This is a genomic window from Kitasatospora sp. NPDC094016, from assembly GCF_040304045.1.
Taxonomy (GTDB): domain Bacteria; phylum Actinomycetota; class Actinomycetes; order Streptomycetales; family Streptomycetaceae; genus Kitasatospora.
This window is the reverse complement of sequence record NZ_JBEOUK010000003.1, coordinates 1-200,634: the sequence shown is the minus strand read 5'-3', so window position 1 is coordinate 200,634 and position 200,634 is coordinate 1. Positions and strand designations below refer to the sequence as shown.

Below are 200,634 nucleotides of genomic sequence, written 5' to 3'. Positions count from 1 at the left end.
GTCCGCAGGGGCCGCACACGCCGCACCCCCAGTACCTCCGGCAGGCCCCGCCGCAGCGGGCGCACACCCCGCCGCCGCAGCCGATGCCGCCGTACCAGCAGCCGAAGGCGCCCAGCGGCGGCGGCTGCTCGACGGCCGCGGTCGTCATCGTGATCATCGTCGGCGTGCTCGTGCTGGCCGGCATCATCATCGCGATCGTGGTCAACAAGGCGCAGGACAACAAGACGAAGACCAAGACCGGGCACACCACCGGTGAGCGGCCCGCAGCGGTGCTGGTGGTTGACCTTCCGGTCGACCGGAATGGCCTGCTCTGACGCTTTCCGGCCGGTTCGGGCGTGCCACGGGCCCGCGCCGGAGGCGGTAGCGTTCGGGGATACGAAGCGACAGGGCACCGCGATCCGAGCGAACGCCCGGGGCGAGGAGCGATGGCACAGACGCAGCAGCCGGATGACGGAACGGGTGCCGGAGCTGACGGCCGGACCGGCGGGACGCCGAGGATGCCCGGACCCGGCAGCGACGCCGCGACCAGCGCGTTTCCCCCGGTCGGGCCCGGCGGTCCGCAGACCCCCGGCCGCGGTACGGCCGCGCCGCTGGGCACGGTCGGCGACGGCCGCTACCGGCTGACCTACCGGCTCGGCCGCGGCGGCATGGCCGAGGTGTTCGCGGCCGAGGACGTACGGCTGGGGCGGACGGTCGCGGTCAAGCTGCTCCGCGGCGAGCTGGCCCAGGACGACATCGCCCGGCTGCGGTTCACCCGCGAGGCACACGCCGTCGCGGGGCTCAACCACCACTCGATCGTCGCGGTCTACGACACCGGCGAGGAGTACGCCGGGGACGAGTCCACGCCGTACATCGTGATGGAGCTGGTCGAGGGCCGGACCGTCCGCGAGCTGCTGGTGGACGAGGACGCGCCGCCGGTCGACCAGGCGTTGATCATCATCGCCGGGGTGCTGGAGGCACTGGCCTACAGCCACCGCAACGGCATCGTCCACCGGGACATCAAGCCCGCCAACGTGATCATCACGACCGCGGGCGCCGTCAAGGTGATGGACTTCGGCATCGCCCGGGCGCTGACCGGCACGGCCAGCACCATGACCCAGACCGGCATGGTCATGGGCACCCCGCAGTACCTCTCGCCCGAGCAGGCCCTCGGCAAGCCCGTCGACCACCGCTCCGACCTGTACGCGGCCGGCTGCATGCTGTACGAACTGCTGACGCTGCGCCCGCCGTTCACCGGCGACACCCCGCTCTCGGTGGTCTACCAGCACGTCCAGGACATGCCGGTGCCGCCCTCGCAGGCCAACGGCCGGGTGCCGGTCGGGCTGGACCAGCTGGTGCTGCGCTCGCTGGCCAAGAACCCGGACGACCGCTTCCAGGACGCCGACGAGTTCCGCGCGCACGTCCAGCACGCGCTGCGCGAGATGCACGGCGCGGGCGGCGCGGGCTGGGCCGGCACCACGGCCGGGCTGGCCGCCGCGGGGCAGGGGAACACCGACGCCACCCAGGTGATCCGGCCCGACCAGACCGCGGCCACCGCGGCCTTCGGCGCCGTCGGCCCCGGCGACCAGACCTCGGTGCTGCCCTACCAGGGGATGGGGGGCCCGGGCGGCCCGCACACCCCGTCGACGCCCTACCCGGGGGCCGGCGGCCCCTACGACGGTGGCGACGACGGCGGCTCCGGCCGCCGGCGCGGGCCGTGGGCCTGGGTGGCCGGCACCGCGGCCGTGCTGCTCGCGGCCGGGGTCGGCATGGCGTTCGCGTTCAGCGGCAACGAACCCGGGAACTCGCACGTCGTGCCGCCGTCGCCGCTCCCGGCGGTCAGCACGACCGAGCCCAGCACGCCGCCCCAGAGCGGTTCGCAGAGCCCGCCCGCGTCCAACACCGGCAGCCGGCGCCCGACGCAGCCGACCGAGAACGGCGGCAACGGCGGCAGCTACAACAACGGCGGCAACAGCAACGGCAACAGCAACGGCAACAACAACGGCAACAACAACATGTCGCCGTCGCCGGGTTCGGGCAAGCACTCGACGCCCGCGTCGCCCAGCCAGACCCCCAGCCACACGCAGCCGCCCACCACGGCGCCCGGCACGCCCAGCACGGTGCCGACCACCCCGAGCACGGGAGGTGCCGGCAGCACGGGGGCGGCCACGCCGCCGCCGGCGACCAAGTCGAACCCGCCGGCCACCCAGCCGCCGGCGACCCAGCCGCCGGCGACGCCCTGATCGGGCCGGGCTGACACCGGTCAGTTGGCGAAGGCGTCCAGGACCTGTTCGTACTCCTGGCACCACCACGTCAACTGGCCGGCCGAGGCGGGGTAGAGCGGGTCGGCCCGGTGGTCGGCCCGCTGGTAGCGCCACTGGAGCATCCAGAAGTCGTTCAGCCGCTCCCACCAGACCCGGTGGACGGCGGCGGCCAGGTGCTCGGCGGTGGCGGCTCCGGTGGCCCGGTAGGACTGCGAGTAGTGGCGGACCCGCACCAGGTCGAGGGTGCCGGACGTCCGGTCGTTGAAGAGCAGTGTGGCGGCGCGGACGGCCTCCTCGGCGCGCGGCTGCGGGCCGAGCTTGTCCCAGTCCAGGACGGCCGCGACCGGGCCGCCGTCGGGGCCGTCGCCGTACAGCAGGTTGAGTCCGTGGAAGTCGCCGTGGGTCCAGCCGGTGGGCGGGGCGGTCTGCGGGGCGGGGCGGCGGTGGGCGTGTTCGGCGAGCAGTTCCAGCCTTTCGGTGAGCCTCCGTTCGACCAGCGCGTCCAGGTCGCCGTACGGGCGGTGGTCGCGGGCGTGGCGCCGCAGGTCGCGGGCGAGGTCGGCGCTGTCGAGGGGGTCGGCGGTGCGGTAGCCCGGGGGTTGTTCGAGGGGGGCGCACACGTCGTCGAGCGCGCCGTGCAGTCGGCCGAGCAGCGCGCCGAGCGCGTCGCACTGCGGCGGGGAGAGGTCGGTACCGTGCCGGTGTCGGCCATCCACCCAGGGGAACAGCGCGAACAGCCGGCCGCCGTAGCCGGCCACCGTGCCGGATCGTTCGGCGCAGGTCAGCGGGGGTGCGACGGGCAGTCCGAGGGCCTGGAGCCCGGCCATCGCCCGATGGTGGGCGACGATCTTCGGGCGGCTGGCGGTGGCGGCGTCGACGTAGCACTTCAGGAAGTACGCGCCGGTCTCGGTGGTGACCCGGTACCCGCGGTTCAGCAGGCCTTCGGCGACCGGTTCGGCGGTCAGCAGTCTCCCCACCCGGTAGCGGCCCAGGACCTCGGCGAGTCCGGCGCGCGGGACGGGCGGACTGAGGGTCCCTATCGGCGGCGCGGAGAGGTCGGGGCGGGCCGGGGAACAGGAGAGGGTCTGGCTGAAAGTCACAGCCAGAGGTTAGGGCCCCCGTGCGGGGGCCCTTGACAAGTCGTCAGTTCTGTGATCGCTGTTCCGGTCAGTGCTGCTGGTCCGCCTGGTGCCGTGCCACGAAGGCCGCCGCCTGGGTGCGTCGCTCCATTCCCATCTTGGCGAGCAGACTGGAGACGTAGTTCTTCACCGTCTTCTCGGCCAGGTGCAACTCGTTGCCGATCTGACGGTTGGTCATCCCCTCGCCGATCAGATCGAGGATCCGGCGCTCCTGCTTGGTGAGTTGCGCCAGCCGCTCGTCCTCCTTCTCGCCGCCGTCGCGCAGCCGGGCCAGCACCCGACTGGTGGCGACCTGGTCGAGCAGCGACTTGCCGGCCGCGACGTCCCGGACGGCGGTGATCAGGTCGGTGCCGCGGATCGCCTTCAGGACGTAGCCGGACGCGCCCGCCATGATCGAGTCGAACAGCGCCTCGTCGTCCGAGAACGAGGTCAGCATCAGGCACTTGATCTCCGGCAGCCGGGACCGGATCTCCCGGCAGACCTCGACCCCGTTGCCGTCCGGCAGCCGGACGTCGAGCACCGCGACGTCGGGGTGGACCGCCGGGATCCGGGTGAGCGCCTCGGCGGCGGTGCCGGCCTCGCCGACCACCTCGATGTCGTCCTCGACCGAGAGCAGGTCGTGCACGCCCCGCCGGACAACCTCGTGATCGTCGAGCAGGAAAACCCTGATTTGTCCGTTATCAGTCACGTCCAAAGCCTCCCATATCACCGTACGGAAGACCTATCGTCCCTGGTGCCGCAGCCAGGCGGTCCGGCCGGGGCGGTCCGAAACCGATACCGAGAACCCCCTTACGTACGGGCTCGCGCCCGGATAACGTGCGCTGGTGTCCTGAAGGCGCCCGAATTGAGAGCTGCGTCACGCGGTCCGTCACCCCCACCCTTCCGACGGCGCGCTGCCCGCGGCACCCTCGGGGTTGTAAGCCCTGAACAAGTAGGACGTCCTAGCGCAAGCGCGCCAAGGGCGGACGCTGGGTAACGTTCTCGTGAGGGACGCCGTCGGAACAGGATCACCACCTGCCCCGCAGTAGGAGCGCACACCCACGCGCGCCCCGCGAGGCGGTGACCGGACCGGTCACCGGCGACCCCGGGCGGCCGGACAGACCGAGGAGTGAACGTGACCGTCAAAAGCACGGCGAGGGCCCGCAAGAAGGCGGCCCCCGGCGTCCCTGACACCCTCCGCGCCACGGGGAAGGACGCCCAGCCGGAGCTCGTGCAGCTGCTCACCCCGGAAGGCGAGCGGATCGAGCACCCGGACTACCCGCTCACCACCACCCCGGAGGAGCTGCGCGCCCTCTACCGCGACCTGGTGCTGGTCCGCCGGTTCGACGGCGAGGCCACCGCACTCCAGCGCCAGGGCGAGCTGGGCCTGTGGGCCTCGCTGCTCGGCCAGGAGGCCGCCCAGGTCGGCTCCGGCCGCGCCATGCGCACCGGCGACTACGCCTTCCCCACCTACCGCGAGCACGGTGTCGCCTGGTGCCGCGACGTCGACCCGCTCAACCTGCTCGGCATGTTCCGCGGCGTGAACCACGGCGGCTGGGACCCGAACGAGAAGAACTTCCACCTGTACACCATCGTGATCGGCGCGCAGGCCCTGCACGCCACCGGCTACGCGATGGGCATCAGCAAGGACGGCGCCGACGACGCGGTCATCGCCTACTTCGGCGACGGCGCCTCCAGCCAGGGCGACGTCAACGAGGCCTTCACCTTCGCCTCGGTCTACAACGCGCCCGTGGTGTTCTTCTGCCAGAACAACCAGTGGGCGATCTCCGAGCCCACCACCACCCAGACCAAGATCCCGCTGTACCGCCGCGCCTCCGGCTTCGGCTTCCCCGGCGTCCGGGTCGACGGCAACGACGTGCTGGCCTGCCTGGCCGTCACCCGCTGGGCGCTCGACCACGCCCGCAGCGGCAACGGCCCGGTGCTGATCGAGGCGTTCACCTACCGGATGGGCGCGCACACCACCTCCGACGACCCCACCCGCTACCGGCCCACCGAGGAGACCGAGGCCTGGAAGGCCAAGGACCCGATCGCCCGGCTCCGCGCCCTCCTGGAGAAGGAGGGCCTGGCCGACGAGGAGTTCTTCACCGCGATCGAGGCCGAGAGCGAGCGGCTGGGGCTGCGGGTGCGCGAGGGCGTGCGCGGCATGCCCGACCCGGACCCGACCCTGATCTTCGACCACGTGTACAGCGAGCCGCACGCGCTGGTCGATGAGGAACGGGCCGAGTACGTCCAGTACGCGGCCTCCTTCGAGGCGGGGGAGAACCTCTGATGGCCGGTCAGCTCAGCATTGCCAAGGCGCTCAACGGCGCGCTGCGCAAGTCGCTGGAGAGCGACCCGAAGACCGTCCTGATGGGCGAGGACATCGGCAAGCTCGGCGGCGTCTTCCGGATCACCGACGGCCTGCAGAAGGACTTCGGCGAGGGACGGGTGATCGACACCCCGCTCGCCGAGTCCGGCATCGTCGGCACCGCGATCGGCCTGGCGCTGCGCGGCTACCGCCCGGTGGTGGAGATCCAGTTCGACGGCTTCGTCTACCCGGCCTTCGACCAGATCGTCTCCCAGCTGGCCAAGATGCACGCCCGCGCGCTCGGGAACATCAAGCTCCCGGTCACCATCCGCATCCCCTTCGCGGGCGGTATCGGCGCGGTCGAGCACCACAGCGAGTCGCACGAGGCGTACTTCGCGCACACCGCGGGCCTGCGCGTGGTCAGCCCGTCCAACGCGCACGACGCGCACTGGATGCTGCGGCAGGCCATCGCCTCGGACGACCCGGTGGTCTTCCTGGAGCCCAAGCGCCGGTACTGGGACAAGGGCGAGGTCGGCGACGCCGCCGACCTCGGACTGCACGACGCCCGGATCGTGCGCTCCGGCACCGACGCCACGCTGCTCGCCTACGGCCCGATGGTCAAGGTCTGCCTGGAGGCCGCCGCGGCCGCCGAGGAGGACGGCCGCCGGCTGGAGGTCGTCGACCTGCGCTCGCTCTCCCCGGTGGACTTCACCACCCTGGAGGAGTCGGTCAAGCGCACCGGACGGGCCGTCGTGGTGCACGAGGCGCCGGTCTTCCTGGGCATGGGTGCCGAACTGGCCGCCCGGCTCACCGAACGGTGCTTCTACCACCTGGAGGCGCCCGTCCTGCGGGTCGGCGGCTACCACGCGCCGTATCCGCCGTCCCGCGTCGAGGAGGCCTTCCTCCCCGACCTGGACCGCGTGCTCGACGCCGTCGACCGCGCACTCGCGTACTGATCCGGGGGAGCGAAGATGACCACCGAAGTTCGCTCGCTCCGCGAGTTCAAGATGCCCGATGTGGGCGAGGGCCTGACCGAGGCCGAAATCCTCAGCTGGTACGTCAAGCCCGGTGACACCGTCACCGACGGGCAGGTCGTGTGCGAGGTGGAGACCGCCAAGGCGGCGGTGGAGCTGCCGATCCCGTTCAACGGGGTCGTCGAGCAGCTCTTCTTCCCCGCGGGCGCGACGGTCGACGTCGGCACCGTGATCATCTCGGTCGCGGTCGCCGGGGAGGCCGGGGCCGCGGCTCCTGTCGCCGCTGCCGCTGCCGCTGCCGCTGCTGTTGCGCCCGTCGCCGCCGCCGCGCCGGCCGAACCGGCCGAGCCCGAGCGGCGCGAGGTGCTGGTCGGCTACGGCCCGCGCACCGGCACCGCCCAGCGCCGGGCCCGGCGCACGACCACGACGACCGTCACCGCGACGCCGGCTCCGGCCGCTCCCGTGGTGTCGGCCGCGCCCGTCGTGCGGGCCACCCCGGCGCCGGCCGCGCCGGTCGCGACCGCCTCGCCCGTCCTGGCCGAACAGCCCGCCGGGGAGCGGCCGTTGGCCAAGCCGCCGGTGCGCAAGCTGGCCAAGGACCTCGGCATCGACCTGCGCGCGGTCGTCCCGACCGGCCGGGACGGTGTGATCACCCGCGAGGACGTGCACGCCCACGCGTCGGCCCTGGCCGCCGCGCAGGCCGCCCCGGCGGCGCCGGTCGAGGCCGCTCCGGTCGCGGCGGCGGTGCCGGCGCCGGTCACCGTGGCGGGCGACGTCCGGGTGCCGATCAAGGGCGTCCGCAAGGCGACCGCGCAGGCGATGGTGGCCTCGGCCTTCACCGCCCCGCACGTCACCGAGTTCGTCCAGGTCGACGTGACCCGCACGATGAAGTTCGTCCGCCGGCTCAAGGAGAGCGGCGAGTTGGGCCGGGACGTCCGGATCAGCCCGCTGCTGCTGGTCGCCAAGGCGCTGCTCACCGCGGTCAAGCGGCACCCCGAGATCAACGCGCAGTGGGACGAGGCGGCCCAGGAGATCGTCATCAAGGGCCAGGTGAACCTCGGCATCGCCGCGGCGACCCCGCGCGGCCTGATCGTCCCCAACATCAAGGACGCCGGCGGCAAGACCCTCACGGGCCTCGCCGTCTCGCTGGGCGAGCTGATCGACACCGCCCGCCAGGGCAAGACCTCGCCGGGCGACATGCAGGGCGGGACCATCACCATCACCAACGTCGGCGTCTTCGGCGTCGACACCGGCACCCCGATCCTCAACCCCGGCGAGGCCGCGATCCTCGCCGTCGGCGCGATCCGGGACATGCCGTGGGTGCACAAGGGCAAGGTCGTCCCGCGGCAGGTGACCACGCTGGCGCTCTCCTTCGACCACCGCCTGGTGGACGGGGAGTTGGGCTCCAAGGTGCTGGCCGACGTGGCCGCGCTGCTGGAGCGTCCGAAGCGCCTGATCACCTGGGGCTGACGGCCCGGGACGTCACGAACGGGAAGCCACGAAGGGGCCTTCCCCCACACCGCCGTGTGGGGGAGGGCCTCTCCGCTTCTGCCCGCCCGTCGGCCGTCGCTGGGGGCGAAGGCGGCGGGCGGCGATCAGGACCAGCCGATGACGGACGCGCGCATGACCTGACTCCCCGGGGTCATGGGTCCGACGGCGTGGCTGGGTGAAGGCGACGGGCCCCGCTCCGGGTGGAGCGGAAGCGCCCCGGCCCCGCCGGTCGCACTCTCCGTGCCTTCATCCGTACAGACGTGCATCCTCGCCGGGGGTTGCAGGTGGTTTCAAAGTCTTTTCCGGGAGCCCGGGTTGCGGCGTTGGGGATACTTCCGGAATGACTGAGGAGCTGACGGTCCGACCGGAGACGGTGCCGGACGGGGGTGGGGAGCGCCGGTCGCTGCGGCGGGACGTCTCGGGGCCGGCGCTGCTGGCGGGGCTGGTCTGCATCGCGGTGTCGTTCTCGGGGCCGCTGGTGGTGGTGCTCGCGGCCGCGGCCGCCGGGCGGCTGGACGCGGCGCACACGGCGTCCTGGATCTGGGCGGTGGCCATCGGCAGCGGGCTGAGCGGCTTCGCGCTGAGCTGGTGGACCAGGACCCCGGTGATCACCGCCTGGTCCACCCCGGGCGCCGCGCTGCTGGTGACCAGCCTGGGCGCGTACCCGTACCGGGAGGCGGTGGGGGCGTTCCTGGTGAGCGCGGTGGTGGTGACGCTCTTCGGGGTGACCGGCTGGTTCGGCCGGCTGATCGCGGCGGTGCCGACCGGGATCGTCAACGCGATGCTGGCGGGCATCCTGTTCTCCTTCGGTGCCGGGATCTTCGGCGCCGTGCACGGTGCGCCGGTGCTGGTGGTCGGCAGCCTCGCGGCCTTCCTGCTGGCCAAGCGGCTGGCCCCGCGGTACGCCGTCCCGGTGGCGCTGGTGGTGGGCGGGGTGCTGGCGGCGCTGACCGTCGGACTCCCGCTGCACCTGGGCTCGGGCGGGCCGACCCGACCGGTGTTCACCGCGCCGGCGTTCTCCTGGGCGGCCGCGGTGGGGCTGGCACTGCCGCTCACGATCGTGGTGCTGGCCTCGCAGAACGCACCGGGCCTCGGGGTGATGCGGGCCTTCGGCTACCGGGCGGACGACCGGCTGCTGATCGGGTCGACCGGTGTGGTATCGCTGCTGCTGGCGCCGTTCGGCTCGCCGGGGGTGAACCTGGCGGCGATCACGGCGGCGATCTGCTCCGGCCCGGAGAGCCACCCCGACCCGCGCCGCCGCTACGTCGCGGGGATGTCCTCGGGCGTGCTGTACGTGCTGGTGGGCAGCTTCGGCGGGGTGCTGGTGAGCCTGTTCACCGGCCTGCCGAAGGAGCTGATCGCGGTGATCGCCGGGGTCGCCCTGCTGGCCTCGCTGCAGGGCAGCCTGGCGGCGGCGGTGGCGGACGAACGGGGGCGGGACGCGGCGGTGGTGACCTTCCTGGCCAGCGCCTCGGGGATGAGCCTGTTCGGGATCGGCTCGGCCTTCTGGGGCCTGCTGTTCGGCCTCGGCACCCACCTGGTGCTGAACCTCCGCAGGCGCTGACGAGAGGCCTGTCATCAGCCATATTCCAGTCATTGGGATGACTGGTGTGGTGAGGGTTATTCGGCCAGGTCGGTGACTTTTTCGGCGCGCGGTAGGGGTGACACACCCGTCCGGGTACGTCTTCGCTCCACCACCCGGGCTACGCCGGGTGACCGGAACCCCGAGGACGCACCCGTATGCCACCTGGCAACCCTGGCCGTCTCGTTCGGAGTCTGGCCGCGCTCGTGCTGGTGTCCACCGCCGTACTCCCCGCCGCCCTGGAACTGGTCGGCCCCTCGCCGTTCGGCGTGATCGGGCCGGGCGCCCCCGCCGACCGGGCCGTCCCGCCGCACGACGCGCAGCGCGCCGACCGCCGGACCGTCACGGCCGCCCCCACCGTCGACATACGCCGCACCGGGGACCCGGCCAACCGGATCACCCTGGTCCTGCTCGGCGACGGCTACACGGCCGCCGAACAGGACCTGTTCCGACAGCAGGTCGACCGGGCCTGGCACGCGCTGATGGCCATCGAGCCGTTCCGCACCTACCAGGGGTTCTTCAACATACGGCGGGTCGAAGTGGTCTCCCCGGTCTCCGGGATAGCCGAGACCGAGAGCCGCGGCCGCAACCCCGCCACCCCGCTCGGCATGCACTTCTGGTGCGAGGGCACCGCCCGGCTGCTCTGCGCCGACGAGGCCGCCACCGCCCGGTACGCGGGCGACAGCTCCGGGCCGCAGTACCTGATAGCCCTGGCCAACTCCACCGAGTACGGCGGCGCCGGCGGCACCGGGGTGACCACCCTGGCCGGCGGCAGCCCGGACGCCGGGCGGATCATCCAGCACGAGATCGGCCACACCGTGGGGGACCTCGGCGACGAGTACGACAGCGCCCCGGACGACTCCGAGTACCCGAACCTCGCCACCCTCGACGCCGACGACATGCGCAAGAAGCAGACCAAGTGGTGGCGCTGGCTGGGTGCTGAGTCCCCGGACGGCGCCGGGACGGTCGGCGCCTACCGCAGCGCCAACGGCCTCTACCGGCCCACCCCCGACTCGGTGATGCGCACCCTGGGCAGCGCCTACAACCTGCCGTCGCGCGAGGCGATCATGGAGGAGCTGTACCGCAGGATCCGGCCCACCGACACCCCGTCGCCGCCGCCCGGCGAGGTGAGCGGGCGCCCCCGGCTGAACGTCCGGCCGGTGCCGCTGACCGGCCCGCGACAGCTGAAGGTCGAGTGGAAGGTGGACGGCGTCGCGGTGACGCCGCAGGCCGCCGACGGCTCCTGGCTGGACACCGACCAGCTGAACCTGGCCCCGGGCCGGACGGCCACCGTCACGGCGACCGTCCGGGACACCACCGACTGGGTGCGGGACGAGGCCTTCCGGGACCGCTACATGACCCGGGCGGTGTCCTGGACGGTGACCGGCTGACGCCCGGTCCGCGGAATCCGCGGAAGCCGTGCTCCGCGCAATCCGTGCTTCGCGGAATCCGCGGTCTGTGGAATCCGTGGTCCGTGGACGATCGACCGCACCCCGCACTGGGCGTCCCATCATGGGATGACTAGTCTGGTCGCACTATGACCGTGGAGCCCGCCCGTTCAGCCGCACCCCTGTCCGTCCCCGCTCCCCGAACCGCCGACCCGGCGCCGCCGGCCGCCCCGACGCCGTCCGCCGCCCCCGCGCCGTCCCCGCCCGGCGGACGCGCGGCCTGGCTGGCCTGGTCCATCGGCGTCAGCGTCTACATCCTCGCGGTGATCCACCGCACCAGCCTCGGCGTGGCCGGGCTGGACGCCGCCGACCGCTTCGGCATCGGCGCCTCCGCGCTCTCCACCTTCTCGATCCTCCAGGTGCTGGTCTACGCGGCCATGCAGATACCGGTCGGCCTGCTCGTCGACCGGATCGGGCCGCGCCGGGTGCTGCTGCTCGGCGTCGTCCTGCTGAGCCTCGGCCAGCTGGCCTTCGCGTTCAGCTCCTCCTTCGCCCCGGCGCTGGCCTCCCGGGCGGTGCTCGGCTGCGGCGACGCGATGACCTTCATCAGCGTGCTGCGGCTCGCCGCCCGGTGGTTCCCCGCCGCCCGGAACCCGTTCGTGGCCCAGCTGACCGGCCTCGCCGGAATGGGCGGCAACCTGATCACCACCGTGGTGCTCGCACAGGCCCTGCACCGCGAGGGCTGGACGCCCACCTTCACCGCGATCGCCCTGCTCGGCGTCGCGGTCTTCGCGCTGGTCGCGCTCTTCCTCAAGGAGGCCCCGGCGGCCGCCGTACGGCCGGTCGAACACCCGCCCGCGCCGCGGCCGAACGTCGGTCGGCAGGTCCGTGCGTGCTGGCGCGAACCGGGCACCCGGCTCGGGCTCTGGGTGCACTTCACCACCCAGTTCCCCGGCAACGCCTTCGGCCTGCTCTGGGGCCTGCCCTACCTGGTGGAGGCGCAGGGCCTCTCCCGGGCCGCAGCCGGCGGACTGCTGACCCTGCTGGTGCTCAGCAACATGGCCTTCGGTTTCCTGTTCGGCCGGGTGCTCTCCGTCTCGGCGCGGGCCCGGATGCCGATCGTCCTCACCGTCATCACGGCCACCGCCCTCGGCTGGGCGCTGGTCCTGGCCTGGCCCGGCGGACACCCGCCGATCTGGCTGCTGTCCGCCATCATCGTGGTGATGGGCAGCAACGGCCCGGCCTCACTGGTCGGCCTCGACTACGCCCGCGCCCGCAACCCGGTGGAGCGCCTCGGCACCGCCTCCGGGATCGTCAACATGGGCGGCTTCATCGGCACGATGATCACCCTCTTCGGCATCGGCGTCCTCCTGGACGGCCTCTCCCCGGCCGGCACCGACTCCTACTCGGCCGACGCCTTCCGCTGGGCGTTCTGCTGGCAGTACGTCCCGCTGGCGGTCGGCACCGTGATGATCCTGCGCCTGCGCCGCAAGGTCGCGGCGGGGGCGTAAGGTCTCTGACCTGTGGAAACGCGATTACCCTCAGAATTTCTGAGGGTATGCGGCACCGGTGGATCAGCGTCCGTACTCCCGCAACATCTCGGCCATCTGCGGCGGTGTCCCGTAGATCCGGGCGCCGTGCAGCTCTGCGTGCATGAGCCCGTCATCGGGTGGGGACTCCTGCTGTGCCGCGTTTCGCATGCGGATCAGGTCCACCAGCTTCAGTTTGGGGCAGCCGGGGACGATTCGGCTGGCCCGGATTCCGACCCGTTCCTGGCCTGGGCAGGCGAAGTAGGCGCCGAACGGTGGTCCGCTGTCCTCTTCCCGGCTTGGCAGGTGGAGGACCATTTCGCCGTGCTGGCAGTGGACCGTCCCGTCCGAGTGGATGGTCAGGCCGGGCCAGTCCTCGTGGTGGATCTCGGCGACGATCCTCACCTGCTGTCCGATCGCCTCGGTCAGGGTCTCCGCCATCCGCCGCTGCTGGGCGGGGATGTCGGTGTCCCCGCGGCGGATGGAGGGGAGGAGGTCTCGGGTGACCCAGTCCCTGAACGGCTGGGCGTCGGGCTTGCTCGACCTCATGATCAAGGTATACAAGCCTGCCTCGCTGATCACCCCGAGCAGTGGGTTTCCGCGCGCGTATGGTTTCCCACCTGCGGAAACGTCGTAACCATCGCTTTTGGCGATGGTTACCGAGCGCAGGTCGACGGTGCGGTGCTGGTGGGTCTCCAACCTCTTGACGGCGTCGGGCGGATTACGCCGGCCCAGGATTCGGCACACGTCCGCTGTGACGAACCACGGTTGTCCGTCGATCATCACGACTCTGATCGGTTGGCCTGTGACCGGGAAGCTCGACTGGACCAGGACCATCTGCTGCTGTTCGTCGTCCATGGGGACGCCCCTCCTTCTTCCGGGTGGTGGCGGGAGTGCCCGGAACAACGAGGTCGAACGGGTGAGGTGTTGGTGCTGGATTGACGGATGGATGCACGAGTGGTGCCGACCCGGCGCGCACTCGTGCGTGTACGCCGGGTGGTGCGCGCTGTGGGGTGGCTGGGGTCAGATGGTGACCGCGAAGGCGGACAGGACGCGGTCGGCGAGTTCCTTGTCGCCGTCGATGGTGACGGGGCCGGGGCGGCCGCGGCCGCAGGCGAGCCGGAGGTAGGTCTCCCAGTCCATGGTGAGCTGGACGTCGGGGGCCAGGCTGATCGACTCGTCGACGGTGCCGCGGCCGGTCGAGTCGACCCGGACGGTGCGCAGGAACTCCACGCGGCCGGTGACGTCCAGGACCATGGCCGTTCCGGCCGGGGCGCCGGCCTGGTGGGCGACGGCCTTGGGCAGCAGCCCCAGCAGGACGTCCCGGGCGATCAGGGCGGCCGGGGAGTCGAGGTTGCCGGGGGTGTCCAGGGCCCGGCGCAGGTCCTGCTCGTGCACCCAGACGTCGAAGGCCCGCAGGCGCAGCAGCTCGTGGTAGTGCACGTCGCGGCTGTTCGGGCCGGCCGGCCAGCGCACCGGCTCCAGGGGCATCTGCTTGGCGTTCCGCAGGGCCCGGGAGCGGCGGATGATCGTGTACTCCAGCTCGCTGGTCATTTCCAGAGCGGTGTGGCAGCGGCGCTTGTCGACCGGCAGTTCGATGTAGCGGGCGAAGTCGGTGGTGACGTGGCGAAGGTCACGCGGCAGGGAGTGGATCGGGCGGGGGTCGCCGAGGAGTTCGGACTCGACCGCGATGATGTGCGAGACGACGTCCCGGACCGACCAGCCGGGGCATTCGGTGGCCCGGTTCCAGGAGCCCTCGGGGAGGGGGGCGACCAGCTCCGATATGGACTCGATGCTCTGGGCCCACGCCTCCGTGTAAGCCTGCACGGTCTGGTTGTCCGTCACGGGAATCTCCGGCCCTCCGTCAGCTTCCTTGCCCTCTGCGCCCGGCCTCCCCGGTCGGCCGGGATGGTCCGGCTTCCAGGCGCACACGCTAACCGCACGTTACGCTGCCGGGAGACAGCTGGGCAGCGCTTTCGGGTGACGATCGTAGGTCTCTTGCCGTGGACGGTGGTACTGTGCGCGCTTCATTGATCCAACTCGGGGTCTCCGACGCCGAGCCGCCCGCCGAACGGCGGGCCCGGGCCGCCGCGCTGGTCCGGGCGCAGCAGGGTGCGGACCTGGTGGTCCTGCCGGAGCTGTGGCCGCTCGGCGGCTTCGCCTACGACCTGTGGTCGGACGGCGCGGAGACGCTGGACGGGCCCACGTCGGACGCTATGGCGGCGGCCGCGCGGGCGGCCGGGGTCTGGCTGCACGCCGGTTCGATCGTCGAGCGCGATCCGGACGGGCCGATCTACAACACCTCGCTGCTGTTCGCCCCGGACGGCGAGCTGGTGCACACCTATCGCAAGATCCACCGCTTCGGTTTCGACAGCGGTGAGGCGGTGGTGATGGGTGCCGGGCAGGAGATCGTCACGGCGGCCACCGACTTCGCCACCCTGGGCCTGGCCACCTGCTACGACCTGCGCTTCCCGGAGCTGTTCCGGGCGCTGCTGGACGCCGGCGCGCAGCTGCTGGTGGTTCCGGCGGCCTGGCCGGCCCGGCGGCGCGAGCACTGGACGCTGCTGGCGCGGGCGCGCGCGGTGGAGGAGCAGGCGTTCGTGCTGGCCTGCAACACCGCCGGGACGCACGCCGGGGTCGAGCAGGCCGGGCACAGCATCGTGGTGGACCCGTGGGGCCGGGTGCTGGCCGAGGCCGGTACGGAGGAGCAGGTGCTGACCGTCGAGTTCGATCCGGCCGAGGTGGGCAAGGCCCGCGAGGAGTTCCCGGTGCTGCGGGACCGCCTGCTGGGGATCCCGGCGCCGGTCCAGCGCTGACCCCGGCCCGCCCCGGCCCGCCCCGGCCCGGTCCGGCTCGGCTCGGGCGGGGGAGTCCGGGGGTGTCGGGGCCTCCGGGGGGTTGGTTTGTACCTTCTCGGGGCGGGTTTGAGAAGATGAGCACTCGTCGTGTTCCCCGCCGCTCGTTGGCCGGTCCGCCGAGGGGCGGCCTGATCGGCCCGCCCCAGGAGGTTGCGCGCATGCCCGGCAACGGCGCAGGCGACACCCGTCCCGTCATCCAGCGCAACAGCCTGCGCGAGCAGATCGCCGGTGCGCTGCGCGAGGAGATGATGGCCGGCCGGTTGGCGGCCGGCCGCAACTTCACCGTCAAGGAGATCGCCGAGCTGTACGGCGTCTCGGCGACCCCGGCCCGCGAGGCGCTGGTCGACCTCGGTGCGCAGGGGCTGTTGCGGGCCGAGCACCACCGCGGGTTCACCGTGCCCGAGCTGGGTTGGGACGACTTCCTGGAGATCTTCGAGTCCCGGGTGCTGGTCACCGACAGCTACTACCGCCAGTTCTCCGCCCGCCGGGCGCTGCCGGACCTCGCCAGGCTGCCCTCGCTGCGCCGCCGGGCCGACGCGGCGGTCCGGGCCGCCCGGGCCGGGAACCTGGACGTGATGGTGGGCTGCGACCGCCGGTTCTGGCAGGAGGTCGCCGCGCTGATCGGCAACCGCCGGATCGGCGACTACCTGGACTGGCTGCGGGTGCAGTCGTGGATGTTCGCCGCGCCCTACCTGCGGGAGCTGCCCGTCCTGGCCGAGGTCTGCTGGGACCGCCACCTCGACCTGGTCGACGCCATCGGCGCGCGGGACCTGGTCGGCGCGCACCGGATCATCTGCGAGTACAACCTGTACACCGCCCGGCTGCTGGCCGGGCTGGCCGGGCGGCCGCTGGAGTCGGTGACGGTGCTGGGGCTGCTCACCGAACCCCTGGGCGGCGGACCCGTGAACGGCGAACTCCGGAACGGCGAACCCCGGAACGGGGAGTCCGGTGGCGTCGGGCCTGGTGTCGCCGGGCTCCTGGACGGCGGGCCCGTGCCGCCGGCTCCGTCCTCCGACGTGCCGTCCTCCGACGCCCCGTCGGTGGCGGCCGAACCGCTTCCCGGCCAGGCGTTCGACCAGGTCGGGAGGAGTCGGCGCCGGCCGGGCGAGGAGGTCGGCCGGGAGCACGGGCGTGAACTCGGGCTGGGGCTCGGCCTGGTGCCGCAGCCGCGTTCGGTGCCGTACGGCCGGTTCGGCCGGCGGCTGCCCGAACCGCCCCCGGACGCACCGCAGGGACGGCCCGACCCGCGCCCGGCCCCGGGCCGGTAGGGTGGGCGGTCGTCGAACCGCGCGTCCCGCACAACGGCCGTCCGGGTACCGACCCCGCCCCCGTCGTCGTCCCGCTCCGCGGGCGACCCCGTCGCCCGGAGAGGAACTGCCGGCCATGGCCTGCGACCTCTGGCTCGTCCCGCTCGTGGACGTGCTGAGCCACAGCCCCGACAATCCCTTCAGGGACGATCTCGCCCTCTACAACGCGGTGTTGGCCTCCCGCGGGCTACCCGAGGTGCCGGTCTACCAGTACGTACCGGGGCTGAGCGGGGCGGTCGAGCCGATAGCCGCCTTCGACTACGACTCGCTGCACTTCCTGCGCCGTGCCTACCTGCTGGGCCTCACCGGGCTGGACATCACGCCGGTGGACTCGCTCGGCGGCGACTACGAGCAGCTGCTGGAGATGTTCGAGAGCAGCGCCGAACAGTCGCACCTGGTCTGGCACTTCGACCACGCGGGCGCCTACGTGCCGATAGAGTTCCCGGCGCCGCTGGTGGACGACGCGCTGCTCGCCTCCGGCGGTCCGCTCGGCTCCAGCCACGGACTGCTGCGCGAACTGCAGGCCGTCGCCCCGGCGCTGGGCCTCGACCCGCTCAACCCGCCGGACCCGACCCGGCCGCTCGGCCCGACCGGCCTGGAGCAGCCGTTCGGGCCGCCGCTGGACGACCTGCACCCCTTCGCCCGCGAGCGGCACGCCTGGGCGGGCCTGTACGCGGCGGCGACCCGCAGCCTCGCCCAGGGCTCGATGGTGGTCTTCGCCTGACCTGAGGCGCCCGACCGCCACGGCAAGGCGCCCGGCCGCCGCACCGGCCCGACCGCCACGGCAAGGTGGCCTGCCCACTACCGCAACGGCCCCTCCGGCGGCCGCTGGCGCGGCATGGTGGGCCGGGTGCCCGGCGGCGGCAGCACCCGAACCTGGGCGCCCACCCCGCTCTCGCTGCGCCCGCCCCAGGTGCCCGGGGCCTGGGTGGGCAGCTGGGTCATGGACGCGCGGAACTCCAGCATCCACTCCGAGGTCTCGGTGCGGACCATGTCCGAGACGTCCTCGCAGAACCGGCGCAGCACGCCGAGGCAGCGCTCGGCGGCTTCGCCCGCGGTGCCCTCGGTCGGGCCGAGCACCTCGCGCACGCACTCCGACGCCCAGTCGAACTGGAAGGCCTCCAGGCGGCGTTGCAGCGCCTGCGCGGTGCTGACGTCACGCATCCAGCCGGAGGTGAGGCCGAACACCCGGTCGGTGCCGTGGCAGGCGGCGGCGAGCGCCAGGCCGACGTAGCCCCAGCTGGTGCCGTGCGAGACCGCGCCGGTCAGGTCGACCAGCGGCGCGGTCACCCCGCCCACCGCGAAGCCGGCCGTGCCGAACCGCAGCAGGCGCGCCCAGCGGCGCTTCCAGATCCGGTCCTTGCGGTACCACTCGATCGCCTCGACCGCCCGCTCCTCGGACCAGCGGTACAGCTCCTCCAGGCGCTCGGCCGGCTCGCCCCAGTCCCCGAGGGGGAACTGTCGAGTGCTCAGATCGGCCCGTCGGCGGGTGGACGCCTGGCGGGCGATGGTCGCGGCGGGCGGGTCCTCCTCGCCGATCTCCTTGCCCCAGGCACTCTCCTCGGGCTGCATTTCCGGCTGGCTCACCTGTGGGGCTCCCTGTGGCGGGCGGACTGCTGGGTCTGGCGGTCCATCGACTGACTCAACGTCTGCCGTTGGTTGTCCAACAGCACTTCTTACCGCCAAATGGCTGACCATGGGGCCGCTTCCCCGGTGATCGTTACCGGATTCGGCCACCGGAACCCGAGGTGGAAGGGATGCGGGGGTCGGCGAGATTTCACCCGTCCGAGGGAGGGTCCGGTGACCCGCCGTCCTGACTCGGGCACCCGGTGCGCACCGAGCCGGTCCGAGTTGGAGGTTTCTCCGACATCCTCGGCGTACGGACCTCCTCGACTGGAGGATCGGACGGGACCGGAGAGCGGCCGGAACTGGCCACCGACTACCCTTGCCAAGCGTGAAGGTCCTCGTCATCGGCGGCGGCGCCCGCGAACATGCCCTGTGCCGCTCTCTGTCCCAAGATCCCGCTGTCTCCGAGCTGCACTGTGCCCCGGGCAACGCCGGGATCGCGCAGGTGGCGACGGTCCACCCGGTCGACCAGCTGAACGGCGCGCAGGTCGCCGACCTGGCCGTGCGGCTCGGTGCCGCCCTGGTCGTCGTCGGCCCGGAGGCCCCGCTGGTCGCGGGCGTCTCCGACGCCGTGCGCGCGGCCGGCATCCCGGTGTTCGGCCCGTCCGCCGAAGCCGCCCGACTGGAAGGCTCCAAGGCTTTCGCGAAGGACGTGATGGCCGGGGCCGGCGTGCCCACCGCCCGCTCCTACGTCTGCACCACCCCGGCCGAGGCCGCCGAGGCGCTGGACGCCTTCGGCGCGCCGTACGTGGTCAAGGACGACGGCCTGGCCGCCGGCAAGGGCGTGGTGGTCACCTCCGACCGCGCGGCCGCGCTGGCGCACGCCGCCTCCTGCGAGCGCGTGGTCATCGAGGAGTACCTGGACGGCCCCGAGGTGTCGCTGTTCGCGATCACCGACGGCACCACCGTCGTCCCGCTCCAGCCCGCGCAAGACTTCAAGCGCGCGCTGGACGGCGACGAGGGCCCCAACACCGGTGGCATGGGCGCCTACTCGCCGCTGCCGTGGGCGCCCGCCGGGCTGGTCGAGGAGGTCCAGCAGAGCGTCCTGCAGCCGACCGTCGACGAGCTGCGCCGCCGGGGCACCGAGTTCTCCGGCCTGCTGTACGCGGGCCTCGCGCTCACCTCGCGCGGTACCCGGGTGATCGAGTTCAACGCCCGCTTCGGCGACCCGGAGACCCAGGTCGTGCTGGCCCGGCTGCGCACCCCGCTGGCCGCCGTCCTGCTGGCCGCCGCCACCGGCACCCTGGACCAGCTGGAGCCGCTGCGCTGGGACGAGGGCGCGGCCGTCACCGTGGTCGTCGCCTCCGAGGGCTACCCGGCCGCGCCGCGCACCGGTGACCCGATCGAGGGCCTGGCCGAGGCTGAGGCCGACGGCACCGCGTTCGTCCTGCACGCCGGTACCAGGGCCGACGAGGACGGCCGGGTGCTGAGCGCCGGCGGCCGCGTCCTGTCGGTCACCGCGACCGGCGCCGACCTGGTGGAGGCGCGCGACCGGGCGTACGCCGCCGTGGACCGGATCGCCCTCAAGGGCGGCCAGCACCGCACCGACATCGCCCTGAAGGCGGCCACCGAGTAGGGCCTGCCCCGCCTCCGCCCGCAGGGCGCCGCGCACCGTGGGATTTCCCCCCATGGACGCAGCGCCCTGCGGCGTTTCCGGGGCGGGAGTGACTCCGGGGGCCGGCGCACCGTTCGGCGGCCGGATTCCAGCCCATCGGGTGACAGCACCCGCATCCGGCTGACGTAGCCGGGCGCCCGGCCTTATGGTGCGCTGGATCGCAGTGCGACGTGGCCGTGCGCCGGGGTCGCCGCCGGGTAGCGGTGTTCCCACGGGGGGATGCTGGACGGCGTCCGGCCGGGCGGGTGCCCGGGTGCTTCGCACCGGACCGGTCGTGACCGTCCGGAATCCGGGCGGTGTCACCGGGACGAGTGGAAACCGGGGCGATCCGGAACACCCACCCGGGCCGGTGCGTCGAACATGGCAGAAGCGCCACACAGCATGCACTACCGGGGATCGGACGCCTCCGCTTCCCGGTCGGAACTGATCGTTTCGAGTCGGCTCAGGGCCCGTCGCCGGGTGCCCGAGGGCTCCGAAGGGGGTGCCGCACCGTATGGCCGCAGTCGACACCGCGCGCGCTCACGCCCAGGCGGTCCTGCGGGTCCGTGGTCTCGCCCTGGCCGCCGCCGCCATGCCCGCCGCCGTCGCGGTGGTCCTGCTCGCGGGCCGGTTCACCGGGCGGATCGGTGCCCCCGGCTCCTCCGACGCCGCCGGGTGGGACGCCGCCCGCTGGGCGGTCTGCGCGGTGGCCGCGCTGACCCTCCTGGTGGCCGGGCTGACCGCCCGCGCCTACCACCGGGCCGTCCCGCCCCGGACCCCGGCCGTCCCGCTGAAACGCGCCGAGGCGCCCGAGCTGTACCGGCTGATCGACGAACTCGCCGACCGGCTGGACGTGCCCGCGCCCTCCACCGTGGCCCTCACCCCGGACTGCGACAGCTGGCTGGAGGACGTGCCGCCGGTGCGGCGGGCCCGCCCGTTCCGGACGCACCCCGAGCCGCCCGGCCCGGTCCTGGTGATCGGCTCACCGTTCCTGTGGTGGATGCGGGCCGGCGAACTGCGCGCCCTGCTCGCCCCCGTGGTGGCCGGCACCGCCGCCTCCGCCGACCCGGAGATCGCCGCCGCCCGCCGCTTCCTGCGCAGCCTGGACGCCAGCCTGGACTCCGGCCAGGGCGCGGCCCCCGGCCTCGGCGGCGGCACCCTGGCGGTCCCGCCCCGGCCGCCCCGCCGCGGTCCGGCCGCGCTCGCCGAGCGGATCACCCGCGGGATCACCCGCCGGCTGCTCGGCGCCTGCCGGGGACACGCCGCCGAGCTGGAGCGTGCCGTGGCGAGCTGGGCCTCCGAGCAGGCCAGGACGGTCGACTACGGCCTGCGGATCGCCGCCCAGGAGCAGGTCGGCCTGGCCTACGCGGGCTGGGACCGGCTGCTCACCCGGGTCGCGCTGCCCGCCTGGCGGCTCGGCCGCCACCCCGCCCACCTCAACGCCGGCGTCGTCTCCGCCCTCACCGAGCTGTCCCGGCGCGACCGCCTGGCCGACGGCTACGGCACCCGGCTCGGCGACCGCCCCGCCTGCGACCTGCTGGAGGAGCCCGGCACCGTCGACCGGGCGGTCTCCCGGCTCGCCGCCGAGCTGTTCTTCGGCAGCCCGGCCGCCGGAGCCTGGCACGAGCTGGAGTGGACCGACTACCCGGCCGACGTGGTGGACGCCGGCTGGCGGGCCCGCGCCGCCTCCCTGCAGACCGCCCTGGACCGGCTCGCCCCGCAGGCCCGCCCCGGCTCCCCGACGCTCACCCGGCTGCTGGTCCGGCTCGCCGAGGGCGAGGGGGAGCAGTTGGCCGCCGCGCTGGCCGCCCAGCTGGCCCGCACCACCGCCCCGGCCCCGCTGCTCGAAACCGCCCGCAGCGGCCGCGACCTGCTGGTCGACCACGTCACCGCGATGGTCTGCTGCGCCGCCGTCGACACCGCGGGCGGCGCGCCCGGGCTGGACTGGTTGGACGGTCCGGTGCTGCTGCTGGGCGGGATCCGCCGCACCGACCTGGCCGGGCCGGTCGCCCAGGCCGTCGAGCAGGGCCAGGACGGCCCGCTGCGGGCCTGGCTGGACGCCGCCGACGTCCGTCTGGAGAAACCCGTCCGGTTGTGAGTCGGACAGGTCGTGAGCCGGACGGGCGGCGCTCGGCGCTCCGGCGCGCGCCCCCAAACCGACCGGCGGGCGGCCGTCTCCGCAGGCCGGAGGCCCGGCCGGGGGAGGGCGTGAGATTCCCGGCACCAATTGCGACCGCAGGGTGACGGAGCGCCAGCACTCTGTGGTGTATTAGACCGCACGCACATCCGGGGGGCACGTGCCAACCGGGCGGAAGTGCACCTGGGAGGGGCGCGTGGGCACGGAACTCAACCGCCGCTGGGAGTCCGGAACGCACGCTTACAGCGTCTCCGACCCCTTCGGCCAGGGCCCGCTGCCCTGGCTGCGCAGCCCGGACCAGTACCTGGCCGGCGCCGAGGGCGCCGTCCCCTGGTACGTCTCGGTGGACGCGCCCGGCCAGCGGCCGCTGGCGGTCGGCGCCCGGCCCAAGCCGCCGGTCGGCACCCCGCAGAGCGCCAACGACGTGGACCAGCAGATCAAGGGCTTCGCCTCGGCCGGGGTGATCCGCCCCGGCGGTTCGGTGGACTTCCGGGTCACGGTCAACCCGCCCCGCGAGTTCACCGTGGACGTCTGGCGGATCGGCCACTACGGCGGCGACGGCGCCCGCCACATGACGTCCAGCCCGTTGATCGCCGGGCTGGCCCAGCCCGCCCCGCTGGTGGTCGAGCGGACGGTCTCCTGCCACCACTGGTGGCACTCCTGGCGGCTGCAGATCCCGGTGCACTGGAAGCCCGGCGCGTACGTCGCCGTGCTGACCACCGCGGACATGCTGCACCGCAGCCACATCCCGTTCACCGTCCGGGACTTCGAGGACCGGGAGCACGCCGCCGAACTGCTCCTGGTGGTCCCGGACGTGACCTGGCAGGCCTACAACCTGTTCCCCGAGGACGGCCGCAGCGGCGCCAGCCTCTACCACGCCTGGGACGGCCGGGGCGGCCTGGTCGGCGAGCCGGAGGCGGCCGTCACGGTCTCCTTCGACCGCCCGCACGCCACCGCCGGGCTGCCGCTGCACGTCGGCCACGCGTACGACTTCATCCGCTGGGCCGAGCGCTACGGTTACGACCTCTCCTACGCCACCGCCACCGACCTGCACGCGGGCCTGGTCGACCCGGGGCGGCACCGGGCGCTGATCTTCCCGGGCCACGACGAGTACTGGTCCGAGCCGATGCGCCGGGCCGTCGAGCAGGCCAGGGACGACGGCACCTCGCTGGTGTTCCTGTCCGCCAACACCATGTACTGGCGGGTCGAGCTGACCGCCGCCGCCTCCGGCGAACCCAACCGGCTGCTCAACTGCCGCAAGCGGCAGAAGGTCCAGCCGGGCAGCCCGGCCGCCGGGGTGTCCGGTTCGGCCAGCGCGCTGTGGCGGGACGCCGGCGAGCCCGAGCAGCAGGTGCTCGGCCTGCAGTACTCGGGCCGGGTCGCCGCGCCCGTCCCGCTGATCGCCCGGCACACCGCGCACTGGCTCTGGGACGGCACCGGCTTGCAGGAGGGCGACGAACTGCCCGGCCTGGTCGCCGGCGAGGCCGACCGCTACTACCCCAAGGTGGCGCTGCCCGAGCACACCGAGCGGGTGCTGCTCGCGCACTCGCCGTACCAGGACCTCGCCGGCCGCACCCGCTACCAGGAGACCTCGCTGTACCGGGCGCCCAGCGGCGCGTACGTGTTCGCGGCAGGTACCTTCGCCTGGTCGCCCGCGCTGGGCCGCCCCGGCCTCACCGACGAGCGGATCCAGCGGGCCACCGCCAACCTGCTCGACCGCCTCGGCAAGAACGAGGCCTCCTTCGGCGGTGCCTCCCTGGGCCGGAGCGGGGCCGCCCTCGGCCAGAAACGGGGCCTCGGGGGTTCGTGAAAGACTGCGGGGGCAGTGACCTCCCCTTTCGCGCGCCCCACGCCCGCGAACGACCCCTGAGGACTGAGACACCTTGAGCGGATTTGTCACCAAGCCCGAGCCGGTCCAGGTGCCCGGCCTCGTCCACCTGCACACCGGCAAGGTGCGCGACCTCTACCGGACCGAGTCGGGCGAGCTGGTCATGGTCGCCAGCGACCGGATGTCCGCCCACGACTGGGTGCTGCCGAACGAGATCCCCGACAAGGGGCGCGTCCTCACCCAGCTGTCCCTGTGGTGGTTCGAGCGGATCGCCGACATCGTCCCCAACCACGTGATCTCCACCGAGGTCCCGTCCGGCGCCCCCGCCGACTGGAAGGGCCGCACGCTGATCTGCCGCAGCCTGGACATGGTCCCGGTCGAGGCGGTCGCCCGCGGCTACCTGGCCGGCTCCGGCCTGGCCGAGTACCAGGAGAACCGCACGGTCTGCGGCATCGCCCTGCCGGAGGGCCTGGAGAACAGCTCCGAGCTGCCCGCCCCGATCTACACCCCGGCGCTCAAGGCCGAGGTCGGCGAGCACGACGAGAACGTCTCCTACGAGGAGACCGCCCGCCGGATCGGCGCCGACCTGGCCGCCCAGCTGCGCCGCACCACCCTGGACGTCTACGGCCGGGCCCGGGACATCGCCCGCGACCGCGGCATCATCCTGGCCGACACCAAGTTCGAGTTCGGCCTGCTGGACGGCGAGCTGCTGATCGGCGACGAGGTGCTCACCCCGGACTCCTCCCGGTACTGGCCGGCCGACGAGTGGCAGCCCGGCCGCTCGCAGCCGTCCTTCGACAAGCAGCTGATCCGCGACTGGCTGGTCTCCCCGGCCTCCGGCTGGGACCGCTACAGCGAGCAGCCGCCGCCGGAGCTGCCCGCCGAGCTGGTCGAGCGGACCCGTGCCAAGTACATCGAGGTGTACGAGCGGCTGACCGGTACCGCCTGGGCCTGACGCCCGGCCGCCCGCGAGCCCGAGGCCGGATCTGGATCCGGATCTGGATCCGGACCTAGATCCAGCCGTGCTCGCGGGCGATCCGCACCGCCGCGTGCCGGTTCTCGGCGCCCAGTTTCCCGGCCGCCGAGGACAGGTAGTTGCGGACGGTGCCGGGGGACAGCGCCGCCCGTTCGGCGATCTCGGTGATCGAGGTGCCGTCGGCGGCCAGCTCCAGGACGTCCGTCTCGCGCGGGGTGAGCGGGGTCTCGCCCGCGCTGATCGCGTCCGCGGCCAGCTCCGGGTCCACGTACCGGCCGCCGGCCCGGACGGTCCGGATGATGCCGGCCAGGTCGGCCGCCGAGACGGTCTTCGGCAGGAAGCCGCGCACCCCGACCTCCAGCGCCCGCTTGAGGTAGCCGGGGCGGCCGTGGCCGGTGACGATCATGCAGCGGCAGTCCGGCAGCAGCCGGCGCAGTTCGGTGGCCACCTCGATGCCGTCCTTGCCGGGCATCTGGAGGTCCAGCACCGCGACGTCCGGGCGGTGGGCCTGCGCCATCGCCAGCGCCTCCGGGCCGGAGCCGGCCTCGGCGACCACGGTGATGTCCTCCTCCAGGGAGAGCAGCGCGGCCAGCGCGCCCCGGATCAGGTGCTCGTCGTCGGCGAGCAGGACGCGCACGGGTGCGGGGTCGGTCATCGGGCGGTCCTCCGTCGGTGGGTGCGGGTCAGAGCGGGACGGCGGCGAGCATCCGGAAGGTGCCCTGGGCGGCCTCGGGGATGGTCAGCTCGCCGTCGTGGGCGGCCAGCCGTTCGCGCAGGCCGCGCAGTCCGGTGCCGCCGCCCAGCGAGGGGAGCGGGACGGCGGGCACCCCGTCATTCTCCAGCTCCAGGACGGCGCGGCCGTCCTGGAGGTTCAGCCGGATCAGGCAGTGGGCGGCCTCGCTGTGCCGCAGCACGTTGGTGGTGGCCTCGCGGATCACCCAGCCGAGCACCGACTGGATCGCCGGCGGCAGTCGGTCGGCGTTCTCGCCGAGGTCGATCTCGCAGGTGACGTCGGCGCTGCGGAGCACCGCGCGGGCTCCGATCGCCTCGGCGTGCAGGTCGGCGGTGCGGTAGCCGCGGATGACGTCCCGGACCTCGCGCTGCGACTCCTGGGCGATCCGCTGGACCTCGGCCATCTGGTCGGCGGCCTCCGGGCGCCCGCGGCGGGCGAACTGGACGGCGAGTTCGCTCTTGAGCGCGATGGTGGTGAGGTTGCGGCCCATCACGTCGTGCAGGTCGCGGGAGAACCGCAGCCGCTCCTCGGCGACGGCCAGCCGGGACTGGGCCTCGCGGGCGGTCTCCAGTTCCCAGATGATCGCGGTCACCCAGGCGAAACTGCGGCAGGTGCCGACGAGGAAGGTCAGGCTGATCGCCGCTCCGACCGCCAGCCCGGCCGTGGTGGCGGGGCTCATCCCGGCCAGCAGCATCGCCGGGGCGATCAGCAGGATCAGGCCGAGTCCGGCGGCGAAGACCTGGCGCAGGGGCAGGCCCACGCCGATCGGGCCGATGGCGGCGCACAGCATGGCGATGGCGACCGACGCGGTGAACGGCGTCCCTCCGGGCCGCCCGGCTTCGGCTGCGGACGGGCCCAGCAGCAGGACGGCCCAGGAACCGGCGACCGAGAGGGCGCTGTTGACGATCAGCCAGCGCAGGTGCTCGGTGGGGCGGTGCAGGTAGTGGTCGAGCGAGGTGCGGAACGCCCGGAGGCAGAGCAGGGTGGAGGCGAGCGAGACGACCAGGGTGACCCGGACGGCGTCGACCGACCGGTCGATGTTCGTGACGGAGGAGGCGCTGAACACCAGGTTCACCGGGACGATGCACCAGGCCACCATGTAGAGCGACCAGCGGAAGTACAGCTCGGCGCGTTGGGGCTTGCCGAAGCCCTTCCATCTGCGGACCGGCCCCTGGACGGCCATCGAATCGCTCCCCGTTTCGATCAAGATCGTGTCGCTACCTTCATATCAGAGGCGGAACGGGGGTCTGACCTTCGCACTTCCAGAGAGGGTGCCCGCCGGGGCGTCAGCGGCGCGACTCCCAGCGGAAGTAGCGCACCGCGCCCCAGACCGCCAGGCCGAGCCAGACGGTGCCGGTCACCAGGTGCGGGGCGGCGGTGGACCAGGTGCCGGCGAAGCCGGTGGCGGCGGCCGAGCCGTCGCTGCCGGTCCAGCCGATCCGGATCAGCTGGAAGGCCGGGGTGGTGGGCAGCAGGCGGCAGAAGTCGGCCAGCCCGGGGGGCATGATCTCCAGCGGGATGAGCAGGCCGGAGCCGAACTGGGAGACCAGCAGCACCGGGAGGGTGGTGATGCCGGCGGTCTCGACGGTCTTGGTGAAGGCGCTGGAGATGGCGGCCAGTGCGATGAAGACGGCGATGCTCAGGACCAGCCCGACGGCCAGCAGCAGCGGGTTCACCGGCGTGCTGAGCTTGAGGAGGGCGGCGGCGCCGATGCCGACCACGGCGCACATCATCAGGGCGAGGCTCACCGAGGGCACCGCCGTACCGGCCAGGATCTCGATGTCCCGGGCCTCGCCGGTGCGCAGCCGCTTGAGCACCAGCTCGTTGCGGCGGGCGACGTACGCGGCGGTCAGGTTGTAGTAGACGACGAAGGCGAGGACGCCGCCGATGGTCCCGGTGATCAGCAGCGTGTCGACGTCCAGTCCGGGGTGGGACTCGGCCTGCTGCTTGAGCATGTTGCGCCGGCCGGCGATCAGCAGCAGCGGCAGCAGCAGCGCGGTGAACAGGGCGGCCCGGTTGCGCAGCAGCAGGGTGGCCTCGGCGCGGCCGAGGGAGAGCAGCCGGCGGGCGGTGGTGCTCTGCGGGCCGGCGGCGGTCTTGGCGGCGGTGGCGGTGGTCATCGGGCGGATCCGATCAGGCGGCGGCGGGCGGTGCGGGCGGTGGGGGCGGCGGGCGACTGGGGCGGGGCCTGGTGGGCGGCCTCGGAGGCGATGGCGAGGAAGGCCTCCTCCAACGAGGCGCTGCGGGCGTCCAGGGAGCCGAGCGTGATCCCGTGCTGCTGGGCCCAGCCGAGCAGTTCGAAGAGGGTGTGCTGGAGGCCGCCGGTCTGCACGGTGACCTTGCGGCCGTCGACGGCGATCTCGGCCCCGGCGAGGACCGGCAGCGCCGTCCCGGTGAACTCGGGGAGTTCGAAGCTGATCCGGGAGGGCCGTCCGGCGATCACCTCGGCGACGGTGCCGGTGGTGACGACCCGGCCGCCGTGCATGATGGCCAGCCGGTCGGCGAGCTCCTCGGCCTCCTCCAGGTAGTGCGTGGTGAGCAGCACGGTGGTGCCCTGGGAGCGCAGTTCGCGGACCAGCCGCCAGACGGCGGCGCGCGCCTCGGGGTCGAGGCCGGTGCTGGGCTCGTCCAGGAAGAGCACCTCGGGGCGGCCGAGCAGGGCCATCGCGAGGTCGAGCCGGCGCCGCTCGCCGCCGGACAGCTGCTTGACCCGGACGTCGCGGCGGTGGCCGAGGCCGACCAGTTCCAGGGCCTCGTCGACCGGGCGGGCGTTGCTGGTCATGCCGGCCCAGCTGCGGCCGGTCTCGGCGATGGTGAGGTCGCCGGGGAAGCCGCCCTCCTGGAGCATGATGCCGATCCGCGGGCGGACGGCGGCGCGCTCCCGGTGGGGGTCGTGACCGAGCACCCGGACGGTGCCGCCGGTGGGGGCGGCCAGGCCCTCGATGAGCTCCATGGCGGAGGTCTTGCCGGCCCCGTTGGTGCCGAGCAGGGCGAACAGCTCACCGCGGCCGACGGTCAGGTCGATGCCGCGGACGGCGTGGTACCCGGTGGTGCCGCTGCCGTAGTGGCGGTGCAGGTCGGTGACCTCGATCACGCTGTCGCCGGGGCGCAGGGGCTGGCTCGTTTCCATGGCTCAAGCCTTCCGCCTCCCCGGCCGGGCGGGCAGTGCGCGCCGTCATGAACCGGCGGTGGAGATCCACGGGTCGGCGATGACAAATGTCATGGGCCGGGATCGGCGTGGAGCGGGAATGCCGAAAGGCCCCCTCGATCGAGGGGGCCTTTCGTTCTGGAGCGGACGACGAGATTCGAACTCGCGACCCTCACCTTGGCAAGGTGATGCTCTACCAACTGAGCCACGTCCGCAGGTCTGACTATGGAGTTGTGCTGTGCTCGCACACTGCGAGCGGACGACGAGATTCGAACTCGCGACCCTCACCTTGGCAAGGTGATGCTCTACCAACTGAGCCACGTCCGCATGGTGCCTGGTGGGGCACCCGCCGCCTCTTCGGATCTCTCCGTTGCGGCGACGAGGATTACTCTACAGCATCGTCCGGGGTGGTCGCCCCACCCTTTCGGTCCGGGCGGGCGGGGCGACCGGGGTGCCCGGGGCGGTCAGTTCGCCTCGGCGAACTGCTCGTACACGTGCTTGGGGATGCGTCCGCGGGCCGGCAGCTCCATGCCGCGCGACAGGGCCCAGGCGCGCACCGCGGCCGGGTCCGGGGTGAGCGCGGTGCGGCGGAAGGACTTTCCGGTGCGGCTCTGGCGGCGGCCGGCCGCGACGAACGGAGCGAGGGCCTCCCGCAGCTTTTCCGCGTTGTCCACGGACAGGTCGATCTCGTACGACTTCCCGTCGACGCCGAAGTGGACGGTTTCCGCCGCGGCGCCGCCGTCCAGGTCGTCGGAGAGCGTGACAACTACACGCTGAGCCATGGGTGTCAATCCTCTCGGGCAATTCGGCCGCCGGTTCGCGGGGTGCGTCCGGGGGCCTGATGTGCACCACTCGCGCAAGCGCATACGGGCAGGCCTGGTGGCCCGCCGGATACGCAGCACTTGCCGCGACAGGTGGACCTATTCTGCACCCGAAGGGGGTCGAAATCGAAGAGTCCGGCATTCTTTTCCGGATATTCACGTGTCTTCGCCGGAGTGCCGGATACCGGAGTGCGGGACGGGTCGATCTGTCCCGGAGTGCCGTATTCGGGTGTTCTTCGGGTGTTCTCGTTCCGGGGGCCGAATCCGTGGAAACCGCGCGGCCCGGCCGGGGGTTCACGGGCTTGGATCCCTTGCCGCGTAAGGGTCTCGGGTCTACGCGCGTCGCCTGCCCCGGCCAGCAATCCCGCCCGAAACCCCCGGTAGTCTGGAGTTCCCCCGCCTCACCGAAGACACCACCGGGAGTGCCAGTGGCACGCGTCGTAGTCGACGTCATGCTCAAGCCGGAGATCCTCGACCCCCAGGGCCAGGCGGTGCAGCGTGCACTGCCCCGTCTCGGATTCACCGGGATCGCCGACGTCCGCCAGGGCAAGCGTTTCGAGCTGGAAGTGGAGGGCCCGGTCGACGACGCCGCGCTCGCCCGTATCCGCGAAGCCGCCGAGACCTTTCTCGCCAACACCGTGATCGAGGACTTCACCGTCCGCGTCGAGGAGGCGGCGAAGTGACCACCCGCGTTGGCGTCGTCACTTTCCCCGGCTCCCTCGACGACCGTGACGCCCAGCGCGCGGTCCGCCTGGCCGGCGCCGAGCCGGTCGCGCTCTGGCACCGTGACAAGGATCTCCACCAGGTCGACGCCGTCGTCCTGCCGGGCGGATTCAGTTACGGCGACTATCTGCGCTGCGGCGCGATCTCCCGCTTCTCGCCCGTGATGGACACCGTCATCGAGCAGGCGAAGCTGGGAATGCCGGTCCTCGGTATCTGCAACGGCTTCCAGGTGCTCTGCGAATCGCACCTGCTGCCCGGTGCGCTCACCCGCAACGACTCGCTGCACTTCGTCTGCCGCGACCAGAAGCTGCGCATCGAGAACACCGGTACCGCCTGGACCCGGGATTACTCGGCGGGCCAGGAAATCGTCGTTCCGCTGAAGAACGGCGAGGGCCGGTTCGTCGCCGAGGAGCGCGTCCTGGACCAACTGGAGGCGGAGGGCCGGGTGGTGGCCCGTTACGTGGCCCGCGGCGATGCCGCTGACGGATACGGTAACCCGAACGGTTCGTACCGCGACATCGCCGGCATCACCAACGCCGCCGGCAATGTCGTCGGCCTGATGCCGCACCCGGAGCACGCCGTGGAGCCGCTCACCGGTCCGACCGTCGAGGGCCTGGGCTTCTTCACTTCCGTCCTGAAGCAGCTGGTGAACGCCTGATGAGCCTCGACACCGTCAAGAACGCCGAGCAGACCCCGGACGTCGCCCAGCCCTGGGCCGAACTCGGGCTCAAGGAGGACGAGTACGCGCGCATCCGCGAGATTCTCGGCCGCCGCCCGACCGGCGCCGAACTCGCGATGTACTCGGTCATGTGGTCGGAGCACTGTTCGTACAAGAGCAGCAAGGTCCACCTGAAGCAGTTCGGCGACAAGAAGCCCGACTCGGACGCGATGCTCGTCGGCATCGGCGAGAACGCCGGTGTGGTCGACGTCGGCCAGGGCTACGCCGTGACCTTCAAGGTCGAGTCGCACAACCACCCGTCGTACATCGAGCCCTACCAGGGCGCGGCCACCGGCATCGGCGGCATCGTGCGCGACATCCTGGCGATGGGCGCCCGCCCGGTCGCCGTGATGGACCCGCTGCGGTTCGGCGCGGCCGACCACCCGGACACCCGGCGCGTGCTGCCCGGGATCGTCGCGGGCATCGGCGGCTACGGCAACTGCCTGGGCCTGCCGAACATCGGCGGCGAGGTCGTCTTCGACTCCTGCTACCAGGGCAACCCGCTGGTCAACGCGCTGTGCGTGGGCGTCATGAAGCACGAGGACATCCACCTCGCGCAGGCCTCCGGCGCCGGCAACAAGGTCATCCTGTACGGAGCCCGCACCGGCGGCGACGGCATCGGCGGCGTCTCCGTGCTCGCCTCCGAGACCTTCGACGACACCAAGCCGACCAAGCGTCCGGCGGTCCAGGTCGGCGACCCGTTCCAGGAGAAGCTCCTGATCGAGTGCACCCTGGAGATCTTCCGGGAGAAGCTCGTCAAGGGCATCCAGGACCTGGGCGGCGCGGGCCTGTCCTGCGCGACCTCGGAGCTGGCCAGCGCCGGCTCCGGCGGCATGCGGGTCGAGCTGGACACCGTGCCGCTGCGCGACAACACGCTCTCGCCCGAGGAGATCCTCATGAGCGAGTCGCAGGAGCGCATGTGCGCCATCGTCGAGCCCGGCAAGGTCGACCGCTTCCTGGAGATCTGCGAGAAGTGGGACGTCATCGCCACCGTCATCGGTGAGGTGACCGACGGCGAGCGCCTGGAGATCTTCTGGCACGGCGAACTCGTCGTCGACGTGCCGCCGCGCACCGTCGCCCACGAGGGCCCGACCTACCAGCGCCCGTACGCCCGCCCGAGCTGGCAGGACGCGCTGCAGGCCGACGCCCCCACCGGCGATCGGCTGGCCCGCCCGACCACCGGCGAGGGCCTCAAGGCCGACCTGCTGAAGGTCGCCGGCTCCCCGAACCAGGCCTCCAAGTCCTGGATCACCGACCAGTACGACCGCTACGTGCTCGGCAACACCGTGCTCTCGGTCGGCGAGGACTCGGGCATGATCCGGATCGACGAGGAGACCAACCTCGGCGTCTCGGTCGCCACCGACGGCAACGGCCGCTACACCAAGCTGGACCCGTACACCGGCGCCCAGCTGGCCCTCGCCGAGGCCTACCGCAACGTCGCGGCCGGCGGCGCCAAGCCGCTCGCGATCTCCGACTGCCTCAACTTCGGCTCCCCCGAGGACCCGGACGTGATGTGGCAGTTCGCCGAGGCCACCCGCGGTCTGGCCGACGCCTGCCTGGTGCTCGGCACCCCGGTCACCGGCGGCAACGTCTCGCTGTACAACCAGACCGGCGAGGTCGCCATCCACCCGACCCCGGTGGTCGCGGTGCTCGGCGTCATCGACGACGTCACCCGGCGCACCCCGGTCGCCTTCGCCGAGGAGGGGCAGCTGCTCTACCTGCTCGGCGACACCGCGGACGAGCTCGGCGGCTCGGCCTGGTCGCAGGTGGTCCACGACCACCTCGGCGGTCTGCCGCCCAAGGTCGACCTGGAGCGCGAGCGGCTGCTCGGCGACATCCTGATCGCCGCCTCGCGCGACGGCATGATCGACGCCGCGCACGACCTCTCCGACGGCGGCCTCGGCCAGGCGCTCGTGGAGAGCTGCCTCAAGGGCGGCCAGGGCGCGCGGATCATCGTGCCCGAGGGCGCGGACCCGTTCGTGTTCCTGTTCTCCGAGTCGGCCGGCCGCGCTGTCGTGGCGGTGCCGCGCAGCGAGGAGCTCCGGTTCAACGACATGTGCACCGCGCGCGGCCTGCCGGCCACCCGCATCGGTGTCGTGGACGGCGAATCCCTGGACGTCCAGGGCCAGTTCACCGTCTCGCTGGCCGAGCTGAAGGACGCCCACACCGGCGTCATCGAGGCTCTGCTCGCCTGACCCGCGCGGTTCGAGGGGCGGACGGTCCGACGGGGCCGTCCGCCCCTCGGCGTATGTTGGGGGCCATGCCCCCCAAGCCCCGTACCTACCAGCCGCAGAAGGTGCGCGCCGCGCTCGCGGCGCAGACCGGCGCGCTGCGCGACGCCGTCCGGCAGCTCTGTGAACGCCCGGACGCCGAGCAGTGGTTGGCCCGGCCGACCAGGCTGGGGGAGTGGACGGTCCGCGAGCTGATCGCGCACCTCGCCGTCCAGCTCGACTTCGTCCCCGAGCACCTCGACGATCCGCTGGAGGGGCGGGCGCCGTTGGGCCTGTCGGGGTGGGTGGCCGCGGTCGGCACGGTCGCGCCGCTGCTCGACGAGCAGGCCCGGGCGAGGGCCGCGGGCGACTTCGGCGGGGACGCGGACTCGGTGGCGCGGGCCTTCACCCGGGCGGCGGACGCGCTGACCGGTCTGCTGGACCGGCCCGAAGCCGCCGACCCGGCACGGCGGTTCGAGATCCGGCTGGGCTCGATGACGCTCGCCGACATGTTGGTGACCAGGCTGGTGGAGACCGTCGTGCACGCCGACGACCTGGCCGTCGCGCTCGGTCTCGACGGCTTCCCGCACGACCGCCAGGCCGTCGCCGCCGTCACCCGGCTGCTGGCCGACGCCTTCGCCGACCGCGCGCCGGGCGGCGCGGTCGAGCTGCGGATCCCGCCGTACGCCGTCGTGCAGGCCGTCGAGGGCCCCCGGCACACCCGGGGCACCCCGCCGAACGTGGTCGAGACCGACCCGCTGACCTGGATCCGGCTGGCCACCGGCCGGGCCGACTGGGCGGCCGCGGTGGACGCGGCGGCGGTCTCCGCCTCCGGCGAGCGCAGCGACCTGCGGGAGTACCTGCCGGTGCTCGGGTAGCCGTGCTCCGGGGGGCGCCCTACGGCACCGACGGCCCGCCGAGGTAGGTGCCGTTCTCCGCGTACGGCCAGGCGTTCGGCTCGCAGCCCTTGAGCCCGTAGATCTGCTGCATCATCGCGGGCGCCGGCTTGCCCGGGCCGGGGCAGGTCTCGTGCCCGTGGCCTATCCGGTGGCCGACCTCGTGGTTGATGATCAGTGCCCGGTACTCGTCGAGCGGGCCGCTGAACTGCGGTGAACCGGTGTTCCAGCGCTTGGAGTTGACGAGCACCTGGTTGCCGACGTTGCAGTTCACCTCGCCGTGGGTGTCCAGGCCGGAGGCGCCGCAGATCCGGTCCACGGTGGCCGGCGAGGCGATCTTCACGGTGAAGTCGTACCCGCCGCCGGCGACCAGCTGGAAGCCGTTCCTGCGGTCGTTGGTCCAGCCGCGCTTGTCGCCGAGGAAGCCGTGGATCTGGGTGGCGGCGGCGCCGGCGTCGATGCCTATGCCGTCCTCGACCTCCACCCGGTAGCGGCGCACGGTGCCGCGTCCGACCGGCTGGGCGGTGGCGGCGGCGATGCTGAAGGTGCCCGCGCCCTTGGCCGGGCCGGGGTCGGGCGTGGTGGGCGTGGGCGTCGAGGACGGAGCGGGGGGCTCGCTCGGGGTGTCGGTCGGCGTCGGGGTCGGCGTCGGCGTCGGCGTCGGGCCGACGGGCGAGGGAGCCTGATCGGTCGGCGGGGCGATCCGCGCCTGGGCGGTCGGCCCGCCGTCGGGCGCGCCGGAGGAGCGGGCCAGCACGACCGCCGTACCGCCCAGCACCGCCACCGCCGTCACCAGCGCCGCGAGCATGCCGGGCCCGAGCCGGCGCGGCGGCCGGCGGCGTCGGCGGCCGCGGGCACTGCCGCTCCTGGCGGCGGATCTGGCTGCGGGCATGATCGACACCCTGGCATGGCGAACGGGTGAATGTCCACATACCGGGTATGCAGGCGCCCGGCGGCCGCCGCCGATCCCGGGACGGCGGTTGACCCTGGCGCCCCGGATGGCAGACTGCCTGCATGGCGATTCACCGGAATCTTCTCGACGGCCCCGACCCGACCCTTCTCCCGGAGGACGAGCAGCCCTACCGCATGCTGGCGGAGGAATCGGCCTCACCCACCCAGGTGGCCGCCGACTTCCCGACCTTCTGCCTCGCCTGGGCGATGCTCGCCGACGACGCCTACGCGGCCGGCCGCTACGTCGAGTCCTACGCCTACGCCCGCACCGGCTACCACCGCGGCCTGGACGCGCTGCGCCGCAACGGCTGGAAGGGCCACGGCCCCGTGCCGTGGGAGCACCGCGGCAACCGCGGCTTCCTGCGCTGCCTGGCCGGGCTCGCACGGGCGGCCGGCGCGATCAAGGAGACCGAGGAGGAGGCCCGCTGCTGGCAGTTCCTGAAGGACAGCAGCGCGGAGGCGTACGCGGAGCTGAAGCAGTAGACCCGCACGGCTGCTGAGGCAGCAGACCCACCCACAGGTGCGCCCCCCGGTGAAGTCCACCGGGGGGCGCATCCGCGTTCACACCGCGGCCGGGCTCGGCCCGGCCGCCGGGCTCACTTCAGGCGGTTGCCGGCCGAGCGCAGCTGCTGCGCGGCCTCCAGCACGCGGGCGGCCATGCCCGCCTCGGCGAGCTTGCCCCAGGTGCGCGGGTCGTAGGTGTTCTTCTTGCCGACCTCGCCGTCGACCTTCAGCACACCGTCGTAGTTGCGGAACATGTGGTCCACGACCGGGCGGGTGAAGGCGTACTGGGTGTCGGTGTCCAGGTTCATCTTCACGACGCCGTTCTCCAGCGCGGTGGCGATCTCCGCCGCGGTCGAGCCGGAACCGCCGTGGAAGACGAAGTCGAACGGGTCGGTCTTGCCGTACTGCTTGCCGATCGCGTCCTGCAGCTCGCGCAGCAGCTCCGGCTTCAGCACGACGTTGCCCGGCTTGTAGACGCCGTGCACGTTGCCGAACGAGGCGGCCAGCAGGTAGCGGCCCTTCTCGCCCAGGCCCAGCGCCTCGGCGGTGCGCACGGCGTCGTTGACGGTGGTGTACAGCTCGTCGTTGATCTCGTGGGTGACGCCGTCCTCCTCGCCGCCGGTCGGGGTGATCTCGACCTCGAGGATGATCTTGGCGGCGGCGGCCTGGGCCAGCAGCTCCTGGGCGATCGCCAGGTTGTCGGCGAGGGTCTCGGCCGAGCCGTCCCACATGTGCGACTGGAACAGCGGGTTCTGGCCCTTGGCCACGCGCTCGGCGGAGACCGCCAGCAGCGGGCGGACGTAGCCGTCCAGCTTGTCCTTCGGGCAGTGGTCGGTGTGCAGCGCGACGGTGATGTCGTACTTGGCGGCGACGATGTGCGCGAACTCGGCCAGCGCCACGGCGCCGGTCACCATGTCCTTGTTGTGCTGGCCGCCCAGGAACTCCGCGCCACCGGTCGAGATCTGGATGATGCCGTCGCTCTCGGCCTCGGCGAAACCACGCAGTGCGGCGTGCAGGGTCTGCGACGAGGTGACGTTGATGGCCGGGTAGGCGAACTTGCCCGCCTTGGCCCGGTCCAGCATCTCGTTGTAGACCTCGGGAGTTGCGATGGGCATGCGATCCGCTCCTGTCGGGTTGCGGCGTACGGACGGTGCTGTCCGACGCTGTGTACGCCTTCGGTACGACTCCGTGCCGGCCGCCGACGCGCGGCGCTGCGGTGTGGCTCTCCGGCACCAAGGTTCGAGCGACCTCCGCGGTACGGCAATGAGGGTGGTGTGCCGCTGCGGACCGGACGCCCGTGCCATCCTCCCAGACTCGTGCCCGCAGGTCAGCAGGAGCCCGCCAGTCGGACCGTCGCCGCCGCCGACGCGGACGGCCCGCTCCTGCGACCTTCGGCGGACACCGGATACACCGGCTGGGCGAAGCCCCCGTACAGAACGGCCCGCTATCCTGCGCCCGTGGACTACAACCAGCTGGCCGTCAACATCCTCGACGCCAAATCCCTGATCTCGTCCCTCGGCGCCATCGGGCTGATCGCGATCATCTTCGCGGAGACCGGCCTGCTGGTCGGCTTCTTCTTCCCGGGTGACTCACTGCTGATCATCGCCGGCGTCGCGGCGTCGAACGCCGCCTCGTCGGTGCTCGGCGACGGCGCCAAGCTGCCGATCGCCGTCCTGCTCGTCGGCGCCCCGGTGGCCGCGGTCGCGGGGGCCCAGCTCGGGCACCTGATCGGGGTCAAGGTCGGGCCGAAGATGTTCGACAAGCCCGAGTCGAAGATCTTCCGCCGCGAGTACGTGGTGAAGGCGGAGGAGTACTTCAACAAGTTCGGGCCCGGCAAGGCCGTGGTGCTGGCCCGCTTCATGCCGATCGTCCGGACCTTCCTCAACCCGGTCGCGGGCACCCTGGAGATGCCCGCCCGGACGTTCTTCCTGTGGAACGTCATCGGCGGCGTGCTCTGGACCGAGTCCATGCTGCTGATCGGCTACTTCTTCGGCGACGCGCTCGCCCCGGTGATCGACAAGTACCTGATCCCGGCGGTGCTGCTGATCGTCCTGCTCTCGGTCTCGCCGATCCTGATCGAGGTCCTGCGCGAGCGCAAGAAGCGCAAGGCCGGCGGCGCCGTGGAGAGCGCCGAGGCCGACGCCGTGCAGAGCGGCGGCGGCCGCCACCGGCGCGGCTGAGCACCGGGGCTTCGCGCACGACACGCGAAGGGGCCGGGTCCTGTCTCACGTTTCACGTGAAACAGGACCCGGCCCCTTCTGCTGTCAGGTCCGGCCGGGCTCAGAGGCCCAGGTCGTCCAGGGTGTAGGCGGTCACGTACGGCAGGCCCTGCGCCTCGACCGCGGCCGCGCCGCCGCGCTCCACGATCACCGCGACGCCGACCACCTCGGCACCCGCCTCGCGCAGCGCCTCGACGGCGGTCAGCACCGAGCCGCCGGTGGTGGAGGTGTCCTCGACCGCCAGCACCCGGCGGCCCTTGACCTCCGGGCCCTCGATCCGGCGCTGCAGGCCGTGCGCCTTGCCCGCCTTGCGGACCACGAAGGCGTCCAGCTCACGCCCGCGCGCGGCGGCGGCGTGCAGCATCGCGGCGGCCACCGGGTCGGCGCCCAGGGTCAGACCGCCGACGGCGTCGTACTCCAGGTGGGAGGTCGCGTCCAGCATCACCCGGCCGACCAGCGGGGCGGCCTGGCCGTCCAGCGTGATCCGACGTAGGTCGACGTAGTAGTCGGCCTCCTTGCCGGAGGAAAGGGTGACCTTGCCGTGTACGACGGCCTTGTCCTTGATCTGTGCCAGCAGGGCGTCGCGGTCGTTGCTCATGAGCGTCCAGTCTAGGCCCTCTCCCGCCGGTCAGCGGCGACGCAAGGCCCTGACCAGCACCACGGCGCCACCCAGCAGCGCGACCCCGCCGCCGATCATCCACGGCACCGCGCTGCGGCCGCCGGAACCCGGCACCACGATCCCGCCGGCCTCGCCGCCCCAGCGGGACGCCGCCCGGGCCCGGGCGCTACGGGCCGGCAGCGCCGGGGCGTACCGTCCGCGCGGCGGCGCGTGGTCCACCTCCTCGGCCGAGCGGCCGACGATGCTGCGGCGCACCGGGCCGCCGCCCGCCGGCTCCTCCTCGTACTCGAAGAGCGGCTCGGCGGGGAGCTCCTCGGCGACGCCCTCCTCGGGCCCGTCCTCGTCGCCGCCGCCGATGGGCAGGCCGAAGCGCTCGGCGTCGGCGTCGGAGAAGGCGATCAGGTCGGACAGGTCGTCGTCGAGGTCGTCGCCGGGCTGGTCCTGGTGCTCCTCGATGAACACCACGTCGGCGTCGGTCTCGGTTTCGGCCCGAGCCCCGGCCTCGCCGCCGGTCTCCGTGTCGCTCTCGCCGTCGCCCTCACCCTCGCCGTCGCCCTCGCTCTCCGGCTCGGCGTCCGGGGAGGCGAGCGCGGTGGCGAACCGGTCCAGCAGGCGGCGGCCGGCGGCGTCGAGGGTCTCCCCGTCGAACTCGGTGAGCCGGCCGGTGGCGCTCAGGTCGCCGGTGAAGCGGACCACGGCGGTACCGTCCTCGGCGCCGTCCGCGACGCTGACCCGGACGGTGGCGGTCGCCTCGCCGCTGCCGCGGGCCTCCTGGCCCTCGGCGAACACGGTCAGCACGCCCTCGCGCCCCTCGATCAGGGACAGCACGCCCTTGTACGTGATGGTGGAGCCGCCGATCCGCAGCTTCAGCCGGCCGCCGATCTCCTCCGCCGGCCCACCGCCGACCGCGGCCGGTTCGGTGCTCAGCCCCGGCACGCTACGGGCCAGCAGAGCCGGATCCTGCAAGGCCTGCCGCACCAACTCGGCGGGCATCGGGACGACAACCTCATGCTCCATGTCAGGGAGCCTACCGACCGAACCCCGCCCGGTCCCCACCCACCGCCACCCGACTTCCCCGGACCACCGGTGTCCGGCCCCGCGCTCCCGGCTCAGCGGGGGCCGAGCAGGGTGAGGGCGGCCGGGGGATGGGCGGGGCGGAGGGCGGCGAGGCGGGTGGCGGAGCCGCGCAGGGCGTCGGGGGTGAGGGCGCGGGGCGGTGGGGCGTCGGGGGCGAGGGTGAGCGGGGGCCGGGCGGCGGCCGCCAGGAGGAAGGTCTGGGCGACGCCCGGCGGGTCCGGGCGGCAGCTCGCGGTGGCGCTGCCCTGGACGGCGTACGGGACGGTCTGCAGCCCCGCCGTCCGCAGGCCGGACTCGATCGGCCAGAGGCCGTCCGGGTCGCCGCCGGCCCGGACGGCGACGCGGCCGCCGGGGGAGAGCAGCCGGGTGGCGAGGCCGTAGAACTCCTGGGAGTGGAAGGTGACCGGTCCGCCGTCGGAGGGCGCGGGCAGGTCGGCGAGCACCACGTCGTACGGTCCGCCGGCCGTGGCGGCGCCGCGCAGCCAGGCCATCGGGTCGGCGGCGGTGGCGTGGACGCGGGGGTCGTCGAGGGAGTGGTCGGTGAGGGCGGCGAGCCCGGGGTCGGTGCGGGCGAGCCGGGGGAGCGCGGGGTCGGCCTCGACGAGCCGGACGGAGCGGACGCCGCGGTGCCGGAGCACCTCGCGCAGGGCGAGGCCGTCGCCGCCGCCGAGGAGCAGGACGCGGGCGTCCGGGCCGGCGGCCATCGCCGGGTGGACCAGGGCCTCGTTGCCGCGGTACTCGTCCGGTCCGCAGACCGTGAGGCGGCCGTTCAGGTAGAGCCGGAGCGGGCCTTCGGCGGGGCCGGTGAGCACGATCTCCTGGGAGCGGCTGCGGGCGGCGAAGCGGACCTGGGCGCCGTAGAGGGCGTGTCGGGCGGCGCGTTCGACGGCACCGGAGCCGGCGGCGGCCGCGGCGAGCAGGGCGAGGACGAGCGCGCAGCCGCCCCAGAGCAGGAGCCGTATCCGGGGAGCGGGTTCCTCGCGGAAGAGCCAGAGCACGACGGCGGCTCCGGCGACGGCGTTGACGGCGCCGGTGACGAGGGCGCCGTCGCCGGGCCCGAGGCCGGGGAGGATGAGGAAGGGGAAGGCGAGGCCGCCGATCAGCGCGCCCACGTAGTCGGCGGCGAAGAGGTCGGCGGCGGCGCGGCCGGCGTCCTCGCGCCGGATCCGCTGGATGAGGGTCATCAGGAGCGGGATCTCGGCGCCGATGAGGATGCCGATGAGGCAGGTGAGGCCGACCATGGCGGCCTGGTAGCGGCCGATCCAGGCCCAGCAGGAGTAGAGCGCGAGGACGGAGAGGCCGCCGGTGAGCGCGAGGGCGCATTCGACCAGGGCGAAGGCGGTGGCGGGCCGCCGGGTGAGGCGTTTGGCGAGGAGCGAGCCGAGGCCCATCGCGAACACCATGACGGAGAGCACGACGGAGGTCTGGGTGACCGAGTCCCCGAGCAGGTAGTCGCCTAGCGCCACGAGTTCGAGTTCGTAGACGAGTCCGCAGGCCGCACAGACGAACGCGGCCAGCAGGACGGTGAGGCGGGCCAGCCGGGGGTGGGAGCGCAGCCGGGACCGACGGCGGGCGGGCAGGGGGGCGAGGCTCCGCCCGGGCCGGGGTGGGGCGCCGTCGTCGAGGTCCACTCGCGAGCGGGCGGGTGGACCGGCCGGATGGTTGATCACGAACAAACGCTAGGGGACGTTCGGGACGGATAGCTGCGCCCATTCGACGGACAGTGCTGGGCGCCGGATTGACGAATCGTTCCTGCGTGCGATTCATAGGCCATGGCGGGATCGGCGACCCTGCTCGGACGGCTGGCGGTCGTACCCCGGGCGGTCATGCCCCGGACACCACCAGCGAGGAGCGGGTGCAGACCAGCCGGCCCTCCTGCGGGTAGGCGTGCCAGGTCCGCCAGAGCAGCCGGTCGGCGCCGCCCTGGGTGACCAGCGCGGTGAAGGCGCTCGGGTCGCCCGGGAACACTCCGGCCAGGCCGCGCGGGTGGCCCTCGACCAGGGCCAGCAGTTCCTGCGCGCGGGCCGCGAAGTCGTGCGGGGGCAGCGCCTCGATCCGGGCCGCGAACTCGTACTCCCAGCCGCCGACCTGCTTGGCCACCCGGGCCGGCAGCGGGGTGCGGCGGCCGGGCAGGCAGGCGACGGTCTCCAGGCACTCGCCGGGGCCGGCGGCGATCACCACCTGGTGCGAAGCGCCGAGCAGCCGCAGCTGGAGGGTGCCGGACGCGGCGGGGTGGCCGCCTCCGTCGAGTCTCAGGTCGCGGACCGCGAGAGCGGGCAGCGGGTCGCCGCCCAGGCACCAGGCCAGGTCACCGGCGCGGGTGTCCGTGTAGGAGGTCTGCAGTGTGGTGAGCATGCTCGGCTCCGCGTTTCAGCTCCGTGCGCGCCCGCCGGGCAGCACCGAGTAGGCCTAGGCGATGGCGAGGCTGTTCGTGGCTGTCCGGCCCTGGGCGCGGCCGACCGTGGAAGGAGGGATTCCGGCTGGAGATTCAGCAGCAGAGAAGCATGAATACGCCGGGTCCGCCGGTGATTTACCCAACTTTGTCAAGCATTCACCGTTTCGAGCACACCTGCTCCCCGGCTCTGATCGACCCGGTGTGCGACTGTGCACAGCGCGCGCCCCTGGGACCGGGTCGTGCGCCGTGCACGCTGGTAGTGCGCCGGGTGCACGCCTCGTGCACCGCCGCCCTGCACGCACCGGGCGAGCAGGGCGGTCGGAGCGTTCCGCCGAGGCCGAAGGAATTGCCTCACAGACATCATTCAATCGTCAACCAGACGTCAACCAACCATGACTGTCAGGTGAGTTGAGAAGAACTGGGCCCACCCGTCGGGCCATCATTGCTCCCCGTCACGGCCGGGGGTCGATCGGCGCGAGCACCCCGAGCCGGTCCTCGACCGCCTGGGCCGCCTCCAGGCAGAGGTCCTCCCGAAACGCCCGCCCGACGAGCTGCACCCCGGTCGGCAGTCCGTCGGCCAGGCCGGTGGGCACCGCCACCGCGGGCAGCCCCGCGAAGCTGGTCACCTTGCACAGCCGCATCGCCGTGCGGACCAGCTCCCACCCCTGCGCGTCCCGGGACTCGATGCCCGGTTCGACCGGCGGTTCGGTGAACACCGGTCCGAGCAGCAGCGGGTACTCGTCCAGGAACTCGGCCCAGGAGCGGCGGACGCCCAGCCAGCTCCCCATCAGTTCCATGAGCTCGGCGGCCGTCGCGGGCGGGGTCCGGGCCATCGTCAGCTCGATGTAGCGGTCGCCGCCCGGGCCGAGCAGGGAGCGTACGGCGGGCCACTTGGGTGCGAACTCGGTCATGGTGATCCGGTCGCACACCTCCAGGGACTCGTCGAGCCGCGGGACGTCCGCCACCTCGCGCACGTCGTACCCGGCGTCCCGCAGCGCGGCCGCCGCGCGCCCGATCGCGGCCCGGACGGTCGGGTGGACGCCGTGGCCGCCCGGATCGGCCACCACCGCGACCTTCACCGGCCCGGGCAGCGGCTCGCCGTAGCGCGGCACGGGCAGGGCGCGCGGGTCACGCGGATCGGGGCCGGCCAGCACCTCGTAGGCCAGCCGGAGGTCGGCGACGCTCCGGGCGAGCGGGCCGTCGCAGACCAGCCACTGGGAGGCCGGCCCCGGGTCCTGCGGCCCGAACGCGCGGTGGTCGGCGGGGAACCTGCCACTGGACGGGTTCAGCCCGGCGACCCCGCAGAACGAGGCCGGGACGCGGATGGACGCGCCGGAGTCGTTGCCGAGCCCGAGCGCGGCCAGGCCGGTCGCGACGGCCGCGCCGTCGCCGCCGCTGCTCCCGCCCGGGGTGCGGCCGCGGTCCCACGGGTTGGCGGTGTCGCCGTAGAGCTCGCTGCGGGTGTGCATCCCGGCCAGGATCATGGTGGGCATGTTGCTGTGCCCGATCGGTACGGCCCCGGCCGCGCGCAGCCGGGCGACCGGGGGAGCGTCGGCCCGCGCCACCAGGTCGCGGAAGCGCGGCACCCCGAAGGTGGTGGCCACGCCCTCGATGGCGGTGGTCTCCTTCACGGTGAACGGCACGCCCGCCAGCGGGCCGGGGTCCTCGCCCGCGGCCAGGCGCCGGTCGAGTTCCCGGGCCTGTGCCCGGGCGGGCTCCGCCAGGACCTGGGTGACGGCGTTGACCTGCGGGTTCACTGCGCCGATCCGCTCCAGGTGGTTGTCGAGCAGTTCGACGGCCGAGACCTCTTTGCCGCGTACCGCCGCCGCCTGCGCGGTGGCCGTCAGTCGCCACAGGGCGTCCCGCATGACGTACTCCCCTCCTCGTTCCGATGCGCTCGTATCGGTACCGTAGCCTGGGAACCGATACGAGTGCATCGAATAAACCGGAGGGGGAGCCCGTGCCCAGACAGGTGGACCACGAGGGCCGGCGCCGGCGGATCGCCGAGGCCGTCTGCCGGCTCGCCGACGAACGCGGCCTGGAAGGAGTGACCCTGCGCGACGTGGCCGACCGCGCGCAGGTGTCGACCGGCGCCGTCCAGCGCTGCTTCCGCACCAAGGACGAGATGCTCCGCTTCGCCCTCGGCTACGTCGGCGAGCGGATCACCGCCCGGGTCCGGGCGCACCCCGCCGACGACCCGGCGCCCTCGCCCGCCGCCCTCCTGGCACACGCGGCCGCCGAGGTGGCGCTGCTCGGCGACGGACAGCGCTCCCAGGCGCGGGTCTGGCTGGCCTTCGTCGCGCAGGCCGCCGTCGACGAGCGGCTGGCGGGCCCGCTGAACGCCGACTACGCCGCCCTGGAGGGCCTGTTCGCCCGGCTGATCGCCGAGGCGTCGCCGGCGGCCGGGCCGGACGCCGCCCGGGAGGCGAAGACGCTGCTGGCCCTTGCCGACGGGCTCACCACGCACGTCCTCGTCGGCCGCCTCACCGCACCCGAGGCCCGGGCGATCCTGGACGCCCACCTGTCCGGCCTCGGGCGGCGGCCGGTCGACGGCTCAGAGGCGCTGGAGCCGTGACACCGCTTCCTCCAGCACTGAGTCCTGCTTGCAGAAGGTGAAGCGGACCAGGCTGCGGCCGGCCTCGGTGTTGTCGTAGAAGACGGCGTTCGGGATGGCGACGACGCCGCAGCGCTCCGGCAGGGCGCGGCAGAACTCGATGCCGTCCTTCTCGCCGAGCGGGGTGATGTCGGTGGTGATGAAGTACGTGCCCTCGGGGGTGAACACCCGGAAGCCGGCCGCGGTGAGCCCGTCGACCAGCAGGTCGCGCTTGCGGAGCAGGTCGGCGCGGAAGCCGTCGAAGTAGCTGTCGGGCAGCCGCAGCGCCTCGGCGACGGCGTACTGGAAGGGGCCGGCGCTGACGTAGGTGAGGTACTGCTTGGCCGTGCGGACGGCCGTGACCAGGGCCGGGTTCGCGGTGACCCAGCCGACCTTCCAGCCGGTGAAGGAGAAGGTCTTGCCGGCGGAGGAGATGGAGACGGTGCGCTCGCGCATGCCGGGCAGGGCGGCGATCGGGTGGTGGGTGGCGCCGAAGACGAGGTGTTCGTAGACCTCGTCGGTGACGACCAGCAGGTCGTGCTCGACGGCGATGGCGGCGATGGCGGCCAGCTCGTCGGCGGTGAGCACGGTGCCGGTCGGGTTGTGCGGGGTGTTGATCAGCAGCAGGCGGGTGCGCGGGGTGATCAGGGCGCGCAGTTCGTCCAGGTCGGGGCGGAAGTCCGGGGCGCGCAGGGTGAGCGGGCGGCGGGTGGCGCCGGCCATCGCGATGCAGGCGGCGTAGGAGTCGTAGAAGGGTTCGAGGGCGATCACCTCGTCACCGGGTTCCAGCAGGGCGAGCAGGGTGGCGGCGATGGCCTCGGTGGCGCCGGCGGTGACCAGCACCTCGGTGTCCGGGTCGTAGTCGAGGCCGTGGAAGCGCCGCTGGTGCTCGGCGATGGCCTGCCGCAGCTCGGGGATGCCGGGGCCGGGCGGGTACTGGTTGCCGCGCCCGTTCAGCACGGCGTCGGCAGCGGCCCGGGCCACCGAAGCCGGGCCGTCGGTGTCGGGGAAGCCCTGGCCGAGGTTGATCGAGCCGGTGGCCGTGGCCAGGGCGGACATCTCGGCGAAGATCGTCGTCCCCATGCCGGCCAGTCGGCGGTTCAGCAGCGGCCTGTTGCCCATCGGTGGCTCCTCACGCGTCGTCGTCGGCCCCATCCTGGGTCAGCCGGGGGCCGGGGACAAGGACGGCCCGACCACCTGGGGCCAAGTGGTCGGGCCGTGCGCTCGCGGGGCGGGCAGGGTCACGCCTCGTTGGTGTCCTCGGGGGTCTCGCCGTCCTCGCCCTCGATCTCGTTCTGCAGGCCGAGGCGCTCGACGATCCACTGCTCGAAGCCGACGGCGGCCTGGGTCCAGTTGGCGGTGGTGGTGACGAAGTAGTCCAGGTTGACGCCGGTGCCGACGATCATCTGGGCCTCGCCGATCAGGCGGACCACGCCGTCCTCGTGGGTGTGGGTGTAGACCTTGGGCCAGAGGGTCTCGCGGTTCCACTCGTCGATCAGGTCGAGGATCTCGCCCTTCTTCTCCAGCGGGTACGCGCGGTCGTAGAAGGCGCGCACCGCGAAGAGCTCCTTCTGCTCGCCGCGGAACATGTAGTAGACGCGGAAGCCCTCCCAGGGAGCGGTGAGGTCGCCCTCCTCGTCCACGACGTGCTTGAGCTGCATCTGGTCCAGCAGCTGGGTCACCAGGCCCTGGTCCGGGACGATGATCGGCGGCGGGCCGGCCGGCCGCCCCTGGTCGCCGGGCTGGCCGCCGCCCTGGGGCGCGCCGAACGACGGGATGGACGACGGGTCGATGCTCATGGGGTCCTCTTCCTCAGTGCACGTGGTGGCCGGCAATGAGAGGCCGCCCTTTCCACTTCCCATCCTGCCTCATCCGGGGCCTGCCTCACAGGGGCACCCGGCCACGCGTCGATCTTCGTCCGGGGCGCTCCGACGCCCGCCGCGAGCGGTGATGGTGACGGAGCGTGTCCGGTTGGAGGGCCGTCGCCGCCGGGGCTCCGGCGCGGTCCGGCGGGGTGCGGCCGTAGCCGAGTGGGCCGTCAACTGTGCGGTGCGGCAAGGGTGTTGCCTGGGCCACCTGCACTGTCGTGCGGGCGGCCCAGGGCTGGTGGTGCTACTTCTCCAACAGTCCGCGGCTGCGGACGGTGAGGCGGTCGCCCTCCTCGTCCCGCTCGACCAGGACGGTGTCCCCGTCGTGCACCTGGCCGGACAGGATGGCCCGGGCCAACTGGTCGCCGATCGCGGACTGGACCAGCCGGCGCAGCGGGCGGGCGCCGTACGCCGGGTCGTAGCCGGTGAGGGCCAGCCAGTCGCGGGCGGCCTCGGAGACGTCCAGGGTGAGCCGCCGCTCGCGCAGCCGGTCGCCGAGGCGGGCCACCTGGAGGTCGACGATCCGGCTCAGCTCGGCGGTGCCCAGCGGGTCGAAGACCACGATGTCGTCCAGCCGGTTGAGGAACTCGGGCTTGAACGCGGCCCGGACGGAGTCCAGCACCAGGGCCTTCTTCCGGTCCTCCGGGATGGCCGGGTCGACCAGGAACTGGGAGCCCAGGTTGGAGGTGAGGATCAGGATCGCGTTGCGGAAGTCCACCGTGCGGCCCTGGCCGTCGGTGAGCCGGCCGTCGTCCAGCACCTGGAGCAGGACGTCGAAGACCTCCGGGTGGGCCTTCTCCACCTCGTCCAGCAGCACCACGCTGTACGGGCGGCGGCGGACCGCCTCGGTGAGCTGGCCGCCCTCCTCGTAGCCGATGTACCCGGGCGGGGCGCCGACCAGGCGGGAGACGGAGTGCTTCTCGCCGTACTCGCTCATGTCGATCCGGACCATGGCCCGCTCGTCGTCGAAGAGGAAGTCGGCCAGGGCCTTGGCGAGTTCGGTCTTGCCGACGCCGGTCGGGCCGAGGAAGAGGAACGAGCCGGTCGGGCGGTCCGGGTCGGCGATGCCGGAACGGGTGCGGCGCACCGCGTCCGAGACCGCCCGCACGGCCTCCGCCTGGCCGATCAGGCGCTGACCCAACTCCTCCTCCATGCGCAGGAGTTTGGCGCTCTCGCCCTCCAGCAGGCGGCCGGCCGGGATGCCCGTCCAGGAGGCGACCACGTCGGCCACGTCGTCCGGGCCGACCTCCTCCTTCACCATCGAGGCGGAGGCGTCCTGGTCGGCCGCCCGCTCCTGGGCTTCGGTGAGCTCCGTCTCGGCGGCCGGGATCTCCGCGTACATCAGCTTCGACGCCCGCTCGAAGTCCCCGTCGCGCTGGGCGCGTTCGAGCGCGCCGTGCAGGTCGTCCAGCCGCTCCTTGAGCTCGCCGACCCGGTTGAGGCTCTTCTTCTCCTGCTCCCAGCGCGCCGTCAGCGCGCTCAACTGCTCGTTCTTGTCGGCGAGATCGCGCCGAAGCCGGGCCAGCCGGTCGATCGAGGCGGCGTCCGACTCCTTCTCCAGGGCCAGCTCCTCCATCCTCAACCGGTCGACGGAGCGCTGGAGTTCGTCGATCTCGACCGGAGAGGAGTCGATCTCCATCCGCAGCCGGGAGGCCGCCTCGTCGACCAGGTCGATCGCCTTGTCGGGCAGGAAGCGGGAGGTGATGTAGCGGTTGGACAGGGTGGCCGCGGCGACCAGCGCGGCGTCCGCGATCTGCACCTTGTGGTGCGCCTCGTAGCGGCCCTTGAGGCCGCGCAGGATGGCGATCGAGTCCTCCACGCTGGGCTCGCCGACCAGCACCTGCTGGAAGCGGCGCTCCAGGGCCGGGTCCTTCTCGATCCGCTCGCGGTACTCGTCCAGCGTGGTGGCGCCGACCATCCGCAGCTCGCCGCGGGCCAGCATCGGCTTGAGCATGTTGCCGGCGTCCATCGCCGAGTCGCCGCCGGCACCCGCGCCGACCATGGTGTGCAGTTCGTCGATGAAGGTGACGACCTGGCCGTTGCTCTGCTTGATGTCGTTCAGGACGGCCTTCAGCCGCTCCTCGAACTCGCCGCGGTACTTGGCGCCCGCGACCATCGCGCTGAGGTCCAGCGAGACCAGCCGCTTGCCGCGCAGGGACTCCGGCACGTCGCCGGCGACGATGCGCTGGGCCAGGCCCTCGACCACCGCGGTCTTGCCGACGCCCGGCTCGCCGATCAGCACCGGGTTGTTCTTGGTCCGGCGGGAGAGCACCTGGACGACCCGGCGGATCTCCTGGTCCCGGCCGATCACCGGGTCGAGCTTGCCGTCCCGGGCGGCCTGGGTCAGGTCGGTGCCGTACTTCTCCAGCGCCTTGTAGGTGCCCTCCGGATCCGGAGACGTCACCCGGCCGCTGCCGCGCACGTCCTTGAACGCGGCGAGCAGGGCCTTCGCCGTCGCGCCCTGCTGCGCCAGCAGTTCGGCGACCGGCCCGCCCTCGGCGGCCAGGCCGACCATCAGGTGCTCGGTGGAGACGTACTGGTCGTCCAGGTCGTCGGCGCGCTTTCCGGCCTCGGTGAGCACCGCGAGGGTGTCCCGGGCGAGCTGCGGCGCGGCGACCGTCGAGCCCATCGCGCTGGGCAGGGCGGTCAGCTGGCGGCGGGCCTCGGCGTCGATCCGGGTGACGTCCGCGCCGACGGCCTCCAGCAGCGGCCGGGCGATGCCCTCGGGCTGCTCCAGCAGGGCGATCAGGATGTGCACCGGCTTGACGTCCGGGTTCCCGGCCGCGCCCGCCTGCCGGATCGCGGCGGACAGGGCGTCCTGCGTCTTGGTGGTGAACTTGCTGGCGTCCACTGCTGGGGGGTCCTCCCTCGTCGTCCTTCAATGCTGCTACGTACAGCATGCACTAAGTTGAGTCTATTCCGCTCAAGTTTTCACGCCCGTTCCGCCCGTTCCGCCCGTTCCGCCCGTTCCATGCGTTCCATGCGTTCCACTCGCTGCGCGCGGGGCATCCTGCGGGTCAGCCCCAGCAGCTCCCGGGCCGGCCCGCTCGGCCGCTGCCCGGCCGGCCACACCGCGCGCAGCGGCCGCCGCAGGTCCAGCCCCTCGGCCAGCGGCACGGCCACCAGCCGCCGCACGGCCAGCTCCTCCATCACCGCCAGCTCGCTCAGGCAGACCGGCCCGGCCCCGGTCATCGCCGCGGCCTTCAGCGCGGTGGACGAGGCCAGCTCCAGCCGGGGCCGCACCGCGCTCCCGTACGGCGCCAGCGCCATCTCCAGCACCTCCCGGGTGCCCGAGCCCGACTCGCGCAGCACCAGCGGGGTGGCGGCCAGCTCCGGCCCGGTCAGCGGTGCCCGGCGGCGCGCCCACGGGTGGCCGGGCGCCACCACGACCACCAGCCGGTCCGCCGCCACCACCGCGCCGGCCAGTCCGGGCGGAGTGGACGGGCCCTCGACGAAGCCGAGGTCGGCGTCCCCGGCCAGCACGTGCCCGGCGACCTCCGCCGAGTTCGCCGTCCGCAGCGTCACCGCCGTGCCCGGACTGGCCTCGGCCAGGGCCAGCAGCCATCCCGGCATCAGGTACTCGGCGACGGTCAGGCTGGCCACCACCCGCAGCTTGGCGTCCCGCCGCTCGCGCAGCGCGTCGATCCCGGCGTCCAGCGCCTGCGCCGCCTCCACGACGTGCCCGGCCCACTCGACCACCAACCGACCCGCCTCGGTCGGCCGGCTGCCCCGGGGCGAGCGCTCCAGCAGAGGGACGCCGATCTGCCGCTCCATGCCCTTGATCCGCGCGCTGGCGGTCGGCTGGCTCACGCCCAGTTCGGCCGCGGCCCGCCCGACGCTGCCCAGCCGGGCCACCGCGAGCAGCAGTTCCAGGGCACCGAGCTCGGGGACGCGGGGGGAGAGGGCCATAGGTCCAGGCTATGTCCTCATAGAGCCCGCGGCGCTACCGGAGCCCGGCCGGGGGCGGCACCGTGGAACCATGTCCACCTTGGCCGATGCCCGCCCGCTCACCCGCCCCTCCCGCTCCTCGCTGCGCGCCCGGCTCGACCTCGCCCAACTCGGCCCCAACTGGTACGCCGCCGTCATGGGCACCGCGATCCTGGGCAACGGCGCGGCCGTCCTGCCGCTGCGGCCGCCCGGGCTGATCGGCTTCGGCGAGGTGATGTGGGCGCTCGGACTCGCCGCCCTGCTGGTGCTGGGCGCGGCCCGGCTGGTCCACCTCACCCGACACCGAGAGGCCGCCCGCACCCAGCTGCTGGACAACCCGGCCACCGCCGTCTTCTACGGCTGCCCGCCGATGGCCCTGCTCTCGGTCGGCCTCGGCACCCTGCTGCTCGGCTCCCAGGTGATCGGCACCGGCCCCGCCGTCGCCGTCGACGCCGTGCTGTGGGGCGTCGGCACCCTGTACGCGCTGGCCGTCGCCGGCGGCATCCCGTACCTGATGATCACCCGGCACCCGGTCTCCGCCCTGGAGGCCAACCCGACCTGGCTGCTCCCGGTGGTCGCCCCGCTGGTCGCCTCCGCCACCGGCCCGGCCCTCATCCCGCACCTGCCGGCCGGGCTGCCGCAGCAGGCCATGCTGTACGCCTGCTGGGCCCTCTTCGGGATCGGCCTGCTGGCCACCCTGGTGCTGCTGCCGGTGGTCTTCACCGGGCTGTTCCACAGCAAGCTGCCCAGCCTGGTGCTCACCCCTTCGCTGTTCCTGGTGCTCGGCCCGCTCGGCCAGTCCGTCACCGCCGTCCACCAACTCGCCGACGCCGCCCGCCCGGTGCTGCCCGCGTTGGCCCCCGCCATGCTCCCCCTCGCCGAGCTGTACGGCGTCGCGGTGCTCGGCGTCGCGATGCTCTGGCTGGCCGTCGCGCTCACCGCCAACCTGCGCGCCCGTCGGGCCGGCATGCCGTTCGCGATGACCTGGTGGGCGTACACCTTCCCGATCGGCACCTGCGTCACCGGCGCCTCCGCGCTCGCCCGACACACCGGGTTCGGCGGCTTCACCGCGATCGCCACCGGGCTCTACCTGCTGCTGGCCACGGCCTGGGTGCTCGCCGCCGGCGGGACCGCCGCCGGGCTCGCCCGGGGGCGCCTGCTGGGGCGTGCCTGACTCCTGCAGGGGCACGCCGCCGTTGCAGGAATCCGCACCCGCGGTCCGACCGCGCACGGCCGACCGACCGTACGGGCGGTCACCACCCGGTCACCGCGCTGGCCTCGGCCTTTACCGGAACCCGGCCCGCCGCTCGACCCCTCCCGCCGCACCCGTCGTGCAGATAGCTGCAATTGCGCGAACCTGCACTCGGGCGACACTTGTTCACCGGCCGTCACGCTGTGAGGGTGGAGTCACGCCAGGCCGTCCGGGCACCGCAGCCCGATGGTGGCGACTTGCTCTTCGGAACTGACCACGGGTGCAACGTCCCGCACGCGTGGAACGGGGGGGAAGAGCGCCGGTCGGGGCGCCATGTGTGGTGATGGCCCCCGGAACCGGAGCCGTCGAGGCGCTGCTGCTCCGCCTCGACGGAAGCGCCCGAGGTACGGGCGTGGCGGCGGCGGCCCCAGGACACCCCGGAGTGCGACGGCACCCGGGCCCCGGAGGCCGCCGTCGAGCCCGGTACCGTGACCGCCGGGCCCCGCGCCCGGCGGCGCGGGCGCGGCGGCGAGGGAGAAGCATCCGGCAGGGAGTGTGCGACGTGACGGCGGAACCGGCGGTCGCGCCGCAGCACGGACAGCCACCGGGCGAGGAGCCCGACGAGGCCGCCCGGCAGCTGTACCTGGCGATCCTCGCCCGGAGCGGCCGCATCCCGTTCACCGACGCCCAGGACACCGACCAGGCCGCGCTCCAGCAGCTCGTCGACCTCGGCCTGCTCATCGCCAACCCGATGGACCACTGCTACAACGCCGTCAGCCCGCGCTCCGTCACCGACCGCCTGGGCGCCGAACTCCGCAGCGAGGCGACCAGGTTGCTGGTCCGCGCGGAGAACCTTCCGGGCGCCCTCGACGGCCTCACCCGCGCCTACGACGCGATGCCCAGGCCCTCCGGCCGGGCCGGCGGCGCCGTCCACGTCGAGGGCCACGTCCACATCCGCCAGCGGATCTCCCAGCTCGCCTCCGACTGCCGGTCCGAAGTCCTCGCCGCCCAACCCGGCCACCGCCCCGCCGGCACCCTGAAAGTCGCCCTCCTCCAGGACGTCCACCTGCTCCGGCGCGGCTGCTCCCTGCGCACCATCTACCAGCCCGTCGCCCTCGCCGACCCGCCCGCCCTCGCCTACGTCGACGAGGTCACCCGGCACGGCTCCCTCATCCGGGTCCTCGACGAACCGTTCCAGCGGCTGCTCGTCTTCGACCGCACCGTCGCCGTGATCTCCGCCAACGACGACAACAGCACCGCCGCCTTCATCACCGACCCGGCCGCCATCACCTTCCTGGTCGGCGCCTTCGAGCGCGACTGGGCCCGCGCCGAAACCGCCGAAACCGCCGCCGCCCTCGGCCCCACCCGCACCGTCCCCGACCGGGTCGGCCGGCTCCTCGCCCGAGGCCTCACCCAGCGCGCCGTCGCCACCCGCCTCGGCCTCAGCGAACGCACCGTCGCCGCCCACATCTCCCGCCTCCGCGACCGCCACGGCGCCCAGACCCTCTTCCAACTCGGCTGGCTGATGAGAGGCGCCCGCGATGACCGCTGAACCCGTACTCGACCTCCCCGACGACGCCGCCCGTGATCTCTACCGGGCGATCCTGGGCGAGGGCGGCCGGATCCGGGTGGATGAGACCCGACCCGAGGACGAGGCGGCGTTGAAGCAGCTCACCGACCTGGGCCTGCTCGTCCTGCGGGCCGTGGACGGCGTCTACTCGGCGATGAACCCACGCGCGGTCAGTGAGCGGATCGGCACCGAACTCCGGGAGGAGGGAGCCCGGCTGATCACTCGGGCGGCACTCCTGCCGAGGATGCTGGACGACCTGACCCAGGCCTACGACGCGGTGCCGCGCTGCCACCCCGAGCGTTCGCCCGGGGTGGAGTACGTCGCCGGAATGCTGCAGATCCGCCACCGGATCGCCCAGGTGCAGTACGACCACCCGAGTGAGGCCCTCACCATGCAGCCCGGGGGTGCTCGTCCTTCGGAGCACTTGGACGACGGGCTGGAGCAGAGCCGACGCCACCTCGCACGAGGCGGCACGCTGCGGACGATCTACGAGGTGTCAGCCCGACTCGATCCGGTGACGGTGGCCTTCGCTGCCAGGTCGACCGAGCTCGGCGCCGCGATCAGGGTCCTGCCGGTCCCGTTCACCCGGCTGATGATCTTCGGTCGGGCCGTCGCCGTGATCCCTGCCGCCTCGGACCACAGCAGCGCCGCCTTCGTCGAGGATCCGGCCGTGGTCGACTTCCTGGTGCGGGACTTCGAACTGCACTGGCGGCAGGCCGAGGGCGTGAACTGGGCCGTGCTCGCCGTCGGCGGGGCGGAGCCCACCATCCACGAGCAGGTCGGCCGCCTGCTCGCGCAGGGGCTCACGCAGCGGGCGATCGCCAGCCGTCTGGGGCTGAGCGAGCGGACGATCGCCGGTCACATCGCCCGGCTGCGTGAGCTGTACGACGCGGAGACGCTGTTCCAACTGGGCTGGCAGATGCGGGGAGCCCGGACGAGGGGCGGGGAGTCCGGTGGGTGAGCGCTGTTCAGCCGGTGGCGGCGCTGGTCGGCCAGTAGCCGGCCCGGCCGACGACGGGGGGCTGCTGCCGGGGGACGTTGAACTGCTCACCGGGGGCGGTCCAGAAGCCCTCGCGCAGGGACAGCGCCATGCCGGCCCAGTCGAGCGCGGTCTCCACGGTGTGGTTGAGGGCCTCCTGCGACCAGGTGTCGTCGAAGACCAGCGGCAGGACGGGGGCGACCTGCTCGATGGTGGCGATCAGCGGGTTGTGCGTGATGGCCTCGTCGACGAGGAGGACGATCGGCTTCCGCAGCGCCGACGCCCACCCCAGCTCCAGGCTCACGCCGGCCGACAGCGGCGCCCCGACGTAGGCGAACACGAGGTCCGCGGACTGCAGGGCCCGGAAGTCGGACGGCACCCGGGGCTCCGGCGCCTGCCCGGCGACGGTCCAGGCATCACTGTGGTGCGCGCTGTACACGGCGGCACCGCTGCGGAGCAGGGTGGTGCGGAGGGTCGTCAGCCGCGTCCGGCTGGCGAGCGTCACCACACTGTCCGCCGGCCCGGTCAACCGCATCAGCGGCGCGGCCAGAAACACACGTGCACGCCGGCCCTCGGGGGCCTGTCCAGCGTGCTCTCGCAGGTAGGGCTCACTCATTGTCGACTCCGGGGGAGTGGCTGACCGGGTTCACCGGGCCCGGTGGGTAAGCAGGCAGGTCATGTCGAGAGCCGCTCGGCGGGCACTCGGCATGAGTAGGTAAAGGACTGGATTGAAGGTACATCGGCAAGTGTGGTGAGCTTGCCGGGACCATCGGGAGCGAACTGATCGTCCATCGTTGCCGGGGACCGAGTCCACTCCCGCACGGTGGCATCTCCATGCCTGGCATGGAGATGACGCACTCCCCCCGAAGGGGGACTGTGGCGTCTACGTCGATACTGCGGCATTATGTGGGCGGTTGGAGGACACGTCCTCAATTTGTCTCGACACTGCGACTATTTGGAAGGTGTGATCGCGTGCCTCGCATGATCCGACACGTTCGCATCGCGGCGGCCACGGTCGCTGTGGTTATCGCCGTACTGGCCGGTGGCGCTCAGCTCCAGGCCTCTGGGGGCGGCTCGGCGGATCGAGGGGCCTCGGTGACCCAGCAGGCGAAGACCGGCGTCATGACGCTGGAGAGCGACAGCAACTGGACCTGAGACGGGGCCAGTTGGGTTCTCGGGGTGGGCCTGGCCGGGATCCCGCGTCGCGACGCGGGGTCAGGCCGGCCGGTTCGACGACCTAGGCGGGGACGTCCGGATCCCGGTGCTGAGCGGCGCGAGCGAGGACGTAGCCCAGCTGAAAGAGCGAATCCACCTGGTAGTCCTCTCTCATGTCCGCTATGTGGCGTGCGAGAGTACGCTCGCTGATCCCGAGGCTGCGGGCTATCACGCGGTGGCTGGTGCCTTTGAGCAAAAGGTCGATGATCGTCTGTCGCAGGCTTGATATCACCTGCTGCGGGACGATGCGGGCGCCGTCGAATTCCAGCGCGTGGCTCCAGTGCCGCTCGAAGATCTCGGAGACGAGGAAGCTGATAATGGCGCGGTCGTGTATGAACGCCGCGACATTCAGATCGTCCGCGACCGGGATGATCGCGGTCCGCCGGTCGACGATGATGAGTCTGGCGTACGGCTCGTCAAGAGTTCTGACGTGTCCGCCCGCTTCGGTGATCGCCAGGACGTAGTCCCGGGTGGCCGGGTGGTAGCGGGTGCTCGGGTGATAGATCGTCCGGGCCAACGCACCCCGTTGGAGCAGCGCGAGGTCACGGTCACGGCTTCCGGCGAGGGCTTCCGGCGGGCGGGGGCCCCCGGGCTGTGCGGCGAGGAACTCCTCGGTGCAACTGTTCGCCAGTTGGCTGAGCCGCTGGTTGATGAGGGCCTTTCCCCGGACGTACTCGATACTTCCACCGGATTGCATCGGGGTGTTGAAGGCCTCTGCCAACTCCTTCAAGTCGGTGGGCAGTTCCTCGGCCCGGGACAAGAGGTCGAGCGCCTTGCGTTGCCACGACGCGATGAGGCCGACGGAAAGCTGCTGGGGGTCGACCGCGATGAGCACATCGTCCTCGTCCGTGTCGGGCACCAACAGGCCGATATCGAGGAGTTCTTGCAGATGCTTGGTCTCGGCCTTTACACGCTCTTGGCGCGTAAGTCGGCCATGATTGCCGACCACGTGGAGATAGAGATTCCGGGCATCGGCCGAGAGAACACCGAGCCCGCCTGACGTGAGCCCTGGCTCGGCCGTCTCTGGCATTTGCGGCTCCTTGGTGTTGTACAGATCCGGACGAGGGCTGGACAGGTCGGTCCCGGCTGGGATCATAGGCGCCTTTCACGCGGTTCGGAGTCGACGTGCAGCCTCGATGTGTGTCTGCTGACAGCACCCTCTCACCAAGACCGAGCCGCCGGCACCCCCCGGGTGGAGGGGAGCCGGCGGCCGGAGGTGTTCAGCCAAGTCTCAGCGTTTGGGGCGCCAGACGACCAGGGCGCTGGACTGGGTGGGGGGCTGGTAGGGGACGAGGTCGCGGCGGTAGGAGGCGTGGACGGCGGCCTCGCGCTGCTGGAGGGCGCTGGTGGCGCCTTCGAGGGAGTCGACCAGTTCGCCGATGCGGGACTGGAGCGCGCTGACCTGGTTCTCCAGCTCGATGATCCGCTTGATGCCGGCCAGGTTGATGCCCTCGTCCTGGGAGAGCCGCTGGACCTCGCGCAGCTGCTGGATGTCGCGCGCGGAGTAGCGACGGCCCCGGCCGGCGGTGCGGTCGGGGCTGACCAGACCGAGGCGGTCGTACTGGCGCAGGGTCTGCGGGTGCAGGCCGGACAGTTCGGCGGCGACGGAGATGACGTACACCGGGGTGTCCTCGGTGAGGACGTACTGCGGCGGGGCGGTGGGCCGCCGGGTGCGGCGGCCGTCGCCCGGCAAGCCGGAGCCGATGCCGGGCAGGCCTTCACCGATGCCGGGGCCGATGGGGCTGTCGGGGATCATCTGGTCGTCACGCTCCCTTCGCCGCCCGGAACAGGGCGGCTCGTGGGTCGTCGGAGGCGGTGGCCTCGCGGTACTGCTCCAGGGCGTTCAGCGCGTCCCCGGCGACGTGCCGAGGCACCACGACCTCGATGGTGACGAGGAGGTCGCCGCGGGTGCCGTCCTTGCGGGTGGCGCCCTTGCCGCGGGCGCGCATGGTGAGGCCGTTGGCGCTGCCGGGGGGCAGCTTCAGCTTCACGGCCGGCCCGTTCAGCGTGGGCACCTCGATGGTGGCGCCGAGGGTGGCTTCGGGGAAGGTGACGGGGACGGTGACGGTGAGGTTGTCCCCCTTGCGCCCGAACACGGGGTGCTGGCCGACGTGCACGGTGACGTAGAGGTCGCCGGGCTGGCCGCCGCGTTCGCCCTGGGCGCCCTTGCCCTTGAGCCGGATGCGCTGGGCGTCCTGGACGCCGGCCGGGATGCGGACCTGCATGGTGTGGGCGGAGCTGGCCCGGCCGCTGCCGTGGCAGTCGACGCACGGGTCGTCGACGATCATGCCGCGCCCGCGGCAGTCCTTGCACGGCTCGGAGAGCGCGAACGCGCCCTGGCCGCGGCTGACGGTGCCGGCGCCGACGCAGGTCGGGCAGACCCGCGGGGTGGTGCCGGACTTGGCGCCGGTGCCGTTGCAGGTGCGGCAGGGGGCCTGGCTGGTCATCCGCAGCGGGACGGTCGCACCGTCGACGGCCTCGTCGAAGGCGAGGGTCACCTCGGTCTCGACGTCGGCGCCGCGCCGGGGCTGGGCCTGCCGGCCGCCGCCGCGGTTGAAGAGCCCGCCGAAGACGTCGCCGAGCCCGCCGCTGCCGGTGTTCTGGCTGCCGCTGAAGAGGTCGCCGAAGTCGAAGTTGTAGCTGCCGTTGCCCTGGCCGGGGCCGCCGGCCCGGAAGCCGCCGTTGGCGAAGAGGCTGCGGGCCTCGTCGTACTCCTTGCGGCGCTTCTCGTCGGACAGGACGTCGTAGGCCTCGGAGATGTCCTTGAAGCGTTCTTCGGCCTTGGCGTCGCCCTTGTTGGCGTCCGGGTGGAATTCGCGCGCGAGCTTGCGGTAGGTCTTCTTGATCTCGGCGGCGGTGGCGTCCTTGGGCACGCCGAGGACCTTGTAGTAGTCCTTCTCCACGTAGTCCTTGCCACTCATGCGTCCACCTCGCTCCGCTCGGCAGCCGCTCCGCGCAACACGCGCCCTTCAACGATTCGCTTCTCGACGATTCGCTCGCTGCGCTTGCTCATAGCTGCCGCCACCTCCCGATGTCCATCCTCGCTGCGCTGTCAACAGCCGCTTCACCGGGCGCTGTTGACAGCGCGCTGCGGAGCCGGCCGCCGTACTGGCCGGCGTACGACTCCGCAGCGCACTGGTTGTCAGCTGTCACAGGTTGTCAGCTGTCCGAACCACCGTCGGACTTGTCCGCGTCCCCGGACTTCGCCTCGCCGTCGGGCGCGGCCGTGGTCTGGGTGCCCGGCTGGGGCTCCGCGACGGCGACCATGGCGGGGCGGATGATCCGCTCGCCGATGCGGTAGCCCGGCTGGAGGATCTGCACGCAGGTGTCCTCGGTGACGTCCGAGGAGTAGCTGTGCATCAGCGCCTCGTGCATGGTCGGGTCGAAGGGCTCGCCCTCCTTGCCGAACTGCTGGAGGCCCAGCTTGGCGACGACCGTCTCCAGGGACTCGGCGACGGACTTGAAGCCGCCGGTGACCTCGCCGTGCTCGCGGGCACGGCCGATGTCGTCGAGCACCGGGATCAGGGACTCCAGGATGTTGGAGACCGCGATCTCGCGGACCGTCAGCCGGTCGCGCTCGACCCGCTTGCGGTAGTTCTGGTACTCGGCCTGCAGGCGCTGCAGGTCGGCGGTGCGCTCGGCCGACTCCCGCTTGGCAGCGGCGAGTTCGTCGGAGCCGGCACCGGAGCCGGAGTCGGCGGCGCCGGCTGCGGCGGCCTCCTCGGCGGCCTTGATCACAGCCTCGTCGGCGGCGGAGTCGTCGCCGGGCTTGCCGCCCTGCGGCTTGTCCGTCATGCCGCACCGCCCTTGGGCTTCTCGTCGTCCACGATCTCGGCGTCGACGACGTCGTCGTCCTTGGCCTGGGTGGACTCGCCGGCCGGGGCGGCGGCGTCGGCGTTGGCGTACAGCGCCTGGCCGAGCTTCTGCGCGGTGGTGGAGACCTTCTCCGAGGCTTCGCGGATCTTCGCGATGTCCTCGCCCTTCAGGGCCTCCTTGAGCTCGCCGATGGCGGTCTCGACCTCGGCCTTGACGTCGGCGGGGAGCTTGTCGGTGTTGTCCGCGATGAACTTCTCGGTCGAGTAGACGAGCTGCTCGGCGGAGTTGCGGGTCTCGACGGACTCGCGGCGCTTGTGGTCCTCCTCCGCGTACTGCTCGGCCTCGCGCATCATGCGCTCGATGTCGTCCTTCGGCAGCGCGGAGCCGCCGGTGACGGTCATCTTCTGCTCCTTGCCGGTGCCGAGGTCCTTCGCGCCGACGTGCATGATGCCGTTGGCGTCGATGTCGAAGGTGACCTCGATCTGCGGCAGGCCGCGCGGCGCCGGCGGCAGGCCGGTCAGCTCGAACATGCCCAGCTTCTTGTTGTACGCCGCGATCTCGCGCTCGCCCTGGTAGACCTGGATCTGCACGGACGGCTGGTTGTCCTCGGCCGTGGTGAAGATCTCGGAGCGCTTGGTCGGGATCGTGGTGTTGCGCTCGATCAGCTTGGTCATGATGCCGCCCTTGGTCTCGATGCCGAGGGACAGCGGGGTGACGTCGAGCAGCAGGACGTCCTTGACCTCGCCCTTGAGGACACCGGCCTGGAGCGCGGCGCCGATGGCGACGACCTCGTCCGGGTTGACGCCCTTGTTGGCGTCCTTGCCGCCGGTCAGCTCGCGGACGAGCTCGGCGACGGCGGGCATGCGGGTCGAGCCGCCGACCAGGACGACGTGGTCGATCTCGGAGAGCGAGATGCCGGCGTCCTTGATCACGTTGTGGAACGGGACCTTGCAGCGCTCCAGCAGGTCGGAGGTGAGCTGCTGGAACTGGGCGCGGGTGAGCTTCTCGTCCAGGTGCAGCGGGCCCTCGGCGGAGGCCGTGATGTAGGGCAGGTTGATCGAGGTCTCGGAGGACGAGGACAGCTCGATCTTGGCCTTCTCGGCGGCCTCGCGCAGACGCTGCAGGGCCATCTTGTCCTTGGACAGGTCGACGCCGTGGCCGGCCTGGAAGACCTTGACCAGGTGGTCGACGACCTTCTGGTCCCAGTCGTCACCACCGAGGTGGTTGTCACCGTTGGTGGCCTTCACCTCGACGACCCCGTCGCCGATCTCCAGCAGGGAGACGTCGAAGGTGCCGCCGCCGAGGTCGAAGACCAGAATGGTCTGGTCGTCCTTGTCGAGGCCGTAGGCCAGGGCGGCCGCGGTCGGCTCGTTGACGATGCGCAGGACGTTGAGGCCCGCGATCTCACCGGCCTCCTTGGTGGCCTGGCGCTCGGAGTCGGAGAAGTACGCCGGGACGGTGATGACGGCGTCGGTGACGGTCTCACCCAGGTAGGCCTCGGCGTCCCGCTTCAGCTTCTGCAGCACGAAGGCGCTGATCTGCTGCGGGTTGAAGTCCTTGCCGTCCAGGTTGATCTTCCACCCGGTGCCCATGTGGCGCTTGACCGAGCGAATGGTGCGGTCGACGTTGGTGACCGCCTGTCGCTTGGCCACCTCGCCGACCAGGACCTCGCCGTTCTTCGCGAAAGCGACGACGGACGGCGTGGTCCGCGCGCCCTCGGCGTTCGTGATGACGGTGGGCTCGCCACCCTCCAGAACGCTGACGACCGAGTTCGTCGTACCGAGGTCGATGCCGACCGCGCGTGCCATCGTAAATACCTCCACGGAAGAGTTGAGCTTTACAGGCTCAAGGATGCATGACCGGGTGGGTGTCGTCAACAGGGATGAGTCGTAGCCGCTCAACTTTGCTGAGCGGTCCCCTTCCGGCGGCGGCGACTTCCCGTGGCCCCGGTCCTGGCCGTGGTCGTGGCGTGGTCCTGGCCGTGGCGCGTGTGGCGCCACGTGACTGCCGCCATAGCTTGGGAACCTTCTGGAGGACTGGTGGCGGGCGGTAATGTCCGGGCCGTCGGCCCGGAAAGTTACCGGCGAGTACAATCCCTTCCACGCAAGACCGTTCAAAGACCGCTCAACAGCAAGCCGCAGGAGACGGAGAGCCGATGCAGCTAGCAGCGATCGTCATCTCGCTGGTCACGTTCGTGATCGGCACCGCGCTCGCCGCCCGTGCGGCGCTGTACATCTACAAAGTGGTACGGACCGGCCAGCCGGACCCCACCCGCTTCGGCCGGCCCGCCCAGCGGGTGAAGACCGTCGCGGTCGAGTTCGTCGGCCACACCCGGATGAACCGCTGGGGGATCGTGGGCATCGCCCACTGGTTCGTCGCGGTCGGCTTCTTCAGCCTGGTGCTGACCATCGTCAACGCCTTCGGCCAGCTCTTCGACGCCGAGTTCGCGCTGCCGATCATCGGCCACTGGATGCTCTGGCAGCTCTTCGTCGAGCTCGTCGGCACCCTCACCACGCTGGGCATCGCGACGCTGATCGTGATCCGGCTGCTCAGCCTGCCGTCCCGGTCCGGCCGCAAGTCCCGCTTCGCCGGCTCGATCGCCTGGCAGGCCTTCTACGTCGAGTACACGATCCTCGGCATCGGCCTCTGCATCCTGATGCTGCGCGCCCTGGAGGGCGCCCTCAACGGCGTCGACTCGTACGGGCCCGAGCACCTGGTCTCGTACCCGCTGGTCTCCGCCCTCAGCGGCCTGTCGCACGGCACGCTGGAGAACCTGATCTACCTCTTCGCGATGCTGAAGATCTGCATCTCGTTCGCGTGGGCGACCACCATCGGCATCAACCCCTCGATGGGCGTGGCCTGGCACCGCTTCCTCGGCTTCTTCAACATCTACTTCAAGCGCGAGGAGGACGGCGGCACCGCGCTCGGCGCCCTGCGTCCGATGACCAGCGGCGGTCAGCCGATCGACTTCGAGGACCCGGCCGACGACGCCGTCTTCGGGGTCTCCCAGGTCGAGCACTTCTCCTGGAAGGGCATCCTCGACTTCTCCACCTGCACCGAGTGCGGCCGCTGCCAGTCGCAGTGCCCGGCCTGGAACACCGGCAAGCCGCTCTCGCCGAAGCTGCTGATCATGAGCCTGCGCGAGCACGCCTTCGGCAAGGCGCCCTACCTGCTGGCCGGTGGCGGCAAGGACATGGAGGGCGAGGAGAAGGCCACCGCCGAGCAGCTCGAGGACGTCCCGGCGGCCGCCCTGGCCGAGGCCGAGCGCCCGCTGGTCGGCACCGCGGAAGAGAACGGCGTCATCGACCCGGACGTCCTGTGGTCCTGCACCACCTGCGGCGCCTGCGTCGAGCAGTGCCCGGTGGACATCGAGCACATCGACCACATCGTCGACATGCGCCGCTACCAGGTGATGATCGAGTCCTCGTTCCCGACCGAGGCCGGGACGATGCTCAAGAACCTGGAGAACAAGGGCAACCCGTGGGGCATGGCCACCAAGGCCCGCCTGGACTGGGTCAAGGAGCTCAAGAAGGAGACCGGCATCGAGGTGCCGGTGATCGGCGAGGACATCGACCCCGCCGAGGTCGAGTACCTCTACTGGGTCGGCTGCGCCGGCGCCCTGGAGGACCGCGCCAAGAAGACCACCAAGGCCTTCGCCGAGCTGCTGCACACCGCGGGCGTGAAGTTCGCCATCCTCGGCAAGGAGGAGTCCTGCACCGGTGACTCCGCCCGCCGGCTGGGCAACGAGTTCCTCTTCCAGATGCTCGGCGCGCAGAACGTCGAGACGCTGAACGCGGCCCTGGAGGACGCACCGGTCAAGCGGATCGTCGCCACCTGCCCGCACTGCTTCAACACCATCGCCAACGAGTACCCGCAGCTGGGCGGCCACTTCGAGGTCATCCACCACACCCAGCTGCTGCAGCACCTGATCGACGAGGGCAAGCTCGTCCCGGTCAACCCGGTCGAGGGCCTGATCACCTACCACGACCCCTGCTACCTGGGCCGCCACAACAAGGTCTACAGCCCGCCGCGCGAGATCATGGACAAGGTCCCCGGTCTGCGCCAGCAGGAGATGCACCGGCACAAGGAGCGCGGCTTCTGCTGCGGCGCCGGCGGTGCCCGGATGTGGATGGAGGAGCGCATCGGCAAGCGGATCAACACCGAGCGCGTGGACGAGGCGCTGTCCCTCAACCCGGACATCGTCTCCACCGCCTGCCCGTTCTGCCTGGTGATGCTCTCCGACTCGGTCAACGGCAAGAAGAACGAGGGCGCCGCCAAGGAGCACCTGAAGGTGGTCGACGTCGCCCAGCTGCTGCTCGACTCGGTGAAGGCGACCCCGCCGGCCGCCGCCGAGGAGCCTGCGACGGTGGACGCGTAGCGTCCTCTGTTCGACAGTTCTGCTACAACTGCCCGGCCCGGTGGTCGCCGCGAGAGCGCCCGCCGGGCCGGGCAGTTGGGGCCGTGGCGGGCCGGGACCGGGCCGGAAACCGGGGCCGATCCGGGGTGGGACCCGTAGGGGAGTGGTGCCAATCGCACGGCCGCCTGAGTGCGTGCCCGTCGGAAGGAAATACAGTAGGCGCCAGACCGGCCTCGCGCCGGTCGACCCGTTCCGGACGGCCGGACGGGTCCAGACCACCGACGGAGGTATCGGCCCGCCGGGCCGGGCCGCAGAGCACAAGGGGAACAGCGCAGACCATGACCGAGGCGATCATGCTGGTCGGTGGTAAGGGCACGCGACTGCGTCCGCTGACCACCCACACCCCCAAGCCCATGCTGCCGGTGGCGGGCGTCCCCTTCATCGCACACCAGCTGGCCCGCGCGGCCGCCGCCGGCGTCACCCGCGTCGTGCTGGCCACCTCGTACCTGGCCGAGGTCTTCGAGGACCACTTCCAGGACGGCACCCCGTACGGCATCGAGCTGGTCTACCTGACCGAACGCGAGCCGCTGGGCACCGGCGGCGCGATCCGCAACGCGGCGTCCGGGCTGACCTGCGGCCCCGACGAGCCCGTGCTGGTCTTCAACGGCGACATCCTCTCCGGCGTCGACATCGCCGCCCTGCGCGACGGCCACGTGGCCGCCGGGGCCGACGTCACCCTGCACCTCACCCGGGTCGAGGACCCGCGCGCCTTCGGCCTCGTCCCGACCGACGCGAACGGGCGGGTGCTGGAGTTCCTGGAGAAGCCGGAGACGCCCGAGCAGATCGTCACCGACCAGATCAACGCCGGCTGCTACGTCTTCACCCGGTCCGTCATCGACCGCATCCCGGCCGGCCGCGAGGTGTCCGTCGAACGCGAGACCTTCCCCGAGCTGCTGGCCACCGGCGCGCTGCTGCGCGGCGTCGTCGACACCTCGTACTGGCTCGACCTCGGCACCCCGGCCGCGTTCGTCCGCGGCTCGGCCGACCTGGTGCTCGGCAAGGTCGACTCCCCGGCCGTCCCCGGCCCGACCGGCGACGCCCTGCTGCTGCCCGGCGCCACCGTCCACCCCGGCGCGGTGCTCAGCGGCGGCACCGTGGTCTCCGCGAACGCGGTGGTCGAGGCCGGCGCGATCGTCGAGGGCAGCGTGATCCTGCCGGGCGCGGTGGTCGGCCCGGAGACGCTGGTCAAGGACTCCATCGTGGGCGCCTTCGCCACCGTCGGCGCCCGCTCGGCGCTGGACGGCGCGGTGATCGGCGACGGCGCGATCGTCGAGTCCGACAACGAGCTGCCGAACGGCATCCGGATCGCCTGCGGCACCCTGCTGCCGGTCGGCGCGGTCCGCACCTCGGCCGGCCCGGGCGGCTGCCCGGCCGGCACCGCCGCGGCCGCCGCGGTGCACGGGCCCTCGGTCAGCGCGCAGCGGTAGCAGGACGCCGGGCCGGGCGCTGCCGCCGGGGCACTGCCGTCGGGCCTACGGCAGTCGTCGGGCCGGCGGTGCCGCCGTCGGCGGCGGGATTTCGGCCGCGTTCGTCTCAGGCTCGCTGCAAACCGGCCCCGGCTCCGTCCAGGCCCCACGCGGATTGGGCCGGACGGGTACCGTCAGAGCGTGGCTGGTAATCGATACGACAGCGGGCAGGGCGCCGACCCCCACGGCGGGTGGGCGCCCCCTCCGCCGCCGGCGGGGCCCGGGGGGCACGGGCAGACGGACGGGCCGGAGTACTTCACGACCTCGCACCGGGGTGTGGCCGACGGCCCCGACGGCAGGCCCGGAGGCCCCGGCACCCCGGGCCCGCAGGGCGGCTACGACCCGTACGCCGCCGACCGGCCCGGCGGCACCCGGGCCTTCCCGACCGGCGACCCGTACGCGCAGGAGCCGCCCCACCAGGGGTACTACGACCAGGGCCAGTACCCCGGGCACCCCGGGTACCCGCAGGCGGGGTACGGCGCCGAGGGCTACGACCAGGGCTACGACCAGGGCGGACACCCGCAGGGTGACGGCTACGGCCAGGACGGCTACGGGCCGCAGCAGCAGCCGCCGTACGGCCAGGACAACGTCACCGTCTACCGGGCCGGCGGCCAGTCCGCCCCGCACGTCGCCGGGCCCCGCCCGCACTGGCGCGAACTGCTCATCGGCATCTTCCGCGCCCCCACCGCGACCTTCGACCGCGCCCGCGACCACCAGGTCTGGCTGCCCGCCCTCACCGTCTCGATGCTGTACGGCGCGCTCGCGGTGCTCGGCATCGGCCTGACCCACGACGACATCGTCGACTCGACCTTCACCGTCGCGCTGACCGGCATCGCCGCCGCCGCGATCGGCTTCGCCGTGGCCGGGGCGGTCTTCGGCGGCGTCACCTACGCGCTGGCCCGCCAGCTCGGCGGGGACGGACCGTGGAAGTCGACGGTCGGCCTGGCCGCGCTGATCGGCTGGCTGACGGACGCGCCCCGGCTGCTGCTCGACCTGGTGCTGCCCTCGGGCAGCGCGGTCGTCCAGGTCGCCGGCTGGGCCACCTGGGCGTTCTGCGCGTACCTGCTGACCAGCATGGTCCGGCGGGTGCACGACCTGCCCTGGGGCAAGGCGGCCGCCGCCTCGGCGGTGCAACTGCTCGCGCTGCTGGTGCTGATCAAGCTGCCGACCCTGGGCTGACGGCCGGAGGGCACAATGGTGGACGGATCCCGGTCAGCCAGGGGCCCGTCCACCCTCTTCACCCCCTCACCCCCTTACTCCGCCACTCCCTCACCCGTTCCACGTCACACGTCACCGGAGCCAGGAATGACCCTCCCCACCACGCACGTCAGCTTCCCGACCGGGGCGGTGACCGGCGAGTCGACGGTGATCGCGGTGCACCCGCTGGGGGACGGCCGGCACGCCGTCGTGACCGGGGCCACCCCGTTCCACCCGCTCGACCACACCTGGCCCGACCAGCCGGCCGACCTCGGCACCCTCACCGTCGACGGCACCGAGCTGGCCGTCGTCGACTGCCTCACCGGGGCCGTCGGCCCGGACGGCGGAACGCCGCTGGCCGGCGCCGACATCCCGGTCCGGCGCGGCGACGAGGAGTGGTCCTGGCTGGTCCTGCACGTCGTCGACACCGACCCCGGCGACCTCGTCGGGCGCACCGCCGTCCTCACCGTCGACGCCGACCGCCGGGCCGCCCTCAGCGCCTCGCACAGCGGCTGCCACCTGCTCGCCCTCGCCCTCAACGAGGCCCTCGCGCCGCGCTGGCGCAAGGACCCGGGCCGCTCCGACGCCCTCGGCCACCCCGACTTCGACAGCCTCGCGATGGCCACCTCGGTGATGGACACCGAGGCCAGCACCGACACCTACCGGCTCGGCAAGTCGCTGAAGAAGAAGGGCTTCACGGCGGACGCCACCGACGAGCTCCCCGCCCTCGCCGACGCCCTGCCCGCCCTCACCGAGGCCGTCAACGCCCGGCTCGCCGCCTGGGTCGCCGCCGACGCCCCGGTCCGCATCGAGGTCCCCGGCCCCGAGCTCACCGCCCGCCGCCAGTGGCACTGCGAGCTGCCCGAGGGCGGCGCGCAGATCTTCTGCGGAGGCACCCACCTGCACCACCTCGGCGAGCTCGCCGAACTCCGCACCGAACTGCGGCTCTCCGAGGACGGCGCCGAACTGGTCGCCGTCACCCGCCCCAAGCGGGCCTGAGCCCCCGGGAAACGCGACGGGCGGCCGCCCCTCGTCCGTCATCGGCGAGGGGCGGCCGCCCGTACTGCGTGCGCTCCGCCCGGATCAGACGTCGGTGCGGTGGAAGTTCATGAACGAGCGGGACGGCGTCGGGCCGCGCTGGCCCTGGTAGCGCGAGCCGTACCGCTCCGAGCCGTACGGGTGCTCCGACGGCGAGGAGAGCCGGAACAGGCACAGCTGCCCGATCTTCATCCCCGGGTACAGCTTGATCGGCAGCGTCGCGACGTTCGACAGCTCCAGCGTCACGTGACCGTTGAAACCGGGGTCGATGAAGCCGGCCGTCGAGTGCGTCAGCAGGCCCAGCCGGCCCAGGCTCGACTTGCCCTCCAACCGGGACGCCACGTCGTCGGGCAGCGAGATGACCTCGTACGTCGAGGCCAGCACGAACTCGCCCGGGTGCAGGATGAACGCGTCGTCGCCCTCGGGCTCCACCAGCCGGGTCAGGTCCGGCTGCTCCTCGGAGGGGTCGATGTGCGGGTAGCGGTGGTTCTCGAACACACGGAAGAAGCGGTCGAGGCGCACGTCGATGCTCGACGGCTGGATCATCGCCGGGTCGAACGGGTCGACGACGACCCGGCCCAGGTCGATTTCGGTCCGGATGTCCTTGTCAGAGAGCAGCACGCTTCGAGGTTACGTGCACGACAGGGCCCCGGACGAATCCGCCCGGGGCCCGTTCCGTCCTCGCGTCGACCGTCAGGCCAGGAACTCCGCGGCCTCCAGCCGCAGCGCCCGGTCCAACTGCGGCGCCGACAGCTCCCGCACGTCGGCCAGCACCGAACTCCTCAGCCGCCCGCACTGCGGACAGCGGATCAGCCGCCCGGGCCCGAGCCGGCCCGGGCCGAGGTTCTGCATCGGGAACGTGGTGGTGCTGAACAGGTGCCCCTCGGCACAACGAACGACGGCGCGCTGCTCCATCGATCCCCTTCCCATCCCTAACCCAGTACTCACCCGTACTCATCGCGCCCGCGGGACCTCGCCCCGGGACAGCGTCACATTAGGGGATGCTCCGGACATTCCACACCGTGGCTCGCCGCCCCGAACCCACCCGCCGGAGCACTCGTACGCGGCCCACACAGTACGCCCCCCACGCACCCCCGCCCGCCCGGCCACTCCCGGGGCGGGCCGTGCAACCACAGTCGCGAATGGGGTACAGTGACACTGGATTGAGCGGTCTCTGACGGCTCATCAGGCGGGCGTAGTTTAATGGTAGAACATGAGCTTCCCAAGCTTATAGCGCGAGTTCGATTCTCGTCGCCCGCTCCAGCAGTAAAGGCCCAGGTCAACGACCTGGGCCTTTCGCGTTGTCTGGACCAATCCGACCCCGCCGTGCCAGCCGGGCCAGAAGGCCGATGTCGTGACGTCCGCCGTGGTTTGTGAACGCCGTCTGCCGGTCGGGCCGGGCACCTCCGGGGGAGTCCGCAGGCCAGGCATCCGGTGGGCATCCCCGGAGAACCGGTTGAGCGCGTGGGCTCCGGGCCCGGAGATCCGTGACGAAATGCTCATGTTCCGGGAGGGGCGGGCTGATATCGGCTTCCTAGCGTGGCGGCTCCTTGCTGTCGTTCGAAGGAGTTGCCGTGATCACCGAGCCGTTGACGGGGCGGTTGCCGAGGGCCGTCCGTAGAAGGCGGGACCGCGCGGGGGCGGCGTCGGCGGGGCGCCTGGTGGCGGTCGACGTGCTGCGGGCGCTGGCGGTGTTCGGGATGGTGTGGATGCACTTTGTGCCGACGGGGTGGCTGGAGCCGACGCCTCGGGGGCACGACTGGCCCGGTGTTCTGGAGTGGATGAACGGCTTCCTGGACACCCGTGCACGCAGCGTCTTCTTCCTGCTGGCGGGCGTCTCGGTGGCGCTGATGACCGGCGGCGCGCGGCCGTTCGCCGGGACGGCGTTGCGGCGGGCCCACGGCCGGATCGCCGTGCGGGCCGGGGTGTTGTTGCTGCTGGGCCTGGGCCTTGAGCAGGTGTCCGGGAAGCCCAACATCATCACCGCCTACACCGGCTGGCTGCTGTTCCTGCTGCCGTGGACGAGGGTGCGGGCGCGCCTGCTGTTCGTGGCGGCAGGGGTGTTCGCGGTGGCGGCGCCGGTGTTCCAGATCGCGCGGGCGAACCGGGGCCAGGACTGGGGCTTCCTGCCGCCGGTGGGTCCGGGCGCGCCGGAGCTGCCGCAGGGCCTGGCGGTGCTGGTGCACCCGGGCGACTGGCTCGCGGTGTTCCAGTCGTACGTGTTCAACACGGACACCTGCTACGCGCTGCCGCTGTTGCTGGCCGGTCTGGCGATCGGCCGCCTCGACCTGCGCGAGCGCGCGGTGCGGGTACGCATGGCCGTCACCGGCGCCGGGATCACGGTCGGCGGCTGGCTGGCGTCGTGGCTGCTGCTCGGCCCGCTGGGCTTGGGCACGGCGATCGACCGCTTCCAGGAGGCCCTGATGGCGCCTCCGCCGTTGCCGCCGATGCCGCCGCTCCCAGCGGACGGCTCGCTGCCGGAGCTGCCGCCGGTGCCGCCGGAGCTGCCGCCGATGCCGAAGGTGCCGTGGGCGGAGCTGTGGGCGATGTCCAAGCCGGGCCCGGGCATCGCGGAGTACAGCGTGCTGCAGGTCGTCTGGATGGTGGGAGTGTCGCTGGCGCTGCTGGGCGGGTTGCTCCTGCTGACGGAGAAGCGTGCCTGGCAGCGGGTGTTGTGGCCGCTGGCCGCGATGGGCGGGATGGCGATGACCTGGTACTTCGTCCAGGACGTGATCAGCAGCCGCTTCCTCGGCCACGACCCTGGCGGCTTCGGCCACGCGCCACAGTCCTTCGTCCCGTACGCGCTGTTCGCCGTGGCGGCGCTCGTTCTCTCGGTGCTGTGGCGGCGCTTCTTCCGCCGAGGCCCGCTGGAGGCCCTGGTGCACCGCGTGACGACGGCCTCGGTACCGCGCCGCGAGGGCTGAGCCGTACGTCGGACGGGCCCGGCACGCCACGGGTGGCGCGCCGGGCCCGTCGGCATGCTGCGGGTCAGGCGTTGCGATGGAGGTCGCACTGCTGCTGGATGGCGGAGGGAGCATCGCTGCTGATGATGGAGACCTTGGGCGGCGGTCCGGTGGTCGGGGCGTCTTCGGTGGTGCAGACGAGTTGTTGGACGGCGGTGGTGGTGAGCGAGGCGGTGGACCAGCTCAGGCGCAGGGTGACGGTGCCGGGGGTGGCGGTGGCCTGGACGGTGCCGGAGGGCGGCAGGCCGGTGTAGAGGCCGGAGCGTTGCTCGGCCTGGTCGGGGCCGGCGACGAGGGTGTTCAGGGTCTGCTGGAGGTCCTCGCGCTGGGTGCCCGACCGGATGGCCAACCGGGTGCCGTGCTGGTCGAGGAAGTAGAGCCGGGTGCCGGGCTGGATACCGGTGGCCGGTCGCCCGCTCTTCACCGGGCCGGTGCTGGGGATCGAGCAGCCGGTGGTGAGCAGGAGCAGGGCGGTGGCGGCGGCGAGGCGGTGGCGGGCGGTCACTGGTCCTCCGTGGTGAGGCCGCGGGGCAGGACGAGGGTGAACACCGCGCCGCCCGTGGGGGAGTTGGCGGCCTCGATGACGCCGCCGTGCAGTCGGGCGTTCTCCTGGGCGATGGCCAGCCCGAGCCCGCTGCCCTCGGAGCGCCTGCGGGCCTTGTCGGCCTTGTAGAAGCGGTCGAACAGGTGCGGGAGTTCGGCGGGCGGGATGCCGGTCCCCTGGTCGGTGACGGTGAGCACGAGGTCGTCCTCCGCGCCGCGCAGGGTGAGCCGTACTGGTGGGCGGCCGTGGCGCAGGGCGTTGCCGGCGAGGTTGGCGACGATGACGTCGAAGCGGCGCGGGTCGAGCCGCACGGGCAGGGTGGCGGGCAGGTCGAGTTCGACCCGGTCGTTCCAGCCGCGCAGGTCCAGGGTCTCGCGGACGGCGGTGGGGGCGTCGACGGTCTCGGTGTGCAGGGGTGCGGCGCCGGCGTCGAGGCGGGAGATCTCGATGAGGTCGTTGACCAGCCGGGTCAGGCGCACGGTCTCGTTGCTGATCATGCGCAGGGCGGTGGCGGTGTCCTCGGGGAGCTGTTCGGCGTCCTCGTCGAGGATGTCGGTGACGGCGAGCATCGCGGCCAGCGGGGTGCGCAGTTCGTGGGAGACGTCGGCGGCGAACCGCCGGCCCTGGGATTCGATGGCCCGCAGCTCCTCGATGGTGCCCTGGAGGGTGCGGGCGGTGTGGTTGAACGTCTTGGACAGCTGGGCGAGTTCGTCATGCCCGGTGACGGTGAGGCGGGTGTCGAGCTTCCCCTGGGCGAGGGCGTGGGCGACGTCGCCGAGCGCCCTGACCGGGCGCAGGACCTGGCGGGCGGCGAGCAGGGCGAGCGCGGCGGCGAGGACGGCGGCGAAGGCGCCGGCTCCGGTGGCGGCGGCGAGCAGGGCGTTGCTGGCGCTCTGCTCGCGGTCCAGGGGGAGCAGGGCGTAGACGGTGAGGCCGGAGGGGGCGTTGGGTGCGGCGGCGGCCCCGGTGACGGGGACGCCGGTGGCGAGCCAGGGGTGTCCGTCGGCGGTGAAGCGCTGGAAGGCGGAGTGGCCGGCGTTCACGGTCCGTTCCAGGGCGGGCGGGACGGTGACGGGCTGGGTCCACTCGGAGTGGTCGGTGCCGTGGACGGCCAGGACGCGCCAGTCGCGGAATCCGCCGGTGCCGGACAACTGGCCGGCCAGCCTGTCGAGTTCGCTCTGGGTCGGCGGGAAGGGAAGGTCCGGGGCGAGGGTGTCGACGCGTCGGCGCAGTTCGTCCAGGGTGGTGTCCTGGGTGAGTTCCAGGGTGGAGTTGGTGGCGGCTCGGTAGGTGAGGGTGGCGGTGGCGAGCGCGCTCAGGGCGGCGACGGCGACGAACGCGGCGAGCATCCGGGGCCGCAGGCCCGCGGCGGCGCGCCGCAGCCGGGTCCGGCGGGGTAGGGGGTCGGTGGTCACAGCGGTCCGAAGCGGTAGCCGAAGCCGCGTGCGGTCTGGATGTAGCGCGGTGCGGACGGGCTGTCCTCGATCTTGGCGCGCAGTCGGTTCACTCCGGCGTCGACCAGCCGGATGTCATCCTGGCGGCCGAGCCCCCAGACGGATTCGAGTAGGTGCTCGCGGCTGAAGACCCGCCCGGGAGCGGCGGCCAGTTCCAGCAGCAGCCGCAGGTCGCCGGGTGCCAGCAGCAGTGGGGCACCGCGCTTGGTGACGGTCAGCGCCGCCCGGTCGATGACCAGGTCGCCGTGGATCTCGCGCTCCGCTTCGGGGCCGGGGCCGCCCGCGCGGCGCAGCACGGCCCGGATGCGGGCGTCCAGCACCCGGGACTGGGCGGGCTTGACCACGTAGTCATCGGCCCCGGCCTCCAGGCCGAGGACGGTGTCGACGTCGTCGCCGAGTGCGGTCAGCATGATCACCGGGGTGGATCCGGCCCGGCGCAGCCGCCGGCAGACCTCGAAGCCGTCGATGCCGGGCAGCATCAGGTCCAGCACCACGATCTCCGGCGGTTCGGCGTGGGCACGCTCCAGCCCCTCCTCGCCGGAGGCGGCGGCGCGCACCTCGTGGCCCTGGCGGCGCAGGCCCAGCGTGAGCGCCTCCCGCACCGAGTCGTCGTCCTCGATCAGCAGTACCCGTGACATGCCAGCCAGTATCGGCCCTCCACCTGCGGAAACACGGCCGTGGCGCGGCGTCGCCACGCGTTGTTGCGAAACGCTCATACGCGGCTCACAGGCCCCGCAACCGCGTGGCGGACGGTGGGGACACACCGTCCCGGGATGTCGCCGGGCCCACCGAGCCACCGCAGGAGGAGCACCGTGCGCCAGCACCGCGAACCGAAGCCGTCCGACCCCACCCCGCCGAGCTGGTATCCCGGGGTCGGCCGGACGCCCCAGCCCTCCCGCCGGCGCACCGCTGCGCTGCGGACCGCGGTGCTGGGCGCGGCGGCGCTGACGCTGGTGGGCGCCGCCGGGGCGCTGATGAAGGCACCCGAGCGGCTCGCTCAGCCCGCCGGCTCTCCGGCCGCCGCCGCTTCCCCCGCCTCCGCCTCCGCCGCCACGGCCACGGCCCCGGACCCGACACTGCCCGCGCCGGTGGTCGACATGAGCATCTCCCGCCAGTCCGAGGACCCGGGCAAGACCGTCAACCTCACCATCGACGACGGCCCCGACCCGCAGTGGACCCCACGCATCCTCGACGTCCTCGCCCGCAACGACGCCAAGGCCGTCTTCTGCATGCTCGGCCCCAACGCCCAGGCCCACCCCGACCTCGCCAAGCAGGTCGTCGCCGCCGGCCACCGCCTGTGCGACCACAGCGTCAGCCACGACACCGCCATGGACCACAAGGACGCCGCGTACCAGGAGAGGGAGATCGTCGACGGCCTGACGATGATCCAGGACGCCACCGGCGGCGCCCCCGTCCCCTACTACCGGGCCCCGGGCGGCGCCTTCACCCCCGAGAGCCGCCAGATCGCCGCCGCTCACGGCATGCGCCCCCTGGGCTGGAACGCCGACACCCGCGACTTCGAACGCCCCGGCGTCGACAAGATCGTCGAGACCGCCAAGGCCCAGCTGCGCATCGGCCCCACCATCCTCCTCCACGACGGCGGCGGCAACCGCGCCCAGACCCTCGCCGCCCTGGAACAGCTCCTGCCGTGGTTCAAGGACAACGGCTACACCTTCAGCTTTCCCAAGCGGTGACGGCCCGTCGACGGTGCTCGGCCGTAGTTCGATCGGGTTCGCACTGTTGTTTCCGCTGCTCGCGGTAACGCATGGTGGATCAATCGGATACGGGCTGCCCGCGGCCCTGTTGTCTCATGGAGCCGCGCGGGCGGCGGTTGCCTGCCAGGGGAGGACGCGGATGATCAGGGTTCTGTTGGCCGAGGACATGACCATGGTGCGCAGCGCGCTGATGGCGCTCCTCGCGTACGAGGACGATCTGGAGGTCGTCGCGGACGTCGAACGCGGCGACCTGGTGGTGCCGACGGCGCTGCGGGTCCGGCCGGACGTGGCGGTGCTCGACATCGACATGCCCGGTCTGGACGGGCTCCGGGCCGCGGCCGAGTTGCGCGACAGGCTCCCGACGTGCGGGACGCTCATCCTGACCGGGCTGGCGAGACCCGCGCATCTGCGCAGTGCGATGTCCGTTCACGTGCTCGGGTTCCTCGGCAAGGACGCCCCGGCCCAGGAACTGGCCGCGGCGATCAGAAAGGTGGCCGCAGGCGAGCGCGCCATCGACCCGGAGCTGGCGCTCGCCGCCCTCGGGGCGCGCGAGAACCCGCTGACGCCGAGGGAGTTGGACACCCTGCGCCTGGCCGCGGAAGGTGCCTCCGTCACGGAGATCGCCGCCCGGCTGTTCATTTCGGCGGGAACCGCCCGCAACCACCTGGCCGCCGCGGTGACCAAGGCCGGGGGACGCAGCCGGGTGGACGCCATCCGGATCGCCGGGGAGATGGGCTGGCTCTCCGTGGGCCCTCGCCCCTGATGGGGCCCTGGCACCGGCGGGTCGCTGCTGGTGGTCCGGACGTAGCGGGCGAACCACCGGAAGTCCGGAAAGCCGGACCGGAAGCTTTGTCGGTTGAATTCCGAAGGTCGGCGTCCGATTGTTTCGCACAGTTGCGATCTCGACATTCGGGTGGCCTTTCGGTTGCTGGGTAATTCATGAGATGACCCATGCGATTCGCATGGATGTGTCCATGGGTTGTCCACGTCCAGACCCTCCCGGACGGGCCGCCCAGCAGACTTGGCGGCCTGTTGACCTGGGGAGAAGCCTCCGGGGCCGCCGCCCCGAGCGCTGTTGGGGCGCCGCCGGCGGTCCGGGCGGGCGATGTGGATCTGGCTAGGCTCGCGGTAAACGAGGGCAGGGCGCCACATCGAGGAGGGGATTCCCGTTTTCTCTCGGACTGCGGATTCCGGTGATCCGGAACAGGCCCATTCCGCTTCGGAGCCGGACCTGGCGGTGCGGCTCGACGGGGTGAGCAAGGTGTACGGGCGCGGGGCGGGGGCCGTGCACGCCCTGCGCGAGGTGTCGATGGAATTCCGGCGGGGCGGGTTCACCGCGGTGATGGGGCCCTCGGGGTCCGGGAAGAGCACGTTCCTGCACTGCGCCGCCGGGCTCGACCGTCCGACCTCCGGTCAGGTCCGGCTGGCCGGCGTGGAGCTGGGGTCGCTCGGCGACACCGAGCTGACCGTCCTGCGCCGGCAGCGGATCGGCTTCGTCTTCCAGTCCTTCAACCTCCTGCCCTCCCTGACGGTCGAGCAGAACGTCACGCTGCCGCTGCGACTGGCCCGGCGCCGGGCGGACCGGGCCTGGCTGGGGGAGATCCTCGACCGCACCGGCCTCGCCGACCGGGTGCGGCACCTGCCCACCCAGCTGTCGGGCGGTCAGCAGCAGCGGGTGGCGATCGCCCGGGCCCTGGTGACGCGACCCGAGGTCGTCTTCGCGGACGAGCCCACGGGCGCCCTGGACAGCACCACCGGTACGGAGGTCCTGCGGCTGCTGCGGCACGTCGTTGACGGACTGGGGCAGACCGTGATCATGGTGACGCACGACCCGGTCGCCGCCTCCTACGCGGACCAGGTGTTCTTCCTGGCGGACGGCTCCTTCGCCGAGGCACTCGCCAGCCCCTCGCCCGAGCAGGTCGCGGACCGGATGACCCACCTGGGAAGGCGCTGAACGGCATGCTCCTACTGGCCTGGCAGACGGTGCGCGCCCGCAAGGCGGGCTTCGCGGGTGCTTTCACCGCGCTGTCGTTCGCCCTCGTCCTGACCGCCGCGTGCGGTGTCCTGCTGGAGTCCGCCCTGCGTGCGGGCACCCCCACCGAACGCTACGCGGCGGCCCCGGTCGTGATCAGTGGCTCGACCCGGATGGCCGACGTCGACCCGCTGATCGGAAAGCTGGCCGCACTGCCCGGCGCCGGGACCGTCGCCCCGGAGGTCTCCTTCCCCGCCGCCGTGATCACCGGATCGGGGCAGGTCCTCTCCGGCCCGCAGGGCGGCGCGTCCCTCGGGCACTCCTGGGCCAGCGCCGTCCTCGCCCCCTTCCGTCTGGCCTCCGGCCACCCGCCGACCGGCCCCGACGAGGTGGTCCTCGACGAGGCGACGGCCGCGCGCGGCGGGCTCCGGCCCGGCGACACCGTGCGGCTGGCCACCACCACCGCCCCCCGTGCCTACACGGTGTCCGGACTGGCCGCACCCCCACGGGAGTTGACCCGTCAGGCCGCCCTCTTCCTCAGCCCCGACCAGGCGGCCCGGCTCGCGGGCACCACCAAGGGCGCGGACGCGATCGGCATCACGGCACGGGACGGAGCCGATCCGCAGGCGCTGGCCGCGCAGGTCGAACAGGTCCTCGCCACGGCTTTCCCGGCCACCGGGACGGAGCTCTGGTCCGGGCCCGAGGTGAGCACCGGCGACCAGCGGGGCGAACGGGAGTTCTCGGGCACACCCGGGCCCGGGGACGGCCTGGCCTCGCTCGCCGGGACCGTCGGCATCCTGTCCCTGTTCATCTCGGTGTTCGTGGTGGCGGGAGCGCTCGCGTTCACCGTCCAGCAACGACTGCGGGAGATGGCCCTGCTGCGAGCGGTGGGCGCCACGCCGGGACAGGTGCGGCGGATGATCGCGATGGAGACGCTGGTCCTGACCCTCGGCGCCGCGCTGGTCGGATGCCCGGTCGGGGTCGGCGTCGCCTCGCTGCTCCGCGGCGTACTCGTCGACCGCGGTGTGGTCCGCTCCGACGTCCCGCTCCACGTCGGGCCCACCGCACTGCTGACCGTCGTCGGCGGGGTCGTCGTCACCGCGCAACTCGCCGTGTGGGCCTCGGCGCGCCGGGCGTCCCGGGTCGAACCGACCCAGGCCCTGCGCGAGTCCGCTGCGCCCGCGCCGCGGATCGGCTGGGTGCGGACGGTGCTCGGGGCCGGGACGCTCGCCGCGTGCGCCGTGGTGCTGGTGTCCTCCACGGGCAGCCGGAGCGGGGCGGGCACGGCCGAGAGCATGGTCCTGCTGCTGCTCCTGGGGGTGGCGCTGCTCGGACCGGTGATCGGGCGGGTCGCCGGTGTGGTGATCGGTGGACCAGTGGGCAGGCTCTTCCCCGTGGCGGGGTTCCTCGCGTCCGCGGCCCTGCGCGCCCAGCCCCGCCGCTTCGCCGCCGCCGTCACCCCGCTGGTGCTGGCGGTGGCCTTCACCGGCACGGTGCTGTTCGTCCCCGGCGTCAAGGCCCAGGCCGCCGGAGTCGAGGACGGCCGAAGGCTGCGGGCCGACCACGTGGTCCAGGCCGACGGTGTCGGGCTCCCGCCGGACTTCGCCGCCGCGGCCCGCCGACTGCCCGGCGTCAAAGCGGTCAGCGGGGTCGTACCCGCCATGACCATGGTGTCCAACGCATCGCCCGGCACCACCGGCTCGCGGGGCGTCAGCGCCCGGGTGGTCGATTCCACCGACCTGTCCGAGCTGCTCGATCCCGGGGTCACCGCGGGCTCGCTGGACCAACTGCGCGGGGACGCCGTCGCGCTGGGGCAGCGCTCCGCCTCCGGACTCGGCGCGGGCGTCGGCGCCAAGCTCCGGATCGGCTGGACGGACGGCGGCGAGAGCACCGCCACGGTGGTCGCCGTCTACGACCGCGACCTGGGGTTCGCCGACGCCCTCATCCCCACCGAGTTCGCCGCCGCGCACACACCGAACCCCCTCGCGCCGACGGTCCTGGTCCGCTCCGCCCCCGACGCCGACCCCCAGCAGGTCGGCCGGGAGCTCCAGAGCCTCACCGTCGCCTACCCCATGGCCCGTACGAGCGACCGGGCCGCGTACGACGACGCCCGCAGGCACCGGCAGGAGTCGGCCACGGCCGTCGGCCGGCTGCTCCTCGGCATGATCAGCCTCTTCACCGCCATCGCCGTCGTCAACACCCTGGTGATGGCCACGACCGAGCGGTTGCGCGAGTTCGCCCTGCTGCGCCTGGTGGGCACCACCCGCCGTCAGATCCTGCGCATGATGGCCTGGGAGGGGGGCATCACGGTCGGCGTGGCCCTCGCCCTCGGCGCCGCGGTCACCGCCGCCGTCCTGGTGCCCGTCAGTCTCGCGCTCACCGGCTCGGCCTGGCCGTCCGTATCCGCGGCCTGGGCGGCCGCGGTGCTGGGCGGGGCGGCTCTGCTGGGTCTGGGCACCGTACTGCTGACCACCCGGCTGGCGCTGCGCAGGGAACCGGTCGAGGCCATGGGACTCCGGGAGTAGCGGGCGCCGTGCGGTCGTGGCCGTCGCCGCCGGGCGCCGCGCGGCCACGACCGCACGGTCAGCCGGCCCTGGACGTCGTCCTGGTCTGCGGGGCCGCGATGACCGCCGAGAGGTGGAACCAGCCGGTCTCGCCCTCCTCCGCGGTCAGCCGTCCCCCGACGGCGAGCAACCGTTCCGTGAGGTTGTCGATGCCCTGGCCGCCGCCCGGCTCCGCCGAGACGCCCTCCGCCAGGACGCCGTCGTTGGACACCACCAGGCGCACATCGCCGAGTTCGCCCCTGACGGCCCGGATCTCGCAGCGCCGTGCCGCGCTGTGCCGCAGCATGTTGGTGACGGCCTCCCGCGCCACCGTCGCCAGGACGGCGTCGTGCTCGGGCGGCAGGGCGCCGTAGGCCAGGTCGACCTCCACGCTGATGCCGGCCGCCCGCAACGCCGAGGCGGCGAAGCGGGTTTCCCGCGCCAGCGACATCTGGAGATCGCCGCTGGAGATCCAGCGGGTGTCGGACATCGCCTGCCTCACCATCGTCAGCACCTCGGAGATCTCCGCCCGGGCGCGCTGAGGGTCCTCCAGTACGGTCCGTTCGGCGAGCTGGCACTTCAGTGCCGCCACGGAGAGGCTGTAGCCGAGCAGGTCGTGCAGGTCCCGCGAGAAGCGCAGCCGCTCCTGGTCCACGGCGCGCTCCGCCAACTCGGTGCGGGCCGCCCGCAACTCCGCTGTCATGTCGGCCAGTCGGGCCACGCCGTAGACGACGATTCCGCCCGCGGCCGTGGAGACGCTCGCGTTGAGGCACTGCCCGGCGTTGTCGCCCAGCGCCGCGTAGATCGGGTACTGGCCCGCCACCAGCAGGGTGAAGAGGATCCAGGACCTGGGCGCGGCGACGGTCAGCAGTATCGATCCGGCGAACGACCCGGGGATGCCGACCCACGCTCCGCCGAAGACCAGGAACGGCAGGTAGGTGATCACTCCGTGGGCGAGCAGGCTCCACGGCCACCACGGCCGTCTGTGGCGCCACGGGCCGGCGTGCAGGAGCTGGAAGCCGAGCAGAACCAAGAGGACCACGACGGCGGCCAGTTGGTACGAGAAGCCGTCGCGGTTGCGGATGGTGGCCACGACCGAGGCGGTGAAGAAGCCGAGGGTCACCATGACCACGATGGCCTTGGCGAGGCGGGACAGGGGATCCCTTGCGGGTGCCTGTCCGTCCGACGAATCCGAGTAGCGATCGTCGCCCCGTCGGTACACACCGTGACCCAATGAGAGCTCCCGAAAAGCGACTTGACCCGCCAGGGGCGCACGGGAGGCCCGTCGTCCACCTCAAGGCCCCCCGTACTTCCGACCGTGAGCATAGTTCCCGTCGAAAACCGACCGTCAACATCCGTCCCCTGACTGAGAATCCGAGGCACACCGCCAGTTGCTCCTGCCAACTCGCCCTGGGAGGGGCGTGCGGAAGGGGTGCGGAGGAGGGTGTGGGAACGGTAAGAGGCGGAACTGTCCGTCCACGTCCACCGTCCAAGCAGTGACGGAATCCCGGCCCGGTCTGAACGCCGGGAGGAGCGCGGAGGGGACCAGTGCAGCCAGGTGGTGCCGAACTGAACGTCGGATTCCCGGGCGGAAGCCGAGGCGGTGTGCCGGCTGTGCCGCCCGCCCGGTGGCCCGGCCCGACGCCGGCGGTCGATCAGCTCGACGCCGCCGAGCGCTGCGAGACACTGCTGCAGGACACCCTGGACGCCGTCCGGCCGGCGCCGGTCTGGCAGGGGGCGGCGCCCAGAGCGGGCGCGCGGCTGCCGTTGCCGGGGCGGGACCCGGACCTGCGCTGGTACGTCACCCGGGGGCGGGACATCCTCACCATCGTCTCGGCGGTCCGGCGGCCGGCACTGGTGGAGGCGGTCGAGCGGCACTGGCGGCAGCGCGGCTGGACGATCACTTCGCTGAACGCCGGCCGGAGCCGCCCCGGAGTCGCCGCCGCCACCCTGGACGGTTATCAACTGGCTCTGACGTTCGGCGAGTTGGGAGAGGCCGGGCTGACCGCGAGCTCGCCCGGGGTGGCCCGCTCGGAGCGGTTGCCGGCACTGCAGGGCGCCGGTGGTCGTGGCCCGGCGCCGCTGCCGAACGTGTGCTGCCCGTACTGGAGCGCGATGGTCTAGCCGGGCCCTGTCCGGCTGCGGAAGAAACCGGAAGAGTCGGAAGAACCGGAAGGTGCTGGGGGCGGCTGAGGGGCGCGGACGCAGGGGAGGCGCGGAGCGAGTCCCCCCGGACTCGCTCCGCACCGCCTCGTTGCGCGGCTTCGCGTTGCCGCTCCCCCCGACTCCCCGGCAGCCCCGCCGTTCCCCCCTGGCAGCACCCTCCGGCGAGAGCGGTCCGCACAGGCCCCGGCGAGCCCCCACCCCCGGGGACGTCGTGGTATCACGCTAACAAACCGCGTGGTTGGTTTGTCAATAGTGAGATCCACGAAAAATCCACAAACGTGATGGTCGGCCCGTAAGGTCCCGCCAAGCGTTGGACCAGCGGATTGAGGTCCGGCAGGACGCCCGGCGGCCGTTCGGCGGGCGCGCGACGGACTCCGGTACGGGCGGCGGACCGGGCGCGGGCCGTGCTGGAATCCGACATTCCGAGCATCATGGCAGCACGCAGTGACACCGCGCGAGCGCTGAGCGCAGCGGATGCGTCCGGCGGTGCTCCGGCAGGCTGACACGGAGTGAGTCCACCGGCGGGCCGGGCCGGTCGTACGTGAGGGCCCGTCAGCGCAGCAGCCGGCGCTCCTTGGCCACGGCCACCGCGCCGGCCCGGGTGTCCACCCCCAACTTGTCGTAGATCCGGCCGAGATGGGTCTTCACGGTGGCCTCGCTGATGAACAGCGCCCGGGCGATCTCCCGATTGCCCAGCCCCTGCCCCAGCTGCGCGAGGATGTCCTGCTCGCGCTCGGTGAGCTGCGGCGCGGGCGCCCGCATCTGCGCCATCACCCGGGAGGCGACCGGCGGCGAGAGCACCGTGCGGCCCCGCGCGGCGGCGTGCACGGCGGCGAACAGTTCCTCCGGCCGCTCGGCCTTCAGCAGGTAGCCGGTGGCGCCCGCGGCGATCGCCCGGGTGATGTCGGCGTCGGTGTCGTAGGTGGTGAGCACGAGCACGTGCGGGCCGCCCGGGGCGGCGGTGATCCGCCGGGTGGCCTCCACCCCGTCGATGCCGTCGCCGAGTTGGAGGTCCATCAACACCACCTGCGGCGCCAGCCCGGCGGCCAGCGCGACCGCCTCCTCCCCGGTGCTCGCCTCGCCGACCACCTCGATGTCGCCCGCGCTGGCGAGCAGCGCCAGCAGGCCGGCCCGGACCACCGCGTGGTCGTCGCAGACCAGCAGCCGGACGGGGGCGGGTCCGGTTCGTTCGCTCATCGGTGCTCCAGGGGGATCGCGGCGGAGACGACGGTGCCCTCGCCGGGGGTGCTCTCCACGGTCAGGGTGCCACCGAACTGCCGCAGCCGGGCGCGCATCGCGGGCAGCCCGTACCCGCGGCCGCCGGCCGCCCCGACCGCGCCCGGGTCGAAGCCCCGCCCGTCGTCGGCGACGTCCAGGACGGCCTGGTCGCCGAGGTAGGACAGGGTGATCGCCGCGGCCGACGCACCGGCGTGCTCCCGGACGTTGGCCAGCGCGCCCTGGGCGATCCGCAGCAGCGCGGACTGCGCGGCGGCGGGCAGCGGGACGGGCGTGCCGTCCAGGTGGAAGCGGACCGGCAGACCGCTCTCGGCGGCCTCCCGTCCGGCGAGCGCGCGCAGCGCCTGGTCGAGCGGACGGCCGTCGGCGAGTTCGGCCGGCGCGAGGTCGTGGACGAAGCGGCGGGCCTCGGCGAGGTTGCGGGCCGCCACCTCGGCGGCGGTCCGGACGTGGGTGCGGGCGGTCGTCGGCTCGGTGTCCCAGGTGCGCTCGGCGGCCTGCAGCAGCATCTGCTGGCTGGACAGCCCCTGGGCCAGGGTGTCGTGGATCTCCATGGCCAGCCGCTCGCGCTCCGCGTGGGTGCCCTCCCGCCGTTCGGTGGCGGCGAGTTCGCGCCGGGTGCGGACCAGGTCGGTGATCAGGGCGCGCTGCCGGGCGTCCTGCCGGTCCATGAACAGGAACACGCCGGTGGCGAGCGCGGCCACCGCGAACGGCAGCAGGACGAGGGTGGCGTCCGCCCCGCCGGCCAGCCGGAGCTCGGCGATCACCACCAGCAGTGTCAGGGCCGCTACGAGCGGGATCGCCGCCCGCGCGGTGAGCGTGCGCAGCGCGGTGTAGACCAGCGGGACGGCGCACCAGGCGAAGCTCGGCGCGAGCAGCACCAGCACCACCCAGAGCGCGACCACCAGCGCCAGCGGCCACCGGCGCCGCCGCGGAACCCGGTTGCCGGGCGCGGCTTCAGCCCCGGGCGCGGCTTCAGCCCCGGGCGCGGTTGCGGTCGCTGGTGACGGTGAGGGTGACGGTGACGGTGACGGGCGGCGGTGCGCGAGCCAGGAGCCGGCCGGCTGGGCGAGGGCGAGAGCGGTGCTCAGCCCGATCACCCAGGGGATCCGGGGGTTGCCGGGGTGGTGGGTGAGGTAGCGGCTGAGCGAGGCGGCGAGCAGCAGCAGGAAGGCGGAGTCGAGCAGCACCGCCAGGCGGCCCGCGTCCGGGTCGCCGGCGTCGTGACCGGCGGCGGGGCGGGGCTGCTGCACGGGTGGCTCCTGGTTGGACGGGCGATCGGCACCTGGGCGCCTCGGCGGGAGATCGGCACCCGGACGGGCACCGGCCGCCTCGACGGCGTTCCCGGTGCGCTCGGCGTTCCCGGTCCGCCCCGGCGCACCGACCTGCACCGACCTGCACCGATCCCTCGATGGTGGCCCGGTCGGCCCGGTCCCGCATCAGCCGATCGGTTGACGGGGCTGTCCTCCATCATGCCCGCGCGGTCGCGCCGGAGCGCCGATGTGGCGGGCCCCGCCCCGGCCGGAGGATCGAGGTGGAGCCGGGCGGACCCCCTGCCGCCCGGCGGCCCCGATCCCGTTCGCCGATCCGCTGAGGAGCTGGACCATGAAGAAGATCTCCGTGCGCACCCGGGTGCTGACCGGCACCCTCGCCGCCGCCGCGCTCGCCGCCACCGTGGGCGCCGTCTCGGCCAGCGCCGAGACCTCCGAGACCCCGGCCGCGCCGGCCGCGGTGAAGGTCGACGCCCAGAACAGGAACCTCGCCCAGAGCACCGGCCTGACCATCGACGCCGCGACCCGCGCCGCCCAGGCCACCCTGGACGCGGCGGCCAAGGCCGGCCAGCGCGTCTCGGTCGCGGTCGTCGACCGGGACGGCGTCACCCGGGTGCTGCTCAAGGGCGACGGCGCCGGCCCGCAGTCCCCGGAGTCGGCGCAGCGCAAGGCGTTCACGGCGGTCTCCTGGAACGCGCCGACCTCGGAGCTGACCAGGCGACTGGCCCAGGCCCCGACCCTCAAGGACATCCCGGGCACGCTGTTCCTGGCGGGCGGCGCCCCGGTGCAGTCCAAGGGCGCCCCGGTCGCGGCGATCGGTGTCGCGGGTGCGCCGAGCGGCGACCTGGACGAGCAGTTCGCGCAGGCGGGTGTCGCCGCACTGGCGAAGTGACCCCTGGCCGGTTGCCCGTCCCCTGATGCGCGGGGCGGGCCGACCGGCCAGGATGGGCGGTATGCCGACGATGACCGATGACCAGTGGCGGGCGTTCCTCTCCGAGGGCACCCGCACCGCCAAGCTCGCCACCACCCGGGCCGACGGCCGCCCGCACGTCGCGCCGGTCTGGTTCCTGCTGGACGGCGACGAGCTCGTCTTCAACACCGGTGCGGGCACCGTCAAGGGCCGGACCCTGGCCCGCGACGGTCGGGTGATGATCTGCGTGGACGACGACCGGCCGCCCTTCGCGTACGTTCTCGTGCAGGGCACCGCCCGGCTGAGCGAGGACCTGTCCGAGGTGCGCGCCTGGGCGACCCGGATCGCCGCCCGGTACATGGGGGAGGACGTCGCGGAGCAGTACGGGGCCCGGAACGGCGTGCCGGGGGAACTGCTCGTTCGGGTGAAGATCGAGAAGGTCTCCGCAGAACACGGGGTGGCCCTCTGAAAAGCCGGTGCCGCTGTCAGTGGTGCATGGCAGGCTTCCCGGTATGACGGCGTGGACCCTCAACGACATCGAACGTGCGATCCGCTCCTCCTGGGGTGTCGACACCTGTGCGCCCGAGGATCTGGCCCACTGGCGTCCCGACAATCCCGCCCGCGGCCAGTGCGGGGTGACGGCGATGGTGGTGCACGACCTGCTCGGCGGTGAGCTGATGATGGGCGAGGTGCACGTCGGCGGGATCCGGACGGATCTGCACTGGTGGAACCGCTTCGCCACCGGCATCGAGATCGACCTCACCCGCGAGCAGTTCGGGCCGGACGAACTGGTGAGCCCCGGCCGTCCGGTCGCCCGCCCGGCCCGCCCCGGTCGGCTCCAGGCCCAGTACGAGCTGCTGAGCCACCGGGTGGTCACCGAACTGGAACGCGGCCGCGTCCGGTTGCCGGAGCGCGCCTGCGCGTGAGTCCGTCCGGTACGCGGGAGGGCAGCCCTTCCTGACGTACAGTCATCCGCAGTGCGGTGACGGTGACGGCGACGGGAGTGCGCGATGGCCGGGGCGACGATCGGGTTCGTGGGGCTGGGTTCGATGGGGCGGGGCATGGCCGGCAGCCTGCTGCGGGCCGGTCACGCCGTCCGGGTCTGGAACCGCTCGCCCGAGCCGGTGGCCGCTCTGGTGGCCGAAGGCGCCGAGGCGGCCGGCACGCTCGCCGAGGTGTACGCCGCCGACACCGTGGTCTCCATGCTCGCCAACGACGAGGCGGTCGAACGGCTGCTGCTCGACCCCGCCCTGCTCGCGGGCGCCGCGACGACCCTGCACGTCAACATGGCCAGCATCTCCGTCGGGCTGGCCGAGCGCGCCGAGGCACTGCACGCCGAGCACGGCATCGGCTACCTCGCCGCCCCGGTCCTCGGCCGTCCGCCGGTCGCGGCGGCCGGCCGGTTGAACATCCTGACCGCCGGCGCGCCGGAGCTGCTGGCCCGCGCGGAGCCGCTGTTCGCCGCGATGGGGGAGCGCACCTGGCACTTCGGTGCGCTCCCGCGACAGGCCAACACCGCCAAGATCAGCACCAACTTCCTGCTGGCCTGCGCGATCGAGTCGATGGCCGAGGCGTGCAGCCTGGCCGAGGCCCACGGCGTCCGGCCGACCGACCTGGTCGAGATGTTCGCCGGCACGCTGTTTCCGGGGCCGGTGTACTCCGGCTACGGCGCGATGGTCGCCGAACGCCGCTACGAGCCGGCCGGGTTCAGGCTGCCACTGGGCCTCAAGGACGTCGGCCTGGCCCTGGAGGCCGGGGCCGCGCGGAACGTCCCGCTCCCGTTCGCCGGCATCCTGCGGGACGCCTTCCTGGACGCGCTGGCCCACGGCGACGCGGACAAGGACTGGGCGGCGGTCGCGGCCGTCGCCCGGCGCCGGGCCGGCCTGCCCGAGTGAACTCCCGGGCGCCAGAAGCGGAATAACCAGGGCGCGGGGGGTGCTCGCACCTGCATCCGCACCACCGACCGGGGGAGTTCCGATGGCCGACCAGCCGACGGGCGCCGAGACGCCGCGCGCCTTCCTGTTCCTCGACGCCAGTGCGCGCGCCGGCGGCAACTCCGAGCAACTCGCCCGGCTGGCCGTCGAGGCGAGCCTGCCGGCCGGGTCGGAGCAGCGCTGGCTGCGGCTGAGCGAGCACCCGCTGCCGCCCTTCGAGGACCTGCGGCACGTCGAGGGCGGCCGCTACCCCGAGCCGGTCGGTCACGAACGGACGTTGCTGGACGCCACGTTGGCGGCCACCGACCTGGTCTTCGTCGCACCGCTGTACTGGTACTCGCTGCCGACCAGCGCGAAGCTCTACCTCGACCACTGGTCGTCCTGGCTCCGGCAGCCCGGGGTGGCCTTCCGGGCCCGGATGCGCGGCGGCACCATCTGGGGCGTCACGGCCCTCGCCACCGAGGACGACAAGGCCGAACCGCTGATCGGCACGCTCCGGCTGACGGCCGAGTACATGGGGATGCGCTGGGGCGGCGCGCTGCTCGGCAACGGCACCCGCCCCGGGGACGTGCTGCGTGACGAGCGGGCGCTGATCGCGGCCAAGTCCTTCTTCGCGGGCTGAGCCCGCGCACCCGTTCCGGCGGGCGCTCGCGCGGGCGCTCGCGCGGACGTTCGCACCGGCGCGCACAAGGCGTTCGCACCGACCCTCACAGGACATTCACCCGGTCATTCGCCGGACGTTCACACGACCGATCGCTTCACGCCACGCGAGGCGGTGCGATACGGTCCCCCGGGCGTGTACCCGTCACCCTCCGGTCATCTTTCGGTAAAGAGCAAAAGCCTTACCGCAGGACGGAATTGGGCGATTCGGGCACTCCCGTCCCGTGAGCGGTCCCCAGCGTGACACCCGCCTTCCGGAGTGGCCGGATCCTTCGGTAATCTCCGTCGGACTTTCAAGCTTCGCGAGGGGTCAGAGGCGTCCACGGCCGCCCGCCCCGCCGCGCCCCGGGCCTCGCCCGGACTCTTCCGTGAGGTCTCCCTTGTCCATACGTCGCAGTCTTGCCCTTGCCGGCGTCGCCGCGCTCGCGTCCTCGCTCGTGCTGTCCGGCGCCCAGGGCGCCACGGCCGTCGGCACCACCGGTTCCCCGTCCGCCGCCGCGCAGGCGGCCGGCAAGGCCTCCCACCAGAGCCTCGACCTCTCGGTGAACGGCGTGCCCGGCACCTTCATCGCCGGCGGCGACGCCCGCGACTTCACCTTCAAGATCGACAACTCGACGAAGCACGACTTCCTCTTCCTCCCGCTGCTCAAGTTCAAGAACAAGGCGGGCTCGCTCAAGGCGAAGGACCTCAAGGTCCAGTACCAGCTGCCCGGTGGCCAGTGGCAGACCGGTGCGGTCGCCGCCGACGGCGGCGAGGACAAGGACAAGTCCGTCCTCACCCTGCTCGGTGCCCTCGGCCCGGACGGCAACCCCACCGACGACGACCTGCTCGTCGTGAACCGCGGCAAGAGCTTCTCGATCAAGGTCCGGGTCTCCTTCACCTCGGAGGCGCCGCTCGGCCGGGCCGGCGTCGTCCCGGTGGTGTTCTCCGCCGAGCTCGACGACGAGAGCCACGAGCCGGTCGACGGGGGCCACCTCAGCTGCGACGGCGTCCGCGGCGCGGGCTTCGTGATCAAGGCGGGCGGCGGCGGCAAGCCGAGCCCGACCATCAGCCCGAGCCACACCGGCAAGCCCAGCCCGACCGCGAGCACCTCGCCGACCGCGAGCACCTCGCCGACGGCCTCCCACTCGGCGAGCGCGAGCGCGAGCGCGAGCACGTCGCCGACGGCCTCCGCCTCCACCTCGGCCACCCCCTCCACCTCGGCCACCCCGAGCGCCGAGCCGACCACGCCGCCGACCTCGGTCCCGCCGACCACCCCGACGACGGGCGAGCCGTCCGCCTCCGCCTCCGCCTCCGCCTCCGCGTCGACCTCGGCCCCGGCCCCGGCTGACGGCAACGGCGACACCGCCGGCCCGATCGACTTCCCGGTGGCCGTCCCGACCCTCACCCCGCCGCCGCTCACCCCGGCCGCCGTCACCAAGGCCAAGGCCGCCGCCGACAACGGCGACAAGGCCCTGGCCCAGACCGGTGGCGGTGACGACACCACCGCCATCGCCGTGGCCGGCGGCGCCGTGCTGCTCGCCGGTGTCGGCACCCTCGTGGTGCTGCGCCGCCGCAAGTCGGCCCAGCAGGGCTGACCGCGGCCGCAAGGCACGCTCCAGCCGCTACACCGAGGCGGTACCCGCCCGACAACCGCCCGCGCCGCCCGGCCGTCCGTTCGACGGACCTCCGGGCGGCGCGGGCGGGACACCTGCGTCACATAGGATGTCCGGCCGGAGGGGGGCGGAACCGGCGGGGAGAGGGACAGGTGCGGGGATCACGCACGGCACGGGCGGCCACCGACTACGAGTCGGCGACCGGGCGGATCGCGGGGCTGCCGCTGCGCAGACACCACGTTCTGCTGGTGGCCTGGACGGTGCTCTGGTTCTTCCTGGTCGAGCCCAGCGGCGGCTTCTCCTGGCACTACCTGCGCCAGGGCGAGCAGCTGCTCTTCAGCGACCACCCGGACGGCGGGCTGGCGCTCTACGCCCACCACCCGGAACTGCAGATCGGCCCGGTCAGCCTGGCCGTGGCCCGGCTCACGGCCCCGTTCTCGGCCCACACCGGCCAGCTGATCGCCGAGGCGGCGATGTCCGGGCTCGGCCTGGTGATGCTGGTCCTGATCGGTCGCACCGCCGCCCTGTACTACCTGGGCACCGGTACCAACCACCGCCGGCTCCAGCAGCGCCTGCTGATCGCCGGACTGGCGTTCATCCCGATGTGGGTCGAGGTCTCGGTCCGCTTCGCGCACCTGGACGACGTCCTGGCGCTGTTCTTCACCACCCTCGCCGTGCACGCCCTGGCCCGCGGCAAACCCACCATGGTCGGCGTCTACCTGGCGCTGGCGGTGGACTCCAAGCCCTGGGCGATCGCCTTCGCCCCGCTGATCCTGGCGCTGCCCAGGCCCGCCTGGCTGCGCAGCGCGATCTGGTTCGTCGCACTGGTGGCGATCGCCTGGCTGCCGTTCTACCTGGGCAATCTGGACACCCTGGCCGCGGCCAAGTTCACCATCCCCAACCAGCCGGCCTCCGCACTGCGCTGGTTCGGGGTGACCGACCCGGCCACCCCCTGGTGGGACCGCCCGACCCAGTTCGCCCTCGGCCTCGGCCTCGGCACCATCGCGGTCTGGCGCGGCCGCTGGCCGGCCGTGGTGCTGCTCGGCGCGGACGCGCGGATCCTGCTCGACCCGAGCGTGTACACCTACTACACGGCCTCGATCCTGCTCGGCACCCTGCTCTGGGACGCGGTCGGGCAGAAGCGGCTCGTCCCGTGGTGGAGCTGGATAGCGCTGGCCGCGCTGTACGGCGGGACGCTGTTCATCCCGTCCGACGCGGGCCGCGGCTTCGTCCGGCTGGCCTTCGTGGTGGTCTCCGCCGCGTACGTGCTGTTCTGGCCCACCCAGCAGACGCGCCGCCCGCGGACCCCGGCGGACGGCGAGGGGCGGCGCCGTTCCTCCCGGCGGCGCGAACGCGTCCTGACCGGCACCGGAGCCTGACCGGCACCGGAGCCTGACCGGCACCGGAGCCTGACCGGCGCAGGCGCGGGCGCGGGCGCGGGCGCGGGCACAGCGCCGGGCCCTCCCTCCCGAGGACGGCTTGACCCTCACGCGGCGTGAGAGCGGAGGCTGGTGGTCAGCACGAAGGGAGAACCCGGATGAGCAGCGAGGGCTACTCGGTCGGATCCGTGGCCAAGATCGCCAAGGTGACCGTCCGCACCCTGCACCACTACGACGAGATCGGCCTGTTGTCCCCCGCGGGCCGCACCCGGACCGGCTACCGCCGCTACCAGGACGCCGACCTCGACCGATTGCAGCAGATCCTCTTCTACCGCGAACTCGGGTTCCCCCTGGAAGAGATCGCGGCGATCCTGGACGACGACTCGGTCAGCCCGAGCGAGCACCTCCGGCGGCAGCACCGGCTTCTGACCGACCGGATCAGGCACCTCCAGGACCTCGCCACAGCCGTCGAACACGCCATGGAGGCACGAAGAATGGGCATTCAGCTGAGCCCGGAGGAGAAGTTCGAGATCTTCGGCGAGGGCTACCAGGAGGAGTGGGAGCAGGAGGCCGAGCAGCGCTGGGGCGACACCGCGGCCTGGGCCGAGTCGCAGCGCCGCACCGGCGGCTACGACAAGGCCGACTGGCAGCGGATCCAGGCGGAGATGGCCGACCTCAACACCCGCTTGGTCGAGGCGCTCACCGCCGGCGAACCCGCCGACGGCGCCGCCGCCGCGGACCTCGCCGAGGCGCACCGGCAGCACATCCGCCGGAACTTCTACGACTGCACGTTCACCGTCCACCGCGGCCTGGCCGGGCTGTACGTCTCGGACCCGAGGTGGACCACCACCTACGAGAACCTCGCCCCGGGCCTGGCGCAGTGGCTGCACGACGCCATCCTCGCCAACGCGGACCGGCACGAGAAGGCATGACAACAGCCTGATGCCGGGCCGCGTGGCCGAGGGGGCTACGCGACCCCGCGCCCGAAGGAGCGCCGGTAGGCGGTCGGGGAGGTGCGCATCACCCGGCCGAAGTGGTGGCGGAAGGTCGCGGCGCTCTCGAAGCCGACCGCCGCCGCGATCTCCTCCACCGTCCCCTCCGGTGACTCCAGCAACGGCAGGCTGGCCGCGATGCGCTGGGTGACGACCCAGCGCATCGGGCTGGTGCCGTTGCGGGCCGTGAAGTGCCGCAGGTACGAGCGGTCCGACATCCGGGCGGCGCGGGCCAGCAGCGAGATGGTCAGCGGGGACGCCAGGTGTCCCATCGCCCACTGCATGCTGCGGGCGACCCCGTCGTCCTCCTCGTCGACCGGGCGGACGGCGGCCTCGATGAACTGGGCCTGCCCGCCGTCCCGGTGCGGCGCCACCACGAAGCGGCGGGCCACGCTGTTGGCCACCTTGGCGCCGTGGTCGCGGCGGACCAGGTGCAGGCAGAGGTCGATCCCGGCGGCGCTGCCCGCGCTGGTGAGCACGTTCCCGTTGTCGACGTACAGCACGTCCGGGTTGACCCGCACGTCCGGGTGGCGCTGCTGGAGCAGGTCGGCGTACCGCCAGTGGGTGGTCGCCTCCCGCCCGTCCAGCAGTCCGGCGGCGGCCAGCGCGAAGGCGCCCGAGCAGATCGAGACGATCCGGGCGCCGCGCTCGTGTGCCGTCCGCAGCGCGGCGACCAGCCCGGGGGAGACCGCGCCGCCGAACGCGTTCGGCACCCCGGGGACCACCACCGTGTCGGCCGCGGCCAGGTCGTCCAGCCCGTGCCGGGCGGTCAGCGCGAACCCGCCCACCGCGTCCAGCGCCGTCCCGGGCCGGTCGGCGCACACCTTCAGCCCGTACCAGGGCGCTGCCAGCAGGCCGCCCAGTTCGGGCCGGGCCAGGCCGAACACCTCCACCACCACGCCGAGCTCGAAGGGCGCCATGCCCGCGAAGGCGTACACCGCGACGTGGTGCACCGGTTCCGGGCGGGGGCCGATGACGACGGGCACCGGGCCCGGCCCGGTGTCGACCGGGCCCTCGACGTGCTGCTCGGCCATGCGGACCCCCTGCTGACGGGTGGCGGGATGGCGGTGAGTGTAGCCGTTTCGGCCGCCCGGGAATCTTCCTCGGATCCACCTGCAACCTCCACCCCGGTCACACGTCCATTGGTACGGGGGCGGAGAGAGGCGGGCCGAGGGTGGCTGTCAGGATCTCCCCGATCACGATCTTGATCAGGAGTCCTGACGGTCCGGCGAGAGCCGCCACCGTCCCGGGGGAAAGCGGAAACGCGCATGTCCATGGCCATCGGGCCGATCGCCGGGCCGACGAGGGGGCGCGGTTTCTCCGTTCGCGCAGTGGTCGCCGTGCTGTTCGGCGCGCAGGAGGCCGGCGAGGTGTCCGCCGGCCCGGGCGACGAGCAGTCGGTACAGCGCCGCTCCGGCTTCCGGCTGCTGCGCGGCGGGCGCAGGCCCGCGGAGGACCGGCCCACCCTGACCGACCTGTACCACGCCCACCGGCTGGGCCTGGTGCGGATGGCCGTCCTCCTGGTCGACCACCAGGACCTGGCCGAGGACGTCGTCCAGGAGGCCTTCACCCAGCTCTACCAGCGGTACGGCGAGCACCTGGACGACCTGGACAACGCGCTCGGCTACCTGCGCACCGCGGTGGTCAACGGCGCCCGGTCGATGCTGCGCCGCCGGAAGACCGCCCGCGAGTACGTCCCGCCGCACGAGCCCGACGCCGCCTCCGCGGAGGACCACGCGGTGCTCAACGACGAGCACCGGAGGGTGCTCGCGGCCATGCAGGAGCTGACCCCCCGCCAGCGCGAGGTGCTGGTGCTGCGCTACTGGTCCGACCTGTCGGAGGCGCAGATCGCCGAGACCCTGGGGCTGTCCCGGGGTGCCGTGAAGTCCACCGCCAGCCGGGCCCTGGACGCCTTGGAAAAGCATCTGGAGAAGGTTCGATGACCGACAAGCTCCCCGGCCGCGAGAGCGGAGGCCGAGACGGTGACGGGCCGGCCGAGACGGCGACCGAACGGCTGCTGCGCGAGGCGATGGACGCCCGCGCCTCGCTGATCACCGCGCGCACCCTGCGCCCGGCGCGATCTCCGCGCGGCCGGGTGCGGCGGTTGCGCCCGGTCTACCTGACCGCCGTGCCGGTCTTCGCGCTGGCCGCTTCGCTGGCGATCGGCCTGCTCACCTTCCACGGCGACCCGCTGGCCAAGCAGGACGTCCCCCCACCGGCCGCCACCATGACGACCTCGCCGAGCCCGTCCCCCGAGCCGACCGCCGCCCCGACCCCCACGGCCACCTCGCCGGACACCGGCAGCCCCGCCGCCGACCCGGGGACCGTCGCCCCCCTCTCCGACCCGACGTCGGCCGGCACCCGGACGACGGCGCCGCCCACCACCCCCGCCACCACCCCGGCCACCACCGCGCCGGCCGGGACGACGTACCCCTTCCGGGGCGCCAGGTTCAAGATCCCGCCAGGCTGGCGGGCCGTCAATCCCGATCCGTCCGCGAACAGCCTCTGCATCCTGAGCCCGAGTGCTCCGCAGGACGCCTCGGCCGGGGACTGCCTGCCGCACGGCGTGCTTCTGACGGTCACGGACCAGGAGCCGCAGGTCTGGCCGGGGCCGTCCTACCTGGATTCCGACACCGGATGGTCCCCGCAGCCCTGGTGCCCGGCGTGGGCCTACTCCCCCACGCTCACCAGGAACGGACAGATCGACAGTGTCGGCCCGACCAAGAGCACACCCACGGTTGCAGGCCGTGCGGCACGCAAGTCGCAGTGGCAGATCAACTGCGGCGGCGACGCCTTCACGGCCCAGATGTGGGCCCTGCCGAAGGACTTCGTGTCCGTCTCGGCGATCGGCCTCAAGGCCGACTACCAGCCCGGACTGATGACGATCGTCAACACCCTCGACCTGAGCGGCCGCCAGACGCCGCCCACGGAGGCCAACCGGAACGACATCACGGTCGCTTTCGACGGCCTGGCGGCCGGTCAGCAGCTGACGGCGGGGAGCTCGGTCGTCACCTTCTCGGTGACCTTCCGGAACACCAGCCAGAACACCTACGGCCAGTTGCAGCCACTGGTCGTCACGGAGCCCTACCCGGGTTCGCCGCCGGTGCAGGTCGTGCAGGCGCCCAACGACGGCAAGCTGGAGCGTCAGGACGGCGACACCTGGAGGCCGGTGTCGATGGGGCCGGGCAGCGACATGGGCTACGCGGTGGCGGACCAGGCGTCGTTCTTCTCCCTGGCCCCGGGGCAGACCAGGAAGGTCACCTACCGGCTGACCCTGGGCGCCGGGAACGGCCCGGGGGACATGCCGGTCTCGGCGCAGGTGACGCTTCCGTACAACGGAAGCAAGCTGACCGTGCTCGGCGACAAGAAGATCTCCGTCAAGGTCACCAAGTGACACGGGGGCCCGGCCTCCCCACCACGGGGAGGCCGGGCCCTCGGTGCGTGGCTCAGGCCAGCGAGGCCATCCAGGCCTCGACCTCGTCGGCGCGGCGCGGCAGGCCGGCCGAGAGGTTCTCGTTGCCGTCGGCGGTGACCAGGATGTCGTCCTCGATCCGGACGCCGATGCCGCGGTACTCCTGCGGCACGGTCAGGTCGTCCTGCTGGAAGTACAGGCCGGGCTCGACGGTGAGGACCATGCCGGGCACCAGCAGTGCGTCGGCGTGCTCCTCGCGGCGCGAGTGGGCGCAGTCGTGGACGTCGAGGCCGAGCATGTGGCCGGTGCCGTGCAGGGTCCACCGGCGCTGGAGGCCCAGCTCCAGGACCTTGTCGACGTCGTAGGCCGAGGCGTCCAGCAGGCCCCAGGCGAGCAGGCGCTCGGCGAGCACGCGCTGCGAGGCGTCGTGGAAGTCGCGGAAGCGGGCGCCGGGCTTCACCGCGGCGATGCCGGCCTCCTGGGCGTCGTACACGGCGTCGTAGATCTTGCGCTGGAGGTCGTTGAAGCGGCCGTCGATCGGCAGGGTGCGGGTGACGTCGGCGGTGTAGAGGGTGTGCGTCTCCACGCCGGCGTCCAGCAGCAGCAGCTCGCCGGGGCGGACGTCGCCGTCGTTGCGGACCCAGTGCAGCGTGGTGGCGTGCGGGCCGGCGGCGGCGATGGTGCCGTAGCCGACGTCGTTGCCCTCGACCCGGGCGCGGCGCCAGAAGGTGCCCTCGATCCAGCGCTCGGAGGTGGCGACGGCCTGGCCGAGCTCGCGGACCACGTCGGTGAAGCCCTTGACGGTGGCGTCGCAGGCGGCGCGCAGCTCGCCGACCTCCCACTCGTCCTTGACCAGCCGCAGGCCGCTCAGGAACTCCTTGAACTCGGCGTCCCGGTCGGCGTCCAGCACGTCGGCCAGGGTGTCCTCCAGGCCGGCGTCGTAGCCGCGGACGATCCGGGTGGGCACCGCGGAGTCCTTGGTGCGCCCGGCCAGTTCCTCGGCGGCCTTGCGCACGTCACGCGCCGGCAGGCCGAGCAGCTGCTCCTGCTCGCCCAGGCTGTTGCGGCGGCCGACCCACAGCTCGCCGTAGCCGTCCAGCCAGAACTCGCCGTTCTCGCGGTCGGAGCGGGGCAGCAGGTAGAGGGCGAACTCGTGGCCGGCGTCGCCGGTGGGCTCGGCGACGAGCACGGCGTCCTCGGTCTGGTCGCCGGTGAGGTGCACGTACTCGCTGGAGGCGCGGAAGCTGTAGTCGGTGTCGTTGGAGCGCACCCGCAGGTTGCCGGCCGGGACGACCAGCCGCTCGCCGGGGTAGGCGGCGGAGAGCCGGGCGCGGCGCTCGGCCGCGTACGCGGCCTGGGCGACCGGGACGAGGCCGTGCAGGTCGGTGTCGGCCCAGCCGGTCTTCATCGAGGCGGCCAGCTCGTCGGAGACCTCGCCGTACAGGCCGTTCTTGCGGCCCTTGAACTGCTGCGGCTCGTCGCCGCCGTCGGCTTCGGGGTTCTCGGCCACTGCGGGCGTGCGGTCCTCGGTCACGTGTAACGCCTCCTTGGGGTGGTACCGCCGCCCCTCGGGGGAGTGTCGGATCGCGACACGCGCGGGCGGCCGTGCGTCCATGGTACGGACGCCCGGCCGCTCGCCCGTTCGGGGTCGGGACGACTGTTCGGGGCGGCTATGCGAAGCGGGCCGCGAGCAGCAGCAGGTCGTCGGTGGCCGGTCCGGGGCCGGGGTCGGGGCAGACGGCCAGCAGGTGGGCGCAGAGCCGGTCCGGGTCGATCCGCACGTCGCGCGGGGCGTCGGCGGCGGCCCGGCGCAGGTTGGCCTGGCCGGCGTGCAGGGTCGGGCCGCAGCGGCGGGCCAGCCCCTCGGTGTAGAGCAGCAGGGTGTCGCCGCGGTCGGCGGTGAGCTCGACGCCGGGGGCCTCCCAGCAGGCCAGCATGCCGAGCGGGGCGGAGAGCGAGGTCTCCACGAACTCGGCGCCGTGCCGGCCGACCAGGACGGGCGGGCAGTGGCCGGCGCCGGCCAGGGTGATCCGGCGCTCCTCGGGTTCCACCCAGGCGTAGACGGCGGTGGCGGTGCGGGCCGGCTCGGTGGTCTTGAGCAGCAGTTCCAGGTCGCCGAGGACGGACACCGGGTCCTCGCCCTCCAGGACGGCGTAGGCGCGCAGCGCGGCCCGGATCCTGCCCATCGCGGCGGCCGCGCCGGGGGCGGAGCCGGGGCCCGCGCCGGGGCCGTCGCCGGAGACGGAGCCGACGGTGAGGCCGACGGTGCCGTCCGGCAGCGGGATGGCGTCGTACCAGTCGCTGCCGCAGGAGCGGTCCAGGCCGGCCGGGAGGATCCGGGCGGCCAGCCGCAGGCCGGCGGGCTGGGGGAGCCGGTCGGGCAGCAGGCCGCGGCGCAGCGCCTCGGTGGTGCGCCGGACCTTGTCCGCCTCCAGCTGTTTGGCGAGCAGCGGGGCGGCGATCCCGGCGTAGCGGTGGGCGAGCTCGCGCTGGCGCTCGGTGGGTTCGGCGGGCTCGTCGTAGAACCAGAGGGCGGCGGCGAGCGGGCCGTCCTCCTCGGTGGCGAGCGGCAGGCCGTAGCAGCCGCCGAGGCCGAGCTGGGTGGCGAGTTCGCGCAGCCGGGCGCCGGTGGCCGGGTCCTCGGCGAGGTCGGGGGAGTGCAGCCGTTCGGGCCGGTCCTGTTCGCGCAGCAGCCTGGCGAGCAGGCTCTGCTCGGGCGGGACGGTCTCCAGCGCGCCGAGGCTGGCGCGGTCGAGGCCGAGGCCGACGGGCTGGCCGGGCCGGCCGCCGGGCATCCGGGTGACCAGGACGCCGCGGCGGGCGCCGAGCAGGGCGGCGCCGGAGGCGAGGACGGTGTCCAGGGTGTCGGCGAGGCCGCGGGCGCGGGCGAGCTGTTCGGTGTGCCGGTGCAGGCTGGTGAAATCGGACAGTCGTCCGGCCAAACGGTCCTGCACCCCGGCGGCCGGTGCCGTGCGGACGTCCGCCGCGCCGTCCTGCGCGTCGGCGGGGCCGGGGAAGCCCGGTGGCTCGAGGACGGTCAGCCCGCCGGCGCTGCCGGGCTCGCCCGGCTCGGAGGGTGTCGACGACGACGGGTGGGACTCGGTCATGCCGCCACTCCTGACGTGCTACGTGCCATGCGGAACCCCCAGGTACGGCCGGTGTGGAGCGATGACGGCCAAAGGGCGCGTTTCGCCTCGATTCGCTACTACTCGTCATTGATCGACAGCAATGCCACCACTTCTACACAGGCCATTTGGGGCATGTCCAGATCCAGGACGACGCGGTGGCCTGTTCCACATCCGCGAGACCCGGTCGGGGGGCGCGTACGGCCTGGCCGCGCGCCGGTCCGGCCGGGAGGCATGGAGGGGACCGGGAGCGGGCAGAAGGGAGGGGACGGACCCGGCGGCCGTCCGGATCGTATGCCCGCGCCGCCCGGGGCCCGGGCTGGCCGGAAGTCTCTCACTCGTACGGTGGAACCAAGCGCGCCCGGGCGGCGTCCATCCGGTCGCATACGGGATTCTCGTTCCAGGGGCTGTTTCAGTGCGTGGCCCTTCTCATGTCGTGCTCCACACCGTGATCCACGTCGTCGCCGCGCCGCCCGCCATGCCGCCCGCCCCCCTTCGCGCCTTCGGGGCCGTGCCACCGCGGGTCCGCGTGACGAGTCCCGGCGGTGCCGACGGGCCGGAGCGAACCGAGCGGTCAGGGAAAGGAACGAGCGCCATGCGTGAGAACCCGAAAGATCCGTGTCCGCCCGCCACCCCCCACCACCCCGTCCAGGACGACGTCGCACGTCAGCGCCCTGCCCGGCTCGCCGCGGCCCTGACGGCCGCCGTCGACCACCGCTGGCCCGTGGTGCCGGGGGCCGTCCTGCGCGGCGGTCAGTGCTCCTGCGGCGACCAGGACTGCGTCGTGCCGGGCGCGCACCCGCACGACCCGTCGCTGCTGGCCGCCACCACGGACGCCCGGATGGTGCGCTGGTGGTGGGAGCGGCAGAGCCCGGACGCTCCGGTGCTGGCCGCCACCGGTTCGGTGGTCTCGGCGGTCAGCCTCCCGGCGGCGGCCGGCGCCCGGGCGCTGGTCTACCTGGGCGCGCTGCGGCTGCCGCTCGGTCCGGTGCTGGCGATGCCGGGCCGGTACGCGTTGCTGGTGGCCCCGTACTCGCTGGACGCGCTCGGCGAGATGCTCGCTCAACTCCCTTGGGTGCCAGGCTCGTTGCGCTACCACGGGGTGGACGGCTTCCTGCCGCTGCCGCCCGGCGGAGCGGCCGGCCGGGTGCGCTGGGTGCTGGCCCCGCGCCCGGACGCCGACGGCGGGGTGTGGCTGCCGCAGGTCGGGCCGCTGCTGGGCGAGTTGGTGGAGGCGACGGTCCGGTTGGACAGCGGTCGCTCGGCGTACTGATCCGCCGGTCCGTTCCCGGGGGCCGCTCGTCGGGGCCCTGCGGAAAACAAAAGATCCGGCCGCTGGCGACGGGGGATGCACCAGCGGCCGGACTCTTTAGACAGTAACAAGGATCCGCGCCCGCGCCAATTTCCAAGACGCCCTGCCCGCCCGGAAATTGCGGCTTCATGGCGACAATGTGACGCGTATCACCCGGATCCCGGGCGCTTTAGTTCAAGGTGACCTGACGGTTCACCAGGTTCGCGCGGGCGCGCCGCTCCTCGGCGGTCAGCGGGGTCTCGTCGGCGAGCACCGAGGCCAGCCGCTCGGCGAACTCGGCGGCCGGCTTCTCGCAGTCGGCGGCGGTCATGGCGAGCGGGAGGTCCCAGACCGGGACGGTCAGGCCGTGCGCGCGGAACGAGCCGACCAGGCGGGTGTCCGGGCCGAGCGAGGACTGGTCGGCGGCGCTCAGCCGGGCCAGCGCGTCCAGCAGCCGCTCCTCGGGCACGGTCATCACCCAGCGCAGGTGGTTCTTGTCGGGGGTGCCGCACCAGTAGGCGGCGTCGGCGCTCGCCAGCTTCTCGGTCGGGATGGCCGAGGCGTTGGCGCGCTCCAGGGAGGCGGCGACCTCGCCGGTCGCGGTCTCGGCGTCCTCCAGCCAGAACTCGAAGCCGGTGTGCACGGCCGGCGTGAACGCGGCGGTGACGTCCAGCAGGTCCTGCAGCCGGCGTCCGCCCGCCTCGGTCCGGCGGGACGGCACCGGGTTGCCCGGCTCGGTGGCCAGCGCCAGCTCCAGGGCGTCCGCGAGGTCGCGGCTGAGGTCGCCGGAGGAGGACTGGGTCTGCAGGCCGAGCAGGATGGAGCCGTCCTGGCGGCGCAGGGCCGGCCAGGCCAGCGGCAGCACGGTGGCCAGGGTCACCGACGGGACCTCGCCGACGGCGCCCTCGGCCACCCCGGCGGCCAGCGTCAGCGGCACCGTGGCGGCGGGCACCAGCTCGCGCAGCGCGACCCAGTCGGCCTCGCCCGACAGGCCCTCGAACGGGCGGTGCACCAGCTCCTGCACCGCGTGCGAGGCCTCCCGGCCGTGGCAGGCCTTGTACCGGCGGCCCGAACCGCAGGGGCAGTTCTCGCGGGCCCCCACCACGGGGACCTCGCCCGCGACGGCGGTGGTGGACTGACGCTGCGGCGCCTTCTTGGCGGCCTTCTTGCCCATGGTGCGGCTCTCCCGGGAACGGTGGTCCTTTGCTCCGGGCAGCCTACTGACGTTCCCCCGGCGCGCGGGCACGCGCCGGGCGGACGGGTGAGGAGCGCGCGTCGGTTCAGGCGCTGCGGGCGTCACCACCGGTGCGCCGGGCGTGCCGGGCCCGGGCGGGCAGCGCCGCCCAGACCGTCACCTCGCCGGGCGCGTCGCGCACGCCCCAGTCGCTGGCCAGCTGGTCGACGATGTTCAGGCCGCGACCGCCGCGCGAGGTCAGCGAGGGTCCTGCGGGCAGCGGCCGGGTGGTCGCGCCGCCGTCGGTGACCTCCAGGGTGAGCACGCCGTCGGCGTGCAGCTGCCAGCGGACCAGCACGCCGCCGTCCGTTCCGCTCCCGTGCTCCTCGTGCTCCCGGCCGCCCGGGGCGCAGTGCGTCCCGGAGGGGACGCCGACCAGCAGTTGGTCCACCACCTCGGCCCGGGCGCCGCGCCCCAGGGCCCGCAGCGGGCCGAGCGGACGGGCGTACCGACAGGCGTTGCTCAGCAGTTCGGAAAGGATCAGTACGGCATCATCGATGACCGGCTCCGGTATCTGCCGGTCGCCGAGATCTCGACGCAGTCGGCGCCGTGCGACCCCGACACTCGCTGGGCCGTGCGGCACTGCCATGGTCGATGAAGTCGGCACTTCACGCGCCACCATCAACGCCACCCCCGGACCTCCTTCAGCGTATGCCGAGGGAGAGATGCCCCTTGGTAATGCGTCGGAAACGACCGCCGGACGATCCCGCGAGGACATTTCAAGCGATTGCGACCGAGGGTGGACCTGAGGTCATTCCGTGCTCACCCTGCGTCGCACCGGCGCATGAATTCCGGCAATAACGCGCCCGGAAGGTTTGACTGCCGACCAGAACGATCAGGTTGTGTCCGGGCTTTGCGGGTGGATTTGCGGCGGCCCCGCGGACCGACGCCGGATCACCGACCGAGCTGCGCCAGGACCTCGGCGGGCCGGTTGGTGATGATCGCGGACACCCCGAGCTCCAGGCACAGTTCCACGTCGGCCGGTTCGTCCACGGTCCACACGTGCACCTCGTGCCCCAGCTCGCGCAGCCGCGTCACCAACTGCGGGCGGGCCCGCACCAGGTCGATGCCGGGCCCGGCGATCCGCGCCCCGCCCGGCAGCGGGGAGCCCGGGCGCAGCCGGCCGAGCAGCGGCAGGGTCCGTTCGAACAGGAACACCCGCCGGTACTCCGGCGCCGAGGCCGCCACCCGGTTCAGCCCCACCGAGGAGAAGCTCATGATCCGGGCCGAGGGGCGCTCGCCCTCCCGGCTCGCGCCGATCTTGAAGCGTTCGAGCGTCCGCAGCAGCTCGGTCTCCACCCGGCCGCGGTAGCGCACCGGGTGCTTGGTCTCGATCGCCAGGTCCACCGGGCGGCCGCAGTCCACCACCAGCTCCAGCAGCCGCTCCAGCCGCAGCACGCCGCGCAGCTCGGGGTCGGTGCTGGGGCGGCCGGTCTTCCAGGCGCCGAAGTCGTACGCCTCCAGCTCGGCCAGCGTCATCGCCGAGACGGTGCCCTGGCCGTTGGAGACCCGGCCGATCCGGCGGTCGTGCACGCAGACCAGCTCGCCGTCGGCGGTCAGCCGGACGTCGCACTCGACCGCGTCCGCGCCCTCGTCGAGCGCGCGCCGGTACGCCGCCAGGGTGTGCTCGGGCAGGGCGTGCGAGGAACCGCGGTGGGCGATCACCTGGACGGGCGGCGTGGTGCGCGCCGCCGTCGAGGACGGGTCTGTGCTGGTCACGGGCCCCACGATAGGCGGCGGAAGTGACGCGCAGGCGAAGACGGCCCCAATCCGCGGGGCCGTCTTCGGTGCCGGTCGGTCAGCTCTGCGCCGCCCTGCGGGTCAGCGGGGTGAGAGCCCAGGTGACCAGGGCCGGCACCAGGAAGGCGAACAGCGAGGCGGACGTCCACTCCTGCGGGGTGAAGTGCAGGGCGGCCTGGGCGGAGGTCCAGAAGTCCGTCCACCAGCCGGCCACCGCGGTCGGCGCGATGAACTGGTAGACCGCGAAGCCCAGCACCCACGGCAGCAGCATCAGGCGGCGCGAGGGCGCGTCGGCGGAGAGGTTCCAGCCGTACCGGCCGGCGCCGAAGAAGTAGTCGACCGCCAGCACCGCCAGCAGCGGCACGAAGACCGAGCCGATCAGGCCGAGGAAGTTGGTGTAGGTGTCGGTGAACTTGTCGATCTGCAGCGCCAGCACGGTGATCAGCAGGCCGATCCCGCCGGTCAGCACCCGGCGGTCCACCTTCGGCAGCAGGTTCTGCACCGACATCGCGGTCGAGTACACGTTGGCGAAGGACTGGTCCGTCTCGCGCAGCACCAGCACCAGCAGGAACAGCCAGCCGGCCCAGACGCCGAGGAAGGAGTCGAAGATCCTGTTCGGGTCGCCGCCGGACTGCAGCAGCGCCATCAGGCCGAGCACGTAGCACCAGACCTGGGCGATCGTGTAGCCGGAGAAGCTGCCCCAGAACGCCGAGCGCGCGGTGCGCGAGTGCCGGGTGTAGTCGGCGGCCAGCGGGACGAAGGAGATCGACACCGCGATCATCGCGTCGGTGGCGCCCAGGAAGCCGTGCCAGTTGCCGGCGCCCGGGTCGGGCACCCCCTGGCGGCCCAGCTGGACGGTGAAGTACACCATCGCGACGGCGACCGCACCGGCCACGAAGCGGCGCAGCACCGCGATCGAGCCCAGCGGCCAGATGGTCAGCGCGGTGGTCAGCGCTCCCGCCAGGAGCACGAACAGCCAGCGGTAGCCGTCGGTGTGGGCGACGGTCTGCGCGCCCGCCGCGATCGTCAGCAGCTCGAACACGCCCCAGCCGACGCACTGGACGATGTTCAGCACCGTCGGGACGTACGACAGCCGGGTGCCGAACAGCCCGCGCAGGTTCGCCATCGCGGGCGCGCCGGTACGGGCCCCGATCAGCGCGGCCACGCCGAGCATCGCGGTGCCGACCACGGTGCCGGCCACGATCGCGGTCACCGCGGCGGCCAGCGACAGCTCGCTGCCCTTGGCGCCGAGCACGGTCGCGGCGGTGGAGAAGCCGATCAGGCTGACGCCCAGGTTCATCCAGAGCGCGAAGTGGTCCCGGAAGCGCAGCGTGCGCGGCGGCTCGGTGTCCAGCACGAGCGGCGCCTCGGTACGCTCCGGGCGGTCCAGGACGGCGGTCGCCGTGCCGGTGGGGCCGGTGCGCCCGCTGTCACCGCCGTCAGCGGCCGGGGACGGTTCCGGGAAACCCTTGGACGCGGGCGCGTCCGAAGAAGAGGATGGCGAAGCAGGCGACATGGCCGATACTCCCTACGCCGGCATTACCCGGACAGGTTCCGGCGGTCTGCGCCCCCTCGACGGTCCGCCCACGATCCCGTGGCGTACGGTCGACCAGCGCACTCTCAGCCTGGTTGGTCCAAGCTCCCGCGTGTCAGTTGTGAGCGACAGGCTAACCGGCCCGGGGGTGAACGCCAAGGCCACGGGGTGTGCGGCCCGCATCGCGGGACGCCCGGCGGAGGTGGGGGAGCCTCCAGTCGTCGGCGCAGGACAGCCTGGTCGGCGGCCCGGCTGTCGGCGGCGGCTAAGGATTCTTATGAGTTATTCAGAGGGGTCCTTACGGCAATCGAATCGGCAGTACGAAAAACTATGGTCCTTGGTTCTGTCAGCTATGGAGGTCGTTCGTGAGCACCGAGCGCGAGGTTGGGCCCACCGGGCCGCAGGGGGAGCAGCCCTCGGGCGGCCAGGCGGCGGCTGTTCCCGCTTCCGACGGTCACGCCTCGGGCGGGCACCAGCCGACACTGGCCTTCGGCCGGGTCCCCGAGCCCGGGGCCGCTCCGGCCGCCGAGGCCGCACCGGCTGAGGCCGCGCCGACGGAGGGCGTCGCGGCCGATGGTGTTCCGGCCGAGGGGGGGTACCAGCCCACCGTGGCCTTCACCAAGGTCCCCGCGCCGGAGGTGGCCCCGCAGGCCCCGCAGGCCCCGGCCGCGCCGGTCGCCGACGCGCCGGCCGCCCCGGTCGACGCCGCCGCCGGCTACATCGACGCGCCGCCGCCGGTCCTGCCGCCCGCCCCGCCGGTCCCGGCCGCGCCGGCGGCACCCGTCGCACCCGTCGCACCCGTCGCCGAGAGCCCGGCCCTGCCGTCGGGCGCCAACCCGTACGCCACCCCGGCCCACGGCGTCCCCGCCGCCGGCCCGCACGACCCGTACGGCACCCCGGCCGCCCCCGGCGCGCCCGCCGCGCACCCCGCGCCCGGCCACCACCCGTTCGGCGCCGGCCAGCCGCTCGGCGGCTGGGGTGCCGCCCACGACGCCGGCGGCGGCGCGGGCTACCCGGGCGGCCCGGCCGGACCGCTCGGCTACCCGGCCGACTACCCCGGCGGCCCCGGCGGCCCGCGCAAGAAGCGCGGCGGCGGCCTGGTCGCCCTGATCGCCGCCGTCGCGCTGGTCGCCGGCGTGGCCGGCGGTGCGCTCGGCGTGACCGTCGCGGACCGCAACGACAGCACCAACAGCGCCGACGACCACCGCAGCACCACCGTCCAGGCCAGCAACACCCAGAAGAACGAGCCCGCCCCCGGTTCGATCGCCGGCATCGCGCAGAAGGCGCTGCCCAGCGTCGTCACCATCAAGGCGCAGGGCAACGGCGAGTCCGGCACCGGCACCGGCTTCGTCTTCGACACCGAGGGCCACATCCTCACCAACAACCACGTGGTCGCGCCGACCCTCAACGGCGGCAAACTGACCGTCAAGTTCGCCGACGGCACGTCCTACAACGCGTCCGTGCTGGGCCACGCCGAGGGCTACGACGTCGCCGTGGTCAAGATCGACAACCCGCCGAAGAGCAAGCTGGCCCCGCTTCCGCTGGCCGACTCCGACAAGGTCAACGTCGGTGACGCCACCGTCGCGATCGGTGCGCCGTACGGCCTGGAGTCGACCGTCACCAGCGGCATCGTCAGCGCCAAGGACCGCCCGGTCGCCTCCGGCGACGAGACCGGCGGCCAGTCCTCCTACATGAACGCGCTGCAGACCGACGCCTCCATCAACCCCGGCAACTCCGGCGGCCCGCTGCTCGACTCCAGCGGCTCGGTGATCGGCATCAACTCGGCGATCCAGTCCAACGCCTCCGCCAACGGCCGGGCCGGCAGCATCGGCCTCGGCTTCGCCATCCCGATCAACCAGGCCAAGTGGGTCGCCGACACCCTGATCAAGACCGGCAAGCCGGTCTACGCCAAGCTCGACGTGCTGCGCAACGACGACTACAAGGGCGACGGCGCGCAGATCCAGTCCCGCGACATCCAGGGCCAGCCCGCCGTCACCCCCGGCGGCGCCGCCGACAAGGCCGGTCTCAAGCCGGGCGACGTCATCACCAAGCTCGGCGGAGTGCCGATCGACAACGGCCCCGCCCTGGTCAGCCGGATCTGGACGCACAAGCCCGGCGAGACCGTCGACGTCGAGTACACCCGCAACGGCCAGCAGTTCAACACCAAGGTCACCCTCGGCCAGCGGGACGGCGACAGCTGACCCCCACCCGCACGAAACGGTGTGCACCGAACCCCGCCGGACCCGTTAGGCTGACCTCCGCCTGGAGAGCTGCCCGAGCGGCCTAAGGGAACAGTCTTGAAAACTGTCGTGGCGTGACCCGTCACCGTGGGTTCGAATCCCACGCTCTCCGCTGGTGAGGAACACCCAGCTCAGGGCGGGTATCGGCAACAAGCCGATACCCGCCTTTTTCGATTCTGTCCCGGGCTGTCCCACCTGCGTCCCTGTTCGACCCAGTGCGCGCGGAACACCTGCGGAACGGTTCCGCGACCATCACCCCTGGTCGTACTCCTCGGTGAGGAACTTCTCGATCAGGGCGTTGGACCGCTCGCGGCGGCCGTCGATCACCTTGGCGTAGAACTGGTACAGCACGGCCACGCTGTGCCCGGCCCGGTAAGCGACTTCGGTCGGGTCTAGCCCGGCGGCCAGCCATCCGGAGACGCATGTGGCCCGCAGCGAGTACGGAACGTCGGCGAACTCTGTCTTGGCCTGCTCCGGGGTGAGCACCAGGTCCCGAACCCGCTTCCAGGTGTCGGAGGTCTCCTTGGTGGCCACGAGACCGCCGCCGGCCGCCTGGAACAGGCGCCCGTCCACACCGAGACCGAACTCCTCGACGTGGGCCCGGAGCATCCGTACGAACACCGGTGGGATCGGGATGTCCCGCGTGGCGTCCCGCGCCCGGTGCTTGAGCCCGCGTTCCTCGTGGGACTGTCCGTCGTCCGTCCACCGGGACCCAACACGGGGCGAACTGCCAGGGGCCACGATCAGGCCCCAACCCTCCTCCGGGAGCGTGCAGTCCGCCAGTCGCAGGTTGGTTACCTCGGCCGGCCGCATGGCCGCCCAGTTGGTGCAGCCGAAGAACGCCGACAGGTGGCGCCCCCGGGCGCTGAGGGTCTGTGCTGCCTCGACCAGATCGCGGGCCTGGCGTGGCCCGGGGACGTAGCGCCAGTCGATCTCCGTGACGGTCTCCGGGGGCTCCCAGTCCACGAACTTCAGGGGGTTTGCGGTGAGGAGCTTGCGCTCGACCGCGTATCGCAGGGCGCCGCTGAACGTGGCGTACTTGCGCTTGATGGTGTTGTCGGCGGCGCGCTTGCCGTCGAGCTTCAGGGTGATGGCCTTGAGGGCCTTCCTGAGGGTGTCGGAGTCGTCCAACTGAGAGACCGGGACGGACTTCTTGGCGATCCAGTCGAGCGCGGCCGCCACGTCCGCCGGGGGCTCCCCTTGGTGCTCCGAGAAGTTGAACGCCCAGCAGGAGAGCGCCCGCCGCAGAACCTTGTGGGGCGGGGCGCCGCGCTGGTCGGTGACCAAGGCCGGCGTGATGGTGGCCAGGCCGTCAGCGCGGGCCGCGCGCTCCTTCGCGGAGTCGCCGTCCCACTTCACCTCGGCGTGCTTCACCGCGTGGTCGAACCAGGTCACCCGGGCTTCCTTCTCTCGGAGCTCCCGCAACTCCGATCCCGGTAGGCCCGTTTCGACGTCAAACGGCTCACCCTTGTTTCGGGCGGCCAGCAGCTCCGCCCGCCGTCCGTCCGCGAGCGGAAACGTGGCGAAGGTGCGCGAGTGCTCCTGCGGACCTACGCGCCAACGGAGTTGAAACGGCTTCCGCCCCCGGCGTAGGTCGCGGATCTTCCAGAGATGTACGTCGAACGAGAGCATCGGATCTCCAGACGAGTGGCCCCGGGAAGACCGGGGCCACTGAGGACGGCGTCGTGAGTCAGGCAGCGTCCTGCTCCTGTGCGGCCCACCAGGTGTCGAGGTCGCTCCGGCGGACCCGGATCTGGCCGTTGGGGAGCTTCAGGAGCTTCGGGGCCGCTCCCCGAGCGACCATCCGGTAGAAGGCGGAGCGGGACATGTCCAGCTCTTCGAGCACGGCAGCGAGCTTCAGTTTCTGGTCCTGAGTAGCCACGGCGGCGCCTCCATTGGCGGTTGTGAGAGTTACGCCGCACGGCTGTGGACTGCGAGACAGGGGCGGGGACGTTGGAGCATCAGAGGATGGGTTCGGTCTGGGCTGACAGAACCGCCAGAACCGACAGAACCCCTTCTCCGGGGCTTTGAGCTTGGCTTTTGCGATTGCTGAAGTGGGTGACGGAACCGAATGGAAACTCCGACAGAATCCCCGGGTCTGCCGGCGGGGTGGGTTGTGTCAGGGTTTGCGTCCGGTTCCGTCACTCGGGCCGGTACGGGCATCCGTGCAGGTCGGCGGGGCGAGGTGGGGTTCTGTCGGTTCTGTCGGTTGTGTCAGCGGGTTAGGCGATGGGTTGGGCGAGTTGGGGGTGGGTCGCGTAGCGGGGGGACGGGGGGCGTCCGCCTCGGGAAGTGCGGGGCGGGGCAGTCTCCTGGCGGATCCAGCCGTGGTCTTCGAGGAGAGCAAGGACCGGGTCCAGGTCGGCGACGGCGGGAAAGGCCCCGCTGGGCAGGCCCCGGAAGATCTCGCGCTTGGTGTGGCTGTCAGCAGGGTTGGCCTGGAGCCAGGCCAGGACGACGCGTGCCTTGGCGAGGGCGGGGTCGGCACCCATGGCGTCGAAGACGGTCAGGGCGTGGGCGGTGTAGTAGGTGCCGATGCGGGCGGCGGCGGTGAGGGTGTCCGCGCTGATCGGCATGGTGTACCCGTCGTGGGGGTGGTCGGCGAGGTGGAGCAGGCCGGCGATGCGGGCGACGGCGCCGTCGAGCTTGCTGGCCCACTCGGTGATCGGGCGCAGGATGCCGCCGCGGCGCTGCTTGTGCTCGACGTCTCGGCGGTGTTCGAGCATGACGGCGGCGGCCTCGGGGCTGAGGGTGAGGACGGCGGGGTCGGTCCACTCGGCCATGGCCAGGGTGAGCGTGCGGACCTTCTCGGCGTAGGTATCCGCGACGTCGTCCGGGACCGTGTCGGGTTCGAGGTTGCGGTAGCCGACCAGGGATTCCGGGACGGCATACAGGAAGCGGGCGAGCAGGCCGCGGCCGTCGAAGCCCTGGACCTTGGCGATGTCCTCCAGGACGGACGGTTGAATGGCCAGCCCCATGGTGAGGGCGGGGGCTTCGACGAACAGAGCGTCGCGGCCCTGCCGGTTGACGCGGAGCATGTCCCCGGCGTGGCCTTGGAGGAAGACGTCCATGTTGGGCTTGCCGCTGTAGCGGCCGGCGATGATGTCGAAGACGCCGCCGCCCTCGGCGGACATCAGGGCCAGGCGCCCGCCCTGCTCGGCGAGCAGGGTTGCGGCGTTCTCGGCGGTGACATCCTGGGCGATGAGCTGGGGGCGGACCGGGACGACCGTCTGTTCGGCGGTCTGGGCGAGGCTGATCGCGTCGGCGGTGAGCTTGTCCTGGTCGCTCGGGTCGGCGTTGGCGGCCTTGTGGGCGGCCTTCTCGGCGGCGGAGCGGGCGAGCTTGGCGGTGACCTCCGCCTCGGCGATCTGGGCGGTGGCCCGTTCCACCAAGGTCTTCTCGACCGCGAGGACGGGTGCGCTCATGAGGGCGACCACGGCGGACTTGCGGTTGCCGGGCGGCAAGGCGGTGACCAGGTACAGGTTCACCGGCTCGCGCCAGCGCCCGCGCACGGAGACGACTGCCCGCCCTCCACAGGCTGTGGACAGCGCAGCCAGCGCCATGCCGCCGGCCAGGTCGGCGGGCGTCTGGGTCTCCTCCGCGACGGCGGCGACCATGTCGCCGAGCCACTTGGGCAGCGCGTCCGTTGGGAACAGCGGTAGGGAGCGGGCCCGGCCGAGCGGGATCGGCTCCTCCCACACGGGTGGCTCGGCGGCGAGCGCACCCGGGACGGTGTCTTCCCAGCCGTCGGTGAACAGCGACCCGGACGGCGGGGTGAGGGCGGTCACGCGGCCCACCGCCTCGGGCGATGCCCCGAGGAGAAGCGCTTCTCCTCGGCGCAGGACGGGTGACGGTTGCTCATGCGGCACGCCCCACCGCTCCGGCGCCCCGGGCGAGGCCGTTGGCGATGGTGCGCCTGCACTCCGCCTCCCCGAGACCGGCCTCCAGGCCCGCGCTCAGCAGGGCGTCTGCGGCGTCGGCCTCGGGCAGGGCGCCGGAGGCGACGAGGCGGCCGAGGGCGGCGGCGGAGGCGAACAGCCGGTCGTTGCGCCCGCCCTCGCGGGTTGCCTTGATCTTGGCCGTCTCGCGGGCTACGGCGGTGTCGACGTACGGGCCGAGGCGCCCGATCCGGGCCCGCACCGCCGTCGCGTCCACCACGACCGCCGGGGCGGGCTTGGGGGTGAGCAGGCCGAGCAGCCATTCGGGGAGAGGGATCGGGTTGGTGTCGTTGACGACGGTGTAGGGGCGGTGGTTGACGGTGCTGCCGGGGGCGACGACGTAGCCGCCGTGGGCCCGGGTGTCGATCTTCCAGCCGAGGCCGTTGCCCTTCTCCCCGCAGGTGTTGCGCAGGACCACGTCGGCGGGGGCGGCGAAGTACAGGTGGGCGCCGCCGCGGCCGGTGCGGACCTCGTACGTCTGCGGGAAGGGCTGGCCGTGCTGCCGGCACAGCGCGGCGAACACGTCCCGCCCGTCCGTGATGCCCTGCTCGGCCCAGTGAGCGGGCGGGGTGTCGCGGCGGTGCTTGGGCACGTCCAGGTCGACCACCAGCAGGCCGGAGGGCCCGCAGGCCAGGCCGATGTTGTACGGGGCCACCTGCCACGCGCGGCGGATCACGTCAGAGTCGGTGGTGGCCCGGTGCTCCCACCCGAGGTGGGCGCCCTCACACGGCCCGGTGCCGGGGCAGTCCTCCTTGCTGTGCAGCGCCGGGTACTTCGAGCCGGGGGCCAGCGGGAACACCCGCCGTCCCCGTTCGGCCGCCGCGAGCGCGGCCGTCATCTGCGGGTTGCTGTTCACGGGGTCCTTCCTGTCGGCGGCGCGCTCGGCGCAGACCTTGTGTGAGGGCCTGTACTGCTCGTCGCGCAGTGGGGTGGGGCGTCGGCACCAGTGGCACGGGCGGTCACCGGTGCGGTCGAAGTGGGAGGCGTCGCGCCAGTCCAGGGCAGGTGCCATCGGGGCTCCTGAGACGTGGGGCGTTGTTCACTCGTGCAGGGCGGGCCCCGCTGGGCGAACTGTCCTGTCAGACCAGGGGGTTAGAGTCCGGGCATGGCGAACCATGACCTTGAGCTCGTTCCGGGACTGTTGACCACCCGCGCGGACGTCGCCGCGGCTTACGGCGGTGCTTGGTACGGAGGCATTGAGCCGGCGGTCGAGTCCAAAATGGTGTTCGTGTACTCCGACCCCAAGGTTGGGGAGCTGCACGGCTACACCTTCGATGGCCAGGCTGAGGACGACGACCGTGGGCCGCTGTACCTGTACACCGGCGAGGGGCCTTTCGGTGACCAGGAGTTCACCGACGGAAACAAGGCTCTCCGGGATCACCGTGAGGACGTGCGCACAGTTCACTTGTTCGTGGCGGACGGGAACGTGATCGACCCGGTCACCGGTAAGAAAAAGAAGGGCAAGCGTCAGCGCTACATCGGGCAGATGGTGCTGGACACCGTCGAACCCTTCGAGCGGCGGCGCGCGCCGGGCAGGGACGACGTGGAGCGGTCGGTGATCGTGTTCCATCTGCGGCCGGACCCGCAGGCCGAGTTTCCGCCGAAGTTCACGCTGGCGGACGCGATCCCGCCGGCGACCGAGCACGCCGTGGTGGACCTCGACGCCGACGTTGAGGACGTGGTGCCGGCGGGGCCGTCGTCGTCACAGGTCGAGACGGAGGAACACGCCACGGACGAGGCGGTGGCGAACATCCCCGGTGGTCAGCGGACCATCCAGCGGCGGGAAGGCCGGCTGACCAAGGCGTACAAGGCCCAGCTGGTCGCTGCCGGCCACACGGTGAAGCGCTTCCAGATCTCAGTGGAGGGCGTGGCCACCACGCTGAAGACGGACCTGTACGACGTCACCGACAACGTGCTGTACGAGGCCAAGGGCACTGTTCGCCGCGACGACGTCCGCATGGCGATCGGTCAGCTCTTCGACTATCGCCGCCACATCGATGCCCCGGAGGGCCTGCGGCTCGCGGTGTTGCTGCCGGGAGACCCGGGCAAGGACCTTCGGGCTCTGCTGGCCGATCTTGGAATCGCTCTCGTTGTCCGCGATGGCGCAGGCTTCGATGGCTTTCCGCTGGCCTAACGTCCAGGGCGCTGGTCCCCGCAGCACGCGGCGGGGACCAGCTGATCTACAGGGCCGGGCTGTGATTCGCCTGATCAGTCGACGGGGTGCAGGTCGATGACCACGGCGGTGGCGTTGTCGGCCCCGTTCGGGTCGGCCTTCACGGCGAGGTCGGTGAGGTGCCGGGCGACGGTTTCGGGGGCGCCGGTGAGGACGGGGGTCTTGATGCCGGGTCCGTGCCGGTGGGAGCCGTCCGGGCTGGGCGGGGGCAGGGTGCCGGCGTGCTCGTGCGGCAGGTAGGCGCCGTCCGAGGCGAGCAGGAGCCGTCGAGGGCTGGCGTCGCGCGAGTGGAGCGGGAACTGCACGGTGACGCTGTCGACGCGGCCGGTGGAGAAGCACAGCGAGGACGTGAGGTAGTCGTGGGCGTCGGGCTCGGGCTCGCCGCCCTCGCGGCGCTGGCGGGCGGCCTTGTTGTGGTCGGTGGTGAGCAGGCGCGCCCGGCCCCCGTCGGCGAGGTAGGCGCGGCAGTCCCCGGCCCAGGCGATGTCCAGGGTCCCGGTCGGGGTGAGGACGGCGACGATCGCGGCGGCGTCGGCCGGCCAGTCCTCGGGGTGGCCGAGCGTGGCGCGGTCGGCGTGGAGGACGGGCCGGATCTGCCGGATCGCGGCGCCGGGGTCGCCGCGGCGGGCCGCCAGGCGGGCGAGTGCGAGGGCGGTGGTACCCACCCAGGCGGCGGTGTGGACGCGGTCGCCGATGCCGTCGAGCAGGACCCAGACCCGACGGCCGGTGTCGGGGTCGTGGTGGTGGGCGGTGGCGTCTGCCTGGTGGGTGCGGCTCCCGATGTGCTGGGAGGCCGTCTGACGGGTGGTGAACACGGGGACTCCTCGTGTCGGCGAGCAGGGCGGGCATGTCCGTCCCCCGCACCGCCCGGGCCCCGACCGCTGGCTGCGGCGGTGTGTCCGGGCGGCACGGCGGTCGGCACAGGCCCGTCAGGCCTCGTCGGGGTCCTGGGCGACCTCGCAGGTGTCGTCGCAGTCGTAGTAGCCGCAGCCACCGCACTCGGGGCAGTGCTCGTAGTCGATGGGGACGTAGTCCTGGGCGTCGTCGTCCCAGGCCTCGTCCTCGTAGCCGCCGCCGGTGCCGTGGCAGCCCTCGCACAGCTCGGTGTGGCCGGGCCGCGGGTCGGCCTGCTCGGCCTCGGCGCGGCGCTGTTCGTCGGCGAGGTCGAGGGCGATCTCGTACGCCTTCTCCTCCTCGCGAGTCGGGTAGTCGGCGAAGTCGGACATGTCGAAGTCGTCGTCCACGGTGGGCCTTTCAGGTGTCCTGGGGTGGTGGGGCTTGGGCTGGTCGGTGAGGGCGCCCCGGGCGGGGGCGCAGTGACTGGTGTCGGGGTGTGGTCGAGCCCCCGCCGGCAGGTGCTGGCGGGGGCTTCGGTGGGGCGGGGGTGTGGGGTCAGGTCTGGGGGAGGCCGCGGCGGCGCTCCCACTCCTGGATGCAGTCGCGGACGATGCTCTGGGTCGCGGAGTCGGGGTCGTCCTGGTGCCGCTCGATCGCGGCGCACAGTTCCTCGGTGGTGAAGTCCGGGACGGCCTTGTCGGGCCAGCGGTCGGTCATGGGGGTGCCTTTCGTGTCGGTGGGTCAGGCGGCGGTGGTGTGGCTGACGATGATCGTCCGGGCGGGGTTCTCGGGGTCGGCGCGCATGACGAACCCCTCTTGGGTGGTCCACTCGCGGGCGTTGTTGTGGTTGTTGTTGTTGCTCTGACCTGCAACAACTCCGGGACCGGGGGTGGTGGTCGTGGGGGAGGGGAGCGGGGGGACGTCGTCGTGGTGGATGCCGGGCACGCTGATGCCCTCGACCTTCACCCCTCCTCGGACCGTGATGCCGGCCTCCTGGAGGAGTGCGCGGACGGCCTTCCCGGACCGCTTCCAGAGGGGGTGCGCGGAGGCGAGATGGGCGGTCACGGCGGTGAGGGCGACGTGGGTGCCGTCGGACCCCAGGAGGGCTACCGCGTGGCGGGCGTCGGCGGGGGTCGGGGCGGCTGCCCTGGGGGCCTCCTGACGGTCCTCCTCGGGAGGCTCCTGACGGTCTTCCTCGGTGGGCTCCTCATCGGTGGCCTCGGTGGCGGGCACCGGCTGCTTCTGGTCCTCCTGGTCGGCCTCGGCCGGGGTGGTTTTGTCGGGGGTGGGGGCGTGGATCAGGGCGGCTATCCACCACGCCCCGATCAGGAGGCCGATACCGGGCTCGATGAGGGGGCGGGCGAGGGACCAGACCAGCGGTCCTCCGACGATCAGGACCAGGGCGGCGGCACCGGCGCCGTCGCCCGCCCGGCTTCGCTTCTCCTTGCGGGAGGCTTTGGCCAGCTCCAGCTCGACCTGCCGGGCGGCGACCGTGGCGGCTTCCCGGGCCTGGAGCATCGCGGGGCGCTTGGCGGGGTCGGCCTCCGCGAGCTTCTTTTTGAACGCGGCCTCAGCGTCCTTCGCGGCCTGGGCGTCGAGCTCGGCCTGCCGGGTCTGGAGCTCGGCGGCTTCGGCGCGGCGCTCGCGCTGGGGGGCCGTCAGCCTGCGGATGAGGACAGGCGTGCCGGTGAGCAGGCCGGTGACCGGCCACGCGAGGGTGGCGACGATGCGCATGCGCTGGCCGGGAACGGCGCGCTCGGTGGGGAAGATCTTCTCCATGGCGGCCGTCACTTCACGAACGAGGTGATGAGGCCGCTGAAGATGGACGCGGGCAGGGCCCAGAGGCCTCCGGCGGCGGCGTACAGGGAGGGGGCGACGGCGCCGCAGATCGCGTCCTTCCAGGGGCGGGCCTTGAACCCGAACACCACGATGGTCAGGAGACCGGCGGTCGCGCCGGTCTGCCAGTCCCCCAGCGCGGCGTTGCCCTGGAACGCATCGCTGAGCTGCGTGCCGATGCCCGCGAGCTGCTGGAAGGCCTCGCCGGCGTTCGCGGCCAGGAGCCCGATGCCGAACGACCAGTACGGCACGGCCTCGTCGGCAACGTTGATCTTGTTCTTGCCGCGCACACCGGCGTAGAGGTAGACGGTGGTCAGGGTCGCGGCGCCGCCGGTGCCCAGCGCGATGAGGCTGCTCATGGTGGGTCTCCTTGGTGGTCTAGAGGGGGAGCGAGCTGAGGAGCGGGGCGAGGCCGGTGGCGACGGCGAGGCCGGAGGCGACCGGGATGCGCGTGGCGATGAGGATCAGGAGGGGCCCGGGACGGCGCACCTCGGAGACGCGCAGGCGGCCCCAGTCGCGCATGTGGAGGTCGAGGGCCCAGCCGGCACCGGCCAGCAGCAGGCCGACGTAGGGCCCGCCCGGCGTGATCAGCGGGACCAGGCCGGTCGCGTAGCCGCCGACCGCGCTGATGGCGGTGAGAACGCACCAGCGGCGGAAGCGGTCGGTGGGGCCGGCGGCGCGGGCGGCCTTGCGGTGCTGGCGGCGGGCCCGGAGCTTGGCCTCGCGCTGGTCGGCGAGCCGCTGCTGACGGTGGCGCAGGTCGCGCTGGGCGGGGGTCTCCCCGGCTGCGGCGCGGGCGGCGTCCTCCCGGACGCGGGCGCGCTGCTTGTCCAGCTCGCGTGCGGCCTCCAGGCGGGCGGCCCGGTCCTCCGGGGTCTCGGAGATCCGGTCCGCGAGGAGGTCGACCAGGCCGACGAGGTCGTCCCGGTGGGCGGGGCGGTCCGGGGTGAGGATGTCCTCGACGCGGTGGCGCGCCGAGCGCTCCTGGGCGGTCTCCCCGACCGCGCCGAGCGCCGCGTCCATCCGGGCTCGCTGGCCCGCGAGCAGCTGCTCGTACTCGACCTGCTGGCGGGCGGTGCGCTGGGCTTCGGTCTCGGTCAGCAGTTGGCCGATCTGCTCTCCCACCTGGGAGGCGATCGCCGTGGCCTGCTCGGCGAAGAGCTTCCCGGCCGGGGCCCAGAAGGCCTCTGCGGCGGCCGCCATGGAGGCGGCCTGGGTGGTGGGGGCGGCGCCGATCGGGATCGGGGTGTGGACGGTGGTGTCCGGCAGACCCGAGGTCGGGGGCTGGGGCGGAGGAGGGATGACGGGGCCGGACTTGCGCCACCACTCGGCCACGGGCTCGGGCCCGGGGGTGGGCATGCCGGCGGTGGGCGGCTGGGACGGCGGCGGGGGGATCGTCATCGGTCCCACCTGCCCCGGCGGATCAGCTCGCGGATGCACAGGGCGGCGATCACGGCGTTGACCACCAGGAACAGCAGGCACAGCGTGTAGGCCATGAGGTGTCTTCCTTGGTGAGGGGCCCGGCCGGAGCCGGGCCCGACGGGTGGTCAGGAGGAGCGCCACCAGGCGCGGACGGGGTTGGCCTCCAGGGCCGTGGTACGGCGGATCTTGGAGTCCATGGCGGCGTGGCCCGCGCGGTCGGCGGCGCGTACCGCCTTCGCCCTGCGCTGCTGGCCGGACCGGGTGTCGGCGGTCTTCTTGCCGAAGCCGAGCATCAGTTGCTCCTCCGTCCGATCAGGCCGGTGAGGACGAACGGCTGGCCCTCGAAGACGCACATCGCGCGGAACTCGGCGGGGATGATCCCGTCGGCGGAGGCGTCGGTGATGGCCACGCGGCTGCACCACGACTCGCGGGTCAGGCCGCTGACGACGTTGAGCGGCACGGGGGCGTCGGTGCGGTAGGCGATGCTGTCGCTGCCATCGCAGCGGACGAGGCCGACCAGCGGGAGGGTGGTGATCGGCTTCACCTCGCGCCGCCGTTCTTGCCGACCTGGACGGTCAGCACGCGGTCGGCGCCGGCGGCGGCGCGGGCCTTGTCCTCGGGGGTGATCGGGGGGATGGGCGGCGCGCTCATGGTCAGGGCCATGACAGGGGTCTCCTTGCTGAGGATCAGCGGAGCAGAACAGGGGAGGTTTCAGGCCGCGAGGGCGGCGGGACCGGCGCAGGTCAGGCAGGTGCCGAGGTGCGCGGGGAGCACGTAGCCGGCATCCGTGCCGCAGAGCGGGCAGGTGCGGCGCGCGGCGTTGGCCTTGGCGAGGGCGGCGGCCTTCGCGGGGGTCATCGGCCGCACGGGCCGGGCCAGCGCGAGGCGGTAGAGGTAGGCGGGGCGGGTGCCGCCGTAGCGGGAGCGCCACATGATCTGCGCGGCGACGTCCTGGCCGCCGGGGCGCAGACCCCGGGCGCGGAGCTGGCGGCGGGTGAAGTAGCCCGCCGGAGCCATGCGCCACGGGTAGGTGGGGGTACCGCCGTGGCTAGCCCCGTCGGGGTCCCAGTGGCGGGGGCGGCTCACCGCTCGCCGTCCGGGGCGGTCTCGGGCAGCTCGAAGTAGCCGACCAGCCTGATCGGCGTTCCGGCGTAGGTGGCGGTGACGTTGAGCCAGGCGAAGATGCCCGTCGTGGCGAGGTCGACGTCGGCCGGGTCGAGGCCGAGGCGCTGGCGCCACTGCTCGAAGTCGGCGAGGGATGTGGAGCAGTGGAAGCCGAGGGTCAGGCCCTCGGTGAGGACCAGGGCGCCCGCAGCGTCGCGCTCATCGGCGACGACGCGCTCGCTGGTGATCCTCGGCGCGGGCAGGTCGGAGTGAGCGGTGAAGAGGGCGAGCAAGACGCCGGCCGCGTTGATCTGGGCGCCAGCCGTGATGGTGTCGGTGGTGGTCACGATGCCTCCTCGGCGGGGGTGGTCTCTTCATTGGTGGCAGGGACGGCGTGCAGGGCGGGCCGCTCCGCCCCGGCGGTGCTGAATTCGCGGTAGCGGTTGGCGACCCATCCGGCCGACCAGCCGGTCAGTTCGACCGCTCGCCGCTGCGGGACGCTGGCCACGAGGCAGTCCTGGACCTTCAGCCGGGCCAGGTCCTCGGGCAGGCGTCCATCCACGGCGGGCGCGGAGAGGAGTTCCTGCCGGAGCCGTTCGACGTCCTGCGCGGCGCTCTGCTCACGCTCGCGCTCACGGCGCTCACGCTCGCTCACCACGCGCTCACGGCGCTCACGATCGGCCCGCTCGGCGTCCTGCCGGCGCTGCTGTTCCACGCGGTCCGCAGCGTCGCGCCGGGCCTGCTCGTCCCGCTGTTCGCGGGCCATATGCTGCTCGTGCTCACGCTGCTTGTCGGCCATGTGCTCCTCGTGCTCACGGCGCTCACGCTCGGCCTGCCGGGTGCGGTCGTACTCGGCCAACCGGTCGTCGCGTTCCTGCCGGCGGCGCTCCTCGGCGCGGTCTTCGCGCTCGGCCCGCTCATCGCGCTCACGGCGCTCACGGTCGGCCAGTGCGGCGGCGATCGCCCGCCGGTAGGCCAGGGAGGTCTCCGCCGTGACGATCAACAGCAGCGGCGCCACCGAGTGGACCGCCACCCCGACCTTGTCGTGAGCCAACGCGCTCTGACCCACGTTGAGCAGCACCGTCATGGCGCCGGTCATCCAGCGCAGCACGACCGGCCACCGGCCGCCGTCACCGTCCAGACGGGCGAGCGTGCTGTCCATGCGGACCACGATCACCACCGCCGCGTCCACGACCAGCGGCAGGATCGGAGCCGTCCACTCCCACCCCTTCGGGCTGTGGCCGGACATGAGCGGGGTCACCGTGAGCATGCTGTAGAGGACCGCGCCCAGCGTGATCGTCCACGTGCCCACGGCCAGCGCTTTCTCGGCCGACCGGATCTGTTCCTTGCTCGTCGGCACCTTCACCGCGACCACCGCCGGGTGCGCGGTGAGCGCGTCGTGAGCGCGGGGTGAGCGGACGTGAGCGCGATGAGCGCGGGGCTCGTCGTCACGCCGCCACCCGCTCGACGCTGGCGGTGCGGCGGATGACGGCCGGTCGCCGCAGCGGCACCGGCGCCATGCTCAGCAGCCGCTCGGCGTAGGCGGCCAGCTCCGGGTCCTCCCGGCGCAGGTCCGCGAGGATGTCGGTCGCGGCGTCCATCCGGGCCTCGCGCTCGACCACGTTCTCACCGGGCACTCCGGTGAACAGCCGGGTGAACTCCGAGTCCGTGGCGAGGCCGAGCGCCAGTTCGGCGAACTCGTCCTCCGTCAGGGCCATCTGGCCTGCAACAATGTTCTTCACGGGTCGTGTTTCCTTTCAACGGGACGGCCCTGAGCGGCCCCGGTGCACCACCACCGGGGCCGCAGCCGTTTTTGGGCCGAACGCCGACGAGCGTCCGCGGAAACCCGGCGTACCTCCGCCTCGGCGGCGGCACGTCGGGCACCGTGATCGCTGGTCGAGGCCTCACCGGCCGGTGGCTCGGCGAGGCGATCTATGTGACTCGCTGAAGATCACGTCCATCGGGACTTCCTCTCTGGTCGGCTGGCAAGGGATTCGCACTGCAAGGGGGGCCGCGCCCCCACTCTCCGGCCGTTGCTCGCGGTCGCCGGGCCACCTCGCCAGTCGGGGCCGAAGCCCCTGTCCCCTGGCCTTTGCGGAGATTGCAGCGTCCTCCGCCTCTGCTTGCGCCACCTGCCTAGGCAGCTACCGCCCCGCATCACGGGGCGAATTTGTGCAGCTCAGAGCAGCCCAAAGAAGGCCCCTCTGTGTCGCCCCTGTCTCACTTGGTGCGACACTCACAACATAGACAACCTGCTTAGGCAGGTCAAGAGAGTTGGGTTTCTCGCGCCTGTTGGGCACCTGCCCTAGCATTGGCGTATGGCCCTAGACCCGGATGACTCTCGCCCCCCGTATCAGCAGGTCAGCAGCCGTTTGCGGGCCTCGATCCTGACGAAGCAGCCCGGCTTCGAGACGGGTGACAAACTTCCGTCCGGCCCTGAGCTGGCCAAGCACTTCGGCGTGGCGCGCGGCACCGTCGACAAGGCGCTCGACCTGCTCCGGACCGAGGGGTTGATCGTGACGCGCCAGGGAAGCGGCTCGTTCGTCCGGGAGCGGACGGCCCGACCGGTTGGCCTCCGGCCGCACCTCGAAGCGGCTTTCGAGCAGCAGCAGGTCACGCTCGACTTCGCCGGCTTCTCCAGCGAGACGCTGCACAACGCGCTTCAGGAGCCGCTGGACAAGGTCCGCTCCGGCCGGCTGACTCCCGATTCCATCGCAGTGCGGCTGCTACTGCCGGACACATCGGAGCCGATGGCCGTCCCCGTGCTGGTCGACGGGCTCAAGGACGAGGTTGCGCTTCGCGAGCGCGCACGGAACATCGCGCTGACGAACGCTGGCGGCATCGCCCACTCGGTGGAGGTGCTGGCCGAGCTGGGGCTCGTGCAATCGGCGAGCGTCGAGGTCAAGGTGCACCGGGCATCGAGCCTGTTCAAGCTCTACATCTTGAACCGCTCGGAAGCCTTCTTCGGCTTCTACCCGCTGCGCGAGCGGACCATCAAGGTGGACGACACCGCCCACACTTTCTATGACGTGACCGGCAAGGACACCACCCTGTTCCACCACGCAGCCGGGCCGGACGATGCCTCGCTTGGGTCGCAGTACGTCCAGCAGGCCCAACTGTGGTTCGACAGCGTGTGGTCCACCATCGCCTACGAGCGCCAGCCATGAGCGCCGCCCCGCAGCAGCTCGTCGACGTGCTCCGCCCGGTGAAGCACGTACTGCTCGACTTCGACGGCCCGGTGTGCTCGGTGTTCGCTGGTCTGCCCGCCCGTGAGGTGGCCCGGCGCCTTCGTGAGGGTCTGCTCGCCAGCAGCGAGCAGGTCCCGGCCGCAGGCGAGACCGAGAGGGACCCGCTCGCCTTGCTGCGTCTCGTCGCCGACGCCAGGCCGGATCTCGCTGCCAGCGCTGATGCGGCGCTTGCAGCGCTGGAAACAGAGGCCGTCCGGATCGGTACGCCGAATCCCGGCGGCGAATCGGTTCTTCTGGCTTGCGCGCGCTCCGGCCGGTCTGTGTCGGTGGTCAGCAACAACGCTGGCGCGGCGATCGAGGCATACCTGACGGACCACGGGCTGAGCGACTACGTGACCGGGGTCTTCGGGCGAGTTCCCGGGGACCCGTCGTCCATGAAACCGAACCCGCGCCTCCTCCTGGACGCCATGGAAGCCGTGGGCGCCAAGCCGGCGGAGTGCGTGTTCATCGGCGATGCAGCCCGGGACGTGGAAGCCGGTAATGCTGCTGGCGTGTCGACGATCGGCTACGCGAACAAGCCCGGGAAGGATGCCAAGTTGGCCGCTGCTGGAGCCGTAGCAATCGTCGAATCGATGCAACAAATCGCCGACGCCTTGTTCTGATCGGGGCTCGGGCTGGCTTGCGGCCGGATAATTCCTGGCCCGCTTGCCAGCCTATTTGGTGTTGCTAGCGGTCAAACTTAGTGGGCCTCGATAATCTGGCGACTAAGGCTTTATTGGTGCCTCAAGGGAAATTCTTGCGCGGATTCTAAACTGCCCTGATTGCTTCGCATTATGAGCGCTTTCGCGCTGGGGATCGCGCCCCCGTGGCGACCGGAATAACTCTTACTTCCAAGTGGATTTCTTGGGTAGCAAGCCATCTGAATTAAAGTAGTCACGCGCCATCATGATTATCTTCTCTGCGGACGGGCGAAGGTCCTCGAAGTGATCATGGACCTGATTCTCGATCCACTCCGTCTGGGCATCGCCCAAGTCCATGACGGATGGGTATCTGCGCGGCATCTGGTCTGACATTTCTGCAATAATTTGAGAAATTAGAAATGCGTTTCTCTCGACCAAGCCCAGGTAGTCCTCCAGGGCGCGCCCGATCGGCGAGGGGAGGAACGGGTCCTCAAGCGCTGCGCGAATCCGCTGGGTCATCTCGCTATATGTGGATGGGAGTGAAATCTCGGCGGCGCAATACTTCCATCCGCGCCGTCTCGCCAAAAGCTCCTGCCCTTCATTTTTACTAGAGGGGGGCTTGTCGCCATCCACGAGGGTGAAGTTGCGCTGAAGGTGTTCGATGGAAACAATCATGGTTGGGCAAAGTTCGGCCCGGTACTCCAAATCCTCATAGGGTCGCTCCCTGTTGAATGCGTGAGCCACATATGCATCATACATCTTTGTAATATTTGCATGCCTTAGGAGCTCAAAGTCAAAGTCCCCCCTCAGGGCTAGCTCTTCCTTTCCGACGAAAATCCTCAAGACTTCCGTGAGGGATTCAATTTGCTTCTTAAAAACCTCGGTCTTGAGGGGTTGAAATACGGTTCTTTTGGCGTTGACGTAGGTCATTGAGGCAATAACCATGGTGCTCACCCAAAAGATGATCTGTGCAAGTTTGGCAACTTGATCGAGGCGATGCGAGTCCATGGGGTGATGATGGCATCTAAGCGTGGATCGTTGTGTCCCTTTTAGATCTTTGCCGGGCTTGCCAAGGATGCGCGGGCTGAGCGGTCAGCGCTCGACTCTCACTGCCTCTTTCGCCGGCCCCATTTGTACGGCTTCAGCTAGACAGCCGACACTGGGTGGTGGGCAGGATCGCATGCGCGACCAGCCTGACTGCACCACCTCTCGCCGACTTGTTGTGAGCCGGTCAAGCTATTGGCAGCTTCCCGACCCAGGCCCCGGAACATGTACGGAACGCCGGGTACGATCGCGCGGTCGGGTTGGTGCTCCGCCGCAGGTGGAAGCGTCCTTGAGGGGGAGCGCCTTAATGTTCTTGAAAACTGTCGTGCGGTGACCCCGTACCGTGGGTTCGAATCCCACGCTCTCCGCTGGTTGGAGAACCACCTGCTCAGGGCGGGTGCCGAGATCACTCGGCACCCGCCTTCCGCGTTTTCGGCGGGCGGGGGTTGACCCTGACACGGTGGCAGGGGGTGGAGTGGGGGCACCATGTTGAACATCGGAGACTTCGCCAGCCACGGCCGGGTGTCGGTGCGGATGCTGCGCCACTACGACGCGATCGGGCTGCTGCGGCCCGCCAGGGTGGACCCGGTCAGCGGGTACCGGTCCTACGAGGCGTCCCAACTCGCCCGGCTCAACCGGGTGATCGCGCTCAAGGAGCTCGGCTTCACGCTGCAGCAGGTGCGGGCCGTCCTGGACGAGCAGGTGGACGCGGCCGAACTGCGCGGGATGCTGCGGCTGCGCCGGGCCCAACTCGCCGAGGCGATCGCCGCGGACGAGCAGCGGCTGACCCGGGTGGAGGCGAGGCTCCGGACGATCGAGAGCGAGGGGACCATGTCCGTACACGACGTCGTACTGAAGCGGGTGCCGTCCGTCCGGGTGGCCGAACTGACCGCGGTGGCCGCGAGTTACCAGCCGGAGGACATCGGACCGGTGATCGGCCCGCTGTTCGCGGAGCTGTGCCGGCGACTGGCCGAGGCCGGGATCGCCGAGGCGGGCCCGTCCGTCGCCCGGTACGAGGACGTGCCGGAGGGCGAGGGCACGGTGCTGATCCGGGTGGCCGTCCCGGTCGGGCCGGCGGTGGAGCCGGGCCGGTACGGCTTCGCGGTGCTCGACCTGCCGCCGATCGAGGAGGCGGCGACGGTCGTGCACCGCGGCTCGATGGACGAGGCGATGGGGAGCTTCCAGGAGCTGGCCCGCTTCATCGACGCGAACGGCTACCGCTCGGCCGGCTACGCCCGGGAGCTCTACCTGGAGTGCCCGGACGACCCGGCGCGATGGGTCACGGAGTTCCAGGAGCCGGTGGTCCGCCGGTAGGCCCGGTCCGGCCGGGGCTCACGCCCGCGGATCCGCCGGGGGCCCACTTGCCCGGCCCCCGGCGGGCGGGCAGAGTGCGGTGGAGGTGGCGGGCGGCGAGCGGAGGCGGCGATGGGTGACCTGACGGACCGACTGGCGCAGGGCCTTCCGGCCGGGGCGGTGGTGGTGGATCCGGACGTGACCGCCGCCTACCGCCACGACATGGCCGGCTTCTGCGCCGCCGGTGCGCCCGCCGTGGTGGTGTTCCCGGAGACGGTCGAGCAGGTGCAGCACGTGCTGCGCACCGCCACCGCGCTGCGGGTGCCGGTGGTGCCGCAGGGGGCGCGGACCGGGCTGTCGGGGGCGGCGAACGCCGTGGACGGCTGCATCGTGCTGTCGATGGTGAAGTTGAACCGGATCCTGGAACTCGACCCGGTGAACCGGATCGCGGTGGTCGAGCCCGGCGTGGTGAACGCCGAACTGTCGCGAGCAGTCGAGGAGTTGGGCCTGTCATACCCACCGGACCCGTCCAGTTGGGAGTCCTGCACGATCGGCGGCAACATCGGCACCGGCGCGGGCGGGCTCTGCTGCGTGAAGTACGGCGTCACCAGCGAGTACGTGCTCGGCCTGGACGTGGTGCTGGCGGACGGGCGGCTGCTGTCCACCGGGCGCCGGACGGCCAAGGGCGTGGCCGGGTACGACCTGACCCGGCTGCTGGTCGGCTCGGAGGGCACGCTGGGCGTGGTGGTCCGGGCGGTGCTCGCGCTGCGGCCCGCGCCGGCGCCGCAGCTGGCGCTGGCGGCGGAGTTCCCGAGCGCGGACGCGGCGGGCGCGGCCGTCTGCGAGGTGATGGCGTGCGGCCTGACCCCGTCGCTGATGGAGCTGATGGACGCGGTCAGCGTGCGGGCGGTCAACGACCTGGGGCGGATGGGGCTGCCGGAGACGACCCGGGCGCTGCTGCTGGTGGCCTTCGACGGGCCGGACCGGGAGGCCGGGCTGGTGCGGGTGGCGGAGCTCTGCCGGGCCGCCGGGGCGACCGAGGTGGTGCCGGCCGAGGACGAGGCGGAGTCGCAGCTGCTGCTGGAGGCGCGGCGGCTGGCGCTGCCCGCGCTGGACCGGTTGGGCACCACGATGATCGACGACGTGGCGGTGCCGCGCTCCCGGCTGGCCGAGATGCTGAACGGTGTGGCGGTGATCGCCGAGCGGCACGCGCTGACCATCGGGGTGGTCAGCCACGCCGGGGACGGCAACACCCACCCGATCGTGATCTTCGACGGCTCGGACGAGGAGCAGGCGGCGCGGGCGCAGCGCTCCTTCGACGAGATCATGGCGCTGGGGCTGGAGCTGGGCGGCACGATCACCGGGGAGCACGGGGTGGGGCTGCTCAAGCGGGACTGGCTGGCGCGCGAGCTGGGGCCGGTCGCGCTGGACCTCCAGCGACAGCTGAAGGCGGTCTTCGATCCGCTGGGAATCATGAACCCAGGCAAGATGGTGTGATGGTATTTCCCCCCATATTCCAGTACGACTTTCCGATGGTCTGGGAATGGCTGGAAAAGTCGACATGGGAGGGTGGTCGAACTTTTCGGGGGCGCGTTCCCTGATTTCCCTGCGCCGGGGTGGTGCGCCCGGTGGTTCGCGTGATGGCGGAGCGCCCTGTCTGGAGGGCCTTCCGGGAGGCCGTCATCCGGGCAAAGCCCCAGCTCAGTAGGGTTGTGTCGGTGCACTGTCCGATTTTCGGTCCGTTATGCGCAGCCCGGGTGGATATCACGCTAACGGGCGAAAACTGCTCCGTCGACTAGTGCTTTGTCGATTTGTTGCGGAAGTCTGTCTCTCGGCGTCGCAGCCCGCAGGTGTTCGTCTGGCCGGCGAACTCCCGCACCCCCTGCTCGACAATTGCACGATTTACAGCTTCTTGGAGGCTCTCATGGCTCGCATCCACACCCGCCGGGTGGCCGGACTCCTGCTCGCCGCCCCGCTCGCGGCCGGCCTGCTGCTGGCCGGCGCCGGTGCTGCGGCCGCCGACAACGGTGCGGGCGCCGGTGCCGGCTCCAACGCCGGCGTGGTGTCCGACGTCGGCACGGGCAACGTGTTCGGCGGGGTCGACGGCAACTACATCTCCACCCAGCAGACCGCCACCGGGACGGGTGCCTCGAACCAGAACAACACCCTCGCGGTGAAGGACAACGCGGGCACCATCCTGGCCGGGCAGTCCAACAAGAACATCAACGTCGTGTTCGCCCCGATCTTCCACTGATCCGATCGGGCACCACCGACGGCGGGGGCGCCGGAGGTGGGCGGCCGCGGGTGAGCTGAGCACTCGCGGAGGGGCTCGAACCAGTCTCCGGGCGGAACTCCCGCCCGGGCGCGGATCAGAACAGCGCATGACCGGCCAGCGGAAAGGGTCACCGCGAAGCCGGCCTCGTGGGCGGTGCCGCCATCGGCACCGCCCACGAGTGCGTCCGGAACCGGGCGCGAACCGCCCCGGGCCCGCTCGCCGCCGGCCGCCCGTCGCCGCCGACACCGCTCGGGACCACCCGTCGAGGCCCGCCCGGACTGCGCGAACGCGTCCAGCGAGGGCCCGCGCCCGGAGCCGTCGGTGTTCGGCGGTACGGTTGCGCTCCGACAGCGCACCACGTGCCCGGGCCCGGGAAGGACGGCCCGGCCGGGGCGGCGACCGCGGCAACCGGAGGAGAGGGCGCGCGATGGCGGCGGAGGAGGAGGGCCTGACCGGCCCGGGCGAGGCCTGGCCTGCACCGGAGCCGGATCCGCGATCCGGGCCGGACGCCCGCCGGGAGCCGGCCGAGCACCGGCCCGAGCCGAAGTCCGTGCCCGAGCTGCTGCTCGGCCGCCCGCCGATGGCCCGCCCGCTGCCGACCTTCGACGCCGAGGCCGCGCCCGCCGAGCCCGGCCCGCTGTTCGTGGACTGGCTCGCCACCGCGCTGGCCGCCGGCGTGCCGGACCCGCAGGTGGTCACCCTCTCCACGGTCGACGCGGACGGCCTGCCGGACGCCCGGGTGCTGGTGCTGCGCGACGTCGACGCGGCCGGCACCGGCTGGGTCTTCTCCGCCGCCGCCGACAGCCCCAAGGGCCGCCAGCTGGCGGACCACCCGGCCGCCGCGCTGACCGTCTACTGGCCCCAGCTGGGCCGCCAGGTGCGGGTCCGCGGCACCGTCGAGCGGGCCGCCGACCTGGTCGCCGCCGCCGAGTTCGCCACCCGCTCCCCGGACGCCCGGGTCGGCGCGCTGGTCGGGCGGCAGAGCGAGCCGATGGCCTCGCTCGCCGAGTACGACGAGGCCGTCGCCGTCGCCCGCCGCCGGCTGGAGGCCACCCCGGACGCCGTCGCGGCCGGGCACGCGGTCTACACGCTGTGGGCGCACGAGGTGGAGTACTGGCAGGGCGACGCGCAGCGCCGGCACGTCCGGCTGCGGTACACCCGCACCGGCCCGGTCCGGACCCCGGAGTGGTCGCGCACCCTGCTGTGGCCGTGACGCTCTGACGCTCTGACGGTCCGAGGGCCCGGCCCTCGGACCGACCGCGCCGCCCCTACCGCCGCCCGGTCAGCGTGGCTCCCACGCTGGCCGCCACCACACAGCCGATCCCGGCCAGCTGCGGCACGCCCAGCAGCTGGCCGAGCACCACCAGGCCGACCAGCGCGCTGACCGCCGGCTCCAGACTGACCAGCACGCTGAACACCCGCTGCGGCATCCGTCGCAGCGCGGTCATCTCCAGCGCGTACGGGATCACCGGCAGCAGCAGCGACACCCCGGCCACCGCGGCCAGCAGCCCCAGCGGCGAGGCGCCGGGCGCGGTCAGCCCGTCCCAGGCCTGGCCGAGTCCGAACGGCGCCAGGGCGAGCGCGCCGACCGTCATCGACACCGCCAGTCCCTGGAAGCCCTGGAAGGCGGCGCCGACCTTGTCGGTGAACAGGATGTACGCGGCGTAGCAGGCGGCCGCCCCGAAGGCGTAGAGCAGGCCGACCGGGTCGAGCCCGCCCCCGTCGCCGCCCTCGCCGAGCAGGGTCAGCAGGACGACGCCGCCGGCGGCGAGCAGCGCCCAGAGCAGGTGGCTGGCGCGCCGGGCGAAGACCAGGGCGACCGCGAGCGGGCCGAGGAACTCGATGGTCGCGGCGGTGCCCATCGGCAGCCGGTCGATCGCCCCGGCGAACAGGAAGGTCATCCCGGCCGAGGCCACGCCCAGCAGGGCCGCGGCGGCGAGGTCGCGCGGGCGCTTGTCGCGCAGCCGGGGCCGGGTGACGGCGAGCAGGATGACCGCCGCGAAGCCCAGCCGCAGGAAGGTGGTGCCGCTGACCCCGAGCGGGCCGAACAGCGGCTTGGACAGCGCGATCCCGGTCTGCACCAGGAACATCGCGGTCAGACAGAGAAGCGGCGCCGGGATCCTCTCCGGGCGCCGCAGGACCTTCGGGAGTCGGCCGGTGGGTCGGCCGAGGGGAGCGTCGGGCGGTGCCGTGGAGCCGGGTGCCCCGCCTCGTCGCCAGCTGCCCCGCTCGCCGGCGGGCTCGCCCTGGGGGGCGGGCGGCATGGCAAGCGCCTCGGCGACGGCGGCAGCCGGCATCGGGGCGGTGGTTTCGCTGGGATGGGAGCTGGGCATATGGGCGAGTTTGCCGTAAGGAGTGACAAACGGGCAAGCTCGTTACAACTATCGGGACGGATGCGGACGGGTGCGGCCGAAAGGGTGAGCTCTCCCGGTGTGCCCGGCGTGGTTGCCGCATTCGTCCGATGGTCCGTCAGTAGCAAGGGCGGGTGCGCTATCTCCGCCCCGTGGCCCTGTTCGCCGCCTCCCTCGTGCTCCTGCTGGCCACCGACGGGACGGGCGTGAGCGCCGGGGCCGCCGCCCTTCCCCGCATCCGGGCCCTCACCCTGTCCGACCGGTTCGGCCCGCCCAGGATCCACGACGACTTCACCGGCCCCGCCTTCGACGTCTGCGCCGCGCCGCCCCTCGACACCCTGCGGGCCTGGCACGGGGCCTCCCCGTACGGCGCGCTCGGCATCTACGTCAGTGGCGCCCAGCGCGGCTGCGGCCAGCCCCGGCTCACCGCCGAGTGGGTGCGCCAGGCCCGCGAGCTGGGCTGGCGCTTCCTGCCGGCCCACGTCGGGCTCCAGGCGCCGTGCAGCGAAGTCGGCAACAAGCCGCGCAAGATCGACCCCGCCCACGCGGTCGAGCAGGGCCGGGACGAGGCCACCGAAGCCGTCCACGCGATGGGCTCGCTCGGATTCGGCAAGGGCGGCCCGGTCTACCTCGACATCGAGGCCTACCCGATGCGCGACCCCGCCTGCGGCCAGGCCGTGGTCGACTTCGCCGTCGGCTGGACCCAGGCCCTGCACGCCGCCGGCTACCGCTCCGGCTTCTATTCCAGCCTCGACTCCGGCATCGCCGACCTGGCCGCCGCCGCCCGGGCCGGCAGCTTCCCGCTACCCGACGCCCTCTGGTACGCCCGCTGGGACGACCGGGCCGACACCACCGGCTCCGGCGCCCTCGGCTCCGACCTCTGGGGCGACCACCAGCGCGTCCACCAGTACCGCGGCAACGTCGAGGAGACCTACGGCGGCGCCACCCTCACGATCGACCGCGACCACGTCGACGGCCCGACCGCGGGCTGAGACGTCGCCGATCCGTGATCTGGGCAACGGCGCCGGGATACTGACAGCGGGCGGGGCGGGGCGGCACAATCGGGCAGGTCCGCGCGCATTACCGCCCGGTAGGCGCCGCAGGCGCAGCCGCCAGTGCCGCCAGGTCAAGGAGGACCCGTGTTCAGCACGATGCAGGACGTCCCGCTCACCGTCGCCCGGATTCTGGAGCACGGGTCCACCATCCACGGCCGGTCCACCGTCACCACCTGGGCCGGCACCGGGCCGGTCGTGCGGACGTACGCCGAGGTGGGGGCGCGGGCCGCGCAGCTCGCCCACGCGCTCCGCGACGAACTGGGGGTGACCGGGGACGACCGGGTCGCGACCCTGATGTGGAACAACTCCGTCCACCTGGAGGCGTACCTCGCCGTCCCCGCGATGGGGTCCGTGCTGCACACGCTCAACCTGCGGCTGCCCGCCCACCAGCTGTCGTTCATCGTCAACCACGCCGCCGACCACGCGGTGATCGTGGACGGCAGCGTGCTCCCGCTGCTCGCCGCCGTCCTGCCGGACCTCGCCCCGACGCTGCGGCACATCGTGGTGAACGGCCCCGGCGACCGCTCGCTGCTGGCCGGCTTCCCGGGCACCGTGCACGACTACGAGGAGCTGATCGCGGGCCGGCCCACCGCCTACCCGTGGCGCGGCGACCTCGACGAGCGCGAGGCCGCCGTGCTCTGCTACACCTCCGGCACCACCGGGGACCCGAAGGGCGTGCTTTACAGCCACCGCTCGGTGTACCTGCACTGCCTCCAGGTCAACGCCGGCGACAACTTCGCCTTCACCCCGCGCGACACCGCGCTGCCGGTGGTCCCGATGTTCCACGTGAATGCCTGGGGCATCCCGCACGCCGCCTTCATGTCCGGTGCCAACCTGCTCATGCCGGATCGTTTCCTCCAGCCCAAGCCGATGGCCGAGATGATCGCCGCCGTCCGGCCCACCGTCGGCGCCGCCGTCCCGACCATCTGGAGCGGCCTGCTGGACGAGCTCGACGCGGGCGACTACGACACCTCCAGCCTGCGGATGGTGGTCATCGGCGGCAGCGCCTGCCCGCCCTCGCTGATGAAGGGCTTCGAGGAGCGCCACGGCATCCGCGTGCTGCACGCCTGGGGCATGACCGAGACCTCGCCGCTCGGCTCCTTCGCCCAGCCGCCCGGCGGCCTCACCCCGGAGGAGGAGTGGCCCTACCGCGTCACCCAGGGCATCTTCCCGGCCTCCGTCGAGGCCCGGCTGGTCGGCCCGTCCGGTGAGCGGATGCCGCACGACGGCGTCGCGGCGGGCGAGCTGGAGGTGCGCGGCCCGTGGATCGCCGGGGCCTACTACGGCGGTGCCGGCCAGGACCCGGTCCGCCCGGACGACAAGTTCTCCGAGGACGGCTGGCTGCGTACCGGCGACGTCGGCACCATCACCGCCGACGGCTACCTGACCCTCACCGACCGGGCCAAGGACGTGATCAAGTCCGGCGGCGAGTGGATCTCCTCGGTCGAACTGGAGAACCAGTTGATGGCCCACCCCGAGGTGGCCGAGGCCGCCGTGGTCGCCGTCCCGGACGAGAGGTGGGGCGAGCGCCCGCTGGCCACGGTCGTGCTGCGCCCGGGCGCCACGGCCGGGCTGAGCGAGCTGCGGGCCTTCCTGGCCGGACGCATCGCCTCCTGGCAGCTGCCGGAGCGCTGGTCGATCGTCGAGTCGGTGCCGAAGACCTCGGTCGGCAAGTTCGACAAGAAGGTGATCCGCGCCAGCTACGCGGCGGACGAACTGGACGTGACGGTGCTCGGCAAGGAGTAGCCGCCCGCCCGACCGCCGAGGGCCGGCCACCCCCGTTCCAGCGGGGTGGCCGACCCTCGGCGCGTGCCGGGTGGATCTCGCCGGTCCTCGGCGTCAGGGCGCGGTCAGCCCGCCGCGGCGACGCCCGCCTCGCCCATCGCGCCGATCCGCCCGAGCAGGTCGACGATCCGGGACTGGACGTCGGCGCTGGTCGAGCGCTCGGCGAGGAACAGCACCGTCTCGCCGGTGCGCAGCCGGGGCAGTTCGCGCGGGTCGAGGTCCACCGAGGTGTAGACCACCAGCGGGGTGCGGTGCAGCCGGTCGTTGGCGCGCAGCCAGTCCAGCAGGCCGACCCGGCGGCGGCGGATCTGGAGCAGGTCCATCACCACCAGGTTGGGCTGCACGCTGCTGGCCCGGGCGACGGCGTCGTTCTCGTCCACCGCGTGCTCGACGTGCATGCCGCGCCGCTCCAGGCTGCTGATCATGGCGGCGGCGATGTCCGGGTCGCCCTCGACCAGCAGGACGCGCGGGGCGTGGTGCTCGCCGTCGCGCGGCGCGAGGGCGCGCAGCAGCACGGCCGGGTCGGCGCCGTACGCGGCGTCCCGGGTCGCCTGGCCGAGACCGGCGGTGACCAGCACCGGGACCCGGCTGTTGAGCGCGGCGGTGCGCAGCGACTGCAGCGCGGTGCGGGTGATCGGGCTGGTCAGCGGGTCGACGAAGAGCGCCGCGGGGAAGCCGGCGACCTGGGCGTCCACCTCCTCGCGGGAGCGGACGATCACCGGGCGGTAGCCGCGTTCCTGGAGCGCCTGCCGGGTGGCCGGATCGGGCTCGGGCCAGACCAGCAGCCGACGGGCGCTGCCGCCCTCGCCGTTCGAGCCGTTCGATCCGTTCGGGCCGGCCATGGCCGGCGGCTGCTCGTCGGTCCGGTCGCCGGCGGCGGCGGGCAGTTCGGCCATCGGGCGCGGGGCGGTTCTGGTCTCGGCCGGGACGGGCGGCTGCGGTCCGGCGGCGGGCGTCGGCGAACCGCCCAGCGGGCGCGGCGGCGCGAGTTCGGCGAGGCCGGTGCCGACCGGGCGCGGGCCGGACGGGTCCTCGGCGGCGGGCAGTGCCGGGCGGGCGGGCGGCAGCGCGGCGGGGCCGCCGGGCGCGGGCCGGTCCTCCTGCGGGGTCTGGTCGGACGGTCCGGCCGGGGTCTCCTGGCCGGGGCCGGGCGGCACGGCCAGCCGGCGGCGGCGGCCGGTCGGTGCGGCGGCGGGCTCGGGCTGCGCGGGCGCCGGGCCGGCCGGCAGGGCGTGCTCCAGCCCGGGGTACACCGGGGTGTCGGTGGCGCCGGGGAGGGCGAAGCCGCCGGAGGAGTCCTCGGTGGAGGGCAGGGCGCGGCGCCGGCGGGGCTTGGTCTCGGCGCCGTCGGCGGCCGGGGCGCCTTCCACGGCGGGCGTGCCGCCGGCCGGGGTGCCGCCGGCGGGGGCGGGGGCGGGGGCGGCACCGGTGCCGGGGCCGAGCGCGAGCGGTTCGCGCCCGCCGGTCCGGTGCTGCTGCGGGCGCTCGCCCTCGACGGGGACGGCGTAGGCGGGGCCGGAGCGGCCGTCGTCCTTGCCCCAGGGGTCGCGCTGCGCGCCGTCCGGACCGGCCACGCCCTGGCGGCCGTACGCGGGGTCGTTGCCGGTGCCGTTCCACTGTTCGGGGACGGCCCGCTCGATCCGGGCGGGGGCGTTCGGCCACTGGTCGGCGGGGGCGCTGGGGGCGGTCCGGGCCGGGGGCGCGGGTTCCTCGGCAGCGGGGCGGCCCCGGCGGCCGCGCCGCTCGGCGGCGGGTTCCTCGGCGGGCTGCTCCGCCTCCGCGGCCGGGGCCGGGGTCTCGCGCTCGGGCTGCTCGGCGCCGTCGGCGACCGGCTCGGCGGCCTCGTCGCTGCTGGGCAGCTGCGGGATGCCCGGCAGATCGGGCAGGACGGCGCTGTCGCCCTCCTTGGGCCGGTCGGAGCGGCCCTCGGCGGCCGCGCGCTCGGCGGCGGCCTTCGCGGCGGCCGGGTCCAACGGCAGCTCGACGACGTACGTGGTGCCGGCCTTGCCGGGCAGCTCGTGCGGCTGGAGCACGCCACCGTGGCGCTCGACCACCGCGCGGGCTATCGGCAGGTGGACGGGGCTGCCGCCGAGGCCGGGCCCGCGGATCTCGACCCGGGCGACCTCGCCGCGCTGGGCGGCGGCCAGGACGACGGTCGGCGGCTCGCCGCCGGAGGGCAGTGCGGCGGGTGCGCCGGGGGCGGCCAGGCCGGGGGAGGGGGCGGCCGGGGCGTCCAGGGCGAGGCCGATGCCGCTGACGTCGGCGACCAGGTGGGCCAGCGCCTGGGCGAGCCGGCGTTCGTCGGCGATCACCTCGACGGCGGCGGCGTGCACCGAGAACCGCACCCGGCCCGGGCCGACCAGCTCGCCGGCCGCCTCGACGGCCCGTCGGACGACCTTGTCCAGGGCGACGGGCACCCGTCGTTCGGTCGGCTTGCGGCGGTCCTTGCCGTCCTTGCCGCCCTTCGCGTCCGGGCCGTCCGCCGGGGCGGTCTCGTCGGTCTCACCGGCCTCGGAGCGCTGGTGCGCGAGCACGCCGTCGATCAGCCGGCTGAACCGGCGGCACTCGTCGGCGAGCCGGCGCAGCGTCCAGTTGGCCTCCGGCCACAGCTGCCCGGCCGGGTCGGCGGCGAGCGCGTCCAGTCGCTGGTTCAGCGCGGTCAGCGCGCCGCCGAGTTCGCTCTCCAGGACGGCGGTGAGGTGTTCGTTGCGGGCGACCAGGGCGAGTTCGCGGCTGCGGTCGGTGAAGGTCATCACCGCGCCGACCAGCTGGTCGCCGTCCCGTACCGGCGCGGTGGTGAGGTCGACGGTGACCGGGCGGCCGTCCTTGCGCCACAGCACGGTGCCGCGCACCCGGTGCTTGCGCCCGGAGGTCAGGGTGTCCAGCAGAGCGGACTCCTCCAGCGCCAGCGGGGTGCCGTCGGCCCGGGAGTGCTGGATCAGCGGGTGCAGCTCGCGCCCGCCCAGCTCGCTCGCCCGGTACTCCAGGATGTGCGCGGCTGCCGGGTTGACCAGCACGCAGCGGCCTTCGAGGTCGACGCCGAGCACGCCCTCGGCGGCGGCGCGCAGGATCATCTCGGTCTGCTTGTGCTGGCGGCGCAGCTCGGCCTCGACGCCGAGCCGGCTGGAGAGGTCGCGGACCAGCAGCAGGAGCAGGTCGCTCGCGGAGGACGGGCGGGAGCGCTCGCGGTAGGAGTCGTACGAGGTGAGCCCGTAGCCGCGGCCCTCGCCGGTGCCGTCGTCGGGGAAGTCGTTGCCGGAGACCTCGACCGGGAAGCTGGTGCCGTCGGTGCGCCGGGCGGTCATCCGGACCGGGCGGTCGGGCTCGTCGCCGTCGCGGGCGGCCGGGCGCATCGAGCCGGGGATCCGGCTGGGGTCGAACTCGGGCAGGAGGTCCAGCACGCCCATGCCGACCAGCGAGGTGCCGGGCGTCTGGAGCGCCTGGACGGCTGCGCTGTTGGCGTCCACGACGGTGCCGTTGCTGTTCACCAGCAACAACGCGTCGGGCAGGGCGTCGAGTATGGCGGCGAGGCGAGCAGCGCCTCGGATCGGCCTGCTGCTCACGTCGACAGGTCTCCTCGGCTCAGGGCAGCTCCTCCGGAGACGGCAGTATCTCATTCTTCTTTGCGGCGGGGTCGACCCGCCTAGTAACGTGGGCGGTGGTTGGTGCCGAACCCCACGGTTGTGGCATCATCTCAGGCACACGGAACGGGTCCGCTCACGCGGACGTGGTCCCTGTGGAGGAGGCTTCGCCTAGTCCGGTCTATGGCGCCGCACTGCTAATGCGGTTTCGGGGTTATTCCTGATCGAGGGTTCAAATCCCTCAGCCTCCGCAGCCGGAAAGCCCCGTCGACGATCTTGTCGGCGGGGCTTTCCCCATCCCCGGGGAGGTTCCGGACCCACCCCGCCGCCCACCTTCCCGACCTGTCTCCCCGCCTGCCTCCCGACCTGCCCCGCAGGCCGGGGCCGCCGGGGGCCCCGAGTGGCCTCCAGGGGGTCGGCCCGGAGGGAGGGAGCAATCGATTTCGTCCCGCGTCGCAGGTCATGTAATGTTGTCCCCGCACCGCCCCGCTGACACCGTTCATCAGGGCGAGCGCTCATAGCTCAACGGATAGAGCACTTGACTACGGATCAAGAGGTTGCAGGTTCGAATCCTGCTGAGCGCACCAATCTCCGCAAGATCGGGTTCGCCCGTTCCTTGCGCTCATAGCTCAACGGATAGAGCACTTGACTACGGATCAAGAGGTTGCAGGTTCGAATCCTGCTGAGCGCACCATCGAGAAGCCCCCGGCCACCGGCCGGGGGCTTCTCCCGTTTCCGGGTCCGGACGAGGGCGCCGGGTGCCCGATCCGTTCTGGATTTGCGGGCCTAATGGATGAAATGCATCTGTTTCGGGTACATCCCGTCCTGTCGCTCGGATGACCGCCAAACGGGTGGGACCCGGCTATAAGCCCAGGTGTCGCAGTATGACCGGTTCAGGATCGTGATTCCTTTTTGTCAGATCTTGTGCCCAGGCTGCCCGGCACCCCGGCAGCCGACCGCGAAGGAGAGCCGGATGGGCCGACAGTTTCCCCGCACGGCCGCCGCCCTGACCGTCCTCGTGGCCGGGCTGCTGACCGGCTGGAACGCCCCACTCTCGATGGCCCAGCAGTCCCCTGACGCCTGGTCCGGGGATCACCGGGCGGTCCTGCCCTCCGGCCTCTCCGTCCAGCTCGAATTCGCCGCCACCCCGGGCACCGAGGTGGCCGCCGCGGCCGGCGAACTGGCCGACCGCCCCGGCGGCGGACGCGCGGCCGGGCCGTACACGGACGGAATGCACCCCGGAAACCCCGCACAGACCTTCAGCGTCACCGAGAACCGCCCCCAGGCGGACGGATCCTGGCGCACCGTAGGAACGCTCCGGCTCGCCTTCTCCCGACCGGTCCGCAATCCCCGGCTGCACCTCAGCGGACTGGCCGCGCTCGCCACCGGGAAGTCCGGCACCACCAGCACCGCGGCCCGGCTGACCCTCACCGGCGGCTCACCCGCCGCCCCCACCCTGGTCAACCGCACCGACTGGCCCGGCTGGACGGTCGACGCCAACGCCCTCGCGCCCGTCGGCGCAGACGGCAGCTCCGACGGCGCGGCCGGCTCCGTCTCCGAAGGCACCCTGGAACTCGCCGGCACCCTGCGCACCGCGGTCTTCCGGGTCGAGCAGCGCTCCACCGCCCGGGCCGGCAGCACCACCGCCCCACCCGTCCTGCGCCAGGCCTACACCGTCACCGTCGACGAGGACCTCGGCACCGCCCCGCAGAACTACGGCAACGCCTCGCACGTGCTCTCCGACCTGTTCCTCGGCGCGGACGCCGCCGGCGCTGCGCACCGCACCAGCCCCCCGTCCCCCGACGACCGGGGCACGGCCGACCGGCCGACCGGCGAGCCGCTGGTCCAGCTCGACCACGGGGCCGGCCGGCGCAGCGTCTTCGCCAGCCCGCCGCCGCCCAGGCTCCAGCCCGGCCGCGGCGAGTACCAGGGCGCCGACCCGTCGATCAGCTTCCCCACCGAGGCCGCGATCGGCCACTACTACCGGCTCACCGTCCCGGTGGCGGTCGGAGACCAGCCCGCGACCCTGGCCGGCTGGATCGACTTCGACCACAGCGGGCGCTTCGACCCCGCCGAGCGGGTGCAGACCGAGATCCCGGCCGGCGCCGACACCGCGACCCTGGAATGGACCGTCCCGACCGGCGCCGGCTCGGGCGCCACCTGGGCCCGGCTGCGGATCGCCCGCGACGCCAGCCAACTCGTCCCCTCCGGCGGCTTCGCCGACTCCGGGCAGGTCACCGACCAGCGGATCAAACTGACCGTCGGCGCCGCCCGGCCCGAGATCGCCGAACCCGTCGACGGCGCCGTCCTCGCCGAAGCCCGCCCGCGGATCCACGGCGACGGAGCGGTCGCCGGCGCCTCGGTGGAGATCCGGGACGGCGACGCCACGGCCTGCCGGGCCCGGGTCGAGCGCGGCGGCGACTGGTCCTGCCGGCCCGGTGAAGCGCTCACCGCAGGCCCGCACTCCCTCACCCCGGTCGAGATCACCAGTGGTGGCGTGGTGCTGCGCGGCGAGGCCGTCCGGGTCACCGTGAAGACGGCGCCGCCCGCAGCGCCCGTCCTCACCCTCCCGGAGTACACCAACGACCCGGGGATCCAGCTCACCGGCACCGGCGAGGCGGGCAGCACCGTCGCGGTCACCGACCAGGCCGCCGAACTGTGCCGCAGCGCCGTCCGGGCGGACGGCCAGTGGTCCTGCCTGCCGGTCGAGAACCTGGTGGACGGGCGCCACCTGCTCACCCCCGTCGCGGTCGACGCGGCCGGGAACCGGACGGCCGGACAGGCGGTCGCGCTGGTCGTCGACACCGTCCCGCCGGACAAGCCGGTGCTCGGCTCCCCGGCCGCCGGGGCGACCCTGCGGGTCAGCCGGCCGACGTTCACCGGGCGGGCCGAGCCGGGCTCGAAGGTGCTGGTCACGGCGCGGGCGGGCGGCTCGGCGGCCTCGGGCGCGGGCTCAGCCTCGGGCGCGGGCTCGGCGGCGGGCGAGCGGACGGTGCTGTGCGGGGCGACGGCGGCTCTCGACGGCAGCTGGACCTGCACCGCCAACCGGGACCTGACGGACGGGCAGCAGTGGCTGGTCGTCACGGCGACCGACCTGGCGGGGAACGGGGCGGTGGCGGACGCCGTGCCGGTGCGCGTCGCGGCGGCGCCGAGCCCGGCGGCGTCGGTATCGGCGTCGGCTTCGGTTCCTGCGGTGCCGAGTTCGGGGGCGTCGGTCCCCGCCCGGCCCAGCCCCGCGGCCTCGGTGCCGACCGTGCCGAGCCCGTCGGCTTCGGCGTCGGCTTCGGCTTCTGCGGTGCCGAGTTCGGGGGAGTCGGTTCCTGTGCGGCCCAGCCCCGCGGCCTCGGTGTCGACCGTGGCGACCGTGGCGAGCCCGTCGGCATCGACGTCGGCTTCGGCTTCGGTGCCGAGCGGGCCGAGTCCGAGCGTGCCAGTGCCGGTGCTGGCCTCGGCCGGTGCTTCCGCGCCGGTGGCCTCCTCCGGACCGTCTCGTCCCGCGATGTCGCCCACGTCCGCATCCACGTCCACATCCACGTCCGTGCCTTCGCGCCCGGTCACCTCGTCGCCGAGCCCGGCTGCGGTGGCGGCGCCCGAGGCGTCCGTGCTCGCGCCGGCGCCGGTGGGCCTGCTGCCGATCGCTGTTCCGGCGGCGGCCGGACCGTCCGCCGGCTCAGTCACCCCGACCGTCCCGACCGCCACCACCACCTCCGCCGGTTCCGTCGCTCCGACGCTCCGTACCGTTCCGCCCCTGGGCGCCGACCCGTTCCGGGCGGCCGTCGGCGTCGTGGCGTCGGCACCGTCACCGTCACCGTCACTGCCACCGCCCCTGTCATCGCCTCCGTCACAGTCACAGTCGCCGTCACCGTCATCGACGCCGGTGGCGGCCGAACCGCCCGGGTCCGCCGCGGAGGGTGCCGGGCAGCTGCCGGCACCGGCCGGCGCGCCGCCCGTGGGGGCGGCCGCGGAGGCCTCTCAGGCGGCGGCCGCGCGGTCCACCGCGAGTGGTTGGCGCGGTGGGGTCGCCGGTGGCCTGCTGGTGCTCGCCGCCATCGGGCTGATCACCCGCCGGGTGTTCGCCCGTGGCGACGGTGTCCGGCGGCGCTGACCTGCGCTGAACCATCCCGACCATCCGTTCATGTGCCTGCGCGTCAGGTCGGCTTCGGACGATTCGTCAGCAAATGTCGACACACCTCATCATAAATGTCGCATTTGATGACGTATGAACTTAGCCTGATCTTGGCACTGCCCGTCAGATCCGGGCCGCCCGTTGCGCGACACACCGACCCCGAGGATCCGTGCATGGACGTCACCCGCGATTCTTCGCAGCGACCCGACCACCTGCCCAAGCCACTCCCACCCGCCTTGCCGGAACGTTCCGCCTCCGGCGCCAGCCCGCTGGCCACGGCCACGGCCGCCAAGACGGCCAAGCTGCTCGGCCCGATCGACGGCGGCCCCGCGACCACTCCGCTGGTCGTCGTCCCCGGCCCGGCCACCGGCGCTCCCGCCGACCTTCGCGACCCGCTGGAGGCGGCCGCCCCGGAGACCGCCGAGCTCCCGGAAGCCATCCAGGTGGGCGCCCCCGCGGCCGCCACCTCCCGCCGCCCCCCGCGCGCCGACCAGGCGGTCCGCGAGCACGGCGCCACCGCCCTGCCCGGCTGGGTCGCCCTGCTGGTGGTGCTGGTCGGCGTGGCCGGCGTGCTGCTGATGCTGCTGCACGACGGCGTCATCCCGTACTGGGACGCGCTGCCCGACCTGCGCAGTGCCGCCGCGCAGGCGAGCGGCCAGGCCGAGGTGGACGCCAAGTCGGTCGCCGCGGTCAGCGCGGTCGGCCTGCTCGTGGTGTTCGCGCTCGCCGGGCTGCTGGCCAACGCGGGCGGCGAGACCCGGGTGCTGACCCGCTGGGGCCGCTACCGGGGCACCGTCCGCCGCACCGGCCTGGTCTGGGTCAACCCGCTGCTGCGCCGGCGCCGGGTGGACGTGCGGCTGCGGCACTGGCGCAGCGAGCCGGTCAAGGCGGTCGACCGGACCGGCACGCCGATCGTCGTCCGGCTGCTGATCGTCTGGCGGGTCAAGGACACCGCGCGGGCGCTGCTGGCGATCGAGGACCACGAGAGCTATCTGCGCGAGCAGGTCCAGGCGGTGCTCACCCGCACCGCGTCCATCCTGCCGTGCGACAGCAACGCGGCGCCCGGGCCCGCGCTGCGTGACGGGCAGTGGTTCGCCGACGAGCTGACCAGAGCACTGGCCGCCGAGGTCGCCCCGGCGGGCCTGGAGGTCTACTCGGCGCAGCCGCTGGCGCTGGACTACGCGCCCGAGGTCGCCGAGTCGATGCGCCGCCGCCGGCTGGCGGACCTGGACGCGGGCCTGCGGACGGTGCTGGTGGACGACGCGGTCGAGGCGGCGGCGCTCGCCGTCCGGCGGCTGGAGCGCGCCACCGCCCACGAACTGGACGAGGCCGCCCGCAGCGCGCTGATGGAGCAACTGCTGGTCGCCTTCGTCGCCCCGGCCGGAGTGGCCGCCTCGGTACCGCCCCCGGCCGCACGGGCCGGGCGGAAGGAAGGACGACCCGCATGAGGATAGCCACCGGCGCGTACGCCGATCCCGGTCTCGACCTCGACGCCGATTTCGACGCCGCCCTCGACCGGGGCCTGATCGGCTTCGAGGAGAGCACCGGCAGCATCCCCGCGATCGCGGGGTGCGGCTGCCCGAACTGCGCGGCCCGTCCGCGCACCGCCCGCGCCGCGACGGCGACCGGCGGCAGCCGAATACACCGCGCCGTGCGAAGTACCTGCCTGGCCACCACCGTGCTGGCGGGCGCCGGCGTGGTCGGCCTGACGGCCGGTGCCGGGTCCGCGCACGCCGCGGCCGGGAAGCAGGGCTGGGACGGGTCGAAGTACTGGTTCAAGAACGGCGCCGGCGAGTGGCGGTGGACCAGCCACTACGACGTCTACGCGAGCCGCACCGGCCAGTCCGGCGGCTCGGGCGGTTCCAGCGGTGCCAGTGGCAAGGCGGCCGCCGTGTCCAACGGTTCGGCCTCCTCCGCTTCCTCCTCCGGGCTGCGCCAGGGCTGGGACGGGTCGAAGTACTGGTTCAAGAACGGCAGCGGCGAGTGGCGGTGGACCAGCCACTACGACGTCTACGCGAGCCGCACCGGCCAGTCCGGCGGCAGTGCTGATCCCGCTCCCGCCCCCGCCCGGCCCTCGGCGGACCGGGCACCGGCCTCCGGCAGCATGGAGGCGGCCATCGACTACGCGCTCGCCCAGCTGGGCAAGCCGTACGTCTGGGGCGGCAACGGCCCGTCGGGCTACGACTGCTCGGGGCTCGTCCAGCAGGCCTACCGGCGCAGCGGGATCAGCCTGCCGCGGGTGGCCGACGACCAGTACGCGGCCACCACACCGATCAGCGCGGGGCAGCTGCGCCGCGGCGACCTGGTGTTCTGGTCGGACAGCGGCCGGGCCTCCGGGATCCACCACGTGGGGATCTACCTGGGCGGCGGCAAGTTCGTCGAGGCACCCCGGCCCGGCAAGACGGTCCGGGTCTCCACCCTCAACTCGGGCTACTACCCGACCCACTTCGGGCGGCCGTAGCGTCGGGCGCATCGGGCCCCCGACAGCACGCCGCTGCCGGGGGCCCGAAGCGTGACCGCCGCCACCTGGTCGCCCCCGCAGGGGCCTCGGGTGCGCAGTTCGGGTCCGATCTGCCAATGGGCCGATGCGTTGGGCGCGTTGACCGTCTTTTCCCGGGTCGATTCGACGACCGCCCGGAAAGGCGTCCGGATTTCGCCGACGGTGCCGGCGCGGGCCCTCGGATCGGCGGGGCCGACGGTCATCCTGCGGGTGTTACCGCCCGGGCCCGGATTGTTTGCGGAATCGAGGGCCGGGCGCGCGTACTTCTTCCGGTCCTCGTCGTCGAAGATCCCGTCCCGGGCGGGATTCCCGGCGATGCCGCCGCCGTGGTGGCTTCGTCGACGAAGTCCTGTTCCGCGTCAGGTCGTTCGTGGGCCAAGGCTGGTCACCGCGGCCGGCGTTTCCAACCGGACGGGGTTTACCGGGAACGGGCGCAGGCTGCGAACGGGCCCGGGTGGGGGCGGGTTCGCAGCCTGCGGGTGGGGCGGGGTCAGGCGGAGGCGGCGTCGAGGAGGGCGGTCTGTTCGGGGGTGAGCCGGAGCGTGGTGGCTGCCAGCAGGGGCGGGAGCTGCTCGACGGTGCGGGCGCTGGCGATGGGGGCGGCGACCGTCGGCCGCCCGGCCAGCCAGGCGAGGGCGATCGTGGCGAGGGCGACGCCGTGCTCCCCGGCGACGGTGTCCAGGGCCGCCAGCACCTTCGGGCCGCGCGGGTCGTCCAGGTAGCGGGCGGCGCCCTCGGAGCGGGCGCTGTCGACGCCGGGGCCGCCGGGGCGGTACTTGCCGGTGAGGAAGCCGGAGGCGAGCGCGTAGTACGGGACGGTGGCGAGTCCGTGCTCGGCGACCACGTCGGCCAGCGGGCCCTCGAAGGTGCCGCGCGAGACCAGGTTGTAGTGCGGCTGGACGGCGACGTACTTGGCCAGGCCCTCGCGGTCGGCGAAGGCCAGCGTCTCGGACAGCCGCTCGGCGCCGATGTTGGAGGCGCCGACCGCGGCGACCTTGCCCTCGCGGACCAGCTCGTCCAGTGCGGTGACGAACTCCTCCACCGGGGTGTCGTCGTCCCGGTGGGTGTAGTACAGGTCGATCCGCTCGACGCCCAGGCGGCGCAGCGAACCCTCGGCCGCGGCCTTGATGTTGGCCGCGCCCAGACCGCCGGCCTCGGGGTGCATGCCGACCTTGGTGGCGATCACGACGTCGTCGCGGTTGCCGCGGCTGCGCAGCCAGTTGCCGAGGACGGTCTCGGACTCGCCGCCGGTGTTGCCCGGCGCCCAGGCCGAGTAGACGTCGGCGGTGTCGACGAAGTTGCCGCCGGCCGCCGTGTAGGCGTCCAGGACGGCGAAGGACTGCTGCTCGTCGGCCGTCCAGCCGAAGACGTTGCCGCCGAGGGAGAGCGGGAAGACGGAGAGGTCGGAGGCGCCGAGGCGGACCCGGCCCGGGGCGTCGCTGTGGTTTCCGGTCATGGTCGGATTCAACCGGATCGCACCGGGTGGCATTCCGCGTGTCGGGCGGACTTCACGAGGATGTCGTGCCGCCGTTGCGCGACCGGGTGGTGGGGGTCGCGCAGGAGGGGTCCGGGGTGTCCGTGAGGTGGGCGGATTCGTTAGAGTCCGTGCCATGGCTGACAACGACTACGACCCCGCCGGCAGCACCCAGATGTTCCGGGCGTTCGTCGACGAGACCCCGGCGGCCCCGCAGGCGCCGGGCACCGTCTCCACCTACGGCCGCAGCAACAGCGGTGGTGGTGGCCGCACCGGCGTGATCGCGCTGGTCGCCGTCATCGTGCTGGCCGTGTTGGGCGGCGTCATCTGGCTGGCGGTCAAGTGATCCTCGCGCGGGTGACCCGGACGAGGGTCACCCGCGCGACGGAAACCGGTGCGCCGAGAACCGGTGCGCCGGCGCTCAGCAGGGCTTGCGCCAGGCGTTCAGGTCGAGCTTCTTCTGCATCGAACTGAAGCCGAGCGACTTGGCCTTGGCGCAGAACTGGTCCGTGCCGAGCTTGTACTCGACGTGGAAGACCGCCTTGCCCGCCTTGACGAACGGCGCGACCCGGTCGCACTCGTCGAACTGCGAGCACTCCTCGTTGACCGCGAAGTCGAAGTCCGGCAGCAGCGCCGGGATCTGGTCGAGGTCGTTCTTCAGCCCGATGGCCAGGCCGCGTTCGTGGGCGAGCTGGGCCAGCATGCGGTTGTACTTGATCTGGTCGTCAGGGGTGAGCGGGAAACCGCTGTTCTGGTTGTAGGCCTCGATGGTGTCCGGCTCGATGGCGTCGAAGCCCTTGCTCTTGCACATGTCGAAGCGGGCCGCCATCAGCGGCTTGAGCTGGTCGAGCTTGCGGATGTCGAACCACTTCTCGCCCTTCCAGCCGGTGTCGGAGCCCTGCAAGGACTTGGCGAAGGCCGCGGAGTCGGGGCGGAAGTCCTCCCAGGAACCGGCGTTGATGTAGCAGATCACCTTGCGGCCCTTGGCGTGCAGCGCGGCCACCACCGAGGCGTCGTTCTCGAAGCCGTCGATGTCGTAGACGGGGACGTCCACGGACTGGTCGACGGTGCCGCCGAGCTGCCACTGCCAGGCGAGGCCGGGGGTGGGCTGCCAGCGGGCGCCGGCCGGCTGCGGGGCGGTGGTGCCGCCGGGAGTTCCGCTGGAGGTCCCGGGGGTGCCCGGGGCGGTGGTGGCGCCCGGGGGCGTGGTGGCGCCGGGCGCGGTGGGCGCGGTGGACGAGCCGGGGGCGCTGGGCGTGCCGGGGGCCGGGGGCGTGCTGGCGGCGTCCGACGGGGTGCCCGGGGCGGTGCTGCCGTCCGGGGTGGTCGGGGCGGTGGCCGCGGGCGGGCTGCTCGGGGAGCCGTCGGCCGAGGAGCTGTCGTCGTCCGAGCCTGAGCTGCTGCACGAGGTCGCCAGCAGGGCGGCGGCGATGGTGATGGCGGCCGGCAGGAGCCGGGTACGGCGGTTCACGGTAGTCGAACTCCGGATCGGGTCAGGTCAGTTCAGCAGCGGTCAGGCCGTAGGGAAGGGTGCGCCAGGGGTTCTCCCCGGCGCCCGGTACGGCGCAGCCGACGCCGGCCCGGCGGGCGGCGATCAGCGCGGTGGCGTCCTCGGCGTGTTCGGCGGGGACGTCGTACACCAGGTGGCAGAAGCGGGAGGCCGCGTGGCGGCCGGTCCACAGCGGGAGCGTCATCGCGCGGTACGTGTCCCAGTCGCCCTCGAAGGTGACCAGCAGGTCGGCCAGGCCGACTTCGGCGTACCCCGGGTCGGGGTGCTCGCCGTGGCCGAAGACCACGGTGCCGCAGCCGGCCGCGCGCGCGGCCGTGGCCAGCCGCCGGTAGTGCGCGAGGGCGCCGGGGTGGGTGGCCACCTGGTCGAGGTAGACGCCGGTGATGTCGTGGCGTTGACGGTAGGTCAGGATGTCGGCGACCACCGCCGCGTGCGGTCGGCGGCCGTAGTCGGTGTCGGTGTAGCCGACCAGCGGCACTCCGGCCGCGCGGAGTCGGTCGGCGGCCTCGGCGAAGACGTTGTCCGGGTTCTCGCCCGGCCCGTCGGCGAGGTTGAGCACGACGGCGGCGATCCGGCCCGGGTCGGCGGCGGCGACCGCCTGCCAGGCCGCCGGGTCCACCGCGGGGTGGACGTACAGCGGCACCAGCAGGCGGCCGTCGGGGATGGTCCCGCCGGTCATGCGACGACCGGCGGGGAGGCGGGCTCGGCGGTGCTGAGCCACAGGTCGCGCAGGGTGTCGGCGAGGTCCGTCTCCGGGTGCCAGTCGAGCTCCCGGGCGGCCGCCGACACGTCGGCCTGCTGCCAGGAGACCGCGGCCGAGCGCTCGGAGCCCGCCCCGCTCTCGTCGATCCGGCCGGTGAAGCCGGCCGCGGCGACCAGCCCGTCCGCGATCGCCCGGACCTGCCGGGCCTGCCCGGAGGCGAGGTTGAGCACCCGGGGGAGCGGACGGTCCGCGGCGGCGGCCAGGCCGACCGCGCGGGCGATGTCCCGGGCGTCGACGAAGTCGCGGTAGGCGGAGAGGTCGCCGACCGTGATCACGCCGTCGGTGCCCTCGGGTGCGACCCGGAGCAGCTCGGCGGCCAGCCGGCCGGGCAGCGAGCCCGCCGGTGCCCCCGGGCCGACCGGGTTGAACACCCGCAGGACCACGGCGTCCAGCGCCGAGCCGGCCACCGCGAGGGAGCCGGCGAGCTTGGTCGCGCCGTACACGCCGACCGGGCGGGCGTCGGAGTCCTCGGACAGCGAGCTGCCCGCCGGACAGACGCCGTACTCGCCGGCCGAACCGATGTGCACCAGCCGGGCCTTCGGGGCGCCGAGCTGCAGCGCCTCGCAGAGCACGGCCGGGCCGCGCGCGTTCACCTCGGCGAGCTTGACCGCGCTGCCGGCCACCGCGCCGGCGAAGTTGACCACCACGTCGGGTGCCAGCGCGGCGAGTTCCTCGCCGAGCGGGCCGGCCTGGGCGGTGGCCAGGTCCAGCCGGAGGTCGTGGGCGGGCCGCCGGCCCGCGGTCAGCACGGTGGCACCGGGCAGTGACCGCAGGACGGTGGTGGCGTGACGGCCGAGGAAGCCGTCGCCGCCGAGGAGCAGGATTCTCACGCGGCCCGTCCGTCACTCTGGGCGCCCGCGGTGGCGGGAGCCTCGGCCGCGTCGTCCGGGGCGGTGCGGGCGGCCGGGATCGGCAGCTCCGCCACGCCCTGGCCGGCGCCGGCCGACTCGAAGGGCATCAGCACCGGTCGGATGGACGAGAACTCGGCGTTCGCCCGGTCGTAGTCGTCCGGGCGGCCGATGTCCAGCCAGTAGCCGCCGAAGTCGTACGCGGCGGGCGGGGTCTTGGCGGCGAGCAGGTCCAGCACCAGCTCGTCGAAGCCCAGCGGCAGGCCGGGGGTGTACGTGGCGAGTGCCGAACGGGACACGCCGTACACGCCCATCGAGACGCGGTAGTCGATGCTCGGCTTCTCCTGGAAGCCGGTGATGCTGCCGGACTCGGCGGTCAGCACACCGAAGTCGATCTTCACCTGACGGGCGTAGGTGGCGATGGTGAGCGGCGCCCCGGACGCCTCGTGGTGCTGGAGCACCCCGGCGAAGTCCAGGTCGGTGAGGATGTCGCCGTTCATCACCAGGAAGTGCTCCGGCAGGCGGTCCTGCATGGTGAGCAGCGGGCCCATGGTGCCGAGCGGGCTGTCCTCGACCGCGTAGCCGACCCGCAGCCCCCACTGGGAGCCGTTGCCGACGTACGCGCGGATGATGTGGCCGAGGTGGCCGATGGCCAGGGTGACGGTCTTGAAGCCCGCGGCGGCGAGCTGGCGCATCACGATCTCCAGGATCGCGTGCTGGTCGCCGATCGGGACGAGCGGCTTGGGAAGCGCGGTGGTGTACGGGCGGAGGCGGACGCCCTTACCGCCGGCCAGGATCACTGCATGCATGGTGTTTCCCCCACGGAAAGGATGTGCAGGACACGAACCTTGGTTACCAGGACGGGCACTGATCGCTGCGGCGGTCAGACGTTGTAGATGTCGGTCTTGTAGCGGGCCAGGTTGGCCGGGTCGCGGAAGAACTCGATGGTCTGCTCCAGGCCCTGCTCCAGGGTGAACCGGGGGGCCCAGCCGGTGGCCTCGCGCAGCCGGGTGGCGTCCGCGACCAGGCGCATGACCTCGGAGTTGGCCGGGCGGATGCGCTGCTCGTCCTCCTTCACCAGGAGGTCGACGCCCATCAGCTTGCCGACCAGGGAGACCAGGTCGCCGACCGAGATCTCGCCGCCGGTGCCGGCGTTGAAGGTCCTGCCGACCACGGTCTCGGCGGGAGCGGTGCCGACCGTGCGGAACGCGTGCGCGGTGTCCTTGACGAACATGAAGTCGCGGGTCGGGCGCAGGTCGCCGAGGGTGATCTCGGTCTCGCCGGCGGCGACCTGGGCGATCACGGTCGGGATGACGGCGCGCATCGACTGGCGCGGGCCGAAGGTGTTGAACGGGCGCAGGGTGACGACCGGGGTCCCGAAGCTGGCGTGGTAGCTGTCGGCCAGCCGGTCCCCGCCGGCCTTGGAGGCGGCGTACGGGGACTGGGTGTTGATCGGGTGGTCCTCGGTGATCGGCACGGTCTGTGCGGTGCCGTACGTCTCGCTGGTGGAGGTGTGCACCAGGCGCGGGATCTCCTGGTGGCGCACCGCCTCCAGCACGTTCAGGGTGCCGGTGACGTTGGTGTCGACGTACGAGTGCGGGGCCAGGTAGGAGTACGGGATCGCTATCAGGGCGGCCAGGTGGTAGACCGCCTCGGTGCCCTTGACCAGGCCGTTGACCGAGCCCGGGTCCCGGACGTCGCCGAGGACGATCTCGACCGAGTCCAGCACCTCCTTGGGCAGGGTCTCCAGCCAGCCGAAGGACGAGAAGGAGTTGTACTGGACCATGGCCCGGACCTGGTGCCCGTCGGCAACCAGGGACTCGACGAGGTGGGAGCCGATGAAGCCCTCGGCTCCGGTGACCGCGACGCTGCTCATGCGTGATTCGCTCTCTCGATTTTGGGAACGGCCGGACTCCCGGTGGCGACCGGCCGGTGGTGGTTCAGTTGTGCCGTGGAGCGTGTTCGGTGAAGCGTGTTCGGTGAAGCGCGTTGTGGAGCGTGTTCGGGTGGAGCGGGTCCAGCGGTGCACGCGAATTGGGCGTGCGTGATTTCGGTGTTCAGCGGTGCTGGGTGGTGCGGCCGAGCGCAGGCCCGGCGATGGCGGTGAGGAGCAAGGCGGCCGCCCCGCAGCCGATCAGCTGCAGGACGATCGGATCCGCACCGGTCAGCAGCCCGGCGCTCTCGGCACCCGCGGCGGCCAGACAGATGAGGGCGGTGCTCCAGCTGAACCCGAAGGCGTTCAGCAGCAGCGCCAGCCAGAGCGAGCCGCCGAGGAGCAGCATCGCGCCGAGCTGCGGCACACCGAGCGCGGGGGCGCCGGGCCACAGCACGGTCGTGGCGGCGTCCAGCGCGGCCACGGTGGTGAGGTAGATGAACAGGCAGCCGAGCAGGATCCCGCCGGTGCGGCGGGTGAACTGTCCGCTGGTGTGACTGGTGCGCAGCGCGGCCACGGCCATCGCCCGGTAGCGGAAGAGCAGCCACTCGGCGAGGCCGAGACTGAGCGTCAGCGCGATCATGGCCGGTCCGGTCGGGGTGGCCTTCGCGCCGTGCGCGGCACCGGTCTGCACCGCCTGGTGGATGGTCTCGCCGAGACCGGCGATCAGCGTGAGGGTGCCGCAGGCCAGGCCGAACAGCAGGTGCGGGACCTCCTGGCGGATCGGCAGCTTCAGCTCGACGGACTCCTTCTCGCTGCCGCGGATGCAGAACAGCAGCTCCCGGGCGGCCAGGCCGACCGCCAGCACCAGCGAGACGAGCAGCACGACCGTCCGCACGACCTGCGGGACGTCCGCGGCCAGCACCACGCCCGCGCCCACCGAGGCCGGAACCAGGGCCAGCAGCAGGAACTTCTCCCGCCCCAGCACCAGCAGGACGGTGGCCGCGCCCAGGTACAGCGACTGCCCGGCGGCGAAGAGGAGCGCGCCCAGCGGCCCGCCGACCACGTACGCCGCGGCGGACGCGACCAGGGCGCCCAGCGGCGCCCCGAGGGCCAGGCAGACCGCGGCCTCGCGGCGCCGCAGCCGGCCGAGCCAGCGGTACGAGCGGTGTGCCAGCGCCTGGTTGAAACCCCAGCTGACCAGCGTCGCGACGGACAGCGCGAGCATGCCGGAGGGCAGGCCGAACCGCATCCGGGTGGCCGCGAACAGGTTGGCGCCGAGCAGGTAGCCGAGCCCGGGCAGGGCGAACACCAGGCCGCGCACGACGCAGCGCCAGGGGTCGGCCCGCCACGGGTTGGCGAACTCGGAGCTCGGGCCGGGATAGCGGCGCTCGACCTTCTCGAACAGCTCCTCGGCGAGGGTGAACGAGTCGGGGCGGCCGTACAGCAGGGCGGCCTGCTCGTCGGAGAGGCCGTCGGACTCCAGGAACGCGGCGATCTCGTACGGGTGGACGGCATCGGCGCAGATGTCGTGCAGCCGCTCGGCGAGCTCGTCCAGCGGGTCCGCGGAGAGGTCGAGCTGCTCCTCGGGCTCGGGCTGGGCCGGGCCGGCGGGACGGCGGCGCTTCAGCGGCAGGGTGCGCAGCTGCATCGTCCGCTCGGAGCCGCCCTCGTCCTCCACGAGCCGCAGGGGCCCACTCATGCTTCCACCCCGCCGGGCTCGGCGGCCGCTGCGCGGTACACGCACCTGTCGATGGTTCTCTTGCTCCGCTCGTTCACGCGCCCACCTCGCTGTGCTGGGGCTGGGCGGCGGCGAGCTGCTGGTCCCAGTCGGTGGTGGGGGTCTGGTCGGTGACGGCCACCACGCCGTCCGGCATCCAGCGCGCGGTGCCGAGGAGTTCGGTGTAGATGCCCCGGAAGCCGTCGATGTTCTGGCGGAGCGTGAACTGTTCGATGACCCGCAGCCGGGCCTGTTCGCCCAGGCGGGCGCGCCGTTCGGCGTCGCGCAGCAGCTCGATCGCGGCGGCCGCCATCGGTTCGGGTTCGCGGGGCGGGACGACGAGTCCGGTGTCGCCGACGGCTTCGCGGACGCCGCCGACGTCGGTCGAGACGGTCGCGCGGCCGCAGGACATCGCCTCGATCAGGGTGAACGGGAAGCCCTCGCTGATGCTGGAGAGCATGACCACGTTGCCCGCCGCGTACGCGTCGGTGATGTCGGCGACGCGGCCCTCGAAGGCCACCGAGTCGGCGATGCCGAGTTCGGCGGCCAGGGCTATGCAGCCGTCCCGGTAGGCCTCGCCGCCCTTGGGGGTTCCGCCGAAGAGCCGCAGCCGCGCCTCGGGGATCTCACGGTGGACGATGGCGAAGGCCCGGATCAGCGTCTCCAGGTCCTTGATCGGGTCGACCCGGCCGGCCCAGCTGAGGGTCGGCGTCTCGGGTTCGGGCCCGGCGGGCGGGAAGGCCGCCGGGTCCACGCCGTTGTAGACGGTGCGGATGTGGGCGGACGGCGTGCCGCCGCGCTCCTCCCAGCGCCGGTTGTACCGGTTGCCGGGGGTGACCAGCGCGGCCTGCCGGTAGCTCTCCTCGGCGAGCATCCGGTAGAAGCCGAGCAGCAGCGCCTTGACCGGCCAGCGGTACGGGCCGGTGCGGTAGCCGAGGTAGCGCTCGCGCAGGTAGATGCCGTGCTCGGTGAGCAGAAACGGTACGCCGTACTGCTGGGCGGCGATCAGCCCCGGCAGGGTGGCCAGCCCGCCGCTGGCGGCGTGCGCGACGCCGCCGGTGGGCGGTTCGACCGAGAGCGGCCGCAGGGCGTGCTCCAGCAGGTCGGTGGCGTTCAGGGCGTCGTGCATGGTGGGCCGGGAGACGGCGGTGGGCAGGTAGTCACGGGTCCAGACGTGCTGGAGGGTGCGCAGGGCGCGCTCGCTGCGCAGCGCCGGGCTGAGCAGCCCGCGCCGGGCGAGGTCGGCGAAGCCGTACAGCTCGGTGCCGAAGTGGGTGGTGTAGACCGGATCGAGGATGGAGTGGAGGAAGCGCTCGTACGCGTTGAGGAAGCGCCGCATCTCCTTGCCGCGGGGCGGTCCGGCCTCGGAGGCCGGGCCCCACAGCGGTGCGGTCGTGACCGACCGCACGTTGGCGGGCAGCTCCCAGGCCAGCGGTTCCTGGCCGGTACCAGTGACGGCGATGACGTCGAAGTCGACGTCCGGCATGCCTTGAACGAGCTGGTCGCACCAGACACTCACACCGCCGTGCTGGTGCGGATACGTCCCCTCGGTGAGCAGGGTGACGCGCATCTCCTGTCCCCCCTCCTGTTCCTTGCTTCGGTGTCCGGTCTGGGTGGCCGGAACGGGACCCGAGGCAGGGCCGGACCGGGCGACCGGCCCGGCCCCGCGATCGGGTGCTGCGGGCTACCGGTTGCCGGAGCGTCCGGTGGTACTGGTGCCGAGCGAGGCCGCCCCCCCGGTGGCCTTACCGCTCTTGGCGGCCGCGGCGGTGCCGCCGTTGCCGTCGGTGGCGACGTCCTTGCCGGGCACCGGGTTTCCGCTACCGGGGACCAGGGTCGGGGCGCTGGTACGACCGGTGTCGCTCGGGCCCACCGGAACGGGAGTGGCGACGCCCTGCGGGACGACCTTCTTGTCCGCCGGGGCCGGGGCCGGGACGGACTTGGCCGCGACGCCGGGGGCGACGGCGGCCGGGGCGGCCGGGGTGCCGGCCGAGGGGAGCTGCAGGGAGACGCTGCTCTGCAGGGTGCCCGGGGACACCCAACCAGAGATCGTACCGGCGTAGGACGAACCGAAGGCGGTCGATCCGATGACCAGCTTCTGAGAAGTTCCGGTCGGCATGGTGGCCTGGACCTGAACACCGGCCGGAGCGTTGACCGTGACGGTGTTGCCGACCCGGTAGCCGGTGACCTGACCTGCCGCGATGGCCGAGTTCCAGGCGGCGCGGCGCTGGAACTCCTGGCCGATCTCGCGCTCGCCGAGGTTCACGATCGGGGTGTTGTCGGCGTGCAGCGACCGGTAGGTGCCGAGGATCTTCTCCAGCACCGGGTAGAGGATCCGGTCCTCGGACAGGTTCGACTGGTGGATGAAGTGCGGCCGCGGGTCGTTGCTCAGTACGTGCCCGAGGTCGATCCGGGCCTCCAGCGGCACGATGTACGACTGGAATCCGGTGTTGACGTCCAGCGGCTGCGTCAGGCAGGTGGAGTTGGCGTTGTTCTCACAGACGCCGCTGCCGCCGTTGGCCTTGCTGGTGTAGATCCAGTTGTACTCGTCGGCCTCCTCCTTCGCCGTGCCGGCGTTGTAGAAGACGTTCATCGGGTAGCGCGGCACGGTCAGCGTGGACGAGCCGACGGTCCGCTGGGCGGGCTCGCGGGAGGCGTCGCTGCCGGTGAACTTGATGCCGTTGGCGGCCAGCGCCGGCGCCAGGTTCGGGTTGTCGCTGGTCTCCTGCGGTGCGGTCAGCAGGCCGGAGTGCTCGCCGGTGACCAGGGCCTGCGGGTCGACCTTGAGGCCGTTCTTGGCGGCCCAGTCGAAGTTGTCCTTGATCTGGCCCGAGATGGTGTTCTGGTCGGTCCAGACGGTCTTGCCCGAGGAGTCCTTGGTGCAGCGCCACGGCACCACGGTGACGTCCTGGACGCAGCCCAGGTACGGGTGGGTGTAGGTGTGGTTGACCCAGCGGTAGCTGTTCTGGTCGGCGATCATCTGGTTGGCCGTGGGGTCCACCGTGGTCTGGTGGTCGGCCTTCCAGTCCTCGCTGCCGCCACCGTTGAACACCATGTCCAGGGTGAAGTTGTTGGCGGTCTGCCACTGCTTGAGGTGCTGGGCGTCGTCCGGCGTCATCCGGATCGGGTTGGCCGTGTCCGGGGTGCCGGGCGGGCAGGTGACGTCGCCGGGGGTGCACTTGAGCACGGTGTCCCAGCGGTCGTCGGCCAGGAAGACGTCGTCCACATGGGCCGCGAAGTAGTTGCGGTCGTAGCCGAGGTGGACGCCCTGGGTGATCCAGTCGACCATGCCGCGGGCCAGCAGGCGGTACTGCTGCTGGTACTGGTTGTAGACGAACGTGACGACCAGTTCCTTGCGGCCGTCGTGCGTGTACTCGCCGACCAGCGAGCCGCGCGAGGTGGTGCTCGGGATCGCGGCGTCGACCAGGGGGACGAACGAGGCGCCGGCCGGCAGGTTGGCCAGAGGTGTGGCCAGGTAGCCGTAACTCTCGCTGACGGTCGGGTCGTTGTCCTCGAACGGCACGCTGCCCCTCAGGTACCCGAACGGGCCCGAAGTGCCGGCCGTGGTGGTGGCGCCCTGGAATCCGTCCAGCGTGCCGTAGTAACCGGGATTCACCGCGTAGTTCAGCCCCACCGCAGGACTGGCGAACGTGTACGCGTCGATCTGCCGGATTCCGAATGCGGCTTCGTAGCCCGCGATGGCCGTCATCTCGGCCGCACTGTTGGGGAAGGGGTTTTCGTTGGGAAGGACGATGCCCTGGTACTTCCCGCGGGGCTGGCCGTTCACCGTGTCGCTCAGGAAAGCCGAGTTGATGATGGGACGGTTGGTGTCGTTGAGGTTGACGACCTTGTACGGGGTGCCCTGGTTCTTGAGTTCGGCGGTGATCGCCGCGACCGACGGGCCTCCGTCGTCGATGACCAGGATGGTGAGGTCGATCCTGGGCGGCGTGTCGCCGTGGGCCAGGGTGGTCTGCAGGCCGCTGGCCAGCAGAACTGCCGCCGCGCACGCGGCAACTCTTCGGGTCGCTCGACCCATGGTGATCCTCCCCTTGGGTAGGCGCCTCGCTGCTCAGCGCTCGCCTGCCCTGTAGCTGTTCGCGGGCAGCAGGCTGCCCGGCGCCCATCCTGGTCGAGGGGGGCCTCTGCGAGGGACCAATTGGGCGAGAGTGCAGCGAACCTGTTACCAACGTTCATGGCGAAGCCATGAAGGCGCCGATTGTGACCGGAACCGGACCGGCCATGCAAATAATGAATTGAGAATGAAAAAGCGGAAGCTGAGAGCTACACCTGGTTACCGCCCGTGCGGCTTGGGCGGACCACCGGACACCTACACTGTCGTCGTCGCGCATGACACTCTTGCACATCTTGCCGACGCCTTGGGCAGGTTCATGCAATATCGGGCACCGCTGTGCCATGTGACAGTCCGAATATGCAATGGAGGTGCTCGCACGGTCGATCGGCGGACCGAGTCCGGTGCAATCGGGGCCGGGCGGAAAGCGGCGCCGGAGCCGGTCGAACGGTGCTGGTCGGGCGCAGTCCAGGACTACGCGGTGCGCTCAACGACCGCGATCCCGGCGGCTATTGGACGGTCGACGGGCGGGCGCCGCGGTGCGCCGCGGCCCTGTGCAGTGATGGCCTGAACCATGTCATTACCGACGAGTTCGGCCCGCTGGGAGGGCGCCACCGCAGTGGCCGGCCGGGCGATGGACGACGCCGTCCCGGCAGGCTGACGCGCAGTCTGCCGGGACGGCGACGGGTGGCTTCCCCGGGCCTGTCAGCCCTCGCTGATCAGGCCCTCACGGAGCTGGGTCAGCGTCCTGGTGAGCAGCCGGGAGACGTGCATCTGGGAGATGCCGATCTCCTCGCCGATCTGCGACTGGGTGAGGTTGCCGAAGAACCGCAGCATGATGATCCGGCGCTCGCGCGGCGGCAGCTTGGCCAGCAGCGGCTTCAGCGACTCCCGGTACTCGACGCCTTCCAGCGCGAGGTCCTCGTAGCCGAGCCGCTCGGCCAGCGGTCCGTCGCCGTCCTCCTCGCTGGGGCTGGAGTCGAGCGAGCTGGCGGTGTACGCGTTGCCCACCGCGAGGCCCTCGACCACGTCCTCCTCGCTGACTCCCAGGCAGGTGGCCAGCTCGGCGACGGTGGGGGAGCGGTCCAGCCGCTGGGACAGGTCGTCACCGGCCTTGGTGAGCGCCAGCCGCAGCTCCTGGAGCCGCCGGGGCACCCGGACCGACCAGCTGGTGTCCCGGAAGAAGCGCTTGATCTCGCCCACCACGGTGGGCATCGCGAAGGTGGGGAACTCCACCCCGCGCTCGGGGTCGAACCGGTCGATCGCCTTGATCAGGCCGATGGTGCCGACCTGGACGATGTCCTCCATCGGCTCGTTGCGGCTGCGGAAGCGCGCCGAGGCGTACCGGACCAGCGGCAGGTTGAGCTCGATCAGGGTGTCGCGGACGTACGTGTGCTCCGCGCTGCCCGGTTCCAGGGCGGCCAGCCGCAGGAACAGCGAGCGCGACAGCGTCCGGGTGTCCAGCCCGGAGCCGGGCGGCGTCTCGGGCCCGGGCGGCGCGGCGGCCGGGACCCGCTGGAGCGGGATCCGGTCCTCGGCGACAGCCGTACCGTTGGCCTGACCAGCGTGGATCTCCGCAGTGCCCAGCTCTCCGGACATGCGCCCACCCCCTTGTGACTGACAGTTGAACGGGGGCCGTCGCACGGAGGTTCCCGGCGGGGGCCCTCCCCCTCCATACCGGAACACGGTGCACGGCAAACCCGAACGTCGCAAGATGTCACGCGAGGGTAACGCGCTGCAATCTCAGTCTTCCCAGGAGTTGCCGGTCCGAAGCCTCGTCAGGATGCGGGAGAGCAGCCGCGAGACGTGCATCTGGGACATCCCCAGCTCGGTGCTGATCTGCGACTGGGTCAGGTTGGCGAAGAACCGCAGCATCACGATCCGCCGCTCCCGCTCGGGCAGCTGGACCAGCAGGTGGCGGACCATGTCCCGGTGCTCGACCTCGGCCAGCGCGGAGTCCTCGTAGCCGAGCCGGTCCAGCAGGGCGAGCCCGCCCTCGTGCTCCTGCGCCGCCTCCAGCGAGGCCGCGTTGTAGGCCCGCCCGGCGTCCAGGCAGGCCCGGACGTCCTCCTCGGGGATCCGCAGGCTGGCGGCGATCTCGGGCACCTTGGGGGCCCGGCCGTGCAGCACCGTCAGCTCCTCCATGGCGCCGCTGACCTGGACCCACAGCTCCTGGAGCCGGCGCGGGACGTGCATGGTGCGGACGTTGTCCCGGAAGTAGCGCTTGATCTCGCCGAGGATGGTCGGCAGTGCGTAGGTGGGGAACTGGACGCCGCGGGTGGGGTCGAAGCGGTCGATCGCGTTGATCAGGCCGATGGTGCCGACCTGGACGACGTCCTCCATCGGCTCGCTGCGGCTGCGGAAGCGGGTGGCCGCGTAGCGGACCAGGGGGATGTTCACCTCGATCAGGGCGGCCCGGACGCGCTCCCGCTCGGGGGTGCCCGGGGGCAGCTCCGCGAGTCGTTCGAACAGCACCCGGGTCAGCGTCCGGACGTCCACCGCGGGGCGGCCGCCGGGGCCGCGCAGACCGTCCGGGCGGAGCTCGCCGGCCGGGCTGATGATCGACGCCAGTACCTCGTCGGACACGCCACCCCTCCCTCAGTCGATAACGAAGGGCCCTGCGGATCGGGTGTCGCGGCTGCTTCACCACCTCGCCATGTCCGGCAAAACCGGTCATAGCATCACAAGGCGGGCGCAGGTCGGGCAAGCACCCGGCGGAGGTGTGTTGGTGCGGGGTCGGGGCTTCACCGGGCTTCCCGCCCAGGCGCTGCACGGATCGTTCCGGGGCGGAGCAAGGCGCCCCGTCCGGTGGCCGGACGGGGCGCGACGGGCCGTCCGAGGGACGGACCCGGGTGCCTCGGGTGTCAGACCTCGATGTCGGCGATCACCCAGGTGGCGAATTCGCGCCACTGACCGGCCGCGGCCTGATGGGCCGGGTGGGTCAGGTAGGCGTGCAGGGCGTCGCGGTCCTCGACCAGGCTGTTGATCGCGTAGTCGTGGGCGATGTCCCGCTCGGTGGTGTTCCAGCCGCACTCCCACTCGCGCAGCTCGGGGATCAGCGGACCGAGCTCGGCGAACGCCTTGGCGCCGGCGAGCGCGCGCTCGTCGTCCTTGCCGACGCCTTCGTTGAGCTTGAACAGGACCAGATGCCGGATCACGATTGCCGCTCCTCGCGGACGGGGACAGAGGGTCCCGCACACCGTAGCCGGTACGCCGGGGTGGGACGACGGGCCCTACGCGACCGGACGGCTACTTGATCAGTCCGGTCATGAAGGTGCCGACCGCCTTGGCCGCGTTCGAGATGCCCTCGAAGCCGAGCTGGACGAGCTGGGCGGAGCGGGCCGGCGAGCTGATGATCGAGTAGAGGACGAAGATGAGCAGGAGGGCCATGCCGATCTTCTTCGCCTGCGCCATCGGGTGTCGTCCTCTCCTGCTGTGGGCCGCCGCCATCCGGGTCCCCGAGCGGCCCTGCGGAAGCAGCTTATCCATCGGACGGGCTATCAAGTGTGCGACGCGTTCGCCCGGCGGGACGAAGGTCCCCGTGAGTGGGGCCTTTCTCCGGATGCCCGGAAGCGGCCCGGGCGGCAGGATGGGAGACGTGCCGAGGATCTGGCAGGAATCCCCGGTGCGTGGATCCGGAGCTCCCCGCTGTGGGACCGGGCGCCGCGGCTTCCCCCCGACGCGGCGCCGGTTGTGGGACTCCGCCGGGGGAGCGGTCGTCCCCCCGAGCCGCTCCCCCTTTCCAGGCTCCGTACTCTCCGGGCGTTGGTGGTCATCAGCCCGGAGTACGGAGCCCTTTTCGCGTTCGAGGGGGCGCGGAAACGCCGAGGGCCCGTCCGGATCGGACGGGCCCTCGGGCTTTACGGCGGTAGCGGTGGGATTCGAACCCACGGTGGAGTTGCCCCCACACACGCTTTCGAGGCGTGCTCCTTTGGCCGCTCGGACACGCTACCGAGGGGAACTCTACCGGACGGGTGGCGCGGTCACGAAATCCGTATGGCCGGGCGGCCGGCGGGAGAGCCGGCGGCGGAAGTCGGCGCCGGGGGTCAGCGGTGGGACTCGAAGAACTCGCGCAGCTGCTCGCCGCACTCGTCGGCGAGGACGCCCCAGACCACCTCGGGGCGGTGGTTGAGCCGGCGGTCGCGCATCACGTCGAAGAGCGAGCCGGCCGCGCCGGCCTTCTCGTCGAGGGCGCCGTAGACCACCCGGTCGATCCGGGACAGCACGATGGCGCCGGCGCACATCGTGCAGGGCTCCAGGGTGACGACCAGGGTGCAGCCGCCGAGCCGCCACTCCCCGATCCGTTCGGCCGCCTGCCGGATCGCGACCACCTCGGCGTGCGCGGTCGGGTCGCCGACCGCCTCGCGCTCGTTGTGGCCGCGCCCGATCACCTCGCCGTCCGGGCCCAGGACGAGCGCCCCGACCGGGACGTCGCCGGTGGCCGGCGCCAGGGCGGCCTCGGCGATGGCGAGGCGCATCGGCGCCGCCCAGCGGTCACGGACCGGGTCGGGGCGGACGGGGGCGGGCAGGGGGGCGATGCGGGGGACGGCCTGCGGGGCGGATGCGGACTGCATGGCATCCAGTGTCGGGTATCCGGCGGCGGGCACCGGCCTGGTCACCGCCCGCTACCGGACCGCCTCCAGGACCTCGCCGCAGCCGAGGGCCTCGGCGATCTCCTCCAGGGCGTCGCCCGGGACGGCGCCCTCGCCGCTGAGGGCGAGCAGCTCCTCGGCGGCCAGGCCGAACTCGGTGAGCAGGTGGGCGTCGCCGAGCGGGCCGACCGGGACGCCGCCGCGGGCGTCCTCGTCCTGCTCCTGCGCCTCCTCGTCCTCCTCCAGCTCGACGACCAGGTGGTCCAGGTCGCCGAACTCGCTCTCACCGGCCTGGTCGACCAGTTCGTCGGTGAGGACGGAGCCGTAGGAGCTGCGGGCGGCGGCGGCGCCGTCGGACACGAAGATCCGTGGGTCCTCCTCGCCGTCCACCCGGACGATGGCGAACCAGGCGTCCTCCTGTTCGATGAAGATCAGGACGCTGTCGTCGTCCTGCGTGGAGTCGCGGGCCAGTTCGGTCAGGTCGGCGAGGGTTTCGACGTCGTCGAGCTCCGTCTCGCTCACATCCCACCCGTCCTCGGTGCGAGCAAGCACTGCAGCGAAGTACGCCACCAGGGACACTCCCAAGATCTCGGTCTCGGCTGTCGGCGCGCTCGGGCAACGCGAAAATCTGGCCGCCCCCGCGCCAGAGGCGGTCCGCTCGTTCGGACCGTCCCATCGGAATCGTGACAGAAAGCCCGCCCTTGCGGGGGGTGTTCGGCAGCGCGTCTTTGCAGGTCGTGTCGGAAGGGCCGGCCGGCGGCCGGTGCGGCGCCGGCGCCACCGCCCGGGGCCCGCCGGATCCGGACCGGCCGGTCGGCGGAGCCGTAGGGGGAGCCGCGCCGGAACCGCTTCGGATCCTGGTCAGATCCGGAAGGTTCGCATCCGCATGGCCTCACGCATCCGCCGTTCCTTGGTCCGCCGGGGCTGGACCCGCTCCCGGAGTTCGCGGGCCTCGGTGAGCTCGCGCAGGAAGACGGCCCGTCGTCTGCGGCGGTCCGCCTCGGTCTCCGGGGGGTCCTGTGGCGGGCCGGGGCGATTGCCCGACCGGCCTGCGGGCTCGTCCGCCGAGCCGTCCCCGGCGTTCGGGTTGCTCGTCATAAGACGTGACATTCCCAGATCAGCCCGGTTGATACCACAGGAGGCGCTTCCGTCCGGACATCAGCGGGGCGCCACGGCTCGGCACGGCCGGGTGCACCCCGGCGACGGGGCGGTCGGCACGCGGCGAGTCGTACAGGCGTGCAGACCCGGGCTAACCTCGATACATGCGTCTCCACGTCGTCGACCACCCCCTGGTGGCCCACAAGCTCTCCACCCTGCGCGACGAGCGCACCGACTCGCCGACCTTCCGTCGCCTGACCGACGAGCTGGTGACCCTCCTCGCCTACGAGGCCACCCGGGACGTCCGCACCGACGAGGTGGAGATCACCACCCCCGTGGCGGTCACGCTCGGCACCCGCCTCAGCTACCCCCGCCCCCTGGTCGTGCCGATCCTGCGTGCCGGTCTCGGCATGCTGGACGGGATGACCCGACTGCTGCCGACCGCCGAGGTCGGCTTCCTCGGCATGGTGCGCAACGAGGAGACCCTGGAGGCCTCCACCTATGCCACCCGGATGCCGGACGACCTCTCCGGCCGCCAGGTCTACGTGCTCGACCCGATGCTGGCCACCGGCGGCACCCTCGTCGCGGCGATCAAGATGCTGATCGAGCGCGGCGCCACCGACGTCACCGCCGTGGTGCTGCTGGCCGCCCCCGAGGGCGTCGAGGTGATGAAGCGCGAGCTGGCCGGCCTGCCGGTCACCGTGGTCACCGCCGCCCTGGACGAGCGGCTCAACGAGAACGGCTACATCGTGCCCGGCCTCGGCGACGCGGGCGACCGCCTGTACGGCACCGCCGGCTGAGCGAATCCCCCGAACGGACGAGAGCCCCCCGGCGCGGTGCCGGGGGGCTCTCCTGTTGCGCGGGACGACCGGCCTCAGCAGCTGCCGGTGGCGGTCGGGGTGGGGGACGGCTTGGTCGCGAGGGCGAGGGCGGCGGCCGCCTGGGTCTCGTCCAGCAGGGCGTTGTAGCTGTCGCCGACCACGAAGTCCACGGTGCCGTCGGTGCGGGCGTCGGCGGTGGTGGTGGCCCCGGCGATCTGCGAGCCGAGCAGGGTGGCGGCGCCGGAGCCGGCCGGGCCGGCGATCACCTGGGCGGTGCCGGGCACCTTCTTGTCCAGTTCGGCCGGGGCGTTGCCGACCTTGCCGATGGTGAAGCCGCGCTTCTTGAGCTCCTCGGCGGTCCGGCCGGCCAGGCCGCCCTTGGTGGTGGCGTTGTAGACGTTCACCGTGACGCCGGCCGGCTGCGGGATGGCGTGCGGGTCGCCCGGGGCGGCGGGGGCGCCGGAGTCGCCGGTCGCACCGGGCGTGGCGCCCGGAGAGGGGGCGGCCAGCGGCTTGCCCGACGGGGTCACGCAGGCCTGGGCGGAGGAGTTCTTGTTCTTCCCGCTGAAGATGTCGTAGAGCTGGACGCCGCCGAGGCCGATCAGGGCCAGGGCGAGCAGGGTCGCGAGCCCGGAGATCACCTTGCGGCTCTTCCTCGGGGGCCGGCCGAGTCGTGGATAGGCGTTGCCGGTGACGCGGTACTGCTTCCCCTTGAGGCCTTGGGGAGTCAACATGCTCACGGTTTGTCTCCCCCTCGTGCCAGGGCGGGGTCGGGATGACGGATCGGCTGGTGCGGGTGGATCCCGTGGTGCGGGCGGATCCCCTGGTCGCGGCCGTAGTCAGCAGCGTAGTGCTGTCAGGCTGTGAAGGTACTAAATGATCATCATCTGGAGTACGCCGGTACCCGAAAGGAGGTACCCGGGTACGCGCGGACCGCCCTCCGCCGGATGGCGAGGGGGCGGTCCAGGAGCCCGTGCAGAGGGTCCGTCATTCCATTTCGAGGACCCGGGCGTGCAGCACCTGGCGCTGCTGCAGCGCGGCCCGCACCGCCCGGTGCAGTCCGTCCTCCAGGTACAGGTCGCCGCGCCACTTCACCACGTGCGCGAAGAGGTCCCCGTAGAAGGTCGAGTCCTCGGCGAGCAGGGTTTCGAGGTCGAGTTGCCCCTTGGTGGTCACCAGCTGGTCGAGCCGCACCGGGCGTGGGGCGACGTCAGCCCACTGTCGGGTGCTCGTCCGGCCGTGATCCGGGTACGGCCGCCCATTGCCGATGCGCTTGAAGATCACACGGAAAGCCTACCGTTTGGGCGGCGGATGGCGCAGCCGCCGCGACGCCGCCACGCGCTCGGGTGTGAGCTGCGGGAGGGCGATTGCGGCTGTTTGATGGGAAATGTCGCGAACATCGCCCGGTTCCGATCGGGACACGGCCCGCCCGGGACCGGGTTCCGGGCCCGCCCCGCCTCCCCGCACCGCCCAGGAGAGTGCCCCGATGTCCTCCGCCCCCACCCCGCCGGCCGTCCGGGAGATCGCCGACGGGTACGCCTTCACCGGGCCCGCCCTCGACCTCGGCGCGGTGCTGCTGGACGGCACCGCCTACCCGGACGCCCAGGTGCGCATCCCGCTCGGGGTGCTCAACCGGCACGGGCTGGTCGCCGGCGCCACCGGCACCGGCAAGACCAAGACCCTCCAGCTGATCGCCGAACAGCTCTCCGCCCAGGGCGTGCCGGTGTTCCTGGCCGACGTCAAGGGGGACGTCTCCGGCATCGCCGCGCCCGGCGCGCCGAGCGAGCGCACCGCCGCCCGGGTGGCCGAGGTCGGGCAGCAGTGGACCCCGCAGGGCTGCCCGGTCGAGTTCTACTCGCTCGGCGGCCAGGGCGCCGGGATCCCGATCCGCGCCACCGTCACCAGCTTCGGGCCGCTGCTGCTCGCCAAGGTGCTCGACCTGAACGAGACCCAGGAGTCCTCGCTCAGCCTGGTGTTCCACTACGCCGACACCAAGGGCCTGGAGCTGTACGACCTCAAGGACCTCACCGCCGTCATCGCCTTCCTCGCCTCGGCCGAGGGCAAGGAGGAGCTGAGGACCATCGGCGGCCTCTCGTCGGCCACCGCCGGGGTGATCCTGCGCGCGCTCACCCTTCTGGAGAACGAGGGCGCCGGGGCGTTCTTCGGCGAGCCCGAGTTCGACACCGCCGAACTGCTGCGGACCGCCCCGGACGGCCGGGGCGTCGTCTCGGTGCTGGAACTGCCCGCCGTCCAGGACCGGCCGCGGCTGTTCTCCACCTTCCTGATGTGGCTGCTCGCCGACCTCTACCAGGAACTGCCCGAGGTCGGCGACCTGGACAAGCCCAAGCTGGTGTTCTTCTTCGACGAGGCGCACCTGCTGTTCAAGGGCGCCTCCAAGGCCTTCCTGGAGGCCATCACCCAGACCGTCCGGCTGATCCGCTCGAAGGCCGTGGGCATCTTCTTCGTCACCCAGTCCCCGCGCGACGTCCCCTCCGACGTGCTCGCGCAGTTGGGCAACCGGGTGCAGCACGCGCTGCGCGCCTTCACCCCGGACGACGCCAAAGCGCTCAAGGCCACCGTCTCGACCTTCCCGCGCTCCTCCTACGACCTCGGGGCGGTGCTCACCTCGCTCGGCACCGGCGAGGCCGTGGTGACCGTGCTCTCCGAGAAGGGCGCGCCGACGCCGGTCGCGGCCACCCGGCTGCGGGCGCCGCAGTCCCTGATGGGGCCGATCGAGGCGGGTGCGCTGCGGGCCGTCGTCGACGCCTCGCCGCTGACGGCGCGCTACCGGGACGCGATCGACCGGGAGTCGGCGTACGAGAAGCTGGCGGCGCGGGCGGCGCGGGCGCCCAGGCCGGAGGCCGCCGCACCGGCCAGGGCGCCGAAGGAGCGGGAGCCCGCCCCGCGGCGGGAGGAGCCGAAGGGGGCGGGCGGGCTGCTCGATTCGCTGTTCAGCAACCCGACGGTGAAGTCCCTGGCGCGTTCGGCCGGGAAGCAGCTCGGGCAGGAGATCTCGCGCAGCCTGTTCGGGACGTCCAAGCGGCGCCGGTAGCGGTCGGGCCCCGCGGCATTGGGCCTAGCCGGCCAGGGCGGCGCCGATCCGGTCGAGCGAGGACAGCCGCATCAGGCCGTAGTTGTAGAACTCGACCTCGGGGACGCCCAGTTCGCGCAGGGTGGCGATCTTGGCGGCGAGGTTCGCCGGGCCGTCGCAGTCCGAGGCCATCGGGCGCAGGATCACCGCCATGTCCTGCGGGCGGACGCCGTGCAGGGCGAACGCGGCGATCTTCTCCCGGACGGCCTCCGGGGTCTTCGCGTAGCCGAGCGTCTCGATCTGGTCGGTCGCCTTGGCGAGCGCGGGCAGGTCGATGCCGGACAGCCAGCCCTTGCCCGGGCTGGCGCCGTCCATGAAGCTCAGCCGCATGCCGTGGCGTCGGGCCTCCTCGGTCAGTTCGGCGGCCAGCGTGGTGACGGTGGCGGTGGCGGCGTCCAGGTAGGCGGCCAGGGCGCCGTCCGCGAGCGCGCTCAGGTCGGCGGGTTCGGCGGCGGCCGCCTCGTCGGCCAGCCGGCGGCGCAGCTCGGTGCGGACGGCCTCCGCGACCTCCTCCGCCGGGACGCCCGCGCGGGTGGCGGCGGCGCGGCAGTGCGGGCAGAAGCAGATGCCGAGCAGTGCCTCGGCGCCCGCGCCCAGCTCCTCGAAGTAGCGCTCGTGGTGGTAGCCGTGGCGCAGCCCGTGGAAGTGCAGGGACTCGGCCCGGATCGCGTCCACGCCGTACCGGGCCAGCTCGGCGACCAGGGTCCGTGCGTACTCCCGGACCTCAGGGTGAGCCGGGCAGAGCTCGGTGAGGTGGCGGTCGCCGAAGGCGTTGGCCGGGGCGCAGTCCGGGTGGGCGAAGCCGAGCCGGTCGTTGTGGCAGAACACCGTCCAGGCGTGCAGCTTCAGCCCCCGGCGGCGGGTCTCGGCGGCGGCCTCGGCGAAGGGGTCGCGGTCGCCGATCGCGGTGGACGGGGCGGGCGCCAGCCGCCGGCCCTGCCAGCGGGCCGGATCGGGGCGGAAGTAGGCCGCGCCCGGCTCCAGGTAGCGGATCACCCGGCGGGGGTTGTGCGGGAAGACGTCCCGGGCCTCGTGGTAGACCGAGGCGAGGGTGACGCCGCCGACTCCGGCGCGGTCGGTGAGGTTGCCGAAGAAGGTGTCGGCGCCCTCGTCGAGCAGGTCGGTGGCGAAGGCGAGGACGGACGACTCCACGGTGCGGCTCCGGAGCTGGGGGCGGGGGCGCTGTCCACGCTAGCCGCAGGCGCCGGATTGGTCTATACCTGGCAATTCGAGCGGCCCGGGCCCGAACGAGGGGCGGCCGGACCGGACGGGCACCCCTATTACAGTGAGCCGTGTCCTTCAGCGTCCTTCAGCCCGAGGCCGTCCACGGCCCGTTGAGAGGTGACCACCCATGAGCGTTCGCCCGCCGCTGCCGTACGACTTCCTGCCGCAGGTGCCGTCCTTCCCGCTGACCAGCCAGGACATCACCGACGGCGGCACACTGGCCGGGAAGTTCAGCCACGCCGGAGGCAACCTCTCGCCGCAGCTGGCCTGGTCGGGCCTGCCCGAGGGCACCCGCGGCATCGCCGTCACCTGCTACGACCCGGACGCGCCCACCGGCTCCGGCTGGTGGCACTGGCTCGCCCTCGACCTGCCCGCCGACACGGTCGAACTGCCGCGCGGCGCCGGCTCCTCGGACGACGACCTGCCCGGCGCGGCCTCCTTCCACGGCCGCAACGACTTCCCCGGCCACCGGTACGACGGCGCCGCCCCGCCGCCCGGCGCCCCGCACCGGTACGTCTTCGCGGTGCACGCCCTGGACGTCGAGAAGCTGGACGTCTCCGCCGACACTCCGGCGGCCCAGATCGGCTTCCACCTGACCTTCCACACGCTCGGGCGGGCGCTGCTCACCGCCGAGTACGGGGTCTGAGCACGATGGGCCACGATCCGGTCGAGGTCTGGCGGCTGCCCGAGGAGGACCGGTCGGCCGGTCGCAGGGCCGTGGCCTGGACGGTCGGGCCGGCCGGGGAACCGGCCGTCCTGGTGGTGCCGGAGCAGCGCCTGGCGCCGGCCGGATCCTGGCCGCCGGTCCGGCTGCCGTTCGACGGTGAGGTGGTCGTGGTTTCCCCGCAGGGGGAGCGGCGGGTGCCGCTGTCCGGCGTCTCCTGCTCGCCCGACCACCTCGGGCTGCTGCCGGGCGGCCGGGTGCTGCTGGCCGGGTACCGGGCCGAGCAGGACGGGGAGGAATGGCTGCCCAACGCGGCCGTGTACGGCGCGGACGGGGCGCTCGAACGGGAGCTCGCCCTCGGTGACGACGTCCAGGTGCTGGTGACCGACCGGGACGGCCGGATCTGGATGGCCTACGGGGACGAGGGCATCTACGGCGACCACCCGATGGCGGCCGCCGGGCTGCGGGCCGCGGACACCCACGGCCGGGTGGTGTGGAGCCCGGACAAGCTGCCGTCCTACCCGCTGGAGGGCCTGGCCGGCGCGACCGACGGCCGGAGCGCCTGGCTGGCCTGGTATCCGAGCCCGTCGGTCAGCCACCTCACCCGGATCGACGAGGTCGACCGGCCGTCCACCACCGTGCCGTGCCCGGTCCGGCTGCCGGTCGGTTTCGCGATCCACCGCGGGCAGGGCGTCTTCCTGTCCACCGGCGGCGAGTTGACCTGGTACCAGCTGATCGGCAAGGAGTGGAAGCAGACCCGGCGTCGGCAGCTGAGCGTGCCCGGCGCGCTCGACCGGGTGCGGGCGCACGGCCGGGACGGCGCGCTGTGGTTCCGCGCGGGGGACCGCTGGTACCGGATCGAGGCCTAACCGTCTGCGCGGGTGGCCCGGTCGGCGCGGGCGGCCAGGGTGCGCAGGTGGGTGATCAGCTCCGGCGGCTCGTGCACCTCGAACTCGCAGTCCAGCGTCAGCAGCCGGACCGCCGTCCACTCCAGGGAGTCCGTGCGGGAGCGCAGCCGGCAGCGGTGCTCGTCGATCGGCTCGATCTCGGAGTCGCCCCGGTCGAAGTGCCGCCGGACGTTCGCGGCCGGGGCGTGCACGGTGGCGACCACGGCGCGGGCCGGTGACTGGCGGCGCAGCTTGCCCGCCACGTACGCGGCGGCGTCCTCGGCCGGGAGCGGGCGCGGGGTGAAGTGGGCGCCGGTGGCACGGGGCTCGCTGAGCCGGTCGACGCGGAAGAGCCGCCAGTCGTCGCGGTCCAGGTCGTAGCCGACCAGGTACCAGCGGCGGCCGGCCGAGACCAGCCGCTCGGGTTCGACGTTGCGCCTGGTCTCGGCGCCGTCGCCGGCCCGGTAGGCGAAGCGCAGTCGTTCCCGGTTGGTGACGGCGCCGGCGAGCACGGTGAGGTCGTCCGGGTCGACGGTCGGGCCGTCGCCGGTGAGCAGCGGCATGGTGGCGGTGTTGAGCGCGCCCACCCGGTGCCGCAGCCGGCCCGGCAGCACCTGGAGCAGCTTGGCGAGGGCGCGGACCGAGGCCTCCTCTATGCCGACCACCGCGTGCCCGGCGGCCGCCCGCAGCCCGACCGCGATGGCGACGGCCTCCTCGTCGTCCAGCAGCAGCGGCGGCATCGCCGTCCCCGCGACCAGCCGGTAGCCGCCGACCGCGCCCATGGTGGCCTGCACCGGATAGCCGAGGTCGCGCAGCCGGTCGATGTCGCGCCGGATCGTCCGGGGGCTGACGCCGAGCCGTTCGGCGAGTTCGCTGCCGGGCCACTCGCGCGGGGTCTGCAGCAGGGACAGCAGGTTCAGCAGCCGTGCCGGGGTGTCCGTCATGCCGTCCAGGATGCCGGACAACTGGGACAGGATCTGACCTATATGCCCCGTACCCTCGTGGACGTGCCGACGAGCAGTGCGAGCAGCGCGAGCAGGACGAGCAGGACGAGCAGGACGAGCAGGACGAGCAGGACGAGCAGGACGAATGAGGAGTACCGAATGAAGACCGCGGACGCGGACCGACGGAGGTGGATCGCGCTGGCGATCGTGATGGTCGCCTCCTTCATGGACCTGGTGGACGTCACCATCGTCAACATCGCCATCCCGAGCATCCAGGAGGACACCGGCGCCTCCTTCAGCGCCATCCAGTGGGTCACCGGCGGCTACGCGCTGGCCTTCGCGATCGGGCTGATCACCGGTGGCCGGCTGGGTGACATCTACGGCCGCAAGCGGCTGTTCCTGATCGGCATCGGCGGGTTCACCGTGGCGTCCGCGCTGTGCGGCCTGGCCTCCGGCCCCGAGATGCTGGTCGGGATGCGGGTGCTCCAGGGCGGCACGGCGGCCATGATGGTGCCGCAGGTGCTGTCGATCATCCACGCGACCTTCCCGGCGGAGGAGCGCGGAAAGGTGTTCGGCATGTTCGGCGCGGTGGTCGGCCTGGGCGCCGTCTCCGGGCCGCTGATCGGCGCGCTGCTCACCGAGTGGGACCTGTTCGGCCTGGCCTGGCGCCCGATCTTCCTGATCAACCTGCCGGTCGGCATCGCCGGGCTGCTGCTCGGGCGCCGCTTCATCGACGAGTCGAAGGCCGAGCGGGCGCTCAAACTGGACCTGGTCGGGGTGGCGCTGGCGAGCGTCGGCCTGCTGATGCTGATCTACCCGCTGACGCACGGGCGGGAGGCCGGCTGGCCGCTCTGGGGCTACCTGTCGATGGCCGGCAGCCTGGTGGTGTTCGCGCTGTTCGTGGCGTACGAGAAGGCCAAGACGCGGCGGGACGGCTCGCCGCTGGTCGAGCTGTCGCTGTTCCGGGTGAAGAGCTTCGCGGCCGGCATCGGCGTGCAGCTGGCCTTCGGCGTGGTGTGCGGGATCTTCTTCCTGGTCTGGACGCTGTACATGCAGCTGGGCCTCGGCTGGAGCCCGCTCAAGGCCGGTTCCACCGGCATCCCGTTCTCGCTCGCCGTCTCGGCCGCGGCCGGGCTGTCCGTGCAGAAGCTGGTGCCCCGGTTCGGACGCCGGGTGCTCCAGACCGGCGCGTTGGTGATGGCGGCGGGCGTGCTGACGTACATCTGGGAGGCGGACCGGTACGGGACGGCGATCGCGCCCTGGCAGATGGCGCTGCCGCTGGTGGTGATGGGCCTGGGGATGGGCCTGATCGTCGCGCCGATCACCGACGCGATCCTGGCGGAGGTGCCGCGGGCGCACGCCGGTTCGGCGTCGGGGCTGATCAACACCGTCCAGCAGATGGGGAACGCGCTGGGGCTCGCGCTGGTGTCGGTGGCCTTCTTCGGGGCGATGGACGACGTGGTCGCGCCGGAGGCGATGGGCACCGAGTTCGGCGGGGCGTTCGTCCACGCGATGTGGTGGGTCGCGGGGGCGCTGCTGGTGGTGTTCCTGCTGATGTTCGCGCTGCCGCGGCGCAAGGCGGTCGCGCCGGCCGGCGCGGATGCGGCGGGCGCGGTGGACGCGCCGGCGTCGGCGGGTGCGGCGGATCCGACGGACGAGCGGGAGCCCGTCCTGGCCTGACGGGCACGGGTGAGGGCCCCGGTCGCGCGGTGCGACCGGGGCCCTCGGCACATCCGGGAAGGGCCATGGACCGTACCGCGCGTACGGCGGTGGACTCCTCGGCGGCCCGGCAACGGCTCCTGGCAACGGCTCCCGGCGGGGGTCGGCCGGGTGATCGGCTTTCAGCGCGCCCCGGCCGTGCTCACCGCCGTCGTCCGGGGCGTGGTCTTCGCCGCGGACTTGGCCTCCTTCGCGGCGCGCTTCATCTCCTGCTTGAACTCCCGGACCAGGTCGAGGGATTCGGGCCCGGTGATGTCGGCGACCGAGCGGTGCGCGCCCTCCTCGCCGTACACGCCGGCCGCCTCGCGCCAGCCCTCCGGCCGCACGCCGTACTGCTTGCCGAGCAGGGCCAGGAAGATCTGCGACTTCTGTTTGCCGAAACCGGGCAGGGCGTTGAGGCGGCTGAGCAGTTCCTTGCCGGTGCGGGTGTCCTTCCAGAGCGCGGCGGCGTCGGCGTCGTACTGCGCCACCAGGAACTGGCAGAGCTGCTGGACCCGTTTGGCCATCGCGGCCGGGTAGCGGTGCACGGCGGGCTTCGCGGACAGCAGGGCGACGAACTCCTCCGGGTTGTACACGGCGATCTCCCGGGCGTCCAGGTCGTTGCGTCCGAGCCGCTGGGCGATGGTCAGCGGACCGGTGAACGCCCATTCCATCGGCACCTGTTGGTCGAGCAGCATGCCGACGAGCGCGGCCAGCGCACTCCGTCCGAGCAGTTCGTCGGCCTCGGGCTGCTGTGCGAGCCGGACGGTGACGTTCATGGGCTTGCCCTCCTCGGAGTTGACGTCGGGTCGGCGCCCAGTCTGGTGGACGGGGCGGGGGCGGAGGCGGTCAACACGCCCGTAGCAGGGGAAGTCTTGGAGTTCCAGGGCCTTGGCGTAGCTGGCTTGTTCGTTGGCGGAGCGACCGCCTGGGATACCGGATCCGGCGGTTGGGAGAGCCGGCGGAATACTTTTTGCCCGCGTCGGGTGGCGAGGAGGAGGGCGGCGCGGACGGGCTGGAGGGAGATAGGTCATCTTGTATGACTGTTTCTGTTGCGTCGGTGCGGCCACCTGCCGGCGGGCCATTCTTGGTGCAATCGACGCGTCCAGAAAGGCCCGCCCGCCGTGACCCAGCCGTTCGAACTGCCGTCCTTCTACGTGCCGCACCCGGCACGCCTCAACCCCCACCTGGACGAGGCCCGGGCCCATTCCTCCGTCTGGGCACGGGAGATGGGCATGCTGGAGGGCTCCGGCATCTGGGACCAGGCCGACCTGGACGCCCACGACTACGGTCTGCTCTGCGCCTACACCCACCCCGACGCCTCCGCCCAGGCGCTCTCGCTGGTCACCGACTGGTACGTCTGGGTCTTCTTCTTCGACGACCACTTCCTCGACATGTTCAAGCGCACCAACGACCGCGAGGCCGGCAAGGCGCACCTCGACCGGCTGCCGCTGTTCATGCCGGCCGACCCGGCCACTCCGATGCCGGAGCCGGAGAACCCGGTCGAGGCGGGCCTGGCCGACCTGTGGCGGCGCACCGTGCCGGTGATGGGCGAGGACTGGCGGATCCGCTTCGCCGAGAGCACCCGCAACCTGCTCAACGAGTCGCTCTGGGAGCTCGCCAACATCAACGCCGGCCGGGTCTCCAACCCGGTCGAGTACATCGAGATGCGCCGCAAGGTGGGCGGCGCGCCCTGGTCCGCCCAACTGGTGGAGTACGCGGCCGGTGCCGAGGTCCCGAAGGAGGTCTCCGGCTCGCGCGCGCTGCGGGTGCTGATGGACGCCTTCTCGGACGGCGTGCACCTGCGCAACGACATCTTCTCCTACCAGCGGGAGGTGGAGGACGAGGGCGAGCTGAGCAACGGCATCCTGGTGCTGGAGAAGTTCCTGGAGTGCTCCACCCAGGAGGCCGCCGAGGCGGTCAACGACCTGCTCACCTCGCGGCTCCAGCAGTTCGAGAACACCGTGTTCACCGAACTTCCCGTGCTGTTCGCCGAGACCGGGCTCGCCCCCGAGGGCCGTGCCCGGGTGCTGGCGTACGTCAAGGGCCTCCAGGACTGGCAGTCCGGCGGCCACGAGTGGCACATGCGCTCCAGCCGGTACATGAACGGCGGTGGTGCGGCGGCCGGTTCGGGTGGCCGTGTCGCGGCGGGAACGGGCGGCGCGCTGCCCGGCACCGGCAACTGGTGGGACCCGTTCGCGATCGGCGGGGTGGGCACCTCGGCGCTGGACATCCTGCGCAGCGGGGCGATGGGCGGCGGTGGAGCTGCGGCCGGCCCGGGCGGCGTCGGACCGGCCGTCCGGCGGGCCCGGTCGCACGGCCACGTGCCGTACCAGGCCGTCGGGCCGTCCCAACTGCCGGAGTTCAAACTGCCGTTCGAGGCCACACTGAGCCCGCACCTGGACGGCGCGCGGGACCGGGTGATCGAGTGGGCCGCGCGGATGGGCCTGCTGGAGGAGCAGCCCGGCGTCCCCGGATCCGGCATCTGGGACGCCGAGTCCATGCGGGACTACGACCTCCCGCTCTGCGCGGCCGGTATCCACCCGGACGCCACCGCCGACCAACTCGACATCTCCTCCGCCTGGTTGGCCTGGGGAACCTGGGCCGACGACTACTACCCGGTGGTCTTCGGACGCACCCGTGACCTGGCCGGCGCCAAGCTCGCCAACGAGCGGCTCCCGCTGTTCATGCCGGTGGACGGCAGCCCCGCGCCCGAGCCCGCCAACGCCCTGGAACGCGGCCTCGCCGACATCTGGGAGCGCACCGCCGGCCCGATGACGGCGGACGCCCGGCGGAAGTTCCGCCGGACCGTCGAGGACATGACCGCGAGCTGGATCTGGGAGCTCAACAACCAGGTGCAGAACCGGATCCCGGACCCGGTGGACTACCTGGAGATGCGCCGCGCCACCTTCGGCTCCGACCTCACCATGAGCCTGTGCCGGCTCGCCCACGGCCAGGTCGTGCCGCCCGGGGTGTACGAGCACGGCTCGATGCGCTCGCTGGAGAACTCGGCCGCGGACTACGCGTGCATGATGAACGACCTGTTCTCGTACCAGAAGGAGGTCGAGTACGAGGGCGAGGTGCACAACGCCGTCCTGGTGGTGCAGAACTTCTTCACCTGCGACTACCCGTCGGCGGTCCGGATCGTCGACGACCTGATGCACTCCCGGCTGGACCAGTTCCAGCACGTCGCGGCGAAGGAACTCCCCGTCCTGTATGACGACTTCGCGCTGGAGCCGGACGTGCGGGAGCTGCTGGACGGGTACGTGAAGGAGCTGGAGAACTGGCTCGCGGGCATCCTGGTCTGGCACCGGGACTGCCGCCGGTACCGCGAGGAGGACCTGCTGCGGCACTTCGGCGCGGAGCGGGAGCTCAGGGCGGGGACGGCGGTCGAGGCACTGCCCGGGCCCGCCGCCGTGCCCGCCGCCGTGCCGGTCGGCCCGACCGGCCTGGGCACGGCCTCGCTGCGCCCGCCGCTGGCCGGCGCGGCTCCGGCCGCCGGGGTGGCGGCTCTGGGCTGACCGGTGGGCGGTCCGGTGGGCGGACCGGTGGTCGGACCGGTGGGCGGACCGGTGGGCGGACCGCTCAGAGCTCGACGCCGAGCAGCTCGCGCAGTGCGCGGCCGCCGTCCGGGGTGATCCGCAGGGCCCGGCCGGAGCCGATCCGCTCCACCCAGGAGCGGTCCAGCGCCGTCCGGCAGAGCGCCGCGCCCAACGCCCCACCGAGGTGGCTGCGGCGCTCCGTCCAGTCCAGGCAGCTGCGCACCACCGGCCGCCCGCCCCGGCGGCCCGCCCGAGCGGGCAGCTCGATCGCCTGCGCGGCCAGCCAGGCCCGGCCGCGCCCGGTGACGGCGAGCCCGGCGTCGTCGGTGAGCAGGCCGCGGGCGAGCAGCGCGTCCGCGACGGCCACGCCGAGGCGGCCCGCCAGGTGGTCGTAGCAGGTGCGGGCGCGGGCCTCGGCGCTCTGCCGGGTGGCCTCGCGCAGGCCGTGCGGGGTGGGCCGGTCGCCCTGGCCGGCGAAGGCGGCGAGGTCCTCGATCAGGGCGGCGGCCTCCGGGGTGGCCAGCCGGACGTACCGGTGCCGCCCCTGCCGCTCCTCGGCCAGCAGCCCGCCCGCGACCAGCCGCGACAGGTGCTCGCTGGCCGTGGACGGTGCGACGCCCGCGTGCCGGGCCAGCTCGCCGGCCGTCCAGGCGCGGCCGTCGAGCAGCGCGGTGCAGAACGCGGCGCGCGTGGGGTCGGCGAGCAGGGCTGCGAAGGCGGCGAGCGACATGCCTCCATGGTCGCGCCTGCACGGTTCGGCGCGGGCCGAACCGTCGGCGGCGTGAGGCGGCGCGGTCGGCGGCGGTGGCACGGTCGGTCCGGGGTCGGGTTACGCCTGGGTCCGGGCGTCCAGTTGGAAGTGATGTCCCGTCAACTGGCGGGCCGGGCCTGACGGGTGGCCTCGATTCCGGCCAGGATCAGTCGGACGCCGTTGGTGAAGCCGCTGTCGCGGCCGCCGTCGGTCGCCGAGCCGACCTCGGTGCTGTACAGGCGGTGCAGGCGCGGGAAGTCCCGGGTGGCCTCGATGACGGCGGGCACGAGCTCGTCCATCCAGCCCTGCTCGTCCCGGCCCTGCCGGGCCAGCGCGCTCAGCCAGGCGGCCTCCACGCTGGCCGTTCCGATGACGTAGCCGAGCAGGGCCCCCATCGCGTCGTTGGCCTCCGTCGGGGTGAAGCCGGCCGCATCCAGGAAGGTGAGCAGGGCCTCGGACAGGCGCATCCAGTTGGGCCCGAAGTAGACGAGCCCCAGGTCGCCGAGCACCGACACCATCCACGGGTGGAGCAGGACGACCTGACGCACGCTGGCCGCGCACTCGGCGAGGCTGGTGCGCCAGTCCGCCGGGTCCGCGTCGGTGACCGCCGGGATCCAGATCTTGCCGAACACCTCGTCGACGGCCAGGGCGAGCAGCTCGTCCTTGTTGGCGACGTGGGTGTACATCGAGGTGGCGCCGGCGTTGAGGCGGGCACCGAGCTTGCGCATGCTCAGGGCTTCGATGCCGTCGCTGTCCAGGATGGCGAGGGCCTCCGCGACGATCTGGGCCCGGCTGAGGGCCGGCTGCTCGCGCCGGGGGCGCTCGGGGCGGCTCCACGGTGTCCCGGGCGCGTCCTTCGACCTGGCCGGCATCCGGCCCTCCTCTCGGTCTTCGCCCGCCTGGCTCGGCTCGGCTGCTCCGTTCAGCATAAGCCGCGCCGCACACCGTACGGCTTTACGAACGCTGTGCGGAATCCGTACAGTGTGCGCTGTCCGCACGGCGTGCGGAGCGAGGCGCGTCGCGGCCGTGGGGACGGACCGCGGTGCGCCCGCGACGACTTCCGTCCGGCTGCGGCCGGCGCGCTCACTTCGAAGGGGGACCGCGGTGGACCGTCAGCCGCGCCGCTGGCTCATCCTGGTCGTGCTCTGCCTCAGCAGCCTGGTGCTGGTGGTCGACAACATGGTGCTCACGGTGTCCATCCCGCAGATCGCGGCGGACCTCGGGGCCGGGGCCCAGGACATCCAGTGGATCATCGACTCGTACATCCTGGTCTTCGCCGGGCTGCTGCTCACCTCGGGCAGCCTCTCCGACCGGTTCGGCCGGCGGAAGGTCATGATCATCGGGCTGGTGCTGTTCGGCGCCGCCTCCCTGGTCGCGGCCGTCGCCGACAGCCCCGGCCAGCTCATCGCCGGACGCGTGCTGATGGGCGTGGGCGGGGCCCTGGTCATGCCGAGCACGCTCTCCATCCTGATCACCGTCTTCGACGCCGAGGAACGGCCCAAGGCGATCGCCGTGTGGAGCGCGGTGGCCATGATCGGCATGGTCGGCGGGCCGGTACTCGGCGGTGCGCTGATCGCGCACTTCTGGTGGGGCGCGGTCTTCCTGATCAACGTGCCGGTCACGGTGGTCGCCGTCATCGCGGCGGTCGTGCTGATGCCGGAGTCGAAGGGGCCGTGGCGCCGACCCGACCTGCCCGGCATGGTGCTCTCGATGACCGGGATGACCGCGCTGGTCTGGTCGATCACCGTGCTGCCCCGGGACGGCCTCACCAGCCCCGGCACGCTCGGCACGCTCGGCGTCGGGGTGCTCGCGCTGACCGGGTTCGTCGTCCGCCAGATCCGGACCGACTCGCCGATGGTCCCGCTCAAGCTGTTCCGCAACCGGGTGTTCACCGGGGCCAGCTTCTCGCTCGTCCTGCTGACCTTCGCCACCGGCGGCCTGATGCTGGTCCTCACCCAGTACCTGCAGTTCGTGCTGAAGTTCTCGGCCACCGACACCGGCCTGGCGTTCCTCCCGCTGGCCGTCGCCTCGCTGGTGTTCAACGCCCTCGGCGCCGTGCTCAGCAAGAAGGCCGCCCCGCGGGTGACGACCTCGGCCGGCATGCTGGTCATCGCGGCCGGGTTCGGGCTGCTGGCCACGCTCTCGGTCGGCGACGGCTTCGGCAAGGTCGCCCTGGCCATGCTGGTGCTGGGCGCGGGCTCCGGCCTCGCGATGCCGGCCGCGTCCAACGCGCTGATGGGCGCGATCCCCGGCGAGCACGCCGGCGTCGGCTCCGCGCTCAACGACACCATCCAGCAGTCCGGTTCCGCGCTGGGCGTGGCCATCCTCGGCGCCGTCCTGTCCAGCACCTTCACCGGCTCGATGCCCGCCGACACGCCCGCCGCCGGGAAGCACGCGATCACGGACGCGCTCGCCCTCGCCGCGAGCACCGGGGACGGCGGACTGGCCGCCGCCGCGCGCGACGCGTTCAACACCGCGGCCTCCGTCACCTTCACGGCGGGCGGGATCTCCGTCCTGGCGGCCGCGGGGCTGACCCTGGTGCTGATGCGGGACGGCCGGAAGACCGCTCCGGCGGAGGCGGGCCCGGTCGAGGGCGCGGCGGCGGCGGAGGTCGTCCAGCGGGTGGGCTGAGCCTGCTCGCTCGGGCCCTGCTCGTTCCGGCTTTGCTCGCCCCGGCCTCGCCCCGGCCTCGCCCCAGCCTCGCCTGCCTCGCGCGGCCGGGGCCGTCGGCGTGCCGCCGGCGTGTCGCCGACGCCCGGCGACCCTCGGCGACCCCTGGCGGCGGCGCGTAGCCTGGGCCCCATGTCCCCCGAGTACGCGGAGCGGGCGTCGAAGCTGCCGGGAGCGGTCGTCTGGAGGCGCCGGGCCGCCGGGAGCACGGGCGGCGGCGCGGCCGGGCTCGTCCTGCCCGACGGCTGCATAGACCTGCTCTGGACCGAGGGCCGGCTCCTCGTCGCCGGGCCGGACAGCCGGGCCTTCCAGCTCGGACCGGGGCTGCGCGGCCCGTGGGCGGGCGTCCGCCTCCCGCCCGGTGCCGCCCCCGCCCTGCTGGGCGTGCCCGCGTACGAACTGCGCGACCGGCGGGTCGACCTGGCCGACCTCCGGCCCGCCGCCGAGGTGCGCCGCCGTACCGGGCGCATCGACGCGGCGCCCGACCCGGCCGTGGCCCTGGAGGAGTTGGCGCTGCGTCTGGCGGCCGACGCGCAGCCGGTGGACCCGCTCGTCCGGGCGGTCGCCGATGCCCTGGCGGCCGGCCGTTCGGTCGCGGCGACCGCCGAGTCGGTCGGCCTCGGCGCGCGGCAACTGCACCGCCGCTCACTGACCGCCTTCGGTTACGGCCCCAAGACCCTGGCCCGGATCCTCCGCTTGCAGCGTGCCCTCGCGCTGGCCCGCTCCGGCGTCCCCCTCGCCGAGACGGCGGCCCGGACGGGCTACGCCGACCAGGCCCATCTGGCGCGTGACGTGCGGGAGTTGGCGGGAATGCCGGCGACCGCCCTGCTGCCCCGCTGACTCGGTCCGCTGACTCAGTCCGCGGCGCCCGGCAGCGGTGCGAACAGGTCGACGCCGTTGCCGTCCGGGTCGTGCACCACGGCGTACCGCTGGCCCCAGAAGGCGTCCCACGGCTTCAACTCGCCGTGGTGCCCGGCGCCGACCAGGTCCTCGTAGACCGCGTCCACCTGGGCGGGGTCGGCGCACCGGAACGCCAGTGCCGTCCGGCCGCCGCCCGTCGGCGGCCGCCAGTCCGGGTGGAACGAGCGGATGGTGGACTCGGGGTCGAGGGCCAGGCGCAGCCCGCCCGGCAGCACGGCCTCGACGTGCGGCTCCTGCTCGGCCCCGTCGGGGAACGCGAGTCCGAGCCGCCGGTAGAAGGCGATCGAGGCGGCCAGGTCCGAGACGGCCAGGCCCACGACGGCGAACTGCGGTGCTGGTGTGCTGTTCATGCCCGTCACGGTAGGCGGCGCCCGGACACCCCGTCTTGAACGAATCGGACGCCCGGTGCGGCCCGCCCCGGCCTCTCCCGGCTGGTCCGCACACCGGCCGTGCTCGCCTGGCTGCTGGGCCACCCGGTGCCGACGATCCCGGTCGTGGGCGCCAGCTCCGTCGCCCAGCTGGACGAGAGCCTGGGCGCCCTGGTCGAGCTGCTCGACGAGGGCCGGCGCCGGCGGCTGGGCGCCGCGGCCTGACCGCGGCGCCCGCCTCGAACCGGCTGCGCGCCGTCAGTCCTGGGCGCCGCCGGTCCTGCGCGCCGTCAGCCCTGGGCGCGGACCGCCCGCCACCGGTTGGCGGTGGTCTCGCTCACCGTGTAGAAGAACTCCGACTTGAACTCGGCCCCGTCGCTGAGCGCCTCCACCCAGCTCATCGGCCAGTTCCGCCGGCCGTAGTGCTTGTGCACGACCCGGGTGAACGCGGACAGCACGCCGCGCAGCCGCTTCCGGTCCACGTCGAGCAGCTCGACCAGGGACGTGTAACTCACCCGCTCGCCGGGCTGCTTCGCCAGGATGTCGAGCACCCCGGTCACCGCCTGCACCGAGTCCAGCGGGTCGGCCGTCAGCCGGCGCAGATCCTGCACGGTCCACTCGACGAACGGCCACTCGCCGTCCTCCTGCGGACCCCCCTCGGCCGACGCCGCCACCGCAGGCCCCGCAGCGGCGCCCGAGAGCTCCGCGAGGAACGCGTACACCTGCGTGACGTACTGAGCCGGCACCGGCACCGAGATGAACTGCTGGTTGTCCTGCGTCATGTTTCTTCCCCTCCGACGTGTCGCCCGTCTGGCGGCAGGACAGATACTTGCACGTCATGTCTCCGGGCGTCCAGGTATTAACCTGAATTAATTCCGGGACTAGTTGGTCGATTAGTCTCCCTCGCGGCGCAGCGCGGGAGGACGGAGGCCGCTTCCGGCACCGGCTGACCGGGGGAGCCGTGGAACCGGCGAGGGCCCGGACCGTGTGAGGCGGTCCGGGCCCTCCGCGTGGGCGGTCCAGGTCAGTGAAGGACGTCCAGGAAGTTGGTGGCGTCGTCGACGAAGTACACGGCGTCGTGGTCGAGGTCGACCGCGAGCCCGAACAGGGCGCCGGCGCCGGGCGGGGTGCCGCTGCTGTCGAGCGTGCGGACGGCGACCTGGTCGCCGGCAGGGGTGGTCTCGACGAGGTTGCCGTCGCCGGAGTTCACGGTGAGGACGGTGCCGCCCGGGGCGACGGCCAGGCCGAGCGGCCCGTTGAGGTGGCCGCCGGTGCCGACGGTGGTGCCGGTGCCCGCGTCGGTGGTGCGGTGGACGGCGTCGGGGATCGCGGCGATCCGGTTGGCGAGGGTGTCCGCCACGTAGAGCGTGCCGTCGTGGCCCAGCCCGACTCCGGTCGGGCCGATCACCAGGGCGGCCTGGTCGGTCCGCTGGCCGAAGCCCGAGCCGACCCGGGTGGTCGCGACCCGCTGCGGCGGCGCGTCGCCCTGCCGGCACAGGGTGATCCGTAGGACGGTGCCCTGGTCGACCTCGGCTCCGCCGCCCGTGACCGTGCCGTTCAGCACATTGGTCACGAACAGTTCGTCGCGGTCGTCGAAGCTGACGGCCGTCATGTCCCACGGGCCGTTGATGCCGTCACCGACGATCGTCTCGCGGACCGTCCCGTTGCTGTCCAGGACCAGCAGGCAGCCGGTCTGGACGGTGGCGGAGGTGCCGTCGGTGGTGGGCGTGCTGCCGACCACGACCCAGCCGTCCGGCAGAACGGTCAGCGCGGTCGAGAGCCCGACCCCGCCGGGGCAGGGCCCGGGCAGCTTCGCCGGGTCGATCCGGGCGAACACGCTGACGGTGCCGTCCGGGGCGACCTGGACCAGGGTGGTCCCGGTGCCCTGCTGGTTCTGCGCGTTGTTGAAGTTGCTGATGAGGACGTTGCCGCGGCGCAGCTTGCCCACGCTGCGCTGGACCACGAACGTGCCGTACGGGTTCTGGTCCCCGTTCGCGGGCACGGTCGAAGCGACCGGTGACACGGTGTTCAGCGGCCCGAGGAACGGCGCCCGGCCGAGGGCGCCACCCGCCGCCGTGGGGCCGAACACCACCACGGCGGCGGCGACCACGCCGACCCGCCCCCAGAACCTCGTGCGCGAAGAGTGAAGTCTCACAACTCAAAGTTATGCAGCAGTCGAACCGCCCAGCGCGCGGAGTTCGCCCAGCGGTGTCCCCGCACCGCAGAACGATGAAGGCCCGGACCGTCGAAACGGTCCGGGCCTTCCGCCGGCGGAGGACACGAGATTCGAACTCGTGAGGGGTTGCCCCCAACGCGCTTTCCAATTCTCCCGAATGCTGTTCACCGGGGTTCATGCTTGTCCTGACCTGCGGCGGAGAGCACGGCTGGGTGGCGGCTGAATCTGACCGGACGGGGCTGAACGGGACCAGAACTGAGACCAGGACCGTCGGTACCGGGCCGAATGCGGGTTCCGCTGACCCTGGACTCCAGGGTCAGCGGAACCAAGGTGGTGCCGCAACTGCCTCACGTGTTTTTCGTGGACGGGGGCGGCGGCATGGCGCCCGGCAGAACGCCGGGCGCCTCGGCCGTCACGGGGTGCGCTGGAGTTCTTGGGCGGGCGCGTCCCGGGCGGGGGCGGGCGTGGCAGGGGACGGGCGACCGCCCGCCGCGGCCGGGCGCAGGAGGAAGGCACAGGTGAGGGCGGCCAGCAGGGTGAGTGAGGCGGAGACGATCAGGCAGAGCCGGAGGCCGTCGAGGAAGGAGCCGCCCAGCGCCGAGAGGGCCGGTCCGGTGGCGGTGCCCAGGTCGAGTCCGGCCACGGCGCCGAGCCCCTGTTCCCGGGCGACGGCGAGGACGTGGCCGCCGCTCTCCGTCGGCACTGCGGAGTCGGAGAGGCGCCCGGGCAGGGCGTCGAGGGCGCGGGTGGTGAGCAGGGCGCCGAGCACGGCGGGGCCGAGGGCGCCGCCGAGCTGGCGGAAAGCGTTGTTGCCCGCCGCGGCCATGCCGGCCAGGTGGTGCGGTACGGAGGAGACGGCGGAGGCGGTCATCGGGGTGAGGACGGCGCCGATGCCGAGGCCGAGCAGGACCAGGCGCCAGGCGATCGATCCGTAGGAGGTGTCGGCGTCGACGCCGGTCAGCGACAGCAGAGCGCCGGCCATCACCACCAGGCCGGTGGTGATCATGACCCGGGCGGAGATCCGGTGCATCAGCCGTCCGACGGGGATGCCGACGACGAGGGACGTCCCGGACACCAGGACCAGCCGCAGTCCGGCCTCCAGCGTGGTCAGGTGCTGCACGAGGCCGAAGTACAGGCTCAGCACGAAGAAGAAGCCGATCAGCCCGAGGAAGCTGATCATGGCGACCAGGGAGGTGGCGGCGAAGGCAGGGCTGCGGAACAGCGCCAGGTCGAGCATCGGGCTGCTGCTGCGGCGCTCCACGACGACGAAGGCGGCCGCGCTCACGGCGCCGAGGACCAGGGCCGCCACGACATGGGGTGTGCCGAAGCCATCGGCGCCGCCCTCGATCACGCCGTAGACGACCGCGGTGACCGCGACGGCCGCGCTGATCTGCCCGGGCCAGTCGAGCCTGCGGCCGTGTGGCGCCCGCGAGTCGGGCAGCAGGAAGGCCGCGACGACCAGCACGACCAGGGACACCGGGATGGGCAGGAGGAAGATCCAGCGCACCCCGACGTGCTCCTGCAGCACCCCGGCGATCAGCGGTCCCACGGCCAGCGAGGCCAGCATGGACATCGCCCACAGGGCGATGAACCTGCCGCGTTCCCGGTGGTCGGGGACGGCGTGGCTGATCAGGGCCAGCGTGGTGGGCAGCAGCGCTGCCGCCCCGAGGCCGGAGGCCGCCTGCCCGATCCAGAGCGACTGCACCGAGTCCGAGGCCAGCGAGACGGCCGCGCCCAGTGCGCAGAACGCCATGCCCGTCTGGAACACCCGCTTGCGGCCGTGGACGTCTCCCCACACCCCGGTGGTCAGGATCAGCGCGGCCATCGGCAGCACGAACGCGTCCGACACCCAGGACAGCTGGGAGGTCGAGGCGCCCATCGCGCGCTGGATCGCGGGCAGGCTCGCCGACACGGTGGTCACGGGAAGGTAGGCGACGAAGACGCCCAGGCAGGCCATGACGAGCGTGACGCCTCGTCCGGCCCCGGGGCGCTGCACCGTTGCGGAGTTCACGAAGTGGTTCCTTCGATTGCGGGGTGCCGCGCGGGCACCGGCTGCTGCGGGGGCGCAGACCAGCTTCACCCAGGCGGACGAGAAATCCCCAAGCGATCCCGGAAGGTGCGGAGCAACATCCATCACGGCCTCTGGACATGTGACTATTCCTCCATGTACGACGACCTCGACCGCAGGATCATCCATGGTCTCTACTGCGCCCCGCGTGCTTCCTTCCGTCGCCTCGGCGAGGTCGTCGGCGTGTCCGAACAGACCGTGGCCCGCCGCTACAACGCGCTGCGCCGCGACGGGGTGATGCGTGTCGTCGGGCTGAGCAACCCGGTCGCCCACGGACTGGCGGAGTGGATCGCGCGGCTGCGGTGCCGCCCGGATGCTGCGGGGCCCGTCGCCGACTCACTCGCCCGGAGACCCGAAGTCGGCTACGCCAGCGTCGCCTCCGGCGGATCGGAGATCATCTGCACCATCCGCTCGACCCCCGACACCGGGCGCGACGACGTCCTGCTGCGGCAACTCCCGAAAGCCGCTTCGATCCTGGACATGAGCGTGGACCTTCTCCTCCACCCGTTCAGTCGCCCAGGCACGGCAGGCTGGGCCGGCGGCAAGCGCTCACTCACCGACGAGCAGGTGCAACAGCTGACAGCGCAGCGCCCCGCACCCGCCGGGCCCCCGCCCGCCCCGACCGACGGGGACCGCCCCCTCTTCGAGGCCCTGGCCGAGGACGGCCGCGCCTCCCACACCCGTCTGGCGCAGGCCACCGGCTGGTCCGCGACCCGCGTCGCCCGCCGACTGGAGGCGCTGGAAGCCACCGGCTCCCTCACCTACGGCATCGACATCCTGGCCGAACGGCTCGGCTACGACCTCAACGCCATCCTCTGGCTCCAGGTCGACCTGCCCGACCTCCACCGGATCGGGGAGGAGCTCGCCCGGCACGACGAATGCGCCTTCGTCGCCGCCACCAGCGGCAGGCACAACCTCATGGCCGTCGTCATCTGCGAGGACACCCCCGCCTTCTACCGCTACCTCAGCAGCCGCCTGGCCCGCACCGAGGGCATCCGGGGCTACGAGATCAGCATCCGCGCCCGCCGCCTCAAGCAGTCCGTCTCCCTCATCCACCACGGACGGCTGGTCCACCCCGCACTCGGCTGACACGAGCGGGCCGCCGTCGGCCGGGCGCGCCGCCGACGCCGAGGCCGGAACGACGAAGACCCGGACCGCGTGATGCGGTCCGGGCCTTCTGCCGGCGGAGGATACGAGATTCGAACTCGCGAGGGGTTGCCCCAAACACGCTTTCCAATTCTCCTCGGCTCCGTTCAGCGGGGTCCACACCAGTACTGACCTGGAGCGGTGTGGTTGCCCCAGCCTCCTTCGAACGGCTCCGGACGGTGGCGAACGAGACCAGAAGTGAGACCAGCTGCCTCTGTCTTGTCGGTGGGCGTAGGCCTTCGTGTGCGTCGCGGGCTCGTCTGTTCGCGAATTCTGACCGCTCCATCTGGGGCTCTGTCAGAAGGTTCTTCAATTGGTTAGAGGAGGCAGCCCTGCCAGTCGCGGCGGCGCGGTAGTGAGGGCTGCGACGGGACGAGGCTTGGGGCCGGCGGGGTCTCGAACCCCGGCTCCACGCATGGCGCCGTAACGTCGGACGGCTGCTCTGGAGTCACCGCAAAGAGGCAACGGACAACTCGTCCGGATCGCCCCTTTGCGGGCGGAGTGCGTGCCAAACTCTCCCTCAGAGCAGTGGGATTGCTCCGATCACCCGCCCAGATCACCCAGTTTCAGGCATCGCCATGGGAAGGATTGGCATGATCATGTCGTTTGATTTCGGTCGGGAACTGCGCCGACTGCGAGACGAGGCCGGTCTCACCCTTGGGGGTCTTGCCCAAGAGGTGAACTACAGCAGGAGCCATCTCAGCCGAATCGAGCGTGGCGAAAAGCGGCCCTCCGTCGGCTTGGCCCGGCGGTGCGACGCATTGTTCGGATCAGCTGGACGCTTGCAGGCATTGGTGGGCCCGCACCCGTCCAGCCGTCTCGGACGGATGTCCGGGGCAGGTCGGCTGATGGCACGTCGTGGCTTGCTAGCAGCTGGAGCGGCGTCGCTGATCGGGTTCAGTCCAGTTGATGGTGAACGGATCGACCCGCCGGACGGCGTGTCACTTGTCGGGCCGTTCCGGGCGCAACTCGATCAGATGCGACAGCTTGGCCAGGCCACCGAGCCGTCCGCTCTCCTCGACCTGCTCGAAGCCCAAACCCGTACCGTTGCCAAGGTCGCCGCCAGCAGCGGTCCGCGTGACGGTGCACGACTGTTCGTCCTTGCCGCCCACTTTGCCGACTACACGGGCTGGATGGCACAGGAGGCCGGTGACAACGCGTCCGCCCTCGACTGGACCGCCAAGGCTGTTGGGCTCGCTCAGGCGGGGGGTGACCGTGACCTTGCCTTCTACGCCCTTGTCCGGCGCGCACTCGTCACCTTCTACGACGCCGATGCCGAACAGACCATCGCGCTCGCGAGCCGAGCGCAGGAGAGTCGACTGCCACCGCGGATTCGTGGGTTGGCCGCTCAACGCGAGGCACAGGGACACGCCTTGGCCGGAGACGAGCTGGCCTGCATGCGCAGTCTGGACCGAGCCCGTCAGCTGCTCGACTCTGCCTCGGCACGGGCTGGCACCGGACCGGTGATCGGTACCAGTCACCTGGTCGATCCGGCCGCCATGGTGACTGGGTGGTGCCTGTTCGACCTTGGGCGACCTCGTGAGGCCGCCGAAGTCTTCGACCGGGAGTGCCTGCGCATTTCGCCGCAGGCACTACGAACCCGGGCCAGGTACGGACTGCGGCGGGCACTGGCACACGCCGCGGCCGGCGAGATCGAACACTCTTGTGAAATTGCCGGCGAACTGCTCGATTTGGCCGTAGCTGTGCGTTCGGCCACGGTGACCGCGGACATCCGGCGTCTTGCGAAGGAGTTGGCGCGCTTTCGCACTAACCGATCTGTCCGCAATCTCCAACCTGCGCTGACCAGCGCCCTGCATCAGAGCCGGTCCTGATACCGCGGGCCGGCCTGAGATCAAGGGAATCCCGCTTCACCGGATTCCCTCCTGCGTGGCACCTCCTCGTGTGGGAGCCCGATGTGACTGCTCCATTGCTGTACTCGAAAACACCGACCCTCTGGAGGGGAATCCGCCATGCCTGACATTTTCATCAACTACCGCACCGGCGATGAGGAAGGCACCGCCACCCTGATCGAGCGGGAGCTCTCCCGGCGCTTCGGCAGCGAGCGCGTCTTCCGGGCCAGCAAGTCGATCGAAGCAGGCCAGCGTTTCCCGGAGGCCCTGATCACCGCCGTCCGCCGCAGTAGTGTCCTGCTGCCCGTCATCGGATCGCGTTGGGTGGACGCGCGGAGCGCGGATGGGGGCCGGGCACTCGACAATCCCGAGGACTGGACTCGCAGGGAGATCATCGAGGCGTTCGAGTCCGGCGCCCTGATCGTTCCTATCCTGGTTGACCGAGCGCCGAGGCTCCAACGGGCGGAACTACCGTCGGCGTTGGCCGGGCTGGCTGATCACCAGTATCGGCGACTGGACTTGCGCGATGCCGATGCCGACCTCACCCGCATCGCGAACGACCTGGCCGATCTCGTTCCGCAACTGGCTGCTGTCGACCACCAGAATGCCAGCGACGACCAGCGGCGGTCGGCCGAGGATGACGACCCCCGGTACCACGGCGTCCAGATCCGAGCCCATGAGATCCGCAGCCGCCAACGCGGCGGCATCGGCAACCTCGCCGGAGGATTCTCCGGCACCTTCGTCAGTGAGTCGAGCGGACCGGTTCACACAGGCAGCGGAGATCAGTACACAGCTCCGCGGTTCTCCGGGGACGGGATGGGTGTTACCTACATTGCTGGCAAGCACTCCGGCACCCTTCGCACCGACGTCGACAACCGCCGTCGCCCCGAGGACGGAGCCAGGTGAGCGGCGGGGAGAATACTTGGGTCAGCGAGTCAGCGGGCCCACTCCACAGCGGAAGTGGGCCGCAGTACAACTTCTGGCACACCGCTGCCACCTCCGATCGTCTGATCCGGGCAGGCGTGAATCCGTTGGTGATCGCCCACCAGTATCGGCTGCGGCTCAGCCGTTGGTTCGTGCCGCCCGACCACTACGGCACCGCCGTCGAGAGGCTGACCGCCCCCGGTTCCGTGGTCCTGCTGGAGGGCCCAGAAGGTTGTGGTCGACGGACCGCGGCGACCATGCTGCTTCACCAACTCGACCTCCCAGCAGGGAGGTTCGAGGAGCTGTCGGTGGAGCGTGATGAAGGCGGTCTGGACGCCGCTCCGCACGACCGGTTTCTTCTCGACCTGTCCGGAACGCCCGACGACCGGTACCTGGGCGCTCAGCGCGTCCTGACCTCCTACCGAGCGGTGGTCGAACACAGCGGTGCTCGTTTGGTCGTTGTTCTGCCAGCTGGTCTCGATTACCTACTGAAAGCCGAGTTCGCGCCACTCGTCGTACGGGTTGGGAGGCCGTACGGGCCGGCGGTGCTCAGCCGCTACCTCCGAGTGGCCGGCATCGGGTTCGACCCGGAAGAGCTGGACGGACCAGAGCTGAAAGAACTCCTGCATGAGTCTCCGATGCGCGAGCTCGCCAGACTCGCTGAGATGATCGGTCGCGCGCGGGACAGCGGCCACTACGGCTCCGAGTTCTCCGCTTGGCGCGCCGAGGCGGTTGCCGCGGTTACCAATTGGGCCGGTGAGGTGGCCAGGCAGGTCAGTACCCATCGCACCGCGCAGGATCGAGCCCTGTTGCTCACCGCCGCCATGCTGAACGGTGCCACCTCCGACGCTGTCTTTCACGGAGCGCTCGGTCTACTGGCCGAACTCCGGCACAGCGGTGACGAGACGCACCGGTTGGCCCAAGCCGATCTTGGCGAACAGCTGACGTCATTACATATCCGGCGTGACCACGATAGCCGGATCGGTTTTGAGCGACTCGCGTACGACAGTGCTGTACGGACTCACTTCTGGGCCAACTTTCCAGACCTACGGGGGAACCTTCGGAACTGGGTTGGCCGGGCCGTCACGCTGCCAGCACTCACGGGTGATGACCGGACGAACCTGGTTGTCCGCTTCGCCGAGCAGTCACTTGCTGCAGGACGCCCTGGCGACCTCTTCACCCTGGCCGAACTGTGGACACGTCCTGGCAGGTCCAGACGGTTGAACACCGAGGCGGCGACCCTCCTTGAACAGGGACTAACCCACGAGCGGTACGGCGCCAAGGTCCGCTCGAAGATCTACGAATGGGCGGTCGGCCCGCGGCTCGGCCCCGATCTCGTCCGCGTGCTGACAGGTGTCTGTCGGCACATCGTTGCCCCAACCCACCCCGATCAGGCGGTCGTGCGGCTGCACCACCTTGCGCTCCGTTCTGGTGGTGAAGAGATTGACGCCGCTCGGGCGGAGCTTCTGGAACTGGTCAGGGCGAACCGACGCCTCTACCAGCAGTTGGTCGACCGGGTGCTCGCCCGATTGCGTACCGCGCCGGAACCCAACTTCACATTGCTGCTTGAACTTCTGGAACCCGCTGGGATTCCGTTCCCGCCGCCGTGGCGGACCCTGCGCGCCGGATGGCAGGCGGTGCTCGTGCTACCCGCAGACCGTTGGGCGCCGATCGCGCACGAGTGGCTCACCGCAGTAGACGCCGATGAATGGGCGTGCGCGTTGGACGTCATGCTTCAGGCGGCCGGGGGCCGCCAGTCCGTTCTGAACGACTTCTACCTGATCGCCCGTGACTGGGCCGAGGCCGGGGCTCAGGTGCCGCCCGAGCAGGCGGCCTCCCGTATGGCGACCGCGTACCGGTGTTGGCAAAAGATCGACTTCGAGCAGGGCATCGAGACCCTTGACGGTCGTCCTGGTGCCTCAGAAAAGGAGCACCGATGAAGTTCAAGAGCAAGGCGCTGCCCATCCTGCTCGTCCTCGTCTGCGGGGCGGCACTCGTCCTGGTTGGTCGGTTGTCGGGCTGGCCGGTCTGGTTGGACGTCTTCCTCGCAACGACCGTGGCAGCCGGCCTGGGTCTGTTGGTGATGCGCCATCCTGTCCCGTCTCCCCAGGTGGTCGAGGTACCACCGGAGCCGCTGTACGCCGGTCCGAGCGCTCCTGCGGAACCGCCCTTTCGAGAGACCCGGGTGGAGGGTCTGGCGCTTCCGAGTGCACTACCCGACTACAGCTTCGTGTTCTCCGCCACCGTGCGCTGGCGGGCGACCCACAGCCTTCACGACTTTGCACACGCCAACTTGGCGAACCTCGCCGTGTCCGCAGTACTGGAGCGGGCGCAGTTCGTCACCAACCACGAACATCCGTACCACTCGGCCGCAGCCAGCTATCGGTTGGCGGGCACGCTGGGCGCGGAGGCCGCGGACGCGTCGGCGCGTGTCACCTCGCTGGCGACCGACGTTTCACTGACCCTGTACCCGGCTGACCGCGACCGTCTTGAGAAGCTGGCAAGACTCCACAAGACGGAGGATGCCTGGGAACAGCACCGGCACTATGAGCGGAACAGGCGGACCTACCTCGGCGAGGAGGTGCTCAAGAGCCCAGGTAGTGCGGTGGTGTGGTGGCTGACACGCCACGAAGACGAGGTCGAAAAGGCAGTGGACATGATTGGCCCGCTCGCCCAGCTTTCCGCCGCCGCCAACAACACCGAGGTCGCCGAGCCGTTCCGGCGCCTCGTGGCAGGCACTTCGACCCCCGGGCCGGCAGTCCCCATGGGCGACCCCGCCTCGCCGGAGCATCCGGCTGAGGACCGCGCCGGAGTGGCGATCCCGCTCGGTCCCAGCGCTTCGCCGGTGGTGGAATCGGACGAGGCCGTTGTCGAACATATTCGCCAACTGCTGGAGGAACTTGGCCTGGAGGAGGGATCTGCCGAGCGCGAGGTGCTCGTGCACCGAATCGCACGCTCGACCGACGCCGCCGGCCGAGTCGTCGCCGCGGAGCGAATCCGGCAGCACCTGTCGGGTCGATGGCCTGGCAAGGCGTCGCCTGCTGAGGAGACGCAGGGCGAACAGTCGCAGATGCCGACTCCCTCCCCGGGCTCCGGCGAGACCGTCCAGGAGCAGCGGGCCGAGCACCAAGGCCACCGAGATCATGGTGGGCAGGCCGATCAGATGCCGATCGCCGACCGAACTGAGAGGCTCAACACAGTGGACGACTACTACGATATGAATCGCGTGACCTGGGGCGCGTTGTCGCGACACGAGGTGACCGACGTCTCCGTGCTGTCGGCAGAGTCGGAAGCTTCCGCCGGACAGGAGCCATCGGAACGTGGCTGGGACACCGATCACTGACGTTTGCTGCGTTCTACAGCCGGTAAATGTGCCAACTGCAGCCATGAAGCGACGAAGGCCCGGGCCGCTGTGCGGTCCGGGCCTTCTGCCGGCGGAGGATACGAGATTCGAACTCGTGAGGGGTTGCCCCCAACACGCTTTCCAAGCGTGCGCCCTAGGCCTCTAGGCGAATCCTCCGTGGGAGAGCTTAGTACATGTTCGGGGGTGGTCGCGACCAGCGATCCCGTAGGCGGGAGGGTGGGGTTGCCTGTGGATCGTCGGGGCTCGGATCCGGTAGTGTGGGTGTCAGCCCCTCGTGTGGCGTTATCTCTCTGAACCCCCCCAGGGCCGGAAGGCAGCAAGGGTAAGAGGGCTCTGGCGGGTGCACGGGGGGTCTTTGCGTTCCCGGGCGGTCATCGGGGGCGCCGGGGGACGGTGGGGAGGCGAGGGGCGACGCGTTTGTCGGTGCGTCCCGATATCGTCGGGGGTGTGTCCCTAGCCCTGTACCGCCGCTACCGCCCCGAGACCTTCGCGGAGGTCATCGGGCAGGAGCACGTGACCGCTCCGCTCCAGCAGGCCCTGCGTAACAACAGGGTCAACCACGCGTACCTGTTCAGCGGGCCGCGCGGCTGCGGGAAGACGACGAGTGCGCGCATCCTGGCCCGCTGTCTGAACTGTGAACAGGGGCCGACCCCCACGCCCTGCGGGGAGTGCCAGTCCTGTCGCGACCTCGCGACCGGCGGGCCCGGCTCGATCGACGTGATCGAGATCGACGCGGCCTCGCACGGTGGTGTGGACGACGCGCGCGAGCTGCGGGAGCGGGCGTTCTTCGCGCCGGTCCACAGCCGCTACAAGATCTTCATCCTGGACGAGGCGCACATGGTGACCTCGGCCGGGTTCAACGCGCTGCTCAAGGTGGTCGAGGAGCCTCCGGAGCACCTCAAGTTCATCTTCGCGACCACGGAGCCGGAGAAGGTGATCGGGACGATCCGGTCCCGGACGCACCACTACCCGTTCCGGCTGGTCCCGCCGGGCACGCTGCGCGACTACCTGGCGGAGGTCTGCGGGCGGGAGGGCATCCAGGTCGAGGACTCGGTGTTCCCGCTGGTGGTCCGGGCCGGGGCCGGGTCGGTGCGTGACTCGATGTCGGTCATGGACCAGCTGCTGGCCGGCGCCGCCGAGGGCGGCGTGACGTACCAGATGGCGACCTCGCTGCTCGGGTACACCGACTCGGCGCTGCTGGACGAGGTGGTGGACGCCTTCGCCGCGCACGACGGGGCGACGGTGTTCCAGGTGATCGACCGGGTGATCGAGGGCGGGCACGACCCGCGCCGCTTCGTCGCCGACCTGCTGGAGCGGCTGCGCGACCTGGTGATCCTGGCCACCGTGCCGGAGGCGGGGGAGAAGGGGCTGATCGACGCCCCTGCGGACCGGGTCGCGATCATGCAGGCGCAGGCGGACGCGTTCGGCTCGGCGGAGCTGAGCCGGGCGGCGGACATCGTCAACACCGGGCTGACCGAGATGCGCGGCAACGCGGCGCCGAGGCTGCAGCTGGAGCTGATCTGCGCCCGGGTGATGCTGCCGGGCGCGTACAGCGACGAGCTGTCGTTGCAGGCGCGGCTGGACAAGCTGGAGCGCCGGGCGGCGGCCGGCGGGTTCGCCGCGCCGATGCCGATGCCGATGCCGATGGGGGCGGGGGTGCCGGTGGCGGCGCCCATGGCCGCGCCCGTTCCGGCGCCGGCGCCGGTGGCGGAGGCTGCCGTGGTGCAGCCTGCGCCGGTACACGCTGCGCCGGCCCCTGCACCGACTGCACCGACTGCACCGGCAGCCCCCGCGGCGCCCGCCGGGCCCGCGCCGGGTGCCTGGCCGATCCCGCGCAGCTTCCCGCCGGCGGGCGGGGCCCCGGCCGCGGCCCCCGCGCCGCAGCCGCCGGCCCAGGCCGCCGAGGCCGTCGAGGCCACCCCGGCCCCGGTGTCCGCCCCCGCCCCCACTCCTGCGGCGCCCGCGCCCGCCCCGGCCGGGCAGCCCGCCGAGCCGGCGTCGGCCGCCGCGCAGCAGGGCGCGGCGCAGGTCCGGCAGCTGTGGCCGCAGATTCTGGAGGCGGTGAAGAACCGCCGCCGCTTCACCTGGATCCTGCTCAGCCAGAACGGCCAGGTGGCCGGGTTCGACGGCAGCGTGCTCCAGGTGTCCTTCATCAACGCGGGCGCCCGGGACAGCTTCGTCGGCAGCAACAGCGACGACGTGCTGCGCCAGGCGCTGACCGACGCGCTGGGTGTGGACTGGCGGATCGAGTGCATCGTCGACCCGTCCGGGGGCGGTTCCCTCGGCGGCGGTACGGCCGTCGGTGGCGGTGGCCTGGGCGGTGTCGCCCCGAGCGGTGGTGGCTGGGGGGCACCGGCCCGTCCGGCGGCCGCCGCGCCGCCGGTGTCGGCTCCGGCTCCGGGGCCCGCGCCGGTCCGGTCGCAGCCCTCCCCGCAGGTGCAGGCCGCCCCGGCGCCCGCGCCGGTCCAGGCCCCGCCGCCGGTGGCCGCGCCGCCGGCCCGTCCGGTGCGCGCGGTGGCGCCGGAGGACGACATCCCGGAGGAGGACGACCCGGACCTCAACGAGGAGGCGTTCTCCGGTCAGGAGCTGATCATCCGGGAGCTGGGCGCGACGGTTCTGGAGGAGATCCACCACCGCGGCAACTGAGCGACGGCCCGCCCCGCCAGCACGTAGGCTCGGCCGTGACGACGCGAGCGGGACTGCAAGCGGACGTGACCGCAGGCAGGACGGCGACGCAGGACAGCAAGCACGAAGCGAGGAGTGAGCCGTGTTCCCCGGTGGTGGCCAGCCCAACATGCAGCAGTTGCTGAAGCAAGCGCAGAAGATGCAGCAGGATCTCGCGCAGGCGCAGCAGGAGCTGGCGGAGACGAAGGTGAGCGGTTCGGCGGGCGGTGGCCTGGTCGAGGCCACGGTGACCGGTGCGGGTGAGCTGGTGGCGCTGACCATCGCCCCGGCGGCCGTTGACCCGGAGGACACCGAGACCCTGGCCGACCTGGTCCTGGCGGCCGTGCGGGACGCCAACCAGTCGGCGCAGAAGATGCAGGCCGAGCGCATGGGCCCGCTGACCCAGGGCCTGGGCGGGGGTATCCCCGGTCTGCCGTTCTGACCTGGGGGAGTTCCCGGACGGGGGCTCCGACCAGGTAGGTCTGAGGTCCTGAAGTTCTGAAGTTCAGACAACGGACCCATGTGATTTATGTGGGAGTCGGGCGTCGGGCGGTGTGTCCGGCGCCCGATTCGTTGGATGATGGCACCGGAGCACCACCGACCATCCGAGGGAAGGCGCGACGTTGTACGAGGGCGTGGTTCAGGACCTGATCGACGAACTGGGCAGGCTGCCCGGCGTCGGGCCCAAGAGCGCCCAGCGGATCGCCTTCCACATCCTGCAGTCCGACCCGACCGACGTGCGCCGCCTCGCGCACGCGCTGCTGGAGGTCAAGGACAAGGTCCGGTTCTGCGCGGTCTGCGGCAACGTCGCGGAGGCCGAGCAGTGCCGGGTCTGCCTGGACCCGCGCCGCGACCTCGGCGTCATCTGCGTGGTCGAGGAGTCCAAGGACGTCGTCGCCATCGAGCGCACCCGCGAGTTCCGCGGCCGCTATCACGTGCTGGGCGGCGCGATCAGCCCCATCGAGGGCGTCGGCCCGGACGACCTGCGGATCCGCGAGCTGCTGGCGCGCCTCGCGGACGGCACGGTCACCGAGCTGATCCTGGCCACCGACCCCAACCTGGAGGGGGAGGCGACCGCCACCTATCTGGCCCGGCTCTGCAAGCCGATGGGCCTGAAGGTGACCCGGCTGGCGAGCGGCCTGCCCGTCGGCGGGGATCTGGAGTACGCGGACGAGGTCACCCTCGGTCGCGCCTTCGAAGGGAGACGACTTCTCGATGTCTGACCGGACGCTCGACCAGCAGCCCCACACGCCCCACCAGCCGTCCCACGGGCAGGCCCACCAGCCGGCCCCCGGACAGCCGCACGGGGAGTCGCAGAGCCACACCCCGCACACCCATGCGCACGGTTCGGAGCCGGACGACTTCGCCGTGCAGATCGCCGACTCGGTGGAGAGCTTCGTGCTCGCCGTCACCGAGGTCGCCAAGGGCGACGAGCCGGGCAGCGCGGTCTCGCTGCTGCTCCTGGAGGTCTCGCAGCTGCTGCTGGCCGGTGGCCGGCTGGGCGCCATCGAGGACGTCGTCCCGGAGGACCGCTTCGAGCCGGACGCCGGGCCGGAGCCGGACGGCGAGCAGCTGCGCGAGCGGCTGGCCGAGCTGCTCGCGCCGATCGACGTCTACCACGAGGTCTTCGACCCGTACGGCCCGCCGGAGAAGCCGAACGCCTTCCGGATCTCGGACGACCTGGCCGGCGTGGTCGGCGAGCTGCAGCACGGGCTGACCCACTACCGCGAGGGCCGGGTCAGCGAGGCGCTGTGGTGGTGGCAGTTCTCGTACCTCTCCAACTGGGGCACGACCTGCACGGCGGTGCTGCGGGCGCTGCAGTCGCTGATCGCGCACGTCCGGCTGGACAGTCCGATCGGCGCGGTGCCGGACGGCGCCGACACCGACGACGACGGGCTCACCGACGAGCAGCTGGAGCAGCAGGCCGGCGACCTGATGGCGGCGGAGCTGGGCCTCGGGCGGTAGCGCCGCCCTCCGGCGCCCGTGCCGTTCCGGCACGCCTGTGCGATTCCGGCACGTCCGCGTGATTCCGGCACGCCCGGACGTCGCCCCGGCGCGCGCCGGTTTTCGGTGCGCCCCCGGCGGTCGTCGGCCGGGCACCGGCCGGTTGTCGATCGGTTGTCGACCGGTCCTCGGCCGATTGTGACGAATGCCTCAGCATTCCGCGCGGAAAAGAAATCCCGCCGGATCACCGTCCGTTGATCCGCCGATTCTTCGGGGCGGTGGCGAATTGCCCGCAGACCTGCCGGTGGTGCCGCCCGTTTCGCCGACCACCTGCTGAAACGGGCGTCTCATCATATGGAAAGCGCCGGTTGAGGCACCCCTGCTCGGTAGACTGGCGCCGACCGCACAGCCCCTTTTCCCCGGGGGTGCGGGGGCCTGGTGCCCCCGGAAGACGACACAAGTCGAGGAGCGCACGTGGGCCTTGTCGTGCAGAAGTACGGCGGCTCATCCGTTGCGGATGCCGAAGGCATCAAGCGCGTTGCCCGCCGAATCGTTGACGCCAAGAAGGCCGGCCATGAGGTCGTCGTCGTGGTGTCCGCAATGGGCGACACGACGGACGAGCTCATCGAACTCGCGGAGCAGGTGTCACCGCTTCCTGCCGGCCGTGAGTTCGACATGCTGCTGACCGCTGGAGAGCGCATTTCCATGGCGCTGCTGGCCATGGCGATCAAATCGCTGGGGCACGAGGCGCAGTCCTTCACGGGCAGCCAGGCCGGCGTCATCACCGACTCCGTCCACAACAAGGCGCGCATCATCGACGTGACGCCTGGTCGCATCCGCACCGCCCTGGACGAGGGCAACATCGCGATCGTGGCCGGCTTCCAGGGCGTGTCACAGACCAGCAAGGACATCACCACGCTGGGTCGCGGCGGCTCGGACACCACCGCCGTCGCCCTCGCCGCCGCGCTCAAGGCCGAGGTCTGCGAGATCTACACCGACGTGGACGGCGTGTTCACCGCCGACCCGCGCGTGGTGGCGAAGGCCCGCAAGATCGACTGGATCGCGTACGAGGACATGCTGGAGCTGGCGTCGTCCGGCTCCAAGGTGCTGCTCGACCGCTGCGTGGAGTACGCCCGGCGCTACAACATCCCGATTCACGTACGCTCGTCCTTCTCGGGTCTTCCCGGGACGATCGTCAGCAACGAGAACCCGCACAAGCCCGAAGGGGGCGAGATGGAGCAGGCCATCATCTCCGGAGTCGCCCACGACACGTCCGAGGCCAAGGTCACGGTCGTCGGCGTGCCCGACAAGCCGGGCGAGGCGGCCCGCATCTTCCGCGCCATCGCGGACGCCGAGGTCAACATCGACATGGTGGTGCAGAACGTCTCCGCCGCGTCGACCGGGCTGACCGACATCTCCTTCACCCTGCCCAAGGCGGAGGGCCAGAAGGCCATCGACGCGCTCGGCCGGGTCAAGGAGGGCATCGGCTACGAGTCGCTGCGCTACGACGACGCGATCGGCAAGATCTCCCTGGTCGGCGCGGGCATGCGCTCCAACCCGGGCGTCACGGCGGCCTTCTTCGAGGCGCTGTCCGCCGCGGGCGTCAACATCGAGCTGATCTCCACCTCGGAGATCCGCATCTCGGTCGTCACCCGCGCCGAGGACGTGCCGGAGGCCGTCCGCGCCGTGCACAGCGCCTTCGGACTGGACAGCGAGACGGACGAGGCCGTCGTCTACGGAGGCACCGGGCGATGACCCGGCGGCCGAACCTCGCCGTCGTCGGCGCCACCGGCGCGGTCGGCGAGGTGCTGCTCGGCCTGCTCTCCCTGCGCCAGGACGTCTGGGGCGAGATCCGACTCGTCGCCTCCCCGCGCTCGGCCGGCCGCAAGCCGGTCGTGCGCGGGGTGCCGGTCGAGGTCGTCCCGCTGGCCGAGGAGGCCTTCGAGGGGATCGACGTCGCCGTGTTCGCCGTCCCCGACGAGGTCTCCGCCCAGTGGGCGCCGATCGCGGCCGCCAAGGGCGTCGTGGTGGTCGACGACTCCGCCGCCTTCCGTACCGCCGAGGACGTGCCGCTGGTCGTCCCCGAGGTCAACGCGGCCGCGCTGCGGCTGCGCGCTCGCGGCATCGTCGCCAGCCCCGCCAGCACCACCCTCGCGATGATCGCGGCCGTCGGCGCCCTGCACGCCGAGTACGGGCTCGCCCAACTCGTCGTCGCCTCCTACCAGGCCGCCTCCGGCGAGGGCCGGATCGGCGAGGCGGCGCTGCGTGAGCAGACCGCCCTGGTGGCCGGCACCGAGGTCGGCCGGCAGGCCGGCGACCTGCGCGCGGTGATCGCCGACCACGGGCCGTTCGCCGCCCCGCTCGCGTTCAACGCGGTGCCCTGGACCGGCTCCCTGGTGGACGGCGGCTGGTCCTCCGAGGAGGTCGGCATCCGCGCCGAGGCCCGCAAGATCCTCGGCCTGCCCGCTCTCAAGGTCTCCGCGACCTGCGTCCGCATCCCGGTCGTCCGCACCCACGCGCTGGCCGTGCACGCGCTCTTCGAACGCGAGGTCACCCAGGAGCACGCGCAGCAGATCCTCCGCGACGCCCCCGGGGTCGTGTTGTACGACGACCCGGCGGCCGGCGAGTTCCCCACGCCGAACGACGTGGTCGGGACGGACCCGGTCTGGGTCGGGCGGGTGCGCCGGGCCCTCGACGAGCCGGCCGCGCTCGACCTCTTCCTCTGCGGCGACAACCTGCGCAAGGGTGCGGCGCTCAACCTGCTGCAGATCGCGGAGCTGGTGGCGGGTGAGCTGACGGTGACGCAGGAAGGCGCGCCGGAAGCGGCGTAGGAGAAGGCGTAGGGCGGGGCCTGGCAGGAGGCCCGGGCGAGGCGTAGGGAAAGAGGCCTGGCAGGAGGCCCGGGCGAGGGCCCGGAAGATGCCCCGGGAAGGCCTGGAGCCGCCCGGTCCCGGGCCCGCCCGGCCCCCGATCCGGGGAGGGCGTGTCCGCTCCTCGACACAATCTGTCCGGAATCCCGATGGAATCCCCTGGAGGCCTCTTCCGCCGATGCGGAAGAATGGCCCCCGGGCTGGGCAACCATGACAGGGGATCGAGTGTCCAACGGGCGTGGCGAACGTGATGGTGGGAGCAGGGGCGGGCATCCCGGCGAGAGCCGTGGTGGCCTTCCCCTCGCGCGCCCCGTGGCCGGCGAGTAGGCCGGAAGACGACCAGATGACCGCGGTCGCACCCGGTGCGGCGGGCTCCGGTGCCGGTACCGACGCGGGTACCAGCGAGGACCTGCTCACCGAGACCTACCAGGCACACTACGGCTCCCTGCTGCGGCTCGCCGCGCTGCTCCTGGACGACCTCTCGACCTGCGAGGACGTCGTCCAGGAGGCGTTCATCCGGGTGCACGCCGCCCGGCGCCGGGTCCGCGAGCCCGAGAAGACCCTGGCCTACCTGCGGCAGACCGTCGTCAACCTGTCCCGCTCGACCCTGCGCCGACGGATCCTCGGCCTGCGCCTGCTGCCCAAGCCCATGCCTGACATGGCCAGTGCAGAAGAAGGCGCTTACGATGCGCTGGAGCGCGACCAGTTGAAGGCCGCGCTGCGTGGTCTGCAACGCCGTCAGCGGGAGGTTCTGGTGCTGCGTTACTTCGTGGACATGACGGAGGCGCAGGTCGCCGAGACCCTCGGCATCTCGCTCGGATCGGTGAAGGCCTACGGCTCGCGCGGACTCGCCGCCCTGCGCACCCAGATGGCGGCCGGGCATGGCTGACGGCGCCGGGCGGTGGCCCTCGGACGGTGAGGGCGACGGGCTCTCCGCCGAGGAACGAAGCGTCCGCGACCTGATGCGCAGCGCCGTCGCCGGCATCCAGCCCGAACCCGGCGGCCTGCCGCGGATCCGGTACGCCGTACCCCGCCGACGGGCCGCCCGGCGCGGAGCCTGGACCGGCGCCGCCGCCCTCGCCCTCGCCGTCGCCGTGGCCCTGCCCGCCCTGCACGACGGGGAGCACCTCGGCCTGTCCGGCGGCCCCGGCTCGGCCGACGCCAGCAGCCCGGCCCCCGCCGCCCCGACCGGCACCAGGACCGGCGGCGCCCCCGGCACCGGCACACCCCCGCGGCCCGGCCCCAGCGGCACCGGCGACACCGCATCGCCCTCCGGCACCCCCACCGCCTCACCCAGCCCCGGCGCCAGCACCACCCGCGCCGACGGCACCACCGCCCCGCCCGCCCCCGCCGCCAGCACCGGCGACAGCCCGATCACCCCGCTCTGCACCCGGGCCGACCTCGGCCAGGGCGGCGCACAGGTCGGCCCGGCCGGCGCCGACGGCCGGATCCACGGCTCGTTCACCGTGTACAACGTCTCCGGCCACAGCTGCCGGCTCGGCGGCCCGGGCGCCGTCGCCGTCACGGCGGTGAGCGGGACCGACCGCAGCCGCGTGCGCACCGCCGACCACGCCGCCGGCGACCCGGCCGGCGACCTGCCCGCGATGGACGCGGAGCCCCCCGTCCTCGCCCCGCAGGCCGGCTACCAGGTGCCGTTCGACTGGATCCCCGACCGGACCTGCCCCACCTCCGGCGGCAGCACCGCCACCACCGGGCCCACCAGCCAGGGCGGCGCCAACCAGGCCCTCGCGGTCTCCCAGGCACCCACCGCCGCCACCGATGCCGCCCCGGCGGCCTCGGACGCCTCGGCGGCCCCCAGCACCAACCCCCAGGCCAGCTCGTCCCCCAGCGCCGGGCCGACCAACGCGCCCAGCCCCACCACCACCCCGACCGGCAACCCCACCATCGCGCCGGCCACCGCCACCATCGCCCACACCCCCGCCCCCGGCAGCCCTGCCGTTGCCACCGCCACCTTCCCCGTGACCTGCGCCGGCACCCTCTACCGCGGTGGCGTCCAGGCGGTGGGCGCACCGGCGCCGCAGCCGTCGGACGTGCCCGCGGCGGGCTGACGGGCTTCGCGGCCCCGGCGGCGGTCCGGCGGCGGCCCGGGCGGGCGGTCGGCGGGCCGTCGGGGTCGGGTGGGCAGGGTCGGACGGGCGACCAGCCGGTCCGACGTGGCCGATGGCGGACCCCTGCGGCCGGGACGGGTGTGAGGAGTGGTTACCGTGGGGGTGTGTACCGGTTCCTCCTGACTCCGCGCTGGCTCGGCGGCACCGCGCTGGCCGTCGCGGCCGTGGCGGTGTGCGTCTGGCTGGGCTCCTGGCAGCTCGGCCGGTTCGAGGACCGGTTCTCGTCGCACCAGGAGACCAAGCAGAACGTCACCGTTTCGAGTGATGTGCGGCCGATCGACGACCTGCTCAACCAGGCGACCCCGCAGGTGACCACCGAGACCGTCGGCAAGCCCGTCACCCTGACCGGCAGCTACGACGCGGAGCATCAGCTCCTCGTCCCGAACCGGGTGGTCGACGGCAAGCAGGGCTACTACGTGCTCACCCCGCTGCGCACCGCCGACGGTCGGTTCGCCGCCGTGGTCCGCGGCTGGGCGCCCGGTGCGCCCGCCGAGGGCGCGTCCGCGGCCGCGCCGCCGCCCCCCGGCCAGGTGACCGTCACCGGGCGGCTGCAGGCCGGTGAGTCCAGTGGCAGCAACGGCGCCGTGGCGGGCGGTCTGCCGGCCGGTCAGCTCGGCACGGTCAACCGGGCGGCGCTGCTCAACGCGCTCGCTTACGACGGCTGGTACGACGGCTGGGTGGCCGCCGACACGGTGCCGGCCGGGCTGACCCCGGTGCCGACGGTCCAGCCGCAGGGCGGCGACGGGCTCACCCTGCGGGCGTTCCAGAACCTCGGCTACACCCTGGAGTGGTTCGTCTTCGGGGGCTTCGTCATCTTCATGTGGTTCCGCCTGGTGCGCCGCGAGGGGGAGGCGGAGCAGGACCGGGCCCTTGGACTGGACCCGGTCCTGGACTGACCTCCGCGGTTCGGCGCCCGCCCCTGCCCGGCCCGCCCTTGCCCAGCCCGCCCTTGCCCGGCCGGCCCTTGCTCGGCCGGCCTGCCTCAGCGGGTTGGCCTGCCGGGGGCGGGCGGAGCGGACGGCAGGGCCGGGACGACCGGTGCGGTCGTCGGCTTCCCGGGCGCCGTCGGGGAGGACGGCACCGGCGTCGGCGACCCGGTGAACGCCGGCTCGTCGTGGCACCGGCCGTGGCCGCCGCTCACGTCGTCGTTCGAGTCGTAGCGGTCGATGTGGTGGTGCACGGTGCGCCCGGTCTTCGTTCCCTTGGAGCCGGAGCCCTTGGACCCGGAGCCCTTCGAGCCGGACGAGCCCTTCGACCCGCTGGATCCCTTGGCGAGCCGGACCGCGTCCTCGCCCGCCGCAGGCGCGTACGCCGCCCGGGCGACGGCGGGCCCCGGCCCTGCCGCGTTCGGCCCCACCGCGTTCGGCCCCACCGCGTTCGGCCCCGGCGCGCTCGCGCGGGTCGCGGTGGCGGCCGGTGCGGTTGGCACGGCCGTGGTCGGCGTGGGGCCGACCGGGGGCGGGCAGGCGGCCTCGGCGCCGTGCCCGCCCGAGCAGCCGGTGAGCACCAGGGCTCCGGCCACCGCGACCCCCGCGAGCGTCAGCAGACGCCTCACACCGTCTCCCCGTCGCCGGCCTGCGACGCTGCGGGGAGGTGCCGTCGGACGAAGTCGATCTCCAGCCGCAGCTGCTTGATCCGCTCCTCCACCACCAGCGACCCGTGCCCGGCGTCGTACCGGTAGACCTCGTGCGGCTTGCCCAGCTGCTCCAGCCGCCCGACGTAGTTCTCGATCTGCCGGATCGGGCAGCGCGGGTCGTTGACCCCGGCGCTGATGTAGACCGGCACCCGCACCTGCTCGACGTAGCTGAGCGGCGAGGAGGCGGTGAAGCGCTCCGGGACCTCCTCCGGGGTGCCCCCGAAGAGGGTGCGGTCCAGCGACTTGAGCGCCTCCATCTCGTCGGCGTACGCGGTGTGGTAGTCCGCGACGGGCACGGCGGCGACGCCCAGCGTCCAGCTGTCCGGCTGGACGCCGATGCCCAGCAGGGTCAGGTAACCGCCCCAGCTGCCGCCGGTGAGCACCAGCCGGCGCGGGTCGGCGAGGCCGCCGGCGACCGCCCACTCCCGGACGGCCGCGATGTCCTCCAACTCGATCAGGCCGACCCGCTCGTGCAGGGCGTCGGTCCAGGCCTGGCCGTAGCCGGTGGAGCCGCGGTAGTTGACCCGGACCACCGCGAAGCCGTGGTCCAGCCAGGCGGCCGGGCCGGCGGCGAAGGAGTCGCTGTCGTGGTGGGTGGGGCCGCCGTGGATCTCGAACACGGTCGGGAAGGGGCCCTCGCCCGCCCCGGCCGGGCGCTGCACCAGGGCGTGCACCCGCCCGCCGGGCCCGTCCACCCAGACGTCCTCGACCGGGATGGAGCCGGGCGGCACCGCGCCGGGCGCCCGCAGCACGACCGTCCCGGCGGTGGAGCGGACGGCGGAGGGCTCGGCGGCGGAGGACCACAGGTACTCGACGGTGCCGTCCGGGCGGGCGGTGGCGCCGCCGACGGTGCCGCGCGGGGTGTCCAGCCGGGTCAGCCGACCGTCGGCCAGCGTGTACGAGAACAGTTCGCTGCGCGCCTCGTACTCGTGCTCCACGAGCAGCACCTCGGCGCCGGGGCACCACTGCGCGGAGACGTCGCCGGGCAGCTCGCGCCCCTGCTCGTCACGCAGCGGCAGCGCGGTCTCGGCACCGGTGGCGACGTCCCAGATCATCGGCTCCCAGCGGCCGGTGCGCTGGTGGGCCACCAGCAGCCGGGTGTCGCCGTCGACCGGGGCGAAGCCGAGGCAGGCGACGCCGCGCGGCTCGTCCCGGCCGGTCACCTCGTCGAGTTCGGCGACGGTTACGACGGTCTCGGTGGGCTCTACGGGTTCGCCCGTCGTGCCGTTCGCGCCGCTCGTGCCGTCCGAGAGGCGGACGATCCGGATCGCGGAGTGCATCGCGTCGCCGTGCTCGGTGTGGTCGATGGCGAGCAGCGTGCCGTCGTAGCTGAGGTCGCCGACGCCGCCGTACTCCGCGTGCCGGTAGATCTCGACGGCCTCGGCCGCTCCGGGGCGGCGCAGGTGCAGGGTGGTGCCGTCCTCGTCGGTGGAACGTCCGACGACCACCGTGCCGTCGCGGCCGAGCGCCAGGCCGGCCGAGTAGGAGGGGGCGAGGCCGGGCACGGCCTCCTCGTCGGGGGTGCCGGCGCTGCGGTCCGCGGGCATGCCTGCGAAGGGCTGGCGGCGCCAGACGCCGAACTCGTCGCCGTCGTGGTCGTCGAACCACCACACCCAGGCACCGTCGGGGGACAGCTCGGCGTCGGTGGTGCCGTTCGGGCGGTCGGTGACCTGCCGGTGGGTGCCGGTGACCCGGTCCCAGGCGTAGACCTCGTAGGTGCCGGTCGCGTTGGACACGTACAGCGCCCGGTCGGGGGCGTCCTCGGCCCAGTCGGGGAGTGACACCCGTGCTGCCCTGAACCGCTGCTCCCACGCCGGTACGGCGCTCTTCTCCTCGCTCATCCGACCATCCAACCCGATCGGAGGGACAGAACGGAACGGGCGGGGGACGGAACGGGGCGGGCGGGGGGGCCCCCCCCCCCCCCGGGGCCGGCCCCCCCCCCCCCCCCCCCCCCCCCCCCCCCCCCCCCCCCCCCCCCCCCCCCCC

General features: G+C 72.7%; 172 protein-coding genes, 9 tRNA genes, 1 other RNA gene, 3 pseudogenes and 1 riboswitch. Of the genes and pseudogenes, 89 read left to right on the top strand and 96 right to left on the bottom strand.

The genetic code is table 11. From position 1 onward, the window contains the following. Both ABT015_RS04415 and ABT015_RS04410 read left to right on the top strand, forming a co-directional pair. Positions 1 to 314, top strand: a pseudogene (locus tag ABT015_RS04415) (hypothetical protein); the annotation flags it as partial. 183 nt (positions 315 to 497) lie between these two features. Further along, on the top strand, positions 498 to 2,222 hold the full coding sequence (locus tag ABT015_RS04410) for a protein kinase domain-containing protein (RefSeq protein ID WP_350876665.1): 1,725 nt from the start codon (positions 498 to 500) through the stop codon (positions 2,220 to 2,222). 20 nt (positions 2,223 to 2,242) lie between these two features. On the opposite strand, the gene ABT015_RS04405 is transcribed toward ABT015_RS04410, so the two are convergent. Then, positions 2,243 to 3,343 (bottom strand): phosphotransferase, encoded by a 1,101-nt coding sequence (locus tag ABT015_RS04405; protein ID WP_350876663.1) that lies wholly within the window; start codon positions 3,341 to 3,343, stop codon positions 2,243 to 2,245. A gap of 67 nt (positions 3,344 to 3,410) precedes the next feature. Beyond that, complete coding sequence (locus ABT015_RS04400; RefSeq protein ID WP_350876661.1) at positions 3,411 to 4,070, bottom strand: response regulator; 660 nt, start codon at positions 4,068 to 4,070, stop codon at positions 3,411 to 3,413. A 426-nt stretch (positions 4,071 to 4,496) separates the two neighbouring features. On the opposite strand from ABT015_RS04400, the gene pdhA reads away from it, so the two are divergent. The 6 genes from pdhA (at position 4,497) to ABT015_RS04370 (ending at position 12,615) form a co-directional block, all read left to right on the top strand. Further along, on the top strand, positions 4,497 to 5,651 hold the full coding sequence (gene pdhA, locus ABT015_RS04395; protein ID WP_402446631.1) for a pyruvate dehydrogenase (acetyl-transferring) E1 component subunit alpha: 1,155 nt from the start codon (positions 4,497 to 4,499) through the stop codon (positions 5,649 to 5,651). Beyond that, positions 5,651 to 6,625, top strand: a complete 975-nt coding sequence (locus ABT015_RS04390; RefSeq protein ID WP_063348502.1) for an alpha-ketoacid dehydrogenase subunit beta — start codon at positions 5,651 to 5,653, stop codon at positions 6,623 to 6,625. Before pdhA ends, ABT015_RS04390 begins: the two co-directional genes overlap by 1 nt. Before the next feature lie 15 nt (positions 6,626 to 6,640). Further along, on the top strand, positions 6,641 to 8,113 hold the full coding sequence (locus ABT015_RS04385) for a dihydrolipoamide acetyltransferase family protein (protein ID WP_350876657.1): 1,473 nt from the start codon (positions 6,641 to 6,643) through the stop codon (positions 8,111 to 8,113). A gap of 361 nt (positions 8,114 to 8,474) precedes the next feature. Then, a complete protein-coding gene (locus ABT015_RS04380; RefSeq protein ID WP_350876655.1) occupies positions 8,475 to 9,698 on the top strand; it encodes a benzoate/H(+) symporter BenE family transporter in 1,224 nt (407 codons plus the stop codon). A gap of 230 nt (positions 9,699 to 9,928) precedes the next feature. After that, positions 9,929 to 11,107, top strand: a complete 1,179-nt coding sequence (locus ABT015_RS04375) for a M64 family metallopeptidase (protein ID WP_350876653.1) — start codon at positions 9,929 to 9,931, stop codon at positions 11,105 to 11,107. A gap of 146 nt (positions 11,108 to 11,253) precedes the next feature. Continuing rightward, positions 11,254 to 12,615 (top strand): MFS transporter, encoded by a 1,362-nt coding sequence (locus ABT015_RS04370; protein ID WP_350876651.1) that lies wholly within the window; start codon positions 11,254 to 11,256, stop codon positions 12,613 to 12,615. Between the two features lie 63 nt (positions 12,616 to 12,678). Here the strand turns inward: ABT015_RS04370 and ABT015_RS04365 are convergent, their stop codons facing one another. Together ABT015_RS04365 and ABT015_RS04360 are read right to left on the bottom strand one after the other, a co-directional pair. Further along, positions 12,679 to 13,491 (bottom strand): BRO-N domain-containing protein, encoded by an 813-nt coding sequence (locus ABT015_RS04365; RefSeq protein ID WP_350876649.1) that lies wholly within the window; start codon positions 13,489 to 13,491, stop codon positions 12,679 to 12,681. Between the two features lie 165 nt (positions 13,492 to 13,656). Next, entirely contained in the window at positions 13,657 to 14,478 is an 822-nt protein-coding gene (locus ABT015_RS04360; protein ID WP_350876647.1) for a maleylpyruvate isomerase family mycothiol-dependent enzyme, read from the bottom strand. A gap of 173 nt (positions 14,479 to 14,651) precedes the next feature. On the opposite strand from ABT015_RS04360, the gene ABT015_RS04355 reads away from it, so the two are divergent. From ABT015_RS04355 to ABT015_RS04345, 3 genes are all read left to right on the top strand, one after another. Then, positions 14,652 to 15,449, top strand: a complete 798-nt coding sequence (locus ABT015_RS04355; protein WP_063348508.1) for a carbon-nitrogen family hydrolase — start codon at positions 14,652 to 14,654, stop codon at positions 15,447 to 15,449. A 200-nt stretch (positions 15,450 to 15,649) separates the two neighbouring features. Continuing rightward, positions 15,650 to 16,759 carry a GntR family transcriptional regulator gene (locus ABT015_RS04350; RefSeq protein WP_350876645.1) on the top strand — a complete coding sequence of 370 codons (1,110 nt, stop codon included), beginning with the start codon at positions 15,650 to 15,652 and terminating at the stop codon, positions 16,757 to 16,759. A gap of 115 nt (positions 16,760 to 16,874) precedes the next feature. Continuing rightward, a complete protein-coding gene (locus tag ABT015_RS04345) occupies positions 16,875 to 17,522 on the top strand; it encodes a putative DNA-mimic protein (protein ID WP_350876643.1) in 648 nt (215 codons plus the stop codon). Positions 17,523 to 17,599: 77 nt separating this feature from the next. Here ABT015_RS04345 and ABT015_RS04340 read toward each other — a convergent pair whose 3' ends face one another. Beyond that, positions 17,600 to 18,385: an SLATT domain-containing protein gene (locus ABT015_RS04340; RefSeq protein ID WP_350876641.1), complete on the bottom strand. Its 786-nt coding sequence runs from the start codon at positions 18,383 to 18,385 to the stop codon at positions 17,600 to 17,602. Positions 18,386 to 18,752: 367 nt separating this feature from the next. Here ABT015_RS04340 and purD point away from each other — a divergent pair, with 367 nt between their 5' ends. From purD to ABT015_RS04320, 4 genes are all read left to right on the top strand, one after another. Further along, on the top strand, positions 18,753 to 20,000 hold the full coding sequence (purD, locus tag ABT015_RS04335) for a phosphoribosylamine--glycine ligase (protein ID WP_350876639.1): 1,248 nt from the start codon (positions 18,753 to 18,755) through the stop codon (positions 19,998 to 20,000). Between the two features lie 532 nt (positions 20,001 to 20,532). Next, a complete protein-coding gene (locus ABT015_RS04330; protein ID WP_350876637.1) occupies positions 20,533 to 22,116 on the top strand; it encodes a hypothetical protein in 1,584 nt (527 codons plus the stop codon). A gap of 235 nt (positions 22,117 to 22,351) precedes the next feature. Continuing rightward, complete coding sequence (locus ABT015_RS04325; protein ID WP_350876635.1) at positions 22,352 to 23,965, top strand: N,N-dimethylformamidase beta subunit family domain-containing protein; 1,614 nt, start codon at positions 22,352 to 22,354, stop codon at positions 23,963 to 23,965. A gap of 73 nt (positions 23,966 to 24,038) precedes the next feature. Next, positions 24,039 to 24,938 (top strand): phosphoribosylaminoimidazolesuccinocarboxamide synthase, encoded by a 900-nt coding sequence (locus ABT015_RS04320; protein ID WP_350876633.1) that lies wholly within the window; start codon positions 24,039 to 24,041, stop codon positions 24,936 to 24,938. Between the two features lie 55 nt (positions 24,939 to 24,993). Here ABT015_RS04320 and ABT015_RS04315 read toward each other — a convergent pair whose 3' ends face one another. The 7 genes from ABT015_RS04315 to ABT015_RS04285 all read right to left on the bottom strand — a co-directional run bounded on the left by ABT015_RS04315 (position 24,994) and on the right by ABT015_RS04285 (position 29,622). Then, the gene (locus ABT015_RS04315; RefSeq protein WP_350876631.1) at positions 24,994 to 25,614 is read right to left on the bottom strand and encodes a response regulator; all 621 of its coding nucleotides are present in this window, start codon (positions 25,612 to 25,614) and stop codon (positions 24,994 to 24,996) included. Between the two features lie 28 nt (positions 25,615 to 25,642). Continuing rightward, the gene (locus ABT015_RS04310) at positions 25,643 to 26,875 is read right to left on the bottom strand and encodes a sensor histidine kinase (RefSeq protein WP_350876629.1); all 1,233 of its coding nucleotides are present in this window, start codon (positions 26,873 to 26,875) and stop codon (positions 25,643 to 25,645) included. Between the two features lie 103 nt (positions 26,876 to 26,978). Further along, on the bottom strand, positions 26,979 to 27,812 hold the full coding sequence (locus tag ABT015_RS04305; RefSeq protein WP_350876627.1) for an ABC transporter permease: 834 nt from the start codon (positions 27,810 to 27,812) through the stop codon (positions 26,979 to 26,981). After that, on the bottom strand, positions 27,809 to 28,822 hold the full coding sequence (locus ABT015_RS04300; RefSeq protein ID WP_350876625.1) for an ABC transporter ATP-binding protein: 1,014 nt from the start codon (positions 28,820 to 28,822) through the stop codon (positions 27,809 to 27,811). Before ABT015_RS04300 ends, ABT015_RS04305 begins: the two co-directional genes overlap by 4 nt. Positions 28,823 to 28,979: 157 nt before the next feature. After that, positions 28,980 to 29,055 (bottom strand) — tRNA-Gly (locus ABT015_RS04295). A 39-nt stretch (positions 29,056 to 29,094) separates the two neighbouring features. Then, positions 29,095 to 29,167: transfer RNA gene (locus tag ABT015_RS04290), tRNA-Gly, on the bottom strand. Positions 29,168 to 29,304: 137 nt separating this feature from the next. Further along, positions 29,305 to 29,622, bottom strand: coding sequence for a histone-like nucleoid-structuring protein Lsr2 (locus tag ABT015_RS04285; protein ID WP_063348519.1), 318 nt, complete (start codon positions 29,620 to 29,622; stop codon positions 29,305 to 29,307). A 467-nt stretch (positions 29,623 to 30,089) separates the two neighbouring features. On the opposite strand from ABT015_RS04285, the gene purS reads away from it, so the two are divergent. The 4 genes from purS to ABT015_RS04265 all read left to right on the top strand — a co-directional run bounded on the left by purS (position 30,090) and on the right by ABT015_RS04265 (position 34,190). Then, positions 30,090 to 30,344 (top strand): phosphoribosylformylglycinamidine synthase subunit PurS, encoded by a 255-nt coding sequence (gene purS / locus ABT015_RS04280; RefSeq protein WP_045692676.1) that lies wholly within the window; start codon positions 30,090 to 30,092, stop codon positions 30,342 to 30,344. Beyond that, positions 30,341 to 31,042 (top strand): phosphoribosylformylglycinamidine synthase subunit PurQ, encoded by a 702-nt coding sequence (gene purQ, locus ABT015_RS04275; protein ID WP_350876623.1) that lies wholly within the window; start codon positions 30,341 to 30,343, stop codon positions 31,040 to 31,042. Before purS ends, purQ begins: the two co-directional genes overlap by 4 nt. Then, positions 31,042 to 33,297: a phosphoribosylformylglycinamidine synthase subunit PurL gene (gene purL, locus ABT015_RS04270; RefSeq protein ID WP_350876621.1), complete on the top strand. Its 2,256-nt coding sequence runs from the start codon at positions 31,042 to 31,044 to the stop codon at positions 33,295 to 33,297. The genes purQ and purL overlap by 1 nt, the downstream gene beginning before the upstream one ends. A 65-nt stretch (positions 33,298 to 33,362) precedes the next feature. Beyond that, the gene (locus tag ABT015_RS04265; protein WP_350876619.1) at positions 33,363 to 34,190 is read left to right on the top strand and encodes a maleylpyruvate isomerase family mycothiol-dependent enzyme; all 828 of its coding nucleotides are present in this window, start codon (positions 33,363 to 33,365) and stop codon (positions 34,188 to 34,190) included. A gap of 19 nt (positions 34,191 to 34,209) precedes the next feature. Here the strand turns inward: ABT015_RS04265 and ABT015_RS04260 are convergent, their stop codons facing one another. Then, a complete protein-coding gene (locus ABT015_RS04260; protein WP_350876617.1) occupies positions 34,210 to 35,100 on the bottom strand; it encodes a DUF3152 domain-containing protein in 891 nt (296 codons plus the stop codon). A gap of 122 nt (positions 35,101 to 35,222) precedes the next feature. Here ABT015_RS04260 and ABT015_RS04255 point away from each other — a divergent pair, with 122 nt between their 5' ends. Next, positions 35,223 to 35,642, top strand: a complete 420-nt coding sequence (locus ABT015_RS04255) for a DUF3151 domain-containing protein (protein ID WP_350876615.1) — start codon at positions 35,223 to 35,225, stop codon at positions 35,640 to 35,642. Between the two features lie 113 nt (positions 35,643 to 35,755). Here the strand turns inward: ABT015_RS04255 and fbaA are convergent, their stop codons facing one another. Further along, positions 35,756 to 36,778, bottom strand: a complete 1,023-nt coding sequence (fbaA, locus tag ABT015_RS04250) for a class II fructose-bisphosphate aldolase (RefSeq protein ID WP_063348525.1) — start codon at positions 36,776 to 36,778, stop codon at positions 35,756 to 35,758. Between the two features lie 342 nt (positions 36,779 to 37,120). Between fbaA and ABT015_RS04245 the strand changes: the two genes are divergently transcribed. Continuing rightward, the gene (locus tag ABT015_RS04245; RefSeq protein ID WP_350876612.1) at positions 37,121 to 37,843 is read left to right on the top strand and encodes a DedA family protein; all 723 of its coding nucleotides are present in this window, start codon (positions 37,121 to 37,123) and stop codon (positions 37,841 to 37,843) included. Positions 37,844 to 37,943: 100 nt separating this feature from the next. On the opposite strand, the gene pyrE is transcribed toward ABT015_RS04245, so the two are convergent. The 5 genes from pyrE to ABT015_RS04220 form a co-directional block, all read right to left on the bottom strand. Next, the gene (gene pyrE / locus ABT015_RS04240; RefSeq protein ID WP_280673778.1) at positions 37,944 to 38,480 is read right to left on the bottom strand and encodes an orotate phosphoribosyltransferase; all 537 of its coding nucleotides are present in this window, start codon (positions 38,478 to 38,480) and stop codon (positions 37,944 to 37,946) included. A 30-nt stretch (positions 38,481 to 38,510) separates the two neighbouring features. Further along, a complete protein-coding gene (locus ABT015_RS04235; RefSeq protein WP_350876610.1) occupies positions 38,511 to 39,518 on the bottom strand; it encodes an SRPBCC family protein in 1,008 nt (335 codons plus the stop codon). A gap of 92 nt (positions 39,519 to 39,610) precedes the next feature. Next, positions 39,611 to 41,248 (bottom strand): polyamine aminopropyltransferase, encoded by a 1,638-nt coding sequence (locus tag ABT015_RS04230; protein ID WP_502897262.1) that lies wholly within the window; start codon positions 41,246 to 41,248, stop codon positions 39,611 to 39,613. Positions 41,249 to 41,402: 154 nt separating this feature from the next. Further along, positions 41,403 to 41,933, bottom strand: coding sequence for a DUF2617 family protein (locus ABT015_RS04225; RefSeq protein ID WP_350876608.1), 531 nt, complete (start codon positions 41,931 to 41,933; stop codon positions 41,403 to 41,405). 492 nt (positions 41,934 to 42,425) lie between these two features. Then, positions 42,426 to 43,841 (bottom strand): amidase, encoded by a 1,416-nt coding sequence (locus tag ABT015_RS04220; protein ID WP_350876606.1) that lies wholly within the window; start codon positions 43,839 to 43,841, stop codon positions 42,426 to 42,428. A gap of 92 nt (positions 43,842 to 43,933) precedes the next feature. Here ABT015_RS04220 and ABT015_RS04215 point away from each other — a divergent pair, with 92 nt between their 5' ends. Further along, positions 43,934 to 44,548: a TetR/AcrR family transcriptional regulator gene (locus ABT015_RS04215; RefSeq protein ID WP_350876603.1), complete on the top strand. Its 615-nt coding sequence runs from the start codon at positions 43,934 to 43,936 to the stop codon at positions 44,546 to 44,548. On the opposite strand, the gene ABT015_RS04210 is transcribed toward ABT015_RS04215, so the two are convergent. From ABT015_RS04210 to ABT015_RS04195, 4 genes are all read right to left on the bottom strand, one after another. Next, complete coding sequence (locus ABT015_RS04210; RefSeq protein ID WP_350876601.1) at positions 44,528 to 45,688, bottom strand: pyridoxal phosphate-dependent aminotransferase; 1,161 nt, start codon at positions 45,686 to 45,688, stop codon at positions 44,528 to 44,530. The two genes, ABT015_RS04215 and ABT015_RS04210, sit on opposite strands and share 21 nt — an antisense overlap. 119 nt (positions 45,689 to 45,807) lie before the next feature. Then, complete coding sequence (locus ABT015_RS04205; RefSeq protein ID WP_350876599.1) at positions 45,808 to 46,365, bottom strand: type III secretion system chaperone family protein; 558 nt, start codon at positions 46,363 to 46,365, stop codon at positions 45,808 to 45,810. 313 nt (positions 46,366 to 46,678) lie between these two features. Continuing rightward, entirely contained in the window at positions 46,679 to 49,285 is a 2,607-nt protein-coding gene (gene clpB / locus ABT015_RS04200) for an ATP-dependent chaperone ClpB (RefSeq protein ID WP_350876597.1), read from the bottom strand. 80 nt (positions 49,286 to 49,365) lie between these two features. Continuing rightward, a complete protein-coding gene (locus ABT015_RS04195) occupies positions 49,366 to 50,343 on the bottom strand; it encodes a LysR family transcriptional regulator (RefSeq protein WP_350876595.1) in 978 nt (325 codons plus the stop codon). A gap of 70 nt (positions 50,344 to 50,413) precedes the next feature. Between ABT015_RS04195 and ABT015_RS04190 the strand changes: the two genes are divergently transcribed. The 3 genes from ABT015_RS04190 (at position 50,414) to ABT015_RS04180 (ending at position 54,084) form a co-directional block, all read left to right on the top strand. Further along, positions 50,414 to 51,535: a TDT family transporter gene (locus ABT015_RS04190; RefSeq protein WP_350876592.1), complete on the top strand. Its 1,122-nt coding sequence runs from the start codon at positions 50,414 to 50,416 to the stop codon at positions 51,533 to 51,535. Between the two features lie 580 nt (positions 51,536 to 52,115). Further along, entirely contained in the window at positions 52,116 to 53,105 is a 990-nt protein-coding gene (locus ABT015_RS04185) for a LuxR C-terminal-related transcriptional regulator (protein WP_350876590.1), read from the top strand. Beyond that, entirely contained in the window at positions 53,095 to 54,084 is a 990-nt protein-coding gene (locus ABT015_RS04180; RefSeq protein ID WP_350876588.1) for a helix-turn-helix transcriptional regulator, read from the top strand. The genes ABT015_RS04185 and ABT015_RS04180 overlap by 11 nt, the downstream gene beginning before the upstream one ends. Positions 54,085 to 54,091: 7 nt before the next feature. On the opposite strand, the gene ABT015_RS04175 is transcribed toward ABT015_RS04180, so the two are convergent. Then, on the bottom strand, positions 54,092 to 54,607 hold the full coding sequence (locus ABT015_RS04175) for a hypothetical protein (RefSeq protein WP_350876586.1): 516 nt from the start codon (positions 54,605 to 54,607) through the stop codon (positions 54,092 to 54,094). A 476-nt stretch (positions 54,608 to 55,083) separates the two neighbouring features. On the opposite strand from ABT015_RS04175, the gene ABT015_RS04170 reads away from it, so the two are divergent. Then, on the top strand, positions 55,084 to 55,257 hold the full coding sequence (locus ABT015_RS04170) for a hypothetical protein (protein ID WP_350876584.1): 174 nt from the start codon (positions 55,084 to 55,086) through the stop codon (positions 55,255 to 55,257). Between the two features lie 82 nt (positions 55,258 to 55,339). Here ABT015_RS04170 and ABT015_RS04165 read toward each other — a convergent pair whose 3' ends face one another. The 5 genes from ABT015_RS04165 to dnaK form a co-directional block, all read right to left on the bottom strand. Further along, on the bottom strand, positions 55,340 to 56,347 hold the full coding sequence (locus ABT015_RS04165) for a hypothetical protein (RefSeq protein ID WP_350876582.1): 1,008 nt from the start codon (positions 56,345 to 56,347) through the stop codon (positions 55,340 to 55,342). A 201-nt stretch (positions 56,348 to 56,548) separates the two neighbouring features. Then, positions 56,549 to 57,073: a heat shock protein transcriptional repressor HspR gene (locus ABT015_RS04160; protein ID WP_350876580.1), complete on the bottom strand. Its 525-nt coding sequence runs from the start codon at positions 57,071 to 57,073 to the stop codon at positions 56,549 to 56,551. Positions 57,074 to 57,080: 7 nt separating this feature from the next. Further along, on the bottom strand, positions 57,081 to 58,238 hold the full coding sequence (dnaJ, locus tag ABT015_RS04155) for a molecular chaperone DnaJ (protein WP_350876577.1): 1,158 nt from the start codon (positions 58,236 to 58,238) through the stop codon (positions 57,081 to 57,083). A 238-nt stretch (positions 58,239 to 58,476) separates the two neighbouring features. After that, positions 58,477 to 59,112, bottom strand: a complete 636-nt coding sequence (gene grpE, locus ABT015_RS04150) for a nucleotide exchange factor GrpE (protein WP_350876575.1) — start codon at positions 59,110 to 59,112, stop codon at positions 58,477 to 58,479. Then, positions 59,109 to 60,941 (bottom strand): molecular chaperone DnaK, encoded by a 1,833-nt coding sequence (gene dnaK, locus ABT015_RS04145; protein WP_350876573.1) that lies wholly within the window; start codon positions 60,939 to 60,941, stop codon positions 59,109 to 59,111. The genes grpE and dnaK overlap by 4 nt, the downstream gene beginning before the upstream one ends. A 347-nt stretch (positions 60,942 to 61,288) precedes the next feature. On the opposite strand from dnaK, the gene ABT015_RS04140 reads away from it, so the two are divergent. From ABT015_RS04140 to ABT015_RS04125, 4 genes and pseudogenes are all read left to right on the top strand, one after another. Then, positions 61,289 to 63,511: a (Fe-S)-binding protein gene (locus ABT015_RS04140; RefSeq protein ID WP_350876571.1), complete on the top strand. Its 2,223-nt coding sequence runs from the start codon at positions 61,289 to 61,291 to the stop codon at positions 63,509 to 63,511. A gap of 317 nt (positions 63,512 to 63,828) precedes the next feature. After that, a pseudogene (gene manB, locus ABT015_RS04135) lies at positions 63,829 to 64,902 on the top strand (mannose-1-phosphate guanylyltransferase); the annotation flags it as partial. Between the two features lie 255 nt (positions 64,903 to 65,157). Beyond that, on the top strand, positions 65,158 to 66,195 hold the full coding sequence (locus ABT015_RS04130) for a Yip1 family protein (protein ID WP_350876569.1): 1,038 nt from the start codon (positions 65,158 to 65,160) through the stop codon (positions 66,193 to 66,195). Between the two features lie 126 nt (positions 66,196 to 66,321). Further along, positions 66,322 to 67,212 (top strand): alanyl-tRNA editing protein, encoded by an 891-nt coding sequence (locus ABT015_RS04125; RefSeq protein WP_350876567.1) that lies wholly within the window; start codon positions 66,322 to 66,324, stop codon positions 67,210 to 67,212. Positions 67,213 to 67,296: 84 nt separating this feature from the next. On the opposite strand, the gene dcd is transcribed toward ABT015_RS04125, so the two are convergent. Further along, on the bottom strand, positions 67,297 to 67,872 hold the full coding sequence (dcd, locus tag ABT015_RS04120; RefSeq protein ID WP_063348548.1) for a dCTP deaminase: 576 nt from the start codon (positions 67,870 to 67,872) through the stop codon (positions 67,297 to 67,299). Between the two features lie 72 nt (positions 67,873 to 67,944). Beyond that, complete coding sequence (locus ABT015_RS04115) at positions 67,945 to 68,166, bottom strand: hypothetical protein (protein ID WP_079135746.1); 222 nt, start codon at positions 68,164 to 68,166, stop codon at positions 67,945 to 67,947. Positions 68,167 to 68,440: 274 nt separating this feature from the next. Here ABT015_RS04115 and ABT015_RS04110 point away from each other — a divergent pair. Both ABT015_RS04110 and ABT015_RS04105 read left to right on the top strand, forming a co-directional pair. Continuing rightward, positions 68,441 to 68,514: transfer RNA gene (locus ABT015_RS04110), tRNA-Gly, on the top strand. 398 nt (positions 68,515 to 68,912) lie between these two features. Continuing rightward, complete coding sequence (locus tag ABT015_RS04105; protein ID WP_350876564.1) at positions 68,913 to 70,175, top strand: DUF418 domain-containing protein; 1,263 nt, start codon at positions 68,913 to 68,915, stop codon at positions 70,173 to 70,175. A 64-nt stretch (positions 70,176 to 70,239) separates the two neighbouring features. Here the strand turns inward: ABT015_RS04105 and ABT015_RS04100 are convergent, their stop codons facing one another. Genes ABT015_RS04100 through ABT015_RS04090 form a run of 3 tightly spaced genes read right to left on the bottom strand, consistent with a single transcriptional unit; the run spans position 70,240 to position 72,850 of the window. Next, positions 70,240 to 70,719, bottom strand: a complete 480-nt coding sequence (locus tag ABT015_RS04100) for a GerMN domain-containing protein (RefSeq protein WP_350876562.1) — start codon at positions 70,717 to 70,719, stop codon at positions 70,240 to 70,242. Further along, on the bottom strand, positions 70,716 to 72,173 hold the full coding sequence (locus ABT015_RS04095) for a HAMP domain-containing sensor histidine kinase (RefSeq protein ID WP_350876560.1): 1,458 nt from the start codon (positions 72,171 to 72,173) through the stop codon (positions 70,716 to 70,718). The genes ABT015_RS04100 and ABT015_RS04095 overlap by 4 nt, the downstream gene beginning before the upstream one ends. Continuing rightward, positions 72,170 to 72,850: a response regulator gene (locus tag ABT015_RS04090; RefSeq protein ID WP_350876558.1), complete on the bottom strand. Its 681-nt coding sequence runs from the start codon at positions 72,848 to 72,850 to the stop codon at positions 72,170 to 72,172. Before ABT015_RS04090 ends, ABT015_RS04095 begins: the two co-directional genes overlap by 4 nt. Before the next feature lie 174 nt (positions 72,851 to 73,024). Here ABT015_RS04090 and ABT015_RS04085 point away from each other — a divergent pair, with 174 nt between their 5' ends. From ABT015_RS04085 to ABT015_RS04070, 4 genes are all read left to right on the top strand, one after another. Beyond that, positions 73,025 to 73,906, top strand: coding sequence for a polysaccharide deacetylase family protein (locus ABT015_RS04085; RefSeq protein WP_350876556.1), 882 nt, complete (start codon positions 73,025 to 73,027; stop codon positions 73,904 to 73,906). Positions 73,907 to 74,066: 160 nt separating this feature from the next. Continuing rightward, the gene (locus ABT015_RS04080) at positions 74,067 to 74,690 is read left to right on the top strand and encodes a response regulator (RefSeq protein ID WP_350876554.1); all 624 of its coding nucleotides are present in this window, start codon (positions 74,067 to 74,069) and stop codon (positions 74,688 to 74,690) included. 468 nt (positions 74,691 to 75,158) lie between these two features. Next, on the top strand, positions 75,159 to 75,881 hold the full coding sequence (locus ABT015_RS04075; RefSeq protein ID WP_350876936.1) for an ABC transporter ATP-binding protein: 723 nt from the start codon (positions 75,159 to 75,161) through the stop codon (positions 75,879 to 75,881). A 5-nt stretch (positions 75,882 to 75,886) separates the two neighbouring features. Beyond that, a complete protein-coding gene (locus tag ABT015_RS04070; protein ID WP_350876552.1) occupies positions 75,887 to 78,424 on the top strand; it encodes an ABC transporter permease in 2,538 nt (845 codons plus the stop codon). A gap of 58 nt (positions 78,425 to 78,482) precedes the next feature. Here the strand turns inward: ABT015_RS04070 and ABT015_RS04065 are convergent, their stop codons facing one another. Next, entirely contained in the window at positions 78,483 to 79,568 is a 1,086-nt protein-coding gene (locus tag ABT015_RS04065; RefSeq protein WP_350876550.1) for a sensor histidine kinase, read from the bottom strand. Positions 79,569 to 80,047: 479 nt separating this feature from the next. Here ABT015_RS04065 and ABT015_RS04060 point away from each other — a divergent pair, with 479 nt between their 5' ends. Further along, positions 80,048 to 80,566 carry a hypothetical protein gene (locus ABT015_RS04060; protein WP_350876548.1) on the top strand — a complete coding sequence of 173 codons (519 nt, stop codon included), beginning with the start codon at positions 80,048 to 80,050 and terminating at the stop codon, positions 80,564 to 80,566. Positions 80,567 to 81,160: 594 nt separating this feature from the next. Here the strand turns inward: ABT015_RS04060 and ABT015_RS04055 are convergent. Further along, positions 81,161 to 81,805, bottom strand: coding sequence for a response regulator (locus ABT015_RS04055; RefSeq protein ID WP_350876546.1), 645 nt, complete (start codon positions 81,803 to 81,805; stop codon positions 81,161 to 81,163). Next, positions 81,802 to 83,097 carry a sensor histidine kinase gene (locus ABT015_RS04050; RefSeq protein WP_350876544.1) on the bottom strand — a complete coding sequence of 432 codons (1,296 nt, stop codon included), beginning with the start codon at positions 83,095 to 83,097 and terminating at the stop codon, positions 81,802 to 81,804. The genes ABT015_RS04055 and ABT015_RS04050 overlap by 4 nt, the downstream gene beginning before the upstream one ends. 352 nt (positions 83,098 to 83,449) lie before the next feature. On the opposite strand from ABT015_RS04050, the gene ABT015_RS04045 reads away from it, so the two are divergent. From ABT015_RS04045 to ABT015_RS04010, 8 genes are all read left to right on the top strand, one after another. Then, positions 83,450 to 84,007: a GlcG/HbpS family heme-binding protein gene (locus ABT015_RS04045; protein WP_350876542.1), complete on the top strand. Its 558-nt coding sequence runs from the start codon at positions 83,450 to 83,452 to the stop codon at positions 84,005 to 84,007. Positions 84,008 to 84,077: 70 nt separating this feature from the next. After that, entirely contained in the window at positions 84,078 to 84,494 is a 417-nt protein-coding gene (locus ABT015_RS04040) for a PPOX class F420-dependent oxidoreductase (RefSeq protein WP_350876934.1), read from the top strand. 43 nt (positions 84,495 to 84,537) lie between these two features. Beyond that, positions 84,538 to 84,951, top strand: a complete 414-nt coding sequence (locus tag ABT015_RS04035; RefSeq protein ID WP_063348559.1) for a YunG family protein — start codon at positions 84,538 to 84,540, stop codon at positions 84,949 to 84,951. Positions 84,952 to 85,035: 84 nt separating this feature from the next. Next, a complete protein-coding gene (locus tag ABT015_RS04030; protein WP_350876540.1) occupies positions 85,036 to 85,920 on the top strand; it encodes an NAD(P)-dependent oxidoreductase in 885 nt (294 codons plus the stop codon). An 82-nt stretch (positions 85,921 to 86,002) separates the two neighbouring features. Next, positions 86,003 to 86,581, top strand: a complete 579-nt coding sequence (locus ABT015_RS04025) for an NAD(P)H-dependent oxidoreductase (RefSeq protein ID WP_350876538.1) — start codon at positions 86,003 to 86,005, stop codon at positions 86,579 to 86,581. A gap of 418 nt (positions 86,582 to 86,999) precedes the next feature. After that, positions 87,000 to 88,196 (top strand): LPXTG cell wall anchor domain-containing protein, encoded by a 1,197-nt coding sequence (locus ABT015_RS04020; protein WP_350876536.1) that lies wholly within the window; start codon positions 87,000 to 87,002, stop codon positions 88,194 to 88,196. A 170-nt stretch (positions 88,197 to 88,366) separates the two neighbouring features. Continuing rightward, a complete protein-coding gene (locus ABT015_RS04015; RefSeq protein WP_402446522.1) occupies positions 88,367 to 89,593 on the top strand; it encodes a hypothetical protein in 1,227 nt (408 codons plus the stop codon). 158 nt (positions 89,594 to 89,751) lie between these two features. Next, the gene (locus tag ABT015_RS04010) at positions 89,752 to 90,525 is read left to right on the top strand and encodes a MerR family transcriptional regulator (protein WP_350876534.1); all 774 of its coding nucleotides are present in this window, start codon (positions 89,752 to 89,754) and stop codon (positions 90,523 to 90,525) included. Positions 90,526 to 90,560: 35 nt separating this feature from the next. Here the strand turns inward: ABT015_RS04010 and ABT015_RS04005 are convergent, their stop codons facing one another. Then, a complete protein-coding gene (locus ABT015_RS04005) occupies positions 90,561 to 91,538 on the bottom strand; it encodes a helix-turn-helix domain-containing protein (protein ID WP_502897264.1) in 978 nt (325 codons plus the stop codon). Between the two features lie 315 nt (positions 91,539 to 91,853). Between ABT015_RS04005 and ABT015_RS04000 the strand changes: the two genes are divergently transcribed. Beyond that, positions 91,854 to 92,528, top strand: a complete 675-nt coding sequence (locus ABT015_RS04000) for an RNA polymerase sigma factor (RefSeq protein WP_350876530.1) — start codon at positions 91,854 to 91,856, stop codon at positions 92,526 to 92,528. After that, positions 92,525 to 93,979: a hypothetical protein gene (locus tag ABT015_RS03995; protein WP_350876528.1), complete on the top strand. Its 1,455-nt coding sequence runs from the start codon at positions 92,525 to 92,527 to the stop codon at positions 93,977 to 93,979. The genes ABT015_RS04000 and ABT015_RS03995 overlap by 4 nt, the downstream gene beginning before the upstream one ends. 52 nt (positions 93,980 to 94,031) lie before the next feature. On the opposite strand, the gene ABT015_RS03990 is transcribed toward ABT015_RS03995, so the two are convergent. After that, on the bottom strand, positions 94,032 to 95,531 hold the full coding sequence (locus ABT015_RS03990) for an aminopeptidase P family protein (protein ID WP_350876526.1): 1,500 nt from the start codon (positions 95,529 to 95,531) through the stop codon (positions 94,032 to 94,034). A 136-nt stretch (positions 95,532 to 95,667) separates the two neighbouring features. After that, entirely contained in the window at positions 95,668 to 97,104 is a 1,437-nt protein-coding gene (locus ABT015_RS03985; RefSeq protein ID WP_350876524.1) for a PP2C family protein-serine/threonine phosphatase, read from the bottom strand. A 613-nt stretch (positions 97,105 to 97,717) separates the two neighbouring features. Between ABT015_RS03985 and ABT015_RS03980 the strand changes: the two genes are divergently transcribed. After that, a complete protein-coding gene (locus tag ABT015_RS03980; protein ID WP_350876521.1) occupies positions 97,718 to 98,395 on the top strand; it encodes a bifunctional DNA primase/polymerase in 678 nt (225 codons plus the stop codon). A gap of 208 nt (positions 98,396 to 98,603) precedes the next feature. Here ABT015_RS03980 and ABT015_RS03975 read toward each other — a convergent pair whose 3' ends face one another. The 4 genes from ABT015_RS03975 to ABT015_RS03960 all read right to left on the bottom strand — a co-directional run bounded on the left by ABT015_RS03975 (position 98,604) and on the right by ABT015_RS03960 (position 102,903). Further along, entirely contained in the window at positions 98,604 to 99,587 is a 984-nt protein-coding gene (locus tag ABT015_RS03975; RefSeq protein WP_350876519.1) for a DUF5926 family protein, read from the bottom strand. Positions 99,588 to 99,693: 106 nt separating this feature from the next. Further along, on the bottom strand, positions 99,694 to 100,236 hold the full coding sequence (locus tag ABT015_RS03970) for an ATP-binding protein (RefSeq protein ID WP_350876516.1): 543 nt from the start codon (positions 100,234 to 100,236) through the stop codon (positions 99,694 to 99,696). 305 nt (positions 100,237 to 100,541) lie between these two features. Continuing rightward, the gene (locus tag ABT015_RS03965; RefSeq protein WP_350876514.1) at positions 100,542 to 101,366 is read right to left on the bottom strand and encodes a glycerophosphodiester phosphodiesterase family protein; all 825 of its coding nucleotides are present in this window, start codon (positions 101,364 to 101,366) and stop codon (positions 100,542 to 100,544) included. Positions 101,367 to 101,445: 79 nt separating this feature from the next. Beyond that, entirely contained in the window at positions 101,446 to 102,903 is a 1,458-nt protein-coding gene (locus tag ABT015_RS03960; protein WP_350876511.1) for a purine-cytosine permease family protein, read from the bottom strand. Next, positions 102,896 to 103,043: riboswitch (TPP riboswitch) on the bottom strand. (Overlaps the previous gene by 8 nt.) A gap of 243 nt (positions 103,044 to 103,286) precedes the next feature. Here ABT015_RS03960 and ABT015_RS03955 point away from each other — a divergent pair. After that, positions 103,287 to 105,122, top strand: coding sequence for a S1C family serine protease (locus ABT015_RS03955; RefSeq protein ID WP_350876509.1), 1,836 nt, complete (start codon positions 103,287 to 103,289; stop codon positions 105,120 to 105,122). Between the two features lie 63 nt (positions 105,123 to 105,185). Next, a tRNA-Ser gene (locus ABT015_RS03950) sits at positions 105,186 to 105,273 on the top strand. A gap of 140 nt (positions 105,274 to 105,413) precedes the next feature. On the opposite strand, the gene ABT015_RS03945 is transcribed toward ABT015_RS03950, so the two are convergent. The 4 genes from ABT015_RS03945 to ABT015_RS03930 all read right to left on the bottom strand — a co-directional run bounded on the left by ABT015_RS03945 (position 105,414) and on the right by ABT015_RS03930 (position 110,111). Then, on the bottom strand, positions 105,414 to 106,556 hold the full coding sequence (locus ABT015_RS03945; protein ID WP_350876507.1) for a tyrosine-type recombinase/integrase: 1,143 nt from the start codon (positions 106,554 to 106,556) through the stop codon (positions 105,414 to 105,416). A 295-nt stretch (positions 106,557 to 106,851) separates the two neighbouring features. Further along, on the bottom strand, positions 106,852 to 107,043 hold the full coding sequence (locus tag ABT015_RS03940; RefSeq protein WP_350876505.1) for a helix-turn-helix transcriptional regulator: 192 nt from the start codon (positions 107,041 to 107,043) through the stop codon (positions 106,852 to 106,854). A gap of 340 nt (positions 107,044 to 107,383) precedes the next feature. Then, positions 107,384 to 108,949: a YfjI family protein gene (locus tag ABT015_RS03935; RefSeq protein WP_350876503.1), complete on the bottom strand. Its 1,566-nt coding sequence runs from the start codon at positions 108,947 to 108,949 to the stop codon at positions 107,384 to 107,386. 70 nt (positions 108,950 to 109,019) lie between these two features. After that, positions 109,020 to 110,111, bottom strand: coding sequence for a bifunctional DNA primase/polymerase (locus tag ABT015_RS03930; protein ID WP_350876501.1), 1,092 nt, complete (start codon positions 110,109 to 110,111; stop codon positions 109,020 to 109,022). 93 nt (positions 110,112 to 110,204) lie between these two features. Here ABT015_RS03930 and ABT015_RS03925 point away from each other — a divergent pair, with 93 nt between their 5' ends. Beyond that, a complete protein-coding gene (locus tag ABT015_RS03925; protein ID WP_350876499.1) occupies positions 110,205 to 111,233 on the top strand; it encodes an SRA domain-containing endonuclease in 1,029 nt (342 codons plus the stop codon). 74 nt (positions 111,234 to 111,307) lie between these two features. On the opposite strand, the gene ABT015_RS03920 is transcribed toward ABT015_RS03925, so the two are convergent. The 13 genes from ABT015_RS03920 to ABT015_RS03860 all read right to left on the bottom strand — a co-directional run bounded on the left by ABT015_RS03920 (position 111,308) and on the right by ABT015_RS03860 (position 118,213). Further along, positions 111,308 to 112,087, bottom strand: a complete 780-nt coding sequence (locus ABT015_RS03920; RefSeq protein ID WP_350876497.1) for a PP2C family serine/threonine-protein phosphatase — start codon at positions 112,085 to 112,087, stop codon at positions 111,308 to 111,310. 114 nt (positions 112,088 to 112,201) lie between these two features. Continuing rightward, the gene (locus ABT015_RS03915; RefSeq protein WP_350876495.1) at positions 112,202 to 112,516 is read right to left on the bottom strand and encodes a hypothetical protein; all 315 of its coding nucleotides are present in this window, start codon (positions 112,514 to 112,516) and stop codon (positions 112,202 to 112,204) included. 148 nt (positions 112,517 to 112,664) lie between these two features. Next, positions 112,665 to 112,826, bottom strand: coding sequence for a hypothetical protein (locus tag ABT015_RS03910; RefSeq protein WP_350876493.1), 162 nt, complete (start codon positions 112,824 to 112,826; stop codon positions 112,665 to 112,667). 24 nt (positions 112,827 to 112,850) lie between these two features. Then, entirely contained in the window at positions 112,851 to 113,888 is a 1,038-nt protein-coding gene (locus tag ABT015_RS03905; protein ID WP_350876491.1) for a hypothetical protein, read from the bottom strand. A gap of 8 nt (positions 113,889 to 113,896) precedes the next feature. Then, the gene (locus ABT015_RS03900) at positions 113,897 to 114,304 is read right to left on the bottom strand and encodes a hypothetical protein (protein WP_350876489.1); all 408 of its coding nucleotides are present in this window, start codon (positions 114,302 to 114,304) and stop codon (positions 113,897 to 113,899) included. Positions 114,305 to 114,323: 19 nt separating this feature from the next. After that, positions 114,324 to 115,346, bottom strand: coding sequence for a hypothetical protein (locus ABT015_RS03895; RefSeq protein ID WP_350876487.1), 1,023 nt, complete (start codon positions 115,344 to 115,346; stop codon positions 114,324 to 114,326). A 146-nt stretch (positions 115,347 to 115,492) separates the two neighbouring features. Continuing rightward, positions 115,493 to 115,660: a hypothetical protein gene (locus tag ABT015_RS03890; RefSeq protein ID WP_350876485.1), complete on the bottom strand. Its 168-nt coding sequence runs from the start codon at positions 115,658 to 115,660 to the stop codon at positions 115,493 to 115,495. After that, positions 115,660 to 115,911, bottom strand: a complete 252-nt coding sequence (locus tag ABT015_RS03885) for a hypothetical protein (protein ID WP_350876481.1) — start codon at positions 115,909 to 115,911, stop codon at positions 115,660 to 115,662. The genes ABT015_RS03890 and ABT015_RS03885 overlap by 1 nt, the downstream gene beginning before the upstream one ends. Continuing rightward, on the bottom strand, positions 115,908 to 116,030 hold the full coding sequence (locus tag ABT015_RS03880; RefSeq protein WP_350876479.1) for a hypothetical protein: 123 nt from the start codon (positions 116,028 to 116,030) through the stop codon (positions 115,908 to 115,910). The genes ABT015_RS03885 and ABT015_RS03880 overlap by 4 nt, the downstream gene beginning before the upstream one ends. Positions 116,031 to 116,078: 48 nt before the next feature. Continuing rightward, positions 116,079 to 116,453 carry an RRQRL motif-containing zinc-binding protein gene (locus ABT015_RS03875; RefSeq protein ID WP_350876476.1) on the bottom strand — a complete coding sequence of 125 codons (375 nt, stop codon included), beginning with the start codon at positions 116,451 to 116,453 and terminating at the stop codon, positions 116,079 to 116,081. Then, a complete protein-coding gene (locus tag ABT015_RS03870) occupies positions 116,450 to 116,818 on the bottom strand; it encodes a hypothetical protein (RefSeq protein WP_350876474.1) in 369 nt (122 codons plus the stop codon). Before ABT015_RS03870 ends, ABT015_RS03875 begins: the two co-directional genes overlap by 4 nt. Beyond that, complete coding sequence (locus tag ABT015_RS03865; protein WP_350876472.1) at positions 116,815 to 117,837, bottom strand: DUF2637 domain-containing protein; 1,023 nt, start codon at positions 117,835 to 117,837, stop codon at positions 116,815 to 116,817. Before ABT015_RS03865 ends, ABT015_RS03870 begins: the two co-directional genes overlap by 4 nt. An 82-nt stretch (positions 117,838 to 117,919) precedes the next feature. Continuing rightward, on the bottom strand, positions 117,920 to 118,213 hold the full coding sequence (locus tag ABT015_RS03860) for a hypothetical protein (RefSeq protein WP_350876470.1): 294 nt from the start codon (positions 118,211 to 118,213) through the stop codon (positions 117,920 to 117,922). A gap of 576 nt (positions 118,214 to 118,789) precedes the next feature. Here ABT015_RS03860 and ABT015_RS03855 point away from each other — a divergent pair. Next, the gene (locus tag ABT015_RS03855) at positions 118,790 to 119,638 is read left to right on the top strand and encodes a GntR family transcriptional regulator (RefSeq protein ID WP_350876468.1); all 849 of its coding nucleotides are present in this window, start codon (positions 118,790 to 118,792) and stop codon (positions 119,636 to 119,638) included. Next, on the top strand, positions 119,635 to 120,321 hold the full coding sequence (locus ABT015_RS03850) for an HAD family hydrolase (RefSeq protein ID WP_350876466.1): 687 nt from the start codon (positions 119,635 to 119,637) through the stop codon (positions 120,319 to 120,321). The genes ABT015_RS03855 and ABT015_RS03850 overlap by 4 nt, the downstream gene beginning before the upstream one ends. Positions 120,322 to 120,543: 222 nt before the next feature. On the opposite strand, the gene ABT015_RS03845 is transcribed toward ABT015_RS03850, so the two are convergent. Next, positions 120,544 to 121,293: a hypothetical protein gene (locus tag ABT015_RS03845; RefSeq protein ID WP_350876464.1), complete on the bottom strand. Its 750-nt coding sequence runs from the start codon at positions 121,291 to 121,293 to the stop codon at positions 120,544 to 120,546. Positions 121,294 to 121,869: 576 nt separating this feature from the next. On the opposite strand from ABT015_RS03845, the gene ABT015_RS03840 reads away from it, so the two are divergent. The 4 genes from ABT015_RS03840 to ABT015_RS03825 all read left to right on the top strand — a co-directional run bounded on the left by ABT015_RS03840 (position 121,870) and on the right by ABT015_RS03825 (position 126,164). Next, positions 121,870 to 122,697 (top strand): MerR family transcriptional regulator, encoded by an 828-nt coding sequence (locus ABT015_RS03840; RefSeq protein WP_350876462.1) that lies wholly within the window; start codon positions 121,870 to 121,872, stop codon positions 122,695 to 122,697. Positions 122,698 to 122,808: 111 nt separating this feature from the next. After that, a complete protein-coding gene (locus ABT015_RS03835) occupies positions 122,809 to 124,173 on the top strand; it encodes an FAD-binding oxidoreductase (protein ID WP_350876460.1) in 1,365 nt (454 codons plus the stop codon). A 427-nt stretch (positions 124,174 to 124,600) separates the two neighbouring features. Beyond that, positions 124,601 to 124,930 carry a hypothetical protein gene (locus ABT015_RS03830; protein ID WP_350876458.1) on the top strand — a complete coding sequence of 110 codons (330 nt, stop codon included), beginning with the start codon at positions 124,601 to 124,603 and terminating at the stop codon, positions 124,928 to 124,930. 448 nt (positions 124,931 to 125,378) lie between these two features. Beyond that, the gene (locus tag ABT015_RS03825) at positions 125,379 to 126,164 is read left to right on the top strand and encodes a pyridoxine/pyridoxamine 5'-phosphate oxidase (RefSeq protein WP_350876456.1); all 786 of its coding nucleotides are present in this window, start codon (positions 125,379 to 125,381) and stop codon (positions 126,162 to 126,164) included. 55 nt (positions 126,165 to 126,219) lie between these two features. On the opposite strand, the gene ABT015_RS03820 is transcribed toward ABT015_RS03825, so the two are convergent. Then, a complete protein-coding gene (locus tag ABT015_RS03820) occupies positions 126,220 to 127,284 on the bottom strand; it encodes an EamA family transporter (RefSeq protein ID WP_350876454.1) in 1,065 nt (354 codons plus the stop codon). A gap of 152 nt (positions 127,285 to 127,436) precedes the next feature. On the opposite strand from ABT015_RS03820, the gene ABT015_RS03815 reads away from it, so the two are divergent. After that, on the top strand, positions 127,437 to 128,294 hold the full coding sequence (locus ABT015_RS03815; protein WP_350876452.1) for a DUF1906 domain-containing protein: 858 nt from the start codon (positions 127,437 to 127,439) through the stop codon (positions 128,292 to 128,294). 147 nt (positions 128,295 to 128,441) lie between these two features. Beyond that, on the top strand, positions 128,442 to 130,103 hold the full coding sequence (locus ABT015_RS03810) for a long-chain fatty acid--CoA ligase (protein ID WP_350876450.1): 1,662 nt from the start codon (positions 128,442 to 128,444) through the stop codon (positions 130,101 to 130,103). A gap of 104 nt (positions 130,104 to 130,207) precedes the next feature. Here ABT015_RS03810 and ABT015_RS03805 read toward each other — a convergent pair whose 3' ends face one another. Beyond that, on the bottom strand, positions 130,208 to 133,705 hold the full coding sequence (locus tag ABT015_RS03805) for a hybrid sensor histidine kinase/response regulator (RefSeq protein WP_350876448.1): 3,498 nt from the start codon (positions 133,703 to 133,705) through the stop codon (positions 130,208 to 130,210). Positions 133,706 to 133,883: 178 nt separating this feature from the next. On the opposite strand from ABT015_RS03805, the gene ABT015_RS03800 reads away from it, so the two are divergent. From ABT015_RS03800 to ABT015_RS03775, 6 genes are all read left to right on the top strand, one after another. After that, positions 133,884 to 133,974 (top strand) — tRNA-Ser (locus ABT015_RS03800). 260 nt (positions 133,975 to 134,234) lie between these two features. Further along, a tRNA-Arg gene (locus ABT015_RS03795) sits at positions 134,235 to 134,310 on the top strand. A 31-nt stretch (positions 134,311 to 134,341) separates the two neighbouring features. Next, positions 134,342 to 134,417, top strand: a tRNA-Arg gene (locus ABT015_RS03790). A 279-nt stretch (positions 134,418 to 134,696) separates the two neighbouring features. Next, on the top strand, positions 134,697 to 137,828 hold the full coding sequence (locus tag ABT015_RS03785; RefSeq protein WP_350876446.1) for an Ig-like domain-containing protein: 3,132 nt from the start codon (positions 134,697 to 134,699) through the stop codon (positions 137,826 to 137,828). Positions 137,829 to 138,022: 194 nt separating this feature from the next. After that, complete coding sequence (locus ABT015_RS03780) at positions 138,023 to 139,297, top strand: SPFH domain-containing protein (protein ID WP_350876444.1); 1,275 nt, start codon at positions 138,023 to 138,025, stop codon at positions 139,295 to 139,297. Further along, the gene (locus tag ABT015_RS03775; protein WP_350876442.1) at positions 139,294 to 140,310 is read left to right on the top strand and encodes a C40 family peptidase; all 1,017 of its coding nucleotides are present in this window, start codon (positions 139,294 to 139,296) and stop codon (positions 140,308 to 140,310) included. Before ABT015_RS03780 ends, ABT015_RS03775 begins: the two co-directional genes overlap by 4 nt. Before the next feature lie 529 nt (positions 140,311 to 140,839). On the opposite strand, the gene ABT015_RS03770 is transcribed toward ABT015_RS03775, so the two are convergent. After that, the gene (locus ABT015_RS03770; RefSeq protein WP_350876439.1) at positions 140,840 to 141,805 is read right to left on the bottom strand and encodes an aldo/keto reductase; all 966 of its coding nucleotides are present in this window, start codon (positions 141,803 to 141,805) and stop codon (positions 140,840 to 140,842) included. 154 nt (positions 141,806 to 141,959) lie between these two features. Here ABT015_RS03770 and ABT015_RS03765 point away from each other — a divergent pair, with 154 nt between their 5' ends. Beyond that, positions 141,960 to 142,169 (top strand): hypothetical protein, encoded by a 210-nt coding sequence (locus tag ABT015_RS03765; protein WP_350876437.1) that lies wholly within the window; start codon positions 141,960 to 141,962, stop codon positions 142,167 to 142,169. 75 nt (positions 142,170 to 142,244) lie between these two features. Here ABT015_RS03765 and ABT015_RS03760 read toward each other — a convergent pair whose 3' ends face one another. From ABT015_RS03760 to ABT015_RS03685, 16 genes and pseudogenes are all read right to left on the bottom strand, one after another. After that, on the bottom strand, positions 142,245 to 143,294 hold the full coding sequence (locus tag ABT015_RS03760; RefSeq protein ID WP_350876435.1) for an endo alpha-1,4 polygalactosaminidase: 1,050 nt from the start codon (positions 143,292 to 143,294) through the stop codon (positions 142,245 to 142,247). Between the two features lie 22 nt (positions 143,295 to 143,316). After that, a complete protein-coding gene (locus ABT015_RS03755; protein WP_350876433.1) occupies positions 143,317 to 144,012 on the bottom strand; it encodes a spherulation-specific family 4 protein in 696 nt (231 codons plus the stop codon). Further along, on the bottom strand, positions 144,009 to 144,926 hold the full coding sequence (locus tag ABT015_RS03750; RefSeq protein ID WP_350876431.1) for an NAD-dependent epimerase/dehydratase family protein: 918 nt from the start codon (positions 144,924 to 144,926) through the stop codon (positions 144,009 to 144,011). The genes ABT015_RS03755 and ABT015_RS03750 overlap by 4 nt, the downstream gene beginning before the upstream one ends. A 125-nt stretch (positions 144,927 to 145,051) precedes the next feature. Next, positions 145,052 to 145,753, bottom strand: a pseudogene (locus ABT015_RS03745) (nucleotidyltransferase family protein); the annotation flags it as partial. A gap of 74 nt (positions 145,754 to 145,827) precedes the next feature. Next, positions 145,828 to 146,820, bottom strand: a complete 993-nt coding sequence (locus ABT015_RS03740) for a GDP-mannose 4,6-dehydratase (RefSeq protein WP_350876429.1) — start codon at positions 146,818 to 146,820, stop codon at positions 145,828 to 145,830. A gap of 181 nt (positions 146,821 to 147,001) precedes the next feature. Then, positions 147,002 to 148,519: a hypothetical protein gene (locus ABT015_RS03735; protein WP_350876427.1), complete on the bottom strand. Its 1,518-nt coding sequence runs from the start codon at positions 148,517 to 148,519 to the stop codon at positions 147,002 to 147,004. Positions 148,520 to 148,592: 73 nt separating this feature from the next. Further along, positions 148,593 to 150,107, bottom strand: a complete 1,515-nt coding sequence (gene pelF, locus ABT015_RS03730) for a GT4 family glycosyltransferase PelF (RefSeq protein ID WP_350876425.1) — start codon at positions 150,105 to 150,107, stop codon at positions 148,593 to 148,595. A 114-nt stretch (positions 150,108 to 150,221) separates the two neighbouring features. Beyond that, positions 150,222 to 152,573: a hypothetical protein gene (locus ABT015_RS03725; RefSeq protein ID WP_350876423.1), complete on the bottom strand. Its 2,352-nt coding sequence runs from the start codon at positions 152,571 to 152,573 to the stop codon at positions 150,222 to 150,224. Between the two features lie 738 nt (positions 152,574 to 153,311). Then, positions 153,312 to 154,205 carry an RNA polymerase sigma factor SigF gene (locus ABT015_RS03720; protein ID WP_350876421.1) on the bottom strand — a complete coding sequence of 298 codons (894 nt, stop codon included), beginning with the start codon at positions 154,203 to 154,205 and terminating at the stop codon, positions 153,312 to 153,314. Positions 154,206 to 154,349: 144 nt separating this feature from the next. Further along, complete coding sequence (locus ABT015_RS03715) at positions 154,350 to 155,132, bottom strand: RNA polymerase sigma factor SigF (protein WP_244293642.1); 783 nt, start codon at positions 155,130 to 155,132, stop codon at positions 154,350 to 154,352. 338 nt (positions 155,133 to 155,470) lie between these two features. Continuing rightward, positions 155,471 to 155,764 carry a Dabb family protein gene (locus tag ABT015_RS03710; RefSeq protein WP_350876419.1) on the bottom strand — a complete coding sequence of 98 codons (294 nt, stop codon included), beginning with the start codon at positions 155,762 to 155,764 and terminating at the stop codon, positions 155,471 to 155,473. Positions 155,765 to 155,855: 91 nt separating this feature from the next. Continuing rightward, entirely contained in the window at positions 155,856 to 156,020 is a 165-nt protein-coding gene (locus tag ABT015_RS03705; protein WP_167745863.1) for a hypothetical protein, read from the bottom strand. Positions 156,021 to 156,472: 452 nt separating this feature from the next. Then, positions 156,473 to 156,559, bottom strand: a tRNA-Ser gene (locus tag ABT015_RS03700). Positions 156,560 to 156,652: 93 nt separating this feature from the next. After that, on the bottom strand, positions 156,653 to 157,180 hold the full coding sequence (gene tadA / locus ABT015_RS03695; protein WP_350876416.1) for a tRNA adenosine(34) deaminase TadA: 528 nt from the start codon (positions 157,178 to 157,180) through the stop codon (positions 156,653 to 156,655). Between the two features lie 51 nt (positions 157,181 to 157,231). Beyond that, on the bottom strand, positions 157,232 to 157,768 hold the full coding sequence (locus ABT015_RS03690) for a tRNA adenosine deaminase-associated protein (RefSeq protein ID WP_350876414.1): 537 nt from the start codon (positions 157,766 to 157,768) through the stop codon (positions 157,232 to 157,234). A gap of 291 nt (positions 157,769 to 158,059) precedes the next feature. After that, positions 158,060 to 158,296 carry a hypothetical protein gene (locus ABT015_RS03685; protein ID WP_063348632.1) on the bottom strand — a complete coding sequence of 79 codons (237 nt, stop codon included), beginning with the start codon at positions 158,294 to 158,296 and terminating at the stop codon, positions 158,060 to 158,062. Positions 158,297 to 158,460: 164 nt separating this feature from the next. On the opposite strand from ABT015_RS03685, the gene upp reads away from it, so the two are divergent. Further along, positions 158,461 to 159,096, top strand: coding sequence for a uracil phosphoribosyltransferase (gene upp, locus ABT015_RS03680; RefSeq protein WP_350876411.1), 636 nt, complete (start codon positions 158,461 to 158,463; stop codon positions 159,094 to 159,096). A gap of 74 nt (positions 159,097 to 159,170) precedes the next feature. Here the strand turns inward: upp and ABT015_RS03675 are convergent, their stop codons facing one another. Together ABT015_RS03675 and ABT015_RS03670 are read right to left on the bottom strand one after the other, a co-directional pair. Then, on the bottom strand, positions 159,171 to 159,851 hold the full coding sequence (locus ABT015_RS03675) for a LytR C-terminal domain-containing protein (protein WP_350876929.1): 681 nt from the start codon (positions 159,849 to 159,851) through the stop codon (positions 159,171 to 159,173). A 253-nt stretch (positions 159,852 to 160,104) separates the two neighbouring features. Then, positions 160,105 to 160,401, bottom strand: a complete 297-nt coding sequence (locus tag ABT015_RS03670; RefSeq protein ID WP_063348635.1) for a type II toxin-antitoxin system VapB family antitoxin — start codon at positions 160,399 to 160,401, stop codon at positions 160,105 to 160,107. Positions 160,402 to 160,603: 202 nt separating this feature from the next. On the opposite strand from ABT015_RS03670, the gene ABT015_RS03665 reads away from it, so the two are divergent. Continuing rightward, positions 160,604 to 162,169, top strand: a complete 1,566-nt coding sequence (locus tag ABT015_RS03665) for a helicase HerA-like domain-containing protein (RefSeq protein ID WP_350876408.1) — start codon at positions 160,604 to 160,606, stop codon at positions 162,167 to 162,169. 24 nt (positions 162,170 to 162,193) lie between these two features. Here the strand turns inward: ABT015_RS03665 and ABT015_RS03660 are convergent, their stop codons facing one another. Beyond that, a complete protein-coding gene (locus tag ABT015_RS03660) occupies positions 162,194 to 163,360 on the bottom strand; it encodes a hypothetical protein (RefSeq protein ID WP_350876406.1) in 1,167 nt (388 codons plus the stop codon). 199 nt (positions 163,361 to 163,559) lie between these two features. Between ABT015_RS03660 and ABT015_RS03655 the strand changes: the two genes are divergently transcribed. After that, positions 163,560 to 164,078: a YbhB/YbcL family Raf kinase inhibitor-like protein gene (locus ABT015_RS03655; protein WP_350876404.1), complete on the top strand. Its 519-nt coding sequence runs from the start codon at positions 163,560 to 163,562 to the stop codon at positions 164,076 to 164,078. A 5-nt stretch (positions 164,079 to 164,083) separates the two neighbouring features. Then, complete coding sequence (locus ABT015_RS03650; RefSeq protein WP_350876402.1) at positions 164,084 to 164,965, top strand: hypothetical protein; 882 nt, start codon at positions 164,084 to 164,086, stop codon at positions 164,963 to 164,965. Here the strand turns inward: ABT015_RS03650 and ABT015_RS03645 are convergent. After that, on the bottom strand, positions 164,962 to 165,927 hold the full coding sequence (locus ABT015_RS03645) for a helix-turn-helix transcriptional regulator (protein WP_350876927.1): 966 nt from the start codon (positions 165,925 to 165,927) through the stop codon (positions 164,962 to 164,964). The two genes, ABT015_RS03650 and ABT015_RS03645, sit on opposite strands and share 4 nt — an antisense overlap. A 38-nt stretch (positions 165,928 to 165,965) precedes the next feature. Next, entirely contained in the window at positions 165,966 to 166,154 is a 189-nt protein-coding gene (locus ABT015_RS03640; RefSeq protein ID WP_350876956.1) for a hypothetical protein, read from the bottom strand. Between ABT015_RS03640 and ABT015_RS03635 the strand changes: the two genes are divergently transcribed. Next, positions 166,087 to 167,607, top strand: coding sequence for an MFS transporter (locus tag ABT015_RS03635; RefSeq protein WP_350876400.1), 1,521 nt, complete (start codon positions 166,087 to 166,089; stop codon positions 167,605 to 167,607). The genes ABT015_RS03640 and ABT015_RS03635 overlap by 68 nt on opposite strands. 161 nt (positions 167,608 to 167,768) lie before the next feature. Here the strand turns inward: ABT015_RS03635 and ABT015_RS03630 are convergent, their stop codons facing one another. Next, positions 167,769 to 168,404, bottom strand: a complete 636-nt coding sequence (locus ABT015_RS03630) for an HhH-GPD-type base excision DNA repair protein (protein WP_350876398.1) — start codon at positions 168,402 to 168,404, stop codon at positions 167,769 to 167,771. Between the two features lie 345 nt (positions 168,405 to 168,749). On the opposite strand from ABT015_RS03630, the gene ABT015_RS03625 reads away from it, so the two are divergent. Next, complete coding sequence (locus tag ABT015_RS03625; protein WP_350876396.1) at positions 168,750 to 171,146, top strand: terpene synthase family protein; 2,397 nt, start codon at positions 168,750 to 168,752, stop codon at positions 171,144 to 171,146. A gap of 64 nt (positions 171,147 to 171,210) precedes the next feature. Here ABT015_RS03625 and ABT015_RS03620 read toward each other — a convergent pair whose 3' ends face one another. Together ABT015_RS03620 and ABT015_RS03615 are read right to left on the bottom strand one after the other, a co-directional pair. Further along, on the bottom strand, positions 171,211 to 171,897 hold the full coding sequence (locus ABT015_RS03620) for an ArsR/SmtB family transcription factor (RefSeq protein ID WP_350876393.1): 687 nt from the start codon (positions 171,895 to 171,897) through the stop codon (positions 171,211 to 171,213). Between the two features lie 140 nt (positions 171,898 to 172,037). Then, on the bottom strand, positions 172,038 to 172,790 hold the full coding sequence (locus ABT015_RS03615; RefSeq protein ID WP_350876391.1) for a TetR/AcrR family transcriptional regulator: 753 nt from the start codon (positions 172,788 to 172,790) through the stop codon (positions 172,038 to 172,040). Between the two features lie 232 nt (positions 172,791 to 173,022). On the opposite strand from ABT015_RS03615, the gene ABT015_RS03610 reads away from it, so the two are divergent. Next, entirely contained in the window at positions 173,023 to 174,549 is a 1,527-nt protein-coding gene (locus ABT015_RS03610) for an MFS transporter (protein WP_350876389.1), read from the top strand. A gap of 171 nt (positions 174,550 to 174,720) precedes the next feature. Further along, entirely contained in the window at positions 174,721 to 175,428 is a 708-nt protein-coding gene (locus ABT015_RS03605) for a helix-turn-helix domain-containing protein (protein WP_350876387.1), read from the top strand. Positions 175,429 to 175,442: 14 nt separating this feature from the next. Here the strand turns inward: ABT015_RS03605 and ABT015_RS03600 are convergent, their stop codons facing one another. From ABT015_RS03600 to ABT015_RS03580, 4 genes are all read right to left on the bottom strand, one after another. Beyond that, positions 175,443 to 175,859 (bottom strand): VOC family protein, encoded by a 417-nt coding sequence (locus tag ABT015_RS03600; RefSeq protein WP_350876385.1) that lies wholly within the window; start codon positions 175,857 to 175,859, stop codon positions 175,443 to 175,445. 308 nt (positions 175,860 to 176,167) lie between these two features. Beyond that, positions 176,168 to 176,659: a hypothetical protein gene (locus ABT015_RS03590; protein ID WP_350876383.1), complete on the bottom strand. Its 492-nt coding sequence runs from the start codon at positions 176,657 to 176,659 to the stop codon at positions 176,168 to 176,170. Positions 176,660 to 176,901: 242 nt separating this feature from the next. After that, the gene (locus ABT015_RS03585) at positions 176,902 to 178,032 is read right to left on the bottom strand and encodes an NHL repeat-containing protein (RefSeq protein WP_350876381.1); all 1,131 of its coding nucleotides are present in this window, start codon (positions 178,030 to 178,032) and stop codon (positions 176,902 to 176,904) included. A 433-nt stretch (positions 178,033 to 178,465) separates the two neighbouring features. After that, a complete protein-coding gene (locus ABT015_RS03580) occupies positions 178,466 to 180,010 on the bottom strand; it encodes an MFS transporter (RefSeq protein WP_350876925.1) in 1,545 nt (514 codons plus the stop codon). A 207-nt stretch (positions 180,011 to 180,217) separates the two neighbouring features. Between ABT015_RS03580 and ABT015_RS03575 the strand changes: the two genes are divergently transcribed. The 5 genes from ABT015_RS03575 (at position 180,218) to ABT015_RS03555 (ending at position 187,384) form a co-directional block, all read left to right on the top strand. Beyond that, a complete protein-coding gene (locus ABT015_RS03575; protein WP_350876378.1) occupies positions 180,218 to 181,210 on the top strand; it encodes an Lrp/AsnC family transcriptional regulator in 993 nt (330 codons plus the stop codon). A 650-nt stretch (positions 181,211 to 181,860) separates the two neighbouring features. Further along, positions 181,861 to 183,099, top strand: coding sequence for a helix-turn-helix transcriptional regulator (locus tag ABT015_RS03570; protein WP_350876376.1), 1,239 nt, complete (start codon positions 181,861 to 181,863; stop codon positions 183,097 to 183,099). A 138-nt stretch (positions 183,100 to 183,237) separates the two neighbouring features. Beyond that, positions 183,238 to 184,023, top strand: coding sequence for a toll/interleukin-1 receptor domain-containing protein (locus ABT015_RS03565; RefSeq protein WP_350876374.1), 786 nt, complete (start codon positions 183,238 to 183,240; stop codon positions 184,021 to 184,023). Positions 184,024 to 184,151: 128 nt separating this feature from the next. Further along, the gene (locus ABT015_RS03560) at positions 184,152 to 185,981 is read left to right on the top strand and encodes a hypothetical protein (protein ID WP_350876372.1); all 1,830 of its coding nucleotides are present in this window, start codon (positions 184,152 to 184,154) and stop codon (positions 185,979 to 185,981) included. Next, entirely contained in the window at positions 185,978 to 187,384 is a 1,407-nt protein-coding gene (locus ABT015_RS03555) for a hypothetical protein (protein ID WP_350876370.1), read from the top strand. The genes ABT015_RS03560 and ABT015_RS03555 overlap by 4 nt, the downstream gene beginning before the upstream one ends. Before the next feature lie 92 nt (positions 187,385 to 187,476). Here the strand turns inward: ABT015_RS03555 and ABT015_RS03550 are convergent. Beyond that, a tRNA-Ser gene (locus ABT015_RS03550) sits at positions 187,477 to 187,561 on the bottom strand. Between the two features lie 107 nt (positions 187,562 to 187,668). Between ABT015_RS03550 and ffs the strand changes: the two genes are divergently transcribed. The 10 genes from ffs (at position 187,669) to ABT015_RS03500 (ending at position 197,908) form a co-directional block, all read left to right on the top strand. Next, positions 187,669 to 187,765, top strand: an RNA gene (gene ffs / locus ABT015_RS03545) — signal recognition particle sRNA small type. Between the two features lie 87 nt (positions 187,766 to 187,852). Next, positions 187,853 to 190,051: a DNA polymerase III subunit gamma and tau gene (locus ABT015_RS03540; RefSeq protein WP_350876368.1), complete on the top strand. Its 2,199-nt coding sequence runs from the start codon at positions 187,853 to 187,855 to the stop codon at positions 190,049 to 190,051. Positions 190,052 to 190,172: 121 nt separating this feature from the next. Continuing rightward, entirely contained in the window at positions 190,173 to 190,511 is a 339-nt protein-coding gene (locus tag ABT015_RS03535; RefSeq protein WP_063348649.1) for a YbaB/EbfC family nucleoid-associated protein, read from the top strand. Positions 190,512 to 190,692: 181 nt separating this feature from the next. Next, positions 190,693 to 191,292: a recombination mediator RecR gene (gene recR / locus ABT015_RS03530; RefSeq protein WP_350876365.1), complete on the top strand. Its 600-nt coding sequence runs from the start codon at positions 190,693 to 190,695 to the stop codon at positions 191,290 to 191,292. Continuing rightward, positions 191,285 to 192,034 (top strand): DUF5063 domain-containing protein, encoded by a 750-nt coding sequence (locus ABT015_RS03525; protein ID WP_350876363.1) that lies wholly within the window; start codon positions 191,285 to 191,287, stop codon positions 192,032 to 192,034. Before recR ends, ABT015_RS03525 begins: the two co-directional genes overlap by 8 nt. A 453-nt stretch (positions 192,035 to 192,487) precedes the next feature. After that, positions 192,488 to 193,768 (top strand): aspartate kinase, encoded by a 1,281-nt coding sequence (locus ABT015_RS03520; RefSeq protein ID WP_063348651.1) that lies wholly within the window; start codon positions 192,488 to 192,490, stop codon positions 193,766 to 193,768. Beyond that, entirely contained in the window at positions 193,765 to 194,844 is a 1,080-nt protein-coding gene (locus ABT015_RS03515; RefSeq protein ID WP_350876360.1) for an aspartate-semialdehyde dehydrogenase, read from the top strand. The genes ABT015_RS03520 and ABT015_RS03515 overlap by 4 nt, the downstream gene beginning before the upstream one ends. A 289-nt stretch (positions 194,845 to 195,133) precedes the next feature. After that, complete coding sequence (locus ABT015_RS03510; protein WP_371518046.1) at positions 195,134 to 195,772, top strand: SigE family RNA polymerase sigma factor; 639 nt, start codon at positions 195,134 to 195,136, stop codon at positions 195,770 to 195,772. Beyond that, the gene (locus ABT015_RS03505) at positions 195,765 to 196,952 is read left to right on the top strand and encodes a hypothetical protein (RefSeq protein ID WP_350876356.1); all 1,188 of its coding nucleotides are present in this window, start codon (positions 195,765 to 195,767) and stop codon (positions 196,950 to 196,952) included. The genes ABT015_RS03510 and ABT015_RS03505 overlap by 8 nt, the downstream gene beginning before the upstream one ends. Positions 196,953 to 197,116: 164 nt before the next feature. Next, positions 197,117 to 197,908: an SURF1 family protein gene (locus ABT015_RS03500; protein WP_350876354.1), complete on the top strand. Its 792-nt coding sequence runs from the start codon at positions 197,117 to 197,119 to the stop codon at positions 197,906 to 197,908. A gap of 86 nt (positions 197,909 to 197,994) precedes the next feature. Here ABT015_RS03500 and ABT015_RS03495 read toward each other — a convergent pair whose 3' ends face one another. Both ABT015_RS03495 and ABT015_RS03490 read right to left on the bottom strand, forming a co-directional pair. Continuing rightward, on the bottom strand, positions 197,995 to 198,567 hold the full coding sequence (locus ABT015_RS03495; protein ID WP_350876352.1) for a hypothetical protein: 573 nt from the start codon (positions 198,565 to 198,567) through the stop codon (positions 197,995 to 197,997). Continuing rightward, complete coding sequence (locus ABT015_RS03490; protein ID WP_350876350.1) at positions 198,564 to 200,489, bottom strand: S9 family peptidase; 1,926 nt, start codon at positions 200,487 to 200,489, stop codon at positions 198,564 to 198,566. The genes ABT015_RS03495 and ABT015_RS03490 overlap by 4 nt, the downstream gene beginning before the upstream one ends. Positions 200,490 to 200,634: the final 145 nt, after the last annotated feature.

What these genes read in the sequence shown, in the direction of transcription:
- ABT015_RS04410 (WP_350876665.1), top strand. Translation starts at nt 498, where the DNA reads ATGCCCGGACCCGGCAGCGACGCCGCGACCAGCGCGTTTCCCCCGGTC.
- ABT015_RS04390 (WP_063348502.1), top strand. Translation starts at nt 5,651, where the DNA reads ATGGCCGGTCAGCTCAGCATTGCCAAGGCGCTCAACGGCGCGCTGCGC.
- ABT015_RS04385 (WP_350876657.1), top strand. Translation starts at nt 6,641, where the DNA reads ATGACCACCGAAGTTCGCTCGCTCCGCGAGTTCAAGATGCCCGATGTG.
- ABT015_RS04380 (WP_350876655.1), top strand. Translation starts at nt 8,475, where the DNA reads ATGACTGAGGAGCTGACGGTCCGACCGGAGACGGTGCCGGACGGGGGT.
- ABT015_RS04370 (WP_350876651.1), top strand. Translation starts at nt 11,254, where the DNA reads ATGACCGTGGAGCCCGCCCGTTCAGCCGCACCCCTGTCCGTCCCCGCT.
- ABT015_RS04365 (WP_350876649.1), bottom strand. Translation starts at nt 13,491, where the DNA reads ATGGACGACGAACAGCAGCAGATGGTCCTGGTCCAGTCGAGCTTCCCG.
- ABT015_RS04350 (WP_350876645.1), top strand. Translation starts at nt 15,650, where the DNA reads ATGCCCGGCAACGGCGCAGGCGACACCCGTCCCGTCATCCAGCGCAAC.
- ABT015_RS04345 (WP_350876643.1), top strand. Translation starts at nt 16,875, where the DNA reads ATGGCCTGCGACCTCTGGCTCGTCCCGCTCGTGGACGTGCTGAGCCAC.
- ABT015_RS04330 (WP_350876637.1), top strand. Translation starts at nt 20,533, where the DNA reads ATGGCCGCAGTCGACACCGCGCGCGCTCACGCCCAGGCGGTCCTGCGG.
- ABT015_RS04315 (WP_350876631.1), bottom strand. Translation starts at nt 25,614, where the DNA reads ATGACCGACCCCGCACCCGTGCGCGTCCTGCTCGCCGACGACGAGCAC.
- ABT015_RS04310 (WP_350876629.1), bottom strand. Translation starts at nt 26,875, where the DNA reads ATGGCCGTCCAGGGGCCGGTCCGCAGATGGAAGGGCTTCGGCAAGCCC.
- ABT015_RS04305 (WP_350876627.1), bottom strand. Translation starts at nt 27,812, where the DNA reads ATGACCACCGCCACCGCCGCCAAGACCGCCGCCGGCCCGCAGAGCACC.
- ABT015_RS04300 (WP_350876625.1), bottom strand. Translation starts at nt 28,822, where the DNA reads ATGGAAACGAGCCAGCCCCTGCGCCCCGGCGACAGCGTGATCGAGGTC.
- ABT015_RS04285 (WP_063348519.1), bottom strand. Translation starts at nt 29,622, where the DNA reads ATGGCTCAGCGTGTAGTTGTCACGCTCTCCGACGACCTGGACGGCGGC.
- purL (WP_350876621.1), top strand. Translation starts at nt 31,042, where the DNA reads ATGAGCCTCGACACCGTCAAGAACGCCGAGCAGACCCCGGACGTCGCC.
- ABT015_RS04265 (WP_350876619.1), top strand. Translation starts at nt 33,363, where the DNA reads ATGCCCCCCAAGCCCCGTACCTACCAGCCGCAGAAGGTGCGCGCCGCG.
- ABT015_RS04260 (WP_350876617.1), bottom strand. Translation starts at nt 35,100, where the DNA reads ATGCCCGCAGCCAGATCCGCCGCCAGGAGCGGCAGTGCCCGCGGCCGC.
- ABT015_RS04255 (WP_350876615.1), top strand. Translation starts at nt 35,223, where the DNA reads ATGGCGATTCACCGGAATCTTCTCGACGGCCCCGACCCGACCCTTCTC.
- fbaA (WP_063348525.1), bottom strand. Translation starts at nt 36,778, where the DNA reads ATGCCCATCGCAACTCCCGAGGTCTACAACGAGATGCTGGACCGGGCC.
- pyrE (WP_280673778.1), bottom strand. Translation starts at nt 38,480, where the DNA reads ATGAGCAACGACCGCGACGCCCTGCTGGCACAGATCAAGGACAAGGCC.
- ABT015_RS04235 (WP_350876610.1), bottom strand. Translation starts at nt 39,518, where the DNA reads ATGGAGCATGAGGTTGTCGTCCCGATGCCCGCCGAGTTGGTGCGGCAG.
- ABT015_RS04225 (WP_350876608.1), bottom strand. Translation starts at nt 41,933, where the DNA reads ATGCTCACCACACTGCAGACCTCCTACACGGACACCCGCGCCGGTGAC.
- ABT015_RS04220 (WP_350876606.1), bottom strand. Translation starts at nt 43,841, where the DNA reads ATGCGGGACGCCCTGTGGCGACTGACGGCCACCGCGCAGGCGGCGGCG.
- ABT015_RS04210 (WP_350876601.1), bottom strand. Translation starts at nt 45,688, where the DNA reads ATGGGCAACAGGCCGCTGCTGAACCGCCGACTGGCCGGCATGGGGACG.
- ABT015_RS04205 (WP_350876599.1), bottom strand. Translation starts at nt 46,365, where the DNA reads ATGAGCATCGACCCGTCGTCCATCCCGTCGTTCGGCGCGCCCCAGGGC.
- ABT015_RS04195 (WP_350876595.1), bottom strand. Translation starts at nt 50,343, where the DNA reads ATGGCCCTCTCCCCCCGCGTCCCCGAGCTCGGTGCCCTGGAACTGCTG.
- ABT015_RS04190 (WP_350876592.1), top strand. Translation starts at nt 50,414, where the DNA reads ATGTCCACCTTGGCCGATGCCCGCCCGCTCACCCGCCCCTCCCGCTCC.
- ABT015_RS04180 (WP_350876588.1), top strand. Translation starts at nt 53,095, where the DNA reads ATGACCGCTGAACCCGTACTCGACCTCCCCGACGACGCCGCCCGTGAT.
- ABT015_RS04170 (WP_350876584.1), top strand. Translation starts at nt 55,084, where the DNA reads ATGATCCGACACGTTCGCATCGCGGCGGCCACGGTCGCTGTGGTTATC.
- ABT015_RS04165 (WP_350876582.1), bottom strand. Translation starts at nt 56,347, where the DNA reads ATGCCAGAGACGGCCGAGCCAGGGCTCACGTCAGGCGGGCTCGGTGTT.
- ABT015_RS04160 (WP_350876580.1), bottom strand. Translation starts at nt 57,073, where the DNA reads ATGATCCCCGACAGCCCCATCGGCCCCGGCATCGGTGAAGGCCTGCCC.
- dnaJ (WP_350876577.1), bottom strand. Translation starts at nt 58,238, where the DNA reads ATGAGTGGCAAGGACTACGTGGAGAAGGACTACTACAAGGTCCTCGGC.
- grpE (WP_350876575.1), bottom strand. Translation starts at nt 59,112, where the DNA reads ATGACGGACAAGCCGCAGGGCGGCAAGCCCGGCGACGACTCCGCCGCC.
- dnaK (WP_350876573.1), bottom strand. Translation starts at nt 60,941, where the DNA reads ATGGCACGCGCGGTCGGCATCGACCTCGGTACGACGAACTCGGTCGTC.
- ABT015_RS04140 (WP_350876571.1), top strand. Translation starts at nt 61,289, where the DNA reads ATGCAGCTAGCAGCGATCGTCATCTCGCTGGTCACGTTCGTGATCGGC.
- ABT015_RS04125 (WP_350876567.1), top strand. Translation starts at nt 66,322, where the DNA reads ATGACCCTCCCCACCACGCACGTCAGCTTCCCGACCGGGGCGGTGACC.
- ABT015_RS04115 (WP_079135746.1), bottom strand. Translation starts at nt 68,166, where the DNA reads ATGGAGCAGCGCGCCGTCGTTCGTTGTGCCGAGGGGCACCTGTTCAGC.
- ABT015_RS04090 (WP_350876558.1), bottom strand. Translation starts at nt 72,850, where the DNA reads ATGTCACGGGTACTGCTGATCGAGGACGACGACTCGGTGCGGGAGGCG.
- ABT015_RS04080 (WP_350876554.1), top strand. Translation starts at nt 74,067, where the DNA reads ATGATCAGGGTTCTGTTGGCCGAGGACATGACCATGGTGCGCAGCGCG.
- ABT015_RS04070 (WP_350876552.1), top strand. Translation starts at nt 75,887, where the DNA reads ATGCTCCTACTGGCCTGGCAGACGGTGCGCGCCCGCAAGGCGGGCTTC.
- ABT015_RS04065 (WP_350876550.1), bottom strand. Translation starts at nt 79,568, where the DNA reads ATGGTGACCCTCGGCTTCTTCACCGCCTCGGTCGTGGCCACCATCCGC.
- ABT015_RS04055 (WP_350876546.1), bottom strand. Translation starts at nt 81,805, where the DNA reads ATGAGCGAACGAACCGGACCCGCCCCCGTCCGGCTGCTGGTCTGCGAC.
- ABT015_RS04045 (WP_350876542.1), top strand. Translation starts at nt 83,450, where the DNA reads ATGAAGAAGATCTCCGTGCGCACCCGGGTGCTGACCGGCACCCTCGCC.
- ABT015_RS04040 (WP_350876934.1), top strand. Translation starts at nt 84,078, where the DNA reads ATGACCGATGACCAGTGGCGGGCGTTCCTCTCCGAGGGCACCCGCACC.
- ABT015_RS04035 (WP_063348559.1), top strand. Translation starts at nt 84,538, where the DNA reads ATGACGGCGTGGACCCTCAACGACATCGAACGTGCGATCCGCTCCTCC.
- ABT015_RS04030 (WP_350876540.1), top strand. Translation starts at nt 85,036, where the DNA reads ATGGCCGGGGCGACGATCGGGTTCGTGGGGCTGGGTTCGATGGGGCGG.
- ABT015_RS04025 (WP_350876538.1), top strand. Translation starts at nt 86,003, where the DNA reads ATGGCCGACCAGCCGACGGGCGCCGAGACGCCGCGCGCCTTCCTGTTC.
- ABT015_RS04010 (WP_350876534.1), top strand. Translation starts at nt 89,752, where the DNA reads ATGAGCAGCGAGGGCTACTCGGTCGGATCCGTGGCCAAGATCGCCAAG.
- ABT015_RS04000 (WP_350876530.1), top strand. Translation starts at nt 91,854, where the DNA reads ATGTCCATGGCCATCGGGCCGATCGCCGGGCCGACGAGGGGGCGCGGT.
- ABT015_RS03995 (WP_350876528.1), top strand. Translation starts at nt 92,525, where the DNA reads ATGACCGACAAGCTCCCCGGCCGCGAGAGCGGAGGCCGAGACGGTGAC.
- ABT015_RS03985 (WP_350876524.1), bottom strand. Translation starts at nt 97,104, where the DNA reads ATGACCGAGTCCCACCCGTCGTCGTCGACACCCTCCGAGCCGGGCGAG.
- ABT015_RS03980 (WP_350876521.1), top strand. Translation starts at nt 97,718, where the DNA reads ATGCGTGAGAACCCGAAAGATCCGTGTCCGCCCGCCACCCCCCACCAC.
- ABT015_RS03975 (WP_350876519.1), bottom strand. Translation starts at nt 99,587, where the DNA reads ATGGGCAAGAAGGCCGCCAAGAAGGCGCCGCAGCGTCAGTCCACCACC.
- ABT015_RS03970 (WP_350876516.1), bottom strand. Translation starts at nt 100,236, where the DNA reads ATGGCAGTGCCGCACGGCCCAGCGAGTGTCGGGGTCGCACGGCGCCGA.
- ABT015_RS03960 (WP_350876511.1), bottom strand. Translation starts at nt 102,903, where the DNA reads ATGTCGCCTGCTTCGCCATCCTCTTCTTCGGACGCGCCCGCGTCCAAG.
- ABT015_RS03930 (WP_350876501.1), bottom strand. Translation starts at nt 110,111, where the DNA reads ATGGCACCTGCCCTGGACTGGCGCGACGCCTCCCACTTCGACCGCACC.
- ABT015_RS03925 (WP_350876499.1), top strand. Translation starts at nt 110,205, where the DNA reads ATGGCGAACCATGACCTTGAGCTCGTTCCGGGACTGTTGACCACCCGC.
- ABT015_RS03910 (WP_350876493.1), bottom strand. Translation starts at nt 112,826, where the DNA reads ATGACCGACCGCTGGCCCGACAAGGCCGTCCCGGACTTCACCACCGAG.
- ABT015_RS03905 (WP_350876491.1), bottom strand. Translation starts at nt 113,888, where the DNA reads ATGGAGAAGATCTTCCCCACCGAGCGCGCCGTTCCCGGCCAGCGCATG.
- ABT015_RS03900 (WP_350876489.1), bottom strand. Translation starts at nt 114,304, where the DNA reads ATGAGCAGCCTCATCGCGCTGGGCACCGGCGGCGCCGCGACCCTGACC.
- ABT015_RS03895 (WP_350876487.1), bottom strand. Translation starts at nt 115,346, where the DNA reads ATGACGATCCCCCCGCCGCCGTCCCAGCCGCCCACCGCCGGCATGCCC.
- ABT015_RS03890 (WP_350876485.1), bottom strand. Translation starts at nt 115,660, where the DNA reads ATGCTCGGCTTCGGCAAGAAGACCGCCGACACCCGGTCCGGCCAGCAG.
- ABT015_RS03880 (WP_350876479.1), bottom strand. Translation starts at nt 116,030, where the DNA reads ATGGCCCTGACCATGAGCGCGCCGCCCATCCCCCCGATCACCCCCGAG.
- ABT015_RS03855 (WP_350876468.1), top strand. Translation starts at nt 118,790, where the DNA reads ATGGCCCTAGACCCGGATGACTCTCGCCCCCCGTATCAGCAGGTCAGC.
- ABT015_RS03850 (WP_350876466.1), top strand. Translation starts at nt 119,635, where the DNA reads ATGAGCGCCGCCCCGCAGCAGCTCGTCGACGTGCTCCGCCCGGTGAAG.
- ABT015_RS03840 (WP_350876462.1), top strand. Translation starts at nt 121,870, where the DNA reads ATGTTGAACATCGGAGACTTCGCCAGCCACGGCCGGGTGTCGGTGCGG.
- ABT015_RS03835 (WP_350876460.1), top strand. Translation starts at nt 122,809, where the DNA reads ATGGGTGACCTGACGGACCGACTGGCGCAGGGCCTTCCGGCCGGGGCG.
- ABT015_RS03830 (WP_350876458.1), top strand. Translation starts at nt 124,601, where the DNA reads ATGGCTCGCATCCACACCCGCCGGGTGGCCGGACTCCTGCTCGCCGCC.
- ABT015_RS03825 (WP_350876456.1), top strand. Translation starts at nt 125,379, where the DNA reads ATGGCGGCGGAGGAGGAGGGCCTGACCGGCCCGGGCGAGGCCTGGCCT.
- ABT015_RS03820 (WP_350876454.1), bottom strand. Translation starts at nt 127,284, where the DNA reads ATGCCCAGCTCCCATCCCAGCGAAACCACCGCCCCGATGCCGGCTGCC.
- ABT015_RS03785 (WP_350876446.1), top strand. Translation starts at nt 134,697, where the DNA reads ATGGGCCGACAGTTTCCCCGCACGGCCGCCGCCCTGACCGTCCTCGTG.
- ABT015_RS03780 (WP_350876444.1), top strand. Translation starts at nt 138,023, where the DNA reads ATGGACGTCACCCGCGATTCTTCGCAGCGACCCGACCACCTGCCCAAG.
- ABT015_RS03775 (WP_350876442.1), top strand. Translation starts at nt 139,294, where the DNA reads ATGAGGATAGCCACCGGCGCGTACGCCGATCCCGGTCTCGACCTCGAC.
- ABT015_RS03770 (WP_350876439.1), bottom strand. Translation starts at nt 141,805, where the DNA reads ATGACCGGAAACCACAGCGACGCCCCGGGCCGGGTCCGCCTCGGCGCC.
- ABT015_RS03765 (WP_350876437.1), top strand. Translation starts at nt 141,960, where the DNA reads ATGGCTGACAACGACTACGACCCCGCCGGCAGCACCCAGATGTTCCGG.
- ABT015_RS03755 (WP_350876433.1), bottom strand. Translation starts at nt 144,012, where the DNA reads ATGACCGGCGGGACCATCCCCGACGGCCGCCTGCTGGTGCCGCTGTAC.
- ABT015_RS03740 (WP_350876429.1), bottom strand. Translation starts at nt 146,820, where the DNA reads ATGAGCAGCGTCGCGGTCACCGGAGCCGAGGGCTTCATCGGCTCCCAC.
- ABT015_RS03735 (WP_350876427.1), bottom strand. Translation starts at nt 148,519, where the DNA reads ATGAGTGGGCCCCTGCGGCTCGTGGAGGACGAGGGCGGCTCCGAGCGG.
- pelF (WP_350876425.1), bottom strand. Translation starts at nt 150,107, where the DNA reads ATGCGCGTCACCCTGCTCACCGAGGGGACGTATCCGCACCAGCACGGC.
- ABT015_RS03725 (WP_350876423.1), bottom strand. Translation starts at nt 152,573, where the DNA reads ATGGGTCGAGCGACCCGAAGAGTTGCCGCGTGCGCGGCGGCAGTTCTG.
- ABT015_RS03720 (WP_350876421.1), bottom strand. Translation starts at nt 154,205, where the DNA reads ATGTCCGGAGAGCTGGGCACTGCGGAGATCCACGCTGGTCAGGCCAAC.
- ABT015_RS03705 (WP_167745863.1), bottom strand. Translation starts at nt 156,020, where the DNA reads ATGGCGCAGGCGAAGAAGATCGGCATGGCCCTCCTGCTCATCTTCGTC.
- tadA (WP_350876416.1), bottom strand. Translation starts at nt 157,180, where the DNA reads ATGCAGTCCGCATCCGCCCCGCAGGCCGTCCCCCGCATCGCCCCCCTG.
- ABT015_RS03685 (WP_063348632.1), bottom strand. Translation starts at nt 158,296, where the DNA reads ATGACGAGCAACCCGAACGCCGGGGACGGCTCGGCGGACGAGCCCGCA.
- upp (WP_350876411.1), top strand. Translation starts at nt 158,461, where the DNA reads ATGCGTCTCCACGTCGTCGACCACCCCCTGGTGGCCCACAAGCTCTCC.
- ABT015_RS03675 (WP_350876929.1), bottom strand. Translation starts at nt 159,851, where the DNA reads ATGTTGACTCCCCAAGGCCTCAAGGGGAAGCAGTACCGCGTCACCGGC.
- ABT015_RS03665 (WP_350876408.1), top strand. Translation starts at nt 160,604, where the DNA reads ATGTCCTCCGCCCCCACCCCGCCGGCCGTCCGGGAGATCGCCGACGGG.
- ABT015_RS03655 (WP_350876404.1), top strand. Translation starts at nt 163,560, where the DNA reads ATGAGCGTTCGCCCGCCGCTGCCGTACGACTTCCTGCCGCAGGTGCCG.
- ABT015_RS03650 (WP_350876402.1), top strand. Translation starts at nt 164,084, where the DNA reads ATGGGCCACGATCCGGTCGAGGTCTGGCGGCTGCCCGAGGAGGACCGG.
- ABT015_RS03645 (WP_350876927.1), bottom strand. Translation starts at nt 165,927, where the DNA reads ATGACGGACACCCCGGCACGGCTGCTGAACCTGCTGTCCCTGCTGCAG.
- ABT015_RS03635 (WP_350876400.1), top strand. Translation starts at nt 166,087, where the DNA reads ATGAAGACCGCGGACGCGGACCGACGGAGGTGGATCGCGCTGGCGATC.
- ABT015_RS03640 (WP_350876956.1), bottom strand. Translation starts at nt 166,154, where the DNA reads ATGAAGGAGGCGACCATCACGATCGCCAGCGCGATCCACCTCCGTCGG.
- ABT015_RS03630 (WP_350876398.1), bottom strand. Translation starts at nt 168,404, where the DNA reads ATGAACGTCACCGTCCGGCTCGCACAGCAGCCCGAGGCCGACGAACTG.
- ABT015_RS03620 (WP_350876393.1), bottom strand. Translation starts at nt 171,897, where the DNA reads ATGTCGCTCGCCGCCTTCGCAGCCCTGCTCGCCGACCCCACGCGCGCC.
- ABT015_RS03615 (WP_350876391.1), bottom strand. Translation starts at nt 172,790, where the DNA reads ATGCCGGCCAGGTCGAAGGACGCGCCCGGGACACCGTGGAGCCGCCCC.
- ABT015_RS03605 (WP_350876387.1), top strand. Translation starts at nt 174,721, where the DNA reads ATGTCCCCCGAGTACGCGGAGCGGGCGTCGAAGCTGCCGGGAGCGGTC.
- ABT015_RS03600 (WP_350876385.1), bottom strand. Translation starts at nt 175,859, where the DNA reads ATGAACAGCACACCAGCACCGCAGTTCGCCGTCGTGGGCCTGGCCGTC.
- ABT015_RS03590 (WP_350876383.1), bottom strand. Translation starts at nt 176,659, where the DNA reads ATGACGCAGGACAACCAGCAGTTCATCTCGGTGCCGGTGCCGGCTCAG.
- ABT015_RS03580 (WP_350876925.1), bottom strand. Translation starts at nt 180,010, where the DNA reads ATGGCCTGCCTGGGCGTCTTCGTCGCCTACCTTCCCGTGACCACCGTG.
- ABT015_RS03575 (WP_350876378.1), top strand. Translation starts at nt 180,218, where the DNA reads ATGTACGACGACCTCGACCGCAGGATCATCCATGGTCTCTACTGCGCC.
- ABT015_RS03570 (WP_350876376.1), top strand. Translation starts at nt 181,861, where the DNA reads ATGATCATGTCGTTTGATTTCGGTCGGGAACTGCGCCGACTGCGAGAC.
- ABT015_RS03565 (WP_350876374.1), top strand. Translation starts at nt 183,238, where the DNA reads ATGCCTGACATTTTCATCAACTACCGCACCGGCGATGAGGAAGGCACC.
- ABT015_RS03555 (WP_350876370.1), top strand. Translation starts at nt 185,978, where the DNA reads ATGAAGTTCAAGAGCAAGGCGCTGCCCATCCTGCTCGTCCTCGTCTGC.
- ABT015_RS03525 (WP_350876363.1), top strand. Translation starts at nt 191,285, where the DNA reads ATGTCTGACCGGACGCTCGACCAGCAGCCCCACACGCCCCACCAGCCG.
- ABT015_RS03515 (WP_350876360.1), top strand. Translation starts at nt 193,765, where the DNA reads ATGACCCGGCGGCCGAACCTCGCCGTCGTCGGCGCCACCGGCGCGGTC.
- ABT015_RS03510 (WP_371518046.1), top strand. Translation starts at nt 195,134, where the DNA reads ATGGTGGGAGCAGGGGCGGGCATCCCGGCGAGAGCCGTGGTGGCCTTC.
- ABT015_RS03505 (WP_350876356.1), top strand. Translation starts at nt 195,765, where the DNA reads ATGGCTGACGGCGCCGGGCGGTGGCCCTCGGACGGTGAGGGCGACGGG.
- ABT015_RS03490 (WP_350876350.1), bottom strand. Translation starts at nt 200,489, where the DNA reads ATGAGCGAGGAGAAGAGCGCCGTACCGGCGTGGGAGCAGCGGTTCAGG.